This is a genomic window from Nocardia sp. CDC519 (genome assembly GCF_059509835.1).
In genome coordinates, this window is sequence record NZ_CM183377.1 from 3,046,223 (window position 1) to 3,276,908 (window position 230,686).

Annotated in this window: 151 protein-coding genes and 2 pseudogenes (2 of these 153 cut by a window edge); 78 read left to right on the plus strand and 75 right to left on the minus strand. The window is 68.8% G+C overall.

The window, feature by feature from the left end; genetic code table 11:
- The 6 genes in view from dmpG to AC5W7N_RS13765 are tightly spaced (each overlapping or abutting the next) and all read right to left on the minus strand, a layout consistent with a single transcriptional unit that may run on beyond the window.
- A protein-coding gene (gene dmpG / locus AC5W7N_RS13740; RefSeq protein WP_495923931.1) for a 4-hydroxy-2-oxovalerate aldolase crosses the window boundary here: on the minus strand, positions 1-339 show its start. It extends 693 nt beyond the left edge of the window; the window shows 339 of its 1,032 coding nt (coding positions 1-339); its start codon is at positions 337-339; its stop codon lies off the left edge, out of view.
- Complete coding sequence (locus AC5W7N_RS13745; RefSeq protein WP_194991290.1) at positions 336-1,271, minus strand: acetaldehyde dehydrogenase (acetylating); 936 nt, start codon at positions 1,269-1,271, stop codon at positions 336-338. Before AC5W7N_RS13745 ends, dmpG begins: the two co-directional genes overlap by 4 nt.
- Positions 1,268-2,092, minus strand: a complete 825-nt coding sequence (locus AC5W7N_RS13750) for a 2-keto-4-pentenoate hydratase (protein WP_194991291.1) — start codon at positions 2,090-2,092, stop codon at positions 1,268-1,270. Before AC5W7N_RS13750 ends, AC5W7N_RS13745 begins: the two co-directional genes overlap by 4 nt.
- Positions 2,089-3,810, minus strand: a complete 1,722-nt coding sequence (gene mhpA, locus AC5W7N_RS13755; protein ID WP_495923933.1) for a bifunctional 3-(3-hydroxy-phenyl)propionate/3-hydroxycinnamic acid hydroxylase MhpA — start codon at positions 3,808-3,810, stop codon at positions 2,089-2,091. The genes AC5W7N_RS13750 and mhpA overlap by 4 nt, the downstream gene beginning before the upstream one ends.
- Positions 3,807-4,826 (minus strand): VOC family protein, encoded by a 1,020-nt coding sequence (locus AC5W7N_RS13760; RefSeq protein WP_194991293.1) that lies wholly within the window; start codon positions 4,824-4,826, stop codon positions 3,807-3,809. Before AC5W7N_RS13760 ends, mhpA begins: the two co-directional genes overlap by 4 nt.
- On the minus strand, positions 4,823-5,692 hold the full coding sequence (locus tag AC5W7N_RS13765; protein WP_324191386.1) for an alpha/beta fold hydrolase: 870 nt from the start codon (positions 5,690-5,692) through the stop codon (positions 4,823-4,825). Before AC5W7N_RS13765 ends, AC5W7N_RS13760 begins: the two co-directional genes overlap by 4 nt.
- A gap of 150 nt (positions 5,693-5,842) precedes the next feature.
- Between AC5W7N_RS13765 and AC5W7N_RS13770 the strand changes: the two genes are divergently transcribed.
- The gene (locus AC5W7N_RS13770) at positions 5,843-6,481 is read left to right on the plus strand and encodes a TetR/AcrR family transcriptional regulator (RefSeq protein ID WP_228806755.1); all 639 of its coding nucleotides are present in this window, start codon (positions 5,843-5,845) and stop codon (positions 6,479-6,481) included.
- 116 nt (positions 6,482-6,597) lie between these two features.
- On the plus strand, positions 6,598-8,043 hold the full coding sequence (gnd, locus tag AC5W7N_RS13775; RefSeq protein ID WP_194991542.1) for an NADP-dependent phosphogluconate dehydrogenase: 1,446 nt from the start codon (positions 6,598-6,600) through the stop codon (positions 8,041-8,043).
- A gap of 50 nt (positions 8,044-8,093) precedes the next feature.
- On the opposite strand, the gene AC5W7N_RS13780 is transcribed toward gnd, so the two are convergent.
- Positions 8,094-8,867, minus strand: coding sequence for an acyl-[acyl-carrier-protein] thioesterase (locus AC5W7N_RS13780; RefSeq protein ID WP_194991543.1), 774 nt, complete (start codon positions 8,865-8,867; stop codon positions 8,094-8,096).
- A gap of 80 nt (positions 8,868-8,947) precedes the next feature.
- Between AC5W7N_RS13780 and AC5W7N_RS13785 the strand changes: the two genes are divergently transcribed.
- Entirely contained in the window at positions 8,948-10,210 is a 1,263-nt protein-coding gene (locus tag AC5W7N_RS13785) for an ATP-binding protein (protein ID WP_194991544.1), read from the plus strand.
- Here AC5W7N_RS13785 and AC5W7N_RS13790 read toward each other — a convergent pair.
- Positions 10,166-10,498 (minus strand): hypothetical protein, encoded by a 333-nt coding sequence (locus tag AC5W7N_RS13790; RefSeq protein WP_195019447.1) that lies wholly within the window; start codon positions 10,496-10,498, stop codon positions 10,166-10,168. The two genes, AC5W7N_RS13785 and AC5W7N_RS13790, sit on opposite strands and share 45 nt — an antisense overlap.
- Before the next feature lie 231 nt (positions 10,499-10,729).
- Here AC5W7N_RS13790 and AC5W7N_RS13795 point away from each other — a divergent pair, with 231 nt between their 5' ends.
- Positions 10,730-11,269: a VOC family protein gene (locus AC5W7N_RS13795; RefSeq protein WP_195019446.1), complete on the plus strand. Its 540-nt coding sequence runs from the start codon at positions 10,730-10,732 to the stop codon at positions 11,267-11,269.
- Positions 11,270-11,326: 57 nt separating this feature from the next.
- On the opposite strand, the gene AC5W7N_RS13800 is transcribed toward AC5W7N_RS13795, so the two are convergent.
- The 5 genes from AC5W7N_RS13800 to AC5W7N_RS13820 all read right to left on the minus strand — a co-directional run bounded on the left by AC5W7N_RS13800 (position 11,327) and on the right by AC5W7N_RS13820 (position 17,048).
- Positions 11,327-13,714 (minus strand): serine/threonine-protein kinase, encoded by a 2,388-nt coding sequence (locus tag AC5W7N_RS13800; protein WP_495923936.1) that lies wholly within the window; start codon positions 13,712-13,714, stop codon positions 11,327-11,329.
- Between the two features lie 94 nt (positions 13,715-13,808).
- Entirely contained in the window at positions 13,809-14,594 is a 786-nt protein-coding gene (locus AC5W7N_RS13805; RefSeq protein WP_163811050.1) for a MerR family transcriptional regulator, read from the minus strand.
- A gap of 17 nt (positions 14,595-14,611) precedes the next feature.
- A complete protein-coding gene (locus tag AC5W7N_RS13810; protein WP_495923937.1) occupies positions 14,612-15,406 on the minus strand; it encodes a CPBP family intramembrane glutamic endopeptidase in 795 nt (264 codons plus the stop codon).
- Between the two features lie 68 nt (positions 15,407-15,474).
- Positions 15,475-16,665: a serine hydrolase domain-containing protein gene (locus AC5W7N_RS13815; protein ID WP_495923939.1), complete on the minus strand. Its 1,191-nt coding sequence runs from the start codon at positions 16,663-16,665 to the stop codon at positions 15,475-15,477.
- Positions 16,666-16,769: 104 nt separating this feature from the next.
- Positions 16,770-17,048 (minus strand): hypothetical protein, encoded by a 279-nt coding sequence (locus AC5W7N_RS13820; RefSeq protein ID WP_194992207.1) that lies wholly within the window; start codon positions 17,046-17,048, stop codon positions 16,770-16,772.
- Positions 17,049-17,542: 494 nt separating this feature from the next.
- Between AC5W7N_RS13820 and AC5W7N_RS13825 the strand changes: the two genes are divergently transcribed.
- From AC5W7N_RS13825 to AC5W7N_RS13870, 10 genes are all read left to right on the plus strand, one after another.
- Positions 17,543-18,373: a helix-turn-helix domain-containing protein gene (locus tag AC5W7N_RS13825; RefSeq protein ID WP_228806973.1), complete on the plus strand. Its 831-nt coding sequence runs from the start codon at positions 17,543-17,545 to the stop codon at positions 18,371-18,373.
- Entirely contained in the window at positions 18,360-18,569 is a 210-nt protein-coding gene (locus AC5W7N_RS13830) for a DUF397 domain-containing protein (RefSeq protein WP_194992210.1), read from the plus strand. The genes AC5W7N_RS13825 and AC5W7N_RS13830 overlap by 14 nt, the downstream gene beginning before the upstream one ends.
- A 371-nt stretch (positions 18,570-18,940) precedes the next feature.
- Positions 18,941-19,630 carry a guanitoxin biosynthesis heme-dependent pre-guanitoxin N-hydroxylase GntA gene (gene gntA / locus AC5W7N_RS13835; protein ID WP_163811064.1) on the plus strand — a complete coding sequence of 230 codons (690 nt, stop codon included), beginning with the start codon at positions 18,941-18,943 and terminating at the stop codon, positions 19,628-19,630.
- A 404-nt stretch (positions 19,631-20,034) separates the two neighbouring features.
- The gene (locus AC5W7N_RS13840; RefSeq protein WP_195019442.1) at positions 20,035-20,226 is read left to right on the plus strand and encodes a hypothetical protein; all 192 of its coding nucleotides are present in this window, start codon (positions 20,035-20,037) and stop codon (positions 20,224-20,226) included.
- Between the two features lie 139 nt (positions 20,227-20,365).
- Positions 20,366-21,595, plus strand: a complete 1,230-nt coding sequence (locus AC5W7N_RS13845) for a lytic transglycosylase domain-containing protein (RefSeq protein WP_495923941.1) — start codon at positions 20,366-20,368, stop codon at positions 21,593-21,595.
- 10 nt (positions 21,596-21,605) lie between these two features.
- Positions 21,606-21,866, plus strand: a complete 261-nt coding sequence (locus tag AC5W7N_RS13850) for a hypothetical protein (protein ID WP_195019440.1) — start codon at positions 21,606-21,608, stop codon at positions 21,864-21,866.
- Between the two features lie 69 nt (positions 21,867-21,935).
- Positions 21,936-22,724: an oxygenase MpaB family protein gene (locus AC5W7N_RS13855; RefSeq protein WP_195019439.1), complete on the plus strand. Its 789-nt coding sequence runs from the start codon at positions 21,936-21,938 to the stop codon at positions 22,722-22,724.
- 262 nt (positions 22,725-22,986) lie between these two features.
- Complete coding sequence (locus AC5W7N_RS13860) at positions 22,987-23,223, plus strand: hypothetical protein (protein WP_195019438.1); 237 nt, start codon at positions 22,987-22,989, stop codon at positions 23,221-23,223.
- Positions 23,220-23,585 (plus strand): DUF4345 family protein, encoded by a 366-nt coding sequence (locus AC5W7N_RS13865; RefSeq protein WP_195019437.1) that lies wholly within the window; start codon positions 23,220-23,222, stop codon positions 23,583-23,585. The genes AC5W7N_RS13860 and AC5W7N_RS13865 overlap by 4 nt, the downstream gene beginning before the upstream one ends.
- Before the next feature lie 93 nt (positions 23,586-23,678).
- Complete coding sequence (locus AC5W7N_RS13870; protein WP_195019436.1) at positions 23,679-24,992, plus strand: Dyp-type peroxidase; 1,314 nt, start codon at positions 23,679-23,681, stop codon at positions 24,990-24,992.
- A gap of 550 nt (positions 24,993-25,542) precedes the next feature.
- Here the strand turns inward: AC5W7N_RS13870 and AC5W7N_RS13875 are convergent.
- On the minus strand, positions 25,543-25,995 hold the full coding sequence (locus tag AC5W7N_RS13875) for a MaoC family dehydratase (RefSeq protein ID WP_195007105.1): 453 nt from the start codon (positions 25,993-25,995) through the stop codon (positions 25,543-25,545).
- Positions 25,996-26,117: 122 nt separating this feature from the next.
- The gene (locus AC5W7N_RS13880; RefSeq protein WP_194991168.1) at positions 26,118-26,549 is read right to left on the minus strand and encodes a MarR family winged helix-turn-helix transcriptional regulator; all 432 of its coding nucleotides are present in this window, start codon (positions 26,547-26,549) and stop codon (positions 26,118-26,120) included.
- 107 nt (positions 26,550-26,656) lie between these two features.
- Between AC5W7N_RS13880 and AC5W7N_RS13885 the strand changes: the two genes are divergently transcribed.
- On the plus strand, positions 26,657-27,784 hold the full coding sequence (locus AC5W7N_RS13885; protein WP_163813253.1) for an NADH:flavin oxidoreductase: 1,128 nt from the start codon (positions 26,657-26,659) through the stop codon (positions 27,782-27,784).
- Between the two features lie 88 nt (positions 27,785-27,872).
- Here the strand turns inward: AC5W7N_RS13885 and AC5W7N_RS13890 are convergent, their stop codons facing one another.
- Entirely contained in the window at positions 27,873-28,634 is a 762-nt protein-coding gene (locus AC5W7N_RS13890) for a hypothetical protein (protein WP_495923945.1), read from the minus strand.
- A 155-nt stretch (positions 28,635-28,789) separates the two neighbouring features.
- Here AC5W7N_RS13890 and AC5W7N_RS13895 point away from each other — a divergent pair, with 155 nt between their 5' ends.
- Together AC5W7N_RS13895 and AC5W7N_RS13900 are read left to right on the plus strand one after the other, a co-directional pair.
- Positions 28,790-29,212: a Zn-ribbon domain-containing OB-fold protein gene (locus AC5W7N_RS13895; RefSeq protein ID WP_495924118.1), complete on the plus strand. Its 423-nt coding sequence runs from the start codon at positions 28,790-28,792 to the stop codon at positions 29,210-29,212.
- Positions 29,205-30,407 (plus strand): lipid-transfer protein, encoded by a 1,203-nt coding sequence (locus AC5W7N_RS13900; protein WP_195019433.1) that lies wholly within the window; start codon positions 29,205-29,207, stop codon positions 30,405-30,407. The genes AC5W7N_RS13895 and AC5W7N_RS13900 overlap by 8 nt, the downstream gene beginning before the upstream one ends.
- Positions 30,408-30,681: 274 nt before the next feature.
- Here the strand turns inward: AC5W7N_RS13900 and AC5W7N_RS13905 are convergent, their stop codons facing one another.
- Complete coding sequence (locus tag AC5W7N_RS13905; protein WP_163813249.1) at positions 30,682-31,041, minus strand: hypothetical protein; 360 nt, start codon at positions 31,039-31,041, stop codon at positions 30,682-30,684.
- A 173-nt stretch (positions 31,042-31,214) separates the two neighbouring features.
- Entirely contained in the window at positions 31,215-31,787 is a 573-nt protein-coding gene (locus tag AC5W7N_RS13910) for a hypothetical protein (protein ID WP_163813248.1), read from the minus strand.
- A 293-nt stretch (positions 31,788-32,080) separates the two neighbouring features.
- Between AC5W7N_RS13910 and AC5W7N_RS13915 the strand changes: the two genes are divergently transcribed.
- The gene (locus AC5W7N_RS13915) at positions 32,081-32,803 is read left to right on the plus strand and encodes a class I SAM-dependent methyltransferase (protein ID WP_490724028.1); all 723 of its coding nucleotides are present in this window, start codon (positions 32,081-32,083) and stop codon (positions 32,801-32,803) included.
- Between the two features lie 84 nt (positions 32,804-32,887).
- Here the strand turns inward: AC5W7N_RS13915 and AC5W7N_RS13920 are convergent, their stop codons facing one another.
- Complete coding sequence (locus tag AC5W7N_RS13920; protein WP_163813246.1) at positions 32,888-33,652, minus strand: SDR family NAD(P)-dependent oxidoreductase; 765 nt, start codon at positions 33,650-33,652, stop codon at positions 32,888-32,890.
- Between the two features lie 231 nt (positions 33,653-33,883).
- On the opposite strand from AC5W7N_RS13920, the gene AC5W7N_RS13925 reads away from it, so the two are divergent.
- Positions 33,884-35,518, plus strand: a complete 1,635-nt coding sequence (locus AC5W7N_RS13925) for an acyl-CoA dehydrogenase family protein (protein ID WP_194991169.1) — start codon at positions 33,884-33,886, stop codon at positions 35,516-35,518.
- Positions 35,519-35,546: 28 nt separating this feature from the next.
- Positions 35,547-36,551, plus strand: coding sequence for an AurF N-oxygenase family protein (locus AC5W7N_RS13930; RefSeq protein ID WP_163813245.1), 1,005 nt, complete (start codon positions 35,547-35,549; stop codon positions 36,549-36,551).
- Between the two features lies 1 nt (position 36,552).
- Here the strand turns inward: AC5W7N_RS13930 and AC5W7N_RS13935 are convergent, their stop codons facing one another.
- The 3 genes from AC5W7N_RS13935 to AC5W7N_RS13945 all read right to left on the minus strand — a co-directional run bounded on the left by AC5W7N_RS13935 (position 36,553) and on the right by AC5W7N_RS13945 (position 39,786).
- Positions 36,553-37,308 (minus strand): PaaX family transcriptional regulator C-terminal domain-containing protein, encoded by a 756-nt coding sequence (locus tag AC5W7N_RS13935; RefSeq protein WP_490724027.1) that lies wholly within the window; start codon positions 37,306-37,308, stop codon positions 36,553-36,555.
- The gene (locus tag AC5W7N_RS13940) at positions 37,254-37,931 is read right to left on the minus strand and encodes a TetR/AcrR family transcriptional regulator (RefSeq protein ID WP_495923949.1); all 678 of its coding nucleotides are present in this window, start codon (positions 37,929-37,931) and stop codon (positions 37,254-37,256) included. Before AC5W7N_RS13940 ends, AC5W7N_RS13935 begins: the two co-directional genes overlap by 55 nt.
- Positions 37,932-38,013: 82 nt before the next feature.
- Positions 38,014-39,786: an N-acyl-D-amino-acid deacylase family protein gene (locus AC5W7N_RS13945; protein ID WP_163813242.1), complete on the minus strand. Its 1,773-nt coding sequence runs from the start codon at positions 39,784-39,786 to the stop codon at positions 38,014-38,016.
- Positions 39,787-39,899: 113 nt separating this feature from the next.
- Between AC5W7N_RS13945 and AC5W7N_RS13950 the strand changes: the two genes are divergently transcribed.
- Genes AC5W7N_RS13950 through AC5W7N_RS13960 form a run of 3 tightly spaced genes read left to right on the plus strand, consistent with a single transcriptional unit; the run spans position 39,900 to position 42,809 of the window.
- Positions 39,900-40,811: an alpha/beta fold hydrolase gene (locus AC5W7N_RS13950; protein ID WP_495923951.1), complete on the plus strand. Its 912-nt coding sequence runs from the start codon at positions 39,900-39,902 to the stop codon at positions 40,809-40,811.
- On the plus strand, positions 40,808-41,716 hold the full coding sequence (locus tag AC5W7N_RS13955; RefSeq protein WP_163813240.1) for a metal-dependent hydrolase: 909 nt from the start codon (positions 40,808-40,810) through the stop codon (positions 41,714-41,716). Before AC5W7N_RS13950 ends, AC5W7N_RS13955 begins: the two co-directional genes overlap by 4 nt.
- A gap of 4 nt (positions 41,717-41,720) precedes the next feature.
- The gene (locus AC5W7N_RS13960; RefSeq protein WP_195019427.1) at positions 41,721-42,809 is read left to right on the plus strand and encodes a PDR/VanB family oxidoreductase; all 1,089 of its coding nucleotides are present in this window, start codon (positions 41,721-41,723) and stop codon (positions 42,807-42,809) included.
- Positions 42,810-42,873: 64 nt separating this feature from the next.
- Here the strand turns inward: AC5W7N_RS13960 and AC5W7N_RS13965 are convergent, their stop codons facing one another.
- A complete protein-coding gene (locus AC5W7N_RS13965) occupies positions 42,874-43,575 on the minus strand; it encodes an enoyl-CoA hydratase/isomerase family protein (RefSeq protein ID WP_195019426.1) in 702 nt (233 codons plus the stop codon).
- A gap of 26 nt (positions 43,576-43,601) precedes the next feature.
- Entirely contained in the window at positions 43,602-44,399 is a 798-nt protein-coding gene (locus AC5W7N_RS13970; RefSeq protein WP_228815400.1) for an SDR family oxidoreductase, read from the minus strand.
- A gap of 264 nt (positions 44,400-44,663) precedes the next feature.
- On the opposite strand from AC5W7N_RS13970, the gene AC5W7N_RS13975 reads away from it, so the two are divergent.
- Positions 44,664-45,263 carry a TetR/AcrR family transcriptional regulator gene (locus tag AC5W7N_RS13975; protein WP_163813236.1) on the plus strand — a complete coding sequence of 200 codons (600 nt, stop codon included), beginning with the start codon at positions 44,664-44,666 and terminating at the stop codon, positions 45,261-45,263.
- Positions 45,264-45,347: 84 nt separating this feature from the next.
- Here AC5W7N_RS13975 and AC5W7N_RS13980 read toward each other — a convergent pair whose 3' ends face one another.
- Both AC5W7N_RS13980 and AC5W7N_RS13985 read right to left on the minus strand, forming a co-directional pair.
- Entirely contained in the window at positions 45,348-46,202 is an 855-nt protein-coding gene (locus AC5W7N_RS13980; protein WP_490724024.1) for a helix-turn-helix transcriptional regulator, read from the minus strand.
- Between the two features lie 224 nt (positions 46,203-46,426).
- Entirely contained in the window at positions 46,427-47,008 is a 582-nt protein-coding gene (locus AC5W7N_RS13985; RefSeq protein ID WP_495923955.1) for a hypothetical protein, read from the minus strand.
- 191 nt (positions 47,009-47,199) lie between these two features.
- Between AC5W7N_RS13985 and AC5W7N_RS13990 the strand changes: the two genes are divergently transcribed.
- A complete protein-coding gene (locus AC5W7N_RS13990; RefSeq protein WP_495923957.1) occupies positions 47,200-48,522 on the plus strand; it encodes an APC family permease in 1,323 nt (440 codons plus the stop codon).
- Between the two features lie 17 nt (positions 48,523-48,539).
- On the opposite strand, the gene AC5W7N_RS13995 is transcribed toward AC5W7N_RS13990, so the two are convergent.
- Both AC5W7N_RS13995 and AC5W7N_RS14000 read right to left on the minus strand, forming a co-directional pair.
- The gene (locus tag AC5W7N_RS13995; protein WP_194992195.1) at positions 48,540-49,286 is read right to left on the minus strand and encodes an IclR family transcriptional regulator; all 747 of its coding nucleotides are present in this window, start codon (positions 49,284-49,286) and stop codon (positions 48,540-48,542) included.
- Positions 49,283-50,743, minus strand: a complete 1,461-nt coding sequence (locus AC5W7N_RS14000; protein WP_495923959.1) for an APC family permease — start codon at positions 50,741-50,743, stop codon at positions 49,283-49,285. Before AC5W7N_RS14000 ends, AC5W7N_RS13995 begins: the two co-directional genes overlap by 4 nt.
- A gap of 248 nt (positions 50,744-50,991) precedes the next feature.
- On the opposite strand from AC5W7N_RS14000, the gene eat reads away from it, so the two are divergent.
- From eat to eutC, 3 genes are read left to right on the plus strand one after another with little or no spacing between them, the layout of a single operon-like run.
- Entirely contained in the window at positions 50,992-52,431 is a 1,440-nt protein-coding gene (gene eat, locus AC5W7N_RS14005) for an ethanolamine permease (RefSeq protein WP_495923961.1), read from the plus strand.
- Positions 52,428-53,834: an ethanolamine ammonia-lyase subunit EutB gene (locus AC5W7N_RS14010; RefSeq protein WP_163813229.1), complete on the plus strand. Its 1,407-nt coding sequence runs from the start codon at positions 52,428-52,430 to the stop codon at positions 53,832-53,834. The genes eat and AC5W7N_RS14010 overlap by 4 nt, the downstream gene beginning before the upstream one ends.
- A gap of 15 nt (positions 53,835-53,849) precedes the next feature.
- Positions 53,850-54,626 carry an ethanolamine ammonia-lyase subunit EutC gene (eutC, locus tag AC5W7N_RS14015; RefSeq protein ID WP_194989979.1) on the plus strand — a complete coding sequence of 259 codons (777 nt, stop codon included), beginning with the start codon at positions 53,850-53,852 and terminating at the stop codon, positions 54,624-54,626.
- On the opposite strand, the gene AC5W7N_RS14020 is transcribed toward eutC, so the two are convergent.
- A complete protein-coding gene (locus AC5W7N_RS14020; protein WP_194989980.1) occupies positions 54,594-55,025 on the minus strand; it encodes a MarR family transcriptional regulator in 432 nt (143 codons plus the stop codon). The two genes, eutC and AC5W7N_RS14020, sit on opposite strands and share 33 nt — an antisense overlap.
- Positions 55,026-55,134: 109 nt before the next feature.
- On the opposite strand from AC5W7N_RS14020, the gene AC5W7N_RS14025 reads away from it, so the two are divergent.
- Complete coding sequence (locus AC5W7N_RS14025) at positions 55,135-56,208, plus strand: substrate-binding domain-containing protein (protein ID WP_194989981.1); 1,074 nt, start codon at positions 55,135-55,137, stop codon at positions 56,206-56,208.
- Between the two features lie 48 nt (positions 56,209-56,256).
- Here AC5W7N_RS14025 and AC5W7N_RS14030 read toward each other — a convergent pair whose 3' ends face one another.
- The 5 genes from AC5W7N_RS14030 to AC5W7N_RS14050 form a co-directional block, all read right to left on the minus strand.
- Positions 56,257-57,306, minus strand: a complete 1,050-nt coding sequence (locus AC5W7N_RS14030) for an AAA family ATPase (RefSeq protein WP_194989982.1) — start codon at positions 57,304-57,306, stop codon at positions 56,257-56,259.
- A gap of 8 nt (positions 57,307-57,314) precedes the next feature.
- Positions 57,315-58,352 carry an aliphatic amidase gene (locus AC5W7N_RS14035; RefSeq protein WP_495923964.1) on the minus strand — a complete coding sequence of 346 codons (1,038 nt, stop codon included), beginning with the start codon at positions 58,350-58,352 and terminating at the stop codon, positions 57,315-57,317.
- 45 nt (positions 58,353-58,397) lie between these two features.
- A complete protein-coding gene (locus AC5W7N_RS14040) occupies positions 58,398-59,018 on the minus strand; it encodes an AmiS/UreI family transporter (protein WP_495924121.1) in 621 nt (206 codons plus the stop codon).
- A 258-nt stretch (positions 59,019-59,276) separates the two neighbouring features.
- Entirely contained in the window at positions 59,277-60,620 is a 1,344-nt protein-coding gene (locus tag AC5W7N_RS14045; protein ID WP_163813223.1) for a DoxX family protein, read from the minus strand.
- Entirely contained in the window at positions 60,617-61,105 is a 489-nt protein-coding gene (locus AC5W7N_RS14050) for a M15 family metallopeptidase domain-containing protein (RefSeq protein ID WP_495923966.1), read from the minus strand. Before AC5W7N_RS14050 ends, AC5W7N_RS14045 begins: the two co-directional genes overlap by 4 nt.
- Positions 61,106-61,194: 89 nt before the next feature.
- On the opposite strand from AC5W7N_RS14050, the gene AC5W7N_RS14055 reads away from it, so the two are divergent.
- The 7 genes from AC5W7N_RS14055 (at position 61,195) to AC5W7N_RS14085 (ending at position 67,485) form a co-directional block, all read left to right on the plus strand.
- Positions 61,195-61,884, plus strand: a complete 690-nt coding sequence (locus AC5W7N_RS14055; protein WP_194989985.1) for a response regulator transcription factor — start codon at positions 61,195-61,197, stop codon at positions 61,882-61,884.
- 10 nt (positions 61,885-61,894) lie between these two features.
- Entirely contained in the window at positions 61,895-62,956 is a 1,062-nt protein-coding gene (locus AC5W7N_RS14060) for a sensor histidine kinase (RefSeq protein ID WP_228815085.1), read from the plus strand.
- 106 nt (positions 62,957-63,062) lie between these two features.
- Entirely contained in the window at positions 63,063-64,217 is a 1,155-nt protein-coding gene (locus AC5W7N_RS14065) for an esterase-like activity of phytase family protein (RefSeq protein WP_495923969.1), read from the plus strand.
- Positions 64,218-64,324: 107 nt separating this feature from the next.
- Complete coding sequence (locus AC5W7N_RS14070) at positions 64,325-64,660, plus strand: YciI family protein (RefSeq protein ID WP_163813218.1); 336 nt, start codon at positions 64,325-64,327, stop codon at positions 64,658-64,660.
- Entirely contained in the window at positions 64,657-65,874 is a 1,218-nt protein-coding gene (locus AC5W7N_RS14075) for an RNA polymerase sigma factor (RefSeq protein WP_195019413.1), read from the plus strand. The genes AC5W7N_RS14070 and AC5W7N_RS14075 overlap by 4 nt, the downstream gene beginning before the upstream one ends.
- Before the next feature lie 114 nt (positions 65,875-65,988).
- On the plus strand, positions 65,989-66,492 hold the full coding sequence (locus AC5W7N_RS14080; RefSeq protein ID WP_163813214.1) for an SRPBCC family protein: 504 nt from the start codon (positions 65,989-65,991) through the stop codon (positions 66,490-66,492).
- A 402-nt stretch (positions 66,493-66,894) separates the two neighbouring features.
- Entirely contained in the window at positions 66,895-67,485 is a 591-nt protein-coding gene (locus AC5W7N_RS14085) for a P-loop nucleotide/nucleoside kinase family protein (RefSeq protein ID WP_495923972.1), read from the plus strand.
- Between the two features lie 7 nt (positions 67,486-67,492).
- Here the strand turns inward: AC5W7N_RS14085 and AC5W7N_RS14090 are convergent, their stop codons facing one another.
- Positions 67,493-68,239, minus strand: a complete 747-nt coding sequence (locus tag AC5W7N_RS14090; protein ID WP_195019412.1) for an IclR family transcriptional regulator — start codon at positions 68,237-68,239, stop codon at positions 67,493-67,495.
- Positions 68,240-68,498: 259 nt separating this feature from the next.
- Here AC5W7N_RS14090 and AC5W7N_RS14095 point away from each other — a divergent pair, with 259 nt between their 5' ends.
- From AC5W7N_RS14095 to AC5W7N_RS14130, 8 genes are read left to right on the plus strand one after another with little or no spacing between them, the layout of a single operon-like run.
- Complete coding sequence (locus AC5W7N_RS14095) at positions 68,499-69,533, plus strand: NrtA/SsuA/CpmA family ABC transporter substrate-binding protein (protein WP_163813208.1); 1,035 nt, start codon at positions 68,499-68,501, stop codon at positions 69,531-69,533.
- 1 nt (position 69,534) lies between these two features.
- A complete protein-coding gene (locus tag AC5W7N_RS14100) occupies positions 69,535-70,383 on the plus strand; it encodes an ABC transporter permease (protein ID WP_163813206.1) in 849 nt (282 codons plus the stop codon).
- The gene (locus tag AC5W7N_RS14105) at positions 70,380-71,129 is read left to right on the plus strand and encodes an ABC transporter ATP-binding protein (RefSeq protein WP_495923974.1); all 750 of its coding nucleotides are present in this window, start codon (positions 70,380-70,382) and stop codon (positions 71,127-71,129) included. The genes AC5W7N_RS14100 and AC5W7N_RS14105 overlap by 4 nt, the downstream gene beginning before the upstream one ends.
- A complete protein-coding gene (locus tag AC5W7N_RS14110; protein ID WP_495923975.1) occupies positions 71,126-72,148 on the plus strand; it encodes an ABC transporter substrate-binding protein in 1,023 nt (340 codons plus the stop codon). The genes AC5W7N_RS14105 and AC5W7N_RS14110 overlap by 4 nt, the downstream gene beginning before the upstream one ends.
- On the plus strand, positions 72,145-73,248 hold the full coding sequence (locus AC5W7N_RS14115) for an LLM class flavin-dependent oxidoreductase (RefSeq protein ID WP_495923977.1): 1,104 nt from the start codon (positions 72,145-72,147) through the stop codon (positions 73,246-73,248). The genes AC5W7N_RS14110 and AC5W7N_RS14115 overlap by 4 nt, the downstream gene beginning before the upstream one ends.
- On the plus strand, positions 73,245-74,414 hold the full coding sequence (locus tag AC5W7N_RS14120; RefSeq protein WP_495923979.1) for an LLM class flavin-dependent oxidoreductase: 1,170 nt from the start codon (positions 73,245-73,247) through the stop codon (positions 74,412-74,414). Before AC5W7N_RS14115 ends, AC5W7N_RS14120 begins: the two co-directional genes overlap by 4 nt.
- A gap of 12 nt (positions 74,415-74,426) precedes the next feature.
- The gene (locus tag AC5W7N_RS14125; protein ID WP_195007110.1) at positions 74,427-75,134 is read left to right on the plus strand and encodes a class II aldolase/adducin family protein; all 708 of its coding nucleotides are present in this window, start codon (positions 74,427-74,429) and stop codon (positions 75,132-75,134) included.
- A 19-nt stretch (positions 75,135-75,153) separates the two neighbouring features.
- The gene (locus AC5W7N_RS14130; RefSeq protein WP_495923980.1) at positions 75,154-76,083 is read left to right on the plus strand and encodes an ABC transporter substrate-binding protein; all 930 of its coding nucleotides are present in this window, start codon (positions 75,154-75,156) and stop codon (positions 76,081-76,083) included.
- Positions 76,084-76,226: 143 nt separating this feature from the next.
- Here the strand turns inward: AC5W7N_RS14130 and AC5W7N_RS14135 are convergent, their stop codons facing one another.
- Together AC5W7N_RS14135 and AC5W7N_RS14140 are read right to left on the minus strand one after the other, a co-directional pair.
- The gene (locus tag AC5W7N_RS14135; RefSeq protein ID WP_195007111.1) at positions 76,227-77,144 is read right to left on the minus strand and encodes an NAD-dependent epimerase/dehydratase family protein; all 918 of its coding nucleotides are present in this window, start codon (positions 77,142-77,144) and stop codon (positions 76,227-76,229) included.
- 10 nt (positions 77,145-77,154) lie between these two features.
- On the minus strand, positions 77,155-77,619 hold the full coding sequence (locus tag AC5W7N_RS14140) for a nuclear transport factor 2 family protein (RefSeq protein ID WP_495923983.1): 465 nt from the start codon (positions 77,617-77,619) through the stop codon (positions 77,155-77,157).
- A 364-nt stretch (positions 77,620-77,983) separates the two neighbouring features.
- Between AC5W7N_RS14140 and AC5W7N_RS14145 the strand changes: the two are divergent.
- A pseudogene (locus AC5W7N_RS14145) lies at positions 77,984-78,370 on the plus strand (MFS transporter); the annotation flags it as partial.
- 93 nt (positions 78,371-78,463) lie between these two features.
- On the opposite strand, the gene AC5W7N_RS14150 reads toward AC5W7N_RS14145, so the two are convergent.
- Positions 78,464-80,299, minus strand: coding sequence for a DNA/RNA non-specific endonuclease (locus tag AC5W7N_RS14150; RefSeq protein WP_495923984.1), 1,836 nt, complete (start codon positions 80,297-80,299; stop codon positions 78,464-78,466).
- Between the two features lie 290 nt (positions 80,300-80,589).
- On the opposite strand from AC5W7N_RS14150, the gene AC5W7N_RS14155 reads away from it, so the two are divergent.
- Entirely contained in the window at positions 80,590-81,486 is an 897-nt protein-coding gene (locus AC5W7N_RS14155; protein WP_495923985.1) for a hypothetical protein, read from the plus strand.
- Positions 81,487-81,981: 495 nt separating this feature from the next.
- Complete coding sequence (locus AC5W7N_RS14160) at positions 81,982-82,443, plus strand: CinA family protein (RefSeq protein WP_163813184.1); 462 nt, start codon at positions 81,982-81,984, stop codon at positions 82,441-82,443.
- 331 nt (positions 82,444-82,774) lie between these two features.
- Here the strand turns inward: AC5W7N_RS14160 and AC5W7N_RS14165 are convergent, their stop codons facing one another.
- Positions 82,775-83,830: a ferredoxin reductase family protein gene (locus AC5W7N_RS14165; protein ID WP_495923987.1), complete on the minus strand. Its 1,056-nt coding sequence runs from the start codon at positions 83,828-83,830 to the stop codon at positions 82,775-82,777.
- A 366-nt stretch (positions 83,831-84,196) separates the two neighbouring features.
- Positions 84,197-84,880, minus strand: a complete 684-nt coding sequence (locus tag AC5W7N_RS14170; RefSeq protein WP_163813180.1) for a TetR/AcrR family transcriptional regulator — start codon at positions 84,878-84,880, stop codon at positions 84,197-84,199.
- 215 nt (positions 84,881-85,095) lie between these two features.
- Between AC5W7N_RS14170 and AC5W7N_RS14175 the strand changes: the two genes are divergently transcribed.
- Both AC5W7N_RS14175 and AC5W7N_RS14180 read left to right on the plus strand, forming a co-directional pair.
- Positions 85,096-86,946: an ABC transporter ATP-binding protein gene (locus AC5W7N_RS14175; protein WP_228815083.1), complete on the plus strand. Its 1,851-nt coding sequence runs from the start codon at positions 85,096-85,098 to the stop codon at positions 86,944-86,946.
- The gene (locus AC5W7N_RS14180) at positions 86,943-88,688 is read left to right on the plus strand and encodes an ABC transporter ATP-binding protein (RefSeq protein ID WP_195019403.1); all 1,746 of its coding nucleotides are present in this window, start codon (positions 86,943-86,945) and stop codon (positions 88,686-88,688) included. Before AC5W7N_RS14175 ends, AC5W7N_RS14180 begins: the two co-directional genes overlap by 4 nt.
- A gap of 220 nt (positions 88,689-88,908) precedes the next feature.
- Here AC5W7N_RS14180 and AC5W7N_RS14185 read toward each other — a convergent pair whose 3' ends face one another.
- From AC5W7N_RS14185 to AC5W7N_RS14200, 4 genes are all read right to left on the minus strand, one after another.
- Positions 88,909-90,249 carry a salicylate synthase gene (locus AC5W7N_RS14185; RefSeq protein ID WP_195019402.1) on the minus strand — a complete coding sequence of 447 codons (1,341 nt, stop codon included), beginning with the start codon at positions 90,247-90,249 and terminating at the stop codon, positions 88,909-88,911.
- 67 nt (positions 90,250-90,316) lie between these two features.
- Positions 90,317-91,906, minus strand: coding sequence for an NAD(P)/FAD-dependent oxidoreductase (locus tag AC5W7N_RS14190; RefSeq protein WP_490724008.1), 1,590 nt, complete (start codon positions 91,904-91,906; stop codon positions 90,317-90,319).
- A gap of 35 nt (positions 91,907-91,941) precedes the next feature.
- A complete protein-coding gene (locus AC5W7N_RS14195; protein ID WP_195019400.1) occupies positions 91,942-93,180 on the minus strand; it encodes a cytochrome P450 family protein in 1,239 nt (412 codons plus the stop codon).
- A gap of 15 nt (positions 93,181-93,195) precedes the next feature.
- Complete coding sequence (locus AC5W7N_RS14200) at positions 93,196-94,209, minus strand: methyltransferase (protein WP_163813166.1); 1,014 nt, start codon at positions 94,207-94,209, stop codon at positions 93,196-93,198.
- A gap of 143 nt (positions 94,210-94,352) precedes the next feature.
- Here AC5W7N_RS14200 and AC5W7N_RS14205 point away from each other — a divergent pair, with 143 nt between their 5' ends.
- From AC5W7N_RS14205 to AC5W7N_RS14220, 4 genes are all read left to right on the plus strand, one after another.
- Positions 94,353-127,052, plus strand: a complete 32,700-nt coding sequence (locus AC5W7N_RS14205; RefSeq protein WP_495924122.1) for a non-ribosomal peptide synthase/polyketide synthase — start codon at positions 94,353-94,355, stop codon at positions 127,050-127,052.
- Between the two features lie 34 nt (positions 127,053-127,086).
- On the plus strand, positions 127,087-127,305 hold the full coding sequence (locus tag AC5W7N_RS14210) for an MbtH family protein (RefSeq protein WP_194991642.1): 219 nt from the start codon (positions 127,087-127,089) through the stop codon (positions 127,303-127,305).
- Between the two features lie 53 nt (positions 127,306-127,358).
- The gene (locus AC5W7N_RS14215; protein ID WP_495923474.1) at positions 127,359-129,587 is read left to right on the plus strand and encodes a molybdopterin oxidoreductase family protein; all 2,229 of its coding nucleotides are present in this window, start codon (positions 127,359-127,361) and stop codon (positions 129,585-129,587) included.
- A 286-nt stretch (positions 129,588-129,873) separates the two neighbouring features.
- Positions 129,874-130,503 carry a hypothetical protein gene (locus AC5W7N_RS14220; protein ID WP_495923475.1) on the plus strand — a complete coding sequence of 210 codons (630 nt, stop codon included), beginning with the start codon at positions 129,874-129,876 and terminating at the stop codon, positions 130,501-130,503.
- A 93-nt stretch (positions 130,504-130,596) separates the two neighbouring features.
- On the opposite strand, the gene AC5W7N_RS14225 is transcribed toward AC5W7N_RS14220, so the two are convergent.
- On the minus strand, positions 130,597-131,505 hold the full coding sequence (locus AC5W7N_RS14225; protein WP_194991641.1) for an oxygenase MpaB family protein: 909 nt from the start codon (positions 131,503-131,505) through the stop codon (positions 130,597-130,599).
- Positions 131,506-131,859: 354 nt separating this feature from the next.
- Between AC5W7N_RS14225 and AC5W7N_RS14230 the strand changes: the two genes are divergently transcribed.
- The 11 genes from AC5W7N_RS14230 to AC5W7N_RS14280 are packed head-to-tail and all read left to right on the plus strand — an operon-like array spanning position 131,860 to position 142,160.
- Positions 131,860-132,084, plus strand: coding sequence for a hypothetical protein (locus tag AC5W7N_RS14230; protein ID WP_138455458.1), 225 nt, complete (start codon positions 131,860-131,862; stop codon positions 132,082-132,084).
- On the plus strand, positions 132,084-132,296 hold the full coding sequence (locus AC5W7N_RS14235) for a hypothetical protein (protein WP_163815224.1): 213 nt from the start codon (positions 132,084-132,086) through the stop codon (positions 132,294-132,296). The genes AC5W7N_RS14230 and AC5W7N_RS14235 overlap by 1 nt, the downstream gene beginning before the upstream one ends.
- Positions 132,293-133,147, plus strand: coding sequence for an MlaE family ABC transporter permease (locus tag AC5W7N_RS14240; protein ID WP_163815227.1), 855 nt, complete (start codon positions 132,293-132,295; stop codon positions 133,145-133,147). Before AC5W7N_RS14235 ends, AC5W7N_RS14240 begins: the two co-directional genes overlap by 4 nt.
- Before the next feature lies 1 nt (position 133,148).
- Positions 133,149-134,012 (plus strand): ABC transporter permease, encoded by an 864-nt coding sequence (locus tag AC5W7N_RS14245; RefSeq protein WP_163815229.1) that lies wholly within the window; start codon positions 133,149-133,151, stop codon positions 134,010-134,012.
- A 5-nt stretch (positions 134,013-134,017) separates the two neighbouring features.
- On the plus strand, positions 134,018-135,778 hold the full coding sequence (locus tag AC5W7N_RS14250) for an MCE family protein (protein ID WP_495923476.1): 1,761 nt from the start codon (positions 134,018-134,020) through the stop codon (positions 135,776-135,778).
- Positions 135,775-136,797 (plus strand): MCE family protein, encoded by a 1,023-nt coding sequence (locus tag AC5W7N_RS14255; protein ID WP_495923477.1) that lies wholly within the window; start codon positions 135,775-135,777, stop codon positions 136,795-136,797. The genes AC5W7N_RS14250 and AC5W7N_RS14255 overlap by 4 nt, the downstream gene beginning before the upstream one ends.
- Positions 136,797-137,807 (plus strand): MCE family protein, encoded by a 1,011-nt coding sequence (locus tag AC5W7N_RS14260; protein WP_163815235.1) that lies wholly within the window; start codon positions 136,797-136,799, stop codon positions 137,805-137,807. The genes AC5W7N_RS14255 and AC5W7N_RS14260 overlap by 1 nt, the downstream gene beginning before the upstream one ends.
- Positions 137,807-138,907 carry an MCE family protein gene (locus AC5W7N_RS14265; protein WP_163815237.1) on the plus strand — a complete coding sequence of 367 codons (1,101 nt, stop codon included), beginning with the start codon at positions 137,807-137,809 and terminating at the stop codon, positions 138,905-138,907. The genes AC5W7N_RS14260 and AC5W7N_RS14265 overlap by 1 nt, the downstream gene beginning before the upstream one ends.
- A gap of 5 nt (positions 138,908-138,912) precedes the next feature.
- Positions 138,913-140,064 carry an MCE family protein gene (locus AC5W7N_RS14270; RefSeq protein ID WP_495923478.1) on the plus strand — a complete coding sequence of 384 codons (1,152 nt, stop codon included), beginning with the start codon at positions 138,913-138,915 and terminating at the stop codon, positions 140,062-140,064.
- On the plus strand, positions 140,061-141,239 hold the full coding sequence (locus AC5W7N_RS14275; protein WP_495923479.1) for an MCE family protein: 1,179 nt from the start codon (positions 140,061-140,063) through the stop codon (positions 141,237-141,239). Before AC5W7N_RS14270 ends, AC5W7N_RS14275 begins: the two co-directional genes overlap by 4 nt.
- Before the next feature lie 12 nt (positions 141,240-141,251).
- Positions 141,252-142,160 carry a hypothetical protein gene (locus tag AC5W7N_RS14280; RefSeq protein WP_495923480.1) on the plus strand — a complete coding sequence of 303 codons (909 nt, stop codon included), beginning with the start codon at positions 141,252-141,254 and terminating at the stop codon, positions 142,158-142,160.
- Positions 142,161-142,169: 9 nt separating this feature from the next.
- Here AC5W7N_RS14280 and AC5W7N_RS14285 read toward each other — a convergent pair whose 3' ends face one another.
- The 8 genes from AC5W7N_RS14285 to AC5W7N_RS14320 form a co-directional block, all read right to left on the minus strand.
- On the minus strand, positions 142,170-143,411 hold the full coding sequence (locus tag AC5W7N_RS14285) for a TetR/AcrR family transcriptional regulator (RefSeq protein WP_495923481.1): 1,242 nt from the start codon (positions 143,409-143,411) through the stop codon (positions 142,170-142,172).
- Between the two features lie 189 nt (positions 143,412-143,600).
- Positions 143,601-144,848 carry a TetR/AcrR family transcriptional regulator gene (locus AC5W7N_RS14290; protein ID WP_495923482.1) on the minus strand — a complete coding sequence of 416 codons (1,248 nt, stop codon included), beginning with the start codon at positions 144,846-144,848 and terminating at the stop codon, positions 143,601-143,603.
- A gap of 61 nt (positions 144,849-144,909) precedes the next feature.
- On the minus strand, positions 144,910-146,859 hold the full coding sequence (locus tag AC5W7N_RS14295) for an acetoacetate--CoA ligase (RefSeq protein WP_280498749.1): 1,950 nt from the start codon (positions 146,857-146,859) through the stop codon (positions 144,910-144,912).
- Positions 146,860-146,886: 27 nt separating this feature from the next.
- Positions 146,887-147,702: an HpcH/HpaI aldolase/citrate lyase family protein gene (locus tag AC5W7N_RS14300; protein WP_280498750.1), complete on the minus strand. Its 816-nt coding sequence runs from the start codon at positions 147,700-147,702 to the stop codon at positions 146,887-146,889.
- Entirely contained in the window at positions 147,699-148,187 is a 489-nt protein-coding gene (locus AC5W7N_RS14305; RefSeq protein ID WP_195020857.1) for a MaoC family dehydratase, read from the minus strand. The genes AC5W7N_RS14300 and AC5W7N_RS14305 overlap by 4 nt, the downstream gene beginning before the upstream one ends.
- 29 nt (positions 148,188-148,216) lie before the next feature.
- Complete coding sequence (locus AC5W7N_RS14310) at positions 148,217-149,377, minus strand: acyl-CoA dehydrogenase family protein (RefSeq protein WP_163815247.1); 1,161 nt, start codon at positions 149,375-149,377, stop codon at positions 148,217-148,219.
- Positions 149,378-149,386: 9 nt separating this feature from the next.
- Positions 149,387-151,432: an ATP-binding protein gene (locus tag AC5W7N_RS14315; RefSeq protein ID WP_195006809.1), complete on the minus strand. Its 2,046-nt coding sequence runs from the start codon at positions 151,430-151,432 to the stop codon at positions 149,387-149,389.
- Positions 151,433-151,437: 5 nt separating this feature from the next.
- Entirely contained in the window at positions 151,438-153,054 is a 1,617-nt protein-coding gene (locus AC5W7N_RS14320) for a carboxyl transferase domain-containing protein (RefSeq protein ID WP_495923483.1), read from the minus strand.
- Between the two features lie 93 nt (positions 153,055-153,147).
- Between AC5W7N_RS14320 and AC5W7N_RS14325 the strand changes: the two genes are divergently transcribed.
- Positions 153,148-153,741, plus strand: coding sequence for an SACE_7040 family transcriptional regulator (locus AC5W7N_RS14325; protein WP_194992342.1), 594 nt, complete (start codon positions 153,148-153,150; stop codon positions 153,739-153,741).
- Between the two features lie 292 nt (positions 153,742-154,033).
- Here AC5W7N_RS14325 and AC5W7N_RS14330 read toward each other — a convergent pair whose 3' ends face one another.
- Both AC5W7N_RS14330 and AC5W7N_RS14335 read right to left on the minus strand, forming a co-directional pair.
- Positions 154,034-154,780, minus strand: a complete 747-nt coding sequence (locus tag AC5W7N_RS14330) for a 3-hydroxybutyrate dehydrogenase (RefSeq protein ID WP_194992341.1) — start codon at positions 154,778-154,780, stop codon at positions 154,034-154,036.
- Positions 154,781-154,889: 109 nt separating this feature from the next.
- Positions 154,890-156,299 carry an MFS transporter gene (locus tag AC5W7N_RS14335; RefSeq protein ID WP_495923484.1) on the minus strand — a complete coding sequence of 470 codons (1,410 nt, stop codon included), beginning with the start codon at positions 156,297-156,299 and terminating at the stop codon, positions 154,890-154,892.
- Between the two features lie 139 nt (positions 156,300-156,438).
- Between AC5W7N_RS14335 and AC5W7N_RS14340 the strand changes: the two genes are divergently transcribed.
- Positions 156,439-157,359 (plus strand): LysR family transcriptional regulator, encoded by a 921-nt coding sequence (locus AC5W7N_RS14340; protein ID WP_163815258.1) that lies wholly within the window; start codon positions 156,439-156,441, stop codon positions 157,357-157,359.
- Positions 157,360-157,388: 29 nt separating this feature from the next.
- On the opposite strand, the gene AC5W7N_RS14345 is transcribed toward AC5W7N_RS14340, so the two are convergent.
- Both AC5W7N_RS14345 and AC5W7N_RS14350 read right to left on the minus strand, forming a co-directional pair.
- Positions 157,389-157,988 (minus strand): hypothetical protein, encoded by a 600-nt coding sequence (locus AC5W7N_RS14345; RefSeq protein WP_495923485.1) that lies wholly within the window; start codon positions 157,986-157,988, stop codon positions 157,389-157,391.
- 430 nt (positions 157,989-158,418) lie between these two features.
- Positions 158,419-158,541 carry a hypothetical protein gene (locus AC5W7N_RS14350; protein WP_256673438.1) on the minus strand — a complete coding sequence of 41 codons (123 nt, stop codon included), beginning with the start codon at positions 158,539-158,541 and terminating at the stop codon, positions 158,419-158,421.
- A gap of 199 nt (positions 158,542-158,740) precedes the next feature.
- On the opposite strand from AC5W7N_RS14350, the gene AC5W7N_RS14355 reads away from it, so the two are divergent.
- The 4 genes from AC5W7N_RS14355 (at position 158,741) to AC5W7N_RS14370 (ending at position 162,995) form a co-directional block, all read left to right on the plus strand.
- Entirely contained in the window at positions 158,741-159,166 is a 426-nt protein-coding gene (locus tag AC5W7N_RS14355; RefSeq protein WP_195020062.1) for a PPOX class F420-dependent oxidoreductase, read from the plus strand.
- Positions 159,167-159,179: 13 nt separating this feature from the next.
- On the plus strand, positions 159,180-159,953 hold the full coding sequence (cobM, locus tag AC5W7N_RS14360) for a precorrin-4 C(11)-methyltransferase (RefSeq protein WP_195006808.1): 774 nt from the start codon (positions 159,180-159,182) through the stop codon (positions 159,951-159,953).
- 760 nt (positions 159,954-160,713) lie between these two features.
- Positions 160,714-162,015, plus strand: a complete 1,302-nt coding sequence (locus AC5W7N_RS14365) for a helix-turn-helix domain-containing protein (protein ID WP_195020061.1) — start codon at positions 160,714-160,716, stop codon at positions 162,013-162,015.
- A 275-nt stretch (positions 162,016-162,290) separates the two neighbouring features.
- On the plus strand, positions 162,291-162,995 hold the full coding sequence (locus tag AC5W7N_RS14370; protein ID WP_228815156.1) for a class I SAM-dependent methyltransferase: 705 nt from the start codon (positions 162,291-162,293) through the stop codon (positions 162,993-162,995).
- A gap of 264 nt (positions 162,996-163,259) precedes the next feature.
- Here AC5W7N_RS14370 and AC5W7N_RS14375 read toward each other — a convergent pair whose 3' ends face one another.
- On the minus strand, positions 163,260-164,126 hold the full coding sequence (locus AC5W7N_RS14375) for an SDR family NAD(P)-dependent oxidoreductase (RefSeq protein ID WP_194990070.1): 867 nt from the start codon (positions 164,124-164,126) through the stop codon (positions 163,260-163,262).
- Here AC5W7N_RS14375 and AC5W7N_RS14380 point away from each other — a divergent pair.
- Positions 164,107-164,655: a TetR family transcriptional regulator gene (locus AC5W7N_RS14380; RefSeq protein ID WP_324197355.1), complete on the plus strand. Its 549-nt coding sequence runs from the start codon at positions 164,107-164,109 to the stop codon at positions 164,653-164,655. The genes AC5W7N_RS14375 and AC5W7N_RS14380 overlap by 20 nt on opposite strands.
- 122 nt (positions 164,656-164,777) lie before the next feature.
- On the opposite strand, the gene AC5W7N_RS14385 is transcribed toward AC5W7N_RS14380, so the two are convergent.
- The 9 genes from AC5W7N_RS14385 to AC5W7N_RS14425 all read right to left on the minus strand — a co-directional run bounded on the left by AC5W7N_RS14385 (position 164,778) and on the right by AC5W7N_RS14425 (position 176,629).
- The gene (locus tag AC5W7N_RS14385; protein WP_195020059.1) at positions 164,778-165,323 is read right to left on the minus strand and encodes a hypothetical protein; all 546 of its coding nucleotides are present in this window, start codon (positions 165,321-165,323) and stop codon (positions 164,778-164,780) included.
- Positions 165,324-165,385: 62 nt separating this feature from the next.
- A complete protein-coding gene (locus AC5W7N_RS14390; protein ID WP_195020058.1) occupies positions 165,386-165,991 on the minus strand; it encodes an SUKH-4 family immunity protein in 606 nt (201 codons plus the stop codon).
- Positions 165,988-166,419: a hypothetical protein gene (locus AC5W7N_RS14395; RefSeq protein ID WP_495923486.1), complete on the minus strand. Its 432-nt coding sequence runs from the start codon at positions 166,417-166,419 to the stop codon at positions 165,988-165,990. Before AC5W7N_RS14395 ends, AC5W7N_RS14390 begins: the two co-directional genes overlap by 4 nt.
- A 118-nt stretch (positions 166,420-166,537) precedes the next feature.
- Positions 166,538-167,089: a hypothetical protein gene (locus AC5W7N_RS14400; protein WP_495923487.1), complete on the minus strand. Its 552-nt coding sequence runs from the start codon at positions 167,087-167,089 to the stop codon at positions 166,538-166,540.
- A gap of 64 nt (positions 167,090-167,153) precedes the next feature.
- Positions 167,154-167,420, minus strand: coding sequence for a hypothetical protein (locus AC5W7N_RS14405; RefSeq protein ID WP_163815281.1), 267 nt, complete (start codon positions 167,418-167,420; stop codon positions 167,154-167,156).
- Entirely contained in the window at positions 167,417-168,169 is a 753-nt protein-coding gene (locus tag AC5W7N_RS14410; protein ID WP_163815283.1) for a TNT domain-containing protein, read from the minus strand. Before AC5W7N_RS14410 ends, AC5W7N_RS14405 begins: the two co-directional genes overlap by 4 nt.
- Before the next feature lie 27 nt (positions 168,170-168,196).
- Positions 168,197-168,598 carry a hypothetical protein gene (locus AC5W7N_RS14415; protein ID WP_495923488.1) on the minus strand — a complete coding sequence of 134 codons (402 nt, stop codon included), beginning with the start codon at positions 168,596-168,598 and terminating at the stop codon, positions 168,197-168,199.
- A 67-nt stretch (positions 168,599-168,665) separates the two neighbouring features.
- Positions 168,666-169,142 (minus strand): SUKH-3 domain-containing protein, encoded by a 477-nt coding sequence (locus tag AC5W7N_RS14420; protein ID WP_194990076.1) that lies wholly within the window; start codon positions 169,140-169,142, stop codon positions 168,666-168,668.
- 2 nt (positions 169,143-169,144) lie between these two features.
- On the minus strand, positions 169,145-176,629 hold the full coding sequence (locus AC5W7N_RS14425) for a glycohydrolase toxin TNT-related protein (RefSeq protein WP_495923992.1): 7,485 nt from the start codon (positions 176,627-176,629) through the stop codon (positions 169,145-169,147).
- Between the two features lie 171 nt (positions 176,630-176,800).
- Here AC5W7N_RS14425 and AC5W7N_RS14430 point away from each other — a divergent pair, with 171 nt between their 5' ends.
- From AC5W7N_RS14430 to AC5W7N_RS14450, 5 genes and pseudogenes are all read left to right on the plus strand, one after another.
- Positions 176,801-177,196, plus strand: coding sequence for a hypothetical protein (locus AC5W7N_RS14430; protein ID WP_495923993.1), 396 nt, complete (start codon positions 176,801-176,803; stop codon positions 177,194-177,196).
- Between the two features lie 413 nt (positions 177,197-177,609).
- Entirely contained in the window at positions 177,610-221,325 is a 43,716-nt protein-coding gene (locus AC5W7N_RS14435) for a non-ribosomal peptide synthase/polyketide synthase (protein WP_495923994.1), read from the plus strand.
- 212 nt (positions 221,326-221,537) lie between these two features.
- On the plus strand, positions 221,538-221,693 hold the full coding sequence (locus tag AC5W7N_RS14440; protein WP_228815154.1) for a hypothetical protein: 156 nt from the start codon (positions 221,538-221,540) through the stop codon (positions 221,691-221,693).
- Positions 221,690-221,881 (plus strand): annotated as a pseudogene (locus AC5W7N_RS14445) (hypothetical protein); the annotation flags it as partial. The gene AC5W7N_RS14440 and the pseudogene AC5W7N_RS14445, both read left to right, overlap by 4 nt.
- Positions 221,882-222,109, plus strand: a complete 228-nt coding sequence (locus AC5W7N_RS14450) for a hypothetical protein (protein WP_324197414.1) — start codon at positions 221,882-221,884, stop codon at positions 222,107-222,109.
- 85 nt (positions 222,110-222,194) lie between these two features.
- On the opposite strand, the gene AC5W7N_RS14455 is transcribed toward AC5W7N_RS14450, so the two are convergent.
- The 3 genes from AC5W7N_RS14455 to AC5W7N_RS14465 are packed head-to-tail and all read right to left on the minus strand — an operon-like array spanning position 222,195 to position 223,836.
- Positions 222,195-222,803, minus strand: coding sequence for an ATPase (locus AC5W7N_RS14455; protein ID WP_195020052.1), 609 nt, complete (start codon positions 222,801-222,803; stop codon positions 222,195-222,197).
- Positions 222,800-223,279, minus strand: coding sequence for an anthrone oxygenase family protein (locus AC5W7N_RS14460; protein ID WP_195020051.1), 480 nt, complete (start codon positions 223,277-223,279; stop codon positions 222,800-222,802). The genes AC5W7N_RS14455 and AC5W7N_RS14460 overlap by 4 nt, the downstream gene beginning before the upstream one ends.
- Entirely contained in the window at positions 223,276-223,836 is a 561-nt protein-coding gene (locus AC5W7N_RS14465) for a peroxiredoxin-like family protein (protein ID WP_163811173.1), read from the minus strand. The genes AC5W7N_RS14460 and AC5W7N_RS14465 overlap by 4 nt, the downstream gene beginning before the upstream one ends.
- A 67-nt stretch (positions 223,837-223,903) precedes the next feature.
- On the opposite strand from AC5W7N_RS14465, the gene AC5W7N_RS14470 reads away from it, so the two are divergent.
- Complete coding sequence (locus tag AC5W7N_RS14470; protein ID WP_163811176.1) at positions 223,904-224,512, plus strand: TetR/AcrR family transcriptional regulator; 609 nt, start codon at positions 223,904-223,906, stop codon at positions 224,510-224,512.
- Positions 224,513-224,614: 102 nt separating this feature from the next.
- Here the strand turns inward: AC5W7N_RS14470 and AC5W7N_RS14475 are convergent, their stop codons facing one another.
- Positions 224,615-225,604, minus strand: a complete 990-nt coding sequence (locus AC5W7N_RS14475) for a hypothetical protein (RefSeq protein WP_195020050.1) — start codon at positions 225,602-225,604, stop codon at positions 224,615-224,617.
- Positions 225,605-225,721: 117 nt separating this feature from the next.
- Positions 225,722-226,672, minus strand: coding sequence for a helix-turn-helix transcriptional regulator (locus AC5W7N_RS14480; protein ID WP_495923995.1), 951 nt, complete (start codon positions 226,670-226,672; stop codon positions 225,722-225,724).
- A 62-nt stretch (positions 226,673-226,734) separates the two neighbouring features.
- Between AC5W7N_RS14480 and AC5W7N_RS14485 the strand changes: the two genes are divergently transcribed.
- The gene (locus AC5W7N_RS14485) at positions 226,735-227,883 is read left to right on the plus strand and encodes an epoxide hydrolase family protein (RefSeq protein ID WP_495923997.1); all 1,149 of its coding nucleotides are present in this window, start codon (positions 226,735-226,737) and stop codon (positions 227,881-227,883) included.
- A gap of 5 nt (positions 227,884-227,888) precedes the next feature.
- Here AC5W7N_RS14485 and AC5W7N_RS14490 read toward each other — a convergent pair whose 3' ends face one another.
- The 3 genes in view from AC5W7N_RS14490 to AC5W7N_RS14500 are tightly spaced (each overlapping or abutting the next) and all read right to left on the minus strand, a layout consistent with a single transcriptional unit that may run on beyond the window.
- Positions 227,889-229,904, minus strand: a complete 2,016-nt coding sequence (locus AC5W7N_RS14490) for a 5-oxoprolinase/urea amidolyase family protein (RefSeq protein WP_495924001.1) — start codon at positions 229,902-229,904, stop codon at positions 227,889-227,891.
- Positions 229,901-230,521, minus strand: a complete 621-nt coding sequence (locus AC5W7N_RS14495; protein ID WP_495924003.1) for an urea amidolyase associated protein UAAP2 — start codon at positions 230,519-230,521, stop codon at positions 229,901-229,903. Before AC5W7N_RS14495 ends, AC5W7N_RS14490 begins: the two co-directional genes overlap by 4 nt.
- Positions 230,518-230,686, minus strand: partial view of a DUF1989 domain-containing protein gene (locus AC5W7N_RS14500; RefSeq protein WP_495924005.1) — the 3' portion only. Its footprint extends 587 nt past the window's final position; the window shows 169 of its 756 coding nt (coding positions 588-756); its start codon lies off the right edge, out of view; the stop codon is at positions 230,518-230,520. Before AC5W7N_RS14500 ends, AC5W7N_RS14495 begins: the two co-directional genes overlap by 4 nt.

Below are 230,686 nucleotides of genomic sequence, written 5' to 3' on the forward strand. Positions count from 1 at the left end.
TTCGGTGCAGTGGGTGGCCACCCGTACCGAGCGCACGCCGAGGTCATAGGCGCGCCGCAGATCGGCGACGGTGCCGACGCCGGGTAACAGCAGGGTGGTCAACCGGGCGGAGGTCAGCACGCCTGCGGCGGCTTCCAGCCATTCCCAGTCGGTATGGCTGCCGGGACCGTAGGTGAGGCTGGCGCCGGCCAGCCCGTCGCCGTGGGCGACCTCCACCGCGTCCACCCCGGCGGCGTCGAGTGCGGCGGCGATGGTGGCGACGCGCTCGGGCGTGATGCGGTGCCGCAGCGCGTGCATGCCGTCGCGCAGCGTGACGTCCTGGAGAAAGACGGTGGTCATCGGGTCGGCTCCGGTGCGGCGGTGAGCTGCTCGGCCACGCGCAGGGCGGCCGAGGTCATGATGTCGAGGTTGCCCGCATACGCGGGTAGATAGTGGGCGGCGCCTTCGACTTCCAGGAACACCGACACCTGATGGGTCACCGGGTCGGCGCCGACGAGCGTGCGCACATCCGAGCCGACCTCGCTGATCTGGATGTCCTGCACGAGCCGGTAGCCGGGCACATAGGCCGCGACGGCATCGGTCATCTCCCGCACCGATTCCCGAATCCGTTGCGGTGCACCACCATCGGTGTCGTTGATCAGCGCGAGCACGGTGTCGCGCATGATCAGCGGCGGGTCGGCCGGATTGAGCACGATGATCGCCCGGCCGCGCCGCGCACCACCGACCGCCGCGATGGCGGCGCTGGTGGTCTCGGTGAACTCATCGATGTTGGCGCGGGTGCCAGGGCCCGCGGATTTCGAGGCGATACTGGCGACGATCTCCGCGTAGGGCACCTCGGTGACGCGGCTGATGGCGGCCACGATCGGGATAGTGGCCTGCCCGCCGCAGGTCACCATATTGACGTCGGCGGCGTCGAGGTGGGCGGCCAGGTTCACCGGCGGGACCACGAACGGTCCGAGTGCGGCGGGGGTCAGGTCGATCAACCGTTTACCGTACGGGGCCAATGCGGCGGCATTGACGTGATGGGCGCGAGCGGAAGTGGCGTCGAAGACGATCTCGATGTCGTCGAACCCTGGCATGGCGATCAACCCCTGCACCCCGTCGGCGGTGGCCGGTACGCCGAGGCGCACGGCGCGAGCGAGCCCATCGGATTCGGGGTCGATTCCGACCATGGCACCCATCTCGAGCCGCTGCGACAGACGCAGCACCTTGATCATCAGATCGGTGCCGATATTGCCGGACCCGATCACGGCGACCTTCGTACGACTCATGCGTTCTCCCAGGTGAATTCGACGGAGCTGACGACCTCGGCGCCGCGGCCGATCTCCGCGCGGACCAGGGTGCCCGGACACAGTGCCGCCATCGGTCCCAGCGCACCGGATAACACGATGTCCCCGGCTCGCAGCGGATCACCGAACTCACGGGCGGCGCGCGCCAGCCAGGCCAGCGCCACGAGCGGATCCCCGAGACAGTCCGCACCGGTTCCTTCGGAGACCAGCGTGCCGTCCACGCTCATCCGCATGGCGATCTCGCGCGGTTCGAACTCGCTCAGCGTCAGGGCGGGCTGCCCGAGGGTGAACCAGCCGCTCGATGCGTTGTCTGCGACCGTGTCACCGAAACTGATGTCCCAGTGCGCGATGCGGCTGTCGACGATCTCGAGTGCCGCCACCGCATGGTCGATCGCCTCGCGCACGCTGTGCGCATCCAGATCGTCGCGGTCGAGATCGGCGGCGAGCACGAAGGCGAGCTCGGCTTCCACTTTCGGTTGCAGCAGCGGAGGCCGTAGTGCGGCCGGGGTCTGCGGAACCTGCATATCGGCGAAGAGCACGCCGAAATCGGGCTGGTCCACGCCGAGCTGCTGTTGTACGGCGGGGGAGGTCAGCCCGATCTTGCGCCCCACCACCCGAGCCCCGGCCGCGCGCCTGCGCCGCACTCCGAGGGTTTGCACCGTGTAAGCCGCCGCCACGTCATCGCTGCCGATCAGGTCGCGCACCGGCGATGTGGGCACTCCCGTCCTGGTGGCAGCGTACAGGCGTTCGGCGGCGGCCAGGACGGTGGGGCCGACGGGGTATCGGGCCACGGTCGAACTCATCGGTTCTCCTCTGCGCGGATGGACTCGGCGGGCTCCCGGTCGGAAATAGTGGCGGACAGGTGCAGTTGCCGTCGCAGCGCCGCGACGAGCTCACCGGTCCGTTCCGGTGTGGCGGCGCCGAAGACGAACCGGTCCGGGCGCATCAGCACCACTCCGCCCGGTCGCAGCTTCGCGGTGCCGAACCAGCGCATCAGCGCGCCGGTGTGGTCTTCGAGGTCGACCACGTCGTCGCGACCGTCGCCCGGCTTGCCCCGCGGACGTCCGCCGAGCGGGTACACCGAGACGAACCGCGTGTCGAGCGCGCGCAGCACGTCCAGGTCGGTGGCGGTGAAGGCGCCGCGCGGATCGGTGCCGTAACCGAGCACGGCGAATCCGAGGCCGAGATGGTCGTCGAGGCGGCTGTGACGTCCGTCGTAGCTGCGGACCTGCGGCTGCGGCGACAACCCGCCCTCGATGCCGCGCAGCCCCCGGCGCGGCAGGCCGAGGTAGGCGCCGCGACGGAAACGTGGTGCAGGCTTGAACTTGGCCTGGCGGATCCAGCCGCCGAGACCGGGCATCCGCACCGTGGTCGCGAGAAGCGCGTCGCGCACCGCGGCGAGTCTCCGATTACGCAGGGAAACCACGTTCTTGTTCACTACCGACAGGTCGATCATCGCCTTCGCATGCGGCCGGCGTTCGCTTTCGTAGCTGTCCAGAATCGCCGGATCGGCCCCGAAACGCAGGATCGCGGCGAGTTTCCAGGACAGGTTGTCCGCATCGCGCACACCGGAATTCATGCCCTGGCCGATGAACTGCGGAGTCATGTGCGCGGCGTCGCCCGCGATCAGGATCCGGTCCGCGCGCCAGCGGTCGGCGACCACGGCGTTGAAGGTGTAGACGAGCTTGCGCAGCACCTCGACCTCGTCGGGATCGACGTAGCGGGCGATGTGGCGGCGCACCGTTTGCGGGTCCTCCATCTCCTGCCCGGTCTGATCCGCTCGCAGCATGAACTCGAAGCGGTGGTGGCGGTCCGGTTGTGGGCAGGACACGATCGGCAGTTCCGGATCGCACACGAAGTCGAAGTACGGCAGGTGCCGGAACGCGTCGACGCCGTCGCGTGCCCTCAGGTCGACCACCAGCCAGCGTTCCGGGAAGCTGGTGCCGGACATGTCGATTCCGAGCTGGGTGCGCACCACCGAGCGACCGCCATCGCAGCCGACCAGGAACTTCGCCCGCACTCGCTCGGTGCTGCCCGGTGCGAGTTCGGCCGGATGCCGGCCGTACCCGGTGCCGAGGCATTCGGCGTGCTCGACGACCACACCGGCGCGGTCCTGCTCGAAGCCGGTGACCGCACGGCCGCGGCGCACCGTGACGTGCGGATACCGCTCGAGCGCGCGCTCGAGGCTGTTCTCCAGATAGGGCTGGTAGAGAAAGTTGGTGACCGGCCAGCTCAACGGCCGTTCGATCTGGTTGAACTGGGCCAGGACCCGTCCATCTCCGCGTACCCATTGCACGGTGGAATCGAGGTTCATCTCGGCGTGGATCTCGTCGGCGACGCCTGCGGTCTGGAAGATCCGCAGGCATTCGTCGTCGGTGTAGACCGCGCGCGCGAGCCCGTAGTACTCCGGCTCGCGTTCGAGGACCAGGGCATCGATGCCATGGCGACCGAGCAGATTGGCCAGCGTCAGGCCGGTGGGACCGAGGCCGACGATCACCACCTCATGATCGAATTCGTTCATCTGGCTGTACTTCCGGTGAGTTCGGGAACAATGATCTCCGGTGTGCGCAGGCGTGCGGCCGCGGTGCGCAGCTGGGCAAGCCGCTCCAGCGGACCTGCCGAGACGGTGTGATGGCCCCAGGTGCTGATGCCCTGGTAGGTCGTGGCCTGCCAGGCGGCGTCGAGTTCGGGCGTGACCACCACCGGGTTCCAGCCGACCTCGAGCTCGAATCCCGAGGGCGTGACGCAATAGAACGACAGCTCACGATCATTGGTGTGCTGCCCGACCGACCACGCCATCCGGAAACCCAGATCGGTGACCCGGCCGTAGGCGGCGAGCATGTCGTCCAGCGTCGCGGACTGGATATTGACATGCTGCACCCGCGTGCGGATCGGATCGATCGTGATACCCCGGATATTCGCGACGGCGATCGAGTGATGCCGTTCGTTGACCCGCAGAAATCGAATCCGCATCCGCAGCCCGGAGATGTTCTCGTCGATGAAATCCGAGAGCTTGCAGTCGAACAGCGTGCGGTAGTAGGAGTGCATCGCCTCCGGCTCCCGCGACACGATCGCCACATGCCCCATCCCGGCCTCCCCGGTCACCCAGCCGGAGCTGAGCATCCGCAACGGTTCGGCCGTGGTGACGGCGGTGGTGAAGATCTCGGTCGCGATGCCCTTCGGGCCGGGAAACCGCCACAATCGCTCCACCCCGCGCAGCGCCGCCTCCCCGCCGGTGCCCTCCCGGATCGGCACGCCGCGATCGGCGAGCCGCGCCAGAATGCGGTCGAAGGTCTCGTGGTCGTCGACCTGCCAGCCGATCGCCGTCACGTCCTCGTCGGTGCCCTGCCGGATCAGGAAGCGGCACGCGCGGTCGTCGAGCCGGAACCGCAGCGTGTCGCCGTCGAGCCGGTCGACATGCAGGCCGATGGCCGATCTGCCGAATCGGTCCCACTCGGTGAGCCTCTGTGACCGCACCTCGAGGTAGCCGAGATGCACCGCGCCGAATACCGAGCCGGGATGCGGGAAGGCGGTCATCGTGATTCCCCGAGGAAGGCCGCGGCCAGCTCATTGAACAGATCGGCGCGCTCCCACTGCACCCAGTGCCCTGTGCGCGCTGCCATGTACACGTCGCAGTTGGGCATGCGTTCGGCCAGCATGCGCGCGCCGGCCGGCCGATTCACCTGGTCGGCCTCGCCCCACACCACCAGGGTCGGGTGGTTCGCCGTGGCGAGCCGGGCGTCCCGGGTGAAGTCCATCCGCCACAGCGTGCGCAACGCGGTGGGTCCAGACGGGCGGCGCAGCGGCGGGTTCGCGACCACCTCGGGATCGATGCTGTCCCGGTAGCGCCGGTCGATCATGTCGTCGGTGATCGCGCTCGCGTCGTAGACCAGGTATTCCCGCAGGAACGTGGCCAGCTTCTCCCGGCTCGGGCCCGCACCGCCGTAGTAGGCGAGCAGCGTTTGCAGGCCCTTGGTCGGCAGCGCGCGCGTGGTGCCCACCCCGCCCGGACCCATGAGAATCAGCCGATCCACCTTCTCCGGCCGGTCCATGGCCAGTCGCAGCGCCGCCGCGCCACCGTAGGAATTGCCGACCAGATGGGCGCTCGGAACGTCGAGGACGTCGAGCAATCCGCCGACCGCCGCCGCGAGATCGCCGAACGGATCGGACTGATCGATGCGTTTGGTGGAGCGCCCGTAGCCCGGCATGTCCGCCACGATCACCCGGAACCGGCCGGCCAGCGACGCCACATTGCGTGCGTAGTTCGACATCCCGGAGGCGCCGGGACCGCCGCCGTGCAGCAGCACCACGACCGGGCCGGAGCCGGATTCGGTGTAGTAGATGTCGCGGTCGCCGACCCGGGCCGTTCGCCCGGCTTCGACGCCGATATCAGGGTTCGTCACCCGAGACCTCCAGACCATTGATGATGAAATCATCAGTCACGATGGAATCCTTTGTCAAGGTGTTCTGATGATTTCATCAACAACTGGTGATCGCTACTGACGAAACCCTCAGATATGGTTCGACGGGATGAGATGCAGGGAGAGGTGAGAATGACTGGCGAATCGACCGTGCGCACCCGCACCGACCGCCGCCGCGAGCGCACTCGCAACGCGCTGCTGGCCGCGGCCCGCACATTCCTGTCCGAGGGGCGCTCGGCGGTCAGCATTCAGGAGATCACCGACGCCGCCGACGTCGGCTTCGGCTCCTTCTACAACCACTTCGACTCCAAGGAGCAGCTGTTCGACGAGGCGGTGCGCTCCGCGCTCCAGGCCTACAGCGAGCTGCGCGACGGCATCGTCGCCCGCTACGACGATCCGGCCGAAGTGTTCGCCGTGAGCTTCCGGATGACCGGCCGGCTCCAGCGCCGCATCCCGGAGATGGTGCGCGTGGTGCTCAACAGCGGCATGGGTGTGATGATGCGTGATGAGGGGCTGGCCCCGCGCGCCCGCCGCGATATCGCCGCGGCCCAGGAGGCCGGCCGTTTCGAACCGATGGATCCGGACCTGGCCGTGATGGCAGCCGGGGGCGCGATGCTGGGGTTGCTGCAACTGCTCGACGCCGACCCGTCCGCCGACGCCGACGCGCTCTCCGACGAGATGACCTACCGGCTGCTTCGCATGTTCGGCATGAACAAACGGACCGCCCAACGCCTCAGCTCCGGCCCGCTACCCGAGATTCCGGAACTCTGACCACGCCCGGCCGTGAGCTGCCCGTCCCGGGATCGAACGCGCAGCCGGGGCCTGCCGGCGCGCTGCCTAGACTGCGGTGAACGATATCGAGCTCGATCGACAAGGAGAACCCGCCGATGACATCTCCCACCGCGCGCGCACAGATCGGGGTCACCGGCCTCGCGGTCATGGGCAGCAATATCGCCCGGAACTTCGCGCGGCACGGCTACACCGTCGCCCTGCACAACCGCAGTATCGCCAAGGTCGACGCCCTGCTGGCCGAGCACGGCGGTGATGGTGATTTCGTACGCACGGAGTCGATCGAGGAGCTGATCGCGGCGTTGGAGAAGCCGCGCCGGGTGCTGATCATGGTGAAGGCCGGTGAGGCCACCGACGCCGTCATCGAGGAACTGGCCGCGGCCATGGAGCCCGGCGACATCATCATCGACGGCGGCAATGCCCTCTACACCGACACCATCCGGCGCGAGGCGTCGCTGCGCGAGCGCGGGCTCAACTTCGTCGGCGCGGGCATCTCCGGTGGTGAGGAAGGCGCGCTCAACGGGCCGTCGATCATGCCGGGTGGGCCCGCCGAGTCCTACGAATCGCTCGGGCCGCTGCTGGAATCGGTGGCCGCGAAGGTCGACGGCGTCCCGTGCTGCACCCACATCGGCCCGGACGGTTCAGGGCATTTCGTGAAGATGGTGCACAACGGCATCGAGTACGCCGATATGCAGCTCATCGGCGAGGCGTACCACTTGTTCCGCGAGGCGCTCGGCTTCGACGCCAAGCAGATCGCCGATGTGTTCACCCAGTGGAACTCCGGTGATCTGGAGAGCTACCTGGTGGAGATCACCGCCGAGGTGCTGAATCAGGTGGACGCCAAGACAGGGAAGCCGCTGGTCGACGTCATCGTGGACGCCGCCGAGCAGAAGGGCACCGGCCGCTGGACGGTGAAGTCCGCCCTCGATCTGGGCATTCCCGTCACCGGTATCGCGGAGGCCGTCTTCGCCCGCGCGCTGTCCGGTTCGCGTGCCCAGCGTGCCGCCGCCAAGGGCCTGGCCTCGGGCACGCTCGCCGACAAGCCCACCGATGTGGAGACCTTCACCGAGGACATCCGCCGCGCGCTCTACGCCTCCAAGGTCGTCGCCTACGCACAGGGTTTCGATCAGATCGCGGCGGGCAGCGCCGAGTACGGCTGGGGTCTGAAGCCGGGCGATCTGGCCACCATCTGGCGCGGCGGCTGCATCATTCGGGCCCGGTTCCTGAACCGGATCAAGGAGGCCTACGACGAGAACCCGAACTTGGAGAGCCTGATCCTGGCCCCCTACTTCCGTGAGGCCATCGAGACCGCGATCGACAGCTGGCGCCGAGTGGTCGCCACCGCGACCCTGCTCGGCATCCCGGTGCCGGCGTTCGCATCGTCGCTGTCCTACTACGACGCCCTGCGCGCCGAACGCCTGCCCGCCGCCCTCACCCAGGGCCAGCGCGATTTCTTCGGTGCGCACACCTATGAGCGCATCGATGCCGAGGGCAAGTTCCACACGCTGTGGAGCGGGGATCGCAGCGAGATCCAGACCAGCTGAGGGCGGGGAGGCCGGAGCGGCGGCACGTCCGCTCCGACCTCCTGTCCGGCTCAGACGCGTTCGATGCGCGCCAATGTCCTTGCGCTGCCGTCGACTTCGAGTTGGACGTGCAGGCCGTCCCGGCTCTGCCAGGAGCGGATCAGCACCTCGTCGCCGGCCATGACGGGCCCGGCGTGTTCGAGGATCACCCGGTACGGCGGGGCCGGGGCGTCGGGGTAGCGGGCGAGGGCCTCTTCGACCGCCTCCCAGTGCACCGCGTTGTTGACGTGGCCGTAGCGATCCACATCGGTCACCCGCAGCGGGAACGGCCGCACCTCGCCGTCCGCGCCGGTGTGTTCGGCGAGCGCGGGCCGCCAGCGCAGCCGGTGCTGATCGGTGGCGGCGAGCATCGGCGCCATGAAGCGGTCGGTCATCCGGGCCGGGCGCCCGGCCTCGATATCGACGTGGATGAGGAACATCTCGGTCTCGATCAGGCCGCCGTTCTCGCTGCGGACCTGGATCCGCATATTGCACCACCGGTTCGACAGCGCCGAGGGCCAGCGCCGCAGATGCACCCGGTCACCGAATTCGATGGGTGCCAGCACATCGATGACGGTGCGGCGCACGATCCAGCCCGGATGCAGATCGCCGTCGTCGACCACCTGGAGGTGGTCGTAGCCGATGTCCTGGAGGTACCGCGCGACCGCGTCGAGCCGTAGCCGCTCCTCGCCGTCGGTGTCGCCGAGGCGTACCGGCCAATGCTCGTGGAAGGCCCGGTTCTCGTCCGGGCACGGTGTCAGGGGGAACGCGATCTGCGCCAGCCGGTCGGCAGTGGCAGTGCTCATGCGGCTCCTTTCGCAGGTCGCGGGCCAGCGTAGCGCCGGCGACCCTTGCGTGCACGCGCGGCGAGGGGGACCGTGTTGGTGTGGTCGCTGATGTCGAGCGAGGCCGAACCGCATTCCGCGCCGCCGCGTGGGACGAGGCGTACGCGGTGCTGGGCCGGGCGGCCGACACCGGCGAGCTCGACGCCGCGGATCAGGAGATCCTCGCCGAATGCGCCCACCTGCTCGGGCACACCGAGCAGAGCGTCGACCTGCGCGGTGGGCTGTACGCGCAGTACGTGCATGATGGCGCGCACCGCGAGGCCGCACTGTGTGCCTATCGCATCCACCTCGTGCTGAGTTTGCACGGCGATATCGCCGCGGCCATGGGGTGGCTGGCCCGCGCGCAGCGCCTGCTCGCCGCCGAACCCGAATGCGCGGCGCACGGCTATGTGTGCCTGGCCGAGGCCGAGGCGAATTACTTCGCCGGCAATCTCGACCTCTCGCTGGAACTCGGGCGCCGCGTCACCGCGCTCGGCGAACGTTACGGCGATCGCGATCTGGTCGATTACGGTCTGCACCAGCAGGGGCGGGCCCGGGCCGCCCTCGGCGATATCGCGTCCGCTGTGGCTCTGCTCGATGAAGCGATGCTCGCCGTGGTCTCGGGTGAGGTGCGCAGTCCGCTGCTCAGTGCGGGCATCTATTGCAGCTCGATCAGTGTCTGCGAGGCCATCTCCGATATCGCCAGGGCGCAGGCGTGGACGTCGGCGTTCGAGCAGTGGGCGGGTTCGCGTCTGGTCGGCACGCCGATGTCGGGATCGTGCCGGATGCACCGAGCGGTGATCCTGTGGCTGCACGGGTCGTGGATCGAGGCCGAACGCGAGGCCCGGCTGGCCTGCCGGGAGCAGAACGGCACCGTCGCGATGGACGCGGGCCGCGCCTGGTACCAGGTTGGTGAGATCCGGCGACTTGTCGGCGATCTCGCGGGCGCCGAAGAGGCGTTCGCGCACGCCGGCCGATACGGCAGCGAAGTCCAGCCCGGGATGGCCTTGCTGCGCGCCGCGCAGGGACGCTCCGACGCCGCGGCGGCGGGGCTGGCGAGAGCCTTGGCCGAACGGCCCGCCGATCGCCTCGCCCGCGCGAAACTGTTGCCTGCCCTGGCCGAACTATCGCTGGCCGCGGGGGAGTACGCGCAGGCGCAGCAGGTGGTGGCCGAGCTGGAGGCGCTGGCCGATCTCGGTCCGGCGGTGCGGGCCTGCGCCGCCTACGCGCGCGGCGCGCTGCACCTGGCCGAAGACGATCCGGCCGCGGCGCTCCCGGCGCTACGGACCGCGGCGCGGATCTGGTCGGACCTCGATATGCCCTAATTCGGGGTGGATCGTCAATGGGCCGACGACCCCGACGCTGCCCCAGCGGGTGCCGAAATTGGAGCCGGCCAATCGGCCGTCCACGACGGCGGCGAAGGCGGCGCTCGGATCGACTGTCCACCGGGTGCGCACCAGGTCGGCGCTCTGGGCGAACGTCATCGGATCGGGGAGTCCGATGAAGGTGCCGAAGGCAAGGCGGAAGATCGAATCCGCTTCCGCCAGGTCTGATTCCCTCAGTGTCCGGTAGGCGGTCCCCGAGGCGTACCGGTTCGTTGTCGCAGTGCTCATATCCGAACGGTAGGGCCGGGGCCGGGGCTGCCGCATCGGGTGAACGGCCCATTCGGCCGGTGCTCGGCAATGAGGTGAAGTACCCACAGTCGTCCGGTGGACGGCGATCCCGATCTTCGGGAGGCGATGCGTGGTGAAACGCGAGGCCGGGGGAGTATGGAAGGGGAACGGGGTGTCCGCGCGTCGACGGCGCGCCGGAGACGGTGGAACGATCGGTCGAGGAGGCCGGGCATGCGCGGAATCAATCATGTCGTGCTGTACGTGTCGGATCTGGAGCGCAGTCTCGCCTTCTACGAGGGCGTCCTCGGTTTCGAACGGCTGCCCACCGGATTCCCGGGCGGCGCGTTCCTCCGGCACGCCGGTTCGGCCAACGATCACGACCTCGGTCTGTTCCAGGCGCGCAACGCCGCGGCCGCACCGCCCGGTTCGGTCGGGCTGTACCACGTGGCGTGGGAGGTCGACACCTTGGCCGAGCTCGCCGCCATGCGGACGAAGCTGGCCGGGGCGCGTGCGCTCACCGGTTCCGGCGATCATGGTTCGACCAAGGCGCTCTATGGCCGCGACCCGGACGGCATCGAGTTCGAGGTGTGCTGGTTGGTGCCCGATGCACGGGTCGAGGAGGCGTTGCGTCCCGGTACCTCGTTGACGGGGCCGCTGGATATCGACGCTGAGATCGAGCGTTACGGCGCGGATACCGAGGGTGGTCCGCGCACCGATCCGTCTGTGTGGGCCCGGATCGCGGAACGTGATGCCGCGCAACGGGGTTCGTGAACAGCCCCGGGCCGGCAGAATGCGCCGAGGCCGGGCGACGCAGCGGTGCGGCCGCCGTCAGAACAGCCGCAGATTCCCGAGGTAGATCTTGTCGCCGACCGCTACCGCGATCTGCTCACTGGTGATTTCCCAGACCTGCCCTTCGCTGTCCCACACCTGAAGTCTGTTGCCCGCGCTGGACGATTCGGTGACGATGGCGACTCGGCTGCCGTCGGTGCCGAGCAGCGTGCCGTCGTCGGACATGGCGCCGGTGATCACATACTCACCGGTGTAGGCGTCCACCACCCGGCTCGACCCGTAAGTCGCCAGCAGCGTTCCGACTCCGCGCAGCGGCAGATGTTCGGGCCGATCGTCGCCACTGTAGGACTGCTGCTCCCAGAGCACGATCCCATTGCGCGGACTGATGCCAGCGTAGGTGGTCGTGGAGCCATTGGTCTTGATGGCCGTCGGCACCGAGGTCTCCACCGGGCCCCGCTGGGTGTAGTACGGGTGTTGGCTCGGGCGCCAGCCCGCGGGCAGGTCGGCGGTTTTGGTGCCGTTGCGGTCGTAGATCCCGCGTGCATCGCCGTCGCCGAGGACGAAGCCGTCGATGAAGACGTTCCACGTGTCGTCGAACTGTTCGGCGCTCTCGCGTCGCAGGATCTCCGCGCCGTCGTCGAGGCGGATCACCCGGAACTCCCACTTCGACAACGGGTTCGACGGATCGGGCGCGGAGGTGACCATGGTCAGCCGGGCCAGTCCGAACACGTCGATGGCATGGCGTGGCTGCCCGGACGGTGTGGTCGCGGCGATATCGGTGCCACTCAGCGGCGCGAGCTCGCGGCCGTCCAGCCCGACGACACGCAGCAGCGGTGACAGTGGGTCGTCGGGGCGGTCGACGAAGACGAACCGGTCACCGGCGGCGGTGAGGCTGTACACGTCGCCGGTGGCGGGCACGGTCGCGATGATCCGGCTCGCCGCGATATCGACCACCAGGACGGTGTCCGTGGGGCCGGACAGGTCGCAGGCCACGGCCGCGTGGTTCGGGCTCACGACACAGCCGACCAGGTGAGATTCGGTGTCGTCCAGGAGGATGGGCGCGGTGCCGTCGACGAGCCTGCCGGTCTTCGCGTCGACGATGTCGAGGTAGTCGACCCAGTCCGCCTCCGGCGATCGGACTGTGCGGGTGAACAGCACGATCTCGGAATCGCCGCCGACCGCCGACACCCTCAGCGTGCTCGAGCCCGGCGGCCCGGGAATCTCCTGCAGCGTCCACACCGGTTCATCCGGGCGCTTGTCGAGTGCCGGCAGGATCGGTGTCACCGGGCGCCGGGGCAGCTGCGCGGCTTCCTCGGCGCCGGCATCGTGCAGATACCCCCGAATGCCCACGACAGCGCCGATGGTCGCGATGACCGCGACGACCAGCCCGGCGATCACCAGCGGAATCCGGTGCGGTCGCGCCGATCGTGACCCCGCACCGACCGAGCCGGGCGGTCGGTGCGGTACGGCAGGAGTGGGCCCGGCGGCCGGCGGCCGGGCAGGTGCGGCCGGGGCGAACGCACCACCGGCCGGGTTGGCCACCGTTGGCGCGTAACGGTCGCTCGCCGTGCCGGGGATGGCATGCTGCGGCGCAGACCCTGCCAGCGCCTGTCCGAGGGCGGCCGCGAACTCCCGGCTGGTCGCGAAACGATGCTCAGGACTCTTCGCCATCGCCCGCGCGATCACCGCATCGACCTGCGGCGCGAGGTCGGGCCGCCGCTCACGCACGCTCGGTACCGGCTGTTGCGCGTGCGCCATGATCACCGCGACCGGGCTGGTCCCGGTGAACGGCTGCGTACCGGTGAGCAGATGGAAGGCGGTGGCGGCCAGCGCGTACTGGTCCGATCGTGGTCCGACCGGCAGGCCCTGCATCTGTTCGGGCGCGGCGTAGGCGATGGTGCCGATCGTCATTCCGGTTCCGGTGAGGTCGGAACTCTCCGGACCCATGCGAGCGATGCCGAAATCGGTGAGCAGGTAGTGGCCGGTCCTGGCGAGCAGGATGTTCGCGGGCTTGACATCCCGGTGGACGAGTCCGCGCGCACCCGCGTAGTCGAGTGCGTCGGCGACCTCCGCGATCGCCCGCGCCACCTCGGTGGCCGGCAGCCCGCCCGGCGCGGTCGCCAGCAGCGCCGAGACGTCGACGCCGTCGATCAGCGCGAGTGAGATCCACAATCGCCCGTCGAACTCCCCGCGGTCGTGCACGCTCACGATGCCGGGATGCGAGAGCGAGGCGGCCAGGTCGGCCTCGCGCTCGAATCGCCGCCGATACTGTTCGTCCCGGGTGAACTGCGCCGCGAGCACCTTGATCGCATCCGACCGCGGCAACCGCGGATGCCTGGCGACATACACCTCGCCCATGCCGCCCACCCCGAGTAAGCGTTCGATGGTGTATCCCGCGAACACCGACCCCGGCTCCAAAGCCCCCACCGCTGGTTACCTCCGCTATGCGATCCGTGAAACGATCACACCGTATACCGGGGGAGTCGTCGGCTGCCGCGCTTGCCGCATATCCCGGTGCGCGTCAGTGCGTGTCCGGCCGGGGAATTCGCACACCCGCGGCGCGAAGCTTGGCTTCCACCAGCGCGAGCGCCCGTGCGGTGGCCGATCCTTGTTCCTCGCCGTGGTGGGCGATCAGCTGGTATCTGGTCGCGGCCTCGGTGCCTGCTTGCAGGCCGGTCACGATGTTGAGATGGGCAGGGTTGGCCAAGTAGTGCTCGGCCATCGCGGTGGCGAGCTCGTCGATGCGGGGGTCGTCGGGTTCCCAGTCCGCGGCGTGGGCGGCGCGTTGGATCAGCGCGACGTAGCCGGGATCGTCGAGCGCCTGTTCGACATCGGTGAGGTACGCCTCGAAGCCTCCGGGGACCAACGCCTTGGCCAGAACCCAGCCCTCCCGGGTGGCGGCCACCTCGCCGGCCGGAAAGCCCAGGTCGGACATGCGTTCCAGCAGCGCGACGGCGCGGTCGCCCAGTAGCGCCCGGTCGCCGTCGGCGAAGCGGCGCAGCGTGGCGCGCCGCGCGATCAACTCCTCGATCCGTGCGGTGAGCTTCGCCTCCACGTCGGCGAGCGCGGCGGCGAAGGATGGCGCGTCGGCGGCGAGCATGGGCCCGATGTCGGCCAGCGGCACCCCGGCCGCGGCCAGCGTCCGCACCCGCACCAGCCGTAACAACTCGGCCGATCCGTACCGCCGGAATCCGGAGCTGTCGCGTTGCGGCTCGGCGACCAAGCCGAGCTTGTGATAGTGGCGCACCGTCTTCACGGTGACGCCGACGAAGGCCGCCGCCTGCCCGATCGTGACTCCGTTTCGCATGGTCTCAGCCTCCCGCATCAGGTGAGGCCGAGCGCGAAGGCGGCCGTGCCGGACGTCGCGACGAGCGAGGTGACGCCGACGTGCATCCCGATCGACAGCCGAATGTCCTTGTGCCGCCATGCCAGCCAGTACCCGGGGAAAGTGAAGATCACCCGCGAGAAGAACACCCACGGTGACCAGAAGTGGTACATCGCGAACAACACCGTGTTGCACACCGGCGCCCAACCGCCGAGATGGGCGATACGGGGCAGCAGGAAACCGCGGAAATACAACTCCTCGATGAGGGGCAGGGCGATTCCGGTGAGCGGCAGGCAGATCGCCATCGTGGTGAGCAGCGTCGAGTACGAATAGCCGTCCAGGTCGAGGTAGGTGTTGTTACCGCTGCCACCGGTATTCGCGTACGGCAGCCAGGTGAACAAGCGCTTGCAGGCGTTGTTCAGCGGTGCCAGCGCCAGCCCGAGCACCATCATCCAGGCGATGAGTGCGATGACCATCGGCACCAGTTTCGCGCGCGGGACGGGTCTGCCCGTGTACTGCAGCACGCCGCGCAATGAGACGCGGCCGTTGCGCCGGCGGCCCAGCCGCAGCAACCCGGCCAGGACCGGAATCAGGACCAGGCACAACGCGATCGCCCATCCCAGAAATGCCGGAAAACCGATGGCCGCGACGAACGGTTCCGCGACCAGCAGATAGAGGGCGACGATCAGGACGCCGGGGGCGAGATGCAAAGTCACCGACAGCGGCAGGCAGTGGCGGTCGCCCAGTAGCCGCTCGACCAGCCCGCCCGCCCGTGTGTCTGCCGAGGTGTGCATGACGAGAACTCCTCCATGTAGGTGGCCGCACCGAGCCGGATGAGCTCGGTGCCGCCAGGGCCGGCTACTCAGTGGACGCGGCGCTGGCGGCCACCGAACACCGCCGCGAGCAGCCGCTGCTGTGCGTTCTGGAACGGCACCGCGATGGACATGGCGGAATCGTCGACACAGGTCAGGGCCGCGGTCATGGTCGTGGCGCCGTCGGGGGTGCTGTACATCAGCGTCGCGTAGCCCGCGTGGGCGCCGTTGTGGGTGATCACGATGCCGCCGTCGTCGCCAAGATCCCGGATGAACACCCCGAGGCCGTAGTCCATGGCGGGGATGCCGGTCGGGTGCGGCGTGCACAGCTCCGCCAGCAGGTCGGCCGGCAGCAGTTCGCCGCGCAGCAGCGCGGAGAGGAAGGTGTGCAGATCCCGGGTGGTCGAGATCATGTCGCCGCCGCACGGGTTCCAGGAGGGGTTGTGACGGGTGACGTCGACGATTCGCTCCCCGCCGTCGCCGGTGCATCGGTAGTAGGCGTGGGCGTGCGGCTCGGGAATGTCCGGTGAGGTCTCCGGCGCCACGGTGCCCGAGAGCCCGAGCGGGACCAGGATCCGCTGCCGCATCTCCTCGGCGAAGGACCGGCCGGTGACCTTCTCGATGAGCAGTCGCGCCAGCACATAGTTGGTGTTGGAGTAGCTCCAGCCTGCCCCGGGCGCGAACCGCGTCGGCTTGGACAGTGCCAGCTCCACCAGTTCCTGCGGCCGATAGGTCTTGAATCGGTCGGCCACCCACTCCTCGCCCGAGGGGGTGCCCGGTGCGGGGATTCCGAGCACCACCGTCCCGTCGTCGTAGAGTTCGCCGGTGAAGTTGAATATCCCGCTGGTGTGCTGCAACAGCATCCGCACGGTGATCCGCTCGTCGAGCGCGAACTCGGGCAGGTAGTGCACCGCGGGGCTGTCGAGCCCGATCGTGCCCTCGGCCACCAGGTGCAGGACCAGGGCCGCGGTGAAGGTTTTGGTGTTGCTGGCGATCCGGACGTGCCCGTCGACCGGCGGCTTCGCGGTCCCGCCGAGTTCGGCGGTCCCCGCACTGCCTGCCCATTCGCCGCGTTCGTCGTTCACCCGCACCGAGACGCCGACGAACCCGGAATCGACGATCTCCGCCATCGCCTTCCGAAGCTCCGGGCGGTCCTGCGCGGCAACGGTATTCGGCTCGATGGCCGCACTGTGCGCCCGGGTGGGGTCGAGGGTGGTGGCGGCGTTGTGGTTGTTCGGCATGGTGGTGTGCTCCTGTACTTCGCTGTGTCCCGGTCGGCTTCGTGCCGTGGCGAGGAGCGTCCACCCTGACCCGAGGTCAATGGCAACGGTGATGTGGACCACACCTAGCCGAGGGCGTTCAGGTCTATCAGGGTGGCGAGGATGGTGGCGCCGTGGTCGGTGCCTTCGGCGCCGGAGAGGATGCGATCGAGGAGGGGAGCGTTGGCGAGCATGCCCGCGCCGTAATGGCCGGTGCTGCGGGCGCTGGACAAGACGGCGTAGATGATCGCGGCGTACACCTGGGACCGGGGGATGGTGAGGCCGGGGATGGTGTCGAGGCGGGCATCGACGGCGTCGATCACTTCACGGAGTACGGCGATTTCGATCTCGCGCAAGCGGTCCACGACTAGTATCCGAACTTCATGCGATTCGACGGGGCCATCCGATTGTGTTGCACCAGTAACGTTTTCGCTTGAAATTTGATGGCGCACACGGTGATCGGGCAGTCGATGTGCTCCTGCATCACCCGGTGGGCGAGCTCGACGGACATGCTGAGAACGGCGTTGTGGCGAAAAGGGGGAAGGGCGTTCATAATCGGGAGCACCTCCGGTCTCGTCATCGGTTGGTGTGTGCCCCGAGAGCCGGGGTCCGATTGGGGCGGACCCGCACCGGCGCTCTGGATCTGAGCTCAGTAGACACGCCGCGCAATGGCTTTGGAATGTCCATCATCGGGTTTCTTACGTCGAGACACCCAATTTCTGCGGTGGGCCGGCCACGACCATGTGTTCCACGGCGGGGCGTTCCATAATTCGAACAATCCGATAGCGAGGCTAACGAGATGGCAGCGGGGTCGACACTCCCACAACGGGCGGCCGGGCGGGAACTGCGCAGGTTGCGGATGCGGGCGGGCAAGAGTCAGACGGCGGCGGGCAAGGCGATCGAGGTGTCGCCGCAGACCATCGGGAGGATGGAGGACGGGCTACCGACGAAGTTGTCGCGGGTGTACGTCAACGCGCTGTGCGATGAGTACGGGGCCACTCAGCGGGAGCGCGAGCAGCTACTGATACTGGCCGCAGAGGTCGAGGAAGCGAAGAAGGCCGGGAAGACTTGGTGGCGCAGCTACGCGGTGGAGCCGGGGTTCAATCACTATCTCGCGCTCGAAGACGCTGCGAGCAGGGTCACCAGCTTCCAGATGACCCTGGTGCCCGGACTGTTCCAGACCCCCGAATACCGTAGGGAACTGATCTGGGCGGACGACCCAACCCTCTCGACGAACGATGCGGAACAGAAATTAGAGCTGGCCATGCGACGGCAGGCCAAGCTGAATCAGGACGGATTCGGGATGAACGCGATCCTGTCCGAGGCGGTGTTGCGTCACCGGGTAGGTGGACCGTCCGTCATGGCCGGGCAACTCCACCGCCTCGCCGAGGTCGGCGGTATGCCGAACATTTCCGTCCGGGTGATCCCATTTCGCGCAGTCGGACACATCGGACTCCAGACCGTCTCCTTCTCGTTGCTGGAGTTCCCGCCCATGCCCTCTTCGCGGATGCTCGTGCCGCCAGTGGCCTATTTCGAGTCGTATACCGGACATTTGTTCCTGGAGCAGGAAGCCGAGATCCAACGCTACAAAGACGCCTGGGCCAGGTTGGTGCGTGTAGCGTCGGACGAACAAGACACCAGATCGCTGATCCTGGAGATAGCGAAGGAGTTCGAGAATGAACAACATTGACCTTTCCAGGGCGCGGTGGTTCAAGAGCAGCCGGTCCGAACGGGCGAATACGTGCGTCGAGATCGCCCACCTCGATGGCGGCATGGTCGGCGTCCGTGACTCCAAGAACCCGGCCGGGCCCGCCCTGGTGTTCACCCCGGCCGAATGGGACGCCTTCCTGAGCGGTGCTGCCCGGGGCGAGTTCGACCGCCCCTGATCCGCTGTTCGGGTCGAGGCCCCGGTTCGCGGTGAGTCCTGGCGAGGCGCGGGACCATCCGTTCATGCCTCCGCACGAACGGCCGCCGGGCGGAGGTGGGCGAGTGGTGGCGCGCGGTTCGCGGCGGGAGGCCGGGACCATGTGGGACAGTCGTTGGCCCCTCCCGGTGTGATCCCGACCATGCTCGTCCCGCATTTCCGGCCTGCGACCTGGCAACCCCGTCCCGGTACCGGGTACCCCGATTCGCGCAACCTGCTGGTCGGCTGACAGGATCACCGGCGCAGTGCGGTCGAGGTGGGTGCATTCGCCACGTGGAATCGATGATCTACCCCCTCGATCGAGGGACACGTGGTTGGAAAGGAACACCGGGATTGACGACGGACGCGCGGGCTGAGCTGGAGGCTTTTCTGCTCGGAGACCGGTTCGCCTGTCTGGCGGGGCGCTCCGCCTGGCGGCAGGGCGGCATCACCCACCGCCACTACGAGGTGATGGGCGGCGCGGAATCGGCGCGGTTGATGGCCTCGGATCTGGCCGAATTCGTCGGCTCGGCGGAGTGGAGCGCACGCAAGTTCACCAGCTTCATCGCCACCTTCGAGCAGCCTCGGGGCGTGGACGAACTGCGTTTCGAAGAGCTGCTGTGGCAGCACCTGCAGCTGCTGCACGAGGCCGACGCCGACACGTACGCCTGGGCACCCGGCTACTCCTCGGACCCGCAGTCCGGCGAGTTCGGCTACAGCGTGGCGGGGCACCCGTTCTTCGTGATCGGCCTGCACGAAACCCACCGCCGCTACGGCCGCCGCCCACCGTTCCCGATGCTGGCGTTCAACTCCCACGAGCAGTTCGGCCGGATCAAGGCCGCGGGCATGTGGGATCGCCTCGCCGAGAAGATCCGCAAACAGGACATCGCGCTGCAGGGCGACATCAACCCGAACCTGCTCGAATACGAGAAGCTCTCCGAAGCCCGCCGCTACTCCGGCCGCCCCAAACCCGCCGACTGGCAGTGCCCGTTCAGCGCCCGCCCCGCCGCCCACGACCGCGAACTGGCCGGCGCCCAGGGCTGACCCGAGCCGGTCGCGCGGCCGACGTCACTATCGGCGAGCGGCAAGAGCGTCCAGCTTGACGTCTCGCCGGTCCGCCGGTGCCTGCGGGATTCGCGGGCGCCGAGGGCCTGGCGATCAGCGCTGCGACGATCTGCCCGGGGGTATCGACGTGCCCGGCGACACTGGGTGACCGAGTCGCTGCTCATTCGAATCGCGCCGGACACCCACGGCTGGTCCGTTGCGTGCGGGCGTCGTGACTCTGGGTCGTGGTGTCGAGGCCGACGGAGATGGCGTCCAGCTCGGCTGCTGCGGCGCCCATGGTGTGGCGTCGAATTCGGCGCCGTGGTCGACTGCCGAGCTCGCTACGCCCGATACGTGAGGCGCCATTCTTCCGCGAACGACGGCCGAGCGGATCTGGCATCGCCATGACGGACGCCCTGCTGACCAGGGCCGCGCCTTCGTTGCGCGCGTCGGTCGCCGCGGAATGCTGGAAGATTCCGCTGCCCGGTAGGCCCGGACGTGCGTCGACGGCATTCCGGCGGTGTGACCGCGCGCGCCTGATCCGCTCGCGCGGGCTGCTGATCGTAGCGCTCGCGATCCATCAATATCTGTCGTAAGTGAATCAAAATTCTTCACTAAAAACCATGACAAGACCTACATCACCATGGTTATGTTAATGGTGATTCTGGCACTGAACGGTCCAGTGGTCGTCTGTCGGTGACCGCAGGGCGCGCAAGGATGGGTGATCGTATGCGGATGTCTGCTCCGGTGGCCGTCGCGGCGGTCATCGCGGCCGGGGTGGCCGTGCCGAGTTCGGCCGCCGGTGGTGAACGGCCCGTGCCCGCAGGGGAGGTACCGGCGACGGTGGCGGAGAGCCGGCCGGAGGACGAGGCCCAGGCACGCATGGTCGGGCTGCTGCCGGTGTCGGCGCCGCCGCCGAGGATGCTGCGGTCGGTGGAGCCGGCGGGCGGTGTGCAGGCGGTACAGCGCTACGAGGTGGCGTTGCCGGTCGCTGGTGGCGCTCTCGGGATCCCGGCGGTGGTGCTCGCCGCCTACCGCAATGCCGAACTCGCGCTCGCCTCATCCACTCCGGGGTGCGGCCTCTCGTGGCATCTGCTGGCCGGCATCGGGCGTATCGAGTCGGGCCATGCCGCCGGTGGGCGGGTGGACGATGCCGGTACGACGGTGCAACCGATCTTCGGTCCCGCCCTCGACGGGACCCTTCCGGGCAACGAGGTGATCCCCGCGGCGGGTGGCGGCTACGTCCGCGCTATCGGCCCGATGCAGTTCCTGCCCGGAACATGGGGCAAGTACGCCGCCGACGGCAACGGCGACGGCGCGGCCGACCCGCACAATATTTTCGACGCCACCGTGGCCGCCGGGCGCTATCTCTGCTCCGGTGGCCTCGACCTGCGTGATCCGGTGCAGGAAACGCGAGCGGTGCTGCGCTACAACAACTCCCGCGCCTACGCGACCGATGTGCTGAGCTGGTCGGCGGCCTATCGCAACGGAGGCGCGCCCGCTCGGGCGGTCGATGTGACGCCCCTGCCGGTGCCACCGCCGGATTCCGGCGACGCACCGCCGGCAGTCCAGGCGGCGGCGGTCCCGGGGCCGCTCACGCTGGAGCCGATGACGTCGGTGTCGGTCCCGCATCGGCCGACTCCGCCGTTGCTCACCGTCCCCGGCCTACCGCCCATCGACTGCGGCCTGCTCTGCGCCGGGGGCCCCGAGCGCACCGGCCCCTCCGCCGAGTCGCCGGGATCCGATCCGGCGCCCGCCGCACCACCGGTCGAGGATGCCGAGCCCGGACTGCCCGGCCCCTCCGTATCGCCCGAGCCGCGCGAAACCCCTGAGTCGCTCGGAACTCCTCAACCGCCCGCAGTTCCTGAGCCGCTGGAAGCGCCCGAGCCGCCGCAGGTGCATCGAGTACCGAGCATCACGTTGCCGTTCGGCATCGTGGTACCGCTTCCGGCGCCGCCGACGTAGTGGGGCGAGCATGTCGTTGAGGATTCAGCCCACACCGAGCGCCATGGTGCCGGGCGCGCCGCCGCGAGCGGTCGCGATTTCCGCGGCGCGGGAAGTGCTCGACTATTTCGGCAAGTGTCCGGCGTGCGGATATCCCGCGAACGCGATCGCGCGCACGGTCACCTACAGCGATGGTTCGGTGCGCGAGCTGGCCACCGGCACCTGCGGGTTGCCCTGCGGATGGTCGGGTCCGGTCGAGCTCACCACGATGACCGGACCGAGGCGTCGATGAGCCGAACAAGCCCTCGGCGCCGCTGCCGCGCTGGGTTTCCGGATGAGTGTCACGGGAGGGGATCAACCGATGTTCGCAGGTAGGAATGCGTCGTTGCTGCATCGCTATCTGGGCGACCGCAGATTCGTGCTCGCACTCCCGCGAGCGATTTCCTTGCAGGTCCTGCATCCGGCGATCGCCGCGGCCCTGGTGGAGCATGCGCCGGAACGGTTGTGGGAGCACAAGAGACGCACCGTCTCCAGCATGGTGCACATCGCCTATTCGCAGCGTGATCTGCGCCTGGTGATCCGTTTCGGGCACGAGCACGTGAAGGGTGTCGATGATCTGGGCGAGCGCTTCCACGCGTTGAACCCGGAGCTGTTCTTCTTCCAGCACGCCACCTACGTCGACACGCTCGTCACCGCGATCTCGACCTTCATCCGCCCGCTGTCGGCCGAGGACCGGGAGGAGCTGTACGCGGATTGCCGTGACTGGTATCGCAGCTACGGCATCTCGGCGCGCAGCCAGCCCGCCACCTGGCCTGCCTTCCTCGATTACTTCACCGACGCCTGCGATACTCAGCTGCGCCCGAGTGCCCACTCCGCACTCCTGGAATCGCAAGTGCTGCGCCCGGATTCATGGCTACCCGGCACCCTCCCCGGCTTCGCGGTGCGCTCGCTGTTCCACGACCGCGCAGCCGAACTGTTCGACGCGCGTCCCAGCACTGCCGACACCGTCGCCTTCCGCACCTACGCCACCGCTGTTCGCGCCGGAATGCTGCTGGCCCCGCGCTCGGTCAAGTACCTGCCGGCCGCCCGGCTCGCGGCCAAGAACGATCAGACCTACATGGACACGACCGCCACCGCCGGCGCATCGTGAAGCGCCGTGCCGGGCAGCGCTTTCATGGCGAGTGCCTCGACAGGGCGGAACACATCGGCCTGCCGATCATTGCGGGTCGATTCCTTAGCCGGTGAACCCGGTTGCGGCCAACACCTCGGCGAGGGGCTCGGCGACTCCGTGAATCCCGCCGAGCCCGGAGGCGAACAGTTCGGTGTCGACCGAGTCGCGGCAGCAGTTTTTCGGAAGCGCCGGACGAATTCGCGGGTCAGGCTTGGCACCGACTTCGATACCGAGGAGAACCATGTCGAGACAATCCTGGGGCCGGCTGTTACTGATCGCGGCCGCGGTGGTGAATCTGCTTCCGGCCGCCCTCACCGCGAACGCGGTGAGCATGGCCGGTTTCCTCGCGCTGATCCCGCTCGAACAGCCCGTGGGGCCTGCGCTGATGCGCGTGGCGAAGGTGGACGTGGTGGGCCTGCTCTTGCTTGCCGGTGCGGCGACGGCGTTCTCCAAGCGCGATGCGGGGAGCCTCGGATGAGGGCGATCGTCCTGGTGCTCGCGGCCGTATTCTTCGGCGGGATGGGGCTTTACGCGTTCGCGGCACCCGCGATGCTGGCTCGGCCGTTCGGCCTGTCGGTGCAATCCCCGGTGAGCCGATCTGAGATTCGGGCGGTATACGGCGGCTTCGGGCTCGCCATGGCGCTCGTACTCGGCTGGTCGGCGTCGGGAACGGGTGCGATGCACAGCGGCGCCGCCGTCGCGGTGGGTATGGCACTCGCCGGGATGGCGGTCGGGCGCGTCGTCTCGCGTGTGTGGGACGCGCCCACCGCGTACTATCCGATCTGGTTCTACTGCCTGGTCGAAGCGGTAGGGGCCGGGCTGATCCTCGCCGTCGCGTGAGCGGGCTCGCACGGGCGAGGACGGCCTCGTGCGTGCAGCGCACAGCCTTCAGCTATATTGAAGCTCGGTCGATTGTGCGCTACTCTCGCCGGCATGACGGAAACTACTACTGATCGTAGTAATGGTGCCGGCCCCGGCGGCTTCTCCCGACGCGTCCTGTTCGGCACCGCGCTCACCGCCGCCGGTGCCGCGACCGCCGGCGCGGTAGCAGGCCGAGCTACCGCGCCGCAGCGCAGCGCCTCCGTGATCGAGGCCTTTCATGGTGCTCATCAAGCCGGTATCGCCACCCCGGTCCAATCCCACGCGCTGTTCCTCGCGTGCGACCTCGCGCGACCCGACCTCGGGGCACTGCGTGAGCTGCTCTCCGCATGGACCACCGTCGCCGCGGCAGTGACCGCGGGGGAGCAGATGCCCGAAGCCGCCGATGCTCTCCCGGGGGCGAGCGCTGAGACCGATGTCGCCGCCGGGCTCGCGCCCGCTCGGCTGACGGTGACGTTCGGGTTGGGCCCGAGCGTGTTCGACGACAGATTCGGGCTGGCCGCCCGCCGACCGAAACACCTGCACCCGCTTCCCGAATTCGCCGGCGATGCGCTGAATCCGGCGTGGTCGGGTGGCGACCTGCTGGTGCAGATCTGCGCCGATGACGCCCAGCTGGTCAGCCACACCTTCCGGGCCTTGCGCGCCCGCATGCCCGGCCTTGCCCGCATGCGGTGGACCCAGCACGGTTTCCTGAGCCGCCCGGGCGGCGACGGCACCCCACGCAACTTCTTCGGATTCAAGGACGGAACCGCCAACCCCCGCAACGGAACCGTCGACTTCGATCGCGCGGTGTGGGTGGACTCCCCGGACGAGCCGGACTGGTTTCAGGGCGGAACGTATCTGGTGTTCCGCAAGATTCGGATGAAGACCGCCGAATGGGATCAGCTTCCGGTGTTCCAGCAGGATCAGATCATCGGCAGGCGCCGCGGCGACGGTGCCCCGCTGGGTGCGCATTCGGAGTTCGATCCAGTCGACCTGCGTGCCCGGGACGCCAGGGGAGAGCTCGCCATCCCGGACGACGCGCACGTGCGCCTGGTGCACGGCATCCCCATGTTGCGCCGCGGCTACAACTACGACTACGGAGTCCTGATCGCCAACGCGGGCGGTGCACCCGACCCCGGGCCCGCCCGCCCGCACACCCACGCGCCCGGCACCCCCGAACACACCCACGGCGGCCACAGCCAGCTCGACGTCGGCCTGCTCTTCGCCGCGTATCAGAACAACCCGCCCGAGCAATTCATCAGAGCCCAGCAGGCCATGACCACCGACCGTCTGAACCCGCTGATCCAACACACCGGCAGCGGATTCTTCGCCATGCCACCGGGCGTTCGACCGGGCGAGACGATCGGCGCCGGGCTGTTCGGTTGACCGGCGGTGCGGTTGCGGGAGCGCCGCTGCCGCGGACCGATCACTCCCTCGCCGACAACACCACGCCACGGTCATCGACCGCGGCGGCGAGTTCGCCGAGCAGACCGAGCGAGCGGGTCAGCTGGATGGAACCGTTCTTCTCCAGCGCACGGCTGAGCACGCAAGCGATAAGTTAATGTGGATTCTGTCAATGAAACGGGTTCTAACAGGCAATATAGCCGTCTATGTTAGGTTCAGAACTCTCAGTGCAATAGCAGGATTGGGGATGCGTCGGCACTACGAGGGTCGGCTTCGGTGGTGGCTTCGACACCGTGGAGAGCGCCGTGGGCACGGCGGGTTTCGCGGCGTTGATCTGCTCGAACAGCCGATGGGGGCTGCCCCGTTGCGCACGCGTTCGGGCTGCTGGTCTTGCTCGCCCGGGGGCGGTGGTGCTCGTTCTGGAAGCAAGATCAGGAGGGCCGCGGGGAGAGCCGTTGCGCGGCTGTATCTTTCGGCGGGAAGAGGCGTCAGGCGCGATAGGGGGCGGTGACCTCCGCTGTGCCGGCTGCGATCAGTCGACGATGAGCACGAGGGTTTCGGCGACGCAGGCCGGCTTGCTCGCTCCGCCGTCCACCACGTACTTCGTCCTGACCAGGGCGCCCGCGGGGGATTCGGTGACGTCGGTGAGGGTGACCGTTGCGCGCAGCGTTGACCCAGCGGGCACCGGCGCCGGAAACCGGACCTTGTCCACCCCGTAGTTGATTCGCGCCGAGCCGAATTCGAACGAGACCAGTGATCGGCTGAAGTGCGGCAGCAGCGACAGGGCGAGGTAGCCGTGGGCGATAGTGCTGCCGTAGGGGCCGGTGGCCGCGCGTTCGGGGTCGACATGAATCCACTGCAGGTCGCCGGTGGCCTCGGCGAATGTGGTGATCCGCTGTTGATCGATCACGAGCGGCTCGCTGGGGCCGATCGGGTCACCGAGCGCGGCGCGGACATCGTCGAGTGAGGTGAAGACCGTGGTCACGGCGAACTCCTGTCTATCGGGCGATGCGATCGACGGTAGCCCGCCGGGGATGCGGACGCCTGTCGCGACGGCGCGGGAATGTCCGGCCGGTAGGCGGCGATGACGTCCGCGAGTGGCCCGGATCAGTCCGGCCGGTGGCAGAAAACTCGCTCCAGGAGAACGCGCAGCTGATCGCGCTCCTGGTCGCTGAGCCGGTCCAGCCCTTCTCGGGTGGTGCGCATCTTGGCGCGGATCGCGTCGGTGACGCGCTCGCCCTCGGGGGTGATGACCAGGGTGGTGACGCGCCGGTCGACCGCGCTCGGCTCGCGGCGCACCAGACCGCGCTTCTCCAGACGGTTGATGATTCCCGTCACGTTGGACGCGTCGCAGGCCAAAGTGTCGGCCAGGGCGCGCATCGCGACCGGCCCCCGGCGCAGCACCGTCAACGTTTTGCCTTGGCTCGCAGTGAGGTTCTCGCTCGCGGCCGCGACGGTGAAGTCCCCGTAATAGGCGCCGAGCGACACCGACAGCAACTCCATGAGCCGGGCCGTCTCGACGTGGGGTGCTTGCGTCATGTCACCACCCTATCCGCAGAAACTTGACTATCTCAAATAGTTACCTCTAGCGTGGCCATTGCTTGAAGTGCTCAACCATTGATGTTGTCAAGTAATAGGAGTATTCAGTGACCACCACCGCGTCCGCGGCCTCCCGCACCGCCGAGGTCTTGTCACGGCCCGTGCAGCTCAACGGCCTGACCGTCCCCAACCGCATCGCGATGGCGCCGATGACGCGCATGTTCTCGCCCGACGGTATCCCCGGTGACGATGTGCGGTCCTACTACGCCCGCCGCGCCGCCGCCGGCGTGGGCCTGATCGTCACCGAAGGGACCTATGTCGGCCACGAGTCGGCAGGCAACCATGACCGGGTGCCGCGCTTCCACGGCGAGGAACAGTTGGCCGGGTGGGCGAAGGTCGCCGAGGACGTGCACGCGGCCGGCGGCACCATCGTGCCGCAGCTCTGGCACATCGGCATGGTCCGCAACCAGGGCGAACAGCCCTACCCCGAGGCTCCGGCCGTCGGCCCCTCCGGCATCCGGGTCGACGGCACCGAGGGCGCGGGCAAGGCGATGACGCAGTCCGATCTCGACGATGTCATCGGCGCCTTCGCCGAGGCCGCTGCGGCCGCCGAGCGCATCGGCTTCGACGGCGTCGAATTGCACGGTGCGCACGGCTATCTCATCGACCAGTTCCTGTGGGAACGAACCAACCGCCGCACCGATGGCTACGGCGGTGACGCGGTGGCCCGCACGAAGTTCGCCGCCGAGATCGTGGCCGCGGTGCGAGCGGTCGTCTCGCCGGAATTCCCGGTGATCCTGCGCTACTCGCAGTGGAAGCAGGAGGCCTACGACGCGCGGCTGGCCGAGACCCCGCAGGCGCTCGAGGCGATTCTCGCGCCGCTGGTCGCGGCCGGTGTGGACGCCTTCCATGCCTCCACTCGCCGCTACTGGCTGCCGGAGTTCGACGGTTCGGACCTGAACCTGGCGGGCTGGACCAAGAAGCTCACCGGCAAGCCGGCCATCACCGTCGGCTCGGTCGGTCTCGACGGCGATTTCCTGCACGCGTTCCGGGGCCGGGGGGCCGAGCTCGGCAACCTCGACAACCTGCTCGATCGCATGGAGCGCGACGAATTCGACCTCGTCGCCGTCGGCCGCGCGCTGCTGCAGGATCCGGAGTGGGCGTCGAAGGTGCTCGACGGCCGCTTCGACGAGCTGAAGCCATATGAGGCGACGGCACTGAAAACGCTGAGCTGAGCGAATTACGCTGTGCGATAAGAGGTCTGGTTGTCGGCCGCCGGAGCTGCGCCCTTCGCGCGTTGGGGTCGGCTCCGGGTGCGGCCCGTCAGTAGTCGAGCGCGTGTGCGGGCTGACAGACCTGCAGTGGCGACGGTAGATATCGCGCTACGGCATCCAGTAGCGGTGTGACGTCGCCGCGGGCGGCCGCATCGCACAGCACGGGTACCGCGTCGCCGACGTGGGTGAGGCGGCGGACATGGTCGTGCACCCTCTCCGGTGGCATATCCGGCCTACCGGTATCGGCGGACGCGGCGTCGGAATGCATGATCGCCGCCCGCAACCGGCGGTACCACGGTTCGGCGAAACTCCACTGCCGTCCGTAGTAGGCGGTGGCCACCGGCTCCATCGCCCACACCGGAATCAGCTGTACGACGCCGTCGAAGAGCGTGCCGAGTCCGTGCGGGACGTGCAGCACCAGCGGCACCGCGCCGTGGGTGCCCGCGATGGTGCGGACGCAGCGATCGAAATCGGCGCCGGGCCGATCGAGGCCGGTCACCAGGCACAGCCGCGCGACCTGGTGATCGTCGGCGACGCGCAGCGCTGCCTCGAGCCGCGGGGAGTCGGCGGTGGCGTTCATGACGGCCAGCATGCCGTCGGCCAGGCGGATGGATCGTTCGAGCAGGGGGATCGGTGCGTGAGTCGACAGTTCGTCCAGTCGTATCGTGTGCCCGGCCGGCCACGCGGCCGATACGGGCCCGGCCCCGGTGAGGGCGCGGCGCAGACGGTGGACGACGCCCCTCGTATCCTCCGGGGCGCCGACGACCGTGACATTGCGAATCGACTGCGGGTCAATGAGTTCGGTGCCCATCGCGTGGTGATCTCCAGATCGACTCCAGGAGGCGATCGCCTTCCCGATCCGGCCTCACCGTACCTGCCGCACCGAATCCGTGAAGCGGAATTCCGACCCAAAATAGAACGTGTTCCTATAACGTCGGGTTCGTGCAGAAAGAACAACGCCCCGCCGTGGCCGACTGGTTCACCGCCGACGACGGCACGGTGCGCCTGAAGGGAAGCCGCTGCACGACCTGCGGCACGCCGTACTTCCCGCGCAACACCCTGGCCTGCCGGAACCCGCAGTGCGCCGGTCCGAAGAACGGCTCCGAGCTCACGGAGTACCTGTTCTCCACTCGTGGCCGGATCTGGTCGTATGCCGACGCCCGGTACAAACCGCCGGCGCCGTACGTCTCGCCCGATCCATTCGAGCCCTATGTCGTGGCGGCGGTGGAACTCGAGGTCGAGCAGATGGTGATTCTCGGCCAGGTCGTGCGCGGTCTCACCGTCGACGATCTGGCCGTCGGCATGCCCGTCGAGCTGACCCTCGGCGTGCTGTACGAGGACGAGGACGCCGAGCACACGGTGTGGATGTGGAGGCCGGTCGATGCCTGAATCGAATGACCGCGATATCGCCGTCCTCGGTGCGGGCATGCACCAGTGGGGCAAATGGGGGCGCAACTTCGTCGAATACGGGCTGGTAGCGGCGCGTGCGGCGCTCGCGGATGCCGGGGTGGATCACCGCGACGTCGGCTACATCGCCGGTGCCGACACGATCCGCAACGGCTACCCCGGGTTCGTGGCGGGCGCCACCTTCGCACAGGCGCTCGGCTGGTCGGGTGCGCGGATTTCGAGCAGCTACGCCGCCTGCGCCTCCGGGGCCCAGGCCATCGCCAACGCGCGCGCCCAGATCCTGGCCGGACTGTGCGACGTCGCCCTGGTGGTCGGCGCGGACGCAGCCCCCAAGGGCTTCTTCCAGCCCGTCGGCGGTGAACGCCGCGACGATCCGGACTGGCTGCGCTTCCACCTGCTCGGCGCGACCAATCCCATCTATTTCGCGTTGTACGCCCGCCGCCGGATGGCGCTGCACGGCGCCACGCTCGACGATTTCGCCGCGGTCAAGGTGAAGAACGCCCGGCACGGGCTGAACAACCCGTATGCCCGGTACCGCAAGGAGGTCTCGGCCGAGGAGGTCGCGGCTTCGGCCATCGTCTCGGATCCGCTGCGCCTGCTCGACATCTGCGCGACCAGTGACGGTGGCGCCGCGCTGGTGCTGACGTCGATGGAGTACGCGCGCCGCCACGGGGCCACCGATCCCGTGCGCATCCGGGCCCTGTCCACGGTCACCCCGACCTTCCCCAAAACCGTGCTCGATCTTCCCGATTTCGCGACCGACTCCGCCGTGGCCGTCGAACCGCCGCCGCGCGAATTCCGCTCCGCGGTCGCGCACGCCGCCTACGAGGAAGCCGGTCTCGGCCCCGACGAGCTGTCCCTCGCGGAGGTGTACGACCTCTCGACCGCACTCGAACTGGACTGGTACGAGGACATCGGCCTCTGCGACAAGGGTGGCGCCGAGGACCTGTTACGCAGCGGCGCGACCACGCTGGGCGGTCGCGTTCCGGTGAACCCGAGCGGCGGCCTCGCCTGCTTCGGCGAGGCGATCCCCGCCCAGGCCATCGCTCAGGTCTGCGAACTCACCTGGCAGTTGCGCGGACAGGCCGACGGCAGGCAAGTGGAGAACGCCCGCGCGGGAATCGCGGTGAATCAGGGCCTGTTCGGCCACGGTTCGGCGATCATCGCGACCCGCTGAAACCGCGGCGATCCCGCCCCGGTACCGCACGGAGAACGCTCGACGACTCTCGACAACGCCCGACAGCGGAGCCCGGCCGTCTCGCCGGAGCTCCGCTGTCGGTCTGTGCCGGTGCTATGTCTGGCAGTTACCCACCGGAGTGGCCGGCGCGGCCGGCGTCTGCGATGCCAGCATGGCCGCGATCAGATTCAACAACACGTCCATATACTTCTCCTTGTCTCAATTGTCCGCCGGGGTGACGTTATTCGGCCGGCGGTGTACCCATGTGGGCACGTTATTTCTGATCGAGCTCGACGAGTTTGCAGACACAGAGCGTCACGGTATGCGCGAGGATGCCGCCGAAGTATCGTGTGCAGAATTCGGCGTACCCGACGGGGTCGCATTGGTGCGCGTGCCAGGCCGAGTCGACTTCGAGATCATCGGGCAGGTAGTTGCCCTTCATCCCACTCGCGCGGTATCGCTCGAGTGATTTCCGGTAGCGCGAGACCCGGTCATCGATCTGGGCCTCGGTCAGCGCGGTCGAGCCGGGCCAGAACAGATGCCCCCACCGCAGGTTCTCCCGGATATGGGAGTCATCGAAATCGGCTGGGGGGACCGGTGTTTGCGTTTCGGTCAGAGTGGTGCCGGTGGTCATAGCCTGGTTCCTCGATTCGATCAGAACTCACCATGTCGGCCAACAGGTCTCCAGCAGCGCCGGAGCTCCTCGATCTTCGAGGCATCGGTGTGGTGCGTCAAACATCACATGATTCACCTTTGGGAATGTTGGTTAGCTAAATAGCTTGTGCAACAACTTTGTTCGTCTGGACGTCACAGTCCGGGAGGGAACTCGTAGCTACTCGGGACGGCGGGCGTCATCCATCGCGTGCCGACGACGAGTGCGACTTGATCGTGGTGTACGAAGCGGTAGGCGGCCGGGTCGCCCTCGTACCGGGTGCCGTTGACATAGAGCTGAACGGTCTCCAGTGGAGTCAGCTGGATGGGGCCGACCCGGTCGGACGTCAACGGCTGGCCCCACTCGGTGAAGAACTGTCCGAGGGTGAAGGGGATGTCTTCGCCGGACTCGATGTGCACGATGCCGGAGGTGTCATGAGTGTGCAACGGAGACCCCATCTTCCGGGCTTCGTCGATGCCGACCGACGCCGGGACGGTGACGTGCTGTCCGTACACGATGACATCGAGGTGCACGTGGTAGTGATACGTCGTCATGATCGTGTGTGAGAGTGTGAGCCCGGCGGCATGGACCGCGGCTTCGACGTCGGTGGGTAGCGGCCAGGCGGGCTGGAGCAGCGCGGATCCCGACGGAATCGGTTGAGCGGCAGCGAGTCCGGTGCCGGACACGGTGAGGGCGACGGCGGTGACTAGTGATGATGCGATTCGCATCTGTCGACAATTACGCACGAGCACCCACCGGCCCGCACGTGCGCTTCCCATGATCGGGAAACGGCCTGGCTATTGCGCATCGGTATGCTCTCTCGACATCCGGAACGATACTGCCGACCGCGACGCGGTGGACATGGGATTGTCTCGGCGACAACTACTTTCGCTGGCTCTGGCGACGGCGATGGCCGGATTCCAGGGGGACTCGGAGGTGGGATTTCTGGTAACCAGAATTGGCACTCTCCCAGTTAGACTCGCCGCCGTGCCGTAGTCGGAGGGCTGCTTATGGGAGCATCATGCGAGGACAATGGGCAGTCGAATTCTTCGACGGCGGATTCCGTGAAACCTTCTCCACGCTCGGGATCTACGACGATACCGACGCGGAGGTCGATGCGATCGTCGCCCTGCTCGATCTTCCCCGCGGAGCTCGAATACTCGATATTCCCTGCGGATTCGGCCGGCATGCCGGTCCGCTCGGCCGCCGGGGCTACCAGGTCGTCGGGGTGGACAATTCACCGAGTCAACTCGACGATGCCCGGCGTGGATACCCCGACTGCACGTTCGTTCTGGCGGACATGCGGACGCCGCCGGCCGGTCCCTACGATGCCGTACTGAACCTCTGGACCAGCTTCGGCCTACTCGACACCCGTGACGACGACCGCGCCGCGCTGGCTGCGTGGGCCGACGTGCTGGCGCCGGGCGGCAGACTCGTCATGGATATCGATGTGCTCGAAAGCTTCGAGCATCGGGTGCGTAGCGGCGACGAACCGATCAGCCATCAGCTCATCCGACGACACGACCTGCTCGGCCGAGCTCGATTCGATTGGGCCGAACAGGAACTCGCCTTGCACTGGGCCCGCCCAGGATGGTCGCGACGGTGTCGGCTCCGCATGTACTCGAGGCGGCAACTCGAAACGGCACTGCGCGACGTCGGTTTCCTCGACATCACATTCGCGGGCGATCTGTACGGCGGCCCGGTCGATCCGGACAGGCGAACCGTGATCGTCGCAACCAAGTAACCGGATCCGACGTGCCGAGCCGCCGCGGCCCGCTCCACGTCCGTCCGGCCCCGCCCGAAACGAGCGGGGCCCGACGGTGTGGCGCTACTCGGACTGCCCGCTGGGGAACGACCCCACCAGTCCACCGTCGACGACGAGATCCTGGCCGGTGATGTAGGAGGCGTCGTCGGAGGCGAGGAATGCCACGGCGGCGGCGACTTCCGCGGCGTGGCCGACGGTGCCCAGCGGTACCTGGGCCGCGTTGCGCGCGTCGGCGTCCGGGTCGGTGTTGGCGTCGCGGTACATCTCGGTGTCGATATAGCCGGGGCTGACCGAGTTGACGCGGATACCTCGTGGCGCGAGGTCGGAGCCGAGGGTGCGGGCCAGATTGTGCACCGCGGCCTTGGTCGCCGAGTACACCGAGGCGACCGGCAGACCGCGGTGCAACGTCCATGAGGCATTGAGGACGATCGCGCTGCCCTCCCGCAACAGGGGTAGTGCCTTCTGGACCGTGAAGAACACGCCCTTGAAGTTGACGTCGACCGAGCGGTCGAAGTCGTGTTCGGTCAGCTCGGCGCTGGGTTTGAAGATGCCGGTGCCGGCGTTGGCGAAGACCGCGTCGAGCCGGCCGCGCCAGGTCTGGATGGCGCGCATCAGGGCATCCAGGTCGTCGAGGTCGGAGACGTCGGCGCGCACGGTCAGCACTCGGGGGCCGGCATCGAGGTCGGCGGCGGCCCGCTGCAACCGGGCGTCGTCGCGTCCGGTGATGACGACGTAGGCGCCTTCATCGAGCAGGCGGCGGGCCGTTGCCAGGCCCATGCCGGAGGTGCCGCCGGTGATCAGGACAGTGCGGTTGGTGAATCGTTGCATGCGAATGAGCCTGCCGCCGGGGCGCGGCTTGCAGCAGTGCGCGCTGAACATGGGTCTGACACCACCACCTTCGGGACCGGGGCAACGCCCTCACCTACGGCTGCTTCCGCGTGCTGGTGGAACCCGGACCGCCGCGGCTCTTGCAAATTCTCGTCGAGCGCTTCAAACTCGTAATACACCGGGCGTGACTCGTGCGGTCATCGTCGTCCGCCCCGCGAAGGGAGAGCTCTCATCATGTCCACCCATATCGTCACCAACCAGGTCCCGCCTCTGGTCGACTTCGACGCCGCCGATCAGCCGGTGGTGCTGGAGGCGCTGCGGCGCGGCGGCGCCGAGCACGCGCTGGCCGAACTGCACGAGGTGGGCAGGCTGGCCGGCAGCGCGCACGCCCAGGAACTGGGTGACCTCGCCGAAGAACACCAGCCGGTGCTGAACACCCACGACCGGTACGGCCATCGCATCGACGAGGTTCGCTACGATCCCGCCTACCACGAACTCATGCGGCACGCGGTCGGCTTCGGACTGCACGGCACGCCATGGGACGACACCCGGCCGGCTCCGCACCTGGTGCGGGCGGCGAAGTTGAGCGTCTGGGGCCAGGTCGACGCCGGGCACGGCTGCCCCATCTCGATGACCTACGCCGTAGTCCCGGCGTTGCGCGCGAACCCCGAGCTGGCCGCGCGATACGAGCCCCTGCTGACCTCCCGCGTCTACGACCCGGTCCTGGCACCGCCCACGGAGAAGGCAGGGCTGCTCGCCGGCATGTCGATGACGGAGAAGCAGGGCGGCTCCGACGTCCGCGCGAACACCACCTCCGCCGTGCCGCAGCCGGACGGGACGTACCGCATCACCGGGCACAAATGGTTCACCTCGGCGCCCATGTGCGATTTCTTCCTGGTGCTCGCTCAGGCGCCGGGAGGCCTGTCGTGCTTCTTCGTTCCGCGGGTGCTGCCCGACGGCACCCGCAACACCTTCCGGCTCCAGCGGCTGAAGAACAAGCTGGGCAACCACTCCAATGCCAGCAGCGAGGTCGAATACGACGACACCGTCGGCTGGCTGGTCGGTGACGAGGGCCGCGGCGTACCGACCATCATCGAAATGGTCAACCTGACCAGGCTCGACTGCACCCTCGGCTCCGCCACCGCCATGCGCGCCGGCGCGGTCGCGGCCATCCACCACGCGATGCACCGGCGGGCCTTCGGCGCGAGCCTCGTCGACCAGCCGCTGATGCGGAATGTGCTGGCGGATCTGGTGATCGAGGCCGAAGGCGCGAGCACGGTCGCGCTCTGGCTGGCCGAGCTGACCGACCGCGCGGTGACCGGCGACGAGCAGGCCGACCTGCTGCGCCGGATCAGCCTGGCGGTCAGCAAGTACTACGTGTGCAAGCGCGGGCCGATTCACGCGGCCGAAGCGCTGGAATGCCTGGGCGGCAACGGCTATGTCGAGGACTCGCGCATGCCGCGGCTCTACCGCGAGGCGCCGCTGATGTCGGTGTGGGAGGGCTCGGGCAACGTCGCCGCATTGGACACGCTGCGCGCCATGGCCAAACAGCCCGCGGCGCTCGGCGCCTTCCTCGACGAGGTGAAACTCGCGGCCGGCGCCGACGCCGAACTCGACGGGGCGATCGCCCGGCTGGAGTCGCAGTTCACCGATTTCGACACCGCGCAGCATCGCGCCCGCCGCATCGTCGGCGACATGGCACTCGTGCTGCAGGGCTCACTGCTGGTCCGGTTCGGTCATCCCGCTGTCGCGGATGGATTCACCCGGACCCGGCTCGGCCGCGACCGCGGCGACGTCTTCGGCACGCTGCCGGTGGGGCTGGACACCGGCGCGATCATCGATCGGCTGACCCCGAAGCTCGGCTGAATCGACCGGCACGAGAGGAGTAAGCACGATGACCGCGACGAACCCGATCGCCGGCCCCCGCAACCGTGCCGGCGAACCCGCCGATTACGCCCGCCTGCTGCACGAACTGGCCGATGCCTCGGTGCACCGGCATTTCGACCCCTACCGTGATGTCGCCTGGGATGCGCCGGAGGTGCAGGTCGTACCCGACGACCCGCGCTGGATCCTGCCGAAGTTCGACCCGCTCGGCGGCCATCCCTGGTACCGCGCCCAGCCGAGGGAACGGCAGATCGCCATCGGCATGTACCGCCAGGCGAACACCGCGCGGGTGGGCCTGCAATTCGAGCAGCTGCTGATCGCGGGCTTCATGGTCTACCTCGGGCAATTGCCCAACGGGTCGGCCGAATTCCGCTACGCCACCCATGAGGTGATCGAGGAGTGCAACCACACCCTGATGTTTCAGGAGGCGGTCAACCGGTCCGAGATCGACGCGCCCGGATTCGGGAAGCTGTTCCACGCGGTCTCGCCCCTGGTGGCGCTGTTCCCGCGGATCTCGTCGTCCTTCTTCTTCATGTGTGTTCTCGCCGGTGAGGAACCGATCGACCACATCCAGAAACAGTATCTACGCGAGCAGGACGGCTATCACCCGATGGTGCGCGCCGTCATGCGGATCCATGTGGCAGAGGAAGCCAGGCATATCTCCTTCGCGCACGAATTCCTGCGCAGGCATGTGCCGAGGGCGTCGGCGCCCGCGCGGCTCGCGCTGTCGCTGGTGTTTCCGGTCGCGCTGCGGGTGGCCTGCGATCTGATCGCGGTGCCGCCGCGGGATTTCTGGCGCGAGTTCGACATCCCCGATCACGTCCGGCGCGAAGTGTTCTGGGGATCGCCGCGATCGCGCGCGACCCTGCGCGGCTATTTCGGCGATGTGCGGATGCTGGCCGAGGAGATCGGCATGATGAACCCGGTATCCCGCAGGCTGTGGCAGGCGCTGGGCATCGACGGCCGGGTCTCGCGGCACCGCAGCGAGCCGGACCGCACGCCCGGTCCACGCTGAATCAGGCTGTCTGCTGCGGGTTCTCGCCGATGTGGTCGGCGGCGAAGGCATAGAACTCGGCGCGGAACTCGGCGTAGCGGGCGCGGATCGCCGCGCCCGGCCAGTCGGCGGGCAGGAGTTCCACCGGCAGGACCGGGTCGTCGAGAATGTGGCGGACGGTCGCGGCCGCCACTTCGAACCGGGCGGTGATCGTATCCGCCGCGGCGAAGGCCGCGAGCAGCTCGCCGGCGCGGGCGGCCCAGCGTTCGGGACGGAAGAGGCGGCGAGCCAGCTCAGGGGAGGGTTCCTCGGGATCGCCGTGGAAGATGACCAGGCGTTCCCGCGCTGCGGCGGGCATGGTGAGCCCGATGTTGTCGGGTCGGCACCACACACCTTCGCGGAGCTCGCCGAGGCGGGCCTGACGCAAGGCGTCCCGGAACGCGGCCCGATCGGTGGAATCGGCGGCTCCGACAGTGACCACCCCGAGAACCCATCGGCCGTCCCAGGGTCTGGGATCGGGGGAGACGGCGGCGTCCTGGCGGCGTTGACGTTCGGCCAGGCGCTCGGAGAGTCGGTAGGTGGCATCGCTGCGTTCCAGGTCGCCCGCCGCCACCATGCGGGTGAGCGCCGCGCGCACCGCCGACTCCTGGAGGCCGAGACCGGTGCCCACCCGCACGATCCATCCGACCGGCGCCTCGGCCGGATGCGCGCCGAGCAGGACGCTCAGGATCGCCGAGCGCGCGGTGAGAGCGCGGACGGGCGTGCTGGCGGTGGGCATTCGCCGATCGTATCCGCTCGGCCGACGCTCGACCGGCCCCACCCGGCGGGGGTGGCCGCGATGGCGAACAGCGCGTCGACGTGCGCGGCGATCGCCTCGGGTGAATCGAGTTCGCGATTGGGGCTCGGCATGGTGGCCAGCGACAGGCTCACCCGCACCCCCCACTCGAGCACCAGCTCGATCGGCACCGGCGAATCCGCGGTCGCGGGATGGATGGCGTGCAGCAGCGGCGCGGCCAGCCCGGTGCCCTCGGCCAGAACCGGAGCCAGATCGATGGTCAGACTGCGGGCCAGTTCCTCGGGAGCGGCCTCGAGCATGGCACGGAACAGATCGTTGCCCCGGAAATAGGACACCGTGAACACCACCAGCTCACGAAAGTGCTCCCGCAACGGCAAGCGGCGGGCGAAGGCGGGTTGCAAGGCGACCAGGTAGTCCATCGCCTCGGAACGCATGAGCGCACGTTTGATCGCGGCCTGATCGCCCAGATACTTGTACACCGTCGGGCGCGAGACCCCGGCGCGTTCGGCGATGAGGGTGTGCATGCGCTCGGCGCTCGGCTGCTCGATGTAGCAGAGCCTGGCCGCGGCGAGGATGCGGGTGCGGAACTCCTCTGCGGTCGTCACGGCCCTCTTCGCTCGCTACCGGTGGGTCGGCCACCGTTCCTGCCTGCTGTCGTCGAGCAGTGTAACGGGGGCGAATGCGCGGTCAGGAACGCTGACCGCGCACCTGGGCACCGGCAGGCAGGAAACGGCCGGGGCCCCAGGTCCGGCCCAGCCCCTCGGCGAACTCGCCGTCGCGATAGACGACGCGCCCGTTGACGATGGTGGCGGTCACTGCCCCGTTGTCCCGGTTGACCATCCGGCGGATGCCGCCGTACTCGGGCATCTCCTGTTCGCCGAGCTCGTGCACGTTGTGGTCCAGCCGCTCGGGGTCGATCACGGCGATGTCGGCGCGGTCGCCCGCACGCAGGTGCCCGGCGTCGATGCCGAACCAGTCGGCGAGTTCGGCGGTGAGCCGGTGCACGGCGCGCTCCACGCTCAGGAACGGTGTGCGCACGGTCTGCGCGGACCGAACGCGTTCGAGCAGACGCAGGTGATAGTTGTAGAAGGCCATGTTGCGCAGATGTGCGCCCGCATCGCCGAATCCCATGTGGACGCCGCTGCTGGCGGCCAGCTTGTCCAGGTATTTCGGGCGGTCGTTGGCGATGGTGGTGCGCCAGCGGATCTGCCTGCCGTATTCGACGACCAGGTCGAGGAAGGCGTCGACCGGATGGATGCCACGTTCGCGGCCGATCTCGCCGAAGCTCTTGGCGATCAGGGATTCGTCGGGGCATTCGACGATGACGGCGTCGAAGAGGTTGCGGTGCCAGATCTTCGGTGAGAATTTGTTCTCGTAGTCGCGCCGGAACCAGCGCCGGTACTCCTCCGATTGCAACAGTTCGTTACGTTCGATCTGATCCTTGATATCGAGAGCGGCCGCGCCGGAACCGAATTCCTCGAACACGACCAGGTCGATCCCGTCGGCGTACACGGTGAACGGCACCGGCAGATGCTGCCATCGGAAATCGCCCTTCAACAGCTTGTTGAGCACCGGAGCGCTGTAGAGCATGAAGTAGATCAGCGGCGGGTAGGCCTTGGAATCGGCGGCGGCGAGCAGCGAGACCTTCAGTTTGCCCTTCTTGAACCGGCTGCCCGCGGCCAGGAAGAACTTGCCGATATTGGGCGTGAGCGAGATGCGCGGGGTGCTCTGCAGAATCCGGCCGCGGCGGCGCAGCACCTTGTTCAGCGCGCGGAACTCCTTGCCGCGCACGAAGGTCGAGGGCAGCGACCGCGAGCGGTAGAGATCGCCGTCGAGCTTGTCGATCCAGTTGGTGGTCGCGGACAGGCCGAGGAATCCGGCGTCGAGGGCTTCCTCGAGCAGGGCGGTCATCCGCTCGAGCTCGGCGGCGGTGGGGCGGACCTTCTCGTCGACGGCGCGGTCCATGCCCATGACGTGCACGCGCATATCGGATTGACCGAGGAAGGCGGCGATATTGAGGCCGAGATCGAGTTCGTCGATGGCCTTGGCGTATTCGGTCGGGGTGGACCAGGTGCGGTTCTCGTCGAGCACGCGGATGACGGCCTCGCGTGGCACCGCCTCGACCCGGCTGAAGATGTCGGCGCATTCGATGTTGCTCGCCAGGATGGTGGTCAGCGAACAGTTGCCGATGATCGCGGTGGTGACGCCGTGGCGGATCGATTCGGTGAGCGCGGGGGAGACCAGCATCTCGGCGTCGTAGTGGGTGTGGATGTCGACGAAGCCGGGCACGACCCATTTGCCGCGCGCCTCGATCACGGTGTCCACGCCGGTGGTGTCGAGGGTGGCCGTGCTGATCTCGGCGACGACACCGTCGCGCACGCCCACGTCGGCGATCTGCGGCGGGCGACCGGAACCGTCGAACACGATGCCGTTCCGGATCACCAGGTCGAATGCGGTCATGGGGCGGGCTCCTCGCGGGTTGTGTGTTACCGTCCGTCGCGGACATTTACAATTGTGGCATATTTGGAAACGAAGGTCGATTCCCGGCCTGTCGTCATCGGAGCGGAGGAGCGGTGTCCGAACCCGTTGAACTGCGGTTTTCCCTCGATACCGCCGAGCTGGCGGCGCTCGCCTGGGGCGACCCCGGCGATCCAGTGGCCCTGCTGGTGCACGGCTTCCCGGACTCGGCGTGGACCTGGTCCGAGCTCGGTCCCGCCTTGGCCGCGGCCGGCTGGTACGTCGTCGCGCCCTTCACCCGTGGCTACGCGCCCAGCTCGCTCGCCTACGACGACGACTACTCGATCGGCTCGCTGGTCGGCGACATCATCGCCCTGCACCGGGCCCTCGGCGCCGACGAGCGCGCCGTGCTCATCGGCCACGACTGGGGTGGGGCGATCGTGAGCGCGACCTCGAGCAGTCATCCGGAACTGTTCGCCCGCACCGTTGTCATCGGGATTCCGCCGCTGACGGTCATCGCGGACCTGCTCGATCCCCGCAACATCCGCCGCAACGCTGCGGTGATCGTGCGTCAGTTGCCGCGCAGCTGGTACATGAGCGTGGTCTCGACGCCGTTCTCGGAGTACCTCGGTGGCCCGCTGATCCGGCTGCTCTGGCGTCTGTGGGCGCCGGGCGTCGACCTGTCGGCGACCCGCGAGCTCGGCCTGCGGGCTCTCGGCACCCGGCCGCGCCGCCGAGCGGCGTTCAGCTACTACCGAGCGGTCTGGAACCCGCTGTATCGCCGCACGCGTGGTTTCGAGACCGAACAGCGCGCCGCGTTCACCCCGATGCGGCACCGCACCCTGCTCATCCAGGGCCGCGACGACACCTGCGGGTTGGCGCGCACCAGCGCCCGAGCTCTCGATCATCTGCCCGGCGGAAGCGTCCGCGAGGTCGTTCAGGACGCCGGTCATTTCGCTCATCTGGAACAACCCGAGGCAGTCGCCGCACTCGTCCTCGGTTATCTCGGCAAAGGAGCCGACGCATGAAGAAGCTGCGTTTCCGTAAGTCCAAGCCCGTGATGGACGCCCACGAATTCGGTCCGCTGCGGCTGAGCGCGCGCAACGTCTCCTTCGATCTGAGCCGGACTCCGCTGCACTGGATCCCGGATTACCCGGTCGCCTCGCACATGGTCAGCACCTACCATCTGCTGTTCCCCGAGGTCGAACGCTTCTTCATCGATGCGTTCACCGAAGCTCTGCCGCACATCACCGATCCGACCCTGCGGTCGGATGTGCTCGGTTTCATCGGCCAGGAGACCATGCACGCCAACACCCACGACGAGTCGCTGGCCGACTTCTTCTCCCGCAACGGTATCGATCCCGAGCCGCCGCTGGAACAGGCCCGCTTCCTGCTGCGCCGCCTGCTCGGGCCCCGCGAGTTCACCTCCCACAAGCAGGCACGCCAGTACCTGAACAACCGTCTCGCGATCACCGCCGCGCTGGAGAACTTCACCGCCTTCCTCGGCCACTTCGTGCTGAACTGCTCGTGGCCGGAGAAGGGCGCCGACCCGAATATGACGGCGCTGTTCACCTGGCACGGCGCCGAGGAGATGGAGCACCGCATGGTCGCCCACGAGGTCGCCGAATACTTCGACCCGCGCTACGTCCGCCGCCTGCGCATGACCCTGGTGACGCTGCCGCTGACCATCTGGATCTCCGCGCGTTTCGTCTGGTACCTGGTGAGCAACGACCCGACCCTGCAGCGCACCCGCCTGCAGACCCTCCGCGACATCCTGCGCGCCTGCCGGGAGGGTGTGCTGCCCTCGGTCGGGACCGTCCTGAAGTCGATGGTCGACTACCTGCGCCCCGGCTACACCCCCGACGGCACCGGCTCGATGGCTCAGGCCCTCGGCTACCTGGCCACGGTCGAGGCCCGCGGAAAGGCGGCCTGACGTCATGGGTTTCCGCACCGCCGACTTCCCGTCGAGTCTGCACCGCCCCGGCCGGCCGGACCGCCTGATGCGGTTCCTGTCGGTGGGATTGAACGGTTTGATGTTCGCCGAGAAGTTCGCCCATCTGCCGCCGGTGCCGAGCGTGGACCACGTCGACTTCCACGAGGTCACCGTGATCGGCCGGGAGATCGTCGCCCTGGACGAGAACGTGGTCGCACTGACCTTCGCAGGCACCGAACCGCTCGGCCGGTGGTCGGCCGGTGCGCACCTGGACGTGAAGCTACCCTCGGGCGCGGTGCGCCAGTACTCGCTGTGCGGGGACGCCGGCGATCATTCGACCTACCGCATCGCCGTGCGCCTGATACCCGACGGTCGCGGCGGATCCGCGGAGGTGCACAGCCTCGCCGTCGGGGACCGCATCGAGGTCAGCAAGCCGCGCAACGCCTTCCCGCTCGCCCTCGGCGGCTACAACCAGGCCCATCCCGCGGTTCGTTTCATCGCGGGCGGTATCGGCATCACGCCGATCCTGCCGATGCTGGCCGCCGCCGACAAGCTCGGTGTCGAGTGGACGATGATCTACGCGGGGCGTAGCCGCGAATCCCTGGCGTTCCTCGACGAACTCGCCCCCTACGGCGACCGGATCACCCTCCACGTCGATGACGAGCAGGGCCTGGCCGGCGCCGAGGAACTGTTGGGTCCCTTGGTCCCCGGTGCCGCCGTCTACACGTGCGGACCCGCTCCCATGCTGGATTCGCTCAGCGCCGCGCTCGCCGAGCACCCGACGGTCGAATTCCACTTCGAGCGCTTCAGCGAAGCGCCCGTGGTCGACGGCAAGCCCTTCGAGTTGCGACTTGCCCGCACCGGCGAGCGGATCACCGTCGACGCCGACACCACGGCCTTGACCGCGCTGCTGGAGAAGCGGCCCGACGCCACCTATTCGTGCAGGCAGGGTTTCTGCCGCTCGTGTGCGGTGCGGGTCCTCGACGGTGCTCCCGAGCACCGTTCGGCCGCGTTGAGCAAGGCCGAGGAGGAAGAGGGCTACTTCCTGCCGTGCGTCTCCCGCGCCGAAGGCACGCTCACCCTCGATCTCTGATCGGCCCGCGCTTCCACCGCAGCTCGGTGCCCCGGCCCCGAAAGGAGCCGGGGCACCGGTGTTTTCAGGAGTCCGTCGACAGTGCCAGGGTGCGCAGCGAGGCGACGACTTCGCGGTACATCCAGGATTTCATCGCGCCGAGCGCCGGGCCGCGAGTGCTCGCCCGCGCGGCCGCGATCTCGATCGCGTGCGGCAGGACCTGCTCGGCGGGGAGCGCGGCGTCCACCAGACCGGCGGCCAGCGCGTCGTCACCGCCGTAGCGGCGGCCGGTCAGGATGGCCTCATGCGCCGCGGCCCCCGGCAGGCGCGCGGTGAGCAGATCGGCCATCCCGCCCGGGATGACCAGCCCGCCCGGCATCCCGAAGCCGAGGCTGATCTCGGGGAGGCAGAAGAAGCCGCGGTCCGCGCGCATCACTCGGGCGTCGTGCGCCGCGGCGAGAATGGCGCCCGCGGCGAAGCAATGGCCGTTGAGCGCGGCCACCGTCGGCACCGGCAGGGTCAGCAGGCGGGCGAACAGCCGTTGGCCGGCCAGCAAATACTCCCCGGCGCCTTCCGTGGCGAAGCGCTCGGGCTCGAACCCGTTGGAGTAGAACTTGCCGGTGCCGGTGGTGACGAGGGCGGCGTCGCCGGAGCTCTGCTCCACCTCGTCGAGGCAGGCGCCGACCGCGGCCATCCAGTCCGGGCTGAAACGGTTCTCGGTATCGGCGACTCCGGGTTCGCCGAGGTCGAGGATGAATACCGAGGCGTCACGGGTGAGGTAGGGCATGGCTCTCCTGTGCTGGTGGGTGGGGATCAGCGGGCCGGATCGACGAAGATGTCGAAGGCCAGGTCACTGCTGGGGCCGTATTCCGACAGGTCGGTGATGCCGTTCTCGGCGAGCACGTCGACGTCGAGGAAGGTCTCACCGGTGGTGGCCGCGGCACGGCCGGCCAGTACCAGCATCGCGGCGTCGGCCACGATCTCGGGCTTGCGCGCGGTGGCCACCGCCTCCTCGCCGCCCAGCAGGTTGCGCACCGCGGCGGTGGCGATCAGGGTCTGCGGCCACAGGCAGTTGGCGGCGATGCCCTCCTTGCGGAACTCCGAAGCGAAACCGAGGGTCAGCAGGGTCATGCCGTACTTGGCCAGCATGTACGGCGGATGCTCGCCGAGCCACTTCTCGGACAGGTTCAGCGGCGGCGACAGCGACAGGATGTGCGGGTTGTCGGACTTGCGCAGGTGCGGCACCGCGGTGCGGGTCAGCAAGAATGTGCCGCGCAGCTGGATCTGCTGCATGAGCTCGAACTTCTTCAGCGACAGCTGCTCGCTGCCGGACAGGTCGATGGCGCTGGCGTTGTTGACGACGATGTCGATGCCGCCGAAGCGGTCCACGGTGGCGTCGACGGCCTCGCGGACCCGTTCCTCGTCGCGGACGTCGCCGACCACGGCGAGGGCCTGCCCGCCGGCCTCCTCGATCTCGGCGGCGGCGGTGTGCACGGTGCCCGGCAGCTTGGGATGCGGCACATCGGTTTTGGCGAGCAGCGCGATATTGGCGCCCTGGCGCGCGGCGGCGATGGCGATCGCCAGTCCGATGCCGCGGCTGCCGCCGGACATCAGCAGGGTGCGTCCCTTCAGGGGATTGTTCACGGGTCTTCCTTCGCTGTTCGGAGGCGATCGGCGGGGTGCGGTGTAGATTTGCTTCTGCATGGTTAACCGGCGTTGATCCCACAGTTGTGGTATTTGATCTGCGATTATGCGGATCACCATCCACGATGGATAACCATGCAGAAGTGCATGGTATCCGAACGGGTCGCGTCACGCTGCTTCGGTGCCCGGGTGGTCGCGCCATCTGCGCGACGCGCTCTCTACAGTCGAGGGATGACGATGACGCCGAGGCAGCCGCAGCAGGAACGTGGTTTCACGACGCGTCGGCGCATCCTGGAGGCGGCCGCGGCGGTACTGGCCGAGCGCGGCTGGTCGGCGACCTCGGTGAGTGATGTCACCAAGCGCGCGGGCGTCACCCGCGGCGCGGTGCAGCACCATTTCACCGATCGCGAGGGCATGCTCGCCGCCGCGATCGCGCACCTGCTCGACATCCGCATCGAGGAATTCCAAGCCGCGGCCGCCGACCTCCCGGCCGGCGCGGGCCGCACCCAGGCGGTGGTGCGCATGCTCGTCGAATATCACCAGGGCGAAGCCTTCGCGGCCACACTGCAACTGTGTGTGGCCGCCGCGGCGGACCCACTGCTGCGCCCGCGGGTGGCCGCGATGGAGGCGGAGATGGGCGCCAAGATCTTCTGGACCGCGGTGGACCTGCTCGGCCTGGACGGACGTGACCGCACGGTCCGCGCCACCATCCAGGCCTTCCTCGACAGCGCCCGCGGCCTCGGCCTCGCCGGGTTCATCGGCGACGACACCGTCCGCCGGGAAGCGGTCACCGCGCGCTGGGCCGAGATGATCGATCAGCTCCTGTTCTGACCGCTACCGAGCGCTGGGGGTGTGCACGTCTCACCGCAACGGTAGGTCCGGGGTGCCGCGTGGTGGGCCGGACACCCTTGCCCGCTATCGGACTGCTGCCCCCAGCAGGGCGGCCAGCCGCTGCTCGGTCTCGGTGCCGGCCGACGGCGTGTGCAGCAGCAGCCGGTGGTCGGGCAGGTCGGGCAGCAGCAGGGTGGTGTAGTCGAAGACGAGTTCGCCGACCTCCGGGTGGGTGAGCACCTTCGTCCCCGTTGTGGTGTCGCGAACGTCGTGCTCAGCCCAGATCTCGGCGAATTCGGCGCTCACCGAACACATGTCGTTCGCGAGCCGGCCGAACTCCGGGTCGTCCGGATAGCGTGCGGCGTCGGCGCGGAACTGGGCGACGATGGCGCGGGCGGAATCGTGCCAGTGGCACAGCGATGATCGGTAGCGGGTGCTGGTGAAGAAGGTGACCAGGCAATTGTGGTCTTCTTCGCGGTATCCGAAGACCAGCTCGGCCGCGCGGTTGACCGCCACCAGGTTCCAATGCCGGTCCAGCAGGTAGGCCGGGCGCGGCAGCCAGGAGTCGATGAGGCGGCCGAGGCCCTCGGGCACCGGACGGCCCGCAGGGCCCGGCCGCGGCGGGTTGAGCCCGGCCAGTAGGTAGAGATGTTCCCGCTCGGTCGCGTCCAGGCGCAACACCCGTGCGATCGCATCCAGGACCTCGCCGGACACATTGATGTCACGCCCCTGCTCGAGCCAGGTGTACCAGGAGACCCCGACTCCGGCCATGATCGCGACTTCCTCGCGGCGCAATCCGGGGGTACGCCGGCCGCGGGTATCACCGACCGCCAAACCGGCCTCCGTGGGCGTCACCCGGGCTCGCCGGGACCGCAGGAACTCCTTCATCTCGGCACTGCGACGAGCCCGAGCCTCGGCGGGCAGCTTGGTCGATCTCATGCCGACGATCGTATGCACCGCCCGGTCCGTGCTGTCGACCGTCCGGTGTGCCGCCAACCGTCCTTTCTCGCCCCGGACGACTCCCGGGTCATCATCTGGAGCAAGTAGGGGACCGGGAAGCCCGCAAACAGGCCGGAAATATCGTTGACGGCGCGGACGGGCTCGGCGCCGGGCATCCCGTCTGTGGGACTGGCCGAGGCGCTGACTACCAGACGCGAGGCCCCTCACCGCGCCCGCTGATCGCGGAACCAGTCGTCGATGAGACCGGAAGCGCCTTCCGGCGTGGGATCGTTCTTGATCATGGCGCTGATGCGCTGGGCTTGTGCGGTTGTGGGCAAGAACCCGACCAAGAGCGCAGGAAGAAGGAGTCGGCGGGCCACGAGTTCCTGCGCCGATGTCACGTGAGGTCTGCGGATTACCGAAACGTTGACGCGGATCGCGTGTTCGTTGCCCGGTGGGACGCCCGGCCGGTCGGATTCTCCTGCGGCGTAACGGAAACCATGCGCGAGGTTGCAGGGGGAGCAGTCGATCGGACCGCGGCTGAGGCGGCCACCGCAGTCGCCGCAGACGATCCGGTCGAGCGCGCCATCGACGATTCGCCAGTCGTGCTGGTCGGGTTCGGCGGCTATCAAGCGGGCAACGTCCAGTTCAGTGTCATCTCGCCACTGATCGACGAAGCCCTGCCACTCCTCCTCGACCAGGGCGTCGACGAGGAACCGACATCGACGGCAATCGGGTGCGCCACCGTACTCATAACCGCCACATTCGACGCATCGCATCAGGGCGGCACCGACCTCCGGTCTCACCCACATCATTGTCGTGCCGACTCCGCGATCAGCGCCAGCGAATTGCTCGCGCCACACACTGGTTGCTCCAGCCGGGCATCTCGAGCGCTGGCAACGCATTCACCAGGGCGGATGAGACGATCCGCAAGCCGGTCCGGGGGCCGCTGTTCGCATCGACGCTTGCCGAGAGAACGCGCGGGTATGTGTCTCCCATGGCGGTCATGCTGAAACGCGCGGTAACCACCCCGCTGCTGTACTTCTTCATCCTGGGCGACGTCCTCGGTGCCGGGGTGTACGTGCTGGTCGGCACTATCGCACGCGAGTCGGGTGGGGCGGTGTGGCTTCCGCTGCTGATCGCGCTCGGGCTGGCGACGCTCACCGCCGGTTCGTATGCCGAGATGGCCACGAAGTATCCGCGGGCAGGAGGCTCGGCCCACTATGTCACCAGAGCGTTCGGTCCCGCGGCGGGATCGTTCATCGGCTTCTGCATGCTGGCCGCGGGGATTGTCTCGGTGGCGGCGTTGGCCCGAGGCTTCGCCGGTGACTATCTGCGGGCACTGGTGTCGCTGCCGACGTTGCTTGTGGTGGTGATCTTCCTGGTCGCGCTGGCCGCGCTCAATATCCGTGGGATCAAGGAATCCCTCGGCGCCAACGTCGTCGCCACCGCGATCGAGCTGTCCGGGCTACTGCTGATCATCGGCCTCGGTGTGTGGGTGATGCTGCGCGGTGACGCCGACCCGGCCCGGCTCGCGCAGGTGGGCACCCCCGGCCACGGAGCGGCCGCGGCGGTACTGGCCGGAGCGGTGCTGGCCTTCTACTCGTTCGTCGGGTTCGAGACCTCGGTGAACCTGGCCGAGGAGGTCAAGGATCCGCGGCGTTCGTATCCCATGGCGTTGTTCGGCGCGCTGCTCACCGCCGGCGTGGTGTACGCGCTGATCGGTGTGGTCGCCAGTGCGTGTGTGCCCACCGAGCAGTTGGCGGGCTCCAGTGGACCGCTGCTCGAGGTCGTCCGAGTCGCGGGGTGGGTGCCGGACTGGTTGTTCAGTGTCGTCGCACTGGTGGCGGTGGCCAACGGTGCGTTGCTCACCGGCATCATGTCGTCGCGGTTGGCGTACGGCATGGCAGGTGACGGACTCCTGCCGCCGGTCCTGGCTCGGATCTCCCCGCGTACACGCACGCCGTGGGTGGCGATCGCGGCGACGTCGTCGGTGTCGCTGGTGTTGGCGCTGACCGGTGAAATCGATTCATTGGCAGCGACATTGGTGCTGTTGCTGCTGTTCGTCTTCGCCGCTGTCAACGCGGCGGTGCCGGCACTGCGCCGGGACGCGGGCGAGCCCGGGCATTTCCGCATCCCCACCGTCGTTCCCTGGCTCGGCTCGGCCTCGTGCCTTTTCCTGTTCACCCGAATCGAGGGCGAGGTCTGGGCGCGCGGTCTGCTGCTGCTCGCGCTCGGTGCGGCACTGGCCGTCGCGAACGCTATCCGCGCTCGCCGGCGCGGCGCGATGCAGCCGAGTCGTGTCGCGGGCGGCGAGTGATCAGCCTGAACCGTCGCTCAATACAGCAGCGGCCCCAGGGATTTCGCACACCTGGCGGCGGCATCGACCTGGGCTTGGATCACCTGGGCGCGGGCCGACGTCCCCGCCAGGCACAGGGCGCCGCGCACCACCCCCTCCGCGTCCCTGATCGGCAGCGCGGCGCAGCTCAGTGCGGGCTCCAGTTCGTCGATCTGGGTGGCGACGCCGTCGCGGCGCACCGCCTCCAGCTGGGCGCGCAGGGCAGCGTGGTCGGTGACCGTGGCGGGTGTGAGGCGGGGGAGCCGGGAGGGGAGCGCGTCGAGGGCCTCGGGGTCGTGCGCGAGCAGCACCTTGCCGGCTGCCGAGGCGTGCGGATACCGGACGAGTTCTCGCTCGGCCCGCACCGGATGATCCGGGTCGGCATCGATGACGTGCACGGCGCCTGCCCGGAACCCCATCACATGCACCCCGAATCGCACCGACGAGCGCAACTCCTCGATCGCCGAACGGGCGGCGAACGGCATGATCGGGCGCGCGGCCGCGGTGATCAAGCCGTCCAGCCGCGCACCGAGCCCGAAGCCGCGCAGATCGGAGGTGCGCACCAGATACTCCTCGGCGACCAGGGCGTTGAGCAGCCGGTAGGCCGTGGCCGCGGGCATGTGCAGCGCCGCGGCGATCTCCTTGGCCGTCACGCCGAGTCCGAGAGTGGCGACCACCTCGAGGATGCGCAGCGAATTGGAGACGGTACTCGGGTGATGCCGGGAGGGATCGCGCAGCGGACTCATCGGAACGTGGCCGCCCGTGCGAGGTCGGAGCGCTGGGTCTCGTCGTAGATGCCGACCGCGGCCAGCCGCGCGGGCCGGACGACGGCCAGATAGCCGGTGTAGAGCACCGCGGCCGCCATGATGAGCCCGTAGACCAGGATCACCCGGTTGCCGTCGCGCACCGTCGAGATCGCCGCATTGCCGGCGAGGAACAACAGCAGCGTCGCGGTGAGCCCACCGAGCACCCACAATCGCGCGCTGTTCTCCCCGATGCGCCGCAACAGCACCGGCGCCGAGAGGCAGACCGCGAAATAGCTCCCCAGATATCCGCACGCACTCAGGGTGAGGAAGGCGCGCAGGCCGTCCTCCGGCGTCGCACCCACGGCCAGCACCACCACCGGCACCACCGCGACCACCGCGAGCGCGGCCAACGCGGCGTGCGAGGGCGTGCGGAACCGCGGATGCACGTGACCGAACGTGCGCGGCGCGACCCCCTCCCGGCCCATGCAGAACAGCACCCGCACCAGCGCGTTCATCGAGGCCAGCGTGCAGGCGAAAAAGGAGGCGGCGATGCCGAGATCCAGGAACGCGGCCAGTGTGCGGGAGCCATCGGCGAGGAGCAGTTCGACCAACGGTGTGGAGCTGCCCGAGGCAGGCGCATGCCGCAGCGCGATGGCCAGGATCGGCACCGCGGTCAGATAGATCGCCGCCGACAGCGCGGGCGTCCACGCCACCGCGCGCGGGATCGACCGAAACGGTTGCTGCGCTTCGCCGCTGAGCGTCGTGGAGCTCTCGAACCCGACGAACGCGCTCACCGCCACCACCACACCGACCGCGAGCAGTTGGAGATCACCGTCGAAGGTGAACGCCGAACGCACCGGTTCGCCGGTGTGCTGCCGCGTCAGCAACACCAACAGCACCGCGGCGACGATCACGATCGACACGCACTCCACTCCCAGCGTCGTCCACGCCGACATCCGGATGCCACGAATGAGGACCAGCCCGACGGCCAGCGCCGCCACCACCGCGACCGCCCCCACGGTCACGGCGGGCGTCCCGCGCGCCGGCCCCACACTCGCCGCCACGTGCGCGAGGTAGGCGCCCACCGCGATCAGGCCCGCGATGGACACCGCCCCGTAACCGACGATCGCCGACCACCCGGTCGGCACCGCGGCTTTCGGCCCGAGCCCCCGGGCGACATAGGTGTAGAGCCCGCCCACCGACGCCATGCGCTGCGCCATCGGCCGAATGCAGGCCGCGACCAGCACGGTCAGCACCGCCGCGCACACGAACGCGATCAGCGCGCCACCGCCGCCCGCCGTCGCGAGCACCAGCGCGGGCGTGACCCCCGCGGTGCCTGCGGGCGCCACCGCCGCCACCGATTGGGCCAGTACGGGCGCGAACGGCAATCGCCGCCGGTCCAGTCCGCGCACCGGCGACTTCTCGGCGATCAGGTGCCGACCCTGCCCCTCGGGCATCGCGCTCCGTCCTGTCTGCACGACGCCGCGGGCCGGCGCCGTAACGACGATTATCACAAGCGCGCAGGATGAATGTTTCCGCCGTGTTACGCGGGGTGGGAATTTCCGGCCCACGATTTCTCACAACAGATTCGACAAACGTAGGCAGCGCGTCATATCCGCTCAGTACGTTGTGCCGACACGAGCATTTCCGGGTTGTGCCCGCGATTGCTCGCAGCCGAATATCCGATGTCCGTATGGAGCCGCAGATGTCTGTTCTCGACGCCGACAAATCCCGGGATCAGGGGAGTGAATCGCACGAGGAATCCAGCGATTACCTGGCCAGACGCCAGCTGAAGCGCGGCAGCGCCGGCTGGCTGCTGCTGGCCGGGCTCGGTGTGAGTTATGTGATCTCCGGCGACTATTCCGGCTGGAACTTCGGCCTGGAACAGGGCGGTTTCGGTGGGCTGGCGATCGCCGCGGTGATCATCGCCGCCATGTATCTGGCGATGGTGCTCGGAATGGCCGAGATGAGTTCGGCGCTGCCCGCCGCGGGCGGTGGATATACCTTCGCCCGGCGCGCGCTCGGTCCGTGGGGCGGATTCGCCACCGGCGCGGCCATTCTCATCGAATACGCCATCGCGCCCGCCGCGATCGCCACCTTCATCGGCGCCTACGTGGAATCGCTCGGGCTGTTCGGCATCCAGGACGGCTGGTGGGTGTATCTGGCTGTCTACACGGTGTTCATCGGCATCCACCTCAGCGGTGTGGGCGAGGCGCTGAAGGTGATGTTCGTGATCACCGCCGTCGCACTGGTCGGGCTGATCGTGTTCGTCGTCGCCGCGATCGGGCACTTCGATGTGGCCAACCTGACCGACATTCCGGTCAGCGACGCCGCGGGCGCCTCCAGCGTGCTGCCGCACGGCTACCTCGGCATCTGGGCGGCGATCCCGTTCGCGATCTGGTTCTTCCTCGCGGTGGAGGGGGTTCCGCTGGCGGCCGAGGAGACGAGGAATCCCGAGCGCAATGTTCCGCGCGGTATCGTCGCGGCGATGGGTGTGCTGCTGGTGACCTGCGCTCTCGTGCTGGTGCTCACCACCGGCGCGGGTGGCGCCGAGGCCATGCAGTCCTCGGGCAACCCGCTGGTGGAGGCGCTCGGCGACAGCGGCGCGGCCACGGTCGTGAACTACATCGGTCTGGCCGGCCTGATCGCCAGCTTCTTCTCCATCATCTACGCCTACTCCCGCCAGCTGTTCGCGCTCTCGCGGGCGGGTTATCTGCCGAAGTCGTTGTCGGTCACCAACTCTCGCAAGGCGCCGGTACTCGCGCTGATCGTGCCCGGCGCGATCGGGTTCGGGCTCACCTTCACCGGTCAGGGCGCGATGCTGCTGAATATGGCGGTGTTCGGCGCCGCGCTCAGCTATGTGTTGATGATGACCAGCCACATCGTGCTGCGCCGCCGCGAGCCGGGGATGCCGCGGCCCTACCGCACCCCGGGTGGCATCGCCACCACCGGTTTCGCGCTGGTTGTGGCCGCGTTCGCGGTCGTGGCCACCTTCCTGGTCGATACCAAGGCCGCGCTGTGCTGCCTGGCGGTGTTCGCCGCCTTCCTGGCTTACTTCGGCCTCTACAGCCGCCACCGGCTGGTCGCGAACTCGCCCGATGAGGAGTTCGCCGTGCTGGCCCGCGCCGAGGAGGAACTCGAATGACCTATCACCAGAGCGTGTCCGGCCGGAATTTCAGTTTCGGCTCGCTGGTGGAGGTGCTGGCCAAGGCCACCCCGCTGCGCTCGGGCGACCAGCTTGCCGGCTGCGCGGCCGAGTCCGACGCCGAGCGCGCCGCCGCCTGCTGGGTGCTGGCCGACCTGCCGCTGACCACCTTCCTCGACGAGCAGGTGGTGCCCTACGAAACCGACGACGTGACCCGGCTGATCGTCGACGGCCACGACCGGACGGCCTTCGCCCCGATCGCGCACCTCACCGTCGGCGGCTTCCGGGATTGGCTGCTGGCCACCGCGGCCACGCCCGATGCCGCGGCGACCCTGTCCGGGATCGCCGCGGGCCTGACCCCGGAAATGGTGGCGGCGGTCTCGAAGATCATGCGCAACCAGGACCTGATCGCGGTCGCCAAGGCGATCACCGTGACCTCGGCGTTCCGCACCACGATCGGTCTGCCCGGCCGGATTGCCACGCGCCTGCAACCGAACCATCCCACCGACGATCCGCGCGGCATCGCCGCCGCCACCCTCGACGGGCTGCTGATGGGCTGCGGCGACGCCGTCATCGGCATCAACCCGGCCACCGATTCACCAAGGGCGACAGCGGATCTGCTGTATCTGCTCGACGACGTGCGCACCCGCTTCGACATCCCGATGCAGTCCTGCGTGCTCTCCCACGTGACCACGACGATGGAACTCATCGACAAGAACGTCCCCGTCGACCTGGTATTCCAGTCCATCGCGGGCACCGAGGGCGCCAACGCGAGCTTCGGCGTCACGCTGCCGCTGCTGGCCGAGGCGAACGACGCGGCCCGTGCGCTGGGGCGGGGGACGGCCGGGAACAACGTGATGTATCTGGAAACCGGTCAGGGATCGGCGCTGTCGGCGGGAGCCCACCTGGGCACCGGCGGGCGACCGGTGGATCAGCAGACGCTGGAGGCGCGGGCCTACGCGGTGGCGCGGGCCCTGGACCCGCTGCTGGTGAACACCGTCGTCGGCTTCATCGGACCCGAATACCTCTACGACGGCAAGCAGATCATCCGTGCCGGGCTCGAGGATCATTTCTGCGGCAAATTGCTCGGACTGCCGATGGGCGTGGACGTCTGCTACACCAACCACGCCGAGGCCGACCAGGACGATATGGACACCTTGCTCACCCTGCTCGGCGTGGCGGGAGCGGCGTTCGTGATCGCGGTGCCCGGCGCCGACGACGTCATGCTCGGCTATCAGAGCCTGTCTTTTCACGACGCGCTGTATGTGCGTCAGGTGCTGGGGCTGCGGGCCGCACCCGAGTTCGAGGCCTGGCTGCACGGGCTCGGTATGGCCGACGAATCGGGCCGGATCCTGCCGGTGGACGCCGCCGCGTCACCGCTGCTCGCCCTGACCGCTCGCTGACCAGGAGGATTGCCCGTGGAGATCGACAACGCCGCCGATTCCCCGCCCGACGTGTGGGCGCCGTTGCGCCGCACCACCCAGGCCAGGATCGGGCTCGGCCGCACCGGCAGCGCGCTGCCCACCCAGCGGGTCCTGGAGTTTCGTGCCGCGCACGCCGCCGCCCGTGATGCGGTGCATCTGCCGTTCGATGCCGAGGTGCTCGGCGAGCGGATCGCGGGTCTGGGGCTCGGCACACCGGCGGTCGTGCGCAGCAAGGCGAGCGACCGCGGTGAGTACCTGCGCCGCCCCGATCTCGGCCGCGCCCCGGCCGACCTGTCACCGCTGTCGCAGACCGGTGCCGACATCGGCTTCGTGCTGGCCGACGGGTTGTCGCCGCGCGCACTCGACGACCACGGCCCCGGCCTGCTCGCGGCGCTGGCCGAGGAACTGCGCCCGCACTACAGCCTCGCCCCGCCGGTGCTCGCCGTGCAGGCCCGGGTCGCGCTGGGCGACCATATCGGCGCCGCGCTCGGCGTGCGCACGCTGATCATGCTCATCGGTGAACGCCCCGGCCTCTCGGTCGCCGACAGCCTCGGCATCTATCTCACCCACCTGCCCCGGCCCGGCCGCACCGACGCCGACCGCAACTGCGTCTCCAATATCCACCCGCCCGAAGGCCTCGGCTACCGCCGCGCGGCGGCCATCACCGCGGGCCTGGTCGCGGGCGCCCGCGCGCTCGGCCGCTCCGGCGTCGCCCTCAAAGACACCTCGGGCGACGCGCTAGCGGGTACCGAATCCGTGGCGCTGGAGTGAGATGAGCAGCAGGTTGCCGTCGTTCGCGGCGGTCCACTCGCGTTCGGCGGCCCGGATCACGGGGTCGAGCTTCTGATGCAGCTCCGCGCCGCGTTTGGTGAGGTGCAGGCGTACCCGCCGCCGGTCCGCGGCGTCGACCTCCCGGAACAGCAGCGCCCTCGACACCAGGCGATCGGTGACCCGGGAGAGCGTGGGCGCGGAGGTCAGGGTGCGGTGGCGCAGCTCGGTCATCGTGAGTTCGGGCTCGGTGGCCAGCGTGGCGATGACCAGCCAGTCGTCGATACCGAGTCCGGTGTCGGAGAGGTGCCCTTCGACGGCGGCGGTCAGTTCGCGGGTGGTGGTGAGGAGCAGCGTCGTCAGCGAAGGCTCGCTGTCGGTCGTTGCGACGTGGTGCTCCATCGAATCCTCTCGAACCGTTGCGGCCGGGTCGATCGACCTGAATACTTTCACTTGAAATGATATCAGCCTCGATCGGGACAGCACGCCTGTCGGTCTGCGGGAGAAGTCGATGACCGGCGGACCGGTGCTCGGGCGCGCCCGCGCCGATGTCTGGCGGCTGGCCCTGGTGATTCCGCTGCAAGGGCCGGCGGGGTTGTTCGGCGCTTCCTGCGAGGCGGTCGGCGAACTGCTCGCCCATGATCTGAATGCCGGCGGTGGTGTCCTCGGCCGCGAGGTGGAGCTCGAGATCGTCGACGGTGGTGCGGCGCCGGAGCGGGTGGCCGCGGAGGTCGCCCGGCTGGCCGATGCCGGCCATATCGACGCGGTGAGCGGATGGCACATTTCGTCGGTGCGCAATGCGCTGGCTCCGGTACTGGCCGGGCGGATCCCCTATGCCTACAGCTCGCTGTACGAGGGCGGGGAGACCCGGCCCGGTGTGTATTGCTGCGGCGAGACGCCGCGTCAGCAGATCGCGCCGGCACTGCGATGGCTGCGTGACCATACCGGCACCCGGAAGTGGTTCGTGGTGGGCGACGATTACGTGTGGCCGCAGCAATCGCTGAGTGCGGTGCGGCACTTCGCGAGTGAGCTCGGGCTGGACCTCGTCGGGGGCGCGTTCGTGAAGCTCGGGGGCGGCAATATGCGCACGGTGGTCGAGCGGGTCGCGCGTTCGGGCTGTGAGTCGGTGCTCATGCTGCTGGTCGGCCAGGACGCCGTGCAGTTCAATCGAGCGTTCGCGCGGCGGGGCCTGCAGGACTCGATCTTGCGATTCAGCCCGCTGATGGACGAGAACATGCTGCTGGCCAGCGGTGCGGACGCGACTCGCGGGCTCGTGGTGGCCTCGGGCTATTTCCGTTCGCTGACCGACGGCAATGCGATGGAGCTGGTGCGCGGATACACCGGATTGCACGGCACGGTTGCTCCCGCTATCGGCGCGGCAGCCGAATCCTGTTATGAGGGAGGGCAATTGCTGGCGGCGATGGCTCGGCGATCGGGACGGTTCGACGACCCCGACCCCGTCCCCCACGGCATCGCCTTCGAGGGGCCGCGGGGGACGGTCGAGTTCCACGGGAACGAGGCCCGTCAGCGGATCCACCTGGCCGTGGCGAACGGTTTCGATTTCGACATCGTGACCTGCCTCTGATCGGCGTGCCGGGAGTATCCGGAGCGGGGCACGCCGATCAGCGCAGCGTCAGTCGATCTCGTCCATGCGATAGACCACAACCCGGCCGTCGCGAACGGCCGCCGACAACGTCAGTGGTTCGCCAGGGGTTCGATACCGCACGATCGTGTCGGCGACCGGCGCGGCGACCCGGCTCCGGATCCGCCGCCGCATGGCGCGAGCACCGAACGCGGGGTCGAATCCCTCCACGGCCAGCAGATCGATGACCGAATCCGCACAGGTGAGCTGTACGCCCCGGCGGCGGAGCCGGGCGGCGAGCCGATCGGTCTCCAGTCGCGCGATGCGCCGTGCGGTGTCGGCGGTGATGGAATTCAAAACGACGATTTCGTCGATCCGGTTGAAGAACTCCGGATCCAGGAACCGTTGCACCGCCTCGAGTGTGAGCTCTCGATGCCGCGCGCCGTCATCGGTGCGGCCCCGCGGCATCGACGGCCGCCACCGGCGGGCCCGCCGGTGCACCCATTGAGCGGAGCCGAGATTGGAGGTCATGAAGACATAGCAGTTGCGGAAGGAGATGCGTTCCTTACCGTTGGCCAAACGCAGCTCTCCGGTGTCGAGGACATGCAGCAATGCCCGCAGCACGGTGACGTCGGCCTTCTCGATCTCGTCGAACAACACGATTCCCGGCCGATAGGTTGTGCCCTCGACGGTGTCCCGGTCGAACACCGTCAGCGACTCCTTGCTGCCGGCGTACCCGGGCGGCGCGCCGCTGAAGGACGCGGCGTAATGCTCTTGCGCGAACGCGTTCATATCCACTCGGCACACATCGTCCGGGCCGCTGCGCAACTCGGCGGCCAGCCGGCGGACGAGTTCGGTTTTGCCGACTCCGGTGGGTCCTGCGAGCAGCACGCTGGCCAGGGGGCCGTGCGGGTCCGTGGCGCCGACGTGCGCGAGGGTGACCGCGCGCACGACGGCGTCGACGGCGTCGGCTTGTCCGAGGACGGACTCGCTCAGACGTGCTGCCAGCGCCTGCCGATCGAATCCGGTGGCCGAATCGGTGCGCGCCGGTGCGGCGGGTGACCGGTTCTGGTCGTGGAGCATGTCGGTCAGGTACGGCACGGGTCCTCCTACGCTTCGGTGGTCTGCTCGACGGGTAGCGCGCCGACCCGGCACTCGGCGACGCCGACGGTGTCGCGGGTCATCTCCTCCACCTGTTGCTGGGCCTTGACCGCGTCGGTCACCCACAACTTGTAGAACTCGAAGGGGCAGTCGGCCACGCCGCGATCGCCGTCGCCGGCGGCATGCACGCCGGAGTAGCCGCGGTGCAACAGTTTGAACAAATGGTTCTGGGATTGGTCGTTCGCGCGCGCGTCGCGAATCGCCGCCACCGACAGCTGGGCGTACTGGATTCCGTACTCTTCCTCACCCGTTTCGCCGAGGGTGCGGCCATCGAACCCGATGATGGCCGAATGCCCGAAGTAGGAGTAGACGCCGTCGAATCCGGTGGCATTCGCTACGGCGACATAGCAATTGTTGGCCCAGGCCATGGCTTTGGCCATGAGCACCTGCTGATCCTTGGCCGGATACATGTAGCCCTGGCAGCGCACGATCAGCTCCGCACCTTTCATCGCGCAGTCGCGCCAGATCTCCGGGTAATTGCCGTCATCGCAGATGATCAGCGATACCTTCAGGCCTTTGGGTCCCTCGGTGACGTAGGTGGTGTCACCCGGATACCACCCCTCGATCGGGCACCAGGGCAGGATCTTCCGGTATTTCTGCACGATCTCGCCCCGGTCGTTGATCAGGACCAGCGTGTTGTAGGGCGGCTTGTTCGGGTGGTCCTCGTGCTGTTCGCCGGTGATCGAGAAGACGCCCCAGACGCCGGCCTGCCGGCACGCGGCCGAGAAGATCTCGGTTTCCGCACCGGGAACCGTGGCCGCGGTCGCGTACATTTCCTGCTCGTCGTACATGATGCCCTGGGTCGAGTACTCCGGGAAGATCACCAGATCCATCCCCGGCAGACCCGTTTTCATGCCGATCAGCATCTCGGCGATCTTCTGCGCGTTGGCGATGACCTCTGCTTTCGTGTGCAAGCGCGGCATCTTGTAATTGACCACCGCCACGCCGACGGTGTCGGGACTGGACGAAATATCACCGTGTCGCATTCGATTTCTCCTTTTATCGGGCCCATGGCGGGCGGTTGGCGCTGTTCAGGACGCCGCGGGAACATTTGTGGTCGCGAGGTGGTAGCGGCCGGCGAGCAACCAGGCGCCGCCGAGAGCCGCGAGGAGCCCGGCAGCCCAGATCGCCGCCATGCCCGCGGTGGGGTGGTAGGTGCCGGTCAGCGCCAACAGGGCGGGGACGGTGCAGGTCGGCTGGCTCAGAAGGACGGCGGCCCAGCCGGTGAAGCGCGTGAGCCCGTCCCTGCCGAGGCCGAGGACGAGAAAGAACAAGCCCCACAGCAGCGACCATGCGAGCCAGATGACGCCGAAGACCGGGTCCTCCGTGCGTGCGAAGGAGATCCAGGCATACACCAGGGCGGTCGCGGCGACGAAGGCGGAGAACCAGCCGATTCCTTGTGCCTCACCTCCGGCGAGGGTGCTGACTCCGACGTAGAGATAGGTGAAACCGAACAGATACACCCCGGACGCGGCCAGGATCGCCGCCTTATCGCCGCCCGCCTGGGCCAGTGCGACGGTCGGCAGGACGCATTGCAACGCGCCGACGAACAGATTGAGCAGGGCGGCCGAGCGCGGCGGGACGACCCCGAGCAGCATGAGCCCGTTGACCAGGAGAACGGCTCCGACATAGAGCAGACCGACGTCGGCCATGACCACCACCAATGGTTTCATGTGAAATGATTTCAGATGAAAGTACGTGTGGTGGGTCACAGAGTCAAGGGCCCGGATCGGGCGAGTGCCGTGTCGACGAGGCATCGGAGCCACGGCGATCGGCGGGATGAATTCGACCCGGCGGCCGCATCGGCTTCCGCCTACCGCCGATCTCGTCGTCGCTGATGACGAGCCGCCGGATGTGACCGCCGCTGAGAACGCCAGGGCTTCCGGAGAAGCCGAGTGCGGAACTCGCGCCTACCGGAGGTACGGGTAGTCCTGTACCCAGTGGAATCCGCGGCTGCGCAGTGTGAAGGTGTTCGGATCGACGCGTTCGAGGGTGATCGCGACCGTGCGGTCCTTCAGGGTGCCCCGGAGGATCAGCCGGTCCGGGTCGGGTTGTTCGGCTGACACTGTGGCGAACGGCGGGCCGGGTTCGGCGTGGCGGTTCGATGGGATGGTGGTGAGTTCCAGTCGGCCGTCGGGGCGGAAGTGGGCGTGTGCCGGTACCAGATCACCGTTCATCCGCTGATACGTCGCTTCCTCGGGCCCGTCGAAAACCACTCGCTGCCAACGGTTCTCGTCGGTGATGAGCGGAGCCACCGGCTGCCCGTCGAGGCGGAAGTCCCGCACGTCCCATATCCCGTACAGCGGGGATCTGGGGCTTCCGGCGCCGTACTGGTCTTGCCAGACGCGCCAGTTGTCCTGGATGCCGCTCAGCGTGACCCAGACGGCGAGGGCCACCTGGAGCCAGGTCGCGATGCGGTTCCTGCGGGCATCGGTGAACAGCGCGGGCGACGTCAGCGGCGCGCAGGCACGGTGCCGCACGAACACGTCGAACAAACGACGCAGATGTGGGGCGAGCAGAACCAGGCTGATCATCAGCAGGTGGGCCGACAGCAGCTTCTCCGGAACATCGAAGGCCATATTCAGCAACAGGATCTGCGCTGTGCCCGCCAGGCTCACGATCGCGCCGAGGATCGCGGTCCGCGGCACGAACAGCAGCAGCCCGGCGACCACTTCGACCGCACCGAGCGCCATCTCGTAGGCAGGCGCGCTACCGACCTGTAACCACAACACCGACATGGGACTGAACTCGCCGTACGGCTGCAACAGCTGAGCGAGACCGGGTCCGGGCATCTGGTTGGGGATCAGCTTGGCGAGCCCGAACGACAGCATCTGCCCGGCCAGGCACAGCCTGAGAAATAGCGTGAACCACGCCAGCAGCCGGGGATAGGAGCTGCGGCGGTCGACGAGCGTCCACACCGCGGTGACCACCGCCGAGACGATCAGCAGGCAGAACACCAGCACCCAGATCGCCGTCTGGTCGCCCGCTCCCGAGTCCCGGTGCAGTAGCGCGTCGACTCCGAAGATCGTCTCGCCCACCCATCCGGTGACGGGATCGGTCATGGCCGTGGTCCACAGCCCGGCGTGGCCCTGGACCCAGCGGCCGAAGGCACCGAGCAGTGCGGCAGGAATATAGGGGATGAGCAGACAGAACAAACCGAAGTAGAGGACGCAGAATCGGAACGCGATACGCGTCGCCGGATGCCAGGCCGCTCCTCGGGCGCCGGCGGCCGTGGCTTCCCGCGTGCCGGTCACCGGCCCATCCTCGGGTCTTCGGTGGGGTCGGAGTACTGGGCCGGGCAGCCGTCGTCGACGGCAGCGGGACGCAGTTCGAAGTGCCAGGGCGTGGCCACCCATCGCGCGGCTTCGGCAGGCGAACCGTACTTCGCGACCGCCGCACGCAACAGCTGGTCCTGGTATTCCGGGGACCGCCGGCCGCTGGTGACGACCAACTCGACGCCGTCGGCCGCGGCGTCGGCCGAGGCGCGCCGTAGCGCGTCGAGCAGCGCGGGGTCGAGGTCGGACACGGACGGAATCCCGTCGTCGAACGTGGCGGCACCCGGCGGGCCCTGGCGTTCGCCGCGAAGGGCCTCGATGGCTGCCGCGGTCGAAGCCGACAGCTGTGCCGGCGACTGATGGACGAGGGCACCGGCCAGCGCCGCACCGGCGAGGACGCAGGCGGCGATGACGCCGGATCGGCTACGGTGAGGCGCGGTTCGTGCTGGTTCGCTGTGATTCATACGGTCAGTGAAGACAGCCTGGTGTTGCCGGCACGTATGCGATTTCGGATACGCCGACGATATGCCCGGACTGGGAAGATCGAGGGCCTATGCGTGTACTGATCGTCGAGGACGAACCCTATCTGGCCGAAGCCATCCGCGATGGGCTGCGCTTGGAAGCGATCGCCGCCGATATCGCCGGTGACGGCGGGACGGCTCTGGAGTTGCTCAGCGTCAACGCCTACGACATCGCCGTTCTCGACCGTGACATTCCCGGGCCCTCCGGCGACGAGGTCGCGCGGCGCATCGTCGCCTCCGGCAGCGGTCTTCCCATCCTGATGCTCACCGCCGCCGACCGGCTCGACGACAAGGCGAGCGGGTTCGGCCTCGGCGCCGATGATTACCTCACCAAGCCGTTCGACCTGCGCGAGCTCGTGCTCCGCCTGCGAGCCCTCGACCGCAGGCGAGCACACAACCGGCCGCCGGTGCGCGAGATCGCGGGGCTGCGGCTGGATCCGTTCCGGCGCGAGGTCTACCGCGACGGCCGCTACGTGGCGCTGACCCGCAAGCAGTTCGCGGTGCTCGAGGTGCTCGTCGCCGCCGAGGGCGGTGTGGTCAGCGCCGAAGAGCTGCTGGAACGGGCCTGGGACGAGAACGCCGACCCGTTCACCAACGCCGTGCGGATCACCGTGTCGGCGCTGCGGAAACGTCTCGGCGAACCCTGGATCATCGCGACCGTCGCCGGCGCCGGGTATCGCATCGACGCACCATCGAACCGTGGGGGCGACACCGGTGGATAGAACTCCTGGATTGAGCACCCGCCTCAAGCTCACGCTCAGCTACGCGGGTTTCCTCATGCTCGCCGGTGTCCTCCTGCTGGCAGCTGTGCTGGTGTTCTACCTGTACCTCCTACCCGCCGGCTGGATCAACGCCAGTGGCAATTTCTGGATCGACCGCTCGCTGCTCCTGCGGGCCTTCGCTCCGTTCATGGGCCTTGTGCTGGCCTTCCTTCTCGTTTTCGGTCTGCTGGGTGGGTGGCTGCTCGCGGGTCGCATGCTCGCCCCGCTGACGCCCATCGCGGCCGCCACTCGACTGGCCGCGCATGGCTCACTTTCCCACCGCATCCGATTGCCGGGCCGCCGCGACGAGTTCCGCGAACTCGCCGACGCCTTCGACACCATGCTCGCGCGTCTGGAAGCGCATGTCGTCGAGCAGCAGAGATTCGCGGCGAACGCCTCCCATGAACTGCGCACACCGCTGGCGATCACGCAGACCCTGCTGGACGTCGCCCGCACCGATCGCGACGCCGACCTGGGTGAACTCGTCGACCGCCTCCACGCGGTGAACGCCAGGGCGATCGACCTCACCGAAGCGTTGCTCGTGCTCAGCCGGGCCGACCGACGATCGTTCACCCGGGAGCCGGTGGACCTGTCCCTGCTCGCCGAAGAAGCCGTGGAAACGCTTCTCCCGCTGGCCGAGCGCCACGGCGTCGTCCTCGAGACCGCCGGCGAGATGGCGCCGACCATCGGCTCGTCCGCTCTCCTGCAGCAGTTGACGACCAACCTCGTGCACAACGCGATCGTCCACAATCTGCCCGAGGGCGGCACGGTCTGGATCACGACCGGCGCCCACTCCGCAGGTGTGCTGCTCACCGTCGAGAACACCGGCGAGATGCTCACCCCGCAGGTGGTCGCCACCCTCGTCGAGCCGTTCCAGCGTGGCACCGAGCGCATCCGCACCCACCACGCGGGCGTCGGCCTCGGCCTCGCCATCGTCGACAGCATCGTTCGCGCGCACGGCGGGGCACTCACGCTCACCCCGCGCACCGCCGGTGGACTCCAGGTGACGGTGCGACTATCCCAGCCGTCCTAGGGCTGTTGCCCATCGCGCTCAGCGCTGAGCGACACCCGGACAACATCCTCCCGGCAGATGGGAGGAAGGGTCGGCGCGCGACCGGAACCGGGTTTCGATGCCACCCATGATTGCCAGATCCTTGACCGCGACGGCGGTAGCGGCACTACTGACCTTGGTGTACCCGGCACATGCGACGGCCGCCGACGGAGTGCGGCTGCTCGGCGAGCAGCTGCTACCCACGGGGCTCGAGTATGCGGGCACGACGGTCGGCGGGCTCTCCGGTATCGACCGGGATCCGAAGACCGGCTCGTTCGTACTGCTGTCGGATGATCGGTCCGCGATCGATCCGGCCCGGTTCTACACCGCCGAGATCGAGGTGACCGAGGCCGGGCTCGGACCGATCCGGCTCACCGGGCAGCACAGCCTGCGGCGTGCCGACGGCAGCACCTATCCGTCGGCTGCCGAATGGGCTGCGCAACCGTGTACCGAATCGCGTGCGGTGTGCGATCGACTCGCTCCGGTCGATCCGGAAGACATCCGGATCGACCCACACGGCGCGCACGTGTGGTGGAGTCAGGAGGGCGACCGTAATCCACCGCGTCTGCTCACCGATCCCTCGATCCGGCGAGCGACACCGGACGGCGCCGCTGACGGCGAACTCGAACTGCCCGCGAACTACCACATCGACGACAACGGCAAGGGCCCGCGCGCCAACCAGGGCATCGAAGGCTTCACCTTCAGTGCCGGCGGCAGCCGCATCGCGAGCATCCTCGAAGGTCCACTGGCCCAGGACGGTCCGGAGGCCACACCCGATCACGGCGCGCTGGTGCGACTGACCGTGCAGGACCGGCAGGGACGAGTCCGTCAGCAAGTCGCCTATCCCGTGGAGCCGATGGCCGGGCCCGGCCCGGGGATCAACAGTGTGTCCGCGATCCTGACCTCGGGCAGCGAGGACCCGCACCGCTATCTCGTACTGGAACGCGGAGTCAGCGCGGCGGGCGTCACGATCCGGATATTCGAGGCCGATCTGCGCGGCGCGACCGATACCGCTCAGATCGACTCGCTCACAGCCGGATCGGATCTTCGGCCGGCCCGCAAGAAGCTCGTAGCCGATCTCGGCACGCTCGGCCTCGCCCGCCTCGGCATCGTGGAAGGCATGACCTGGGGCCCGAAACTGCCCTCCGGTGAGCGCACGCTGATCCTGGTCGCCGACGACAACTTCGGCGCCACCCCGGGCGCCGACACACCCACGCAGTTCATCGCCCTCGCCGTGCGCTGACCCGGCCGGCGAGGCTCGCGAATCCGTGCCGAGCCGGCGGCTCGAACATGCCGCGGGGCGTTCCGGCGGGCATGGTGGCGGGCGACGTGGTCCGGCATAGTGGGCCTATGAAGTACGTGCTGCTGATCTGTGACGACGAGTCGGTGTCGCCGTCGATGGCGGAGATCGCGGCGGATCCGGCGCACCAGGCGTACTCGGCGGAGCTGGATCGGCGGGGCGCCAGGCGCGGCGGTGCGCGATTGCGTCCGGCGAGGGACGCGACGACGGTCCGGGTCCGCAATGGGGAGACACTGATCTCCGATGGCCCGTTCGCGGAGACGAAGGACTTCATCGGCGGTATCGACATCATCGAGTGTGCGGATCTGGACGAGGCGCTCGCCCTCGCGGCCAAGCATCCCTACGCGAGCTGGGGTTGTATCGAGGTCCGCCCCGTGTGGGAATGACCGCGCCCGAGGCGGTTCGTGCCGCCGTCGCGGCGGCATACCGGAACGAGTGGGGCCAGGTGGTCGCCACGATGATCGGGTTGACCGGAGATTGGGATCTGGCCGAGGACTGCGCGCAGGACGCGTTCGCCGCCGCACTGGCGACGTGGGCCCGCGACGGCATTCCCGCTCGTCCGGGTGCGTGGCTCACGACAACGGCGCGGCACCGGGCGACCGATCGGTTGCGGCGGGAGACCGCCGGCGCGGCGAAGCTGCGGCAGCTCGCGGTGCTGGCGCGTGATCCGATCGAGCCGTGGTCTGAGGAGATCCCGGACGAGCGGCTGCGCCTGATCTTCACCTGCTGCCACCCGGCGCTGCCGTTCCCCGCCCGGGTGGCCCTCACGCTACGTACGTTGGCGGGACTGAGCACCGACGAGATCGCCAAGGCGCTGCTCACCACCGAACCGGCGATGGCGCAGCGCCTGGTGCGCGCCAAGCGCAAGATCGCCGAGGCCGGCATCCCGTACCGGGTGCCGCCGGCCGAGCTCCTGCCGCACCGGCTGCCTGCCGTCCTCGCGGTGCTCTACTTGATCTTCAATGCCGGGTACGACGAAGCCGACGGGCGCCGGGCGCTGGCGGCCGAAGGGATCCACCTCGGCCGGGTACTCGCTCGCCTGATGCCCGCGGAACCCGAGGCGCGCGGGCTGTTGGCCTTGATGTTGCTGCTCGAGGCCAGGCGCGCGCGGCGCACCGACGACGGCGTGCTGGTCACGCTGGAAGACCAGGACCGGTCCCGCTGGGATGGCGCGCTGATCGCCGAAGGAGTCGCGACGCTCGAGGCAGCGCTGACGATGCGGCGTCCAGGTCCGTATCAAGTGCAGGCCGCGATCGCCGCCTGCCACGCCACCGCTCCCGACGCGGCGGCTACCGATTGGCCACAGATCGCCGCCCTCTATGCCGAGCTCGCCCGGCTGGCGCCGTCTCCGGTGGTCGAGCTCAACCGCGCCGTGGCGGTCGCCATGGCCGAAGGGATCGGCGCCGGGCTCGGCCTGGTCGATCGGCTCGCGGAGTCGGGCGAGCTCGATGGCTACTATCTGCTGCCCGCGACCCGGGCCGACCTGCTCCGCAGAGACGGCCGCCGCGCCGAGGCGCTCAGGTCCTACCACGACGCGCTGCGCCTGGCGCCGACCGAGGCCGAACGCAACTATCTGACGCGGCGAATTTCCGAGCTCTGACCAGGGCGAAGGTCGTCGCGGTCGATCGTGCCGAAAATTCTTCCCGGCCGATGTCGATCGCCGGCCGCCTCGTTCGTCGGTGGGGCGAACCCACCGAACAGAGAGGCAAGAACAATGTCGAACACCGAGCACCTGACCGCCACCGTGACCGTCGACCGGACGCCGGCCGAGCTCTTCGATGCCATCACCGACGTCCGCGGCTGGTGGAACGAGAACCTCATCGGCGACAGCGCCGCCGTCGGCGACGAATTCATCTTCACCGACGACGCCGAGTACGCCGGTGAGACCGCCACAGCCGGGGGAGGCATCCGATTCGCCCGCTTCCAGGTCACCGAGGCCGTCCCCGGCCGCCGGATGGTCTGGCACGTCGTGGACGCATACCTCAACTTCATCGACGACCACGAGGAGTGGACCGACACCAAGGTCATCTTCGACATCGCGGCAACCACCGACGGCACGACGCTGCATTTCACCCATCAGGGCCTCACCGCAGCGGAATCCGAATGCTTCGATGCCTGCTCGCGCGGCTGGACCTTCTACATCACCAAGAGCCTGCCGCAACTGCTCACCACCGGCGCAGGCGACCCCATCCGCCGATACCGACTCGCTGAGAGCTGACGAGGACACCGGACCACGGCGGTCATCGCACACCCCACGAGACCTAAGGCCCAGCACAGGAATACTGCCCGCCATATCGGGCATCACCGTCGTGTGCAGTGAATCCGTCGATGAGCTCGGCGCGAAGCGTGAGGCTCCATCGATCGCAACCGGAATCGGGGATATGGCTCGATATGGCGTTTCAGCCGATCCCGGCTGTCATGGCGATAGCCTGCGCCGTCGTCGGTGCCGCGATCCTGTTGCAGTGCTTTGCGGCACGGTGTAGTTCTGCGTGGTCTCGCGCTCCGAGTCCCGAGCGAGTCACCGGCACTACGACGGAGACCCAGCAGCGGTCCTCGGCCAATCGGTGCAGTACGTGCCCAGCGACAATGCCACATGCCCTCTTCCGCACAGTCTCCGGTGATGACCGTCGTGAGCGGCCCGCCCGGATCGGGTAAAACCTCCCTCGCCCGAGCCCTGGCCGAACGCGTCGGCATTCCGGCGATCATCCGCGACGAGATCAAACAGGGCATGGTCGCCGCCACCGGACCCACGAGCGATGGCGACCACGACGACCTCGACATGCCCGTTTTGCACACGTTCTTCGATGTGCTGGCCGTGCTGGCCCGCGGCGGTGTCAGCGCGGTCGCCGAAGCCGCTTTCCAAGACCGGCTCTGGCGCCCGAACCTGCTGCGGTTGGCTGAGTTCGCCGAGATCCGCATCATCCATTGCACGGCCCCGCAACAGGTGCTCCACGATCGGATCGCCCATCGCGCCGAGCACGACACCCACCGGGCGGCCCACAACGACGCGAGCCTGCTCGCCGCGATCGCCGCCGGAACAGGCACGGCCGAGTCCTTCATCTCCGTGACCATGGACGTCGCGCAAATGACAGTGAACACCACCGATGGGTACGAGCCGGGTCTCGACGCGATCGCTCGGTTTGTCGGCGCCCCCGGCAAGGCCGGACCTCGGCCGGCCGGTGTGCCACCTGGCAAATCGGCCGGGTCATGACCGGCGGTCATGGCGTGTTGAATTCACTCGCGATGTCGCGGGCGGTGACCTTGGCGAGCTCGACGAAGAAGGGGACCCGCTCGGGAATCATGAGGCTGGTGGCTCCGCGCAGGCCGAGCGCGAAGCGGCAGCCGCCGTTCGGATCCGGAATGGGCAGGCCGATGGTGCGGAACCCGGGATCGAGTTCTTCGTCGTTGTAGGCGTAGCCGCGGGTGCGGGTCAGCTCCAGTTCGGCGCGCAGTTCGGCGGGCCCGCTCACCGAGCGCTCGGTGCCCTGCTCGTAGGGGAGGGCGCTCAGGTCCTCGTTCTCGTCGGCGGACCAGGCCAGCAGCGCTTTGCCCAGGGCGCTCGCGTGCAGCGGCAGGCGCAGACCCTGTAGCCGGTGTCCTTCGGATTCACGCCATCGGCTGGTGCCGAGCAACACGGCGTGGATGCCGTGGCGGGTGGCGATGGAGGCACTGGCGCCGGTGGTGGCGGCGAGTTGTTCGAGCAGCGGTTCGGCCAGATAGATGCGGTGTTGCCGGTAGGCGATCTGCCCGTACTCGGCCAGCGCCCGGCCGATGCGATAGCGGCTCGAGACGGGGTCCTTCTCGAGGAACCCCGCGTGCACGAGCGCGGTGAGCAGGCGATGGGTCGTGCTGACCGGAATTCCTTGGGCGCGAGCGACTTCGGAGACGCCGCGGGTCTCGCCGCCGCGGAAGCAGTCCAGGACCGACAGCGCACGGGTGACGGTCTGCACACCGGAGGGTTCCACGGACCGACGGTAACACGGCCGGCTGGTCAGCAGCAGTCCACCTTTCCGCTATATGGAAAGAAGTGGTGCGTCTTTACGCCCGCTGATAGGTACCGGGTCGGTGAATCTGGGGGTAATCGGGCTATTCCGGGCTACGCACGCCCGTCAGCGATTGTCAACCTTTCCGATCTCCGGCAAGGATTACCTGTCGGCCGGGGGGTGGTCTCCCTACTCTCGAGGGCATTCGCTCGATCACGTCCCCGAACAGGAGTCACCCACGATGTCCCGCAGGCGCGCCTTCTTGCGTATCGCATTCGCGATCGCCCCCGTCGTCGCACTCGTCGCAGCCTGTGGCTCCGAGTCCGGTCCGGCATCCGATCCCGGCACCTTTGTCCTGAAGGTGACCGACCCCGGCAACTCCGGTCCACTCGCCGTCGGCAAGCGCGACGGTCTTTTCGACCAGGCACTCGCCCCGCTCGGCGCGCGGATCGAATGGGTCGGCACGACACCGGGTTTCAGCTCCAACCTCAAACTGTTCAACACCGGCGAACTGGATGTCTCCGGCGCCGCGTTCAGCCCGGTGGTCGGCGCACTGTCCAAGGATGTCGGGGTGCGCATCATCGCCGCGCAGGACCCCGCGGGCAAGGACCAGAGCGGCATCATCGCCACCCCGGAATCGGGCATCCGCACGGTGCGGGATCTGGTCGGCAAACGCGTCGCGGTGAACCCGGCGGGTAAGGGGGAGTACATCCTGCTGCGGGCTCTGGCACAAGCGGGCGTGCCTGCCGATCAGGTGACCCGGGTTCCGTTGCAGCAGAAGGAGGCCGCCTCCGCCTTCGCGACCGGCAAGGTGGATGCCTGGGCGTCGTTCCTGGTGCCCTATCAGGAAGCCAAGGCCAACGGCGGGGTGGAGATCGCCACCGAGGCCAGTATCGGGTCCCGCGACAACACGGTGGTGGTGTTCCGGACGGAGGTGCTCGACGAGCGCCCCGACATCGCCGCCAAGTACCTCGAGGTGCTACAGCAGCTCAGCGAACGGCAGCGGGCCAACCCTGCGGAGTTCGAGAACGTCTTCGAGCAGACCGGACCGCGTGCGTTGTCGGGCCAACGGCTGGCCGACGCGCTCCGGGTCGGCGCCGAGGCCACCGTGCCACATCTGCCCGATCAGGACGACGCCGACGCGCTCGCCGACGTTGTGGAGGTTTTCGCCGCCAACGGCGTGATCAGCCGCACGATCACCGCGGCGGATATCTTCTACGATCTGCGTTCCAAGCTGAACCGGGATCAGCTGGCGGCCGTGCGAGCGGGGAACTGACATGGCCGTGCTCACCCCACCGCTGCCCACAGCGGCGCAGGCGACCCCGCTGACCGCGCCGCGTGCCCGCACCGCCAAGCCCAGGCCCGCATGGGTGTCGGTGCCGCTGCGCTTCCTGTTGCCCGCGGTGTTCGTCGCCGCCTGGTGGATCGGCTCGGCCACGGGCGCGATCTCCGAGCGGGTCATCGCCGGACCGCCCGCGGTGTGGACGGCGTTCACCGAACTACTCGGCAACGGCCAGCTGATCGATTTCGCCACCGCCTCGTTCGTGCGGGCCGCGCTCGGCGTCGGGATCGGCGTCTCGGCCGGCCTGCTGCTCGGGCTGGTGTCGGGGTTGTCCGCGCTGGGCGAGGAACTGGTCGACTCCACCATGCAGATATTGCGGGCCGTGCCGTTCCTGGCACTGGTGCCGCTGTTCATCGCCTGGTTCGGCATCGACGAGCTGTACAAGATCCTGCTCATCGCGGTGGCGACCGTGGCGCCGATGTATGCCTACACCTACCTCGGTGTGCGCAACGTCGACCGGAAGATGGTCGAGGCCGCCCGCGGCTTCGGGCTCTCCGGTCCGCGGCTGGTGCGCGAAGTGGTGCTGCCGTCCGCGTTGCCCGGTGTGCTCATGGCCCTGCGAGTCTGCTTGTCCATCAGCATCACCGGTTTGATCGCCGCCGAGCAGGTGGGTACCCGCGAGGGCGTCGGCTATCTGGTCACCCTCGCTCAGGAGTACAACCGCACCGACTACATGGTGCTGTGCGTGGTGCTCTACGCGCTGCTGGGTCTGGTCTTCGACGGCCTGGTCCGGCTGCTCGAGCGGTTCGCCATGCCGTGGCGCAAGCAGGTGGCGATCCGATGAGCGAGGACCTGGGCAACCAGCCCGTCGCGGTGTCACTCACCGGGCTGCGGAAGTCCTTCGGCGACAAGACCGTGCTGGACGGGATCGACCTGACCATCCGGCGTGGCGAGTTCGTGGTGCTGCTCGGACCCAGCGGCACCGGAAAGACCACACTGCTGCGATTGCTGACCGGGCTCGAGACCGCTGACGCGGGCGAGATACTCGTGCCGGGCCGGCGAACCACGGTCTACCAGGAGCCGCGGCTCATCCCGTCCAAGCGGGTGCTGGCCAACGTGCTGGTCGGGTTGCGCCGCAACCGGATCACCCGCGAGGCCGGGCTGGCCGCGCTGGCCGAGGTCCAGTTGGACGGCAAGGCGAACCAGTGGCCCGCCACCCTGTCCGGCGGTGAGGCCCAGCGCGCTGCGCTGGCCCGAGCGCTGGTTCGCGATCCCGAACTACTGCTGCTCGACGAGCCGTTCGCCGCCCTCGACGCGCTGACCCGGCTGCGGATGCAGGACCTGGTCGGCGACCTGGTCGCCCGGCACCGGCCCGCCGTGCTGATGGTCACCCACGATGTCGACGAGGCGGTGCGGCTGGCCGACCGGGTGATCGTGCTCGATCGCGGCCGCTTCGCCGTCGACACCAGCATCGACCTGCCGCGCCCGCGGCAGCGCACCGACCCCGGCATCCTGCGCTACCACACCGATTTCCTCGCCCATCTCGGCGTCGGCAACCCCGACCGCCCCCTCCTCAGGAGCGCTCCATGACCGACACTCTCTGGTACACCCGCTGCCCGGTTCCCACCGCCAGCGGTCTGGCGCACAGTCTCGGCTGGCTCGGCGAGACCGCGTCGGCCGCGGGCCTCGACTTCGGCGTATTGCAGGACGCCGGGCCGGAACTGGCCGGCCACCACTTTCTGCACGAGCTGCCGAGCCTGATCCGCGAGGGTGGCAATGTGCCCGCATTGGCTGCCCGCGCGCAGGGTTCACCCACCCGACTGGTCGGGCTCACCTGGATCGACGAGGCGCAGGCCATCCTGGTCGGCCCCGACTCGGCGGTCGCGGGCCCCGCCGACCTGCCCGGCATCCGGATAGGTGTCCCCGCGTGGGCCGCCGACCAGGCGCGGAGTTTCCCACGGGCGATGGCGTTGCACGGCTTCGCCAACGCCCTGCGGCTGAGCGGGCACACCTTGGCCGATGTGACCGTGGTCGAGCTCGCCGTCGATCGGGATCCACAGGTGCGCAACGGCATTGCGCGCGACCGGTCCACCACCTGGGGAGTGGCCGAGCTGCTCGACGGCCGAGTCGACGCGATCTACGTCAAGGGTGCACGCGCCAAGGACGTGGCCGTCGAACACGGGCTGCGGGTAGCGGTGGATCTGGACGCCACCACCGACACCCGGTTGCGCGTCAACAACGGCACACCGCGCCCGATCACGGTGCACGCCGAGCTGCTCGACCGCCGGCCCGAGGTCGTCGTCGGATTCCTTGCGCAGAGCCTGCGCGCGGCGGACTGGGCCGCCGACAACCCCGACCGTGTCCGCGACGTACTCCAACGGGAGACCTTCGCCGGGCCCGAGGGCGTACTCGCCGCCTATGGCGCCGGGCTCCGGCATGGCCTGCACCCCTCGATGTCGCAGGACCGGCTCGAACTCCTCGGGGTGCAGAAGCAGTTCCTCTACTCCCACGGATTCCTGGCCGAGGACTTCGATCTGGATTCCTGGGTGGCGGCCGAACCACTGGCACGGGCCCGCGAGCTCGTCGAGGCCGAGAAGGCGGCGGCATGACCGAATTCCTCTGGCGCCTGCCTACTCGCGGCGACGGCAGGCGCGCCCGGCCCGAGCTACGGCACCGAGGCGGTTTCGGCGCGCAGCGGCCGCCGAGTCCCGCCACCGATCCGCGCCCCGGCCGCTACGGACCCTTCGATGATCTGGCCCAGATCATCGACGCCGCCGAACTCGCAGGCCTCGACGGCGTGCTCGCACCCTACGACCCGTTCGGCGAGGAGTCCTGGATCGTCGCCGGCGGTGCGCTGCGCGGCACCCGTCACGCCACCGTGGTGGTCGAATTCGACCCCGCCTTCGGCACACCGGTATACGCCGCGAAGATGTCGGCCACCCTGCAACGGATCTCGCGCGGCAGACTCGCCTGGCGGCTGGTCGTCGACACCGACGACGACGCGGCGGCCGCCCGCGGCGACACCGTGGCCGGGGCCGACCGCTATGCCCGCGCGGCCGAGTTCCTGACCGTGGCCCGTGGTGTGTGGAACGCCGACCCGGTGCCGGGCGCCGGCTTCGAGGGGACGGGCTTCGCCTTCGAGGGCCGCTTCTACGACGTGGTCGACGGCGGCTTCCGCGGCATCCTGTCCGGCCTGCCGTTCCCGCTGGTTCAGCTGACCGGCGATTCGGCTGCGGCACTGGATCTCTCGGCTCGTCACGGTGACGTGCACGTGTTCACCGAATCTCCGGAAGGGGCCACCGCGGCGGTCGGCGCCCTGCGCGAGCGCGCCGCCGCGGCGGGCCGCACGGTCCGGGCAGCGGTGGAGGTACCGGTGGTGGCCAGGCAGACCGAGCAGGAAGCGTGGGCACGAGTCCGCAGACAGTGGCAGGAGCTGGGTCACGACGCCGGTGCGGCACACACGCTCGATCTCGGCGACGGGCGCTGGGCCGGCTTCACCGATCTCGGCTACCCGCAGCCGATCGGCCTGGTCGGTAGCTATGAGCAGGTGGCCGCGCGGTTGCGCGAGTACACGGCGGCGGGCATCGACACGGTCGTGCTCAGCGGCCATCCGCACATCGAAGAAGTACATCGCGCGGGCGAGCACCTGCTGCACCTGGCCGACCCGGCCGGGCGCACGCTCACCGCCGCCGAGGAGGTTCCGGCGTGACCATCGACATCTACTGGCGCATCGGGATGGAGGGCGACCATGCCTCCCTGCGCACCCCGCGCCGCTACAACCGCGGCCACGCCAACGGCTACCGCCCCGGCAATATCGCCCCGGCGATTCGAGGGGGCAGGCTGGACGACTACGGCTACATCGACCACATGGCCGCCGTCGCACGCGCCTCCGAATCGGCGGGCTTCCTCGGTGGGCTGCTGCCGTCCTTCCCGGTGACCGACGATCCATGGGCGGTCTCGGCGGCGCTGGCCCGCGAAACCACCACCTACCGCTTCATGGTCGCCTTCCAACCCGGGTTTCTGCATCCGGTGCAGGCGGCGCGGATGTCGGCGAGCCTGCAGCGGGCCACCGGTGGCCGGCTGGTCTACAACATCATCAGCGGCGGCGGGGGACCGGCGCAGCTGTGGTGGGGCGACAAGGTCGCCCACGACGATCGCTATGCGCGCACCAGCGAATTCCTCGACGTGCTGCGCGGAGTCTGGGACGGCGAGCCCTACGACCATGACGGCCGGTTCTTCACCACCCACGGCGCCGCGCTGCCGCCCGGCCTGGCCGGGCAACCGTTCCCCGAGGTGTACTTCTCCGGCTCTTCCGGCGCCGCCGTCGCCGCCGCCGGGCGGCACGCCGACTACTACCTGTCCTGGCTGGAACCGTTCGACGATCTGCGCGCGAAATTCGACGGCGTGCGCGCGCATGCCGAAAACCTGGGCAGGACACCGAAATTCGCGGTCCGCATCGACATCGTCGCCAGGCACACCGAGGAAGCCGCCTGGGCCGAGATCGAACAAGGCTGGGCCTTCGTCGACCGCGGCGCCGCCGAACGCGCGGCCCGCGGCGACTCGGTCGGTGCGGCCCGCATCAAGGGCTGGGTGCCCGAGACCATCACCGGCTACCGCGATCTCGAGGTGTCGCCGAATGTGTGGTGCGGGTTCAGCCTGATCCGCGGCGGACCAGCCTTCGGGCTGGTCGGCAGCTACGAACAGGTCGCCGAACGGCTCGACCACCTCATCGCGCTCGGCGTCGACGCGTTCATCCTCGCGGGCAACCCGCATCTCGAGGAGGCCTACCGCGTCGGCGAAGAGGTGCTGCCGCTGCTCGGTCGCTCCCGGCTCACCGCCCGAGCCCAATCCACCGCGCTCACCACAGTCCGATAAGAGGAGAACACCGTGACCACCACCGAGACCCGGCTACCTGCCGCCGTCGCCGAATTCGCCGCCGCCGCAACCCGCGACGCCGAGCGGGCACTGCGGGTGTTCCGCGACACCGGCACCGTCACCGGCAACGGCACCGTCAACTTCGTCGAACGGGTACCAGGCGAGGAGATCGCCATCGCACTCAACGCCCCGGGCCCCTGGGCCGAGGACCAGACCGTGCGCCCGATCGTGGCCGCCTTCGACGGCACGGTGCTCGACGGCGCCGGCCCGGCCGGTTTCGTCACCGGCTACGCCGAGGTGTTCCGCCGTCACCCGGAGATCACCTCGATCGTCCACGTGCACAGCCCTTGGCTTGGCGGCTGGGCCCAGACCCACCGAACGCTGCCGATCCGCTACGCCGCCGCCCAGCGGCTCACGCTCTCCCGGGAAATCCCGCCGCATATCGATCGCAGCATCGGCGCGGGGGAGTTCATCCTGCGACGGCTGGCCGAGGACCCCGACCTCGTCGCCATCTTCGAGGCCAACGGCGGCGCCAACGTCATCGGCCGGGCCGGCCTGCTCGAGCTGGCGAAGTTCGTCGTCCTGCTGGAAGAAGGCGCACAGTATCAAGCCATCGCCGAAACCCTCGGCGGCTCGGTCGAATTCGACCCCTCCAACCTCGCCGTGCAGTGGGGCCGCACCGGCCTGGCCGACGAGGCCCGCCGCCGCGGCCTCCTCTGAGCCCACAGGAGCCACTCCCATGACCATTCGAATCGGCTACTTCCCGCACAACAACTCCCTGTTCGTCCTGCGTCACCGCGGCATCCTCGAGCGCCGCCTGCCCGACGTGGAATGGGTCGATCTGCGTGACCTGCCCGCAGGCCAGCGCGTCGACCCACGATCCGGCCTGCCGACCCTGCATTCGGACTGGCTGTTCACCGAGGGCGGCTACGACGTGATCGGCACCGGCTTCACACCGCCCATCACCGGCCTCGCCCACGGCCGCGACCTGGTGTACCTCGGCATCTCCGGGCCGCGGGTGGAAAACGGCAGGCTGGTCACCACCGCCGCCAGCGGCATCCGCACCCCGGCGGATCTGCGTGGCAAACGAGTCGGCATCGCGCACGGTTCCTGGCAGACCACGCTGTTGCTGTTCGCGCTCGACCAGGCCGGGTTGCGCTGGTCGGACATCACCCCGGTCGACACCGACGTCCACGACGGCGGCGCCGCGCTGCTCGACGGCTCGCTCGACGCATGGGTGGGCGCCTACCCGGGCCTTGCCGCGGTGGAAGCAACCACCGACCTGCACACCCTGGTGGCAACCGAACCGCTGTTCAGCCATCCCTCACTGTGGTTCACCCGCCGCGACTTCGCCGGGTCGAACCGCGTGGCGATCGCCGAAATCCTTGCCGCACTAGAGGAATCCGACACGTGGATCACCGAGAATCCCCGTGCGGCCGCCCAGTACTTCGTCGACGACGCACACGCCAAAGGCGCCGGCGCGGACCTCGACGCCTGGGAGGCAGCGCTCCGCGGCCGCCCCTTCGGCGTCCACCCGGTGGACGAGGCCTTCCTGGACGAGCAGCAGCGCGCGGCAGACCTACTGGCCGCCAACGGCCTGCTGCCGCGCACAGTGCGCGTGCGTGACGCGGTTCTACCGTGGGTCGGCGAGGTGGCGACAGCCATCTGACCTGCACCGCGCCGTTCGGCTGGGGTAACGCCGACCGGCCATTATCGGTCGGATCCGGCTCAGCTCAGGGGCATGGATGGTCGACGGCCTGTCCGCGCGCTGCCGCTCGTTGAGCACGTCCGTTGGCGTCGCTCGATGAGGGATCACACAGCCGGTTCTGCCCGGACCGTTTCGTACATTTGCTCGATCGCCCGCGAACAGTCATTGCGGTCGTAGCCGAGCAGCTCGGTCTCGGTCGGGTCCGGCTGGTAGCTGATCACATTCCCGCGGCCTTGGACAATGAATCCGTCGGGCAGGAGTGGATGCTCGTCATCGCGCTCAACGATCACCCGGCCACCGCCCGCGGCGTCGACGAGCATCTGGAAGTACTCCCGGAAGGTGAGGTTCTCATCGCCGATCAGATAAGCCCTTCCCGGTTCGGCATGTTGTAACGCACCCCGAATCGCCTGGGCGAGCGATCGAGCGGACATGTAGTTCGTGCCACCGGGTGGTGCGAAATCAGGGATCTGTGGTTCGGTGCCTGCCGCCCAGGAGAACAGCTTGCGATAGCGCTTGGCGGAGCGGCCGCTGATGGCGCCGAGGATGTTCGGAGGGTTGAGCGTCGAGACGTTGAAGGAATCATCAGCGAGTGCCCTTGCGCCCTCGTCGGCGGCTCGGCGGGCCGCGACGTAGGGCAGCGCGTCGGCGAGGTCGGGCCGCACATGATGGTAGTAGCTGCCGATCTGGACGAAACGGTGCACGCCGGCCGCTTTGGCCAGCGCCGCGAATCGCGGGACACCCTCGGATTGCGTCTTCTGCCAGAACTGTGATTCGTCGGCTCCGCGACCCATATGGCGGAAGTCCTGGCCGGCGGCGAAAACGATGGCGTCGAACGCCGCGAGCTGGGTCGCGGTGAAGGTCTGCTCGGTGTAATCGCCGATGAGCACGGGGAAATCGTGGACAGGGGAACGGCTGTCCAGCCGATTGCGTGCCGCCACCGTGACCTCATTGCCGTGCTCGCGCAGATGTAGAGCTGCGTGCGCGCCGATCATGCCGGTGCCGCCGACGATCAGAATTTTCATGAAAACCCTTTCAGAAGTCGAGATCACCCAGTGCGAGAACCGGTCGCCGCTCCGTCCATCCCAGGTGCAGGACCCGGCGCGCGATCAACCAGCGTCCGTCGACGCGCCGATAGCGGTCTCGGTAGCGCAGATGCCACACGACATCGACGGCATTGCCGGGCTTGCCGGTGAGATGGTGCGCGATGCACGCGACGTCGCCGGTCGCCGTGTCGGGTGCCGCGGCCATGTCGAAAACGTTGCCCACGATGGCATGCAGGGTGGCGTGGGTGCGTTCGAGCGTGCGGCAGGTCTCGATGATCGCGGCGCGGCCGCGCGCTTCATGCGTCGGGCGCATGGTGCGCGGTGGATCCGGCACGGCGAGCACCGCGTCTTCGGTGAACAAGTGGGCGAGCTCGCCCAGTTCCCTGCGGTCGGCACAACTCGCGTACCGGTGGACGAGATCGGACAGCTCGGCACGGTCCTCAGCGGTGATCACGGCGGGCCTCCTCGGTCACGGGTCGCGGGGACGGTTCGTCCAGCCACCCGAGGCACGCGGTACCCACCCGCCGCTGCCAGGCGTGCCGCCGTCGACGAGCGGCCGGCGATACCGCGATAGGCGTGCCGATCCCGCCGGCACCACCGGTGACCACTGCGCGCCGGCCGTTCAGCAACCGACCGGGAGTCGCGATCGCTGGATGGGGCATACGCCCATCTCACTGACCCCCCGAGTTCGGCGCGAGCCCTGCTCCCGGTGGGCGGGAAGTGCGTGCCGGGCGCGCATTCCGCTGAGCGGGCCTCAGCCTTGCCCATTGTGCGCCTGCGTTGGAGCCTTGCCGAGCGTCCGCGTGGCCGCGGCAGTATCGAGATCGGCGCTCAGCACAATCGCTTCCTTCGGCACCCTCGCGACCGGCTATATCGCTCGTCCGCTCGGCGGGGAGACATTCGGGCATTTCGGTGACCGGCTCGGCCGCAGATCGATGCTGATGATCACCATGGTCATGATGGGCCTGTCCAGCGCGGCGATCGGCCTGCTACCGACGTATCACGCGATCGGTGTTGCTGCGCCAATCGTGCTGGTGCTGCTGCGGATCGTGCAGGGAATCGCGGTGGGAGGGGAGTGGGGTGGCGCGGCGCTCATGGTCGTCGAGCACGCCGACGCGGGCAACCGCGGGCGCTGGGCCGGAATCATGCAACTGGGCACACCTTTCGGGTTCCTGCTGTCCACCGCGGCCGTGACCATCGTGACCCCCAACTGTCGAACCCTCTGTGGGCGATGGGCGCCGCACGCCCGAGTCGTTCGCCGCGCGCCAGACCGAATCGATCCGGAATCGGCTCGGCGGCTACCAGCGGATGCCCTCGACGGTGTCGAGTGGTGTTGGTTGTGTGGTGGTTTCGGTAGTGGAGTCGCTGGTTCGGATCGTTTCGGGGAAGGTGAGTTGTGTGCGTTTCTCGATCTCGGTGACGGTGACTTGGTAGGTGCGGAATTCGTCGAGGTCGAGTGCTTCGAGTTGGTCGAGGTTCTGGGTGAGAAGGAACGCGCGGCTGTGTAGTCGGCCGTTGGTGATGTAGGTGATGATTTTGAAGAACTCGCGGGGGATACGGAAGCCGCGGTAGCTGCGGTCGTCGTCGTGGAAGATCGGGCCGGCGATGATGGTGACGCGGAGGTTGTCGAGGTCGACATCGGCGAAGACGGCGTCTTCGAGTTGCCCCCAGATGCCGTTGCGGCCCGACTGGTTGAAGTCGTCCATGTGTGGGGTGATGTTGGTGTAGTAGAACGAGTCGCGGTTGGCTTGTTCGGCCTCGGGGCGCGGACCCCACAGTAGGTCGGCGCGGCGGGCGATGTGCCCGCGATCGATGCGGTTGTCGCGGTAGAGCTCGTTGCCGGCTTGATATTCGGCCGGGATCCGAGGATCGAGGGTGAAATCGATTCCGTTGCGGCCGAGACGTTTGACGTCACTGCCATCGATATTCCAGGCGACCCAGCGGGCGAACCGCCGCGACTTGCTCAACGCCAGCGAGAAATGGGTGTAGGTGAGAACCGGTGAGCCGTCGAGGGTGACGGTGTCGTCGACGAGGGCGGGATCGAGTTCGGGTAGGTCGACGCGGGTGCCGAGGAAGTCCACATCGAAGCCGGTGGCAGCGACGGTTTGCGTCGCCGACGGTGGTGTGAGGGTGATTCCGAGCTTCTCGAACACCGAGCGTGGCAGGCAGGCCAGAGCGTGCTCGTCCGGGCTGGAGTCGGTTTCGCCGCCGAAGTGCAGACCGACCATCACGGTGGTGGGCGCGGTGCCGGTGGTGGCCATCCACACCGCGCCGGAGTCGCCGCCGCGACTGATCTCCCCATCGGCGGCCGGATGCGCCGGGTCGGGCCCGATCTCGAAGCAGCCGATCCGGTGCTCGCCGGCATCGCCGTAGCCGATCTTGACGATGACGTCGACGCGCCGCACCACACCATGGGTGATGGCGGTGGTGCGCCCGCTCTTGACCACCGTGTCTCCGAGTTCGGGATCGCCGATGTCGGTCGGCGTGAGATCGAGTCCGAGGATCGCGGTCTCGAACCGGCGATCCTCGATGGTGGCGACCGCGCAATCGCCGGCGATCCCGAGGTGCGAGCGCCGCAGCACACCGAGCCGGTTGCGGTCGGTGCGGTTGTCGTCGTGCGGGCCGGGCTGGACGACGATGTCACCGATCGCTGCGCCGGGTCCGTGCAGGACGTGCCAATTACTCAACACCAGCGGTGTGCCGTCGGCGGCGTCGTAGCCGATGCACCCGAGGGTGCCCGCGGTCCCGTTGATATTGGCGACACTGATACCGGGCACGACTGGATCCCTGCGCACCTTGGTCTGCGGCGGCTCGGCCTCGGCCACGATGCGGAACGACGGCTCGTACCGGCGTTCGAGCACATCGGTGGGCACCGCGACACCATCGACGTCGATCGTTTCCGGAATCATGCTCGTGCCCAACGCTTCCAACTGCTCGGGGCCCACCTTCTTGCCGACGGTGAACTGCACCGACAACACATCCGTCGCCGCGCCATCGGTGATCTTGTAGCCGATGCCGATGGACGTGATATTGGGATCGTCGAGGTAGCCCGCACCTCGGGCACGGATGAAACAACGCAACGCCGCCGGCAGGTCGTCGCCGGAGCTGGGGGAGGCGGCGAGCTTCGCGGACATCGGGACGGCTCCTTCTTCGCGCTACGCGGGTCGATCCGGCACTGGACGCACCCACTACCGGATACACCGACGCGCTGACGCCGAATCGTGGTCGCGGTAACGGTTCCGGGAACTATCGCCGAACCTGCAACGCCGCCTCGCCGGTCCTCGCCGCGCATCTCGACAGGACTGCCACGTCCGGCCTGGCCCGAACCGGTAGGCGTGGCGTGCGGCAGGAGCGGGCGATCCACCCACCGGCCCGACGACGGAGACAGGGCTGCCCGAAGGACGTGGATCACTACGCTGGCCGAGTGGAATTCACAACGGACGTCGAGCGTGGCGCGTGGCTGCTGGCGCGCGCCGGCGAGCACGGGGTCGGCAGTGTCGCCGGGATCGGCTTCGAGGCATACGCGCGGATCCTGCACCCGGTGGAGGCGGTCCGCCGCGACGCCGAGGTCACCGACGAGTGGGGCGGATCCGCGGTCGTCGAGGAGGCGATGTGGCCGTGGGCCGAGGTCGCGGCGCGCAATGGCAGAGTGATGCATCCGCTGGTGCAGTGGCGTCACCTCACCGACGGTGAGAATCAGGCCGCGATGACGTTCGACGACGGCTGGGAGGTCGGCCAGTCCGACGAGGGCTGGTTCGATCCGCGCTTGCTGGCCGCGCTCACCGATCACCTTCGCGCGACCACCGAGACGCCGGACCAGGTGACGGCCGCCGTGTGGCATGGATTCGGCGAGCTGAACACATCAACGGGTGTGGTGTGCATCGCGTCCACCGATGGCGATCCGAACACTCGTGCCCGGGAGCGAGCGCGCATCGAGGCCGAACTGGCAGCCTCGGTCTCGCCGCAGGTCAGACGAGCGTTCGACGCCGGACCGTTCCTGCCGTGGCCCGGGCGCGACTACATGCTGTTCGACACCGGTCTCACCGAACTCGCCGACCCCGACTGGGTGGATGCCGCCGGCCTCGGATGGACGACCGACTTCCCCGGCGTGACGCCCCAGCTGCTCTGGCCCGCCGATCAGGCATGGGTCGTGGCCAGCGAAATCGACTTCGACTCCACGATCGTCGCCGGCTCACGCACCCTGGTCGACGCGGTGCTGGCCGACGAACGTTTCGAGACCTTCGAGGTCACCGAGGAATCCGACCTGAGCTGGGACGGCGACACGATCAACCCCGCGCCGAAAGGCTCGGGATCGGCTTGACGACAGCAAAGGCGTGGACCGACAGGCACGTAGATCTACTTGCCGACGTCCTCGCTCGCGCGCCGTGCGCCCGTCGGCGGTTGCGTGCGGGCCGGCAACGAGAAAGGCACGCAATCGTTCCGACGTCGGGATCATCGATGCCGATCACGGCCGCATCGCGTGATTCGTGATGGCTCGCCTGGAGGTTTCTCTACTTCGCTACCCGAGGCGCCCCATCGGCGCTTCGGGTGTGGCGTGCAGAGCTTCGGTGACGACGTCGATCGCACCGGTGGCCAGACGGGGTAGCACGTTGAATGCGGCCTGCCCTCCGGATGCGCCCCTGAACACCCACACGCCGGGCGTCCTGACACCGTCCCGGCGATGGCTGCTAGTAGCCTGTCGGGAGTTGAAGGGTTCCTGCACCTCAGCGCAGAACGATGAGCCATGCGCATGCGCGAGGGCTCCGGGCTGCGATGGGGAGCGAGGCCGGGCGAAGCGCGAAGGGCGAGGGAGACAATGGTCGAAGCCGCGAAGGAGCTTGCTGATCTCGTCGATCGCCGTGGCTTGACGGTCGCTGTCGCCGAGTCGTTGACGGCGGGCAATCTCGCCGCGGCCCTCGGTGCCGCGCCGGATTCGGCGGCGTGGTTCCGCGGCGGGATCGTGGCCTACTCCAGCGAGGTCAAGCGGCGAGTGCTGGATGTTCCGGAGGTGCCGGTGGTATCCGAGACCGCGGCGCGGGCGATGGCCGAGGGCGTGCGATCACTGATGGATGCCGATATCGCGGTCGCGACCACGGGGGTCGGTGGCCCCGGTCCAGAAGACGGGGAGCCCGCCGGGTCGGTGTGGTTCTGCGTCGTCTCGCGCACCGAGTCCCGAGCGAGTCATCGGCAATACGACGGAGACCCGGCAGCGGTTCTCGACCAGTCGGTGCAGTACGCGATCGAGTTACTGCTGTCGCTCGCGAAGGCGGATGTGTGACCACTCAACCGTTCCGCCCGCTGGGGCTTTGCGGGCTGCTTCGTTCCTAGCCGATGCGCATACCGCGACGGCTCGGGTGCGACCACCCGGCAGCCGCGATCTGCCGGGACACGGATATCGCTGCCGGCGATTGCGACGAGTGCACCGGCGTCAGGGCTTGAACCAGCGCACCCTGGATCGCCGACCTGTCCGGGCAGATCGCTGACCTATGGAAGTGGTGCGCCGATTCAGGCCGAACCGAGGGCGAAGAGGGCGCAGGCGGCGAGCAGGATGAGTGCGATGATCCAGACCGCGCGGGTGGTGTAGGTGTGGCGCATGCGTGTCTCCGGGATCAGACGAAGGTGAAGCGTTCGGTGTGAACGCGGTCGGCGGGGACATCGGCGGCGGCGAGTGCGTCCTCGATCGCGGTGACCATGGGCGCCGGGCCGCAGATGAAGTATTGGTGGTGCCGGTACCGGGCGGGTAGGTCTCGCTGCAGCAGCGCCCGGTCGATGAAGCCGCTCTCGCCGTCCCAGTCCGGCGGCGGGTTCTGGGGCACGAGGACGGTGGTGAGGTCGAGGAGCGAGGTCAAGCCGGCGATCTCCTCGTCGAAGGTCTGTTCGGCGAGGTTTCGGACCGCGCACAACAGCAGGAACGGGCGCCGATCTCCGCGGTCGGCCATGGTGCGCAAGATCGACATCGCGGGAGTGATGCCGACGCCGCCCGCGATGAGGACGAAGCCGGGGCCTTCGTGGCGATCGGGGGTGAACACGCCGTGCGGTCCGTCGAGGAAGGCCCTGGTGCCGGGGGTGATGTCGCCGACGGTCGCGGTGAAATCGCCGAGTGCTTTGATGGTGATCGTGATCTGGCCGGTGTCCTCCGCACTGGAGGAGAACGAGAACGGGTGGGCGGTCACCTTCGCCACACGCCACGGCCTGCGCAGCCGTCGCAGCGGCGCGAGGACGCGCACCCATACGAGCAGCCCCACCAGCGCCACCGTCATCACGATCCACAGCCACACCTTCCACGTCGCGTCGAGGTAGTAGCCGACGAGCAGCATGTGCGCCAGTGCCAGCGCCACCACCGCGACCGAGAGACCACCGTGGATCAGCTGCCACACCTCGTAGCGAATGCGCAGCCGCTGCCGCCACACCGAGGTCGCGATCACGATCAGCAGCAGCACCGTCGATGCGATCGCGCAGCGCGCCCGCCACGGCGCCTCGGCGAGGTTCAACAGAGCCACGATGTCGACGCCGCCCGCCTGTAGCAGGACTGGATGAGCGAGGATGAAAGCCAGTGCCACATAAGAGATCTGGCGATGGAACTGCACGAGCGCGTCCTCGCCGAAGGGCGCTGCCACAGCACGGAAGCGTGCGACGAGTGCGAACTGTGCCCCCAGCATGGACATGCCCGACGAACCCCAGCGCGACCGAGAACTCCACCCAAAAGCCCCGGCCGCCTTCTACCGGACCGGCAACGGCGAACGCCAGTGGCACCACCGCGACCGCGACGTACAGGACGATCCAGCCGATACCTCGAAGCACCACCGACACACGTACCTCCCGGACGAAAGAGGTGTCCGGCCGCGCCCGGCCGGCGCCGACTTTCACGCTATCGGCGAGCGCGGCGATCACGGCTACCTTGCGCGGTGTGTCGCTGGTCGACAGTGGCGATGACGGTGTTCTGGTGTGTTCTCGAGCGGTGCCGTCCGCGCTGGGCCTGTCGGCTGATCTGTCGAGGGAGCGGTTGGGCGACGGCCGAATGAACGGCGCGGTCAGTCGTCGGCCGATGCGAGATTTGCGACGAGACCGTCGACGACGTCGCTGACGGCCTTGCGGACGTCGTAGCGCGCCACCGCGGTCGTCCATTGCGGCAGGACACCGACGGCGGTGGGGTAGTCGTCGAGTAGGTCGGTGGCGGCGGACTCGGTCCAGTGCGGAGGCGCTTGGCCGCGGCGGGTCGCGGCGGCGCGGTCGTCGGCTGCCCGGCGGGCGGCGAGTTCACCGAGGGTGAAGCGCCAGAGCACCGAATACAGGTAGACCGCTTGCTCATCGGTGGCGCCGAGCGTCCTTGCGCAGCCGACGAACTCGTCGAGGATCCACATCGCCGCCCGGCCGTAGGTCTCGCCGGTGACGAGAATGTCGACCACCCAGGGCAATTCGTGCAGGGTCTCGATGAGGTAGAGGACGATCGCCACCAGCCGGCCCCGGGGGTCCGTGGGGAGGTCCGGGCGCTGCAGGTCGTCGGCGCGGGCATCGAGAACGGCGAAGAACAGGGCGCTCTTGGTGGGAAAGTGATGGTAGATCGCCGCCGTGCTGACGCCGAGTCGCGCGGCGAGGCGCCGCATGCTGAACGCGTCGGCACCGTCGGTGGCGAGCATGTCGCCGGTGGCGGCGACGACCGCCTCGCGTTCCAGGCGGACCGGTCGGCCGCGGCGGCGGGGCGTGGAGATCGGCATGGCGCTCTATTCTTCCGATGGCGCTCTCGACAGGAGAGCCGGGGTGTGGTCCCATGATAAAAACACGCGTCGGGAAAATCGCCGTAGGCTCTGATCGCCGCCTTCTCGGGCGGCCTCCGACTGTGTTAAGGTCGAGCTCTTGTTAATGATAATCGTTTTCATTGACCGGCGGTCGAGCCGGGAGCTGTACGCGGGGAATCGACGGGAGCCGTGACATGACTGGGACCGGAGCGACGCTCCAGGCGGACGAGGTGGAGCAGGAGCCGCAGCTGGCCGGGGACGCACCCGAGGTGACTCCCGGCAGCGCGCTCTTCCAGGTGACCGAACCGGTCCGCGGACGGCTCGGGGCCGCGCTCGCGGTCGCCGCGCTCGGGGGCGCGGCGGGAGTCGCCGGGTTCGTCTGCCTGGCACTCGCGTTGCGAGAACTCCTTGCCGCCGATCCCGCGAGCGGCACGGTCGTGCTGTGCCTCGTGCTCGCCGCCGCCGGGTTCGTCGCCCGATTCGCGTTGCGTGCCTGGTCTTTCCTGCTCTCGCACCTGGCCTCGTTCGATCTCGAGCAGCGCCTGCGCCGCGATCTCGCCACACATCTGGCCCGGATTCCGCTGGGGGAGGCGCAGCGGCTGGGCTCGGGCGCGGCGAAAAAGGTTGTCCAGGACGATGTGCGCGGGCTGCACATGGCGGTGGCCGACGCGGTGCCGCTCGCCGGGTTCACCATCGCGCAGCCGGTCGCGGCGCTGATCGCCCTGGGGTTCGTGGACTGGCGGCTGCTGCTGGCGGTCGCGTTGTTCCTGCCGGTGGTGTTCGTCGGGATGCAGTTGAGCTTGCGCGATTACGTCGAGACCCGGCGTCGCTACGACGAGGCCAACGAGGCGATCAACGCGGCGACGGTGGAATTCGTGCAGGGGATGCCCGTGGTGCGGACCTTCGACGACGGCACCGTCTCCTTCCGCCGGTTCGTGGACCGGGTTCGGCAGTTCAATGTCGCTACCACCAACTGGCAGAACAACAATCGCGGCGCGATGATCTTCGCCAACCTGACCGTCGCGCCGCTGCCGACCATCGTCATCGTGACCGCGGTGGGCATCTGGTTGTCCTCTGCCGGGTCCATGTCGCCCGCCACGCTGATCGCGGCCATCCTCATCGGCACCCTGCCGGTGGAGTCGGTGGTGCCGTTGATGAATCTGTCGAATTTGATCAACGACTCCAAGGCCGGCGCGGCGCGGATCGTCGACGTGCTCGAGATTTCGCCGTTGCCGGAGCCCGAGCGCCCGCAGCGCCCGGTCGACGGGTCGATCGAATTCCGGTCCGTCCGGTTCGGCTACGCGGGCGCGGACCGGGCCGCCCTGGACGGTGTCGATCTGACAGTGCCGAGCGGGACCGTGTGCGCGCTGGTGGGGCCGTCGGGGTCCGGGAAATCGACGGTCGCGCGGCTGATTCCGCGGTTCTGGGACGTGGACTCCGGGCAGGTGCTGGTCGGCGGTGTCGACGTGCGGCAGATCCCGTCCGAGGCCCTGCTCGGGCACCTGGCGATGGTCTTTCAGGACCCGTTCCTGCTGTCGGACACCGTGGCCGCGAACATCCGGCTGGGCCGGCCGTCGGCCACCGACGCCGAGGTCGAGGCGGCGGCGCGGGCCGCGCGGGCACACGATTTCATCGTCACGGAACTGCCGCAGGGCTATGAGACCCCGGTCGGCGAGCGCGGCGCCCGGCTTTCCGGCGGCCAACGGCAGCGGATCACCATCGCGCGGGCGCTTCTGATGGACGCACCGATCGTGATCCTCGACGAGGCGACGTCGTTCGCCGATCCGGAGAACGAGGCGGCCATCCAGGACGCCATCGCCGAACTCACCCGCGGCCGCACCGTGCTCGTGGTCGCGCACCGGCTGTCCACGATCGTCGACGCCGACCAGATCGTGGTGCTCGAATCCGGCCGGGTCGCCGAAACCGGCACGCACAGCGAACTCGTCGCGGCCGGTGGCACCTACGCCCGGCTCTGGGAGCACCACCAGCGCGCCCGTGGCTGGGGCCTCGGCGCGGGCACCACCGAGGAGATCACGCACCGATGAGAAGAATCCTGCGGCTCATGCTGCTCGCCGCCGGTGACTACCGAGACGAGTTCCGCCGCACCCTGTGGTTCGCGCTGCTCGCGTCGATCCTGCAGGCTGCCGCCTACGCCACCCTCGTTCCGATCCTCTACGAACTGAGCCGACCCGAGGTCGACACCACCGCCGCATGGCGCTGGTTCGCGGTGCTCGTGGTGTGCTGGGTGCTCCAGGCGGCCTGCCACTACGGGCAGCTCCGGTTCGAGTTCGGCCGCTGGGCCGACGTGCTCGCGGGCACCCGGCTGCGGCTGGGTGAGCGACTGCGGACCATGGCGCAGGCCGACCTCGAACGCCGCGCCGCAGGCGATCTCACCACGGTGATGGGCAGCAATGTCGCCAACGCGACGATGGGATCGTCCGGGATGGCGCTGCTGTTCATCCAGATGGTGACAGTGCCCGTCATCATCGGCGTGATCATCTTCGCCGTCGACTGGCGCCTCGGTCTGGTGCTCGCGGTGTCGTTGCCGTTCGCGGTGTTCTTCGTCCGCCGCATCCAGCAGATCACCGGCGTGGGTGCCCGCCGGACCGACGCGGCCGATGCCGCGGCGGCGAACCGGGTGGTCGAGTACGTGCAGGGACTGCCGGTGCTGCGGGCGACCGGGCAGGTGGGCAGCTCGTCGCAGCGGCTGGTCGAGACTCTGCGCGAGCAGAACGAAGCCATGTCGGCGATGCAGAAGCGGTTGACCTGGCCCGGCCTGTTGGCTTCCAGCGTCGTTCAACTCTGCCTGGTGGCGATGGTGGCCGTCGGCGCGGCCCTGGTGCTGGACCTGCGGCTGTCGGCGGCGCTGCTGATCGCCGTGGTCGCCGCCGCCGTGCGCTTCGCCGAACCGCTGTCGACCATGGCGAACCTGTCGGCGATCTTCGAGGTCATCGATTCGGCGCTGGAGCGCGTCGGCGACGTGCTCGATACGCCCGTGCTGCCGGTCGGTGCCCCGGAGGCGCGGATCACCGCGCACGACCTGGAATTCGCCGACGTGCACTTCGGGTACGGCGACGGCGGCGCGGTATTGCGCGGGGTGTCCTTCACCGCGCCGGCGCGCTCGCTCACCGCGTTGGTCGGCCCGTCCGGCTCAGGGAAGACGACGGTGACCCGGTTGCTGACCCGCTACGCCGACCCCGACGCGGGTAGCGTCCGGATCGGCGGCACCGACCTGCGCGACCTCGACCCGGCAGAGATCTACCGCAATATCGCGGTGGTGTTCCAGGACGTGTATCTGTTCGACGACACGATCCGGGCCAACATCGCGATGGCCGCACCGGACGCCACGCAGGAGCAGATCGAGGCCGCCGCCAGGGCCGCCAATGTGCACACCTTCGTCGAACGGCTCCCGCACGGCTACGAGACCCGCGTCGGCGAGATCGGCGGCGCGCTCTCCGGCGGTGAGCGCCAGCGCATTTCGATCGCGCGCGCGATCCTCAAAGACGCGCCCATCGTGGTGCTGGACGAGCCGACCGCAGCGCTGGACACCGAGAGCGAGGTGTACGTCCAGGAAGCCATCGACGCATTGGTCGCGGCGAAGACCGTCGTCGTGATCGCGCACCGGCTGTCCACCGTGGTGGCGGCGGATCAGATCCTGGTGCTGGAGGACGGTGTGGTCTCCGAGCGCGGCACCCACGCCGAACTGCTGGCACAGCAGGGGCGCTACAGCGCGATGTGGGCGGCGCAGACCAGGGCTCGGCACTGGAAGGTCACCGCCGCGGTGTGACGAGAGGGCGGCTTGCGCCCGACGTGGGTGGCCCAGACCAGGGCGCACGGGAGGCCCACCGCCACGGTGCCCACGAAAGCGATTGCGGCACTGCGTGTCGACCCGAATGCCGAACTGGTCTGCACAGGAAATCGCCCTCGGGCCGGATCACCGGGCTCCGAGGGCGTGCCGGACGGCAGCGCGACCTCCCCTCGCGGGCGAAGCGTTCACTCGAATTGGTTCACGCGGGGATCGGCCGCGGGGGAGAGGTGCTCGGCTGCCCGGCGCGGTCCGCGACGAGATAGGGAGCGATGCAGGAGAGCTTTTCGCAGGTCTCCTCGTGTTCGCGCTCCGGTGTCGAGCCGGTGACGATGCCGGCTCCGGCGCGCAACCAAGCGCGACCGTCCCGTTGATACACAGCACGCAAAACCAGTGCGGCGTCCAGGACTCCGGTGTGGTCGGCACGCAGGACGGTGCCACTGTAGAGGCCGCGAGTGCCGGGCTCGAGTTGGTCGATCGCGGCGCACGCCGGGGCCTTGGGGATGCCGGAGGCGGTGATCGCCGGGAACACGGCGGCCAGGGCGTCCCATCCGTCGCGATCGGGCGGCAACAGCGTCTCGACCCGGGACGCGAGATGCTGAACGCTGCCGCGTTCCTTGACGGCCAGGAACTCACCGACCCGGGTGGCGGTGCCGACACCGGCCAGTTCGTCGAACGCCAGCCGGACCGAGATCGCGTGCTCGTACACCTCTTTCGGGTCGGCGAGCAGTTCTTCCCGGAGCGCGCGGTCGCGTACGGGGTCGCCGGTCCTGGCTCGGGTGCCCGCGAGGGGCTGGGTCGTGGCGAGCCCGGCGCCGTCGGCCTCGAGTACGGTTTCCGGGCTGACGCCCGCCGCCTGCCAGCCGCCGAGATCGAGCAGGAACGAGCGCGCGGGAGTATTCGCGCGCCGGACCGCCGCATAGGTGGCGGGCATATCCACCGCGAACGGCAGGTCCACGCGGCGGGACATGATCACCTTGTGGAACTCGCCGCCGTCGATGCGCTCCTGTGCCGCGCCCACCCTGGCCAGGTACGCGACGTCGACTCGGCCCACCGGCATCGGCGTGAGTCCGGCCGCGACACCGGAGGGATCGGGTAGGTCGAGGTCGAACGTGGTGCCGTAGCTCCTGATCTGGACCTCGGTGGCGGTGATCTCCAGTTCCACCCCGGGCACCATGATGTGCGCGAGGACGTCGCCCGGCGTCGCGGTGCGGGGATCCCAGAGTTCGAAGCAGGCCCAGCCGTAGGCCTTCCATCCGGGGATCGACGCCCGGTCGAGTGCGGCGCGGATATGCGGCCACGGCGTGCCCGACCAGGATGCGGTGTGGTCGCCGCCGAGGGTGCTGTGCAGCCGATCCGGCCCGACGCTGATCGCGCCGACCGGGTTGCCCGCCAGGTACCAGCGGCCGGGCTGTTCGTAGACGACGTAGTCGGTGAGCTGCCCGGAGGCCGCGATCGCGGTCGTCAGGGCGAGCGGGTCGGCGGTGTGCGGGCGCACGCTGTGTACATAGCCGTCGGCGTCGAGCGTGGTGTGCCGGTTCATCGTGCTCACTGTTCGATTCGGGGATGGGGATGCGCGGCCGGTGCCGCAGCGGCACCGGCCGGCGCGATCACGCGAAGGATTCGCTGATCCACTTCGGCGCGTCGGCGCGGGTCCAGCGCATGAACTCCATCGCCGTGTCCTGGCCGATGTCGATGTACCTGTGTTCCGGATTGCCGTGCGGCAGGTACTCGGGGAAGAAACGTTCCTGGTTGATCCGCTCGATGATCGCGGTCGCGGCCGCCTCGGAGGTCAGCTCGCCGCGTTCGACGGCTGCACAGGTCGCCCGCGTCGACGCCAGCAGTTCGCGGATGTTGCGCGCCAGCGGGGAATCGGCGCGCTCGAGGGTGCGGAACACGGCGTCGTCGCGACTCGAGTAGTACCGGGACAGCGCGTGTTCCAGGGCGGCGTCGGCGTAGAAGCTGTAGGTGTGCCAGACCCGGAACACGGCGTCCCACAGCGCGTAATCGCGGAAGCCGACGTAGGAGCAGTACGCGAAATCGTCGTGCACGTCGAACATCCGCTGCTGCACCGCGTCCAGACCGAGGAACCGCCCGCGGGACCAGTCACCCGTGCGTGCCGCTTCGATGAGCCGCCAGGCCAGCGCGTTCACCGTCTGGAAGGAGTTGGCGAGGCCGCGGGAGAACAGCGCGTCGATCGCCCCCGCGGATTGTGCGGTGAGGCAGAAGCGGTCGCCGACAGTCTCGGTCGCGGAATATTGCAGCCGGCCGGTGCTCACCCACGGCCGCACCGCGCGCGCGTTGGCGAACTGTTTCGCCACCGCGGGGAAGCGGTCGAGGAAGGCCTGGAACTCTTCCTCAGGGGCCGGGCGGTCGTCGTCGACGGCGTCTCCGGTGAGGGTGAGCCCGACGCTGCACAGCGGGTTGGTCGAGGCGTCGTTGTTGTCGAACGGGATCACCCAGAGCCAGCCGCCGTCGAAGATGTGGTGCAGGGTGCCGTTGTGCCAGCGGGTCGGCGGATCGTAGGGCACGGGCGCGACGTCGTCGAACGGCTCGACGCCGATCATGTGGGTGAACAGCGAGCGGGAGCGGGTGCGTGCCCGGGTGGGCAGTTCCCGGAGCCCGAAACGCTCGGCCAGCACGGAACGGAATCCGGTGGCGTCGACCAGATAGTTCGCTGTGAACGTCTCACCGGAGGCCGAGCGCAGCGTCGCACCGCCGTCGGGATCGACGTCGATGTCGTCGATCCGGGTGTTCATCCGCGCGGTGACGCCGTAGCGGACGGCGAGGTGGTAGACGTGCGCGTCGATGTCCTGGCGGAACCAGTGCGACTCGGCACGGCGGTACCCGGAGGCCAGCACGACCTGGTTGGCCTTGCGCGGATCGGACGGGCGGTCCTGCTCGTGGTACACGAAGCCGAAATTCTGCTTCTGCCCGCAGGTCTTGACGACCTTCTCCGCGGTGTCCTGGAAAGTGGACAGCGCGGCGAGCTCGGGGACGTCGTAGCGCTCGGCCAGCACGCGCACGGTTGTGCTCGCATGCGGAATGGTCGATTCGCCCACTACGAAGCGCGGATGCACGCCCGCGTCGATGAGCAGGACGGCCAGGCCGTGCCTGGCCAGGATCGTGGCGAGCGTGCTGCCCGCGATCCCGGCACCGAGAACGGCGACGTCGTATCGGGGTGCGGTGGGCGATATCATGGTCGAACTCCTTGTGCTGATGGTGCTTTCGGTGCTCAGTCGGGTGGGCGGACCGGGAGCGCGCGCAGGCCGCGCAGGCCCATGCCCGGGCGCCAGCGGGGCTCGGCCGGGTCGGTCGCCGGACGCAGGCCGGGCCAGCGCCCGGCCAGGGTGGTGAGCGCGACCGCGACCTCGGTGCGGGCCAGCGCCGCACCCAAGCAGTTGTGGATGCCGCCGCTGAAACCCAGGTGCGGGCGCGGCGCGCGGTGGATGTCGAAGCGATGCGGATCGGGAACGTGGGCGGGGTCGCGGTTGGCGGCGGCGGTGCACACCAGCACCCGGTCACCGCGTTCGACGCGTTGCCCGCCGAGCCGCAACGGCGCCAGCGCGAGGCGCATGGTCGCCGATTCCACCGGACCCCAGTAGCGCATCGTCTCCTCCACGGCCGGCGCGGCCAGCGACGGATCCGCACACAGGGCGGCCCATTGGTCCGGGTGGGCGAGCAGCGACAGCACGGCGCTGGCGATCAGGCTCGCCGACGTCTCGAATCCCGCGGCGACCAGCAGACCGACCATGGCCTGCAGTTCGGGGTCGGAGAGCGCGTCCCGGCCGGACGCGGGGTGGGCGAGCCTGCTGACCAGATCGTCGCCGGGTGTGCGGCGTTTGCGGACGACGAGTTCGCGGGTATACGCGTCGAGCTGCTCGCGCAGCGCGGGGTCCGGTCCGGACAGCGGGGTGGCGGCGGTGGCGGCGCGGACCGCGAGATCGTGCAGACCGGGGTGCCATTCCGCGGGAAAACCGAGGATGTCGCCGAGTACGGTCAGCGACAGCGGATAGGCGTAGGTGTGCAGCAGGTCCACGGTGCCGTCGCCGTCACGGGCGGCCCGGTCCGCCTCGTCCAGCAGGCGCTCGGCGTGACGGATCACAGAAGGGCGCAACGCGGTGACCGACCGCGACGTGAATGCCTGCTGTGCGGCTCGGCGCAATCGGGTGTGCTGCGGCGGGTCGGACAGCAGCATCGAGTCGGGCGGATCGGTGATGCCCGCCCGGGCCCGGGCGGTGCGCTGCGCCGGGGTGAGCAGCGCACGGGGATTGTTGGCCAGCCCGGGCGCACGCAGCGCGGCCTCGGCGACGGCGTATCCGGTGATCATCCAGAATCCGCGACCGGGTTGTTCGGGCAGTTCGGCGAAGACGATCGGTGCGTGCGCACGCAACTCGTCGTAGACGGTATGGGCGCGGGCGTGGAAATCGTCGGCGAGCAGGTCGACCACGATCGGCCGGGGTGTCTCGGGCATCGGTGAGGTATCCGTTCAGACCGGCATGGCCTCGATCAGCGAGTACGAGGTGGGAATGACCGTGGGGTGCACCGCGACGACCGCGAAACCCGCTCGGCTGCACAGGGTCTCGTACTCGGTGCGGGTGCGCTCCTGGCCGCCCATGTTGACGAGCATGCTGATGTCGGTGAGATAGGGGGCCGGGTCGGCGGTGTCGACCAGGTCGGGTAGCACCGATTCCACGATCAGCAACCTGCCGTCGGCGGGGGTGACCTCGCGGCAGCGGCCGAGAATCGTGGCGCAGCGCTCGTCGTCCCAGTCGTGCAGGATGTTCTTCAGCACGTACAGGTCGCCGCCTTCGGGTACCGCGGCGAAGAAATCGCCCGCCTCGATTCGGCAGCGGTCGGCGACACCGGCCGCGGCCAGCGTAGCGCCGGCCTCGGCGACGCCGCTCGGCGAGTCGAAGACGACGCCGCCCACCGCGGGCGCGCCCCGAAGGATCTGCGAGATCAAGGTGCCGTCGCCGCCGCCGACATCGATCACCGTGCCGTGCCGGGTGAAGTCGTAGCTCACCGGAACCAGTTGTGCGATGGGCAGGCTCACCTGCCGCATGGTCGCGTTGAACCGTTCCGACAGATCCGGGCGGGTGGCGAGGAAGCCGAAGAAGTCGGTGCCGTAGAGCCCCTCGAACGTCGGACGGCCGGTGCGCACCGCCTCCTCGGTCAGCTTCCAGGAGTCCAGCAGAGCCGGGTCGGTGAACAGCAGCACCGCCGCGGCCTGGGAGTCGGGGCGGTCGGTGCGCAGCGGCATTCCCGCCTCGCCCAGTCGGAACCGGCCCGGGCCCGTCTCGACGACGATCTCCAATGCCGCCAATGCCCGGAGCAGCCGGGCCAGCGCGCCGGGGTCGGCCCCGGTGCGGGCGGCCAGTTCCCGATGATCGAGTTCGTCGTCGCCGAGGTGATCGGCCAGCCCGAGACGGGCGGCGGTGCCGACCACCTGGGAGCAGATCGTTCCGAACATCATGTTCATGAGTCGCTGGTGAGCTGCCATGCCTGCTTCCTGTACCGCGCCGAAGATGTTGTCCACCTGCGGGTTTCGTGTCCCCGAACGGTCCATCTCGCTTGACCGAATTGTTCGGGCGTCGTAGATTCTAACGTAACTGAAAATGATTGTCGTTTCGAATTAGGATCGTGATGCAGCATAAGCTCGGTGTGTTCCCCGCCCCCACTCGCTCGACGGCCGGGAGCGAGGAAGCCGGCGGCCTGCGCCGCGTTGTCGCCGAGCTGACCGGGCTGGCCACCGACGAACTCGCCGACGACGCGAATCTGCTGGAGCTGGGCCTGGACTCGGTGACCGTCATGCGGATCTCCGGGCAGCTGCGCCGTGCGGGCACGCGGGTGGAGTTCCGCGATCTCGTGCGCGAACCCACGCTGCGGGCCTGGTCGGAGCTGGTACGTGCGCGGCAACCCGGCGCCGCCCCGCCCGTCGCGGAACCTGCCGCGGTCGATCTCACCGAGCCCTTTCCACTGGCAGTGATGCAGCACGCCTTCTGGATCGGCCGCGAGGGAACGCACGAGCTCGGCGGGGTCGCCGCGCACTTCTACTGCGAGTTCGACCATGCGGGAGGGCTCGACGCGCAGCGGCTCGAGGACGCTGTGCGCGCCCTGCTGGTCCGGCACCCGATGCTGCGGGTGGCTGTCGACCCCACCGGTATGCAACGGGTGGTCGACCCTCACCCGGCGGGATTGGTGGTCGAGGACCTGCGGACGTTGCCGGAGCGGGAGCGCGCTGCGCGTCTTGCCGATATCCGGGACAGCCTTTCGCACCGGGCCATGGACGTGGCGGCAGGCGAAGTCATCGACGTGCGGGTCTCACTGCTGCCCGGCGGCGTGAGCCGTGTGCATCTCGACCTGGACATGATCGCGGGTGACGCACTGAGTTTGCGGAACCTGCTCGCGGACCTGGCCACCGCCTACGAGCACGGCCCGCAAGCGCTGCCCCCGTTGAGATACCACTACGGCCGGTACCTCGCCGACCGTGCGATCGCCCGGGCTACCGCGCGGGAGCAGGCACGGCGGTGGTGGCAGACGCAGCTGCCGGAATTGCCTGCCGCGCCGCAGCTTCCGCTGCTCACCGCGGAGGCGGGCGGCGGGCCGCGGGTCGACCGGCGGCACCACTGGCTCGCCCCGGAGCGCGCGGATCTGTTGCGGGAGCGGGCGCAGCGGGCCGGGCTCACCACCGCTGGTGTGCTCGCGACCGTCTTCGCGGAGACCATCGGCGCCTGGAGTAGCGCCGACCGGTTCCTGCTGAACCTGCCGGTCTTCGATCGGGAGCCGATGCACGACGACGTGGACCGACTGGTCGGCGATTTCTCCAGTTCGGTACTGCTCGATGTGGATCTGACCGATCCGATGACGGTCACCGAGCGGGCCGGCGCGATCACCCGCCGACTGCGCGAGGTGCTGGGGTACACCGCCTACACCGGTGTCGAGGTGCTGCGCGACCTCGGCCGCAGCGGCGACCGCGTCTACGCGCCGGTGGTCTACACCAGTGCGCTGAGCCTCGGCGAGTTGTACGCGCCCGAGGTACGGGCCTGTGTGGGTGAGCCGGTCTGGACGATCTCGCAGGGCCCGCAGGTGTGGCTGGACGCGCAGGTGACCGAGTTCGACGGCGGCATCCTGCTCAACTGGGACGCCCGGGTATCGCTGTTCCCGCCCGGTCTGCTGGACGCCATGTTCGATGCCTACACCCGATTCGTCGAGCTGCTCCTGGACGACGAGAACGCGTGGCACCGGCGCGCTCCGTGGCCGGCGACCCCGCGCGAATCCCTGCCGGCCACAGGGGAACCCGGTGTACCGCTGCATCAGCGGTTCTTCGCCTTGGCCGCCGCTGAGCCGCAGCGGCCCGGGCTGCTCGCCGACGACGCGACGGTCTCCTACGGCGGGCTCTCCGAACGGGCCCGGCGGGTGGCGGCACTACTGCGGTCCAAGGGGATCGGACGCGGTGACAGCGTCGGTATCACCCTGCCCAAGGGGATCGAGCAGATCGTCGCGGTCCTCGGTGTGCTGGCAGCGGGCGCGACCTATGTGCCGTCCGGTATCGACCTGCCGCCTGCCCGGCGCGAACGGGTCTACCGCACCGCGGGCACGCGGCTGGTTCTCACCGATCGCGCGACCGTGGCCGCGGGATGGCCGGAGGACATCGAGGCGGTCCTCCTGGAGCAGGCCCGCATGGTGGCCCCGGCGGAGCGGATCGCGGAGGTGGACGCCGAGGACACGATGTATGTCATCTTCACCTCGGGCTCGACGGGGACCCCGAAGGGCGTCGAGGTGCCGCATCGGGCGGTCGCGGCCACCGTCGACGCGGTCAACGCCCGGTTCGGGATCGGCGCGGACGACCGCACGATCGCGTTGTCGGCATTGGATTTCGACCTCTCCGCGTACGACATGTTCGCCTTCCTGGCGTTCGGCGGCTCGGTGGTCGTGGTGGACGAGGCGAGTCGGCGGGACGCCGTCGCCTGGGCCGAGCTGATCCGGCGCTGGGACGTCACCGTGATCAGCGCGGTTCCGGCGCTCCTGGACATGCTGCTGACCGCGGCCGCGGGATCCGGGCTCGGTACCGCGCTGCGGGTGGTCATGCTCGGCGGCGACCGGGTGACGGTGGACCTGCCCGATCGGCTGCGCGCGCTGGTGCCCGGTTGCCGGTTCGCCGGGCTCGGCGGAATGACCGAGGCCGCCATCCACGCCACCGTGTGCGACGTCGATGCGGTCGATCCCGACTGGTCGTGCGTGCCGTACGGGCAGCCGCTGCCGCACGTCGGCTGCCGCGTTGTCGATGGTCGCGGCCGGGACTGTCCGGACTGGGCGCCCGGCGAACTGTGGGTCACCGGTTCGGGGCTGGCACAGGGTTATCGCGGTGATCCCGAGCGCACCGCGGAGAAGTTCGTCGAGCACGCCGGGGTGCGCTGGTACCGGACCGGTGACCTGGTGCGGTACCGGCCGGATGGCCTGCTGGAATTCCTCGGCCGCACCGACCACCAGGTGAAGATCCGTGGCCACCGCATCGAACTGGGGGAGATCGAAGCGATCCTGGCCGACCACCCGGCAGTCACCGCGGCGGTCGCCACGGTGCTCGAGCACCCCGCGCGCTCGCTCGGGGCACTGGTCGTCGCCGATGACGAACTCACCGACGACGCGCTGCGGGACTGGCTCGGCGCTCGGGTGCCCGGCTACATGGTGCCGCGGCGGTTCGCCCGCGACGGGGAACTCCCGGTCACCCGCAACGGAAAGATCGACCGTGCGGCGGTCCACGCCGCCCTTGCCGCCGCGGCGAGCCGGAACTCGGTCGAGGGCGGCGCGCCACGCGAGGGCATGGAACAGACCGTCGCCGCCGCATGGGCGGCGGTGCTCGACGTCGCCGGCATCCGGCGCGATGACGACTTCTTCGCGCTCGGCGGTGACAGCCTGCTCGCGACCCGGCTGGTCCGCCGGCTGCACGCCGAGGGCGTGGCGGGTGCCACCCTGGCGCACCTGTTCGCCACCCCGACCCTCGCCGGATTCGCCGCCACCCTTACTCGGGCACCGGCGCACCGGCCCGTGGAGATCGTGGCCGACCCCGAACGCAGGCACCACCCCTTCCCACTCACCGATATTCAGGTCGCCTACTGGCTCGGCCGCTCCGGCGAGTTCGACCTCGGCGGTATCGGCGCCCATCTCTACCTCGAATACGACTGGCCAGACGTCGATCCGGCCCGCCTGGCCACGGCCTGGAACCACGTGGTCGACAGGCATCCGATGCTGCGTGCGGTGATCGAGGCCGACGGCACCCAGCGGGTACTCGAATCGGTGCCCGCCTACCGCATTCCGGTGATCGACGGGGACGTCACCGCCGTCAGGGAGGCGGTCTCGCGCACTCTGCTCGACGCCGCGAGCTGGCCTCTCTTCGACATCCGTGTGGTGCGCGACGGCACCAGTGTCACCGTCTGCGCCGCGTTCGACACGCTGGTCGCCGACGGGTTGAGCGTGCTGGTGCTGCTGTCGGAGTGGACGCGGCTCTATGCGGAACCCGACCTCGAACTGCCGGTACCCGAGCTCGCGTTCCGCGACTATGTGCTCGGCTGTGCGCCATCGGAAGCAGAAGTCAGCGCAGCGCTGCGGTATTGGCGGGAGCGTTTGCCGGAATTGCCACCGGGCCCGCAACTGCCGATGCGGGTGCTGCCCGCCATGATCGAGCGTCCCCGGTTCACCCGTCGGGAGGTCCGGCTCGACCGGGAGGTCTGGACGCGGCTCGCGGCGCACGCGCGAAGCCTGGGTGTGACACCGAGCGTGGTGTTGCTGGCGGGCTACACCTGGATTCTCGGGCAGTGGAGTGCCGAACGTGAACTGTCGGTGACGCTCACGCGTTTCGACCGCAAGGACGTGCACCCCGACATCATGCGAGTCGTAGGCGATTTCAGCTCACTACTGCTGGTCGCGGACCGCCCCGGCCCAGCGGAGAGCTGGGCGGCACGTCTCCGGCGCCTGCAACAACAACTGTGGAGCGATCTCGACCACCAGCAGGTGTCGGCGGTGCGGGTACTGCGCGAACTGGGACGGGAGAGCGAACTCGCCGCCGAGCCGGTACCGGTGGTGTTCACCTCGATGCTCGGTGTGGACGACGACCTGGCGCGGTCGGTGCGCTGGCCCGATGTCATGCGCACGCAGACACCGCAGGTGTGGCTGGACCATCAGGTGATCGAGCTGCCGGACGGGCTCGTGCTGAGCTGGGATTCGGTGGACGAGTTGTTCCCCGAGGGCCTGGTCGACGACATGTTCGACGCCTACCACCGGCTGCTACTCGAATTGGCGGACCTGGAGTGGGAGAGCCCGCTCGAACTGGTGCTGCCGCCCGGCCAGCGCGCCGTGCGCGATCGGGTCAACGACACGGCCGCAGCTGTTCCGGCCGGTCGGCTGCTGCACACGGCGATGTTCGAAGTAGCCGCCGCCGACCCCGACCGGATCGCGCTCGTGGACGGCCGGGCCACCGTCTCCTTCGGTGAACTCGCCGACGAGAGCCGCCGCATCGCGGCGTTGCTCGCGCATCGCGGTGTGCGGCCGGGTGACGCTGTCGCGGTGTGTGGGGCCAGGGGCTTCGCGCTGGTGGCTGCCCTGTACGGGGTGCTCGCCGCTGGTGCTGCGTATGTGCCGATCGCGGTGGATCAGCCGGTGCAGCGGCGGGCCGCGATCCTGGCCCAGGCCGGGGTGGCGGCGGTGCTGACCGACGACACCGGGCGCTTCACCGATTCGGTTGGTGCGCAGGACGTGGCGGCCGCTGTGGTTGCGGACACCGCGCGTTTCGGTGTGCGCAGCGCGGGTGTGGCCGGCTCGCAAGCCGTGAACGCGGGGGTGATCAGCACCGACCAGGCGGTCTCGGTCCCGGTGGTGGACATTGCGGATGCTGGCGCGTGTGAGCCTGTGCCGTTGTATGGGGGTGGTGGGAGTGATGTGGCTTATGTGATTTTCACGTCGGGTTCGACTGGTGTTCCGAAGGGTGTGGAGGTCGAGCATCGGCAGGTGGTGAATACGCTTGCCGATCTGGAGGATCGGTACGGTCTCGGCGCGCATGATTGTGTTCTTGCGGTTGCGGCTGTGGATTTCGATTTGTCGGTGTTCGACGTGTTCGGTGTCCTCGGGGCCGGTGGGCGTGCGGTGCTGGTGGCCGATGAGGATCGCCGTGATCCGGATCGCTGGTTGGGGTTGGTGCGTGAGCACGAGGTGACCGTGTGGAACACGGTGCCGGCGATGTTGGACATGCTGCTCACCGTCGCCGAATCCGGGTCGGGGCCGGCGTCGTCGTTGCGGCTGGCGCTGGTGTCCGGCGACTGGGTGGGGCTCGATTTGCTCGATCGGCTCTCGTCGCTGTCCCAGCGATGTCGGCTGGTGGCGCTCGGCGGGGCGACGGAGGCGGCGATCTGGTCGAACGTCTTCGAGGTCGATTCGGTCGATCCGGCGTGGACGTCGATTCCGTACGGAACTCCGTTGCGCAATCAGCGTTTCCGGGTGGTCGATGGGAACGGTGATGATCGCCCGGATTGGGTGCCGGGGGAGTTGCTGATCGGTGGTGCGGGGGTGGCGCGGGGTTATCGTGGCCGGCCCGATCTGACGGCTGCGGCGTTCTTCGAGGACGCCGAGGGTACCCGGTGGTATCGGACGGGGGATCTGGGGCGGTATCGCTCGGATGGGCTGCTGGAGTTCCTGGGCCGTGCTGATCGTCAGGTCAAGATTCGTGGGCATCGGATCGAGCTCGGTGAGATCGAGCAGGCGATCGCTGCCCACCCGGAGGTGCGGCGATCCTTCGTCCTCGCGATCGGCGAACGTACGCACGCACGTTTGGTGGCGTTTGTCGAACCAGCTGTGCCGCAGTCTCTTTCGGGATTCCTCGCGGAGCGGATTCCCACGGGCTGGATGCCGGAGTTGATCGCGCTACCCGATCCGCCGCTGACCGGCAACGGCAAGATCGACCACGCCGCACTGAGCCGGATGGCGGCCGACGTCTCCACCACGTCCGACGCCGGGCACGACGAGGCCCTCCGACCAGGGCTGGAGACCCGGATCGGCCAGATCTGGTGCGACGTGCTCGGCGGCGACATCCCGCACCGCACCACCAACTTCTTCGCCGCCGGTGGAGATTCGCTGTCGGCCACCCGGCTCGTCGGCCGCCTCGCCCGCGAACTCGGCATCACTGTGCGGTTGCGCGAGTTCTTCCTCGCCCCGACCGTCTCCGCACTCGCCCGCTCCGGCACCGGCGAAGCTCAGTCGAGGAACACCCGCACGCCATCCGCCGACCCGGCGCACCGCTTCGACTCGTTCCCGCTCACCGACATTCAGGTCGCGTACTGGTTGGGCCGCTCGGCCGACTTCGACCTCGGTGGGATCGGCGCGCAACTGTACTTCGAGTACGACTGGCCCGGCCTCGACCCCGAACGCTTGGAACAGGCGTGGAACCGGGTCATCCTGCGCCACCCCATGTTGCGGGCGGTCATCGACGCCGACGGCCGGCAGCGGATCCTGCCCGACGCGTCCGTCCACCGGATCCCGGTCGTCACGCCCGGCGACGTCGAAGCGGCCGGAGGTGACTTCGACACGGCCGCGGCCGCGCTGCGCGAGGACATGACCGGCGGTGCTCTCGACGCCGCGGCGGGACCGCTCTTCGACATCCGAGTGCTGCGCGAGGGCGATCGGGCGCGCGTGTGTGTCGTCTTCGACAGCCTGGTCGTCGACGGACTCAGTGCGCTGGTGGTGATCGCCGACTGGACCCAGTGGTACCACGATCCAGCATTCGAACCCGAGCCCCTGGCGCTCGGATTCCGGGACTATGTCCTCGGGTCCGCGCCGACGGAGGCGGAAGTCGCTGCGGGGCTGGCGTATTGGCGGGAGCGGTTACCGGACTTGCCGCCGGGTCCGCAGCTGCCCGTGCGGTTGTCGCCTGCGATGATCGAGCGTCCACGGTTCACTCGCCGGGAAGTGCAGCTCGCACCGGAGGTCTGGGCGCGGATCGTGGGGCGGGCGCGGGATCTCGGCGTGACACCGAGCGTGGTGTTGCTGGCGTGCTACACGTGGATTCTCGGGCAGTGGAGTGCCGAACGTGAACTGTCGGTGACGCTGACGCGTTTCGACCGCAAGGACGTGCACCCCGACATCATGCGCATCGTCGGTGATTTCAGCTCCCTGCTGCTCGTCGCCGACCGCCCGGCCGCAGGCGAGAGTTGGGCCCAGCGAGCGCGGCGATTGCAGGAACAACTGTGGAGCGACCTCGACCACCAACAGGTGTCGGCGATCCGTGTCCTGCGCGAACTCGCCCGCGACAGCGCGACACCGGCCGAACCGGTACCGGTGGTGTTCACCTCCATGCTCGGCGTGGACGACGAGCTGGCGCGCTCGGTGCGCTGGCCCGACTTCACGCGCACCCAGACACCGCAGGTGTGGCTGGATCACCAGGTGATCGAGCTGCCGGACGGGCTCGTGCTGAGCTGGGATTCGGTGGACGAGTTGTTCCCCGAGGGCCTGGTCGACGACATGTTCGACGCCTACCACCGCCTGCTGCTGCGATTGGGCGAACTCGACTGGGAGCGACCGCTGAAACCGGCACTGCCCGAACGGCAGCGCGCGATCCGTGACCGCGTCAACGACACCCGGCCACCGGCCGCCCTTCCGGCGAATCGGCTGCTGCACACGGCCATGTTCGAGGTCGCCGCCACCGATCCCGCCAGAACGGCGCTCATCGACGGCGAGGTGACCGTGTCGTTCGGTGCGCTCGCCGAGCACAGCCGCCGCATCGCCGCCCTGCTCGCCGAGCATGGAGTCCGGCCGGGCGACGCCGTGGCAGTGTGCGCGGCAAAGGGTTCCGCGCTGGTGGCCGCTCTGTACGGGGTGCTCGCCGCTGGTGCTGCGTATGTGCCGATCGCGGTGGATCAGCCGGTGCAGCGGCGGGCCGCGATCCTGGCCCAGGCCGGGGTGGCGGCGGTGCTGACCGACGACACCCGCCGCTTCACTGCTTCGGGGCCTCGTGGCGCGCAGGGCGTGGTGGCCCCAGACGGCGCTGAGGTGCCAGGAGTGGGCGCGGGCAGCGCGAATCCCACTGGCCCGGCGCCCCTTGGTGCGCCGGACGCGGCGGCCACAACCGCTCGGTCCGCGGAGCTTGCGGGCTCGGTGGTTGTCAGCGGGGAGGCCGCGGGTTCGGGGGTGATCAGCACTGACCGGGCTGTTCCGGTCCCGGTGCTGAATATCGCGGATGCTGGCGCGTGTGAGCCTGTGCCGTTGTATGGAGGTGGTGGGAGTGATGTGGCTTATGTGATTTTCACGTCGGGTTCGACTGGTGTTCCGAAGGGTGTGGAGGTCGAGCATCGGCAGGTGGTGAATACGCTTGCCGATCTGGAGGATCGGTACGGTCTCGGCGCGCATGATTGTGTTCTTGCGGTTGCGGCTGTGGATTTCGATTTGTCGGTGTTCGACGTGTTCGGTGTCCTCGGGGCCGGTGGGCGTGCGGTGCTGGTGGCCGATGAGGATCGCCGTGATCCGGATCGCTGGTTGGGGTTGGTGCGTGAGCACGAGGTGACCGTGTGGAACACGGTGCCGGCGATGTTGGACATGCTGCTCACCGTCGCCGAATCCGGGTCGGGGCCGGCGTCGTCGTTGCGGCTGGCGCTGGTGTCCGGCGACTGGGTGGGGCTCGATTTGCTCGATCGGCTCTCGTCGCTGTCCCAGCGATGTCGGCTGGTGGCGCTCGGCGGGGCGACGGAGGCGGCGATCTGGTCGAACGTCTTCGAGGTCGATTCGGTCGATCCGGCGTGGACGTCGATTCCGTACGGAACTCCGTTGCGCAATCAGCGTTTCCGGGTGGTCGATGGGAACGGTGATGATCGCCCGGATTGGGTGCCGGGGGAGTTGCTGATCGGTGGTGCGGGGGTGGCGCGGGGTTATCGTGGCCGGCCCGATCTGACGGCTGCGGCGTTCTTCGAGGACGCCGAGGGTACCCGGTGGTATCGGACGGGGGATCTGGGGCGGTATCGCTCGGATGGGCTGCTGGAGTTCCTGGGCCGTGCTGATCGTCAGGTCAAGATTCGTGGGCATCGGATCGAGCTCGGTGAGATCGAGCAGGCGATCGCTGCCCACCCGGAGGTGCGGCGATCCTTCGTCCTCGCGATCGGCGCGGTCGACAACATTCCGGTGGCCCTGCGGTTGCGCGGCGAACTGGACCTCGACGCCATGTCGGCGGCGGTCACCGATCTGCTCGGCCGCCATGAGGTCTTGCGCACGGTCTATCCCCGGCACGAGGACGGTCCGGTCCAGAAGGTGCGCCCGGTCGCGGTCGTCGAGCTCGCCGCGGAGCCGATGGCGGATATCGCCGCCGCGGTGCGGGAGACCGCGGGCATCGGATTCGATGTGGCCGAGCAGGTCCCGGTGCGGATCCGGCTGCTGCGCGCGGCCACCGACGATCACACGCTGGTGCTGGTGGCGCACCACATCGCCGCCGACGGTGTGTCCATGGGCCCGCTCCTGCGCGATCTGATCATCGCCTACGCGGCCCGCCGCGAGGGGCACGCACCGCAGTGGGCACCCTTGGCGGTGCAGTACGCCGATTACGCGCTGTGGCAGCAGCAGATGCTCGGCGACGACGCCGATCCCGCATCGGTGGCCGCGCGGCAGCTCGAATTCTGGACCGCCGAACTGGCCGATCTGCCCGCGCAGCTCGATCTTCCGGCGGACCGTCCGCGTCCGGAGCAGGCCTCCTATCGGGGCGCGGTCCACGAATTCGGCATCGACGCCCGGCTGCGTGCCGATATCGACCGCCTGGCCGCCGAGACTCGCTCCACCCCGTTCATGGTGCTGCACGCCGCGCTCGCCGCCCTGCTGGCCCGGCTGTCCGGCACCACCGATATCGCCATCGGCACCCCGGTCGCGGGTCGTGGTGCGGCCGAACTGGACGATCTGGTCGGCATGTTCGTCAACACCCTCGTGCTGCGCACCGATGTGCCCGCCGGGCTACCCTTCGCCGATCTGCTCGCCCATGCCCGCGACCGCGATCTGCGCGCCTTCGCCCACAGCGACGTCCCGTTCGAGCGTCTGGTCGAGGTGCTGAACCCGGCCCGCTCCCAGGCCAGGCACCCGCTGTTCCAGGTGGCGCTGTTCATGCAGAACCTCGGCCCGCTCGCCCTGGAACTGCCGGGACTCACCGCCGAGACGGTGGACTTCGGCGCCGAATTCGCCAAGTTCGACCTGCAACTCACCATCTCGGACTCCGGCGACGGCTACCGTGCCGAATTCACCTATGCCACGGACCTGTTCGATGCGCCGACGGTCCGCGAGTTCGCCGTGAAGTTCCTCCGGCTGCTTCGTGCCGCACTCGCCGACCCGGCCACGCCGGTCGGAGATATCGAGCTGCTGGACGCCGGCGAACTCGACTACGTCACCGCGAGCTGGAATGCCAGCGGCCACAAGGTGGCCGACCGTTTCCTGCACGAGGGTTTCGACAACCAGGTGCGCCGCAGCCCGAACGCCCTCGCCCTGGTGGCCGAGGATCCGGTGCCGGTCGAGCTGACCTACGCGCAGCTGTCCGAGCGGGTCAACCGCCTGGCCCGCTTCCTGATCGGTACCGGCGTGGGCCCGGAATCGCTGGTGGTGCTGGCGATGCCGCGTTCGGTGGAGCTGGTGGTGGCCATGTACGCGGTGGCGCGGGCCGGCGGCGCGTACGTGCCGGTGGACCCGGCGCATCCGGTCGAACGGATCGGCCACATCCTCGACACCGCACGGCCACACTGTGTACTGAGCACGCGGGCAGCGGGTTTCGCGGCGGCGACGGAAGCGCCGGTGCACCTGTTGGACGCGCTGGACCTGTCCGAGGTGCCCTCGCGCGCCATCGCCGAGAGCGAGCGCCGAACCCCGTTGCGCCCCGATCATCCGGCGTACGTGATCTTCACCTCCGGCTCGACCGGCAAGCCCAAGGGCGTGGCGGTGCCGCATCGCGCCATCGCCAACCAGCTGGCCTGGATGGAGCACGAGTACCGGCCGCGCACCGGCGATGTGTATCTGCAGAAGACCGCGACCACCTTCGACGTGTCGCTGTGGGGCTATTTCCTGCCGCTGCGCACCGGCGCGGCCCTGCTGCTCGCCGCGCCCGACGGGCATCGCGACCCCCGCTACATCGCCGAGACGATCGCGCGCCACGGCGTCACCCTGACCGACTTCGTGCCGTCCATGCTGACGGTGTTCGCCGCCCACGCCCGCCGCGAGGAGCTGGACTCGCTGCGCGATGTCTTCGTCATCGGCGAGGCGCTGCCGCCGGAGACCGTGACGGCGTTCCACGCGGTGAGCGACGCCGGACTGCACAACCTCTACGGCCCGACCGAGGCCGCGGTCTCGATCACCTACCGTGAGGTCACCGCGGCCGACGCGCCGCTGGTGCCGATCGGTGAACCGGAATGGAATTCGCAGGTTTACGTGCTGGATTCGCGGCTGCGTCCGGTGCCGATCGGGGTGCCGGGCGAGCTGTACCTGGCCGGCGAGCAGCTGGCGCGCGGCTACCACGGCCGCGTCGACCTCACCGCGGACCGGTTCGTGGCCAATCCGTTCGAGTTCGACGGTGCGCGGATGTATCGCACCGGCGATCTGGTGCGCTGGACCGCCGACGGCGAACTGGTGTATCTGGGCCGCGCCGACTTCCAGGTGAAGTTCCGTGGACAACGGATCGAACTGGCCGAGATCGAGAGCGCGTTGCTGGCCGATCCGCGGGTGAGTCAGGCGGCGGCGCGGTTGATCAGCGGCGCGGAGGGGGATTTCCTCGCCGGTTACGTCATCGCGGCGGTGGGCGCGGACCTGGACGTCGCCGAGCTGAAAGATTCGCTGTTCCAGCGGCTTCCCGCGTATATGGTGCCGACCGCGGTGGTCGAGTTGACGGAGTTCCCGCTCAATACCAGCGGCAAGCTCGATCGTAAGGCGCTGCCGGTGCCGACCTTGCGGACGGTGCGTTTCCGCGCGCCCGTCGACGCCGATCAGCGGCTGGTCGCCGAGGTGTTCGCCGAGGTCCTGCGGGTGGAACGGGTCGGCCTGGACGACGATTTCTTCGCCCTCGGCGGCAGCTCGCTCGACGCCACCCGGGTCACCGCGCGTGCCGGTGCGGTGGCCGGTGTGCGGGTCCCGGTGCGCGCGCTGTTCGACGCCCCGACCGTCGCGGGCTTCGCCGCCGCCGTCGCGGAACTGCGCGCCGGAGCACACCCGCGCCCCGCGCTGACCCGCCGCCAACGTCCCGAGCGCATTCCGCTCGCGCCCGCCCAGCAACGGCTGTGGTTCCTCAACCGCCTGGAAGCCCAGGGCTCGGCGGCTACCGGCGTCTACAACCTGCCGGTGGTCTTGCGGTTGACCGGAACTCTTGATCCGCGAGCCATGCGGCAGGCTGTGCTCGACGTGCTGACCAGGCACGAATCACTGCGCACGCTCTACCCGGAGAGCGAGTCCGGGCCCTATCAGTCGATTCTGCCCGCGGCGGCGATCGGCCTCGACGTGCCTCCGGTTGCGGTGCGCTCCCGCGATATCGCGGCGACGGTGGCCGCCATCGCGCGCGGCGGATTCGACGTGACCACCGAACTGCCGGCGCGGGTCGCGCTGCTGGCCGTCGACGGCACCGACGAACACCTGCTGGTGTTCGTCGTCCACCACATCGCCGCCGACGCACTGTCGCTGACGCCGCTGGTGACCGATCTGATCGCCTCCTATACGGCACGGGCCGCCGGCACCGCACCCGAACTGCCCGAACTTCCGGTGCAGTACGCCGACTACAGCCTGTGGCAGCGCGAGCTGCTCGGTGTCGCCGACCAGCCCGGCGATCCGGTCCATCAGCAACTCCGGTTCTGGCATGCGGTGCTCGACGGGCTGCCCGCCGATCTGGCGCTGCCCACCGACCGGCCGCGTCCGCCGCAGCCGACACAGCGCGGTGCTGTCGTCGAGTTCGCCGTCACCGCAGCGGTTTCCGAGGGGCTGCGCGCCCTCGCGCGTCGGGCGAGCGCCTCCCTGTTCATGGTCGTGCACGCGGCGTTCGCGGCGACGCTCGCGCGGCTGAGCGCCACCACCGACGTCGTCGTCGGGACCCCGGTGGGCGGGCGCGGCGCACGTGAGCTGGACGCGCTGATCGGCATGTTCGTCAATACCGTCGTGCTGCGCAGCGAGGTGCGGCCCGAGGCCACCTTCACCGAACTGCTCGACGCGGTGCGCGCCACCGACCTCGCGGCCTTCGCCCATGCCGAGCTGCCGTTCGAGCAGCTGGTCGACAGCATGGATGTCGACCGGAGCAGCGGCGCGCATCCGCTGTTCCAGGTGATGCTGAGTTTCGGTGAGCAGCGCGCTGCGGCCGAGGCGATCGAGCTGCCCGGGCTGCGGGTGCAGCCGGTGGACATCCCCGACGAGACCGTCAAGTTCGATCTGCATCTGGTGGTCACCGACACCGGTGGCGCCGCCCTGACGGGCAACCTGCGCTACGCCACCGATCTGTTCGACGCCACCACCATCGAATCGCTGACCGCGCGTTTCCTGCGCGTACTCACGGCCGTCAGCCAGGATCCCGAGGTCCGGGTGGGCGATATCGAGCTGCTCGACCCGGCCGAGCGCACGCGGATCCTCACAGCCTGGAACGACACCGTCCACCCGGTCCCCGCCGGGACCCTCGCGGACCTGTTCGCCGAGCAGGCCGCCCGCACCCCGGACGCTCCTGCGATCACCTTCGACGGGGAAATCGCCGAGCGTATTTCCTCCGGCCAGAACACGGCCTCCGGTCGGCCGGAGCCGGCACCCGTCGGGCAACCGTCGGCGAGCTCGTTGGACGACCAGGTGCGCGCCGAGGAAGAGCGCTCGGCCCGCAGCGCGCACCGGTTCGGGTCGGCAGCCGGCGACACCCTCTCCTACGGCGAGTTCGCCGCGCGGGTCAACCGGCTCGCCCGGTATCTGATCGCGCACGGCGTCGGCCCGGAAACACGGGTCGCGCTGGAGATGCGCCGGTCGATCGATCTCGTGGTCGGTATGTACGCGGTGACCGTGGCCGGCGGCGCCTATGTGCCGCTCGATCCGGATCATCCGGTGGAGCGCACCGCGCACATCCTCGAAACCGCCGCACCGCTGTGCGTGCTCACCTCCGATATGGATGCGGAACTCCCGGTCGAGGCGATCCGCATCGATCGCCTCGACCTCGCGCCGTACTCGTCGGCTCCGGTGACCGACGCCGACCGTCGCGCTCCGCTGCGCGCCTCGAACACCGCGTATGTGCTGTTCACCTCCGGTTCCACCGGCCGCCCCAAGGGGGTGGCGATGAGCCACGGCGCCATTGTGAACCGGCTGCGCTGGATGCAGTCGGCGTACGTGGCGATCGACTCCACCGACGCGTTGCTGCAGAAGACGCCCGCGACCTTCGACGTCTCGGTGCCGGAGTTCTTCTGGCCCTTGCAGGTCGGGGCCCGGATGGTGCTCGCCAAGCCCGACGGCCACCGCGACCCGGCCTATCTGGCCGACCTGATGCGCCGCGAATCCATCACCGTCGCGCATTTCGTGCCGTCCATGCTGGCCGCCTTCCTCGCCGAAGAGCCGGTAGAGGTCCCGGCGCTGCGGCACATCTTCTGTTCCGGGGAAACCCTGCCCGCCGCCATCGCGCATCGCGCCCGCGCGCTGACCGGCGCCCGCGTGCACAACATGTACGGCCCCACCGAAACGGCCGTGGAGATCACCGCGCACGAGGTGACCGATGCCGACGACACCGTGCTGCCCATCGGCGGGCCGGTGTGGAACAGCCAGGCTTACGTCCTCGACAGCCGGCTGCGTCCGGTCCCCGCGGGAGTGCCCGGTGAGCTGTACCTCGCCGGTGCCCAGCTCGCGCACGGCTATCTGGGCCGCCCCGACCTGACCGGCGACCGTTTCGTCGCCAATCCCTTCGGCGCTCCCGGCTCCCGCATGTACCGCACCGGCGATCTGATGTCGTGGACCGCGGACGGTGAATTGAACTTCCTCGGCCGCACCGACTTCCAGGTGAAGGTGCGCGGCCTGCGCATCGAGCTGGGCGAGGTCGAGGCCGCGCTGCTGGCATTGCCTGCGGTGGCCCAGGCGGTTGTCCTGGTGCGCGACGATCACGGATCCGGTGCCCAGCTGGTCGCGTACCTGGTGCCCGAGGCCGCCGCGGACACCGTTACCGCGCCCAGCACCGATATCGAGTCCATCCGCGCCCAACTGGCCCGGGTGCTCCCCGCCTACATGATCCCCACCGGTTTCGTCGTGCTCGACGCGTTCCCCGTGAACGCCTCCGGCAAGCTGGACCGCAAGGCGCTACCCGCTCCGGTCGCGGCACTGGTCGAGTTCATCGCTCCCGAGGGCGCCGCGGAAACCCTGGTGGCCGAGCTCTTCACCGCGCTGCTCGGCGCACCGCGGGTGGGTGCAGGCGACGACTTCTTCGGCTCGGGCGGCAACTCGCTCATCGCCACTCAGCTGGCCTCGCGCCTGAGCAAGGCCACCGGCAGGCAGGTGCCGGTGCGCGCGATATTCGACGCCCCGACCGTCCGCGAGCTGGCCCGCCTGATCGAGGCGGACGCGCCGGCCATCGCGCCGGACCTCCCGCCGCTGACGGCTCAGGACCGCACCGCGCCCATCCCGCTGTCCATCGCCCAGCAGCGCATGTGGTTCCTCAACCGCTTCGATGCCGCGAGCGCGGGCTACAACATTCCCTTCGCACTGCGGCTCACCGGCCCGCTCGATGTGGCGGCCCTGAACGCGGCCATCGAGGACCTCATCGCCCGCCACGAGACGCTGCGGACGCTCTACCCCGAACACGATGGCACCGCCTCGCAACTGGTGCTGCCCGCCGCTGCCCGGGCGCTGACGCTCGAGCCGCGCACGGTCACCGCTGCCGAGGTGCCGCATCTGGTGGCCACGGCCGCCGGGACAGGTTTCGACGTGACCAGCGAGGTGCCGCTGCGCATCGAGCTGCTGCGGCTGACCGGGCCGACGGAACCCGTCGACGACAGCGAGACCCATGTGCTGCTGTTCGTCATCCATCACATCGCCGCGGACGGCTGGTCCTTCGCCCCGCTCACCCGTGACCTGGCGCTCGCCTACCTCGCGCGGACCTCCGGCACCGCACCCGAATTCGCGCCGCTCCCACTCCAGTACGCCGATTTCGCGCTCTGGCAGCGCGCTGCTCTCGGCCGTCCGGACGATCCGAATTCCGTGCTGTCCCAGCAGCTCACGTACTGGATCGAACGCCTCGCCGACCTGCCCGACGTGATCACGCTGCCCGCGGACCGCCCACGTCCCGCGGTCGCGTCCCATCGCGGCGCCGCGCTCACCGCACGTCTCGACGCCGAACTGCACCGCCGCGTCCAGAAGTTCGCCACCGACCATCGCGCCACCCCGTTCATGGTGTTGCATGCCGCGTTGGCCACCCTGCTGTCGCGGCTGGCCGGCACCGATGACGTCGTGATCGGCACGCCGGTGGCCGGTCGCGGCGATCAGGCCCTCGACGATCTGGTCGGCATGTTCGTCAACACACTGGTGCTGCGCACCCGGGTGCGCCCGGACGTCACCGCCGCCGAGCTGATCGCGCAGGTCAGGGCCGTCGATGTGGCCGCCTTCGAGCACGCCCACGTTCCGTTCGAGCAGTTGGTCGACGCCCTGAACCCGGTGCGTTCCCAGGCCCACGCCCCGCTCTATCAGGTGGCGCTGACCCTCCAGAATCAGGCCGCACCGGACCTGCGCCTGGACCGGCTCGCCATCAGCGCTCTCGACGTGGACGCCGCGCCGATTCAGCTCGATCTGGACTGGACGCTGACCGACCGCTACGCCGCCGACGGCGCCCCAGACGGCATAGACGTGCACCTGCACTACGCGCTCGACCTGTTCGACGCCGACACCGCCGCCCGCTTCCTGGCGAGCTTCGAGCAGGTGCTGCGTGCCCTGGTCGACACTCCGAACGCACGCGTCGGCGATCTCGATCTGCTGTCGCCTGCCGAACGCGACCTGCTGCTGGCCGAAGGCAATGCCACCGATCAGGTGCTGCCCGCGGAAACCCTGGACGACCTGTTCGCCGCCCGGGTCGCCGCTACCCCGGATGCCGTGGCGATCCGTTTCGAGGGTGTGGCCCTGACCTATGCCGAGCTGGGTTCGCGGGTGAACCGCTTGGCCCGCAGGCTCATCGCCGAGGGCGCGGGCCCGGAGACGATCGTCGGCCTCGGCGCGCTCCGCTCGATCGACATGCTGGTGGCGATGTACGCGATCGTCCGGTCGGGCGCGGCCTATGTCCCGATCGATCCCGATCATCCGGCCGAGCGGTTCGCGCAGGTCATCGCCGGAGCGGCGCCGCTGCTCGTGGTGCGGGCCGGCGGTGCCCGGCTCCCGGAACTCGCTGTGCCCGTGCTGGATTACCCGACGCTGGATCTGTCCGAGGTGGATGACGCGCCGGTCACCGATGCCGACCGCAGGCATCCGCTGCGCCCGGACAACGCCGCCTACGTGCTGTTCACCTCCGGCTCCACCGGCCGCCCCAAGGGCGTGTCGATCTCGCACCGGGCGATCACCAACCAGCTGCGCTGGCTGGAATCCCGGTACGAGATCACCGGACGCGACCGCCTGTTGCAGCGCGCCCCGCTGACCTTCGACGTCTCGGTATGGGAATGCTTCCTGCCGGTCGTGGTCGGCGCGCCACTGATCGTCGCCCGTCCGAGCGGCCATCTCGACCTGGACTACCTGTCCGGCCTGCTGCGTGCGCACCGCATCACCTTCGCCGAGTTCGTGCCGTCGGTGCTGGCGGCGCTCATCGGTGAAGGCATGGGCGATGCGCTCGCCTCGCTGCGGCACCTGCACTGCGGTGGTGAGGCCCTCACCCCGGATCTGCTGGCCGCGCTGCGCGCCGATGTCCCCGGCGCGGTGCACAACTCCTACGGACCCACCGAGGCCGCGATCTCGGCGGTGTTCCACGAATTCACCGATCCGGACTCCGAATCGGACCGGGACGTGGCGATCGGGCGGCCCTGCTGGAATACCCGCGCCTACGTGCTCGACTCGCGGCTGCGCCCGGTACCGATCGGCGTCACCGGTGAGCTGTATCTCGCGGGGGAACAGCTGGCACGCGGATATCAGGGCCGGGCCGCGCTCACCGCGGAACGCTTCGTCGCCGACCCCTTCGGCGCGCCGGGACGGCTGATGTACCGCACCGGCGATCTGGTGCGCTGGAACCGGAACGGCGATCTGGTGTACCTGGGCCGCAATGATTTCCAGGTGAAGCTGCGTGGTCAGCGCATCGAGCTGGGGGAGATCGAGGCGGCGCTCACCGCGATCGCCGGGGTGCGCAACGCGGCGGTGGTCGCGGCCCGCGATGCGTCGGGGCAGGACTGCCTCGTCGGCTACGTCAGCGGTGACGCGCTGTCGGCCGAGGTGGTGCTGGACGAGGTGCGCGGCCGGCTGCCCGCCTACATGGTGCCCGCGCGTCTGATGGTGCTCGAACAGATGCCGCTCACCACCGCGGGCAAACTCGACCGCAAGGCGCTGCCCGCCGTCGAGGTCGCCGCCGCCGGTCCGGCCTACCGAGCCCCGCGCGAAGGTGCCGAAGCGGTGCTGGCCGCGCTAATCGCCGATCTGATCGGCGCCACCACCCCGGTCGGCGCCGATGACGACTTCTTCGCCCGTGGCGGCAATTCCCTGCTGGCCATGCGGCTGGTGGCCCGAGCCAATGCGGCGCTGGGTTCGGCGCTGACGGTGCGCGAGGTGTTCGAGGCGCCGACCGTCGCAGGCCTCGCGGCGCGCGTCACCACGGAGTCGGCGTCGCGTCCGGCGCTCGTGGCCGGCCCGCGGCCGGACCGGATTCCGTTGTCGCTGGCACAGACCCGGATGTGGCTGCTCAACCGGATCGACCCGGAGTCGGCGGTCTACAACATCCCGATCACCATCCGGTTGACCGGTGCGCTGAACGTGCCCGCCCTGGAGAAGGCACTGCGGGACGTGGTGGCTCGGCACGAATCGCTGCGCACGATCTTCCCCGCCGACGCCGAGGGTCCCACCCAGGTGGTGCTAGACCGCGTTCCCGCCGGCGAACTGAGCCTGCGCCCCGTCGAGGTGTCCGAGGCGGACCTGATGGATGCGGTACTGGCCGCTGTCTCCGGTGGGTTCGATCTGCGCACCCGTATCCCGGTCCGCGCGGCGCTGCTGCGCGCCGCCCCCGACGATCATGTGCTCGCGGTCGTGGTCCACCACATCGCCGCCGACGGGGTCTCGACCGCGCCGCTGGCCCGCGACCTGATGACGGCCTACACCGCCCGCACGGCGGGCGCCGAGCCCGGCTGGTCGCCGCTGCCGCTCCAGTACGCCGATTTCACGCTCTGGCAGCACGCCGCCCTCGGTTCGGCCGACGATCCGGATTCGGTGCTGGCAGCCCAGATCGCGCACTGGCGGCAGGAACTCGCGGGTCTCGCGCCCGTGCTGGAACTGCCCACCGACCGGCCGAGGCCGGCCGTGGCCTCGGGGCGCGGCGCGGCGGTGGAGTTCGTCATCGGAGCCGAGCTGGCTGCACGGGTCGCCGAACTCGCTACGTCCCACGGTGTTTCAATGTTCATGGTGGTGCACGCCGCCTACGCGGCTCTGCTGGGCCGGTTGGCGGGCGTGGACGATATCGCCATCGGCACCCCGGTCGCGGGGCGGGCCGAGGAAGCGTTGGACGATCTGGTCGGCATGTTCGTCAACACGCTGGTGCTGCGCACCCGGGTCGATGCCGACAGGTCGTTCGCCGATCTGCTCGCCGAGGTCCGCGCGGCCGATGTGCGTGCCTTCGCCCATGGCGAGCTGCCCTTCGAGCGGCTCGTGGAGGAGCTCGATCCGGTGCGCTCGCAGGCACATTCGCCGATCGTGCAGACGCTGCTCACCTTCGAGCACCGCGAGGACACCGTGCTGCGGCTGCCCGGGCTCGAGGTCGCCGCGTATCCCATCGACAACCGGGTCGCGCAGTTCGATCTGGCGCTGGAACTGAGCGAACAGGCCGACGCCTGCGCCACCGTCCTGCGTGGTGTGCTGCGCTATGCCACCGACCTGTTCGACCGGTCCACCGCGCGGTCGGTGGCCGAGCGGTTCGTGCGGCTGCTGGAGGCCGTCGTCGCGGCGCCGGAGCTGCCGGTGGGTGATATCGACCTGCTCGGTGAGGCCGAACGCCGCGCGCTGGAACACTGGAACGACACCGCGCACCCGGTCGACCCGGCGGCGACGCTGGTCTCGATGTTCGAGGCGCAGGTCGCCCGAACCCCCGACGCGACCGCGGTGACCTTCGAGACGGCGGGCATGTCGCGCGGCCGTATCAGCTACGCCGAGTTCGCGGACCGGGTGCACCGCCTGGCGCGCTGGCTCGTGGATCAGGGCGTCGGCTCGGAATCGGTGGTCGCGCTCGGTATGCGCCGGTCGCTGGATCTGGTGACGGCCATGTACGCCGTCACCGCCGCGGGCGCGGCCTACCTGCCGCTGGACCCGGACCATCCTGCCGAACGCACCGAGTACGTGCTCACCACCGCCCGCCCGGTATTCGTGCTCACCTCCGGTCTCGATCTCGACGCCCGCATCACCCGTCAGGTGCGGATCGACCGGCTCGATCTGTCCGGCTACGCCACGCACCCACTGACCGCCGCCGACCGCATCGGCACGCTCACCTCCGGTTCCACCGCCTACATCATCTTCACCTCCGGCTCCACCGGCCGTCCCAAGGGCGTCGCGGTGCCGCATCGCGCCATCGTCAACCGGCTGGTGTGGATGCAGGAGCAGTACGCGCTGACCGCCGCCGACACGGTGGTGCAGAAGACCCCGGCCACCTTCGATGTGTCGGTGTGGGAGTTCTTCTGGCCGCTCCAGGCCGGCGCTCGGCTGGCGCTCGCCCGGCCCGACGGGCACCGCGACCCGGCCTACCTGGACCGCCTGATCCGCGAGGAGCAGGTCACCGTCGCCCACTTCGTGCCGTCGATGCTCGCGATGTTCCTGGACGCTCGGGCAGCCGACGATGGGCGTTGCGGCGGCCAGGGCGCGGGCCAGACCCTGCGCCTGCTGTTCGCCTCCGGCGAAGCTCTGCCCGCCGCCACCGCGCAACGCGCCCGCGACCTGACCGGCGCGGCCGTGCACAACCTCTACGGCCCGACCGAGGCCGCGGTCGACGTCACGTTCCACGAGGTCTCCGATGACGACCAGACCTCCGTGCCGATCGGCCGTCCGGTGTTCAATACCGCACTGCTGGTGCTGGATTCGCGCTTGCGGCGAGTTCCGCCCGGCGTCGCGGGTGAGCTGTACCTGAGCGGTGCGCAGCTGGCCGCCGGATATGTGGCCAGGCCCGAGCTGACGTCGGAGCGTTTCGTCGCCAACCCGTTCGGCGCGCCCGGCGAGCGGATGTACCGCACCGGCGACCTGGTGCGGCAGCGGGCCGACGGCGAGGTGGAATACCTGGGCCGCACCGATTTCCAGGTCAAGCTGCGCGGCCTGCGCATCGAGCTGGGTGAGATCGAGTCGGCGCTCACCGACCTCGACGCCGTGCGTCGCGCGGTGGTCGTGGTGCGCGCGGACGCACGGCTCGGCGACCAGCTGGTGGCCTATATCGTCGCGGCCGACGGCGGCCTCGACACCGACGCGATCCGTACGGAACTCGCCGCCGCGCTGCCCGGGTACATGGTGCCAGCGGCGTTCGTCGTGCTCGACGAGTTCCCGCTGAACTCCTCCGGCAAGCTCGACCGCGCCGCCCTGCCCGCCCCGCGGTTCACCGCCGCACCGTTCCGTGCGCCTGCCGCGGGCCTGGAACAGACCGTGGCCGCTCTGATGGGTGAGTTGCTCGGACGCGAGACCGTCGGCGCAGACGACGATTTCTTCGCCCTCGGCGGCAACTCCCTCATCGCCACCAGGCTGGCCGCCCGGCTCGGCGCCGAGATCGACGCCGAGATCCCGGTGCGGCTGCTGTTCGAGGCGCCGACGGTCGCCGCGCTCGCCGCGCGGGCGGGAGGATTGCGTGGCAGCGGCGCCACGACGGCGCCGACCCGCAGGGAACGCCCGGACCCGGTGCCGCTGTCGCTCGCTCAGCAGCGCATGTGGTTCCTCAACCGGTTCGATCCGGACGAGACGGTCAACAACATCCCGGTCGCGATCCGGCTCACCGGCGGCCTCGATACGGCAGCCTTGACCGCCGCCGTCGCCGATGTGGTGGGCAGGCACGAAACACTGCGTACGGTCTACCCCGATATCGGCGGGGTCGGCAGCCAGCGGGTGCTCGATGCCGGGCAGGTGCCGCCCATCGTCGCACTGGACGCGCGGCATGCCGCCGAGGCCATCGCCGAATTCGTCGGCACCCCGTTCGATGTGACGAGCGAGGTCCCGGTCCGCATCGGCCTGGCCCGGCTCGACGCCGATGACCACATCCTGGTGCTGGTCGTGCACCACATCGCGGCCGACGGATACTCGATGGCACCGCTGGCCCGCGATATCGCCACCGCCTACGCCGCCCGCGTCGCCGGCCGCGCACCGAGCTGGCGCGAGCTGCCGGTGCAGTACGCCGATTACGCGCTGTGGCAACGCGAAACGCTCGGCGCCGAAGACGATCCGGCATCGCCCGCCGCCACCCAGCTGGCCTACTGGCGGCACCGCTTGCGTGGCCTGCCCGCCCAGCTCGACCTGCCCGCCGACCGGCCCCGCCCGGCCATCGCCTCACACGCGGGCGCCACCGTCACCATCGGCCTGAGCGCCGAACTCGGCGACCGCATCGCGGCACTGGCCGCGCGCACCGGCAGCACTCCGTTCATGGTCGTGCACACCGCCTTCGCCGTGCTGCTGGCCCGGCTGTCGGGTACCTCCGATATCGCGATCGGCGCACCGGTCGCCGGCCGCGGCGACGCCGCGCTCGACGATCTGGTCGGCATGTTCGTCAATACCGTGGTGCTGCGCACCGACGTCGACGCGGCCACCGGCTTCGCCGAGCTGCTGCGCCGGGTGCGCGAGCGCGATCTGGAGGCCTTCGCGCACGCCGAGCTGCCCTTCGAACGCCTGGTGGAGGTGCTGGATCCGCCGCGTTCGCAGGCCAGGCATCCGCTGTTCCAGGTCGCGCTGTTCTTCCAGAATCTGGAACCGGTGCGGCTCGAACTCGACGGGCTCACCCTCAGCGAATACGACTCCGGCCACGACACCATCCGCTTCGATCTGCAACTCACCGTCACCGAAGACCAACTGCGGTTCGGTTATGCCACCGACCTTTTCGACGCCGATACCGTCATCGGATTCGGCACCCGGCTGTTGCGGCTGCTGAACGCGGCGGCAGCGGACCCGGACCTGCCGGTCGGCGATATCGACCTGTTCGGCTCCGGCGAACGCCACCGCGTGCTCACCGAATGGAACGATTCGGCACACACCGCCTACATCCCGGAGCTGCTGCTCGACGAATTCGAGGCGCAGGCCGTGGCCACGCCGGAGGATCCGGCGCTGGTCTACGCCCCCGATGACGGTTCCCCGGCGATCGTCCTCACCTACGGTGCGCTCGACAGCCGGGCCAACCGGCTGGCCCGCCACCTCATCGCGCTCGGTGTCGGCCCGGAATCCCTGGTGGCCTTGTCGATTCGCCGCTCCGTCGACCTGGTGATCGCCATGTACGCGGTGCTGAAGGCGGGCGGCGCGTACGTGCCGATCGACCCCGATCATCCGGCGCAGCGCATCGCCCACATCCTCGGCACCGCGCGGCCCGCCGCGCTGCTGACCACCGAACGCGATCGGATCGACGTCGGCTATCAGGGGCCGACGGTGTGCGTCGACACGGTCGAACTCGAGCTCTCCGACGAGCCGATCACCGCCGAGGAACGCACCGGCGCCCTGCTTCCCCAGCATCCGGCCTACGTCATCTTCACCTCCGGCTCCACCGGAAAGCCCAAGGGCGTCACGATCTCCCATGCGGCGATCGTCAACCAGCTGAACTGGATGCAGCACCGGTATCGGCTCGACGGCGACGACGTCTACCTCCAGAAGACCGCCACCACCTTCGACGTGTCGCTGTGGGGGTACTTCCTGCCGCTGCGAGTGGGCGCGACGGTCGTGCTCGCCACACCCGACGGCCACCGCGATCCCGGCTACCTGGCCGAGGTGATCGGCGGATACGGGGTCACCGTCACCGATTTCGTCCCGTCGATGCTGAGTGTGTTCGCCGCTGAGGTAGCGGCGGCCGGTCAGACCGGCGCGCTGCGGTCGTTGCGGTCGGTGTTCGTCATCGGTGAGGCGCTGCCCGCCGAAACCGTGCGCGCCTTCGGCGCGGTGAGCACCGCCGGACTGCACAACCTGTACGGGCCCACCGAGGCCGCGGTCAGCATCACCTACCGCGAGGTGACCGGCGAGGTCGAGCGCACCGTCATGCCGATCGGCAAACCCGAATGGAACAGCCGGGTGTACGTGCTGGACGCGCGGCTGCGGCCGACGCTGCCCGGCGTCGCGGGTGAGCTGTATCTGGCGGGCACGCAGCTGGCGCGCGGCTATCACGGGCGCCCGGCCATCACCGCCGACCGGTTCGTCGCCAACCCGTTCGGCGCCCCGGGCGAACGGATGTACCGCACCGGCGATCTGGTGCGCTGGGAACACACCGCCGACGGCGCGGAACTGGTGTACCTGGGCCGCACCGACTTCCAGGTGAAGTTCCGCGGCCAGCGCATCGAGCTCGGTGAGATCGAAGCCGTGCTGGCCGCCGCACCCGGCGTCGCGCAGGCCGCGGCCCGCGTGGCCGGTGAGCATCTGGTCGCATACGTGACCACACTGCCGGGCACGGCGGTGCACCAGGACGAGTTGCTGCGGGTAGCGGCCGCCGCGCTGCCGTCGTACATGCTGCCCTCGACGGTCATGGTGCTGGACAGCTTCCCGCTCAACGCCTCCGGAAAGCTCGACCGCGCCGCGCTGCCGGATCCGGTGTTCGATCGCGTCGCCTACCGCACGCCCGTGACGCCGGCCGAGCGGCTGGTGGCCGAGGCCTTCGAGGCGGTGCTCGGCGTCGAGCACGTCGGCCTCGACGACGGCTTCTTCGACCTCGGCGGCAATTCGCTGTCCGCCACCAGGGTGCTCGCGCGGCTGGGGGAGCGGCTGGGCCGGCGGGTGCCGGTGCGGCTGCTGTTCGAAGCGCCCACCGTGCACGGACTGGCCGCCCGCCTCGGCGAGGCCGGTGAGCAGGCCGTCGAACTGGTCGCGGGCCCGCGCCCCGAGCGGATTCCGCTGGCGCCGGTGCAGCGTGGCATGTGGTTCCTCAACCGGCTCGATCCCGCGTCGGCGGCGCACAACATCCCGGTGGCGGTGCGCATCCGCGGCGAGCTCGACACCGCGGCCCTGACGGCGGCCTTCGATGACGTCATCGCCAGGCACGAAGCGCTGCGCACCGTCTACCCCGTCGATGACGCGGGCACCGGCCACCAGGTCGTGCTGCCGGTCGAATCCACGGGCATCGCGTTGCGCCTCGAAACACCGGCCGGTTCGGTCGAGGATCGCATCGCCGAGTTCATCGCCGCCGGTTTCGACGTCACCACCGAGGTGCCGGTGCGCGCGACGCTGTTGCGCGAACACGACACCAGCCATGTGCTCGTCGCGGTGGTGCATCACATCGCCGCCGACGGCTACTCGATGAACCCGCTGCTGCGCGACCTGCTGGCCGCCTACCTGGCCCGCGTCCTCGGCAGCACACCGCTGTGGCCGCAGCTGACGGCGCAGTACGCCGATTACGCGCTGTGGCAGCACGCCGCGGTGGCCGCGGTGGCCGACGAGCAGCTGGCCTACTGGGCGCAGACCCTGCGGGACCTGCCCGAAGAACTCGCGCTGCCGATGGACCGGCCGCGTCCGGCCGTCGCCGCCAAGCGCGGGGCGAGCATCCGCGCCCGCATCGGCGGCGAGGTCGGTGCCCGCGTGCGCGAACTCGCGGCCGAGCACCGGGCCACCCCGTTCATGGTGCTGCATGCCGCGCTGGCGGCGCTGCTGGCGCGGTTGTCGGGCAGCACCGATATCGCCATCGGCACGCCGGTGGCCGGTCGCGGCGCCGCGGCGCTCGACGATCTGGTCGGCATGTTCGTCAACACGCTGGTGTTGCGCACCCGGCCCGAGCTCACGCTGACCTTCGCCGAACTGCTCGACCACACCCGCGAGGCCGATGTAGCGGCCTTCGCCCACGCGACGGTGCCGTTCGACCAGGTGGTCGACGCGCTCGGCATCGAACGCACCCAGGCCCGCCATCCCCTGTTCACGGTGGCGCTGAACTACCTGAACACCGGATCCGGCACCTTCGCGGTGCCCGGGCTGGAAGTGACGCCGGTGCCGTTCGACGAGCCGGTGGCCCGCTTCGATCTGCAATTCACCGTCGCCGCCGAACCCGATGCGGACGGGCACCTGGGCATCGAACTCGATTACGCCACCGACCTGTTCGATCGCAGCACCGCCGCCGGACTGCTGCGCCGCTTCGGCCGCTTGCTCGGCGTGCTCACCGCCGATCCGGAACAGCCCATCGGCGCCGCCGAACTGCTCGCGCCGCTCGAACGCGCGCATCTGCTGGCCCGCCGCGGCGCCGCGCCGGTGCCGCCGTGCACGCTGGCCCAGCTCATCGCGGCCGCCGTGGTCTCCGATCCCGGCGCCGTCGCGGTGGTCGAGGGCGAGCGCGAACTGACCTACCTGGCCATGGACGAACAGTCCTCGCGGCTGGCCCGGCTGCTGATCGGCGCCGGTATCGGCGCCGAAGACGTGGTGGCGGTGGCCATTCCGCGCTCGGCCGAGTCGATGCTCGCGGTCTGGGCGGTGGCCAAGACCGGCGCGGCGTTCGTGCCGGTCGACCCGACCTACCCGGCCGAACGCATCACCCACATGCTGACCGATTCCGGTGCCGCGCTCGGGCTCAGCACGGTCGCCGCGCGCGCGGGCCTGCCCGGCGACGTGGACTGGCTGGAGATCGACGCCCCCGCCACCGCCGCCCGGCTGCGACAGGCCAGTGCCGCACCGATCGCCGCCACCGAACTGGTGCGGCGGGTGCGCATCGGCAATCCGGCCTGGATGATCTACACCTCCGGGTCCACCGGCGTGCCCAAGGGTGTCGTCGCCACCCATGCCGGCATCGCCGGAGTCGCGGTGGCGCAACGCGATCGGTACGAGGTCGGCCCGGCGTCGCGGGTGCTGCACGTCGCCTCGCCCAGTTTCGACGCCTCCATGCTGGAACTGCTGCTCGCGCTCGCCGCGGGTGCCACGCTGGTGATCGCGCCGGCCGGGGTGTACGGCGGTAGCGAACTGACCGCGCTCATCCGCGATCAACGGGTGAGCCACGCGTTCCTGACCCCGGCCGTCCTGCAGACGCTCGACCCCGCTGAACTGGATTGCGTGGTTCGGCTGACCGTCGGCGGCGAATCGTTCGGCCCGGAGGTGGTGCGCCGCTGGGCGGGCCGGCGGCGCGACGTCCACAACACCTACGGTCCGACCGAGACCACCATCATCACCACGATCAGCGCTCCCATGCGTCCGGGCGACCCGTTCGACATGGGCACACCGATTCACGGCATGTCCGCGGCGGTGCTCGACGCACGGCTGCAGCCGGTGCCGGTGGGCGTCACCGGTGAGCTGTACCTGCGCGGCCCCGGCCTGGCCCGCGGCTATCACGCGCGGGCGGCGCTGACCTCCCAGCGGTTCGTCGCAGACCCCTACGGCCCGGCCGGCGGGCGGCTGTATCGCACGGGTGATCTGGTGCGCTGGACGGCCTCCGGCGCGATCCAGTACGTCGGCCGCTCCGACCAGCAGGTGAAGGTGCGTGGGCTGCGGATCGAGCTGGGGGAGATCGACGCCGTGCTCGCCGCGCATCCGAGCGTGGAGTACGCGGTCACCGTCGGTCATACCGGCAGCGCGGGCATGGTGTCGCTGGTGTCGTATGTCGTTGCCGCACATGGCCACGTCATCGACACCGATGCCCTCACCGCGCATGCCGCCGAATCGCTGACGGCCTACATGGTGCCGAGCGCCATCATGGTCCTCGATGAGCTGCCGCTGACTCCGGTCGGCAAGCTGGATCGGAAGGCATTGCCGGAACCGGAGTTCCGCACCGCCGAATTCCGCGCGCCGACCACGGACACCGAGCGCACGGTGGCCGCGGTCATCACCGGCGTGCTCGGGCTCACGCCCGCCGAGACCGACGCCACCGCCGATGCGGCGGTCTCGGAAAAGCCGCTCGTCGGACTCGATGACGATTTCTTCGCCCTCGGCGGGAACTCGCTCACCGCCACGCAACTGGCCGCCAGGCTGGGCAGCGCGCTCGGCGTCTCCGTCGGTGTGCGGACCATCTTCGAGAACCCCGCCGTCGCCGCGCTCGCCGCCGTCCTCGATGACGCTCGCGGCGGCGCGGAACCCGCCCGCCCGGTGCTGGCCCGGCGCACCGGCGACGGTCCTATCCCCCTCTCGCTGGCTCAGCAGCGCATGTGGTTCCTCAACCGGCTCGACCGCCAGTCCACCGCCTACAACATCCCGCTGGCGGTGCGGCTGTCCGGTGCACTCGACGTCGCCGCGCTCAATGCCGCCATCACCGATGTGGTGGCCCGGCACGAGGTGCTGCGCACCGTGTATCCGCAGCAGCAGGACGGCCCGGTGCAGCTGGTACTGCCGATCGAGCGGGCGGGTACGCCGGTGCTGGCGCCGATCGCCGTCACCGCCGACGATCTCGGCGCCGCCGTGGCGGACTTCGTCGGTGACGGTTTCGACGTCACCGATACCGTGCCGATCCGGGCCCGGCTGCTCGCCCTCGCCCCGGAAGAGCATGTGCTGGTGGTGGTCGTGCACCACATCGCTGCCGACGGCTCCTCGCTGGCCCCGCTGGCCCGCGATGTCATGCTCGCCTACGCCGCCCGCAAACGCGGCGCCGCACCCGACTGGGCTCCGCTGCCGGTGCAGTACGCCGACTACAGCCGCTGGCAGCGCGAACTGCTCGGCAGCGAGGACGATGCCGATTCGCTGATCTCGCGTCAGCTGGCATTCTGGACCGACGCCTTGGCCGGGCTACCCGCCCAGCTCACCTTGCCCACCGACCGGCCACGGCCGGCCGTGGTGTCCACCAAGGGCAGGCACCTCGATTTCAGCATCGACGCCGCCCTGCACGCCCGGCTCACCGAACTCGGCCGCGCGGCGGGCGCGACATTGTTCATGGTCACCCACGCCGCCTTCGCGGTGTTGCTGGCTCGGCTGTCGGGCACCACCGATATCGCGGTCGGCACCCCCGTCGCCGGACGCGGTGAGGCGGTCCTGGACGAGCTCGTCGGCATGTTCGTCAACACCCTGGTGCTGCGTGCGCAGATCGAACCCGCGGCCGGGTTCACCGAGCTGCTCGACCGGGTGCGCGCCGCCGACGTCGCCGCCTTCGCGCACGCCGATGTGCCGTTCGAGCGGCTGGTGGAGGTGCTCAACCCGGAACGCTCCACCGCACGCCATCCGCTGTTCCAGGTCGGCTTCTCCTTCCACAACCAGGTCGAAGCCGATTTCGCACTCGACGGATTGACCGTCACCGCAGCGGATTTCGATTCCGAGGTCGCCCAGTTCGATCTGCACCTGGTGGTGACCGACCGCTACCACGCCGACGGCACCCCCGCCGGGATGGCCGCCTCGCTCACCTACGCCACGGCGCTGTTCGACGAGTCGACCGTCGCCGGATTCGCGGGCCGCCTGCACCGGCTGCTCACCGCCATCTGCGCGGCACCGCGGACCCCGGTCGGTGATCTGCCGCTGCTGGATCCCGCCGAATCCGAACGAGTGCTGCGCGCCTGGAACAGCTCGGCCCACGCATTCGCCCCGGCACTGCTCACCTCGGGCTTCGAGGCGCAGGTGACCCGCACGCCGGGCGCGATCGCGGTGCTCACCGCCGACACCGCCCTCACCTACGCGGACTTCGCCGCCAGGATCAACCAGGTGGCCCGGGCGCTCATCGACCGCGGCGTCGGACCGGAAACCCTGGTGGCACTGGCGATGCCGCGCAGCATCGATCTGCTGATCGCCATGTACGCGGTGGTGACGGCGGGCGGTGCGTACGTCCCGCTCGACCCGTCGCATCCGCTGGACCGCACCGCCGCTGTGCTCGCGGCGGCGACACCGGCACTGGTTCTCAGCTCGTCTCGGGCGCCGATGCCGCTGCCGGAGAGCGACACCACGGTGCTCGACATCTGGTCCGCCGACGCCGCCGCTGCCGCCGCCGCACCGGTACGCGCACATGAGCTGCGGGCTCCGCTGCGGCCGACGAACACCGCCTACGTCATCTTCACCTCCGGATCCACCGGCACTCCCAAAGGTGTGGCGGTCCCGCACGCGGCGGTCGCGCATCAGCTCGACTGGACGCAGGCCGAATACGGGCTCGGCGTCGGCGATGCGGTGCTGCAATCGACCTCGGCCGCCTTCGACCTGTCGATCTGGGAACTGTGGTGGGCCACCCGCACCGGCGCCCGCATCGTGCTGGCTCCGCACGGCGCCCAGCGTGATCCGCACCGACTGCTCGATGTGATCGAGCGTGCGGCGGTGACCACGCTGACCCTGGTGCCGTCGCTGCTGGCGATGCTCGTCGAGGCCGCCGGCGAACGTCCGCTGCCCGCCTCGCTGCGCAGGCTCCTGGTGATCGGTGAAGCGCTGCCCGCCGCGACCGTGCGGCGCGTCGCGGCGTGCACCGACGCGCGCATCGACAACCTGTACGGCCCCACCGAAGCGGCCGTGTCGGTGACCCGGTTCCGCACCGACCGCGGCACCCGGCAGCCGGTCGTGCCCATCGGCACCCCCGAATCCGGCAATCAGGTGTACGTGCTGGACGACCGGCTGCACCCGGTGCCCGCCGGGGTGAGCGGCGAGCTGTATCTCGGTGGCGCGCAACTGGCCCGCGGCTACCAGCACCGCCCGGAGCTGACCGCGGAACGTTTCGTCGCGAATCCGTTCGGCGCACCGGGCAGCCGCCTCTACCGCACCGGCGATCTGGCCCGCTGGAACGCCGACGGCGACCTCGAATACGTGGAACGCCGTGACTTCCAGGTGAAGGTCGGCGGTTACCGCATCGAGCTCGCCGAGATCGAACACGCGCTGCGGTCACGGCCCGAGGTGGTCGACGCCATCGTCGTCGCGCATCGCACCGACGGCGAGAACGCCGTGCTGGTGGGTTATTTCACCGCGGCCGAACCGATCGAGGAGGCAACTCTGCGCGCCGCGCTGACGCAGCTGCTGCCCAGCTACATGGTTCCGGCGGCGTTGATGCGGCTGCCCGCGCTGCCGCTGACCGCGAACGGCAAGGTTGATCGCCACGCACTGCCGCGCCCGACGGCCGGCAGCCGGGAGTTCCGTGCCCCGGTCACCGAGCTGGAACGCACGGTGTGCGAGGCATTCGGCGAAGTTCTCGGAGTGGATCCGGACGTGGCGTCGCCGGCGCGTATCGGCCTGGACGACAACTTCTTCGAACGCGGCGGCAACTCCCTGCTTGCCACCCGCCTGGCCGCCCGGCTCGGTGCCGCGCTCGGTGAACAGATCCCGGTGGTGTGGTTGTTCTCCGCGCCCACACCTGCCGGGCTGGTCGCTCAGATCGAGCAGCGCCGGGCGGGCCGTGGCCACATCGACACCGACGCCGCCTTCGACGTCCTGCTGCCATTGCGGCCGGTCGGCTCGCGCGAACCCCTGTTCTGCGTGCATCCGGTGGGCGGCGTGGCGTGGTCGTTCGCCGGCCTCGCCGCCCATATCGAACCAGATCGCCCGCTGTACGGGCTGCAATCGCCGGTGCTCAATTCGGCTGAACCGCAGGCCGGTTCGATCGAGGAATGGGCTCAGCGCTACGTCCGGGAGATCCGGGCGGTGCAGCCGGAAGGCCCCTATCACCTGCTGGGCTGGTCACTCGGCGGTGTGCTCGCCCACGCCATCGCCGTGCTGCTGCAAGACCAGGGCCAGCACGTCGCCACCCTGGCCATGATGGACAGTTCGCTCACCGGCGAGGTCGATCCGGCCGCACCGATCCCGGTGGCGGAACTACTCGGCGGCCTGCTCGGCGATGACGCCGACATCGACCTGGAACCCGGCCGGCTGGCCGGGTACCTGTCCGCACTGCCGGAGCCGTTCGCCTCCTTCGGCGCCGATCGGCTCACCAGGGTGCTGGACTCCGGCACCGAATCGCTGCGTTTGATCGCCCGCTACCACCCCCGTCCCTACAAGGGCGAGCTGGTGTATTTCACCGCAGCGGCCGACGACCCGACCGGCGCCACCGGCGCCGCCACCTGGTCCGACGCCGTCGACGGCACCGTGCACAACCACGCCGTCCAGACCACCCACTGGCGGATGACCACCGATGCCGCGCTCGCCCGCATCGGTCACGTCCTCACCAGCCGCTGGACCGACCACGACCGCGCATAACCCCTACCCTTGCGCACTATCGAAAGGCCCCACCGTGACCAACCCGTTCGACAATGACGACGCCCAGTTCTACGTCCTGATCAACGCCGAGGGCGAACACTCCATGTGGCCGACCTTCGCCACCGTCCCCGGCGGCTGGACCATCGCCCACGGCCCGACCACCCGTAAGGCCTGCCTGGACTACGTCGAAGCGCACTGGCTCGATATGCGTCCGAAATCGCTCGTCCGAGCCATGGGGGCGGAAGCGAATTGAGATAATCGCGCCGAATCCTTCTCATCGGCCGCCTCCCCGCGCGACGATGAGGTATGGCCACACGCGCGTCCATCTCCACCGCATCCTCCGACCGGCCCGCCTCCGGCGACGGCACGCGGACCGGGCTTCGCACCTGCCCGCTGTGTGAAGCGGTCTGCGGGCTCGAGCTGACCCTCGATCGCGACGACCGGGTGCTCTCGGTCCGCGGCGACCGGCAGGATCCGTTCAGCCAGGGCTTCCTCTGCCCGAAGGGCGCCAGCCTCGGCACCCTCGATGCCGATCCCGACCGCCTGACCGAGCCGATGGTCCGCGATCGCGCCACCGATACCTGGCGCACTACCTCATGGGATGACGCGTTCGACCTGATCGCCGAGCGGTTCCCGGCGGTGACGGCCGAGTACGGCAAGCAGGCCGCCGCGCTGTATCTGGGCAACCCGAATGCGCACAGTGTGGCCGGTGCGCTGTATGTGCCCGCGCTGATCCGTGGGCTCGGCACCAAGAACCTGTATTCGGCCAGTACCGCCGATCAGATGCCCAAGCAGGTCGCGTGCGGTCTGATGTTCGGTGATCCGCTCGCCATCCCGGTGCCCGATCTCGAGCGCACCGACTACCTGCTGATGCTCGGCGCGAACCCGCTGGAATCCAACGGTTCGCTCTGCACCGCACCGGATTTTCCCGGCCGATTGAAGGCGCTGCGCGCTCGCGGCGGGCGGCTGGTGGTGGTGGATCCGCGCCGCACCCGCACCGCCGAGCTGGCCGACGAGCACCTGTTCGTCCGGCCGGGCAGTGACGCGTATCTGCTGTTCGGCATCGTGCACACATTGTTCGCCGAGAACCTCATCGATATCCGGACAGACGTGCACGGCCTCGACGAGGTGCGCGCCGCCGCCGCTGATTTCGCACCAGAGGCGGTCGCGGGCCGTACCGGCGTGCCTGCCGAGACCGTGACCCGGCTGGCTCGTGAACTCGCCGAGGCGCCGACCGCCGCCGTGTATGCCCGGATCGGCACCTGCACCGCCGAGTTCGGCACGGTGACCCAGTGGCTCGTCGACGTGATCAATACCCTCACCGGAAATCTGGACGTACCGGGCGGGGTGATGTTCGCCTCGGCCGCGGCGCTCGGCATCGTGCGCACCAAACCATTCCGGCTGGGCCGCTGGCGCAGTCGGGTCCGGGAACTACCCGAGGCCATGGGCGAATTCCCGATCGCCACCCTGGCCGACGAGATCACCACCCCGGGCGAGGGCCAGGTGCGCGCGTTGATCACGGTGGCCGGAAATCCGGTGTTGTCGGCGCCCAATGGTGCCCGGTTGGATTCCGCGTTCGCCGAACTCGACTTCATGGTGAGCGTGGACTGCTATCTGAACGAGACCACCCGTCATGCCGATGTGATCTTGCCGCCGCCGCCCCCGTTGCAATCGCCGCATTATGATTTCGCGTTGCTGCAATTCGCGGTCCGCAATTACGCGCGCTACTCCCGCCCGCTGGTGCCGCTGGGGGAGCGGCCGTCCGAGGCGGCGGTCATCGCACGGTTGGCGGCGGCGGTCACCGGAGCGGATCACCGCGGCACCGACGGGCGCGACGCCGTCTCCGCATTCGACGAATTCGTCATCGCAGGCACCCTGCACAAAGCCGGTCTCGCCGAGCGCAGGGGCGAACTGGCGGGGGTGAACACCACCGAGCAGCGCATCGACATGATGTTGCGCCTCGGGCCCTACGGCGCGTGGAACGACGGAAGCCTCAGCCTGACGACGTTGCTGGAGAATCCGCACGGTATGGATCTCGGGCCGCTGCGACCGCGGCTGCCCGAGGTGCTGCGCACCGAATCCCGTCGCGTCGAACTCGCGCCGCCGCAGCTGCTCGCCGACGTCGACCGGCTGCGCGCCGGATCGACCGCCGCCGCACCGGACCTGGTGTTGATCGGGCGTCGTCACCTGCGCTCCAACAACAGCTGGATGCACAATATGCCGCGCCTGGTGAGCGGGACGAACCGTTGCACGCTGCACATCCATCCCGATGATGTCGCCCGGCTCGGCCTCGGCGATCACGCGGTGGTGAAATCGGCCGCCGGTGAGCTCACCGTGGATCTGGAACCGACCGAGGCGATCATGCCCGGCGTGGTGAGTCTGCCGCACGGTTGGGGTCACACTGTCGGCGGTCAGCGGGTGGCGCGCGAGCACGCCGGTGTGAACACCAATGTGCTCACCGATGACACGGTGATCGACATTCCGTCCGGGAACGCAGTGTTCAACGGAGTACCGGTGTCGGTGACGCCGGCCTAGCCGTCGCGGCTGACCGGCCGGTATCGGTATTCGGTATCGCCCGGGTGATCGCAGTTCCCGCCCGGGCGATTTCGAAACCGTTCCCGCACAACGATAAACGCGCGTACCCTCGCACGGCGAGAACCCGCACCCGTCGCGCGGGGAATTCCGCGCCCGGTCGCGGACATTGTCTTGATTGGCATGGAATCGGGTATATCCGTTATGTTTCGCACGGCACTGGCTGTGCTGTCACCTGTGTTCGATACCGGGTGACACGACCATGATCTGGATAGCAGGAGCGGCGACAATGGCCAAGAGATTCACCGATGCGGAAAAAGCCAGGGCGGTCAAGAAGGTGGAAAAGCTCCGCGCCGAAGGCAAGTCGTTGAACGCGGCATGCGAGGAAGTGGTGCAGAAGGCGGGCTGGCCGTCGGTGGGCGCCCTCACCAACTGGGTGAAGGCGGCGGCCAACGGCGCCGCAGCCGAGGAGCCCGCCGCCGAGGCCGAGGCCCCGGCGCCGCGCAAGCGCGTGGTGAAGAAGGCGCCGAAGGCGCGTGCCACCACCGCACGTAAGCGGGCCGCGTCGACCAACGGTTCGGCTGCGAAGAAGGCCGCGCCGAGCCCGCAGGCCGTTGTGGCGACCGCCGCGACGCTCGTCGCCGAGCCCGAGCCCACCCCCGTCGTCGAGGAGGTCACCGCCGTGGCCGAGGCGCCCGCGGCGGACGAGGCAGCGCAGCCGGAGCAGCGGGAAGCCGCGCTCGTCGCGGTGACCACCACCCCGACCCAGACGGTAACCCCGGTCGCCGACCCGGAATTCGGCCATCGCAGCGCCGACGACCTGGCCAACGAGGTCCGCCGCCTGCGCATCGCGCTCGAGGAACTGCACGGCGAGAACCGTGCCCTCAAGGACCTGGTCGGGATCTACGTCCGCCGGTGAACCGAGCGAGCTACCCCGGCGGGATCGGTCCGGGGTAGCGCGCGATCACCCGCATCCGGCGGTGCCGCGCTGCGCCGCCGGTGCGCGTGCTTCTCAGATCAGGCTCTTCTGCTTGCGGATACGCCTGCGCAGATCCGTCATCAGCGCGTGCGATCCGCCGAACCGCAGGAACCTGGGGATGAATCGGTTGACGAAACCGACGAACAGGAAAAGGTTGTCGAAGCGCCGCTGATCGGCCTCGGACCATTCCACCCGCAGCTGTTCGCGGAAGTAGGGCGCGAGGAATCCGATGGTCAGGAATTTCAGCAGCCCGCGGAACGGGATTCGCAGATACCAGTGGATCATCCGCAGGTTGAGCAGATCATCCAGGTAGCCGCGGACGAAATCGTCGAGCACGGCCTCGCGGGCCATCGTGTTCCAGTAGGCGTCGAAATCCTTGCGGGTGGCCGGCCACATCTCCCGCGGCACCTGCAGGCCCGTCGCCAGCGGCGAGGAGGTCTGATAGAACTGCTCGGCCTGCTCATCGGTCATCTTCCCGTTGAGCAGCTGGTAGGTGTCCTCGAATCCGATGAACAGGCATGCCGCCACCCACAGCTGTAGATGGCGATCGAAGGCGTTGTACTTCACCTTGCTGTCCGGGCCCGAGCGCACCTGCCGATGCGCCACATTCACCGCCTCGCGGAACGCGTCCTTCTCCTCCTGAGTGCCGAGGATGGAGACGGCCAGATATTGCGTGGTCGTGCGGGCCCGCTTCCACGGATGAACCATGAGCGCACCGGATTCGACCCGGCTCTCCGCGACGCCGTAGCCCACGCCCGGGCGCGCCATCTGCATGACGACGTTGGCGGCGGCGCCGCCGAAGCTCCAGAAGTCCAGCGCGTCGGTCAGTGCCAGGGGGCGTTTGGTGAACGGCCGGTGGTGGGTGCGGATCGGGATGCGGGTCTGCTCGGTGGTCAGCGGCGGCAGGCCATGCTGCTCGAAGGATCGCGCGACTGCGGTCATGGGCATATTTCCGTTCTCTTGCCGGTGCGCCGGACGGGCCGAGTGTGCCTCTCCGGGTGCCACTGCGCCCATTATGTTACTCGTGATTCTTCCTCGCAAGGCTGCTTCGGCTAGCGAACAGTCGATAACTTATGTGGCCGCTCTGCTGGCATCGTGCCTGGCTGATCTGGTCAATCTCGCCAGAGCTCGATGGAATCTTGCCGAATCGCTTCCGTATCGAGCGGAATGGTGCGTAACATACCGATCCAGCCGGACCGGTTGGGAGGCGCGCCGTACACGTGCGGCGCTGCGCCTGCGCGCGGCGGCGGGGATCGTGCGCCGGACGGGGTCGGCCGGCAGGAAAGGACTAGGGCGATGCTCAAGAAGCTGGATCGAATATTCAGCTACGAGATGAAGGTCTCCGAATTTCTCGGGACGCTCATCATCCTCGGCATTCCATACGGGCTGATCGGCGTCATCTGGACGCTGACGCACACCGCTCATCTACGCGATATGCACGGAATCGATGTGGTGATCTCGTTTCTCGGCTCGATCGTGTGCTGGCCGGTGCTCACTTTCGCGAATGTGTGCATGACCTGATGATGATCCTGGTGTGGCTCATCGACATCTTGGTGATCGGCGTCAAGATTCTCGGCGGGCGGATGAAGGTGAACCCGATTCTGCGATTCGGGCTGTGGCTTGCGGTGCTGAGCACCGTGGCCGCCGGCGTCGCGGTGGTGGGGTACGGGCTGGTGGCGCTCGAGCATCAGCTCAGCGGTGAGGTCGCAGCGATGGGAATGCGGAGCCGATGACGACAGTCGAAAAGCCCTCCCCGCCCACGGATCTGGAGCGGGCGCTGGCCGATGCCAGGGGCCTGTGGAAACGTCATCCGCAGCGTTCGCTGGAAACGCTCGGCCGCCAGGTCACCCTCGGTCGCGATGCGCTCATCGAAACCTTCCGCGCCATATTCGCGCGGCGTTTCCCGTTCCACGAGTTCATCAAGCAGTGCGCCTTCATGGCGAACGTGTCGGCCGCGCCGACGGTCTTCGTCGCCATCCCGATCGCGGTGGTGGTGTCGATCCAGGTGGGCGCGCTGGTGAACCAGGTCGGCGCGACCACCTTCATCGGCGCGGTCGCCGGCCTTGGCATCATCCGCCAGGGCGCGCCGCTGGTGACCTCGCTGATGATCGCGGGCGCAGTCGGTTCGGCGATCTGCGCCGATCTGGGATCACGCACCATCAGGGAGGAGATCGACGCCATGATGGTGATGGGCGTCGACCCGGTGCGCAGGCTCGTCGCGCCACGGCTGGTGGCTGCGGTGCTGGTGAGCATGCTGCTGTGCGGGTTCATCGTCTTCGTCGGCTTCGCGACCGCCTACATGTTCAACGTGTACGCGCAGTCGGGGACGCCGGGTTCGTTCATCGGTTCGTTCGCCTCCTTCGCCGTCGCCAACGATCTGATCGTCGCGCTGGTGAAGGCCGCGGTATTCGGCCTGCTGACCGCGATCATCGCCTGCGATATCGGGTTGCACGCCAAGGGCGGCCCCGGTGGCGTGGCCGACGCCGTGAACTCGGCGGTGGTCAGCTCGGCGCTGATGTTGTTCGCCACCAACATCATTCTGACTCAGCTCTACAACACCCTGTTCCCGACGAAGGTGATCTGAGGTGGGCAGCTCCTACACTCCGCCCGCGCTGAAACCGGTGCGGATGGCCGGTGCGGCGGCCGCGGTCCCGATTCAGGCCAACCGCAGGGTCGGCCACCAGGCGATCATCTTCTTCCAGGCGGTGGGCGCGATTCCGTTCGTGCTGCGGCATTACCGCAAGGAAGTACTCCGATTGACCGCCGACGTCGGCTTCGGTAACGGCTCACTGATCGTCGGCGGCGGCACCGTCGGCGTGGTGATCATTCTGTGCGCGTTCGGCGGCATCACCGTCGGCATGGAGTCGTTCACCGCGCTGAATCTGCTCACCATGGGCCCGCTGACCGGCGCCATCTCCGGTTTCGCGACCACACGCGAGCTGGCGCCCATCCTGGCCACGCTGGCCTTCGCCATCCAGGCCGGCTGCCGCTTCACCGCGCAACTGGGGTCCATGCGGATCTCCGAGGAGATCGACGCCCTCGAATCCATCGCCATCCGGCCGCTGCCGTATCTGGTGACCACCAGGATGATCGCGGCGACGCTGACCATTGTCCCGCTCTACAGCATCGGCCTCGCGGTGGCGTATCTGGCGACGAAGTTGTCGGTGCTGTTTCTCGGCGGCACCTCGGCGGGCACCTACGACCACTATTTCTTCCAGTTCCTCATCGGTCCCGATGTGTTCTTCTCACTGCTCAAGGTGATCGTTTTCGTGATGTTGTCGACGTTCATCCAGTGCTACTACGGCTATTTCGCCTCCGGCGGCCCGGAAGGTGTCGGCGTGGCGGCGGGCCGGGCGATCAAGATGGTCATCGTCGTGATGGTGTTCGCCAATCTGTTCCTGACCCTCGCGATCTGGGGTATCGATCCCGGATTCCGGATCTCGGGGTAGGCGCGATGATTCTGGATCCGAGTGGGCGTGGACCCACCGCCCGTCAGCTGACCTTGTCCGGGCTCGCGGTGCTGGCCACCATGGTGTTGCTGCTGAGCCTGCTGGCGCTGCGCTACACCGGCTACTTCGAGGCGAAGGTGCCCGTCACCGTCACGCTCACCAGCACCGGTGACGGGCTGCCCGCGCGCGCGGACGTGAAGTTTCGCGGCATGGTGGTCGGCGCGGTCAGCGCGGTCGACGTGGTGGCGGCCGGGCAGAGCCAGGAAGTGTTCGTCGATCTGAAACCCGCGGTGGCCGAAACCATCCCGGACAATGTGACCGCCCGGGTGATTCCGAACAACCTGTTCGGTGTCACCGCGATCGAACTGGTCGACAACGGCCCGACCGAGGGTGTCCTGCATGCGGGTTCGACCATTGCCGAGGACACCAGCGCGGGCACCGTCCAATTGCAGACCACGCTGACGGTGCTGCGCGATGTGCTCGACAATATCCAGCCCGAGAAGCTGGGCCGGGTGCTGGCAACCTTCTCCGCGGCCCTCGATCCCGGCGCCCGCGTGCCCGGCTCGACCATCGAACGGCTCGACAACTGGATCACCCAGGTGCGTGCCATCGACGGAGTGGGTGAGCTGCTCGGCGATCTCGGCCGCGCCACCACCGCGTTGAGCCAGTCGGCGCCCGAACTGGTCGGCGTCCTGTCCGAATCGGTGACGACCGCGCGCACCCTCACCGAACGCCGCGACAAACTGATCGCCCTGCTGGCCAATGCCAGCGGCGCCGTCGACTCGGTGAACAGCCTGTTCGCCCGTAACCCGAACGCGGCCAAGGAATTGGTGCCCGGCCTGGACGAACTGTTCGGCTCATTGGCCCGCGACCCCGACGCCATCCCGTACACGGCGGCCAACCTCAACGCGACCTTGGAAAAGATGCAGTCGGTGTTCAGCTTCGGCCCACGCAAGCAGATGGTATGGAAAATGGACGTCTCGTTCACCCCGTTCCAGCAGTACACGGCCGAGGATTGCCCGCACTACGGCGACATGTACGGCCCGCGCTGCGGTGGGCCGACGGTGCCGACAGTGGCGCCGCCGCAGGAGTATCCGCCGCAGATGTTGCCGCGGCGGCTCGATTCGGCGGGCCCGGCGCCGGCCGCGATCCCGGTGCCCGGTGTCGCGCCTGCGCCCGCACAGCCCGGCGCGCCCGCCATCCCCGGCTTGCCGTTCATTCCCGGGCTGCCCGCGATTCCCGGGATCACCGCGCCGGCTCCCGCTGCTCCCGCGCCAGCGGGTGCGGTGCCGCGGGCCGCTGGTAGCGCACCTGGTGGCGTGGTGCCGGGGGCCGCTGGTCGCGGACCTGGTGGTGCGGCGCCTGGTGCCGCCGGTAGCGCACCTGGTGGTGCCGCACCAGGGGCCGCCGGTGCGCCCGCTGGTTCGGCTCCGGGAGCCGCTGGTGCCGCGCCCGCGGCTGTGGCACCTGGACCGGCTGATGCCGCGCCTGCGGCCTCCGGCCCCGGATCGGGTGGTGCGTTACCTGACGTCGCCGCGCCCGGTGGTGCTCGCGTCGATTCCACCGGCGGCGCTCCGGTCGCGGCACCTGTGCCGGCAGGCCCGAAGCGCGTCGTCCCCCTCTCGGGTGCGACGGGTGCCCGTCCGGTCGCCACGGTGCGCGGTCACGCGGCGGTCGCCCAGATCGTCGGCGGCAAACCCACTGCCGCTCAGCTCCTGCTGCTCACGCCGCTGCTGGCCGGTGGATCCGTGGAGGTCTACGCATGAAGTCGAGCAAGGCGCTGATCGGATTCAGCCTGTTCGCGGTGCTGGCAATCGTGCTCACCTACACCATCTGGTCCACCATGCAGCGCTCGGTGTCCGGCGATACACACAGCTACTCGGCGACCTTCTCCGATGTGCTCGGCGTGCGCGTCGGTGACGACGTGCGCATGGCAGGCGTGCGGGTCGGCCGGGTCGACAGCATCGAATTCGATGCCGACTACAAGGCCCGGCTGGAATTCCGTATCCAGGACCGGCAGCGGCTCACCACCACCACCAAAGCCCTGGTGCGGTATCAGAATCTGATCGGCCAGCGCTATATCGCGCTGATTCCCGGCGAAGGCGACGGCACGGTGCTCGAACCGGGCAGCCATATTCCGCTGGAGCGCACCGAACCGTCGTTCGACGTGTCGGCGCTGCTGTCGGGTTTCGAGCCGCTGTTCTCGGTGCTGCAACCAGACCAGGTGAATTCGCTGTCGGAGACGCTGATCCAGGCCCTCCAAGGTGACGGTGTATCGCTGAGTGCGCTGATCACGCAGGCGGCCGAGCTGGCCACCACCTTCGGCGAACGCGACGAGATCCTCGGCCAGGTGATCACCAATCTGAGCAGCGTGATCGCCGGCCTGGCCAATCGCAGCAAGGAATTGGAAACGCTCATCACGCAGGCCAGATCGCTGGTGGAAGCGCTGTACACCGAGGGTGAATCGTTGAAGAGTTCGGTCGACCAGGTGGCGACCTCCACCGATGCGCTGGTCGGGTTGATCACCCAGGTCAAACCGGATATGGCACGGGCGCAGAACATGGCGACCAGTGGTGTGGCGTTGCTGCTGCTCAATGGCGCCGCACTGGATCAGGCCGCGATCGAGCTGCCGAATGTGCTCAATGGCCTGGCCCGGTTCACCAGCTACGGCGCTTACGCCAATGCCTATATCTGCCGCCTCGATGTGTCGCTGTGGGGCGTGCTGCTGCCACCGGGACTGTTCTCGCAGGTCGGTGGCGAATCCCAATCGGAGGTGTGCCGGTGATGGCACGAATACGACTGCCGAAGTATTCCTCGAATCGGTTTCTGTGGCTCGGGGTCGGCGCTGCCGCGGCGGTGGTGCTGCTGCTGGTCGGTTCCAGCGTGATCTCCCAGGCGCGGTTGTCGGACAAGACCATTCAGGTGGAGTTCGCGCAGGCGGCCGGTTTGCGGCCGGGGGCGACAGTGGATGTCTCGGGCATCGAGGTCGGTGCGGTCCAGGCGGTACAGCTGGTCGACGACAAAGTGGTGGTCGATCTGCGGATTCGCCGCGATATGCGGCTGGGCCCGGATGCCCGTGCCGCAATCAAGATGTCGACCATTCTGGGCCGACTGCACATCGAGCTCACCCCGGGCGACGGTAAGGGGTTGCCGGACAACCGGATTCCGATCGAGAACACCTCGGTGCCCTACAACCTCGGCAAGGTGATCCAGGACTCGAAGTACAAGTCCTCGTTCGAACGCATCGAACGCATCGATCCGGAGAAATTGCGCACGGCACTGGATGTGTTCGACCAGCAGATGGGTGAATCCCCGGAGCTGGCGATCACCGCGCTCGACAGCATCGGTGCGCTGGCCAAGGTGATCAATGATCGCCGCGACGAGGTCGATGTGCTGTTGAAGGGCCTCGACCAGGTGTCGCAATTGGCTGCCGACAATCAGAACAGTGTGCTGTTGCTGCTCACCCGCGGCGAGGCGATCGGCAACGCGGTCGCGCTGCGGCAGAACCTGCTGCGGCAATTGCTCGACAATGTGGCCGCGCTGTCGGCACTGCTGCGCGAGATGGGCATCGAGAACAACGATCAACTCGGGCCGCTGATCCAGAACCTGAACACCATGACCCAGGGTCTGGAGAAGAACCGCGACAACCTCGACCGGCTCTACGAGATCATGCCGATCGCCCTGCGCCAGTTCAACAATGCTCTCGGCAACGGGCCCTACGGCGATGTCTGGGCGCCGTGGTTCCTGCCGGACAACTGGCTGTGTTTCGCCCAGGCCGTACAGGGGTGCAGCTGATGAGAATCCGCACGATCATTCGCACCGCCGCGTTGTGTGTTGCGGCGACGCTGGCGGCGGGATGCGCGCTGCTGCCGGAGAGCATCAGTTCGCTGCCGAACGAGTATCTCGGCGAACACATGCGGATCAGCGCCGATTTCGAGAATGTCGCAGGCCTGTACGCGGGCAATGAGGTGGCCATTCTCGGCGTGCCGGTGGGCCGGGTGGACACCGTCACGGCCAAGGGCAGTTATGTCCAGGTCACCATGTCCATCGATAAGGGCGTCAAGGTGCCCGAAAACGCGATGGCAGCGCTCATTTCACCGCAGCTCATCACCAACCGGCACGTCGAATTGGCGCCCGCCTATTCGGGGGAAGGCCCGCTGCTGGCCGACGGCGCGCATATTCCGCTGGAACGGACGCGGGTGCCGGTGGAGCTCGATCGCATTCTGGAGAACTTCGATCAGCTCGGCGCCGCGCTCAAAGGCGATAACGCCCAGGGCCCGATGGCGAGCCGGGTGCTGTTTCCGCTGCTGGAAGGCAATGGCGATCGACTGCGCGCGACGCTGGACGCGCTGTCGTCGGCGTTCGAGGTGTCCTTCGCCAACAAGGACCAGATCGCCAACACCATCATCAAACTCAACGAGATCACCCAGATCATCGCCCAGAACGATCAGACCGTCCGCGATTTCAGCGGCAGGCTCACCGAGCTGGTGCAGTTGATGGGCGAGCAGTCACCCGGCCTGCAGGCCGTGCTGACCCAGCTCAACGATTTCGTGAACAACACCTCCTCGGTGGTCGGCCAGAATTCCGATCAGCTGGCCGGTGCGTTACAGCGGTTCACCACCATCACCGCCCAGATGCGCGCCAACGCGCGCGGCCTCACCGAATTGGTCGACGTCGCGCCGCTGTTCTTCGAGAACTTCTCCAACGCCGTCAGCCGTGAACACCGGGCACTGCGGTTGCACGGACTGCTGGACAAGGCGGTGCTCGACGGCGAGGTGCTCTCACTGTTCTGTGAGCGCGTGCAGATGCGCTCCGACGGTTGCCGCACCGGCAAGATCCAGGATTTCGGTCCCGATTTCGGGCTGACGGCCGCATTGCTCGGACTCACGAAATGAGAGTGATGATTCGCAGGACAGTGCTGATCCGCAGGACACTCGGCGCCTTCGCCGTCGTACTCACCGTGGGCGCCGCGACCGGCTGCGGGATCACGGTGGAGAACGTGCCGATGCCGAAGCCGGGTATCGGCGGCCCCGGCTACACCATTCGCGCGGCCTTCCGTGACGCGCTGAATCTGCCCGATCGCGCGCATGTGAAGATCGGCGGCACCGATATCGGTGTGGTCACCGATATCTCCACCACCAATTTCATCGCCGATGTGGAAATGCTCATCCGCGAGGACATCGAGCTGCCGCGCGGCACCACCGCCGAATTGCGCCAGGCCACCCCGCTCGGTGACATCTTCATCGCGATGACCCTGCCGCCGGCCACCGCCGAGACCGAGCTGCTGCAGCCCGGCGATGTCATCAGCACCGAGCACACCGGAGCCGGCGCGTCCGTGGAAGAGCTGATGGTGTCGGTATCGATGCTGATCAACGGCGGCGGTCTCAATCAGGCCGCCGAGATCACCGCGCAGATGGATTCGATGTTCGGCGGGCGCGCACCCCAGGTGGCGCACATGATCACCGAACTCACCAGCGTGCTCGCCGCGCTCAATGCCCGCACCGGCGATATCGACAGTGTGCTGTCCGGGGTGAATGTGCTGACCGGCGAACTCGCCGCGCGCAAGGCGGAATTGGGCCAGGCGGCCGATACCTTCCCCGGACTGCTCGGACTGGTGGCCGAGAACAATCGCGATATCTCCGCGCTGATCAACAACGTGTCGGTCACCATGGCCGCACTCGGCGATTTCACCAACACCACCGGCGACGATTTCGTGAGCCTGTTCGACAGCATCCAGCGGTTGATGTCGGGGTTCACCCAGATGGGCGGCGATCTCGGGCAGCTGCTCGAGCGGTTCCATGCGATCTACCCCTCACTGGAAGCCACCCTCGAGGGGCCGACGCTGGCCGTCGCGGCGACGGTGTCGTACCTGAGTGTCGGCGCGCTGACCGATCCGACCGGCAGCCGGCTGCCCGAGGTCGGCGATGTGCCCGCGTTCATCGGCAGCCTCGCGCAGGTGATCCAGAAGGTGATCGGCCGGGTCACCAGTCCGCCGCAGCCGGTGCCGGGGCAGCCGGCGCCGCAGCCCGCTCCGCAGGATGGTGAGCGGTGAATATCCCGCTGTGGAATTACCTGGTTCGTCGTCGCGTCGCGATCGCGAACCTCGGGCTCGTGGTGATCCTGGTGCTCGGGTCCTGGTATCTGGGTGCCGAGGTGCTGCGGATCAATCCGCTGCCGAACACCTACGCGGTGACCGTCGAACTGCGCGGTTCCGGCGGGTTGCTGGCCGGCAACGACGTCACCTTCCGCGGCACCAGGGTCGGCCGGGTGCGCGAGGTGCGGGTGACCGAGACCGGCATCGCCGCGGTGGCCGAGATCGACTCGTCGGCCCGGATCCCGGTGGGCGGCACCGTCGCCGTCGGGCGGCTTTCGGCGGCGGGCGAGCAGTACCTCGATTTCCGGCCGGATGCCGATACCGGGCCCTACCTGGACGACGGCGCGGTCGTGGATGTGGCGAACACCTCGACGCCGGTGTCGGTGCAGTCGGTGCTGACCAATGTCAGCGGTCTGGTCGGCGGGCTCAATCCCGAACGGCTCACCGTCATCGTGAACGAGCTGGACAAGGCGCTGGCCGGCGGCCCGGATCGGTTGCGCAACATGATCTCCGGGATCAGCCGGGCCATGGCCGGGCTCAATGATCTGCTGCCGCAGACCCGTCAGCTGATCGAGAATCTCGGCGTCATCGCCGAGACCACCTCGCACGCCCAGCCCGACCTGACCACCCTCACCACAGGTGCGGGTGCGCTGTTCGACCAGCTCACCGCCGCCGACCAAGAGGTGCGCCGGTTCCTGGATCTGGCTCCGGATCAGCTCGCGACTCTCGGCGGCTTCGTGCAGGCCACCGAGGATCCGATCACCAACCTGGTCACCAATTTCGTCGCCATCACCAAGGCCGCGAAACTGCGCGCCCCGGCCATCGCCGCACTGTTCCCGGCGCTGCGCGAAGGGTCGGCCGCCATCGGCATCCCCGCCCACGACGGCGCCTATCACACCCTGGTGGACCCCTGGCCGCGCCCGACCTGCGAATACGACACCATCCCCGTCGTCCCGACCACCGCGACCGCGGACACCCGGGTGCGCCTCTACAACTACTGCATCACCACCAACCCGGCCTTGCAGGTGCGCGGTTCCGCCAATGCCCCGCGCCCGAACGTCCCCGACAACACCGCGGGCCCGCCGCCGGGCGTCTCCGGCAACGAACTCTCCCGCCCGATCCCCGGCAGATAGGACCGAATCAGTATGAACACCAAAGACACCGACCCTGCCGCCACGGACGCAGTGAACGAGCTGAGCATCGCGGTGGAACGGACGGAAACGCGGTCGCGCGGAACCGCCGCACCCAGCTCGGCAAGCTCGGCTACTGATCCAGTTGCCGAACACGGATCCGAGTCCGCCGTGGTCGGCGCGCCCGCAGTGACCGCCGATGCGTCCGCCGGCGAACAGGACGCGGCGGCGACCGAAACGGTTCAGCAGGCAGACAGCGATCCAGAGTCGACCGTGGCCCCCGCACTCTCGAAGCAGGACCGCCCGGCCGCCCCGCCGCCGTCCGAGGAGGCGACCACACCCGGCGAACCGCCCGCCACGCGCATACGCCCACTCGGGAAGCTGACCGCCATGGTCGGCCGGCGTGGCGGGCAACGACCGACCGCGCGCGTCCTGGCCGCCCGGTGCGCCGTGGTGGTGCTGCTGGTCGCCGCCGCCGCGTCGACGTTGTACTTCTACCTCCAGGATCGCGACAAGGACGCGGTGCTGGACGCGCAGGAACAGGCGCGGCAGGCGGCCTGCGAATACGCCCCGGTACTGGCGAATTACGACGCGAAGAACCTCGACCCGTACTTCCGCGCGGTGCTCGACGGTGCCACCGGCGACTGGCGCCAGCAGTTCGAAGCCACCAGCCAGGAGTTGCGCGACGTGCTCGCGCAGGGGCAGGTCGTCTCGGCGGCCAGTGATGTGCAGTGCGCGATCAAATCCGGTGACCAGACTTCGGCGGAGGCCATCGTGGTGATCGGCCAGACCATCACCAGTCTCGGCACCCAGGGGCAGCCTGCGCCGGGGCAGCTGTCGATGGTGATGCGGATGGAGAAGTCCGGGGACCGCTGGCTGGTCAACGACATGAACGCACCGCTGGCGCCGTCACCGCAGCCCTGACCGCCGGGCTCACCGCCCGAACAGCACCTGCCGCATCAGCGCGGCCACCCGCCGGCGGGAGCAGGCCGGGTCCACCGAACCGAACCGCTGCCCGAGATCGACCACCATGGCCAGCGCGGCGTGCACCAGCACCCGCGCGGATGCCGCGGGAAGTTCGGGCCGCACCGCCATCAGCAGCTTGGCCCACTCTTCGACATTGAGCCGCTGGATGTTTCGCAGCACGGTGCGTTCCTCGGCGGGCACATTACTCATCTCGGCGTAGTAGACGAAGGTCAGCTCGCGTTCGGCGAAGGAGCCGTCGACGAACAGGTCGATGAGGGTGTGCAGGGCCTGCTCGGGGCCGTCGGATCCGGCGACGGCGGGGCCGATGGCGGCCGAAACCCGGTCGGCCGCACGGCGAAACGCGGCGGCCAGGATATCGCCCTTCCCGCGATAGAAGCGGTACACCGCCGAGGACGCGGGCAGCCCGGCGGCGGTCGCGATGTCCTCGACACTCACATTCGGGTAGCCGCGTTCGTGGAACAGTTCCACCGCGCGCACCAGCAGCAGTTCGTGTTTGAAGGTCAGCGGGATCTCGCGCGCCGTGGTGGCCTCGGTGTCGTCGCCGGGCAGGGGCAGCCGGGTGTCGGCCAGGGCGCGGCAGGCGGCGCCGAGCTGATCGGTCAGCGAGCGCACCGGGATCGCCACATGGTGGTCGCCGATGCTGCTCAGCACGCTCAGCAGCGCCGCCGTCAGCACTGCGCGGTCGCGTACCGGCAGGTCGGGGCGGTAGTCGCCGAGGGCCTCGCGCAGTGCGCTGTCGACCACCGTGAGCTGGGTGTGCAGCAGGGCGGCGTCATCGGGTTCGAGGTAGCGGCGTTGCCAGCGCAGCAGCGCGGCACTGCGCCGGTTGACGATGGAGGCGCCGATCAGCGCGTCCAGCTCGTGTTCGAGCCGCTCGCGCGCGGTCCACTGCCGTGCGTCCTCGGGGAGCCGCACCGCTTCCACGCTCAGCCTGCCCAGCCGCAGCGTTTCCTCACGGAACAGCGCGTATTTGCTCGGGTAGTGCCGATACAGCGCGGTGGAACTGATATCGAGGCGCGAGGCGATGTCCTCCATGCTCACCCCGTGATAGCCGAGCGAACCGAACGCTTCGGCCGACGCCGCGGCGATCTGCGCGCGGCGGTCGCGCGGCCTGCGCCGCACCGACCGAGACCCGGTGGTCTCGCCCGCGGCCGTCTCCCGCGTCGCGCGGCGATTCCGGGCACCCATGCGGCGATGATAGCCCGGCCGTGCCCGTGCTCACCCCGACTTTCTCCCCGGGCGGGAGAAGTGAATTAGAAATCACAAAAGAGTCGGTAACGACTACAATTGCCGCACTGATAGTAAGAATGACCCATAACTTACCGTGCGCGGGATGAGCAGGGTCGAGCCCCGTCGGGCCATCGGGGAGAGCGGGAATCAGACCTGGGCGCGGCGCCCGAACAACACGATCTGCATCAGCGCCGCTACCCGCCCCTGCGAGGCGATCGGCGCGGTACCGAACGAGCGCCCCAGATCCACCACCAAGGCGAACGCGGCGTGCACCAGGAACCGGGATTCGGCAGGCGCGAGCTCCGGACGCACCTCACGCACCAGCCGCGCCCACTCCTCCACGCTGAGCCGCTGAATATTGCGCAGCACCGTGCGTTCCTCGGCCGGAACGTGCTGGAACTCGGTGTAGTAGACGAAGGTCAGCGCCCGCTCGGTGAACGAGCCTTCCACGTACTGGTCGATCAGCGAGACCAGCGCGGCCTCGGCGCTGTCGGCGGAGGCGACCGCGGGGCCGATCGCGCTCGAAACCCGTTCGGCCGCACGGCGGAACGCCGCGGCCAGCAGATCGCTCTTACCTCGATAGAAGCGGTACACCGCCGATGCCGCCGACAGCCCGGCCGCGGTCGCGATATCTTCCACGCTGACATTCGGGTACCCGCGATCGTGGAACAGCTCGACCGCCTTGCGCAACAGCAGTTCGTGCTTGAACGAATCCGGGATCTCCGCCGCCGCGGCGGGTTCCACCGCATCGCCGACGGCGGGCAGCTCGGCCCGCGCGATATCCCAGCAGGCCGAGGACAGCAGGCGGGTAAGCGATTTCGCGGGCAGCGCGGCGTGGTGGTCGGCGATGCTGGTGATGGTGCTCAACATCGCGGCGCGCAGGACCCGGAGATCGTCGTCGTCGAGCTCGGGGCGCAGCGCGTGCAGCTCGGCGCCCAGTGCGTCGACCACCGTCGCCTGCTGTTCGTTGAGCAGGTCCAGATCCTCGGCCTCGAGGTAGCGGCCCTCCCAGCGCACCAGGGTGACGCTGGCCCGGTTGTCGATGGTGGCGGTGATGAGCGCGTCGAGCACCTGCCGCAGCCGCTGCTCGGGACCGGCGTCGGCGGCGGCCTCGGGTCGGTGGACCGATTCGGTCATGGCCCGGCCCACGCGCAGCAGTTCCTCCCGGAAAAGGGCGTACTTGCTGGGGTAATGCCGGTAGAGCGCGGCCGAGCTGATGCCGAGACCCGAGGCGATGTCCTCCATGCTGACACCGTGGTAGCCGAGGGAGCCGAAGGCCGAGGCGGCGGCCGCCGCGATCTGGGCTCGCCGGTTCTTCGGCCTGCGCCGGATCTCCCGTGGCGCCGAGTCGCCGTTGCCCTTCGCACGCACCGTACGGCGATTGTCGACACTCATTCCGACATGGTATCGCTCGGTAACCAGCGGCAATGTGGCGCTCCCCGCCGTGAGTCGTGGATCACCCGCGCCCGGGGGGACGAATCCGCGCGTACCAGTCGAGCAGATCGGGATCGTCGACGGCGCTGCGTTCGACGACACGGGCCGGGTCGGCGCCCTGGAACAGCTTCTTGATCGGCACCTCGAGCTTCTTGCCGGTGCGGGTGTGCGGGACGGCGGGCGCGGCAAGGATCTCGTCGGGCACATGCCGCGGCGATACCTCGCGGCGGATCACGTCCTTGATCCGTTCGGCCAGCTCATCGGTCAGTTCCGTGCCGGCCGCCGGCACCACGAACAGCGGCATCCAGTAGCCGCCGTCGGGTTGCTCGGCCCCGATCACCAGCGCCTCGGCGACCTCGGGCAGTCGTTCCACGGCCTGATAGATATCGGCGCTGCCCATCCGGATGCCGTGCCGATTGAGCGTGGAATCCGAGCGTCCGTGCACGACGACCGAGCCGTGGTCGGTGATGGTGATCCAGTCGCCGTGCCGCCACACACCGGGGTAGGTATCGAAATAGGCGTCGTGATAACGCTTTCCGTCCGGATCGCGCCAGAAACTCACCGGCATGGACGGCATCGGCCGGGTGACCACCAGCTCGCCGACCTCCCCGCGCACCGGATTGCCCGACTCGTCGTAGGCGTCCAGTGCCACACCCAGATACGGCGCCGACAGCTCGCCCGGCCATACCGGTACCGTGCGTACCCCGCCGATGAACGCAGACACCACATCGGTGCCGCCGCTGATCGAGGAGATCGGAATATGGTCGCCGACGTTGTCGCGCAACCACAGTGCCGACGACGGTGGCAGCGCCGAGCCGGTGATGCCGATCATCCGCAGGGCCGACAGATCGTGCTCGTCCTTGGGCACCGAGCCCGCCTTGATGCAGGCCAGCACATAGCCGGGGCTGGTACCGAGCACCGTCGCGCGCACCTTCGCCGCGATCCGCCACAGCGCGTCCGGCTCGGGATAGGTGGGGCTGCCGTCGAAACAGACGATGGTCGCGCCCGCGAGCAGTCCGGCCACCTGGAAGTTCCACATCATCCAGCTCGGGCTGGTGTACCAGAAGAACGTATCGTCGGGTCCGATATCCGATTGCAGCGCCACGGCTTTCAGATGTTCGAGCAGCACGCCGCCGTGACCGTGCACGATGCCCTTGGGCAGGCCGGTGGTGCCGGAGGAGAACACGATCCACAGCGGGTGGTCGAAGTCGACGGCTTCGGTCTCGATCACCGGATCGGCGTCGGTGCCCGCGACGGCGTCGGTCCAGGCCAGCGTGCCCGGCATATCGAGTCCGAGGCGGGAGACCACGATGGTCTCGCGCACGCTGCTCAGGCCGGCGCGCAGCTGCTCGATATCGGCGCGCTTGTCGTGCGCCTTGCCGCCGAAGCGGTAGCCGTCGGCGGTGACCAGCACCGTCGGTTCCAACTGGCCGAGCCGGTCGAGGGCCGCCTTGGCGGTGTAGTCCTGGCCGCAGGCGCTCCACACCGCACCCACCGCCGCGGTACCGAGGAACGCGATCACCGCCTCTGGGATATTCGGCAGATATCCGGCGACCCGATCGCCCGGACGTACCCCGAGCGAGCGCAGGGTCCGGGCGAATGCCGCGGTGCGGTCGATCAATTCGGTCCAGGAGACCTCGGTGACCTCTTCGCCGCCGTCACCGAGCGCCACGATCGCCGGGCGGTCGGTACGGAATTGCCGCACCACCTGATCCACATAGTTCAACCGGGTGCCGGGGAACCAGCGCGCGCCGGGCATGGTTTCCTCGGCCAGCACCTCGCCCGCGGTCTCGCCGAGCTCGAAGTAATCCCACAGCGCCTGCCAGAAACCCGCCAGGTCCCGCACCGACCACTGCCACAGCGCGGCGTAATCGGGTGTGGGGACACCCGTGCGTGCGGTGACGAAACGGGCGAAATCGGTGATCTTCGCTTCGGCGATATCCCGGTCGGTGGGCACCCACTGTGGCTGCATCGTGGTTCTCCTGGCTCGGTATGTGGATCAGCGGCGGGCGCGCCGCACGACTTGCTCGGCGTGCCGCAGCACGGGGGCGTCGACCATCCGGCCCTGGTAGGCGAAGACACCGCGATGCTGCGGTGCCTCGTCGAGAACGCCACGCGCCCAGGCGAGTTCGTCGTCGGTGGGGGCGTAGGCGTCCCGGATGACGGCCACCTGGCTCGGATGGATGGCCACTTTGACGTCGAACCCGACGGCCACCGCGTCCTCGGCCTCGGCCCGCAGACCGTCCAGGTCGGCGATGTCGAGATACACCGAGTCCAGGGCCAGCCGCCCGTGTGCCTTGGCGGCCAGCAGCGAGGTCGAGCGCACGTGCCGGGCGACGTCGCGGTAGCTGCCGTCGGCGTGCCTGCTGGACGCGCCGCCGAGTCCGGCGACCAGATCCTCCGCACCCCACATCACGCCGATGGTGTTGTCGGCCGCCGCCGTGCGCGCCACCTCCAGCGCGCCGAGCGGCGATTCGATCAGCGCGATCACCTCATAGGCCGACAGCGCCGCCAGCTGGGCGGTCGACTCGCATTTGGGCAGCATGAGCCTGCGATAGCCCGTCTCGATGAGCGTGGCCAGGTCGTGGCGGTGCTCATCGGTGCCCGCGGCATTGACCCGCACGATCGTGGTCTCCGGGTCCAGCGGGGTCTCGACCAGTGCCTTGCGCGCGGCGGCCTTGTCGTCCGCGGCGACACCGTCCTCCAGATCGAGGATCACCACATCCGCGGCGGCGGCCGCCTTGGCGAACCGCTCCGGCCGGTCGGCCGGGCAGAACAGCCAGGCCGGGCCCGCGGGCACCCAGGGTTCGCTCACGCCGCACCGTCCTCGGACTGCGGCCGGACGCGGATCATCGCATTGCGGACCGCCACCGCCACCACCGTGCCGTGCTGGTTGCGCGCGGTGTGCCGGAAGGTCACGATGCCTTCGCCGGGCCTGCTCTTGGACAGACGCTTGTCCAGCACCTCGGTCTCGGCGTAGATGGTGTCGCCGTGGAACAGCGGCGCCGGGAACTTCACCTCGCTGAAGCCCAGGTTCGCGACGGTGGTGCCCTGGGTCAGATGTGCGACCGCGAGGCCGACCATGGTGCCGAGGGTGAACAGCGAATTCACCAGCCGCTGATGAAACGGCTCCTGCGCTTCACTGTAGGCGGCGTCGATATGCAGGCCCTGCGGATTCATCGTCAGCGTGCTGAACAGCACGTTGTCGGTTTCGGTCATGGTGCGGCCGGGCCGGTGCTCGTAGATGACGCCGGTCTCGAGTTCCTCGAACCACAGTCCGGTCTGCACGACGCGGCGCATCTGGGCGGGCGCGGTGTTCTGCTCGGCGCTCACAGGCCCAGCTCCCGTGCGATCAACATCAACTGCACCTCCGTCGTGCCCTCGCCGATTTCCAGGATCTTGCTGTCGCGGTAGTGCCTGGCCACAGGGTATTCGTTCATGAAGCCGTAGCCGCCGAAGATCTGCGTGGCATCGCGGGCGTTGTCCATGGCCGCCTCGCCGGCGATCAGCTTGGCGATCGAGGCCTGCTTCTTGAACGGCTTACCGGCCAGCATCAGCGCCGCCGCGTCGTAGTAGGCCGCACGTGCGGTGTGTGCGCGTGCCTCCATCCGGGCGATCTTGAAGGCGATGGCCTGGTTGGTGCCGATCGCGCGGCCGAAGGCCTCGCGTTCCTTGGCGTAGCGCACGCTCTCGTCCACACAACCCTGCGCCACACCGGTGGCCAGCGCGGCGATGGCGATGCGGCCCTCGTCGAGGATGCGCAGGAAGTTGGCGTACCCGCGGCCGCGTTCACCGAGCAGGTTCTCCTGCGGCACCCGGACATCGGTGAACGAGAGCGGATGGGTGTCGGAGGCGTTCCAGCCGACCTTGTTGTAGGCCGGTTCGGCGACGAAACCGGGGGTGTCGGTGGGCACCAGGATGGTGGAGATCTCCTTCTTGCCGCCCGATTCGCCGGTCACCGCCGTCACCGTCACCAGGGTGGTGATGTCGGTGCCGGAGTTGGTGATGAACTGCTTGCTGCCGTTGATCACCCAGTCACCGCCGTCGGCGACGGCGGTGGTGCGGGTGCCGCCCGCGTCGCTGCCGGCGCCGGGTTCGGTGAGGCCGAACGCGGCCAGGTTGCGGCCGCTGGTGAGCTGGGGCAGCCACTGCTGCTTCTGCTCCTCGTTACCGAAGCGGTAGATCGGCATCGCGCCCAGCGACACACCGGCTTCCAGGGTGATGGCCACGCTCTGGTCGACCTTGCCCAGTTCCTCGAGGGCGAGGCACAGCGCGAAGTAGTCGCCGCCCATGCCGCCGTACTCCTCGGGGAACGGCAGCCCGAACAGGCCCATCTCGGCCATGCCCTGCACCACCTTGTACGGGAAGGTGTGGTTGGCGTCGTGTTCGGCGGCGACCGGGGCCACCACCTGGTTGGCGAAATCGCGGACGGTGAGCGCGAGGTCGCGGTAGTCGTCGGGAAGTGTTCCGGTGGAAAGGAAGTCGGTCATCGTGTGGTCCTATCGGTCGGCAGCCGTTGTGGCAGCGGGGGAGTCGGTCGTCGGCGCCGGGGCGGCGTGGATCCTGGCGAGCACCTGGTCCAGGCTCACCTGATCGCCTGGCCGCACGAGCACTTCGACGGTGCCGGCGGTCGGCGCGGTCAGCGAATGCTCCATCTTCATCGCTTCCACCACGACCACCGGCGCGCCCGCGGCGACCTCGGCGCCGGGTTCGACCGGCACCGCGATCACCGAACCCGGCATGGGACTGCGGATTTCGGCGTCACCCAGATCGGCGTCGCCGGCGCGGACGTTCACCTCGGCCATCTCGCGCAGCGAGCAGACACCGGACGGGCCGGCCACCCACAGCCGGTTGTCGTGTTCGGCCAGGCGGTAGTCGTGGCGCACATCGTCGACGGTGATCGTCAGCGCGCCGGGGGCGGTGAGCTCGGCGGATACCGAGACCGGCGAACCGTCCTCGCCGATCCACAGCTGCGCCGCCGCCGGGGTGCCGGTCAGGTAGACGTGCTCGGTGCGGTTACCGCCCTCGAGCCGGATCGAGGTGGGTGCGGCGGATCCGAGGCGCCAGCCGGTCGGCTGATCCCACGGGTCGCCCGGCCGGGTAGGCCAGCGGCGCAGCCAGTGGTAGACGGCGGCCGCGGCGAACGCGTCGTCGGGCACCGGCGCAGGCGTGAAGTCGACGGCCCGGCGATCCAGCAGCGCGGTGTCCAGACGCCCGGCCACGACATCGGGGTCTTCGAGCAGGAACCGCAGGAACTCGATATTGGTGGTCACGCCGAGCACGACGGTCTCGCCCAGCGCCCGATCCAACGCCGCGAGCGCGGCCGCGCGGTCGGGACCGTGCGCGATGACCTTCGACAGCATCGGGTCGTAATCGCTGCCGACGACGGTGCCGACCCGCAGCCCGGAATCCACCCGCACGCCCTTGCCGCTCGGTTCGGCCAGGTCGACCACCGTGCCGCCGGTGGGCAGGAAGCCGCGCCCGGGATCCTCGGCGTAGACCCGCGCCTCGACGGCATGCCCGATGAGCCGGATGTCCTCCTGCGCCAAGGTGATCCGCTGCCCGGCCGCCACCCGCACCTGACATTCGACCAGGTCGACACCGGTCACCATTTCGGTGACCGGATGCTCCACCTGGAGGCGGGTGTTCATCTCCATGAAGAAGAACTCGTCCGGGCGGTCGGCCGAGACGATGAATTCCACCGTGCCCGCGCCCACGTAGTCGACGCTGCGCGCGGTATTGCAGGCCGCCGCACCGATCCTGGCCCTGGTGGCCGCGTCCAGCAGCGGCGAGGGCGCCTCCTCGATCACCTTCTGATGCCTGCGCTGCAAACTGCATTCACGTTCGCCCAGGTGCACCACATTGCCGTGCTGGTCGGCGAGGATCTGCACCTCGATATGGCGGGGCCTGGTGACGAACCGCTCGATGAACAGGGTGTCGTCGCCGAACGCCGCCGCGGCCTCGCGGCGGGCGCTGACCAGTGCGGCGGGCAGCTCACCCGGTTCGTGGACCAGCCGCATCCCCTTGCCGCCACCACCCGCGGACGGCTTGACCAGCACCGGATAGCCGATGTCGGCGGCGGCCGCGATCAGCGCGTCGTCATCGAGGCCGGGCTCGGCGATACCCGGCACCACCGGCACGTCGAACGCGGAGACGGTGTTCTTGGCGGTGATCTTGTCGCCCATCACCTCGATCGCCTTCGCCGGCGGACCGAGGAACACGATGTCCTTTTCGGCCAGCGCGGCGGCGAAAGCGGCGTTCTCGGACAGGAATCCGTAACCGGGGTGCACGGCCTGGGCGCCGGTGCGCACGGCGGCGTCGACCACCTTGGCGATATCGAGATAGCTCTCGCGGGCGGGCGCGGGACCGAGCCGGACCGCGACATCGGCCTCGCGCACATGCCTGGCACCGGCGTCGGCATCGCTGTAGACCGCGACCGAGCGGATGCCCATGGAGCGCAACGTGCGGATGACGCGCACCGCGATCTCGCCGCGATTGGCGACCAGAACGGTGTCGAAACCGACGGGATGATTCGTGTTCAGCATGGTCATCACATCCGGAAGACGCCGTAGGAGACAGGTTCCAGCGGAGCCTGCGCACAGACCGACAGGGCGAGGCCGAGCACGGTTCTGGTGTCGGCGGGATCGATCACGCCGTCGTCCCAGATCCGCGCGGTGGAGTAGTACGGGTTGCCCTGCCGCTCGTACTGATCCCGGATCGGGGCCTTGAACGCCTCCTGATCCTCCTCGGTCCAGGGCTTTCCGCTGCTGTCGAGCTGATCGCCGCGCACCGTCGACAGCACCGACGCCGCCTGCTCACCACCCATCACCGAGATCCGGGCATTGGGCCACATCCACAGGAAGCGCGGTGAGTACGCGCGCCCGCACATGGAGTAGTTGCCCGCACCGTAGGAACCGCCGATGACGACCGTCAGCTTCGGCACCCGCGCGCACGCCACCGCCGTCACCATCTTCGCGCCGTGCTTGGCGATGCCGCCCGCCTCGTAATCGCGTCCCACCATGAACCCGGTGATGTTCTGCAAGAACAGCAGTGGGATCTTTCGCTTATCGCACAGTTCGATGAAATGCGCGCCCTTCATGGCGGATTCGCTGAACAGCACGCCATTGTTGGCGACGATGCCGACCGGATGGCCGTGGATGTGGGCGAATCCGGTGACCAGGGTCTTGCCGTACTCGGCCTTGAATTCGTGGAAGCCGCTGCCGCCGTCGGGATCGCCGTCGACGATGCGGGTGATCACCTCGCGCACGTCGTACGGGGTGCGCAGGTCGACCGGCACCACGTCGTAGAGCTCCTCGACCGGCGCCGCGGGCTCGATGGGAGTGCGTACCTCCCAGGGGCTTTCGGGCCGGGGGCCGAGCGTGCTCACGATGCGGCGCACGATGCGCAGCGCGTCCTGATCGTCGTCGGCGAGATGGTCGGTGACGCCGGAGGTCCGCGAATGCAGCGCGCCGCCACCGAGCTCCTCGGCGGTGACCACCTCGCCCGTGGCCGCCTTCACCAGCGGCGGACCGCCGAGGAAGATGGTGCCCTGATCGCGCACGATCACCGCTTCATCGCTCATCGCGGGCACATACGCGCCACCCGCGGTGCAGGAACCCATCACCGCCGCGATCTGGGCGATGCCCTTGGCGCTCATATTCGCCTGGTTGTAGAAGATCCGGCCGAAATGCTCGCGGTCGGGGAACACCTCGTCCTGATGCGGCAGGTAGGCCCCGCCCGAATCGACCAGGTACACGCAGGGCAGATGGTTCTGCAACGCGACTTCCTGGGCACGCAGATGCTTCTTCACCGAGAGCGGGTAGTAGGTGCCGCCCTTGACCGTCGCGTCATTGGCGACGATCACGCATTCGCGCCCCGACACCCGGCCGATGCCGGTGATGACGCCGGCGCCGGGGCATTCGTCGTCGTACATGCCGTTCGCGGCCAGCGGTGAGAGCTCGAGGAACGGGCTGCCCGGGTCGAGCAGTTGATCCACCCGCTGCCGCGGCAGCAGCTTGCCGCGTGCGATATGGCGCTGCCTGGCCTTCTCCGGGCCACCGAGCGCGGTCGCGGCGAGCCGGGCACGCAGATCGGCGACCAGCGCCTGATGCGCCGTGTAGTTGTCGGAGACCGCAGCGCTCGCGCGCGGGTCCTGAGTCATCGTCATCACGCCATCCTGCCGGTCAGTTAATCGCTGATAACTGGAATACAGGTTAATCTTGACTAACCGAGTTGTCCAGACCGGCTGGGAGGAGCGCCGATGACCGGCACGGAAACCGGCACGCTCACGCGCCGTGAACAGCAGAAAGCCGAGCGCAGGCGGCAGTTGCTCGATGCCGGCGCGCGCCTGATCGCCGACCGCGGCTTCCTCGGCGTGCGGCTCGATGATCTGGGCGCGGCGGTAGGCATTAGCGGGCCCGCGGTGTACCGGCACTTCCCGAACAAGGAAGCGCTGTTGGTCGAACTGCTGGTCGGGGTCAGTCGCAGGCTCTTCGAGGGCGGCGAGGCCGTGGTGGCCGATGCGTCCTCGCCCGCCGAGGCGCTCGGCAGGCTGGTCGATTTCCATCTCGATTTCGCGCTCGGCGAGCCCGAACTGATCCGCATCCAGGATCGCGATCTCGACAACGTCCCCGAACCCGCGCGCCGGGAAGTGCGCCGCTTCCAGCGCCGCTACGTCGAGATCTGGGTGGGCGTGCAGCGCGAACTGCATCCGGAACTGGCCGAGGACGCGGCCCGGGTGAAGGCGCACGCCGCGTTCGGCCTGATGAACTCCACCCCGCACAGCGCGACACCGGCGACGGCAGCGCGGGCGCGGGCGATCTTGCGCGATATGGCGATCGCCGCGCTGAGCTGACCGGTGCGCGGGGCGGCGAGTGCTGGACATGTAATGGCTGTGACCGGCCCGGTGGGCGCCGCACCCTGCTTGGCTGTGAACGGTCAAGTGGGCGCCCTGCTCGCGACGGCTGCGCTCGAGGCGCGTGTCAGGGCTGCGGCCGCCTGGCAAGATATGGCGGCTGTCGGTGTGCCGGATCGGCCCCCTCATAGCGCCGACCCGGCACGTCGGGTGCTGGAGCGAGCGGCGCGGCCTCTGGCCTGACCAGGTGGACTCGCCGCGGCCCCGCGCACCGGCACCCGCCACCGACCGATCACCGGGCGCTCCAACCTCCGTCCATCGTGTAGGACGCGCCGGTGACCATGCCCGCCTCCGGCCCGGCCAGCCAGGCGGTGAGCGCGCCGACCTCCTCCGGCTCCACCAGCCGCTTGATCGCGCTCTCGGTGAGCAGAATGCGTTCCAGCACTTCACTTTCCGCGATGCCGTGGGTGCGGGCCTGGTCGGCGATCTGCTTGTCGACCAGGGGGGTGCGCACATAGCCGGGGTTGACGCAGTTGCTCGTCACACCGTGCCTGCCGCCCTCCAACGCGGTGACCTTGGAGATGCCCTCCAGCGCGTGCTTGGCGGCGACGTAGGCGACCTTGTACTCCGAGGCGCGCAGCCCGTGCACCGAGGAGATATTGACGATCCGGCCGAACCCGTTGGCATACATGTGCGGGAGCGCGGCCCGGATCAGCAGGAACGGTGCCTCGGCCATCAGCGTCATCAGGGTGCGGAACCGCTCGGGCGCGAACTCGGGGATGGGGTCGATGCTCTGGATACCGGCATTGTTCACCAGGATCTCGACCTCTAGCGTCAGCGCTTCGAGTTCGCCCACCGCCAGCAGATCGACACCCCACGCGCTGCCGCCGAGCTCCTCGGCCAGCGCCTTCGCGCCGACCTCATCGATATCGGCGACGGTGACGTGGGCCCCGCGGGCGGCGAGCGCCCGGGCGCAGGCCGCGCCGATCCCGCTCGCCCCGCCGGTCACCAGGGCGCGGCGCCCTTCGAGCGTGTTCACCGCGCCGTCCTCCGAGTGCATGGGCTCGCAGCGGATGTGCTGGTTCTCGCGCGTCCGGGCGCGGTGCCGGGACGGTCGTCCCGGCTGACCGGCCCATGCTGGATGCCGATCATTTCGCCGTCACCGGGGCCGGGGTGGGTGCGGGTGCGGTGGCCCGTGCGGCCTCGCCCGCCAGGTACTTCGCATCGGCCGAGTCGATCTGGGCAAGATCCAGCCCACTCGTCTCGCGGGCGACGATCACCGCGACGGCGGTGAGCGCGCAGGCTCCGGCCAGGTACCAGGCGATGGGCACCGAGGAGTCGAAGGTGTCCAGCAGCCGCACCGCGATGATCGGGGCCAGCGAGCCCGCGACGATCGAGGTCACCTGATAGCCGAGCGAGACACCGGAGTACCGCATCCGGGTCGGGAACATCTCGGCCATGATCGCCGGCTGCGCGGCGTACATGAGGGCGTGGAACAGCAGGCCGATGATGATGGCGGCCAGGATGACCGCGTTGTGGCCGCTGTCCATCATCGGGAAGGCGAAGAAGCCCCAGGTGCCCGCGGTGATCGCGCCGAGCAGGTACACCGGGCGCCGGCCGAACCGGTCGCTGAGCCTGCCGACCATCGGGATCGCGAAGAAGTGGATCGCGTGCGCGATCAGCAGCCACCACAGGATGGTGTCGGTATCGACGTCGACCTGCACCTTCAGGTACGTGATGGTGAACGTGACCACCAGGTAGTACATGATGTTCTCGCCGAAGCGCAGGCCCATCGCGGTGAAAACCCCACGCGGGTAACGCTTCAGCACCTCGACCACGCTGAACGAGGTGGCACGGGCCTTCTCGGCCTCCTGCTGCGCGGCCACGAAGATCGGCGCGTCGGTGACCTTGGTGCGCACGTAGTAGCCGATCAGCACCACCACCGCCGACAGCCAGAACGCGACCCGCCAACCCCAGCTCAGGAATGCCGCGTCCGACAGCGTGGAGGTCAACGCCAGCAACACCACCGTGGCCAGCAGATTGCCCGCGGGCACACCGGCCTGCGGCCAGCTCGCCCAGAATCCGCGGCTGCGGTTGGGGCTGTGCTCGGCCACCAGCAGCACCGCGCCGCCCCATTCACCGCCGACGGCGAATCCCTGGATGAACCGCAGGATCACCAGCAGCGTCGGCGCCCAATAGCCGACCTGGCCGAAAGTGGGCAAACAGCCCATCAGGAACGTCGCCGCACCCACCAGCAGCAGGCTGAACTGGAGCAGCTTCTTGCGGCCGTACTTGTCACCGAAGTGACCGAAGACGACGCCGCCGAGCGGGCGGGCCGCGAAGCCCACCGCGTAGGTGACGAACGCGGCCAGGATCGCATCCAGATCGCTGGTGGTCTCGGCGAAGAACACCTTGCTGAACACCAGCGTCGCGGCGGTGCCGTACAGGAAGAACTCGTACCACTCGACCACCGTGCCCGCCATCGACGCGGCGACCACTCTCCGCAGGCCGGTCGGTACTCCTTTGTCATCGGTCTTCGCCGCGTCGTGCACGCTCATCGTCGAAACTCCCTCATCATCGCGACCACATCACTGATCGAATGTGATGGCCGCCACAGGCCATGACGATGAGTATCAGCGCACACCGATGTCGGCGGCAATGACCAGATGCGCAGGGCGTATCTGCAAAAATGCAGAAATGAACGCGTCCGCTCCGGGTCCGGCTCGTCGTCCCAGCGCCGATGATCTGCTGGTCCTGCTGGCCGTCGGACGGTCGGGACGCTACGTCACCGCGGCGAACGAGCTCGGTATCAACCACACCACCATCGCCCGCCGGATCGCCGCGCTGGAACAGGCCCTCGGCGGGCGGGTGCTCACCCGGGCCGCGGGCGGCTGGGAGCTCACCGAACTCGGCCGCACCGCGCTGGTCGCGGCGGAGACCATCGAGACGGCCGTCAAGTTCATGGCGGGCCCGCGGGGGCAGCGCGAGCTGGAGGGGGTGGTGCGGATGTCGGCGACCGACGGTTTCAGCGCCTATCTCGCCGCGCCCGCCGCCGCGCGGGTGCGGCGAGAGCATCCGCGGGTGGCGGTCGAGATCGTGGCGACGACTCGGCGCGCGTCCCAGCAGCGGTCCGGGTTGGATATCGAGGTGGTGGTGGGCAAACCACAGGTGCAGCGGGCCAAGGCGATTCGACTCGGCGACTATTGTCTCGGCCTCTACGGCTCCCGCGATTACCTGGCCGAGCACGGAACGCCTGCGTCCATCGCCGATCTGGCCGGACATCCGCTGGTCTACTTCATCGACTCCATGCTCCAGGTGGACGATCTGGATCTGGCCTCCAGCTTCGTCCCTACCCTGCCCGACTCGGTGACCTCCACCAATGTCTTCGTCCACGTCGAAGCCACCCGCGCCGCCGCGGGCCTCGGCCTGCTGCCCTGTTTCATGGCCGACCGCCACGCCGACCTGGTCCGCGTCCTGCCCGAAGCCGTCGCCATCCGGCTGTCCTACTGGCTGGTGTCGCGTCCCGAAACCCTGCGCCGCCCGGAGGTGTCGGCGGTCGTCGACGCTCTGGTGCAGTTGGTCGCCGAACAGCAGCCTGCGCTACTCGGCAGGCACTGAGGGTTCGTGCGGCCCGGCGCCACGCCCGTTCACCGGCGCCGGACCGTTGACGGCAGATGCCCCTTCCGGTACCACTCGACCACCGATCGCGAGGCGTGGGCGATATCGGTGCCGGGGACGACGACCGTGTACCACGTGCCGAGGCCGTGCAGCCCGTTGATCGAACATTCGTAGCCGATGCGATGTGCCAGTCCGCGCACCCAGCGGATCGCTTCCGCCCGCTCCGCTGGCGACGTTCGACCGGCGTCGCAGACGATGAGCAGGCGGCGTGCGGCGATGCTCAGCGCCGAATTGGTTGCCATATCCCGCATCCGGCGTTCGATCGAGCGGATTCGCCGGGCGCGGTCGAGCCGCCGGATGACCGTCGCGCTGCCCGTCCAGTCGCCGAACGAGAACTCGATCAGCGAGCGATCCACGAGGACGATGATCGCCGCGGTTCCGGGTTCGGCCGCCGTCGGTGGGCTCGTCTTCCCGGTCGCTCGGTGGTGGTTTCGATCTCGATCGTCCACCCGGTGGGCCTCGGGCAAGGGCACCGAAATATTAGGTGCGCCACCGTAGCTCGCGGGTATGCCGTTGCGGCGGAGCTCTGCGACCACCGCCTCGAGTAGGCGCGTCGGCCGGCCGATCACGACCGGTGATCGTCCGGCTCCCGAGAGTGTCGACGGCGTACAGCGTTGCGGCCGCGCGCGTATCGCGCTGCCGCTACGGTTCCCCTTCGTCACGATCACGACTGCCGTTCCCGTCTGCTCGTACGTGCTGCGTCCTGGCGTCGAACATGTCCTTGATGCGGGCCTTGATCTCCGCGGTGCTGAAACTCGACCCGCGGTGTGTTCTTCGCTCCGCGATTCCGGATGAAGTCATGAGTACTCCTCAGGTAAAACGACCGGCCTTTTAACGGCAACCGCCGCGCTTTTTTGCACGGCGGTACATCCTGCTGTGAATCCCGTATTCGACCGGGAAAAAAATAGTCGCCAACTAGTCGGTGTGAATTTTCTGGGTGCTGTGGATCGAAACGCCGCCTGCCCGGTTCCGTGTGGCTCGGCGCGAGCGAAAATCCGATCAGCCCTTGCGCTTACGGACGATCACCGACTCATTCGCCGCCTGCTCACGCTTCGCGGCCCGGCGCTCCTTGATCGTGCTGGCCGGTTTCTTCATGGTCTTGCCGCGAGATTTGTCACCCATTGTCGCTCCTGCTTTCGAAGTTCCAACTGGCTTCGACCATACGTCAGAAAAAAATAAAAGCCAGTCCGTTCGCGGCGGGTGCGAAAACTGCTGATGGGCGTGATGACCACCTGGCCCTTCGGCGCCGACCGACCGGAGCGGGTGTGACATGCGTTCGTTGTGCGCGGGCATCGGACGATCGCGGCTCTAGGCTGGGTGGATGGCTTCGTTGACGGATCCGAAGGTGCGTGAGTTTCTCGGTCACGGCACTCGCACGGCCAAGGTGGCGTTCACGGCGGGGGACGGGCGGCCGGTGGTGGTGCCGGTGTGGTTCATCGTCGAGGGCGAAGAGCTGGTGTTCAACACCGGTAAGACCTCGGCCAAGGGCAAGGCGCTGGCGCGCGACAATCGCGTCGCGCTGTGCGTGGATCTCGAGCAGGAGCCGTATGCGTTCGTGCAGGTCCAGGGCACGGCGACGCTGTCGGAGGATCTCGATGAGCTGGTGCGCACCGCCACCGCGATCGGCAGCCGCTACATGGGTGCCGACCGGGCCGAGGAGTTCGGCAAACGCAACGGCGTGCCGGGCGAGCTGGTGGTGCGGGTGCGGCCGCACAAGGTCATCGCGGCCTTCGATATGACCGGCTGAATAGACTCACCGCATGACCGTGCACTTCATCGGCGCCGGCCCGGGCGCCGCGGACCTGCTGACCGTCCGCGCGGTCGAACTGCTGCGCAGCTCCCCGGTCTGCCTGTACGCGGGAACCTACCTCGACCCCGAGGTGCTCGCGCACTGCGCGCCCGGCACCGAGCTGATCGACACCCAGCACCTGGATATCGACCAGATCATTGCCCACCTGGTGCGCGCCCACGAATCCGGCCGCGACGTCGCCCGTCTCTGCTCCGGCGACCCGTCGATCTATTCCGCCCTCACCGAACAAACCCGCCGCCTCGACGCGCACGGCATCCCCTGGGACGTCACTCCCGGCGTCCCCGCCTACGCCGCCGCGGCTGCCATCCTCGGCACCGAACTCACCGTCCCCGAGGTGGTGCAATCGGTAGTCCTCACCCGCACCCAGGCCCGCTCCACGGCCATGCCCGAATCCGAGGCCCTGGCCGAATTCGCCCGCACCGGAGCCACTCTCGTCCTGCACCTGGCCATCACGCGCATCCGCACCCTGGCCGCCGAACTCGCCGAGTTCCACGGCCCCGATTGCCCCGCGGCGGTCGTCTACCGGGCCAGCCAGCCCGAGGAACTGGTGTTGCGCGGCACGCTCGCCGATATCGCAGACCAGGTAGACGCCGCGGAATTGCGCCAGGCCGCCGTCATCCTCGTCGGCCGAGCCCTGCAATCCGGAATATCCTGTGTGGGGTCCCATTTGTACGACCCGGGCCGGGACCGTGACCTCGGCGGTGCCGGATCGTTCGGCGGTTAGCGTCGCGATCCAGCTGGCACGCAGCCGTCATCGAGTGCGTTGTCGCCTCGAATCCGGCGTGATGCGCCCGGCCGCAACCAATGTGACGAACGCGGCGCGCTTACGAGCACAATCGTGCTCGCGGTGATGCTGCATCGCGCGATGCGCGTCCTCGAGCGAGAGCGGCGCCAACGGCAACCCGCAGGTCCACGCCGTCGGATCGAAGCCCGGCACCGTCGGCCGCGTCGCACGCGCCCGCCGAGGTGCCGGCGGTTCCGGCCGGTCGGCCGGCCACACGCACCCCACGATCAACACTGCCGCACCGCACCCCGCGAGCGCCGAAACAACCCCCGTCAACACATGCCAAGAATCCACCCCGCTCACCCCCGCTCCACAAGCCGCACCAGCCCATCACGAACCGCCACCAACATCGCGACCTCCCTTGCCAACTCCTCGCCCGACATCTGACGAGGGGGACATGGGACCGGCCGCTGCGGCGCGCAGCCCGCCTGACGTCGTCGAATCGCTGTGTCCATGGGTGCCTTTCGGGTCGGGCACTCGGCGCCGGGGGCTTTCGCCACCGGGCGGCGGCCTTGCCGGTCGGTGTGCCGAGTGGATCGGCATCGGCCCGGCGCCGGGTGCGGGATCAGCTTCGCGGGCGGGCGGGGGTGCGGCGACGCCGAAAACTGCGCAGCAGTGATGTGCAGAATCTGCCGTTGACATCCCTGACGTGCGGTTTCGGGACTAGAGTTCGCTGACCGCACATCGCAGGGGGCAATGGATGGACGACGAAAAGCTCACCAACGCATGGGAAATGCCCGCGTTCCGCACGCTCCTCGCCGCGGGCAGGCCCGGCCGGGCGCTGGCCCTGGTGCGCCAACAGATGGGCCTGTCCCAAGCCGACTTCGGGGCACTACTGCACTGGGATCGCACGCACACCGGCCGAGTGGAGCGCGGCGAAGTCGGCACCATCTTCGACGTGCGCGAACTGTGCCGCGCCGCCGACGCACTGGGCATCCCACGCACTGCCCTCGTCCCACTCTTGCTCGGAACCGAAGGTCCGGGGACCATCGGAAGCGGGGACGAAGGAGCCGAGGACGTGAACCGCAGACAGTTCGGCCTGGCAACGACGGTCGCCATCACCGGCGCCGCCGCCGATACCTCTGGCCCGGTGAAGGTCGGCACCCCGCACATCACCTACCTCCACGACCTGACCCGCCGACTGTGGGAGCACGACAACCGCTTCGGCGGGGGAGGGATCGCGCGCTACGCGCTGGAGCAGTACCGGTTGGCGCGGAGGTTGCTCGATTACGGGGAGTACGGGCCGCGCATCGGTGCCGAATTGATCGCCGCCACCGGTTGGCTTTCGAGCTGCGTCGGCTGGCTCACCTACGACGCGAACGAGCGTGCTGTGTCCCGCCGCTGCTACACCGACGCTGTCATGCTGGCCGAGCACAGCGGCGACGACGACCTGATGGCCGGTGCGCTGGGCGGGCTCAGCATCACCTTGACGGACCGTCCGACAAAGAGCCGCGAACCGATCCGGGTGACGCAGCGAACCAGTGAGCTGGCCAGGCACGTTCCCTCGGCGCGTCTCAACGCACTACGAACCGCACGTTTGGCTACCGCCTACGCGGCGGTCGGCGAACGCCGGGAGTTCGAACGTGCAACGAATTCGGTATGGCGCGAAGTCGATCGCGGTCTCGATGACGCCAACGATCCCGTATGGCTGAGGTTCGTCACCGAGCCCGAGCTGCGCGTCCTAGCAGCCAAAGGCCACCAGATGCTCGGCCAACACCACCGCGCCGCCACCCTCTTCCACGAAAGCCTCACCCGCCCCGGCAACCTCCCCCGGGACGAAGCCTCCTACCGCACCTACTACGCCGCCTCCCTGGCCGGCCTCGGCGACCTCACCGAAGCCATCACCGCAGCCAACTCCGCCTTGGACCTTCTCGACGGCCCCGTCCGATCCCCCCGCCTACTCGCCGACCTCCGCCCCGTCCGAGCCGCCGCCCACCACGCATCCTCCGACACAGCCGCCCGCTTCCGCCGCCGATACGACCGGTTGGTCAGAGCTCGGTAATCAGCACAGAGTCGAGTTCTCGCGAGGGCAGCTGCACCCGGGCAGGTCCGAACTGGTCCTCTCAGATGTCCACTTCACCAGCAGTCCGGGTAGGGATGGACCGTCAGGCGGCGGTATCGGAAAGCTTTAGTTGCCCACAGTCCTTATTAAAGGTTGCTCGCTAACCTTTAATAAGGACTACACCTGTAGAGGCTTGTGTAGCGTCCTCCTGGCGCCGGGTCCGGTTCACCGGCAGGATGGGGTACGTGCCCGAAAGTTCCGCTGATGCAGTCGATATGGCTGTCGATAACGACTACGACGGCTTCGCCGAGGGCTATACCGCCGAAACCGAAGACAACCTCATCAACGGCTACTACGCGCGGCCCGCGATCGTGGACCTGGCCGGCGACGTGACCGGCCGCCAGGTTCTCGATGCCGGCTGCGGCTCCGGACCGATATTCGCGGCGCTGCGCGACCGAGGCGCCATCGTGACCGGCTTCGACTCCAGCACGAAGATGGTGGAGCTTGCCCGCCAGCGACTCGGCGCCGACGCTGCTGTCCGAGTCGCCGATATCCGGGATCCGCTGCCGTACCCAGATGCCGCGTTCGACGACGTCATCGCCTCCCTGGTGCTGCACTACCTGGAGGACTGGACCGCCCCGCTGGCCGAATTCCGCCGCGTGCTGAAACCCGGCGGCCGGCTCATCATCTCCGTCAACCACCCATTCATCTTCAAACTCGCCTACCGCGACTCCGACTATTTCGCCACCGTCGAGCACTCCGAGGAATACAGCTTCAACGGTCAAAGGGCCGTGCTCACCTACTGGCACCGCCCCCTGCACGCCATGACCGACGCCTTCACCACCGCCGGCTTCCGCACCACCACCATCAGCGAACCCCCACCTGCACCAGGCGCCCGCCAACGTTTCCCCGACGCCCTGCCGAAAACCACCTCCGGAGCGTTCCTGAGCTTCCTGTTCTTCGTTCTGGAGGCCGTGTAGCGGTCGGATGATGTGCGCGCCCAGGGCCTCGATGAGACGACCCCTCGTGAGCCGTCCTCGGCCGTCCTTCGTCGAGCACCACATGTGGACCGGACAATCGACGCCAGCCGTGGCGTATCGCAGCAGACTCGACGCTCGTCGATACGCACGGCAGAGTCGGGGGACAGGCGACACCGGCGGTGGTGACTCAGCTCCTACGTCTGCCCTCGACGCTGAGAGGAGCGTTGCGGTGGGTCTTGTCGGTCCGTTCGCGCGACGGCGGGATCACATTGCGGTCAGCCGGTCGCGATGTGTCGCACACAGGTCCCAGATGGTGTTTCGGGTCCTTTCGTCCAAGGCGGCGTCGGGCCATCGGGTCGGGGCGGCCTTGCTGTTGAAGTAGGTGCCGCTGGTTTCTCGAACCTCGGGACTGGACGCGAGATAAACACTGGACCGCGTGGCCGCGAGCAGCGCCCGGTGCCCATAGACGACCGGCATCGCCAGTCGCAACAGCGGCACGATCGGGCGGGCCAGTAGTGGGTACGTGCCGATGGTGAGGCTCTTGTTCATCGAGGTGTAGGCGTGACCGGGGTAAGCCACGTTCAGCGTCACCGGCCTCCCTTCGAGCTCCTGGGCGAAGCGGTAGCTCATCGCCATCTGTGCCAGCTTGGTCTGGTTGTAGAAGGAGAGGCCGACGTAGGACTTCTCGCCCTGGAGGTTGTCCAGGTCGATACCGCCTTTCGGGATGCCGCCGGTGATGTTTATGACCCGACCGGCGCCCGAGGCTATGAGCGCCGGCATCAGCCAGTGCGTCAGACAGAACGGTGCGACGACGTTGACCGCAAACGCGGTTTCGAGGCCGTCCTCGGTCACCTCTCGGTGCGACCTCGTCGCTCCCGCATTGTTGATCAGCACGTCGACGCTGCTGTTCCGGCTGCCGACCTCGTCGGCGAGGCGCTTCACTTCGCCGAGCCGTGACATGTCCGCTGTGATCGCCTCGACGCTGTTGTTGCCGCTGGAGCCGCGGAGTTCCGCTGCCGCGGCTTCGGCACGGTCTCTGTCGCGCCCGACCAGGATGACGCTCGCGCCGAGCCCTGCCAGGCGCCGCGCGGTCTCCTTCCCGATCCCTCCAGTGCTCGCCGAGATAGCCATCGACCTGTTCGCCCGACAGGGCTTCGAGAACACGACCGTCGATCAGATCGCGCGAGCAGCCGGCATGACCAAGCGCAGCTTCTTCCGGTACTTCCCCACCAAGGAAGACGTGGTCTTCGACGGCATCGACCTCACTGGCGAGGACGTGGTCGCCGACATCTCCGCCCGACCCGCGGACGAAGACCCCTGGGATTCCCTCCATCACGTATTCCGTGCCCGGCTGGACGATATCCAGGCCAGCGAGCAGGTCCTCGTCACCCTGCAACTCATCGAGGCCACGCCTGCACTGGTCGGAAGACTCCACCAGCGACGAGCGGAATGGCGACAGCGAGTCAGCGACGCGCTCAAAGACCGACGAGGCTCAGCGGTCGACGCATACACAGCCGACTTACTCACCAACGCCGCAACGGCCGTACTCGATGCAGTGTCCAGCCACTGGGTGCGATCAGGCGGGAAGTCGGACCGCCGAATGCTTCTCGACCAAGGATTCGATCAAGTCCAGGTGGCCCCCGACACGCCTCAGCGCTGACGGTCGATACCCTGCCGTCGGCGACAAACGCCTTGCCCCGCAACAACTAGGAATCGGGTGCGCTGATAGGCCGGCCACTGGGCATTGTGATCGGCAGCAGGGCCGCTCGGCATCTGTTCCTGCTAGAACTCGAACGTCCCGGTCGGCGGCCACATCCCGTTCTGGCGGCTGCGGGCCTGCGCCCATCCCGTCGCTTGTCTGCAGGTGACGTGGGTCGCGCGGGTGTCCGTGTGATACCGGAGGCTGTGTTTGTTGATCGTGAGTAGGCGTTGCACTGGCGGTTCCGCCGGCGGCACCGTCAATGATTCGGCCTGGACTCGATATTCGATCTCCGCCGGGGTCTCCCTTGTCCGCTCGATGTGCACCCTCCACGTCGCCGGATACACCTGGTAGCCCTGCACCGGCCGGCCCGTCCGGATCGCTTCGTCGTACATTTCCCCGATCGTTTGGGGCGCCAGACTCGAGTGAGCCGTGATAACCCCGGTCTGCCGGTTGACGACGTAATTCCCCAGACCCACACCCTGGCCGCTCGCCATCTCCTCTGGTGTAAGGACTTCCTGCGCTACCCAGCCGTGTTCGGTCGGAAGAACCCAGAACGTGCGATTTGTTCGGAGAGCGCCCGCCAGGTATTCCCGCACCTGCTCCGGCGTTTCGAACCGCCCCACCATGTTCCGTCCCCCTCCTGCTCGTCCCAGTGAAACCTATTGTGCACGAAAACTTTCGCACCTAGCTATTGCTGAGCTCGGGAACGTCGATACATGTCGGCTACTTGCTTGTGCGGGAGATTCGGCCAGAGCGACAGACTGCCGGTTTGTCTGTCGATTACCCCTACTCCACCGCCGGCTCGTCGCGATCTGGGACGACGTGGTGTCGATTCGCTGGTAGGTGTTTCCTCGATCGCCGGTACCAGCGGATAGACCACGAACCCCTCGTCGAACTCGTACACTCCGCCACGACCTGGCTTGCCGGAGGTGGCGCGGCCCATCCACTCGTCGGCGATGGCTTGGGCTTGATAGATGTCGACCGGTCCGGCGCCGGGCCGCGGTGCAGGCTCCATGCTTCGGGGGAGGAGCGGGATAGCGACCCCCTCCACCCTCGGGACCGCGCCACTTTCGCGTTGCCGGTAGATCTCCAGCGCAGCGTTCTCGGCCGTCACCGGTGTTGCTTCTGGATCCTCGGCGGGATCTGATATTTTCACGGCTTCCCAGGTGCCGGCCGGGCCGAAGGATTCGGTGCGGCCGCCAGGGATCTGACGCAGGATGCCGGTCCTCCCGGAGGCGTTGCGCCGGGCGAAATACGAGACCAGCTCGGAACCTGCTGATACGAACTCGGTCAAAGGGTGGACCTGTAGCTGAACGACGGCGGTTGCCCGGCATCCTGTCTCGCGAACTCGTCCTCCCACATCTTGAAGGTGCGTTTGTAGAGGGTGGTGATAAGTGCGAGCTCGTCGGGGGTCAGTTTGCGTTGCTCTTCGTGCCTGCGATCAAAGGTTGCCTCTATTGTTTCGTACAAGGCGAAGATCGGCCCTTCGCCGCGGAGGTAGTGCATGCGAAGCTGCTCGGTAGCGCGAATGAATTCGCTCTCGGAACCGATAGTTGAAATGTCACTTTCTGTTCGGGCGCCGAGAATGGCTTCGACTATCTCGATCGATGCTTCCTCGAACCGGCCGGTCCGATTGTTGAGGATGATGCCGACATCGCGCCCATCAGGAGTCTTTTCGAGTCTGACCGAGCGGGCGAAATACCTGAAGAAGCGCGGTTTCATGGTCCAATCCGGAGGTGCGGGCGGTTATGACTCTCCCGACCTCGGTGCCAGGCCAGGAGCATCAATCTGGTAGGGATTACAGGCCGTCGAGCGGGCAGGTCGAGGGAAATGTCGGGACCTACGGTCCACCGATCTCGCCGGCCGCAGCCTCGCTCACGAGTATCCGTCCCGATTCCGGCCAGAACCCATGCTGGTTCAGCCTCTCGACCAGCCAAGATGTCACGGCTGTGGCGGTCGTCTCCGTCGGTTGATATCCCAGGGCGCCTTTCTCGATGACCAAACGGAACTCGTGCGGCGGCCGGCGGCGCGGTAGTTCGGTGACGAGGTATTCGATGCGGTCAGCGTTCTCCGTGATCCGCTGGAGGCTTACTCGCATCAACGGCGGGTGGACCTGACCGCCCGCGGGTGATCGCCCCGTCCGCATTGCTTCGGCGTAGTCTTCGGCGATCTTCGGACCGGGCCAGCTCGGATACTGATGCACCACGCCCGTCTCGGTGTTGACGACGAGGCTGGTCATTCCGATCGTTTGGCTGAACGTGATGTGCGGTCCCGGTTGCGGGCTGCACAGCCAGCCATGCTCGATCGGGCCGATGCGGTAATCCCGATCGGGGCCGAAGATTTGTTCCAGGTAGTGCTGGACCTGCTCGATTGATCGAAATGGCGGCGGCATCAGACGACTCCTGGACTGCATGCGAATTGTGGTACGAGCCAACCGGGTTGGGTGTGACGGCGGCTCAGCTCCGATTGAGTATGTCGGTGACCAGCATTCGCCCGCCGAGCAGGCGGAGGGCGGCGAGGCGGGAGTTGGCGCGGCCCAGGTTCTGGGTTCGGCAACCGCGTTCGTAGTAGAACACATCCCACCAGCCGTCCTCGGCTTCGATCATGCACCAGGCTTGTTCGCGCAATCGGCCCTCGGACACCAGCGAACTCGGAGTTTCGACGTTGGAGAACTGGGCCAGCTGGCTGGTCGGGTCCTGGGGAAAGAGCCCAGCTCCGGTCATTGTGCGATCTCCTCGATGAATTTCGAGCCCACCAGGTCGACGACGGGCATGAGGGTGAAGTATTGGGTGCCGCCGCCGGGCTGGCCGAACCATGGTGCGACCGGGCCCGCCCACACCGCCGTCTCGCTGATCACTCGCCAGCGGCGATAACCCGAATGCGCGTAGTCGATCGGGAGCGAGCGTTCGACGAAGGGCGTTCCCATGTCGTACATCAGACGGGTGTACGTCGAGCCGAACGAGTCCAGAATGCGGCCCGGTTGGAGCCGGATCGGTGCCCGGCCCGTCGGGTCGGCGAATCCGTCCGGGTGTTGTTTCGGATCCGGCCAGATCAATCGACGGACGCCCATCGGCAGTGTGCGATCCTCCGGCACGACGAACCGTTGAACCCAATCATCTTCGGTGAACTCGCCGAAAACGCCGCCCGCATCATCGTCCAGCAAAGCCTGCACGGCTGGATGCGAAATCGGCGCACCGCCAAGCGCACCCGCGGTCCCTCTGCCAGGAGCCAGCGGCTGCGACCCGTCGAGTCCGCCGCCGATCATGCCGAGCATGCCCCAGCACGCGGCATCCTGCCGGGTGTACACGCACCGATCGTGCCGGCCGCCGCGTTCGTACCAGAAGACCTCGAACGTGCCGTCGTCCTCTCCGGGCACCAGGCAATAATGATCGTCGGCCAACCGGCCGATCGAGTAGATAGATTCGGGTACGCGCAGCCCGCGCAGGATCATCCCGAGCTCGTTGTAATCCACGTCCTGCCCTCTCCTCAGCCTGCCGACTCAGCCCAGCAGCTTCTCGAACTCGCGTTCCGCAGCCCGCAGCCCATCCCGATCGAGAACCCCAGGAGCGAAGTTCCGTTCCCGCACATGGGCAATGAACTCGGCAGGCACCTCCACCCCGTACTGCCGCACAAAATACCCCCAATACGAAGGCCACGCCCACGTCCCATCGGTCGAATAACCGATCGACACTACCCGTTTCTTGCTCGGGTCCAAGGGATCATCGATCGACGCGGTAACCCAGAGAGCGTTGGATTGATCCAGGTACGCAGCCAGGGGTGCGCGAAGATCCTCGTCCAGCACACCGACCCGCTCCCGCAGGGGTACCTGCTCGAGCGGCGACTCATCGTCGGCGTCATCGAGTTGTGCGACGACTTCATCGAAATCGGGCAGTATGTACATCGCTCAGGTCTCCTTGTCGGATCGTGCCAAGTCTTCCGTATGCGCATCCGCCGTCGTCGAGCGGATACTATTCACCACTGCGGAACTCGATTATCGTTTCTGGCCATTTGTGCCGGCGAATTGCTAGATCAAGCGCGTCGGGAAAATTGTCGCCCAGCAGCCGAATGCCACCGGACCAATCTTGTAGTACAGATCCGTTCTCCGCGATGAGTAACGCACTTTCCCCTCCGCAGTCGGCCAGCGGCGAAAGCATCTGGCCCAAGCGGGATTCGATCCCTTCGTATCGCTCGCGCATGCCATCGCCGACCTCCATGGGGTCGAACTGAATCCGGGTGCCGGCGTACAGCGCTCCCTCTATGCGCTGTGGCGGGATTACGAGACCTCCGAAGCTCGTGATGACATCTATCGAATATTCCGAGAAGAAGAATCCCTGATCCCTCAACTCTTCGAGCCACGGCTGTGCGTTGAATTTTCGCTCAGGTGTCCATCCCGCCGCGGTCACGACTTCGGATGTTGTGCGGGTTGGCCATGCAAAGTCTGTCATTTCTACCACCTGATCTCGAGTAGTCCCAGAAGGTAAGAGTCTCCCAGGCATGGCTGTCGCCATTTCCCATGGTTCGACGAGTTTCGGCCTCTGATCTGGGCGGCGGAGCTCATTGCCCCTGCCAGGTCCGAGAGCTTGTAGCCTGCTCTGAGTGCTTGGGTTATGCAGTCTAGTTCTGCACATTGCCATGCGAACTGAGACTGGTTCTCCGCAGGGATCGACTGAATTACAGCTTCGAGTTCGGGGAACTCGGTGATGTCGATGGACCTGTTGCTCGCGCCCGAGAACATTGTGCCATCCGGCAACTGTAGGGCAGCTGCCATTCGCGGATCACCTTCCTTTGGCGGCCGCGGCATGCGATCAGCCATCTCGATTGCGGCAGTGCGTACGGCATCCCATTCGGAACCCGTCGGCTCCGAGTACTGTGCGTCCGGCGCAGGGGTGCGGTCAGCGGGCAGCGGGCTACCTAGGTGGTCGACATTGGAAAGCGGCCTGGGGGAGTTCGAGCTGGCCGGTTGGTCGGTGGGTTCCGGCGATGTACCCGGCGAGTGTTGCTCTGTGGCTGCGGCAACCGCCGTGGGAGGTGTCGGCCGGAGTGCTTCGGAGGGATCCGCACCAACGGGACGAATTTCTGTTGGTGACGACGATGCATGTGTCGCGGTGTTGCCGGCCTCCGATTGTGTGCCCGCGACATCGGATCGTTCTAACTCTTCCACTCGCCCATCTGGATGGAACCGATGGAATGTGTTGGGCAGATCCGGGACTCGCGACGGGTGGAGGGTGCGGCGAAGCGCTCGGTCCACACCCAGCTCCCCGGATGCATTGATGTAGAGATACCCGTCCGGCGCCACGACCGGGGCATTGAGGCAGCGCGCGAGCCGCGAGGCGAAGTTTCCGTCGAGGTGACCCGTGTTGCATGACAGTAGACGGACCGGAGTGCCGGGCTCGTAGTCTGCGCGATGGCGGATCAGGTTCGCTAACTCGCGCGGAGTCATTGGCCTGCCGTCCGTGGTGTCCATGGAGATCGAGTTCGGCGTGCCGTGAGCAATCACGTCGTAGTGACCTGGTAGCGGTTCCAGCTCGCGCGCGTATCGGTAGAACCGATCGTTTTCGTCCATGAGCGAGAAGCCGGGATGGCCGTCGTCGAACGGATGGGTCTGCGCCTGCGAGCCCGATTCGGAACCGCTGCCGGAATCTTCTGCGGTCGAAAAGTCGTGGCTACTGCCGGGCGCACTCATGTCCAACGGTGTTGGGGGGACCTCTCGTAGATATCCGCCCGCGATAAGAGCCTGTACCGATACTGGTAAATAGTGCTGGGTGCCGAGCCCTGCCTCTCCCATTTGCGGAGCGATCGGTCCTCGCCAGACTGGCAGAGGGCGAATCACCTCGTATTGGTGGTACCCGTTATCGAGGTTGGTCGGGGGTAGCGCACGTTCGGGATACGAGACGCCGGGCGGCGAGGTGAACCTGCCCACCGGCGGCCCGAAGCGGTCGATCACCTCACCGACCGGCAGGACCACCGGGTGTCGATCGGTCGCACTGAGGAAGCCCTCGGGGTGTGTAGTCTTATCCGCCCACATCAGGCTGCCATCCGGATTGGTGATCGAATCCATCCACGCGTCGCGACCGAGACCATGGTACGGATCGAAGCCATCCGGGATCAGCGACTCGACGGCAGGGTGGTCGCGGTCGACGCCCGGTGCAGTCGGCGGCCACGCACCGGTCCTGTCCCGGTAGTCACTCGCGCTCTTGTTCAGACTTTCCTGGATCTCTTTCAGGCGTTTCAGCTCGGCTGCATCCATGTCCGGATGCACCAAGTCGTCCGTCGGTACCGGGTCACCATTCGGCTGGAAGTATTGCTCGCGCGGAAGTGATGGGTCCGGTGTGGACTGGCCCGCAACCGGTGCGACGGATTCTCGAGCGTCCGCCGGTGATGCCGGGGCTGTCTTGGCAGGCATCTCAGGGCCGGAGTCGCGGCGTGGAGTTGACTCGTCCGTCCGACGTGTGGAATGGCTTCGCTCGACTCGAGGCGGCGCGTCAGGAAGTCTGCCTTCCGCGCGATCGCGGCTGGGTGGTACGTCGGTTCCTGGCGTGGTGCTCGGTGCAGGCGCGGTGTGGGAGGGGCCGGGCCGGGCTGCCTCGGCTGAGGCGCTGCTGGTTGGCGGCTCGGCCGGCTTCGGCCCTGCGGTGGTGTTGTGCTCGGTGGGTGCGGTCGGTTGGGAGCCCTGCGGGGCTGAGGCAGGAGAAGATGCGTCCTCTAGAACTCGAATGTCCCGGTCGGTGGCCAGGTCCCGTTCTGACGACTGCGGGCTTCCGCCCAGCCCATCGCTTCGCGGCACGTCACGTGAGTTGCTCGGGTGTCCGTGTGATAGCTGAGGGTCTGTTTGTTGATCGTGAGCAGGCGTTGGACCGGCGGCTCCGTCGGCGGCACCGTCAGTGATTCGGCCCGCAGCTGATACTCGATCTCCGCGGGAGTCTCCTTCGTTCGCTCGATGTGCACCCTCCATGTCGCTGGGTAGACCTGATAGCCCCGCACCGGTTGGCCGGTCCGAATCGCTTCGTCGTACATTTCCCCGATCGTCTGGGGTGCCAGACTCGAGTGCGCCGTTATCACTCCGGTCTGCCGGTTGACCACGTAGTTCCCCAGGCCCACTCCCTGGCCGCTCGCTCTCTCCTCCGGTGTCAGGACTCCCTGTGCCACCCAGGCGTATTGGGTCGGCAGTACCCGGAATTTGCGATCCGTTCGGAGCGCCCTCGCCAGGTACTCCCGAACTTGTTCCCGCGTTTCCAATGTTTCCGGCATGTGGTCCTCCATTTGCATCAATTGGGATGAAGATCAGTGAGCATGCGTTTTGATATAGCGACGCGGGTGGGGAGTCGGACGTTGTGCCGTGCTGAGGATCCCACCACACCGGTCCGCTGGCACCAGGCGGGAAGACGATGACAGTAGAGTGCCCACCGTCGATTACCGGTCGACCATTCTCGTCGAACTCCCAGTTTCCGTTGTCATCCAGCGAGGGCCAGTAGCTGTTGACCAACGCGGAAGATCCAGGTCCGAGGGACGTGATGTACGCGTGCAGAGACGCGTACTGCTCAGGTATGGATTGATTGGTGCTTTCGTAGGTACTCCACGCGCCTCCGAGCCAACGCGCGGCTCGTTGCGGCCCGTGACGCTCGCCACCCTGCTCGTCGATGCTGCCGTCGGGTAACCGATCAGGAAACCTGGGTGCGGAGACCTGGGGTGACCCATAGAACGAGGACAGCGCTGACACAGCGCAGTCGAGGCAGTTATTGCTACGTCCTCGGAAGTCGGGGCCGCCGTCGTTGATCAACCTGCCGTACGGATGGGTTCGGGGGTCCGCGCCCGTGGTGAACTGGTTTCCATCGCGCAGGGAGTCTTCGACATCAGCCTGGAATTGCGGGCTTTCGATGTAGTCCAGGCGGAGTGGGCCTTCGATCCTGGTGTCAGCCGGATTGCTGAACCGGGGTCCGGTGTTTGCCGAGGCGATGTCATTGCTGATCTGGCGCAGTTCGTCCGGGGAAAGCGTGGGATCTGCGCCGGTTGCGGTGGGCATCAGGCCCATATGCTGGCGAATGTTGTCAGTGAGAGCTTGCTCGGAATCTCTGAGCGACCACGTAGTGCGATTGCCCTGATGTCGGTGGCTCGTATCGGCTCGCAGGTGCGCATCGGAGGGGTCGTCGGTGAAGACGACGTCGACGAGGAGTCGGTCGTGACTGAGCAGTTGGGGCGCGGTGTTCAAGGACCGGTCGACCGCTTGCTCGGTTCTGGCCATGAGCCGACGCATGTCATCTGGCGTCACTCCGGTCCCCGGCGTGAGGTGGACACGGATGGTGACCACGGAGACGTGCTCGCCGGATGCGAGGCGATGGCGACGTACGTCGTAGGAAGGCCGCCCCCCGGTGTAGCGGGTGCCGGTTGCCGCTACCGGTGTGGTCCGACCATCGATCGGCGGTTGGTTGCGGAAGAACTCGCGGGCAGCGCGCGCCTGTTCGGCCGGTGTTTGTCGTGGTGGCTGGTTGCGAGGCGGCGTGTTGAGCTGCGGATGACGCGAAAAAGGTTGTGCGCCTGCCGGATTGTGGCTCGGGTTGCTCGCGCGGCCCGGATCGGGTGCGCGATTTTCACGGGGCTGATCCGGGGTGAGGGCGGAATTCTGAGGAGTTGTCGATGGGGGTGTGGTCGGGTTATGTGGCGTGCTTTGGGCAGCTGTATTGGTGCCGTTGGGATGAACTGCCGGAGCAGTAGATTCGGGGGTCGATGGGTACGACAGGTTGTTCGCGGGCTGGTTGTGGGACGCCGACCCGTGGTTGGGATCGGTCGTGTGGGGCCGGGCTGGTGCGAAGGGGGCGGGGCGGTCCCGGGTTGGAGTCGAAGGAGATTCGCTGCGGGTGTGGTGGGGAGGAGGGGTGGATTCGGGGGCGCGGGCGTCCGGGAAGGTCGGGGTCGGGCGCTGCTGGTTCGGAGGGAAGGGGCTCGGAGAGTGGGCGGTGGAGTCGCGGGCGCTGTTCGCTTGGTCCCGGGCAGGGTTGGGCCACCAGCTCGGGAGCTGGGTGCGTGCCCGGTGGGCTTCGAGGTTGGTGAAATCGTGGAGATCGGCTGAGGCGGTGTCTGTTGGTGCTCCGGTGGCAGGGACGCCGTCATTGAGTGACGGAGTGGAGCCCGAAGAGTCGCCGGGTTCGGTGCGAGAGGGTGCGGTGGGCTCCGAGTTGGTTGCTGTCGGATCGGGGCGGGTGTGGTCCGACGCGGGCGGGTGTTGCTCGGGCGGCGACGCGGTCTCGGGTGGGTTGGCAGCGAGTTGGGCTCGTTCGGCTTGGAATTCGGCTTCGGTGGGTTGGTAGCGGCCGATGTGGGGGTTGTATTCGCCGGCGAAGAAGGGGTCGCGGGGGATGGGGCGGCCGTCGTTGAAGTGGGCTACGTATTTGTGGATGGTGGGGTCGTAGCCGGGACGGTGGGGCGCGGGATCGGTGGGGTTCGCGGGCGTGGTTCGGCCGGCATCGGAGTCAGGGGCGGTGGACTGAGGTGCGCTGTGGTCCGGCTCCGGGGTGTGGGGAGCGGGAGAGCCGTCTTTCGGGTTCGGGCCGGGGGAGGTGGGGGCTGCGTTCGAGGTCGGAGCGGGGCGCGCGGAAGAGGGGCGGCCGCTCTGCGGGCTCGGGCCGGGTTGGGTTGTGGGGGTTGGGGTTTGGGCCGGTTGGGTGGCGGGGTTGGCCGGCGGGGTGGTTGCAGAGTTGGGGGTGTTCGCAGGGGGTGTGGTGGTGGGCTGGGTCGTCCCATCGAGTGTTGGAGCGGTGGCGGATGCTGCCGCAGTGGTGCTCGTTGGTGCGGCGGGAGCGGTGGCGGGTGCGCCGACGGTCGGTTGGGCGGTGGGGTCGTCGTTCGTCGGTGGGGTGCGGTTGGGTCCGGTGGAATTGTCCGGCTGGGATGCGGACTGGGGTGGGGTGGTCGTGGATCCGGTGGTTGACGTGGGCGCGCCCAGACTCGACGGTGTGCCCGTGCCCGTGCCCGTGCCCGTGCCCGTGCCCGTGCCCGACTCGCTGGAGGAGTCCTGGGTCGGCGCGCTCTGGGGATTGGAATCGGTGGTCTGGACTGGCAGGTCCAGTGGGGTCTGGGGTGCGCTCGGCGCGGGATCTTGTGGCGGGAGGTCGAGGGGGCTCGAATCCGGGTTCGCGGGTGCGGTGGACTGGCCCTGGTCCGGGAGATCGAGGGGGCTCGGGTCGGTGGTGGTGGGGGACGCGGGTTGGTCGGGGAGGTCGAGCGGGCTCGGCTGGGGGACGCCCGGCTGGTTGTCCTGCGGGGGCAGGTCGAGGGACGTGGGGTCCTGGGAAGGCTGCGTGGATTCGGGTCCGGGCGAGTCCTGGGTGGGCAGGTCGAGCGAGTTCGGTTGGCCGCCGGTGGACGGCTCATCGCCGCTGCGGCCGTTGTCGCCGGTGGTCTGATTGCCCGGGTCGTCCGCTGCGGTCTGCTGGGGCTGAGCAGGTGGTTCGTTGCCAGCGGGAGAGATTTGGGGAGACTGCTGGCTGGGATTGTCGGCACCGGTGTTGGCAGGGTCGCCGGTAGCTGCCGGATCGGTGTCGGCGGGAGGCTCGTTGCCGTTGCCGTTGCCGTTGCCGTTGCCGTTGTTGACGGAATCGTCGGTGCTGTCGGCGTTGGCGGGTGCGGTTTGGCCGGGTTGACGGTCGGTGTTTTCGGGGGTGTCGTCGCTCCCGTGGTCGTTGGAGCCCGTGGGGTTGGCCGGGTTGCGGGCGCCATCGTTGCCGGTGGGGTCGCCGGTGGATGCCGGTTGAGTGTTGGCGGGAGGCTCGTTGCCGTTGCCGTTGCCGTTGCCGTTGCCGTTGCCGTTGCCGTTGCCGTTGCCGTTGGGGTTGTCCGAGCCGCCGTCGTTGCCCGTGTTGTTGGCGGGGTTCTGGTTCCCGCCGCGGTCGCCGTTGTTGCTGCCGCGGTCGCCGTTGTTGTCCCCGCGGTCGGAGTTGTCGTTGTTCTGTGGTTCGCGGTCGTTGTTCCCGGAGTCGGGGTCGTTGTCGGAGCCGCCGGGCCCGTTGCCGCCTGCTTCGTCTCCGCCGTTGTTTCCGCCGCTGTCGAGTTGGTTGTGGGCGGCGCCGGCGGCGGCGCTGGTGAAGGTGTCGGCGGATAGTTCGAATTCTTCGCCGGTGATGGCGGCCATGGCGGCTTGGGAGCCGATGTCGGAGGCGACTTCGGTGGTGTAGTCGGTGGCGAATTGTTTGGCGCGGTTGCCGACGGTGTTGGCGAGGCCGTCGCCGGCGGTTTCGCCGACGCCGTTGGTGAGCCCGCCCTCGCGGCCGAGCCCGCCGGAGATGGCGCCGCCGATGGCGCCGCCGGCGGCGGATTGCCAGACGGCGGTGAAGTCGTCGCGGGAGAGTTCGCGGTCGCCTTTGGCGGCTTGGATCAGGCGGATACCGAGGTCGAGTCCGCCTTCTTCGAGGGCGCCGAGGGCGGCTTCTTTGACCACGCGGGTCAGGATGCGTTGCAGCAGTTGCCGCATGGTCAGTCGGATCGCGGCTTGGGTGGCGACGCGGGCGGCGGCGCCGGCGGCGGCTCCGGCGGGGGCGCCGACACCGGTGGCCATGGCGGCCAGCGCTGCGGCCATTTCGACGGCGAAGATCACCAGTTGGGCGATGATCATCAGTTTGGTGTGTTCGATGTCGTTGGCGCCGTCATCGACCAGGTCGGCCTGGTCTTTCAACAACCCGGTCAGGGCGGCGAGGGCACCGTTGTCGTTGCCGAGTTTTTTCCAGAACGCCTCGATCGCATCCGCGGTCTGCCCGTCCAGCGCGGACAGCAGTTGGTTGACCTGGCGTTGAGCATCGTCACCGAGATCGTCGAGGGTGGTGGCGGCGCTGTTGTAGGCGTCGGCCATGCGCCGCATCGCGGTCTCATCGCCCTCGGGCCAATCACCGGCCCCCACGACATACTTCGCGGCCCACTGCAACGCCTCGGGAATCTCGATGCCCACCCCAGAACCCTCCACTCCGCCGATTGAGCCCAGAACTTACCTACGCAGACATGGACGCACCGGACCCGGTGCTGGTTCCATTGATTCCCGGCTGCATTCCGTAACGGCCGGAATCCGCCAGGAAGGGACGGCTGTCCGGCGGGCGCTGGCGGCGACCTAGTGTCTGTTCGTATGACTCCTTCACGGTGGGCTACCTGCGGCATCGCAGCCGCCGCGATTGCCGCGGCCTTCGCCGGATCGACAGCCGGCGCCGCTCCGGCCGGATCGACCACTCCGGTGGTGTACTGGCGCGATCCGGGGTTGTCACCGCAATTGGGTGCGGCGGCGGTTATGGCCGAACGCCCGCCCGATGACCCGCAGGTGATCGTGCTGCGGTTCCGGGCCGAGGAAGGGGACGGGCCGGCGAAGGAACTCGCGGTGCACTGGCACAGCATGGTGACGGGAGCAGGAGGTGTCGCTTGGTTGACGTCCGGTACTCCGCTGCGGGTCCGGGTCGGTGCAGGCCCGGTGCTCGTCACCGCCACGGGCCGGGTGACGCTGATCCCCGGCGCCGGCGTGATCGGCTGATCGCAGCCGGACGCGCATCACAACCAGAGCGCGGACCTGCTGATTGTCGCCTTACTCACCTGCTGGATCGCGTGGGTGTGAGCATGGTCCGGAGCCCGCGAACGGCCTCGCGGCCCCGCCGCCAGCGACGATGTCCGCAGGCTATGGGCGTTGGTTGGTCCGGTGCCCAGGGCGACGGTAGATTGATTCGGTGATCAGCAGCGAAGTTCGCGGATGTGCCGCGTGGGCGACCTCGGGTCCGGTCGTGCCCATGTAACAAGTGGCCCGGCGGACAGATAGTGCCAATGAACATTTTTGTCTGATTGATACGAGAACTGAGCTCGGAGAAGTGGACGCCACGCTTGGATAGGTGAGCGTCCTGTCCGGGTGTCGTCGGGGAGCGCTTGCGTGGTGTTCCGGAAGCGAGGTTACGGTTGGACCGGCTGGATTTCGGCGGAAACGGCGAAACTGGTGGTGAGCGGGATGAATTCTTTCCGTTGTCCCCGGCGCAGCTGGGTATCTGGTATGCCCAGCATGTCGATCCTCAGGTGCCGGTCAACATCGCGCAGTATGTCGATCTGCGCGGCGACCTGGATGTAGCGGCCCTCGAGCGGGCCAGTGCCGATGCCGCTCTCGAGATGGGCTCGGGCTTCCTGCGGATCATCGAACGCGATGGTGAACCGCTGCAGACCGTCGATCCGTCGCTGGACGCCACCCTCGAATACGTGGATCTGCGCGACGCCGAGGATCCCGAAGCCGCCGCCCAGGAGTGGATGCGCGCGGAGTACTCCCAGCCGCTCGACATCGTCAAGGATCGCCTGATCCGTGCGGCCGCGCTGCGGATCGAGGATCACCGCTGGTTCTGGTACTCGCGCGCCCATCACATCGCCCTCGACGGCTTCGGCGCGATGACGTTCATGACGCGCATCGCCGAGCTCTACACCGCCTATGTCACCGGCGCCGAGCCCGCGCCGAGCAAGGCCGCCGACCTGCGCACCCTCTATGAATCCGAGATCGCCTACCGCGACAGCACGCGCTTCCAGTCCGATAAGGAGCACTGGGCGCAGCGGGTGGCGGGGTTGGAGGAGGGGTCGAGCCTGGCGGGTCGTTCGGCGCCGCCGTCGCCGGTGAACGGGATCGTCAGCGCCGCCCTGTCGGAGGAGCAGGATTCGCTGCTCACCGAGGCCGTCGCCCGCCACGACTCGTCGCCCGCCGCGATGCTGATCGCCGGTTTCGCCGCGTACCTGGCCCAGTTGACCGGCAACGAGGAAGTCATCCTCAGCCTGCCGGTCACCGCACGTACTACCGCGGCGATGCGCCGCTCCGGCGGTGTGGCCTCCAATATCGTGCCGCTGCGGCTGCACGTCGGCTATGACACCTCGGTCACCGAACTGCTGCGGCAGGTGCAGGTGGAGGTGTCGGGGGCGCTGCGTCATCAGCGCTACCGGCATGAGGACATCCGCCGTGACTCGGCCGGCGACGGTGTGGTGACCACGGAGTTCTTCGGTCCGTGGGTCAACATCATGCTGTTCCACGACGAGCTGGTGCTCGGCCCGATGGTCGGCCAGCTCAGCGTGCTGTCCACCGGCAGCATCGAGGATCTGGGCGTCAACTTCTATCAGTCGGTGGCGGGCACCCGTTCGCATATCGACTTCGAGACCAACCCGAACCTCTACACCGAGGACGAGGCGCGCCGCCATCACGGCCGCTTCCTGGAGTTCTTCGACCGGTTCCTGGCCGCCGACGCCGAGACCGCGGTCTGGCAGCTCGAGGTCACCACGGCCGCCGAGCGCACCGAATCGCTGGTGGAGTGGAACGATTCGGCGCACGAGGTGCCGACCACCACGCTGCCCGCGCTGCTGGACGCGCAGATCCCGCGCACCCCGGACAACATCGCGCTCGATTTCGAGGGCGCCACCCTCACCTACGCCGAGTTCGACGAGCGGGTCAACCGGCTGGCCCGGTTCCTGATCGCCGACGGTGTCGGCCCGGAATCGCTGGTCGCGCTGGGTATGCGGCGTTCGCTGGAGCTGGTCATCGGCATGCACGCGGTGCTGAAGGCCGGTGGCGCGTACGTGCCGATCGATCCGGATCATCCGGCCGATCGCACCGCCTACATCCTCGACAGCGCGGCACCGGTCTGTGTGCTGACGATCTCCGGTGACGAGCTGGAGCTGCCCGAATCGGTGCAGCGCGTGGAGATCGACACCCTCGATGTGTCGGGCTACTCGGCCGAGCCGATCACCGACGCCGACCGCCGGGCCCCGCTGCGGCCGGACAACACCGCCTACGTCATCTACACCTCGGGTTCGACCGGCCGCCCCAAGGGCGTCGCGGTGACCCATCACGCGATCGTCAACCAGCAGCTGTGGATGCTCGACGAGTACCAGCTCACTGCCGACGACGTGTACCTGCAGAAGACCGCGACCACCTTCGACGTGTCGCTGTGGGGCTACTTCCTGCCGTTGATGGTGGGCGCGAAGCTGGTCATCGCCGCACCCGACGGCCATCGCGATCCGCTGTACGTGGCGGACATGATCGCCACGCACCGGGTGACGTTCACCGACTTCGTCCCCTCGATGCTCACCGTCTTCGTCTCCCATGCCACCCCCGCGCAGGTGGAATCGCTGCGCGCGGTGTTCGTCATCGGTGAGGCGCTGCCGCCGGAGACGGCGGCGGCTTTCCGCGCGATCACCTCGGCCGGCCTGCACAACCTGTACGGCCCCACCGAGGCCGCGGTCTCGGTGACCTACTGGGAGGCCACGGCCGCCGACACCGTGACGGTGCCGATCGGTATCCCGGAGTGGAATGTCGAGGTCTACGTTCTGGATTCGCGGCTGCGGCCCGCGCCGATCGGCGCGCCGGGCGAGCTGTATCTGGGTGGACGTCAGCTGGCGCGCGGCTACCGTGGCCGCCCGGATCTGACCTCCGACCGCTTCGTCGCCAACCCGCTGTCCCCGAACGGCGAGCGCATGTACCGCACCGGCGACTTGGTGCGCTGGAACGCGGCGGGCGTGCTGGAATACATCGGCCGCACCGACTTCCAGGTGAAGTTCCGTGGTCAGCGCATCGAGCTCGGCGAGATCGAGACCGATCTGCTCGCGCACAGCGCCGTCAGCCAGGCCGTGGTGCTGGTGGTCGACACCGCCACCGGTCAGCAGCTGGTGGCCTATGTGGTGCCCGCGCCAGGGCAGACGGTGGAATCGGCGGAGCTGACGCGGTTCGTCGCGGAGAAGCTGCCGAGCTACATGGTGCCAGCGTCGATCATGGTGCTGGACGCCTTCCCGCTCAACACCAGCGGCAAGCTGGACCGCAAGGCCTTGCCGGAGCCGGTGTTCGCCGCCGACGCCTCCGGTTTCCGGGCCCCGCGCACCCAGGCCGAGCAGGTGGTGGCCGGCATCTTCGCCGATGTGCTGAGCCAGGACCGGATCGGCATCGACGACAACTTCTTCGACCTCGGCGGTAACTCGCTGGTCGCCACCCAGGTGGTGTCGCGGATCAGCGCGGCGTTCGACACCCAGCTCGGGGTGCGTGCGCTGTTCGAGACGCCGACGGTCGCCGGAATCGCGGCGCGCGCGGAGCATTCGGCCGCCACCGCGGGTGCCCGGCCGCCGCTGGTGGCGCAGCGCCTGCCCGAACGGGTTCCGCTGTCGCTGGCGCAGCAGCGCATGTGGTTCATCAACCAGTTCGACCCCACTGTGCCGACCTACAACCTGCCGTTCGTGGTGCGGTTGCGCGGCCGGGTGGATGTCGAGGCGTTGCAGACCGCGCTCGAGGACGTGGTGGCGCGGCAGGAATCGCTGCGCACCATCTTCCCGGAGTCCGGTGACGGCGGCTATCAGTTCGTCATCCCGGTCGAGCAGGTCGATCTCGGCATCACCGTCGAGCCCATCGATGAATCCGAATTGCCCGGTGTGCTGGCCGGATTCGCCTCCACCGGTTTCGACGTCTCGCGTGAGCTGCCGATCCGGGTGCGGATCTACGAGGTCACCGGTGGCCGCGGTAACGGCACCCCGGAATACGCGGTGGCGTTCGTGGTGCATCACATCGCCGCCGACGGTTTCTCCTTCGGCCCGCTGGCCCGCGACGTCGCGGCCGCCTACCTGGCGCGCGCCGAGGGCGAGGAGCCGTCCTGGGCGCCGCTGCCGGTGCAGTACCAGGATTACAGCATCTGGCAGCGTGAACTGCTCGGCTCGGAATCGGATCCGGAGTCGATGGCCGCGCGCGAGATCGCCTACTGGCAGCGCGCGCTGGCCGGGCTGCCCGATCAGCTGGATCTGCCCGCCGATCGGCCGCGGCCGGCGGTGCAGAGCTTCCGTGGTGGCCGGGTCGGTTTCACCATCGACGCCGAACTGCACCAGCGGCTGTCCGCGCTGGCTCGCGCGCAGGGCGTCAGCCTGTTCATGGTCATGCACGCCTCGCTGGCGGTGCTGCTCGCGCGATTGTCCGGGACCACCGATATCGCCATCGGCACGCCGGTCGCGGGCCGCGGTGAGCAGGCGCTCGACGATCTGATCGGCATGTTCGTCAACACCCTGGTGTTGCGTTCCGAGGTCGACGGCAGCGAGCAGTTCACCGAATTCCTCACCCGCACCAGGGAAACCGACCTGGCGGCGTTCGCGAACACCGATGTGCCGTTCGAGCGGCTGGTCGAGGTGCTCAACCCGACGCGTTCGCAGGCGCGGCATCCGCTGTTCCAGGTGATGCTGTCGTTCCAGGAGATGTCGCACGCGACGCTGGAGCTGCCCGGGTTGTCGGTCACCGCCGACGAGCTCGAGGTCGATATCGCCAAGTTCGACCTGCAATGGACGGTCACCGAGGAGCGCGCGGGCGACGGCGCGCCCGCAGGCATGGCCGCGGTGGTCTCCTACGCCACCGATCTGTTCGACGAATCCACCGTCGACGAATTCACCCGCCGCTACCTTCGGGTGCTGGAAACCGTTGTCGCCGAACCGAATACCGCGGTGCGCGATATCGAGATCCTCGACGACGCCGAACGCGCCACCGTGCTCTCGGGCTGGAACGACACCACCCATGAGATTCCGGCATCCACCGTGCTGGAGCTGTTCGCCGAGCAGGTGCGGCAGCGCCCGGACGAGCTCGCCGTCGTCTTCGACGCCGCGGGCCGCATCGACGGCCTGGACGAAGAGCTCACCTACGCCGAGTTCGCGAGCCGGGTCAACCGCCTGGCCCGCAAGCTGATCGACGCGGGCGTCGGCCCGGAATCGCTGGTCGCCGTGGGCATCCGGCGTTCGGTGGACATGCTCGTTGCGCTCTACGCGACCATGACCGCCGGTGGCGGCTATGTGCCGATCGATCCCGATCACCCGGCCGAGCGCACCGAATACGTGCTCGAATCCTCGGCACCGGTGTGTGTGCTCACCACCGTCGCCGACAACATCAGTGCCGGCGAGGTGCCGGTGATCTTCCTCGACACCGAGGACCTGAGCGATTACTCCGACGCGCCGGTCACCGACGCCGATCGCCTGGCGCCGCTGCGTCCGTCGAACACCGCGTACGTGCTCTACACCTCCGGTTCCACCGGCCGTCCGAAGGGTGTGGCGGTCAGCCATGCCTCGGTGGTCAACCAGATCGCCTGGATCACCGCCGAATACCGGATGAACCCGGCCGATGTGGTGCTGCAGAAGACCCCGGTGACCTTCGACGTCTCGGTGTGGGAGCTGTTCGGCACGCTCGCCGTCGGCGCCCGGATGCTGATCGCGGCGCCGGACGGGCATCGCGATCCGCTGTACCTCTCGGAGATCATCGGACGGCACCGGGTCACCATGACCTCGTTCGTGCCGTCGATGCTCTCGGTGTTCGCCGGTGCCGCCAACTCGGCCGAATGCGCTTCACTGCGTGCGGTGCTGGTGGCCGGTGAGGCGCTGCCGCCTGCGACGGTGACCGCCTTCCGGCAGTTCTCCACGGCCGCGATGCACAACCTGTACGGCCCCACCGAGTTCACCGTGCACGCCACCGCCTGGCATCTGAACGAGGTGGCCCCGGCCAGCGTGCCGATCGGGCGCCCGGTGTGGAACGCACGCACCTATGTGCTCGACGAGGGGCTCTCGCCGGTGCCGGTGGGCGTCCCCGGTGAGCTGTACCTCGGCGGCATCCAGACCGCGCGCGGCTATCACGGCCGCCCCGACCTGACCGCCGAACGCTTCGTCGCCGACCCGTTCGGCCCGCCCGGTTCGCGGCTCTACCGCACCGGCGACCTGGTGCGCTGGGTCGAACCGCATGACCCCGAGGTCGGCACGGCCGGTGTGCTGGAATACATCGGCCGCACCGACTTCCAGGTGAAGTTCCGTGGTCAGCGCATCGAGCTCGGTGAGATCGAGACCGCGCTGCTGGATCATCCGGCCGTCAACCAGGCCGTGGTGCTCGTGCTCGACACGGTGGCAGGCGATCAGCTCGTCGGCTACGTCGTCACCGACGCGGGCCCGGTCGATATCGACAGCATCAAGGGCGCGCTGCACCGCACGTTGCCGTCGTACATGGTGCCCTCGGCGATCGTGGTGCTCGAGGCGCTGCCGCTGAACCCGTCGGGCAAGCTGGATCGCAAGGCGCTGCCGGCGCCGGTGTTCGAGGTGCGCGAATTCCGTGCTCCGACAACGCCGATCGAGGAGATCGTCGCGCAGATCTTCGGTGAGGTGCTCGGCATCACCCGGGTGGGTGTGGACGACGACTTCTTCGAACTCGGCGGCAACTCGCTGATCGCGACCCAGGTCGCATCCCGGCTCGGCATCGCACTCGACACCCGGGTGCCGGTGCGCATGCTGTTCGAGGCCTCCACCGTCGCGGCGCTGGCCGCACGGGTGGAATCGCACGCCGGTGACGGCGCCCGCAAGGCGCTGGTGGCGCGGGACCGGCCGGAGGAGGTGCCGCTGTCGCTGGCTCAGCAGCGCATGTGGTTCCTCAACCGCTTCGACACCGAATCCGCGGTCAACAACATTCCGGTCGCCATCCGGCTCTCCGGCGATCTGGACGTCGCCGCGCTCCAGGTCGCGGTCATCGACGTGATCGACCGGCACGAGTCGTTGCGCACCGTGTTCCCGGAGACCAGCGCGGGCCCGGTGCAGGTGGTACTGGATGCCGCCCAGATCGTGCCGGACCTGACCCCGATCCCGGTCACCGAGCACAACCTGATCGACCATCTGGTGGAGCTGGCCTCGATGGCCTTCGACGTCACCAGCGAAGTGCCGCTGCACGCGCGGCTGTTCGAGATCAACGAGACCGAGTATGTGCTCGGCATGGTGGTGCACCACATCTCGGCCGACGGCTGGTCGATGGGGCCGCTGGCTCGCGACGTCATGGTCGCCTACGCCGCACGCACCTCCTGGGAGGCTCCCGCCTGGTCGGCGCTGCCGGTGCAGTACGCCGATTACGCGCTCTGGCAGCGCGAGGTGCTCGGCTCCGAGGACGATCCGAACTCGTTGATCTCCAACCAGATCCGGTACTGGTCGCGTGAACTCGCCGACCTGCCGGATGAATTGGTGCTGCCCTCGGACCGGCCGCGTCCGGCCGTCGCTTCCTATCGCGGTGGCACCTATCCGTTCGTCATCTCCGGGCAGACCCAGCGTGCGCTGGTGGAGCTGGGCCGCAGGCACAATGCCTCACTGTTCATGGTGATGCATTCGGCGCTGGCGGTGCTGCTGGCACGGCTGTCGGGCACCAGCGATATCGCCATCGGCACCCCGGTCGCCGGCCGTGGTGAAGCCGCGCTGGACGATCTGATCGGCATGTTCGTCAACACCTTGGTGCTGCGCACCGAGGTCGACGGCGCCGCCGGTTTCGACGAGCTGCTGGCCCGCGCCCGCGAAACCGACCTGCATGCCTTCGCACACGCCGACGTGCCGTTCGAGCGCCTGGTCGAGGTGTTGAACCCGGCTCGCTCGCAGGCCAGGCATCCGCTGTTCCAGGTGATGCTGACCTTCCAGAACACCCGGCAGGCCAGCCTGGAGCTGCCCGGGCTGTCGGTCAACGGCATCGACTACGACGCCAGGCTGGCGAAGTTCGATCTGCAGCTGACGCTCTCGGAAACCCAGGACGAGCTGGGCGACGCCGCCGGTATGTCGGCCGAGTTCTCCTACGCGCTGGATCTGTTCGACGAGGCCACGGTCGCCGAATTCGCCAACCGCCTCGACCGGGTGCTGGCCGCGATCACCGCCGACCCGACCATCGCCATCGGCGATATCGATCTGCTCGCCGCCGATGAGCGGGCCAAGGTCCTCACCGACTGGAACGACACCACCCATCCGGTGCCCGAGGCGACGCTGGTGTCGCTGTTCGAGCAGCAGGCCGCGGCGACCCCGGACGCGGTGGCGCTGGTCTTCGAAGACGAGCAGGCCCACCCGTCGCCCGACCACCACCCCTCATCGAATCGCTACGCGAACTTGTCTTATGCCGAATTCGCCGGGCGAGTGCATCGGCTGGCCCGCAGGCTGCTGGCCGACGGCGTGGGCGCGGATGCGCTGGTGGCATTGGCCATCCGGCGTTCGGTGGATCTGGTCGTCGCGATGTACGCGGTGCTGGAGACCGGCGCGGGATATGTGCCGATCGACCCGGATCAGCCCGCCGACCGCATCGATTACGTGCTGGCCACCGCGCAGCCCGCGGTCGTCCTGACCACCACGCGGGACGAATTCACCGCCGAGACCGCGCCGCTGCTGGAGGTGGACGCGCTCGACCTGTCCGCCTTCGATACCGCCCCGATCACCGATGCCGAACGGACCCGGCCGATCCTGGGCGCGGGCACCGCCTACGTCATCTTCACCTCCGGCTCCACCGGACGTCCCAAGGGTGTGGCGGTCAGCCATGCCGCGATTGTCAACCGGCTGCTGTGGATGCAGCACGAGTACCCGATCGACGCCGACGACGCCGTGCTCCAGAAGACCCCCGCGACCTTCGACGTGTCGGTGTGGGAGTTCTTCTGGCCCTTGCAGACCGGGGCCCGCCTGGTCGTCGCCAAGCCCGACGGCCATCGCGACCCGGTGTACCTGGCCCGGATCATCGCCGAACAGGGCATCACCACCGCGCACTTCGTGCCGTCGATGCTGTCGGTGTTCGTGGCCACCCTCGGCAACGAGAACGGTGACGCCGCGGCCCTTCCCGCACCGCGACTGCGGCAGGTGTTCGCCTCCGGTGAGGCGCTGCCGGCACCGACGGCCGCGCGCTTGCGCGAGCTGACCGGCGCCCGGCTGCACAACCTGTACGGCCCCACCGAGGCCGCCGTCGACGTCACCTATCACGAGGCGACCGACGCCGACACCGTCTCGGTGCCGATCGGCCGCCCGGTGTGGAACACCCGGGTCTTCGTGCTCGACGCCCGGCTGCGACCGGTCGCCCCCGGTATCGCGGGAGAGCTCTATCTCGCGGGCGATCAGCTGGCACTCGGCTATCTCGGTCGCGCCGACCTGACCTCCGACCGGTTCGTCGCCAACCCCTACGGCGCTCCCGGCGAGCGCATGTACCGCACCGGTGACCTCGTCCGATGGGCAACCGCATCGCGGAGCGATTCGATGGGGGGTGGTGGCCGGGAGACGGGTGGGCCTTCGGATGGTGAGCTGGAGTACTTGGGCCGCACCGACTTCCAGGTGAAGCTGCGTGGTCTGCGCATCGAACTGGGCGAGATCGAGGCCGCGCTGCTGGCGCACCCGGGTATCGCGCAGTCGGTGGTGGTGGTGCGCGCCGATGCGCATTCGGGCGATCAGCTGGTGGGCTATGTGGTGCGCGAAGCCGACGCCGTCATCGATCCCGACGCGGTGAAGGCGGCCCTCGCGGCCACCCTGCCCGGCTACATGATCCCCGCCGCTCTCGTGGTTCTCGACGCCTTCCCGGTGAATGCCAGCGGCAAGCTGGACCGCAAGGCATTGCCCGCGCCGAAGTTCGAGGCCAAGAGCTTCCGTGCGCCCTCGACGCCGATCGAGGAGATCGTGGCGGAGGTCTTCGCCGATCTGCTCGGCGTCGGCCGGGTCGGTGTGGACGACGACTTCTTCGAGCTCGGCGGTAACTCGCTGGTCGCCACCCAGGCGGTGGCGCGGCTCAGCGCCGCACTCGACACCCAGGTGGGCGTGCGCACCCTGTTCGAGGCACCCACCGTGGGTGCGCTCGCCGCGCGGATGGAATCGCATGCGGGCAGTGGCGCCAGGCAGGCGCTCGCCCAACAGGTGCGTCCGGAGCATCCGCCGCTGTCGCTGGCTCAGCAGCGGATGTGGTTCCTCAACCGCTTCGACGCCGATTCCGCGGCCAACAACATCCCGGCCGCGGTCCGGTTGCAGGGCGTGCTCGATCTGGACGCGCTGCGTGGCGCGGTGTCGGATGTGATCGTGCGCCACGAGTCGCTGCGCACCATCTACCCGTCCCACGACGGCGTTGCCTATCAGCGGGTGCTGCCCTCGACCCGGGCCATCCCCGAACTGGACGTGGTGGCGCTCGGCGAGGACGAGATCGGTTCCGCCCTCTACGAATTCGCCTCCCGCGGCTACGACGTCACCACCGAACTGCCGGTGCGGCTGCGGCTGTTCCAGCTGGGCGAGCAGGACTTCGTGCTGGCCGTGGTGGTGCACCACATCGCCGCCGACGGCTTCTCCATGCGTCCACTGGTGCGCGATCTGATGACGGCCTACGTGGCCAGGACGGCGTCGGTGGAGCCGGGCTGGCCGCCGCTGGCCGTCCAGTACATCGACTACGCGCTGTGGCAGCGCGAGGCGCTCGGCTCCGAGGACGATCCGACCTCGCTGATCTCCGAACAGCTCGACTACTGGCGCACCGCGCTGGCCGGGCTGCCCGACGAGCTGCGCCTGGCCGGCCGCCCCCGACCCGCCGTCGCGAGCTACGGCGCGGGCACCCACCGCTTCCGGGTGCCTGGCGCGCTGATCGAGGAACTGAACCAGGTCGCGCACGGCACCGGCACCACGCTGTTCATGGTGGTGCACGGCGCGTTCGCGGCGCTGCTGGCGCGGTTGAGCGGCACCGACGACATCGCCATCGGTATTCCGGTGGCCGGCCGTGGTGAGCAGGCGCTCGACGATCTGGTCGGCATGTTCGTCAACACCCTGGTGCTGCGCACCGAGGTCGATCCGGCGCAGCCGTTCGGCGAACTGCTCGCGCAGGTGCGTGAGCGCGATCTGGCGGCCTTCGCGCACGCCGACGTGCCGTTCGAACGTCTGGTCGAGGTGCTGAACCCGGCGCGTTCGCAGGCGCGGCATCCGCTGTTCCAGGTGATGCTGTCGTTCCAGAACCTCGGCCGCACCTCACTGGAGCTGCCCGGTCTCACGGTGACCGAACTCGGCATCAATCAGCCGACGGCCAAGTTCGATCTCCAGCTCACGCTGAGCGAGGTGCCCGGCGCGGATTCGGAGATGGACGCCGAACTCGTCTACGCCACCGATCTTTTCGACTCCGGCTACGCGAAGACCTTCGCCGAGCGGTTCCTGCGGGTGCTGCGCGGCGTGGCCGACGCGCCCGGTACCTCGGTCGGCGATATCGAGCTGCTCGACTCCATCGAACGCACCCGCGTGCTGGATCGGTGGAACGACACCGAATTCCCGGTTGACGCCGCGCTGACCTCGCCGGTCGGCGATGCCGCCGCCACCCTGGTCTCGCTGTTCGAGGCCCAGGTCGCGCGCACCCCGGACGCGTACGCCGTCACCTTCGAGGGGACAAGTCTCACCTACGCCGAGTTCGCCGCCAGGGTGCATCGGCTGGCGCGCTGGCTCAAGCAGAACGGGGTCGGCCCGGAATCGTATGTGGCGCTGGGTATGCGGCGCTCCATCGACCTGGTCGTCGGCATGTACGCGATCAGCGTCGCCGGTGGCGCGTATGTGCCGCTGGATCCGGATCATCCGGCCGAGCGCATCGACTACATCCTGGAGACCGCGCGCCCGGTGTGCGTGCTCACCTCGGGTTCCGATCTGGACACCACGCTGTCACGGCAGGTGCGCATCGATGAGCTGGATCTCTCGGCGTTCTCCGGCGAAGTGCTCACCGACGCCGACCGGCATCGTCCGCTGCGTCCGGGCAATACCGCCTACGTCATCTTCACCTCCGGTTCGACCGGGCGCCCCAAGGGTGTCGCGGTCAGCCACGCGGCCATCGTCAACCGGCTGGTGTGGATGCACGCCGAATACGGTCTGGCCGCCGACGATGTGGTGATCCAGAAGACGCCGTCCACCTTCGACGTGTCGGTGTGGGAGTTCTTCTGGCCCTTGCAGGTCGGCGCGCGGCTGGTGGTGGCCAAGCCCGACGGGCATCGCGATCCGGCCTACCTGGCCCAGCTGATGGCCGACGAGCAGGTCACCACGGTGCACTTCGTGCCGTCGATGCTGTCGGTGTTCGTGGCCGAACCGTTGGCCGCCGAATACCTGGGCCTGCGCAACGTCTTCGCCTCCGGTGAGGCGCTGCCCGCGCTCACCGCGCAGCGCTTGCGCGAGCTCACCGGCGCCCGGCTGCACAACCTGTACGGCCCCACCGAGGCCGCGGTCGACGTCACCTTCCACGAGGTCACCGATGCCGACACCACCTCGGTGCCGATCGGCGCACCGGTGTTCAACACCCAGGTCTACGTGCTGGACGCGCGGCTGCGGCCGGTGCCGGCGGGTGTTCCGGGTGAGCTGTATCTGGCGGGCGCCCAGCTCGCGCACGGCTACGTCGGCCGGCCGGACCTCACCATGGACCGGTTCATCGCCAATCCCTTCACCGCGGGCGAGCGCATGTACCGCACCGGCGACCTCGTCGCCTGGACCTCCGATGGTGAACTGGAATACCTCGGCCGCACCGACTTCCAGGTGAAGCTGCGCGGCCTGCGCATCGAACTAGGCGAGATCGAGAACGCGCTCACCGCACTGGAATCCATCGCCCAGGCCGTGGTCGTGGTGCGCTCGGACGAGCACATAGGCGATCAGCTGGTCGCCTATGTGGTGGCCGACCCGGACCGCGTGGTCGATATCGACGCGGTGCGCGCCGAACTCGGCAGGCAGCTGCCCGCCTACATGGTGCCGGCGGCCTACGTGGTGCTCGACGCGTTCCCGCTCAACGCCTCCGGCAAGCTCGACCGCAAGGCACTGCCCGAACCCACCTTCGCGGCCACCGCGTTCCGCGCGCCGGTGACCCCGGTGCAGGAGATCGTGGCGGGCACCTTCGCCGATGTGCTCGGCGTCGAACGCGTCGGCCTCGACGACGATTTCTTCGCCCTCGGCGGTAACTCACTGGTGGCCACTCAGGTGGCGGCGCGACTCGGCGCTGCCCTGGATACCCAGATTCCGGTGCGGGTGCTGTTCGAGGCGCCCACGGTGGCCGCGCTGGCCACCCGGGTGGAGTCGTCGGCCGGTGCGGGCGGACAGGTGCCGCTGGTGCCGCGCGAGCGCGGCGAGCTGGTGCCGCTGTCGCCGGCGCAGCAGCGGATGTGGTTCCTCAACCGCTTCGACAATCAGACCGCCGTCAACAACATCCCGGTCGCCATCCGGCTCACCGGCGAACTCGACCTCGCCGCGCTCGATGCCGCCATCGGCGATGTGCTGGCCAGGCACGAGGCGCTGCGCACCGTGTACCCCGAGGTGGAGGGCACCGGCTATCAGCGGGTCCTGCCCGCCGACGAGGTGCGGGTGCGGCTGATCCCCGAGCCGGTCACCGCCGAGGAGCTCCCGGCCCGGATCGTGGCGCTGGCGAGCACCTTCTTCGATGTCACCACCGCGATCCCGTTCCGGGCCGCGCTGCTGGCCCTCGATCCGCAGACTCATGTGGTGGTGCTGGTCATGCACCACATCAGCACCGACGGTTTCTCGCTGCGCCCGCTGCTGCGGGATGTGGTCACCGCCTATGCCGAACGCGCCAGGGGTGAGCTGCCCGGCTGGGCGCCGCTCGAGGTGCAGTACGCCGACTACGCGCTGTGGCAGCGCGAGGTGCTCGGCGAGGAATCCGATCCGGAATCGGTGGCCGCCCGCCAGATCGCGTACTGGACCGAACGGCTGCGTGATCTGCCCGATCAGATCGAGCTGCCCGCCGACCGGCCGCGGCCCGAAATCGCCACCAATGCCGGTGGTACGCATACCTTCTCGATCGACGCGGAACTGCGCGGCGAGCTCGAGGAGCTGGCCCGCGCCAATGGCGTCACCCTGTTCATGGTGGTGCACGCGGCGCTGGCGACCTGGGCGGCACGACTGTCCAACAGCAGCGATATCGCCATCGGCACTCCCATCGCCGGACGCGGCGAGCAGGCGCTCGACGATCTGGTCGGCATGTTCGTCAACACCCTGGTGCTGCGCACCGAGGTGACGCCGGGCGTCGCCTTCGACGCACTGCTCGAGCAGGTGCGCCGCACCGACCTGGAAGCGTTCGCGCACGCCGATGTGCCGTTCGAGCGGCTGGTCGACGTCATCAGCCCCGCTCGCTCCCAGGCCCATCACCCGCTGTTCCAGATCGCGCTGACCTTCGAGGCCGCCTCGGCCGCCGATATGGGCACCGTCTCGCTGCCAGGTCTCGACCTGGACGTGGTCGAGTTCGATCCGGGCACCGCGAAGTTCGACATCCAGCTCACCGTCGGCGAGATCGGTGACGGCGGCCTGTCGCTGTCGTGGAACTACGCCACCGACCTGTTCGACCCGGAGACCGTCTCCGCGTTCGCCGACCGGCTGGTGCGCATCCTGCGCGGTGCCGCCGAGGACGCCTCGGTCGCCGTCGGCGATATCGACCTGCTGGGTGAAGCCGAGCGGCTCGATGTGTCGCAGCGGTGGGTCTCCTCGGGCGCCGATGCGCTCGCCACCGAGACCGGCACCGGCATCTTCGGCGACGCCGACGCCACCCTGTCGTCCCTGTTCGACGCCGCAGCGGCCGCGCACCCGCATCGGATCGCGGCCCGCTTCGGCGCCGACACCCTCACCTACGCCGAACTCGATCGGCGCGCGAATGTGCTGGCGCGCAGGCTGATCGCCGACGGCGCCGGTCCGGAGTCGCTGGTCGCGGTGATCCTGCCGCGGTCGCTGGATCTGGTGGTCGCGCTGCTCGCGGTGGTCAAGACCGGCGCCGGTTATGTGCCCGTGGACCCGGCCTACCCGGCCGACCGTATCGCCTACGTGCTCTCCGATGCCGCGCCGACCAGCGTGATCATCGACTCGACGGTTCAGGTGACGGTGCCCGAGCACCTGCCGAGCGTGGTGCTGGACGGGTTCGCCGTGGAAGCCGGCAATGTGGAGGACGCCGACGACGCGCCGATCACCGACGCCGACCGCCGCGCCCCGCTGCACCCCGATCACGTCGCCTACGTCATCTACACCTCCGGTTCCACCGGACGCCCCAAGGGTGTCGCGGTGGCCCACCGGAATGTGGTGCGGCTGTTCGCCAATACCGACCGAGACTTCGGTTTCGGCCCGGACGATGTCTGGACGCTGTTCCACTCCTACGCCTTCGACTTCTCGGTGTGGGAGCTGTGGGGTCCGCTGCTGTTCGGCGGCACCCTGATCGTCGTCGACTACTACACCTCGCGCTCGCCCGAGCAGTTCCTGGAACTGCTGCGCGCGGAGAAGGTGACGGTGCTCAACCAGACGCCGTCGGCCTTCTATCAGCTGGCCGAGGCCGACCGCAATGCCCAGGACGCCACGCCGCTGTCGCTGCGGTACGTGGTGTTCGGCGGTGAGGCGCTGGAACTGCGCCGCCTCTCGGATTGGGTTGCCCGGCACGGCGATACGGCGCCGCTGCTGGTCAACATGTACGGCATCACCGAGACCACGGTGCACGTGTCTTACCGTGCGCTGGACGCGGCGACCATCGCCGGGGCCGCCGGCAGCGTCGTCGGCCGGGCCATCGCCGGACTGCAGGTGTTCGTGCTGGACAACCGGTTGCGGCCGGTGCCGGTCGGCGTTGCGGGCGAAATGTATGTGGCCGGACCGCAGTTGGCGCGCGGCTACCTCGGCCGCCCGGATCTGTCGGCGGCGCGGTTCGTGGCCAATCCGCTCGGCGAGGGCACGGGCTCGCGACTGTACCGCTCCGGCGACCTGGCGCGCTGGAACCGCTTCGGCGAACTCGAATACCTCGGTCGCGCCGACGATCAGGTGAAGGTGCGCGGTTTCCGCATCGAGCTCGGCGAGATCGAATCCGCCGTGCTGGCCCAGCCGGGCATCGCCCAGGCCGCGGTCATCGTGCGCGAGGACCAGCCGGGCGACCAGCGGATCGTCGCCTATGTGGTGTCGGAGCCGGATACCGCGCCGAACCTGGACCAGGTGCGTGAGGGCGCGGCCGAGCTGCTGCCCGCCTACATGGTTCCCTCGGCCGTGGTGCGGCTGGAATGGATTCCGCTGACCGTCAACGGGAAGCTGGATCGCCGCGCGCTACCCGCACCGGCCGTGCAGGCCAGGGCGTTCCGCGCCCCCGTCACCCCGGTGCAGGAGACGGTGGCCGCGGTGTTCGCCGAGGTGCTCGACCTGCCGCGGGTCGGCGTCGACGACGATTTCTTCGACCTTGGCGGCAACTCGCTGATCGCCACCCGGGTGGTCTCCCGGATCGGCGCGGCGCTGGGCACCACGGTGCCGGTGCGCACGCTGTTCGAGGCGTCGACGGTGGAATCGCTGGCCGCGCGGGTGGAATCGCATACCGGCACCGAGGCCAGGACCAGGCTGACGGCGCGTCCGCGCGCCACTGGCGAAACCGTGCCGCTGTCGTTCGCGCAGCAGCGCATGTGGTTCCTGAACAAGTACGACACCACCTCGGCCGCCTACAACTTGCCGATCGCGCTGCGGTTGTCCGGTGCGCTCGATGCGGAGGCGCTGGGCCTGGCGGTGGCCGATGTGGTGCGCAGGCACGAATCGCTGCGCACCCGCTACCCCGAGCACGGCGGCAGCCCGGTCCAGGTGATCGTGCCCGCCGAGCAGATCCATCTGGATCTGAACCCGGTTCCGGTCGACGCCGGTGAGCTGCTCGACGTGGTAACCGCGTTCGTGTCCACCGGATTCGATGTGGCCGAACAGGTTCCGCTGCGTGCCCGGCTGTACCAGGTCGGCGCCGACGAGCATGTGCTGGTCGTGGTGGTGCACCACATCGCCGCCGACGGCTTCTCGATGGGCCCGCTCACCCGCGACGTGATGCTGGCCTACAGCGCCCGCATCCAGGACAGCGCCCCCGGCTGGGAGCCGCTGTCGGTGCAGTACGCCGATTTCGCGCTGTGGCAGCGCGAGGTGCTCGGCTCCGAGGACGATCCGCAGTCGCTGATGGCCCGCCAGGTCGCCTACTGGCAGCGCGCGCTCGACGGCATCCCCGACGAGCTGGCCCTGCCGACCGACCGGCCGCGTCCGGCGGTCGCCTCGCTGCGCGGCGCCACCCTGCACACCGAACTGCCCGGCGATCTGGTGGCTGCGCTGGACGAGGTGGCCCGCCGCAGCGGCGCCTCGCTGTTCATGGTCATGCACGGTGCGCTGACGGTGCTGCTGTCGCGGCTGTCCGGCAGCGATGACGTCGCCGTCGGCACCCCCATCGCCGGCCGCGGCGAACAGGCCCTCGACGACCTGGTCGGCATGTTCGTCAACACGCTGGTGCTGCGCACCGGCATCGACCCGGCCGAATCGTTCACCGAGCTGCTGGATCGGGTGCGCCGCACCGACCTGGACGCCTACGGCAATGCCGATGTGCCGTTCGAGCGGCTGGTGGAACTGCTGGCGCCGGAGCGTTCGCAGGCCCGCAACCCGCTGTTCCAGGTGATGCTGGCGTTCCAGAACCTCGACCGCACCAGCCTGGAACTGCCGGGGCTGTCGGTGTCGGCGCTGGATCTGGAAGAAAACGTCGCCCGGTTCGATCTCCAGTTCACGCTCTCCGAGCACGGTGAATCCGGCGCGGGCATGGCGTTGGCGCTGACCTACGCCACCGAGCTGTTCGACGAGGCCACGGTGGCCGAGATCGCGGCGCGCTGGCGGCGGGTGCTCGAGGCGATCGCCGCCGACGCCTCGATCAGCGTCGGGGCCATCGACGTCCTCGATGCCGCCGAACGCGCCGATCTGGTCTCGCGCACCGGTGCGCCCGCGGTGGCGCCGCGGGTGCTGGCCGATCTGCTGGCCGAGGCCGCCGCACGCGACCCGAAGGCGCCCGCGGTGGTGTTCGAGGGGACAACTCTGTCCTACGGCGAGCTGGACGAGCGTTCCAACCGCCTGGCCCGCCTGCTGATCGCCGAGGGCATCGGCGCCGAAGACCTTGTCGCCGTCGGCGTTCCGCGTTCGGCGGATTCGGTGTTCGCGGCCTGGGCCGTCGCCAAGACCGGCGCGGCGTTCGTGCCGGTCGACCCGAACTACCCGGCCGAGCGCATCGCGCACATGGTCACCGACTCCGGTTCGCCGGTCGGCCTCACCGTGGCCTCGGTGCGCGAGGGGCTGCCGGAATCGGCGCGCTGGCTGGTGCTCGACGATCTGGACCTGGACGGGTTCGACGGTGGCCCGATCACCGACGCCGACCGGGTGCGCCCGGTGCGGCCGCAGCATCCGGCCTACGTCATCTACACCTCCGGCTCCACCGGCGTCCCCAAGGGCGTCGTGGTCACCCACAGCGGCCTGGCGAACTTCAGTGCCGAGCAGATCCAGCGCTACGCGCTCGACTCCGATGCGCGCGCACTGCATTTCGCCTCGCCCAGCTTCGACGCCTCGATCCTCGAGCTGCTGCTCGCGATCGGTGCGGGCGGTGCGCTGGTCGTGGTACCGCCCGGTGTGTACGGCGGCGAGGAGCTGTCGGAACTGATCCGCACCGAGCGGGTCACCCACGCCTTCATCACCCCGGCCGCGCTGGCCACCTTCGATCCGAGCGGCCTGGACACCCTGCGGGTGCTGGTCGCCGGTGGTGAGGCCTGCCCGCCGGAACTGGTGGCGAAGTGGGCGGTGCCGCTGGACGGTGCGTCCGGCGAGGTGCGCCACTTCCACAACGGCTACGGCCCCACCGAGACCACCATCATGACCAACATCAGCGATCCGCTGGTGCCGGGCGAGACGGTGACCATCGGCGGTCCGATCCGCGGTATGCGGTCGCTGATCCTGGACGCCCAGCTCAGGCCGGTGCCGGTGGGTGTCGCGGGTGAGCTGTATCTGTCGGGCGTGCAGTTGGCGCGCGGCTACCACGCGCGTCCGGGGCTGACGGCCGACCGGTTCGTGGCCAACCCCTACGGCGACGGTGAGCGGATGTACCGCACCGGTGACGTCGTCCGCTGGACGCGTACCGGCGAGGTCGAGTACGTCGGCCGCTCCGACTTCCAGGTGAAGGTGCGCGGTTTCCGCATCGAGCTCGGTGAGATCGACGCGGCGCTGGCCTCGCACGAGACCGTCGACTTCGCGGTCACCATCGGGCACAAGAACGCCGCGGGCGCGGTCTCGCTGGTGTCGTATGTGGTGGCGGCGCAGGGTCGTTCGATCGATGTGGCGACGTTGACGGCGCACGTCGAGGACCGGCTGCCCGCCTACATGGTGCCCTCGTCGATCATGGTGATCGACCGGGTACCGCTGACCCCGGTCGGCAAGCTGGACCGCAAGGCACTGCCGGAGCCGGTCTTCGCCACCGAGGTGGTGTTCCGGGCCCCGCGCACGCCGGTCGAGCAGACCATCGCGGAGGTCTTCGCCGAGGTGCTCGGCGTGCAGCGGGTCGGCGTGGACGATTCGTTCTTCGCGCTCGGCGGCGACAGCATCGTCTCCATTCAGCTGGTGTCGCGGGCCAAGGCGCGCGGTGTCGTGTTCACCCCGCGCCACGTCTTCGAACAGCGCACCGTGGCCGGTCTGGCCGCGGTCGCCGAGACCACCGACGGCACCGCGACCGCCGCGCCCGCGCTGGAGGAGCTGCCCGGCGGTGGTGTCGGCACCATGCCGCTCACCCCGGTGGTGCGGTTCATGGCGCAGCGGCGCGGTTCGTTCGGCCGGTTCAATCAGACGCTGGCGCTGGAACTTCCGGTCGGCATCGACCGGGCCGGTATCGCCGCCACGGTCGGCGCCGTCATCGACCGGCACGACATGCTGCGCGCGAGCCTGCGCCGCTCCGCCGGTGACTGGGTCGTGCAGACCGCGGCGCCGGGCACCGTCGACGTGGACGCGCTCATCGACCACACGGTGTTCTCCGCCGACGTCGACGACGCGCAGCTGTTCGACCTGGCCGCCACCGCGCTGGACGCCTCGCTGAACCGGCTCGACCCCGCCACCGGTGTGGTGGTCCGGTTCGTCTGGCTGGAACCCGACCGCGCCGACCGCGCGGGCCGGCTCATCGTCGTCGCCCATCACCTGGTGGTCGACGGCGTGTCCTGGCGCATCCTGGTACCCGATTTCGTCGCCGCCTGGGGCCAGCTCACCGCCGGTCAGGAACCGGAGCTGGTGGCGCCCGCGACGTCGATGCGGGCCTGGGCGCACGCCCTCGAACGGGAGGCGCGCAACCCGGAGCGGGTCGCCGAACTCGACTACTGGCGTTCGGTGGTCGGTGTGGCCGACCCGCTGCTGACCGAGCGTCCGATGGATCCGGCGGTGGACACCTCCGGCGTCATCGAGAAGCATCAGGTCGAGGTATCGCCCGAGGTCACCAAGGCCCTGCTCACCACCGTGCCCGCGCTGTTCCACGGCGGCGTCAACGATGGTCTGCTCACCGCGCTGGCGCTGGCCACCGCGGTCTGGCGGTCGCGGCGCACCCGCGGGGTGCGGCCCGACGACTCGCTGCTGATCCGGCTGGAAGGCCACGGCCGCGAGGAAGACATCGTCGCCGGCGCCGATCTGTCCCGCACCGTCGGCTGGTTCACCGCGATCTTCCCGGTGCGTTTCGACCTGCGCGGCATCGATATCGACGGTGCGCTGGCCGGTGGTCCCGCGCTGGGCGCCGCGCTCAAGGCGGTCAAGGAGCAGCTGCTCGCGGTGCCGGACAAGGGCATCGGCTATGGCCTGCTGCGCTACCTGAACACCGACACCGCCGCCGAACTGCCGAATGAGCTGCCCGGCCAGATCAGCTTCAACTACCTGGGCCGGGTTTCCGACGGCGACGTGCCGGAATCGCTGCGCGGTTTCGGCTGGATTCCCGCTCCCGAACTCGGTTCGCTCGGTGGCGCCTACGACGCGGATATGCCCGCGATGGCGCCGCTGGACGTCAACGCCATCGTGGTCGGCGACAAGCTCACCGCCAATATCGGCTACCCGTCCACCCTGCTGGACGCCGCGTCGGTGCGCGAGTTCGCCGAACTGTGGGTGACCGCGCTGGAAGCGGTTGCCCGGCACGCCAATTCGACCGGCGCGGGCGGGCACACACCGTCCGACTTCGCGCTGGTGCGCACCGAGCAGCGCGATATCGACGGCTGGGAGCAGCGTTTCCCGGCGCTCACCGATGTGTGGCCGCTGTCGGCGCTGCAGTCGGGTCTGCTGTTCCACGCCAGGCTCGCCGCCGATTCGGTGGACGTCTACACCGCGCAGGCGGTGCTGACGCTGACCGGCCGGGTCGACGCCGACCGGCTGCGCGCCGCCGCGCAGGCGCTGGTGGACCGCTACGAGAACCTGCGTACCGCGTTCGTCTCCGATCACGACGGCAACCCGGTGCAGGTGGTGCTCGACAGCGTCCGCGTGGACTGGTCCGAGCACGACCGCACCGAGACCGGTGATGCCACCGACCTGATCGACGCCGACCGCATGCGGCGCTTCGATCTGGCCGAACCACCGCTGATCCGGTTCACCCTGATCCAGGTGGCCGACGCCACCGCCGAGGGCGGCGCGCGCTGGCAGTTCGTGGTGTCCAACCACCACATCCTGCTCGACGGCTGGTCGATGCCGCTGCTCATGCAGGACCTGCTGGTGCTGTACGCGGTGCACGCCGATGTGAACGCGCTGCCCGCGGTGCGTTCCTACAAGCACTTCCTGGAATGGGTCGCCCAGCAGGATCACGCCGCCTCGCTCGCGACGTGGACCGAGGCGCTGAGCGGTATCAGCGAGCCGACGCTGCTCGCCCGTCCGGACGCCGGCCGCGAGATCACCTCGCTGTCGGGTGAGTACCTGTTCGAGCTGGATGAGGCGACGACCGCGCGGATGACGGCGCTGGCCGCCGAGCTCGGCGTCACCGCGAACACCGTGCTCCAGGTCGCGTGGGCGATCCTGGTCGGCCGGATGACCGGCAACGACGACGTGCTGTTCGGCACCACCGTCTCGGGCCGTCCGGCGCAGCTCGCCGGCGTCGAGTCGATGGTGGGTTTGTTCATCAATACCGTCCCGGTTCGGGTTCGGTTCGATGCTTCCGAGTCTGTGCTCGATGTGCTGGTCCGGACTCAGGGTGAGCAGGCGGACCTGCTGGACCACCACTATGTGGGTCTGGCGGAGATTCAGTCGGCCGCGGGGATTGGTGGGCTCTTCGACACGCTTGTGGTGTTCGAGTCGTATCCCGTTGATGCCGAGGGGATTCAGGCGCAGGCTGCCGATATCGACGGTATGGCCGTCACCGGGTTGGACGCGGCCGACGCCACGCACTACCCGCTGACGCTGATCGCTCAGCTCGATACCAAGCTGCGGATTCGTGCCGGTTACCTGCGCGATCTGTTCGACGAGCAGACGGTGCGGCGCATCGCCGATCGACTGATCCGGGTGCTGGGCACCATCACCGCCGAACCCGCCGTCGCGGCGGGCGAGATCGAGCTGCTCGATGCCGCCGAACGTGAACTGGTGGTCTCCGGCTGGAACGACACCGCGCACGCGGTCGACGACACCGCGACGCTGGTCTCGATGTTCGAGGCGCAGGTCGCGCGCACCCCGGACGCGCCCGCCGTCAGCTTCGAGGGGACGACTCTGTCCTACGCGGAGTTCGCCTCCAGGGTGAACCTGCTCGCGCGCTGGCTGATCGAGCGCGGCGTAGGCGCGGAATCGTATGTGGCGCTGGGTATGCGCCGGTCGATCGACCTGGTGGTCGGCATGTACGCCGTCAGCGTGGCCGGTGGCGCGTATGTGCCGCTGGACCCGGATCATCCGGCCGAGCGCACGGAATACATTCTGGCCACGGCCGATCCGGTGTGCGTGCTCACCTCGGGTGACGATCTCGATATCGACACCGCGCAGGTGCGCATCGACCTGCTGGATCTGTCCGGCTACACCGACGGACCGATCACCGATGCCGAGCGACGCGCCCCGCTGCGGCCGTCGAACACCGCCTACGTCATCTTCACCTCCGGTTCGACCGGTCGTCCGAAGGGTGTGGCGGTTTCGCACGGCGCGATCGTGAACCGTCTGGTGTGGATGCAGTCGGCCTATCAGCTGGACGCCTCCGATGTGGTGTTGCAGAAAACGCCGGCGACCTTCGACGTGTCGGTGTGGGAGTTCTTCTGGCCCTTGCAGATCGGCGCGCGCCTGGTGGTCGCCAAGCCGGACGGGCATCGCGATCCGGCCTACCTGGCCGAGATCATCACGGCCGAGGGCGTCACCGTCACTCACTTCGTGCCGTCCATGCTGGCGGTCTTCGTCGCGGATGCCGCTGCCGCGCAGTGTGATTCGCTGCGCATCGTCTTCGCCTCCGGTGAGGCGCTCTCGCCCAAGCCTGCGCACCGGTTGCGTGAGCTGACCGGCGCGGCGCTGCACAACCTGTACGGCCCGACCGAGGCCGCGGTCGACGTCACCTTCCACGAGGTCACCGACGCCGACACCGACACCGTGCCGATCGGTGCGCCGGTCTACAACACCCAGGTCTACGTGCTGGACGCGCGGCTGCGGCCGGTGCCGGTCGGCGTGGCGGGTGAGCTGTACCTCGCGGGCACCCAGCTGGCGCGCGGTTACGTGGCCCGCCCGGACCTGACCAGCGACCGCTTCGTGGCCAACCTGTTCGGCACCGCCGAACGCATGTACCGCACCGGCGACCTGGTGGCCTGGACCGCCGACGGCGAGCTGGAGTACCTGGGCCGCACCGACTTCCAGGTGAAACTGCGCGGTCTGCGCATCGAGCTCGGCGAGATCGAGGCCGCGCTGACCGGGCTCGACGAAGTCGCCCAGTCGGTCGTGGTGGTCCGCGGCGATCAGCACACCGGCGATCAGCTGGTGGCCTATGTGGTCGCCACGCCGGGTGTTCCGGTCGACACCGAGGCGCTGCGCGAGGAACTGGGACGGCAGCTGCCCGCCTACATGGTTCCGGCCGTGGTGATGGTGCTCGACGAGTTCCCGCTCAATGCCTCCGGCAAGCTGGACCGCAAGGCACTGCCCGCGCCGGTGTTCGAGGCCGCGGTGTTCCGCGCCCCGACCACGCCGGTGGAAGAGATCGTGGCTACCACCTTCGCCGACGTGCTCGGCCTGGACCGGGTGGGCCTGGACGACGACTTCTTCGCCCTCGGCGGCAACTCGCTGAGCGCCACCCAGGTCGCCGCCCGGCTCTCGGCCGCGCTCGACACCGATCTCGGCGTGCGCGAACTGTTCGAGGCGTCCACGGTCGCCGCGCTGGCCGCAAGGGCCGAATCCCGGGCGGGTGCCGGTGCGCGCGCCGCGCTGGTGCCGCAGCAGCGGCCCGAGCTGGTGCCGCTGTCGCTGGCCCAGCAGCGGATGTGGTTCCTCAACCGGTTCGATCCCGAATCGGCGGTCGACAACATCCCGGCCGCGGTGCGGCTGTCCGGTCTGCTCGACCGGCAGGCCCTGCAGATCGCGGTCGCCGATGTGCTGGCCCGCCACGAATCGCTGCGCACCTTCTATCCCGAGGTCGACGGCACCGCCTACCAGCAGGCCGTGCCCACCGCGAAGGTGATCCCGGACCTGAGCCCGGTCGAGGTGACCGAAGCCGAGCTGCCCGCCCGCGTCGCCGAACTGGTGCGCACCGCATTCGACGTCACCTCCGAGGTGCCGTTCCGGGCCCGGCTGTTCGAGATCAGCCCGACCGAACACGTGCTCGCCCTTGTGGTGCACCACATTTCGGCCGACGGCTTCTCCATGGGCCCGCTGACCCGCGATGTGATGACCGCCTACGGCGCTCGCGTCGAGGGCGGCGAGCCGGCCTGGCGTCCGCTGGAGGTGCAGTACGCCGACTTCGCGCTGTGGCAGCGCGAGGTGCTCGGCTCCGAGGACGATCCGGAATCGGTGATCGCCGAGCAGATCGACTTCTGGACCCGGACCCTGCGCGGGCTGCCCGAGCAGCTCGACCTGCCCGCCGACCGGCCGCGCCCGGCCGTCGCGTCCGGCCAGGGCGCCACCGAGGTCTTCGAGATCGATGCGCAGACCCATGCGGCGCTCACCGAGCTGGCGCGGACCCGCGGCGCGACGCTGTTCATGGTCACCCACGCGGCGCTGGCGGTACTGCTGTCGCGGCTGTCCGGTGAGGGCGATATCGCCATCGGCACGCCGGTCGCCGGCCGCGGTGAGCGTGCGCTCGACGATCTGATCGGCATGTTCGTCAACACCCTGGTACTGCGCACCGAGGTCGATGGCGGCGACACCTTCACCGATCTGCTGCGCACCGTCCGCTCCACCGATATCGCGGCCTTCGGGCACGCGGATCTGCCGTTCGAGCGGCTGGTGGAGATCCTGAACCCGGCGCGTTCGCAGGCGCGGCATCCGCTGTTCCAGGTGATGCTGTCGTTCCAGAACACCGGCCAGAACAGCCTGGAACTGCCCGGCCTGACGGTCAGCGGCGTCGATCTGCCGATCGACGTGGCCAAGTTCGATCTGCAACTGGTGCTGTCGGAGAACGGCGAGAACGGCGGCATCACCGCCGAACTGATCTACGCCACCGACCTGTTCGACGCGGCCACCATGGCCCAGTTCGGCCGCCGCTTCAACCGGCTGCTCGCCGCCGTGGCCGCCGAACCCGACCGCGCCGTCGGCGATATCGATCTGCTCGACGCCCGGGAAACCGACCGCGCGCTACGCGCCTGGAACGAGACGGCCCACGATCTCGGCACCGTGAGCACCCTGGTCGCCGAGTTCGCCGCGCAGGCCGCCGCCACCCCGGACGCCGTCGCGCTGGTCGACCCGGCCACCGGAATGTCGCTGAGCTACGCCGAATTCGGCGAGCGGGTGCATCGCCTGGCCCGCCACCTGATCAGCGTGGGTGTCGGCCCGGAGCGCCTGGTCGCCCTCGGCCTGCGGCGCTCGGTGGATCTGGTCGTCGCCATGTACGCGGTGCACGAAGCCGGCGGCGGATACGTGCCGCTGGACCTCGACCAGCCGGCCGAGCGCATCGACTACGTGCTCGACACCGCGGCACCGGTCTGCGTGCTGACCACCACGCGCGACGGTTTCGACGCCACCGGTCTGGCCACGATCGTGCTCGACGAGCTGGATCTGTCCGGTGTCGACGCGACCCCGGTGACCGACGCCGAGCGGCTCGCGCCGCTGCGCCCACAGCATCCGGCCTACGTCATCTTCACCTCCGGCTCCACCGGACGCCCCAAGGGCGTGGCCGTGCCGCATGCGGCCGTGGTGAACCAGATCCGCTGGATCACCGGCGAATACGGCATCGGCACCGACGATGTGGTGCTGTTCAAGACCCCCGCCACCTTCGACGTGTCGGTATGGGAGCTGTTCGGACCGCTGTCGACCGGCGGCCGCATGGTGATCGCGAGCCCGGACGGGCATCGCGACCCGCAGTACCTGGCCGAGGTGATCGCCGCCGAACGCGTCACCATGACCTCGTTCGTGCCGTCCATGCTGACGGTCTTCGCCGGCAGTGTGTCCGCCGACGAACTCACCTCGCTGCGGTTGCTGTTCGTCGCCGGTGAGGCGTTCACCAGCGACGCGGTCGAGGCGATCCGCCGGGTGAGCACCGCCGAACTGCACAACCTGTACGGCCCGACCGAGTTCACCGTGCACGCCACGGCCGCCCCGGTCGCCGCCGAGGTCGACGGCGCGGTGCCGATCGGCCTGCCGGTGTGGAATGCCAAGGCCTACATCCTGGACGCGCGCCTGCACCCGGTGGTGCCGGGCGCGGCGGGTGAGCTGTACCTGGCCGGCGCTCAGCTGGCCCGCGGCTACGTCGGCCGCGCGGACCTGACCGCGGATCGGTTCGTGGCCAACCCCTTCGGTACCGGCGAGCGCATGTACCGCACCGGCGACCTGGTCACCCGCGGTGCCGACGGTGCCATCACCTACCTGGGCCGCACCGACTTCCAGGTGAAGCTGCGCGGTCTGCGCATCGAGCTCGGTGAGATCGAGAACGCGCTCACCGCACACGAATCGGTCGCCCAGTCGGTGGCGGTGGTCCGCTCCGACGCCCGCACCGGCGATCTCCTGGTGGCCTATGTGGTGCCCGCGGGCGGCGCGAGCGTCGACCTCGACGCGCTGCGCACGCATCTGTCCGGTCGCCTGCCGTCCTACATGGTCCCGGCCGCGATCGTGGTGCTCGACGCCATGCCGCTCAACCCGAACGGCAAGCTGGACCGGCGCGCGCTGCCGGAACCGGAGTTCGAGGCGCGCGAATTCCGCGCACCGTCGACCCCGGTGGAGGAGATCGTCGCGAACACCTTCGCCGAGGTGCTCGGCCTGCCCGGTGAACGCCAGGTCGGCCTGGACGACGACTTCTTCGATCTCGGCGGCAACTCGCTGATCGCCACCCAGGTGGTGGCCAGGCTCGGCGCCGCCCTCGACACCCGTGTCCCGGTGCGCACCCTGTTCGAGGCGCCGTCGGTGGCCGCGCTGGCCGCCAAGCTGGAATCGCATGCCGGTACCGGCAGCCGTCGCGCGCTCGTCGCCGGGCCGCGCCCGGACGAGGTGCCGCTGTCGCTGGCCCAGCAGCGCATGTGGTTCCTCAACCGCTTCGACAACCAGACCGCGGTCAACAACATCCCGCTCGCGGTCCGGCTGACCGGCGCTCTCGACACCGAGGCGCTGGCGCTGGCCGTCGCGGACGTGATCGACCGGCACGAAGTGCTGCGCACGGTCTACCCGCAGACCGCCGACGGTCAGGGTGTGCAGGTGGTGCTGCCCGCCGGGCAGCATCGCCTCGATCTCACCCCGGTCGACGTCCCGCAGGCCGAGATCACCGACCGCATCAGCGAATTGGTGCTCACCGGCTTCGACGTCACCGCCGAGGTGCCGGTGCGCGCCGAGCTGTTCCACGTGCTGGACGGCGAGGGCCCCGAGACCCACGTGCTGGTGTTCGTGGTGCATCACATCTCCGGTGACGGCTGGTCGGTGCGCCCGCTGGCTCGCGACGTGATGGTGGCCTACGCGGCCCGCACCCGCGGCGAGGCGCCCGGCTGGGCGCCGCTGCCGGTGCAGTACGCCGACTTCGCGCTGTGGCAGCGCGACACCCTCGGTTCGGAGGACGATCCGTCCTCGCTGATCGCCCAGCAGGTCGCCTTCTGGTCGAACACCCTGGCCGGGCTGCCCGAGCAGCTGGATCTGCCCGCCGACCGCTCCCGGCCGGCGGTGGCCTCCAACCGTGGCGAGGTCTACGAGTTCGGCATCGACGCCGAACTGCTGCGCGGGCTCGACGCGCTGGCCCGCGCACACGGCGCCAGCCTGTTCATGGTGGTGCACGCGGCCTTCGCGGCGCTGCTCTCGCGCCTGTCCGGCAGCGATGACATCGCCATCGGCACCGCCGTCGCGGGCCGTGGTGAGGCCGCGCTCGACGACGCCATCGGCATGTTCGTCAACACCCTGGTGCTGCGCAGCGAGGTGCGCCAGGACGAGCCGTTCACCGAGTTGCTCGCCCGCACCAGGGAAACCGATCTCGCCGCCTTCGGGCACGCGGATCTGCCGTTCGAGCGGCTGGTGGAGATCCTGAATCCGGCGCGTTCGCAGGCGCGGCATCCGCTGTTCCAGGTGATGCTGTCGTTCCAGAACACCGGCGAGACCACCTTCGAGCTGCCCGGCCTCGAGGTCGCGGGCCTGCCGCTGGATGTGGTGACGGCGAAGTTCGATCTGCATCTCAACCTCACCGACGCCGCCGACGGTATGAGCGCCGAATTCGCTTATGCCACCGATATGTTCGACCGCGATACGGTGGCCTCGCTGGCCGAGCGGCTGCTGCGGCTGCTGCGTGCGGCCGTGGCCGAACCGGCGGCCGCGATCGGCGATACCGATCTGCTGGCCACCGGCGAGCGCGAGCGGCTGGTGCGGGAATGGAACGCGACCGGCTTCGACGTGGCCGCCGCACTGCCGGCGAGCCCGTCCGCGACCGACCCCGCGACGCTGGTGGCGATGTTCGAGGCGCAGGCCGCCCGCACCCCGGATGCCCCCGCGCTCACCTTCGCCGCGACCACCCTCACCTATGCCCAGTTCAGCGCGCGCGTGAACCGCCTGGCCCGGCATCTGATCTCGCTCGGGGTCGGCCCGGACACCTATGTCGCGCTGGGTATGCGCCGCTCGATCGAACTGGTCGTCGGCATGTACGCGGTGACCGTCGCCGGTGGCGCCTATGTGCCGCTGGACCCCGATCACCCGGCCGACCGCACCCGCTACGTCCTCGACACCGCCGACCCGGTGTGTGTGCTCACCACCGCGGCCGACGAATTCGACGCGGGCGAACGCACCGCGCTCGAGATCGAGGCGCTGGACCTGTCCGGCTACTCGGCCGCACCGGTGACCGATGCCGAGCGCACCGCGGCGCTGCTGCCGACGCATACCGCCTACGTCATCTTCACCTCCGGTTCGACCGGTCGTCCGAAGGGTGTGGCGGTCTCGCACGGCGCGATCGTGAACCGTCTGGTGTGGATGCAGTCGGCGTACGGGCTCGACGCCACCGATGTGGTGTTGCAGAAGACGCCGTCCACCTTCGACGTGTCGGTGTGGGAGTTCTTCTGGCCCTTGCAGGTCGGCGCGCGCCTGGTCGTCGCCAAGCCGGACGGGCACCGCGATCCGGGCTACCTGATCGACCTCATCTCCGCCGAACGGGTCACCACCACGCACTTCGTGCCGTCGATGCTGTCGGTGTTCGTCGCCGAGGAACGCGCGGACGAATGCACCAGCCTGCGCAACGTCTTCGCCTCGGGTGAGGCCCTGCCCGCCGCCACCGCGCAGCGGATGCAGGAACTGACCGGCGCCCGCCTGCACAACCTGTACGGCCCGACCGAGGCCGCGGTCGACGTCACCTTCCACGAGGTGACCGAGGCCGACACGGTGTCGGTGCCGATCGGCGCGCCGGTGTTCAACACCCAGGTCTACGTGCTGGACGCCCGGTTGAACCCGGTGCCCACCGGCGTCGCGGGTGAGCTGTATCTGGCCGGCGTGCAGCTGGCGCGCGGCTATGTGGCCCGCCCGGATCTGACCGCGGACCGCTTCGTGGCCAACCCCTTCGGCACCGGTGAGCGTATGTACCGCACCGGTGATCTGGTGGCCTGGACCGCCGACGGCGAGCTGGAGTACCTGGGCCGCACCGACTTCCAGGTGAAGCTGCGTGGCCTGCGCATCGAGCTCGGCGAGATCGAGGCCGCGCTGACCGGGCTGGACGAGATCGCCCAGGCGGTCGTGCTGGTGCGCTCCGATGATCGTCTCGGCGATCAGTTGGTCGGCTACCTGGTCGCCACCGCGGGCCAGAGCATCGACCTGGAGAGCGTGCGCGCCCGGCTCGGCGCGGAACTGCCCGCCTACATGGTGCCGACGGCCTTCGTGGTGCTGGATCAGTTCCCGCTCAACGCCTCCGGCAAGCTGGACCGCAAGGCGCTGCCCGCGCCGGTGTTCGAGGCCAAGGCGTTCCGCGCGCCGTCCACCCCGATCGAGGAGATCGTCGCCGGCACCTTCGCCGATGTGCTCGGCGTGGCAAGGATCGGCCTGGACGACGACTTCTTCGCCCTCGGCGGCAACTCGCTGCTGGCCACCCAGGTCACCGCGCGACTCGGCGCGGCCCTGGACACCCAGCTGGCGGTGCGCGACCTGTTCGAGGCGTCCACGGTGGCCGCGCTGGCCAACCGGGTCGAGCGCAACGCCGGTTCCGGCCGGGCCCGCCCTGAGCTGACGGCAGGGGAGCGGCCCGAACGGATTCCGCTCTCGCCTGCCCAGCAGCGGTACTGGTTCCTCAACCAGTTCGACACCGCGACCTCAGCGGTCGACAACATTCCGCTGGCGGTGCGGCTGTCGGGCCGCCTGGATGTCGGTGCGCTGGAACAGGCCATCGGCGACGTCTTCGCCCGGCACGAGGTGCTGCGCACCATCTACCCGCGCTCGGCCGACGGTCCGCATCAGGTGATCGGCTCGGCGGAGCGGCACGCCCCGCACCTGACCGTGATCGCGGTGCCCGAATCGCAGCTGGTCGCCAAGGTCATCGAATTCGCCATGACCACCTTCGACGTCACCGTCGAGGTGCCGCTTGCGGTGGCGCTGTTCCGCATCGTCGCCGACGACACCGGCGCCGCCACCGACGACCATGTGCTGGCCTTCACCGTGCACCACGTGGCCGCCGACGGTTCCTCCATGGGCCCGCTGGCCCGTGACGTCATGGCCGCCTACGTCGCCCGCGTCCACGGCGACGCCCCGCAGTGGGCGCCGCTGCCGGTGCAGTACGCCGATTACGCGCTGTGGCAGCGCGCGGTGCTCGGCGACGAGGACGATCCGGAGTCGCTGGCCGCCAAGCAGGTCGCGTACTGGAAGAACACTCTCGCCGATCTGCCCGATCAGCTGGAACTGCCGGCCGACCGGCCGCGCCCGCCCGCGCAGTCCTTCCACGGCAAGGCCATCCGGTTCGAGATCGATCCCGAGCGGCACGCCCGCCTGCACGAACTGGCGCGGGCCAACAACGCCTCGCTGTTCATGGTGGTGCACGCGGCGCTCGCGGTGCTGCTGTCGCGGCTGTCGGGCACCGATGACATCGCCGTCGGCACCCCGATCGCCGGCCGCGGTGAGCGCGAACTCGACGATCTGATCGGCATGTTCGTCAACACCCTGGTGTTCCGCACCTCGGTGACGCCCGGCGCGCGCTTCACCGACCTGCTCGCCGATGTGAAGGAACGCGACCTGGAGGCGTTCGCCAACGCCGACGTCCCGTTCGAGCGCCTGGTCGAGGTGCTCAACCCGGTGCGCTCGACCGCGCGCAACCCGCTGTTCCAGGTGGGCCTGTCGTTCCAGAACCTGGCCGAGACCACCTTCGAGCTGCCCGGCCTCTCGGTGAGCGCGGTGAACTTCGATTCACAGCTGGCCAAGACCGATCTGCACGTCACGCTGTACGACCGGTACGCCGATGACGGCACGCCGGCCGAGATCATCACCGAATTCGGTTACGCCATCGACCTGTTCGACGAGTCGACGGTGCAGAGCTTCGCCGACCGTTTCGTGCGGGTGCTCGACGCCGTGGTCGAGGACGCGTCGCTGCCGGTGGGCGAGATCGATCTGCTGGCGCCGGCGGAGACCGAGCGCATCGTCACCGAGTGGAACGACACCGCGCACGAGGTCGATGCGTCGGCCACGCTGGTGTCGCTGCTGGATGCGACCGTCGCGGCCACCCCGGAGGCCGTGGCGTTGGTCGCCGACGAGCCGTCCGGTATCCGCGAAGTCGCCCACCCGTCGCCCGACCACCACCCCTCATCGACTCGCTTCGCGAGGCTGACGTATTCCGAGCTCGATGCCCAGGTCAACCGCCTGGCCCGCTACCTCATCGGACGCGGTGTCGGACCGGAAGACCGGGTCGCGCTGGCCATCCGGCGCAGCGCCGATCTGGTGACCGCCATGTACGCCGTCGCCAAGGCCGGCGCCGCCTATGTGCCGATCGACCCGGATCAGCCGGCCGAACGCACCGATTACATCCTCGCCACCGCGGCACCGGTCTGCGTACTGACCACCGCGCGCGACGATTTCCGCACCGATGCGGCCGAGGCCGTGCGGATCGACGAGCTGGACTTGTCCGGCGTCGCCGCCACACCGGTGACCGCCGCCGAACGGCGCACGGAGCTGACCGCGGCGCACACCGCCTACGTCATCTTCACCTCCGGTTCGACCGGCCAGCCCAAGGGCGTCGCGGTGCCGCACCGCGCGATCGTCAACCAGTTGCTGTGGGAGACGGCCGAATACGCGCTCGGCGCCGACGACGCGATCCTGCTGAAGACGGCCGCGACCTTCGACCTGTCGGTGTGGGAGTTCTGGACCGCCGCCGTGTGCGGTGGGCGCCTGGTGATCGCCACCGCCGACGGGCACCGCGATCCGTCCTACCTCAACGAACTGATGCGCGGCACCGAGGTCACCACGCTGCATGTGGTGCCGTCGATGCTGGACGCGCTGCTCACCGAGTCCGGCGGGCACCTGCCCGCGAGCCTGCGCCGGGTGCTGGCCATCGGTGAGGCGCTGCCCGCCGCGACCGCGCAGCGGTTCCTGGCAGGCAACGACAGCGCGCTGTTCAACCTGTACGGCCCGACCGAGGCGGCGGTGTCGATCACCAGCCACCGCGTCAGCACGGCCGACGAGCTGTCGGTGCCGATCGGTGCCCCGGAATGGAACAGCCGCGTCTACGTGCTCGATGCCCGGCTGCGGCCGGTGCCGGTGGGCGTGTCCGGTGAGCTGTACCTGGCGGGTACTCAGCTCGCGCGCGGCTACTTCGGCCGCGCCGATCTGACCGCCGACCGCTTCGTCGCCGATCCGTTCGGCACGGGCGAGCGCATGTACCGCACGGGTGACCTGGTCGCCTGGAACAGCGACGGTGAGCTGGAATACCGGGGCCGCACCGACTTCCAGGTGAAGATCCGCGGTTTCCGCATCGAACTCGGCGAGATCGAGGCCGCGCTGCTGCGGCAGCCGAACGTCACCGCCGCCGCGGTGCTCGCGCACACCGACCCGAACATCGGTGACCGGCTCGTCGCCTACGTGGTGTCCGCCGACGGCGCGATCGAGCAGCGGCAGTTGCAGGCGGCACTGGCGGCGGAGCTGCCGTCGTACATGGTGCCGTCGGTGGTGGTCGAACTCGACGCGCTGCCGTTGAACGCCAACGGCAAGCTGGACCGTAAGGCCCTGCCGGAGCCCACCTTCGAGAAGGCGGTGTTCCGCGCCCCGGTGACCCCGATCGAGCAGATCGTGGCGAATGTGTTCGCCGACGTGCTGCGGATCGCGGAACGGCCGGATTCGGAAGACAAGCGGCTCGGCCTCGACGACGACTTCTTCGCCTGGGGCGGCAACTCCCTGCTGGCCACCCAGGTGGCGGCTCGGCTGGGCGAGGCGCTCGACACCCGGGTGCCGGTGCGGCTGCTGTTCGAGGCGTCCACGGTGGCCGCGCTCGCGGTGCGGGTGGAGCAGCACGCCGAAGCGGGCGGGCGTAAGGCGCTGGTCGCGGCCCCGCGTCCGGCGGAGATCCCGCTGTCGCTGGCCCAGCAGCGGATGTGGTTCCTCAACCGCTTCGACACCGATTCGGCCGCCTACAACGTGCCGATCGCGGTGCGGTTGAGCGGCGATCTGGACGTCGCGGCGCTGCGTGCGGCGATCGCGGATCTGGTCACCAGGCACGAGATCCTGCGCACGGTCTACCCGCAGCACGACAGCGGTCCGGTGCAGGTGATCCTGCCGCCGAACCGGGCGATTCCGCGCCTGGATGTACGGGTGATTCCGGCGGGCGAGATCGAAGCCGCCGTGGTGGAACTGACCTCGACGATCTTCGACGTCACCACCGAGGTGCCGATGCGCCTGGCACTGTTCCAGGTCGCGGACGAGAACGGCGCGCCGCGCAGCGAATACGTGCTGGCCATGGTCGTGCACCACATCTCGGGCGACGGGTCCTCGGTCGGCCCGCTGACCAGGGACCTGATGACCGCCTACGCCGCCCGCTCGGTGGGCGAGGCGCCGAACTGGTCGCCGCTGGCGGTGCAGTACGCCGACTACAGCATCTGGCAGCGTGAGCTGCTCGGCGACGAGAACGATCCGAAGTCGCTGGCCGCCAAGCAGGTCGCCTACTGGGCCGACGCGCTCGCCGAGCTGCCCGATCAGCTGGATCTGCCGTCGGACCGTCCGCGTCCGGCCGTGCAGTCCTTCGCAGGCGGCAAGGTGGAACTGCACGTCGACGCCGACACCCACCGCGCGCTGATCGAACTGGCCCGTGCCGAGGGCGCGACGCTGTTCATGGTCGTGCACACCGCCCTCGCGGTGCTGCTGTCGCGGCTGTCGGGCACCGACGACATCGCCATCGGCACCCCGATGGCCGGTCGCGGTGAGGCCGTGCTCGACGACCTGATCGGCATGTTCGTCAACACACTGGTGTTCCGCACCCGCGTGGACGCAGGCGAGCCGTTCACCGAGCTGCTCAACCGGCAGCGCGATATCGACATCCAGGCCTTCGCCAATGCCGACGTGCCGTTCGAGCGCCTGGTCGAGGTGCTCAACCCGGTGCGCTCGACCGCGCGGCATCCGCTGTTCCAGGTGGGTCTGTCGTTCCAGAACCTGGCCCAGGCCAGCCTGGAACTGCCGGGCCTCGCGGTGTCGGGGCTGGATATCGACACCCAGCTCTCCCAGTTCGACCTGCACCTGATCGCCACCGACCGCTACGGCGACGCGGGTGAGCCCGCCGGCATCACCGGCTTCTTCACCTACGCCACCGATCTGTTCGATCACGGCACGGTGCAGGGCTTCGTGGACCGTTTCGCCCGCCTGCTCGGCGAGATCGTCGCCGCGCCGCGCACCCCGGTCGGCGATATCGAACTGCTCGACAGCGCCGAGCGCACCCGTCTGGTGGCGGGCCGCAATGCGACCGAGCAGCGGGTCGACACCGAGGCCACGCTGGCCTCGCTGCTGGATGCCACGGTGGCGGCGGCGCCGAAGTCGGTCGCGCTGGTCACTGATGACGGCGCCCAGCTCGCCTACGGTGAACTCGACTCCCGCGTGAACCGCCTTGCCCGGCACCTGATCTCGCTCGGGGTCGGCCCCGAGTCGCGGGTGGCGCTGGCGCTGCGGCGTTCGGTGGATCTGGTGGTCGCCATGTACGCGGTGACCAAGTCCGGTGGCGCCTATGTGCCGCTGGATCCGGATCAGCCGGCCGAGCGCACCGGCTACATCCTGGAGACGGCCGCACCGGTGTGCGTGCTGACCAACGCCGACGCCGGCTTCGATTCCGAACTGGCGCCGGTCATCTCGCTCGATGCGCTGGACCTGTCCGCGCTGAGCGAGGCGCCGGTCACCGACGCCGATCGGGTGGCGCCGCTGCTGCCGCAGCACACCGCCTACGTCATCTTCACCTCCGGTTCGACCGGCCGCCCGAAGGGTGTCGCGGTGCCGCATGCGGCGATCGCGAACCAATTGCAGTACAAGGTGGCCGAATTCGGGCTGGACGCCGCGGACGCGGTGCTGCTGAAGACCGCGGCGACCTTCGACCTGTCGGTGTGGGAGTTCTGGTCGGCGGCGGTCTGCGGTGGCCGGTTGGTCATCGCCGCGCCCGACGGCCATCGCGACCCGGCGTACCTGAACGAGCTGATGGCCCGCGAATGGGTGACCACCCTGCACGCGGTGCCGTCCATGCTGGACGCGCTGCTGACCGGTGAGCTGCCGGATTCGCTGTGGCGGGTGCTGGCCATCGGTGAGGCGCTGCCCGGTTCGCTGGCCCAGCGGTTCCGCGAGTCGCATCCGCGCACCGAGCTGTTCAACCTGTACGGCCCCACCGAGGCCGCGGTCTCGATCACCACCCACCGGGTCGGCGCGGCCGATATCGCCTCGGTGCCGATCGGTGTGCCGCAGTGGAACAGCCAGGTCTACGTGCTGGACGCCCGGCTGAACCCGGTGCCCGACGGTGTGGCCGGTGAGCTGTACCTGGCCGGTGCGCAGCTGGCGCGCGGCTACTTCGGCCGCGCGGACCTGTCCGCGGAACGGTTCGTGGCCAACCCGTTCGGCACCGGTGAGCGCATGTACCGCACCGGTGACCTGGTGGCCTGGAACCGCGCCGGTGAGCTGGAGTACCGCGGTCGCACCGACTTCCAGGTGAAGATCCGCGGTTTCCGCATCGAACTCGGCGAGATCGAAGCGGCGCTGCTGGCCATGCCGGAGGTCGCGCAGACCGCGGTGGTGGCCAAGTCCGATCCGCGCACCGGCGATCGTCTGGTGGCCTACCTGGTGCCCGCCTCCGGTGTGGCCGCGCATGTGGACGAGGTCGGGCTGGAACGGCAGCGCGGCGGTCTCGATGTGGCGCAGGTGAAGTCGGCGCTGGCGGCGGCGCTGCCGTCGTACATGGTGCCCGCGGCCTTCGTGGTGCTCGACGCGCTGCCGTTGAACGTCAACGGCAAGCTCGACCGCAAGGCGCTGCCGGAGCCGGAGTTCGAGGTGCAGGAGTTCCGTGCGCCGTCGACCCCGATCGAGGAGATCGTGGCCGGTGTGTTCACCGAGGTCCTCGGCGTGCAGCGGGTCGGCGCCGACGACGATTTCTTCGCCCTCGGCGGTAACTCGCTGCTGGCCACCCAGGTCGCGGCCCGGTTGGGTGCGGCGCTGGATGCGCGGGTGCCGGTGCGGACGTTGTTCGAGGCGTCCACCGTCGCCGGTCTCGCGGTCAAGGTCGAACAGCATGCCGGCGCCGGTGGCCGCCGCGCGCTGGTGGCGGGCCCGCGTCCGGAGCAGGTGCCGTTGTCGCTGGCCCAGCAGCGGATGTGGTTCCTCAACCAGTTCGATACCGCCTCGGCCGTCAACAACATCCCGGTCGCGGTGCGGTTGAGCGGCGACCTCGATGTGGCGGCATTGCAGCTGGCCGTCGCCGACGTCGTCGGCAGGCACGAGACCCTGCGCACCGTCTACCCCGAACAGGGTGGCGCCGCGCACCAGGTGATCCTGCCCGCCGACCAGGCGGTGCCGGATCTGACGCCCGTCGCTGTGCGCGCAGGCGAACTGCGCGAGCGGATCGTCGAGGTGATCTCCGCGGGCTTCGACGTGACGGTGGAAGTGCCGTTGCGCGCCAAGCTGTTCCAGGTGGACGGCACCGACTATGTGCTGGTGTTCGTCGCTCATCACATCAGCGCCGACGGCTGGTCCATGGGCCCGCTCACCCGCGACGTCATGGTCGCCTACGCGGCTCGCGCGAACGGTGTCGAGCCGGGCTGGGCGCCGCTGCCGGTGCAGTACGCCGATTTCAGCATCTGGCAGCGCGAGGTGCTCGGCTCGGAATCGGATCCGGACAGCCTGATCAGCCAGCAGGCCGAGTACTGGCGCGCCACGCTGGCCGGACTGCCCGACGAGCTGAACCTGCCCGCCGACCGCACCCGTCCGACAGCACAGTCGTTCGCCGGTGGCCGGGTGGTGTTCCCGATCGAGGCCGAGCTGCATCGCAGGCTCGCCGAGGTGGCCAGGGAGCAGAACGCGACCATGTTCATGGTCGTGCACGCCGCGCTCGCGGTGTTCCTCGCGCGCATGTCGGGCACCGACGACATCGCCATCGGCACCCCGATCGCCGGTCGCGGCGAGGCCGAACTCGACGACGTCATCGGCATGTTCGTCAACACGCTGGTGCTGCGTTCGCATGTGCGCGGTGAACTCACCTTCGGTGAGCTGCTCGCCGCGACCAAGGACGCCGATCTGCAGGCGTTCGCGCACGCCGATCTGCCGTTCGAGCGGCTGGTGGAACTGCTCAACCCGGAGCGTTCGACCGCGCGGCATCCGCTGTTCCAGGTGGCGCTGTCGTTCGAGAACCTGCCGGACAACAGCTTCGAGCTGCCCGGCCTGCATGTCGAAGCCGTCGATTTCGACGTCGACACCGCCAAGTTCGACCTGTCGCTGACCATCCGCGAGGCCGCGGGCGACGACGCCGCAGGCATGTACGCCGAGTTCTCCTTCGCGCGTGACCTGTTCGACGACGCCACCGTCGAGGTGTTCGCGCAGCGCTTCACCAGGCTGCTCGAATCCATCACCGCCGCACCGCAACAGCCGGTGGGCGATCTGGCGATCCTGGCCGACGCCGAATACGAGCTGCTGACGCACGTGCACGGCGAAGACGTGATGGCCACCGGCCTGCTGCCGGATCTGCTCACCCATGGCGCCCGGCTGAACCCGGACCAGATCGCGGTGCGCTACGAGGGCCGCTCCATCACCTACCGCGAGCTCGACGAGTACTCCTCGCGGCTGGCGCGGGTGCTCATCGAGCGTGGGGTCGGGCCGGAGCGCATCGTCGCGCTGTCGTTCCCGCGCTCCTACGAGATGGTGGCCGCGTTCTGGGCGGTGGCCAAGGCCGGCGGCGCGCACGTGCCGGTCGACCCGACGTATCCGGAAGACCGGATGCGCCACATGGTGACCGACTCCGGTGCCGTGCTCGGCCTGACCGCGCGCCAGTACCTGGACCGGCTGCCGCACGAGGTCGAGTGGCTGTGCCTGGACGATCCGGCCACCGATGAGCTGATCGACGCGCGGTCGCCCGCACCGGTCACCGATGAGGACCGGATCAGCTCGCTGGCCATGCGGCACCCGGCCTACGTCATCTACACCTCCGGCTCGACCGGTCTGCCCAAGGGCGTCATGGTCACCCACGCCGGTATCGGTGGACTGGCCGACGTCGCGGCGGATCTGTACCACCTGGAATCGCACCACCGGTTCCTGCACATCTGCTCGCCGAGCTTCGATCCGTCGGTGCTGGAGTGGGTGGTCACCCACTACACCGGCGCGACCCTGGTGATCGTGCCGTCGCACATCATCGGCGGGCCCGACCTGGCCGAGCTGCTGCGCGCCGAGCGGGTGACGCACACCGTCATCACCCCGGCGGTGCTCGGCACGGTCGATCCCGAGGGTCTGGACGAACTCGAGGTCGTCTCCGTCGGCGGTGACGTCACCACGCAGGAACTGCTGGCCAAGTGGGAGCCGGGCCGTAAGTACTTCAACGCCTACGGACCCACCGAGACGACGATCATCTCGTCCTACGCGCGCCTGACCGCGGGCCGCCACGTCACCATCGGTTTCCCGGTGCACGGCATGACCGCGCTGGTGCTCGACGCCCGCCTGAACCCGGTGCCGCCGGGTGTGGCAGGCGAGCTCTACCTGGCCGGTGGCGCGCTGGCGCGCGGCTACCACAACCGCCCCGACCTCACCGCGGACCGGTTCGTCGCCAACCCGTGGAGCAGCGAGGGTGCGCGCATGTACCGCACCGGTGACGTGGTGCGCTGGTACGCCGATCCCGAACAGCGGGCGGGCAATGCCGCGGTGGACACCGTGCGATGGGAACTCGACTACGTCGGACGCTCGGACTTCCAGGTGAAGATCCGCGGCTTCCGCGTCGAGCTCGGCGAGATCGACACCGCGCTCGGCAGGCACCCCGACGTGGAGTTCGCGATCACCCTCGGCCGCGACACCGACGCGGGCGCGACGATCCTGGTCTCCTATGTGCTCGCGACGCCGGGCCACGAGATCGACACCGAGCGGCTCACCGAGTTCGTCTCGCGCTCGTTGCCGCCGCATATGGTGCCGTCGGCGATCGTGGTGCTCGACGAGATCCCGTTGACCCCGGTCGGCAAGCTCGACCGCAAGGCGCTGCCGGAACCACAGCTCGCCCCGCGCGAATTCCGGGCCCCGGTCACCGAGGTCGAGGCGATCATCGCCGAGGTGTTCGCCGAGGTGCTCGGCGTGGATCAGATCGGCGTGGACGATTCGTTCTTCGCCCTCGGCGGCGACTCGATCCTGTCCATCCAGCTGGTGTCGCGGGCCAAGGCGCGCGGTGTGGTGTTCAGCCCGCGTGACGTGTTCGAGCGGCGCAGTGTGGCCGCGCTGGCCGAGGTCGCCACGCTCGGCGCGGCACCGGGCCAGATCAGCCTGGAGGAGCTGCCCGGCGGCGGTGTCGGTGACATCCCGCTGACGCCGATCATGGCGCAGATCCTGTCGAGCGGCTCGTCGTTCGACCGGTTCTCGCAGTCCATGGCGTTGCGGCTGCCCGAAGGCATCGACCGGCAGACCTTGGTCGCCACCATCGCGGCCGTGTTCGACCACCATGACGTGCTGCGCTCGCGGTTGCGTCGCGCCGGCGAGTCGTGGGCGTTCGAGGCGCTGGAACGCGGCGCGGTCGACGTCGACGCGCTGGTGCACCGGGTCGACGCGCCAGCGGACATCAGCGAGGCCGAACTCACCGAGCTGGCCACCGCCGAATTCGACGCCGCCCTCGGCCGATTGGATCCGGCCGGTGCCGCGATGGCGCAGTTCGTCTGGTTCGCCTTCGCCGGCGACCGCCGCGATGTGCTGCTCATCGTCGCCCACCACTTCGTGGTCGACGGCGTGTCCTGGCGCATCCTGATCCCGGACTTCGCGGTGGCGTGGTCGCAGCTGGCCGCCGGTCAGCCGGTGAACCTGCCTGCCAACGGCACGTCCATGCGGCGCTGGGCGCACAGCCTGGTCGACGCGGCCGCCGAACCCGAGCGGGTCGCGGAACTGCCGTTCTGGCAGGAGGTCACGGCCACACCCGATCCGCAGCTGGGCGCGCGGGCGTTCGACCCCGAGGTCGACACCTTCGCCACCGTGGAGCGGGTCGAGGTGTCGCTGTCGGCCGAGGTCACCGATGCCGTGCTCACCGCGGTGCCGAGCCTGTACCGCGGCGGTGTGAACGACGGCCTGCTGTCGGCGCTGGCCATGGCCGTCGCGCGCTGGCGCGGTGGGGACGCGGCGCTGGTCAAGCTCGAGGGCCACGGTCGTGAGGAAGAGGTCGTGCCCGGCGCGGATCTGTCCCGCACGGTCGGCTGGTTCACCGCGGCCTACCCGGTGCGGCTGGCCCTCGGCGACGCCGATCTCGACGACGCCTTCGCCGGCGGCGCCGCGCTCGGCGCGATCGTCAAGTCGGTCAAGGAGCAGCTGCTCGCCGTGCCCGACAAGGGCCTCGGCTACGGCATGCTGCGCTACCTCAACGACGAGACCGGCACGCAGCTCGCCGGCGGTTCCACCGGCCAGATCAGCTTCAACTATCTGGGCCGGATGTCGGCCGGTGAGATCCCCGAGGAGCTCGCCGAGGTCGGCTGGGTGCCGGTGGACGATCTGGGCCGCCTCGATGTCGAGATGGACCGGGATATGCCCGCCAACGCCGTGCTCGACATCAACGCGATCGTCACCGACGGCGCGGACGGACCGGAGCTGGGCGCGTCGCTGGCGTTCCCGTCCGGGCTGCTCACCCGCGAACAGGTGCGCGAGTTCGCCGACCTCTGGGTGGCGGCGCTCGAGGCGCTCGCCGCGCATGCCCGCCGCCCCGACGCCGGTGGTTTCACACCATCGGATATGGCGCTGGTGCATGTCGGCCAGAGCGATCTGGAGCAGTGGGAGCGCGAGTTCCCGGCGCTGTCCGAGGTGTGGCCGCTGTCGCCGTTGCAGTCGGGCCTGCTGTTCCACGCACTGATGACGCAGGCCACCGTCGACGTCTACACCATGCAGGCCGTGGTGGATCTCGGTGGCAGCCTGGATGTTTCGCGACTGCGCGCCGCGGCGCAGGGCATCATCGACCGGTACCCGAACCTGCGCACGGCCTTCGTCACCGATTCGTCGGGGCAGGCGGTGCAGGTGGTGCTGGACCGGGTCGAGGCACCGTGGACCGAGGTGGACCTGCGGGAGTTGCCCGAGGCCGAGCGCCTCGGCGAATTGCAGCGCCGGATCGCCGCCGATCAGGCCACGCACTTCGATATGGCGGTGCCGCCGCTGATGCGGTTCACCCTGTTCCGCACCGGCGAGACGCAGTGGCATCTGGCGATCACCACCCACCACATCCTGCTCGACGGCTGGTCGATGCCGCTGCTCATGCGGGATCTGCTGGTGCTGTACGCGGTGCGCGGTGATCAGACCGCGCTGCCGCGGGTGGCCTCCTACCGCAACTTCCTCGGCTGGCTCGCCGGACGCGACCGCGAGGAATCGCTGCGGGCCTGGGCGCGGGCGCTCGACGGGCTCGGCGAGCCGACCCAGCTGGCGCCGCAGCCGCGCGGAACCGAGGACTACTCGATCGGCAAGCTGATCACCGAGATCGACGCCGACCGCACCCGCAAGCTCACCAAGCACGCCGCCGAACTGGGCGTCACGGTGAACACGCTGGTGCAGGCCGCGTGGGGCATCCTGCTCGGCAGGCTCACCGGCCGCGGCGACGTGGTGTTCGGCGCGACGGTGTCGGGCCGGCCTGCGGAGCTGCCCGGCGTGGAGTCGATGGTCGGTCTGTTCATCAATACGCTGCCCGTGCGGGTGCGCATCGATGATCGGCAGAACGTCGGCGAACTGCTGGAGACCCTGCAGCACGAGCAGGCCGATCTGCTCGACCACCACTACGTCGGACTGACCGATATCCAGCGGGTGGCCGGACCGGCCTCGCAGTTCGACACACTGCTGGTGTTCGAGTCGTATCCGATGGACAAGGAGGCCATTTCGGCGGCCAGCTCCATCGACGGCATGTCGGTGACCGGTGTCGGCGTCAACGACGCCACGCACTACCCGCTGACCCTGCTGGTGACCGCCGAGGCGACCATCGAGCTGACGCTGAAGTACCTGCGCAGCCGGTTCACCGCCGACGAGGTCGAGGTGCTGTCCACCAGGTTGCAGCGGGTGCTCGACGCGCTCGTCGGCGACCCGGCCGCGCTCGTCGGCGATATCGACATCCTCGATGCCGGGGAGCGGGCGCAACTGCTCGCCGACTCCGGGGTCGCCGCCGCGACCGCCGCACCCGAGCCGGTCGGCCGGGTCGGTGCCAGGACGGTGGCCAAGGTGCTGGCCGAGGTCGTCGAGGAAGATCCGCAGGCGCCCGCGCTGCTGGCCGGTGATGCCGAGATCGCCTACCAGGAGCTGGACCGCCGGTCCTCGCAACTGGCGCGGCTGCTCATCGCCCGCGAGGTGGGGCCAGGTGACGTCGTCGCGGTGACCCTGCCGCGTTCGGTGGATGCCGTGGTGGCGGCCTGGGCGGTCCAGAAGGCGGGTGCCGCCCTGCTCTTCGCCACCGGCCGCACCGCCGACGAGATCACCACCGCCGGAGCGGCTTTCGTGATCGGTGCGACCGGCGGCCTGCCGGGCCTCGACCCGGCCGACCCCGCGATCGCCACCGAACTCGCCGCCGCCCCGGGCCACCCGGTCTCCTACGCCGACCGGGCCCGCCCGCTCGGCGAAGACCACCCGGCCTTCGTGCTGCTCACGGAGGGCGCACCCGTGGTCCTGACCCAAACCCAGGCCCTCGACCGCGCCGAACACCTGCGCGAGGTGAACGAGATCGACTACGAGTCGGCCACCTTCACCACGGCGGGCACCGGCCGGGCAGCCGTCGACGAGTTCCTGGCCTCCGCCACCGCCGGCGCCCTCTCGGTCCTCCCGACCGACGCGGACCCCGCCGACGACATCGCGGACGGGGAAGTAACGCACTGGTTCGTGGTGCCGGGCGAGGTGATCGACGGGGCGGGTGACGTCCGGATCATCGGCGAACAGTAGTCGCGGTTCGAGGCCGATGGGGCGATGATCGTGGCGCCCCACCGGCTCGAACCGGACAAGGCTACGCAGAATTCCCGAGGGCGCCAGGATGTCGACTCGAGTGCGCGCCCACAGTGTTTCAGCCTGTGTCGTGGTCGAACGCGGTACTCGGCTGTCGACGACACGACGGGTCGATTGCCGGCTGCATTCGCGGTCGGTAGGAGGTGCGTTGCATGCTCAAACCTGCTGCGGGTGCGGGCCGCTGGACTGCTGCCGATCTCGGCGGCCGACCGGAGAACGGACTGCGCTACGAGGTGCTCAACGGTCAGCTCGTGGTCAGTGCGGCACCCGAGCCTCGTCATCAAACGCTGATTCGACGGCTGGTGTGAGCGCTGGTCGGCACGGCGCCGTCGGAATTCGTGGTGCTCGAGGGTGGCGGGATACTGATCGGCGAGGACGAAGCGGTTCCGGACCTCATCGTCGGGCAAGGCGACATCCCTATGGACAGCCGAGGGGTACCAGTCGCGTCCAGCTGGCCGTCGAGGTTGTTTCCGGCTCCACGACGTTGCAGGACCGCATGGTCAAGCCCGTGCTCTACGCGGCCGCAGGGATCCCGAACTATTGGCGATTCGAGATCAACTCCTTCGAAGGCCGGTTGCCGGGAGAGGAACTGCCGGTCCTCTTTGCCCACGTCCTCGGCAGCGATAACACTTACGAACAAACGCATCGCGTGCTGGCAGGGGAGAAGGTCACCTTGCGTAGCCCCTTCGAGGTCGTGATCGACCCGGGCACGCTGCTGCCCTGAGGTCGGCCGAAGTTCGCCTGCCCGCTCCGCACGTCCGTGGCGGCGGAGCGGGTCGATGATCGGCGATCGAATGTTGCGATATCGATCAGGTGAGGGCGTGTTCTTCCACGTACACCTTGCGGCAGACCGGGGCACAGAACACCCGGGTCTCACCGTTGTGGGTGAGGGTGAATTCGGCGGTGGCGATGTCGAGGGTCATGCCGCAGACGGGGTCGACGCCATAACCTTCGGGTACTTCGCGGGTGTCGGCCGCGCTGTCGTAATCGGCGGTCATCATCTTGGTGAGTTCGGTGGCGGTGGTGGTGCGGCCGACGGTGCCGAGGTTGTGTTCGCGCACGCCGAGGATCTGCACCACGCAATGCGGGTCGTCGCGCAGCCGCTGCGGATCGCCCTCGAACTCGGCGATGGCGTCGGTGATCAAGGGGATGATGCCGTCGCCGAATCCCGGGCCCGCCCACGATCCGGGGACGGTGACCCGGGCCAGGTAGCGCGGTGCGTCCGCCGGGCTCGGCCCACCGGTGGCCCAGGCGGCGGGCTGGTGCACGAGCACGTGGGTGAACTCGCGGGCGCGCGCCAGCACCGCGTCCGGCGCGGAATCCGCGGCGGTGATCGTGTGCAGTATGTGCGCGGCGAGGGCGTGGCCCCGCTCGCCGGTCAGGGTGGGATCGGAGACGTAGAGGTCGATGGTCATCATGAGTGGATCTCCTTCGGGGACAGCAGGGTGGTGATGACGATGAGGACGAAGACCGCAACGGCGCACACCACACGGGCGATGTGGAAGTCCTCCCAGCGGGCGAGGGCGTCGGCGTAGTCCGCGGGCGGTCCGGATACCGCCCACGCCTTGATCTCCTGGTTGATCGGCACATTGCCGAGTCGAGTGATGAGGAAGACCGCGACCGCGCCGATCGTCGCTGCTCCGGCCACCCAGCGCTCCCTTCCGCGGGCGCGTACCGCGAGAACCAGGCATCCCGCGAACGTGAGAGCCATAAGGCCTTGCATGACAACGCTGTTGGCCGACATCAGCGCGGTGTGGAAACTGAGACGAACCTCCGGTGCCACCTCGCGGAAGGCGTAGAGCACGTTGGTTCCACCGTAGAGAAAGGCGCCGCCGAGCAGGCCGCTGAACAGCAGCGCGGCGCCGCGGGCGAGACGAGGACGAGCGAAGCTCACCGGTACACCTCGGTCTTCGTCGCATGGGACAGAAGTTCGTCGACCGACCACTGGTCGTCGGCGTGCGCCCCATGCTTGCTCGCCACGACACGGCCGTCGGGTGCGATGAGGAAATCAGCGGGCAGGCCGAGGCGTCCTCCTTCCGGCTTGCCCGGCGGCGCAACGTGACCCGGCGTCCGAGACGCACGCACCTCACGGGTGATGGCGCGGAGAATGGTCGGCCAGGCACGCGGATCGAGCAGGGCACGGGGCGCGGATTCCACACCGAACTCGCGGTAGAGACGGCGGCCGGGGTCGGCGATCACGGCCAGCGGCAGGTCGGCGGTGTATTTCAGGAGCTCCTCGGCACTGGAATGAAAGACGACGACCTCGCGGACATTCGCCGCGTGGATCTCATCCAGCCGGTCGACGACCGACCGCAGATGCAGACTGCACACCGGGCAGCCCGCGAACCTGCGGAATTGCAGATGGACCAGGCAGTCGGGGTCGGGAATCGGCACCGGTGTGCCGGTGATGGTGACGAGCTGTCGGCCGGCGACAGCGGACGGGAAAGGCATCCGAACTCCTTAAGTGTACAAAGTACGCCTACGACCAGTATGCGCGTATCGCGTACGCTGTCAATCCATGCCCCGCCCACGTTCGCTGACCACCGACGATCTGTCCGGCGCCGCTCTCGCCGTGATCGATCGCGACGGTCTGGAGGGGCTCACCATGCGCGCGGTCGCCAAGGAACTCGGCATGGCGACCATGGCGCTCTATCGATATGTCGCCGACCGGACGGCGCTCGAGGTCCTCGTGGTCGAACGCGTCTTCGCCGCCGTCGACCTCACCGTGCCGCGGCAGCTGAGCTGGCGCGACCGCATACGCCTGCTGCTGGACCGAACCCGGCGCGTCGCGGCCGAACACCCCGATACCGTGCCGCTGATCCTGCGGCACCGGCATTCGGCCCGAGCTTCGCTCGGCCTGATCGAAGCCATGCTGTCGACGCTCACCGACGGCGGCCTCACCGGCATCGACCGCGTCATCGCCCAACGCACCCTCATCGCCTACCTACTCGGTTTCCTGCAGAACGAGCACTATGCCGCCCTCTCCGGGGCGGGCACCGCCGCCATGGCCGCCCTATCGTCCGAGGAGTTCCCCTACCTCGCGCAAACGGCCGCCGACGCTCGCACCGTCGCGCCGGAACGCGAATTCAGTGCCGGCCTGGATGTGATACTCGACGGTCTCACGTAATCCGCTGCGTCAGAATGTGATTCGTGAAGTCCCTCGCTATTCGAGCCATTGCTCCACCTCGGTGGGTAATCGAACCGCGTGGATCGGCGCCCGTCCTCGGCACTAGCACCGTTCGTACCGACGCGCGTACGGCTCCGACTCCGGTGCCACCTCGAGGCGGGGTGCTGGGCAGCCGCCGACGAGGACGGCGAACGTGGGGCCGCTGCGGGTGATGATGGTGTAGTCGACCACGCCGCCGCGTTCGGACAAGTGGGGCAGGTGCCGGTCGGCGAGTTGGCTCGCCTGTGCGGCACTGAGTTCCGCTCCGTCGGGCGGGAATACCTGGACGCCGAGTGTGCGGCCCGTGGCGTCGGGCGGATCGAATACTGACACCCGGACGATCGCCGAGGTGGGTTGCTCGGACAGGAACCATTCCCACAGTGCGAGTTCGCTACCCGATGGGAAACGGCGGCGGCCCTCCGCGTGGATCACGCTGGGTTCCAGCCTCGAGTAGTTCTCGGACATGCTCTTCCCGTGAACGGGGGAGACCGTCCAGCGGTTGGGCGCCAGTTCCGGGAACTCCGCGATGATTCGTCGCATCGCCGCGGTGGCTCGGTAGGGTTCCGCCTCGGAGCCGGCGCTGACATCGACGGCGTGAACCCCGGACCAGTGGATCTGCGCACCGGTGCCGGCCAGCGAGAGGCGGGCCCAGTTGTGCGCGGCGTCGACTTCCGGTGCGACGTCCCGTCCGAAGGCCCAAGACCCGTGATAGGAGTCCGTCAACCGTTCCATCTGGACCACTGTCGTGTCGCCTCGGTAGTGCGGTGGTAGCGGCTGAGCGGCCATGACACGCACCACCGACCCGGCGTCGGCTGGTGCGGTGCCATCCTCGAGCCGCACGTCGAGCAGGGACGTGTAGTACGAGTTGGGGCCGTAGGGGACGTATTCGAATACATGTGACGCGTCTGCCACTCCCGGAACGGCTTCGATGGCCGACTCGATCCGTCGCGACCAACTGTCCCGCTCGTTCTGGTCGGGTCCTTCCGGGAAGAGCGAACATCCGGTGAGCAGGATCGCTGCCATCGACACGATGGCAGGCACTGTGAAGCGCATGAGCAGTCATCCTGCCAGCAGCCGGTACCGGGCGGCTGGACGAATCTTGTCGGCTGAGGGAATGCATCGGCCGCGGCGCGCGGGATCGAGCACCGGGCAGGGACTGCATCGGCCGGATTACTCGACGGCCGCGCTGAGCCGCGCGGTGAGTTCGCGGACGCGGGCGATCAGCTCCGGGGGTTCGTGGATGCGGAATGGCAGATCGAACAGGGCGAGGTAGATCGCCAGTTCGTCGAGGGAGTTGGAACCGGTGCGTAGCGTGCAGGATTCGGCGTCGATCGGTTCGATGGCGCCGATCGTCGGCGGGATTCGGTCGGCAGCGGTCTCGGCGGGGACGGCGATGGTGACCCGGGCCGCGTAGCGGTACGGCGCCACCGCCACATTGCTGGAGACATATCCGGCGAGGTCGACGTCGGGAGCCTCGCGTGGAGTGAAACGTGGGCCGGTGGGAGTGCGCGGGTGCAGCCGGTCCACGCGAAAGGTGCGCCAGACGGCGCGGTCGACGTCCCAGGCGATGAGGTACCAGCGGCGGCCGGTGTGGGCGAGTCGGTGTGGTTCGGTGATACGCAATGTCGTGGTGCCGTCGTGGCTTCGGTAGTCGAAGCGCAGGCGGTGCTTGTCGCGGATCGCGCCGGCGATGGCGGTGAGGATCTCCGGATCGACGGCCGGGCCACCCGCGCCGACGGTGACGGTCGCCGCGAGCAGCGTGCGCACCCGATGACGCAACCGAGCGGGCAGCATCTGCTCCAGCTTCGTCAGCGCTCGCAGCGAACTGTCCTCGATGCCGGTGATGGTCCCGCCGGCGGCGGTGCGCAGGCCGATGGCGACCGCGACGGCCTCGTCATCATCGAGCAGCAGCGGCGGAAGATGGCTGCCCGCACCGAGCCGGTAGCCGGCAACGCCGCGCGCCGCTTCGACCGGATATCCGAGGTTGCGCAGCTTGTCGATATCGCGGCGCACGGTGCGGATATCGATGCCGAGTTCGGCGGCCAGATCGGTGCCGGTCCATTCGCGATGCATCTGCAATAGCGACAGCAGACGCAAGAGCCGCGCCGACGTTTCCCACATACTTTCAGTCTGCCGCACGGTTAGGGCCGAAACTGTCCTAACCGGCTCCTACCGTAGCTCCCATGACCATCACTCCCTTCCGGATCGACATCCCGCAGAGCGACCTCGACGACCTGCACCGCAGGCTCGACGCGACCCGCTGGCCCGCATCGCTGCCCGGCGACGACTGGGATACCGGCGTGCCCACCGGCTGGCTGCGCGAGCTGGTCACCTACTGGCGCGACGAGTACGACTGGCGGGCGGCCGAACGCGGACTCAACGAACTCCCGCAGTTCACCACCGAGATCGACGGGCAGCTGATCCACTTCCTGCACGTCCGCTCGCCCGAACCGGGCGCGTTCCCGCTGATCCTGACCCACGGCTGGCCCGGTTCCATCGTCGAATTCCTGGAGCTGATCGGCCCGCTCACCGACCCGCGTGCGCACGGTGGCGATCCGGCCGACGCGTTCCACGTGGTCATCCCGTCGCTGCCCGGCTTCGGGTTCTCCGGCCCGGTCGCCGATGCCGGCTGGACGGTCCAGCGGATCGCGGCGGCGTGGGCGGAGTTGATGTCGCGGCTCGGGTATGAACGCTACGGCGTGCAGGGCGGCGATATCGGCGCCGCGGTGAGCCCGGAGGTCGGTCGCGTGGCACCGGATCGGGTGGCGGGCGTGCACGTCAACGGCGGCGTTGGCGACTTCCTGCCGCTACCGCTGGCGGAGGAAGAACTGGCGACGCTGACCGACCTCGAACGCGATCGGGTGCGCCGCACCGAGGCGTTCATGCACGAGGAATTCGGCTACATCGCGATCCAGTCGACCCGCCCGCAGACCCTGGCCTACGGGCTGGTCGACTCACCGGTCGGTCAATTGGCATGGATCATGGACAAATTCAGGGAATGGACCCACCCGCGCACCCTCGACCCCGACAAGATCATCGATCGAGACCGGCTGCTCACCAACGTGATGCTGTACTGGCTCACCGGGACGGCCGGCACCGCGGCCTACGTCGGGTACGCGCAGGACGCACCCTGGGGTGCGCAGAAGCAGAACTCGGGCGTGCCCACCGGCGTGATCGTGTTCGCTCACGACGTCGCGATCCGCAAGTACGCGGGCACCGCCGACACGATCACCCGCTGGATAGACGTCGACCGCGGCGGCCATTTCGCCGCACTCGAGGAGCCGGTGCTGCTCACCTCCGATATCCGCGAATTCTTTCGCGACCTGCGCTGAGCCGCTCAGGGCAGTGACTCCGCCAGCTCACCCGCCGAGCGCCAGGACTGACGTTCGGCGGCGAAGGCCCGCGCCTGCACGGCACGGAATTCGGCGATGGAATCGGCGTTGCCGGCGAGGAAACGACGGTAGTCGGCGAGCCGGAACTCGCCGTCGTCGGTGCGCAGGTGCACGTTCCCGCGCGCGAAATCGGCGCGGAGGTCGAGCAATTCGTCCGGCTCCACCGGATACCAGCGAATGCGGTCGAAATACCGGAGTAGCCAGGGCGTTCCGGTACCGCGATGGTTCCACACCTGGGTCGTGCGACCGACGAACTGGTATCCGCCCGGACCTTCCATCCCATAGATGCACAGGTAGGCGCCGCCGATGCCGACCGCGTTCTCCGGCGTCCACGTGCGGGCCGGGTTGTACTTGGTGGTGACGAGCCGGTGCCGCGGGTCGATCGGAGTCGCGACCGGCGCACCGAGGTACACATCGCCGAGACCGAGCACGAGATATTCGGCATCGAACACGGTGCGGTAGACGTCCTCGACCGACCCCAGGCCGTTCATCCGCCGGATGAACTCGATATTCCACGGGCACCACGGCGCATCCGCGCGGACCCCGTGCATGTACCGGGTGATCGCCTCCCTGGTCGAGGGATCGTCCCAGGACAGCGGCAGGTGCACGGTCCGGCTCGGCACCACGAGCGCGTCCGAGGCGGGCAGCTGTCGTTCGGCTTCGGTGAGCAGATCCAGCAGCGTCCGCACCGGAAGGACCGCCGGATCGACCTTCACCTGGAGTGATCGCACGCCCGGCGTCAGGTCGACGATTCCGCGCGGTGCGAGCGCGAGCAGATGCTCGTGTAGCGCGTGTACCCGGGCGCGCAGGCCGAGATCCAAGGTCATGGCGCCGTATTCGATGAGCACACCGTCGTCACCGGCGCGCCGGTAGGTGACGCCGGTGTCGTCGTCGGCGTCGATGCGGCGGAGAATGCCGTCGTCACCGTCGCCGCCGGCTGACAGCACCGGCTGCCAACCCGCCCGCCGAGCCGGGCCCAGCGAGGCCATCGGCGCGGAGTGCTCCGCCCGGATCGGCACGAACCGAACCGTATCGCCGGGGCACAGCTGGCCGAGTTTCCACCGATCCGCCGCGACCACCGTGACCGGGCAGACGAAGCCGCCGAGGCTCGGACCATCCGGGCCGAGCAGAATCGGGGTATCGCCGGTGAAGTCCAGCGCACCGACCGAATACGGGGTGTCGTGAATATTGGACGGATGCAAACCCGCTTCACCCCCGTCGGTGCGCGCCCACTCCGGTTTGGGTCCGATGAGCCGCACGCCGGTGCGATCGGAATTGAAATGCACCTCGTAATCGGTGCCGACAATGGTGTCGAAGTCGGCGCGGGTGAAGAACTCCGGCGCGCCGTGCGGGCCCTCGGTGACGGCGAGTTCCCAGCGCCGCGACATGACCGGCCGATCGTCGGCCGGTACCGCGGTGGCACGCGGGGGACGGGGCGGTCCGAGCGGCAGCGGCTCACCGGCTCGCAGTATCCCTCCGGTGCTGCCGCCGAACTTGCCGAGGGTGAACGTTGCCGAGCTGCCCAGATATTCGGGTAGTGCGAGGCCACCGGACAACAGAATGTAGGTGCGCAAACCAGGTCCTCGGATGGCCCCCACCTCGAGGACCGCGCCCGCGGCCACTTCGAGGGTGCGCCACTGCTCCACGGCCGCGCCGTCCACCGTTACCTGCGCCGGCGCGCCGGTGACGCAGACCCAGGTGGTCGCCTGGAACCGCAGCGCCGGCCCGGTGAGCGTGCATTCCAGGCCGGTCGCGCCCTCGGCATTGCCGAGCACCCGGTTCCCGAGCCGGAACGACACATCGTCCATCGGACCCGACGGTGGCACTCCGACATGCCAATACCCGATGCGCCCCGGCCAGTCCTGCACGGTGGTCATCGCACCCGGCCGGACCACCTCCACCTGGTGGACCGGCAGCGCGGCGTCCGGTGCGGTGACCGGAGCGGGATCGATGACGGTCATCGCGACACCACCATGCGAACCGGAGTGGGCTCGAAACCGTTGCAGGGGTTGTTGATCTGCGGGCAGTTCGATACCAGCACCAAGGTGTCGGTGTCGGCGCGCAGGGTCACCCGCTTGCCCGGCGCCGACCGGCCGTCCACGATGCCGAGGGTGCCGTCGGCCTCCACCGGGACATTCATGAACCAGTTGATATTCGACACCAGATCGCGTTTGCCCAGACCCCAGCGCATGCCCTCGGCGAGGAAGTTCTCCACGCAGGCGTGCTGATGGCGGGTGTGGTGGCCGTAGCGCAGGGTGTTCGATTCCTGGGAGCAGGCTCCGGCGAGGGTGTCGTGGTTGCCCACCTCGTCGGCGACCACCGTCATCAGTGGGGTGCCGTTCTCGGTGCGCAGCACGCTGCCGGTGGTGAGGAAGATATTGCGCTGAGCGGCGACGGTGGCCTGGGCGCTGTATCGGTCGGCGTGATCGTCGGCCGCGTAGAGCAGGCAGTCGACAGCTTGGTTGCCGTGCAGGTCGATGATCTCGAGGTACTCGCCGGCGCGGACGATCGCCGACCACGGGGCGCAGGCCTCGACCAGGTGGTCGCCGATGACGGTGCGGGCAATGGTGTCGCTCATGCGATGTCCTTCGAGTCGAGGGCGGCCGCCCATGCGGTTTCGGTGTTCTGCACGGCACGCAGGTATTCCGGATCGGTGTTGTGTGTGGCGCCGAGATCGGCGGGGGCGGGCCACGCCAGCACATCGAGATCGGTGACCGGCCGGTCGTCGAGCGCGTGGGCGGCA

Bases quoted from the DNA above. Each gene is read 5' to 3' on its own strand.
- AC5W7N_RS14205 (WP_495924122.1), top strand. From the start codon at position 94,353: ATGCAGCATAAGCTCGGTGTGTTCCCCGCCCCCACTCGCTCGACGGCC.
- AC5W7N_RS14320 (WP_495923483.1), bottom strand. From the start codon at position 153,054: ATGACGATGACTCAGGACCCGCGCGCGAGCGCTGCGGTCTCCGACAAC.
- AC5W7N_RS13975 (WP_163813236.1), top strand. From the start codon at position 44,664: ATGACGATGACGCCGAGGCAGCCGCAGCAGGAACGTGGTTTCACGACG.
- AC5W7N_RS14260 (WP_163815235.1), top strand. From the start codon at position 136,797: ATGGCACGAATACGACTGCCGAAGTATTCCTCGAATCGGTTTCTGTGG.
- AC5W7N_RS14130 (WP_495923980.1), top strand. From the start codon at position 75,154: ATGACCATTCGAATCGGCTACTTCCCGCACAACAACTCCCTGTTCGTC.
- AC5W7N_RS14225 (WP_194991641.1), bottom strand. From the start codon at position 131,505: ATGACCGCAGTCGCGCGATCCTTCGAGCAGCATGGCCTGCCGCCGCTG.
- gnd (WP_194991542.1), top strand. From the start codon at position 6,598: ATGACATCTCCCACCGCGCGCGCACAGATCGGGGTCACCGGCCTCGCG.
- AC5W7N_RS13850 (WP_195019440.1), top strand. From the start codon at position 21,606: ATGTCGTTGAGGATTCAGCCCACACCGAGCGCCATGGTGCCGGGCGCG.
- AC5W7N_RS13750 (WP_194991291.1), bottom strand. From the start codon at position 2,092: ATGAGTTCGACCGTGGCCCGATACCCCGTCGGCCCCACCGTCCTGGCC.
- AC5W7N_RS14160 (WP_163813184.1), top strand. From the start codon at position 81,982: ATGGTCGAAGCCGCGAAGGAGCTTGCTGATCTCGTCGATCGCCGTGGC.
- AC5W7N_RS14195 (WP_195019400.1), bottom strand. From the start codon at position 93,180: ATGCCCGAGACACCCCGGCCGATCGTGGTCGACCTGCTCGCCGACGAT.
- AC5W7N_RS14235 (WP_163815224.1), top strand. From the start codon at position 132,084: ATGATGATCCTGGTGTGGCTCATCGACATCTTGGTGATCGGCGTCAAG.
- AC5W7N_RS14355 (WP_195020062.1), top strand. From the start codon at position 158,741: ATGGCTTCGTTGACGGATCCGAAGGTGCGTGAGTTTCTCGGTCACGGC.
- AC5W7N_RS13960 (WP_195019427.1), top strand. From the start codon at position 41,721: ATGGGTTTCCGCACCGCCGACTTCCCGTCGAGTCTGCACCGCCCCGGC.
- AC5W7N_RS14370 (WP_228815156.1), top strand. From the start codon at position 162,291: ATGGCTGTCGATAACGACTACGACGGCTTCGCCGAGGGCTATACCGCC.
- AC5W7N_RS14405 (WP_163815281.1), bottom strand. From the start codon at position 167,420: ATGACCGGAGCTGGGCTCTTTCCCCAGGACCCGACCAGCCAGCTGGCC.
- AC5W7N_RS14265 (WP_163815237.1), top strand. From the start codon at position 137,807: ATGAGAATCCGCACGATCATTCGCACCGCCGCGTTGTGTGTTGCGGCG.
- AC5W7N_RS14365 (WP_195020061.1), top strand. From the start codon at position 160,714: ATGGACGACGAAAAGCTCACCAACGCATGGGAAATGCCCGCGTTCCGC.
- AC5W7N_RS14285 (WP_495923481.1), bottom strand. From the start codon at position 143,411: ATGGGTGCCCGGAATCGCCGCGCGACGCGGGAGACGGCCGCGGGCGAG.
- AC5W7N_RS14465 (WP_163811173.1), bottom strand. From the start codon at position 223,836: ATGCCTTTCCCGTCCGCTGTCGCCGGCCGACAGCTCGTCACCATCACC.
- AC5W7N_RS13805 (WP_163811050.1), bottom strand. From the start codon at position 14,594: ATGCGAAACGGAGTCACGATCGGGCAGGCGGCGGCCTTCGTCGGCGTC.
- AC5W7N_RS14240 (WP_163815227.1), top strand. From the start codon at position 132,293: ATGACGACAGTCGAAAAGCCCTCCCCGCCCACGGATCTGGAGCGGGCG.
- AC5W7N_RS14230 (WP_138455458.1), top strand. From the start codon at position 131,860: ATGCTCAAGAAGCTGGATCGAATATTCAGCTACGAGATGAAGGTCTCC.
- AC5W7N_RS13905 (WP_163813249.1), bottom strand. From the start codon at position 31,041: ATGACCACCGGCACCACTCTGACCGAAACGCAAACACCGGTCCCCCCA.
- AC5W7N_RS14490 (WP_495924001.1), bottom strand. From the start codon at position 229,904: ATGACCGTCATCGATCCCGCTCCGGTCACCGCACCGGACGCCGCGCTG.
- AC5W7N_RS13920 (WP_163813246.1), bottom strand. From the start codon at position 33,652: ATGCAACGATTCACCAACCGCACTGTCCTGATCACCGGCGGCACCTCC.
- AC5W7N_RS13995 (WP_194992195.1), bottom strand. From the start codon at position 49,286: ATGAGTCCGCTGCGCGATCCCTCCCGGCATCACCCGAGTACCGTCTCC.
- AC5W7N_RS13760 (WP_194991293.1), bottom strand. From the start codon at position 4,826: ATGACCGCCTTCCCGCATCCCGGCTCGGTATTCGGCGCGGTGCATCTC.
- AC5W7N_RS14480 (WP_495923995.1), bottom strand. From the start codon at position 226,672: ATGTGGGAAACGTCGGCGCGGCTCTTGCGTCTGCTGTCGCTATTGCAG.
- AC5W7N_RS13870 (WP_195019436.1), top strand. From the start codon at position 23,679: ATGACGGAAACTACTACTGATCGTAGTAATGGTGCCGGCCCCGGCGGC.
- AC5W7N_RS14475 (WP_195020050.1), bottom strand. From the start codon at position 225,604: ATGCGCTTCACAGTGCCTGCCATCGTGTCGATGGCAGCGATCCTGCTC.
- AC5W7N_RS13955 (WP_163813240.1), top strand. From the start codon at position 40,808: ATGAAGAAGCTGCGTTTCCGTAAGTCCAAGCCCGTGATGGACGCCCAC.
- AC5W7N_RS13790 (WP_195019447.1), bottom strand. From the start codon at position 10,498: ATGAGCACTGCGACAACGAACCGGTACGCCTCGGGGACCGCCTACCGG.
- AC5W7N_RS14375 (WP_194990070.1), bottom strand. From the start codon at position 164,126: ATGGCTATCTCGGCGAGCACTGGAGGGATCGGGAAGGAGACCGCGCGG.
- AC5W7N_RS13945 (WP_163813242.1), bottom strand. From the start codon at position 39,786: ATGACCGCATTCGACCTGGTGATCCGGAACGGCATCGTGTTCGACGGT.
- AC5W7N_RS14350 (WP_256673438.1), bottom strand. From the start codon at position 158,541: ATGGGTGACAAATCTCGCGGCAAGACCATGAAGAAACCGGCCAGCACG.
- AC5W7N_RS13830 (WP_194992210.1), top strand. From the start codon at position 18,360: ATGAACAACATTGACCTTTCCAGGGCGCGGTGGTTCAAGAGCAGCCGG.
- AC5W7N_RS14095 (WP_163813208.1), top strand. From the start codon at position 68,499: ATGTCCCGCAGGCGCGCCTTCTTGCGTATCGCATTCGCGATCGCCCCC.
- AC5W7N_RS14220 (WP_495923475.1), top strand. From the start codon at position 129,874: ATGGCCAAGAGATTCACCGATGCGGAAAAAGCCAGGGCGGTCAAGAAG.
- AC5W7N_RS13840 (WP_195019442.1), top strand. From the start codon at position 20,035: ATGACGGACGCCCTGCTGACCAGGGCCGCGCCTTCGTTGCGCGCGTCG.
- eat (WP_495923961.1), top strand. From the start codon at position 50,992: ATGTCTGTTCTCGACGCCGACAAATCCCGGGATCAGGGGAGTGAATCG.
- AC5W7N_RS14295 (WP_280498749.1), bottom strand. From the start codon at position 146,859: ATGCAGCCACAGTGGGTGCCCACCGACCGGGATATCGCCGAAGCGAAG.
- AC5W7N_RS13980 (WP_490724024.1), bottom strand. From the start codon at position 46,202: ATGAGATCGACCAAGCTGCCCGCCGAGGCTCGGGCTCGTCGCAGTGCC.
- AC5W7N_RS13970 (WP_228815400.1), bottom strand. From the start codon at position 44,399: ATGTCCGGCGGCAGCCGCGGCATCGGACTGGCGATCGCCATCGCCGCC.
- AC5W7N_RS14215 (WP_495923474.1), top strand. From the start codon at position 127,359: ATGGCCACACGCGCGTCCATCTCCACCGCATCCTCCGACCGGCCCGCC.
- AC5W7N_RS14025 (WP_194989981.1), top strand. From the start codon at position 55,135: ATGACCGGCGGACCGGTGCTCGGGCGCGCCCGCGCCGATGTCTGGCGG.
- AC5W7N_RS13890 (WP_495923945.1), bottom strand. From the start codon at position 28,634: ATGGGCACCGAACTCATTGACCCGCAGTCGATTCGCAATGTCACGGTC.
- cobM (WP_195006808.1), top strand. From the start codon at position 159,180: ATGACCGTGCACTTCATCGGCGCCGGCCCGGGCGCCGCGGACCTGCTG.
- AC5W7N_RS14085 (WP_495923972.1), top strand. From the start codon at position 66,895: ATGACCGTCGTGAGCGGCCCGCCCGGATCGGGTAAAACCTCCCTCGCC.
- AC5W7N_RS14070 (WP_163813218.1), top strand. From the start codon at position 64,325: ATGAAGTACGTGCTGCTGATCTGTGACGACGAGTCGGTGTCGCCGTCG.
- AC5W7N_RS14305 (WP_195020857.1), bottom strand. From the start codon at position 148,187: ATGCGCCGCGTCGTGCAGACCGGACTGTGGTTCGAGGAACTCGAGACC.
- AC5W7N_RS13990 (WP_495923957.1), top strand. From the start codon at position 47,200: ATGGCGGTCATGCTGAAACGCGCGGTAACCACCCCGCTGCTGTACTTC.
- AC5W7N_RS13860 (WP_195019438.1), top strand. From the start codon at position 22,987: ATGTCGAGACAATCCTGGGGCCGGCTGTTACTGATCGCGGCCGCGGTG.
- AC5W7N_RS14165 (WP_495923987.1), bottom strand. From the start codon at position 83,830: ATGTCCATGCTGGGGGCACAGTTCGCACTCGTCGCACGCTTCCGTGCT.
- AC5W7N_RS13770 (WP_228806755.1), top strand. From the start codon at position 5,843: ATGACTGGCGAATCGACCGTGCGCACCCGCACCGACCGCCGCCGCGAG.
- AC5W7N_RS14385 (WP_195020059.1), bottom strand. From the start codon at position 165,323: ATGGTGGGGCGGTTCGAAACGCCGGAGCAGGTGCGGGAATACCTGGCG.
- AC5W7N_RS14150 (WP_495923984.1), bottom strand. From the start codon at position 80,299: ATGTCCGCGAAGCTCGCCGCCTCCCCCAGCTCCGGCGACGACCTGCCG.
- AC5W7N_RS14170 (WP_163813180.1), bottom strand. From the start codon at position 84,880: ATGCCGATCTCCACGCCCCGCCGCCGCGGCCGACCGGTCCGCCTGGAA.
- AC5W7N_RS14415 (WP_495923488.1), bottom strand. From the start codon at position 168,598: ATGTACATACTGCCCGATTTCGATGAAGTCGTCGCACAACTCGATGAC.
- AC5W7N_RS14180 (WP_195019403.1), top strand. From the start codon at position 86,943: ATGAGAAGAATCCTGCGGCTCATGCTGCTCGCCGCCGGTGACTACCGA.
- AC5W7N_RS14190 (WP_490724008.1), bottom strand. From the start codon at position 91,906: ATGATATCGCCCACCGCACCCCGATACGACGTCGCCGTTCTCGGTGCC.
- AC5W7N_RS14135 (WP_195007111.1), bottom strand. From the start codon at position 77,144: ATGAAAATTCTGATCGTCGGCGGCACCGGCATGATCGGCGCGCACGCA.
- AC5W7N_RS13935 (WP_490724027.1), bottom strand. From the start codon at position 37,308: ATGCCCACCGCCAGCACGCCCGTCCGCGCTCTCACCGCGCGCTCGGCG.
- AC5W7N_RS14105 (WP_495923974.1), top strand. From the start codon at position 70,380: ATGAGCGAGGACCTGGGCAACCAGCCCGTCGCGGTGTCACTCACCGGG.
- AC5W7N_RS13815 (WP_495923939.1), bottom strand. From the start codon at position 16,665: ATGCCGAACAACCACAACGCCGCCACCACCCTCGACCCCACCCGGGCG.
- AC5W7N_RS13780 (WP_194991543.1), bottom strand. From the start codon at position 8,867: ATGAGCACTGCCACTGCCGACCGGCTGGCGCAGATCGCGTTCCCCCTG.
- AC5W7N_RS14200 (WP_163813166.1), bottom strand. From the start codon at position 94,209: ATGGCAGCTCACCAGCGACTCATGAACATGATGTTCGGAACGATCTGC.
- AC5W7N_RS14185 (WP_195019402.1), bottom strand. From the start codon at position 90,249: ATGAACCGGCACACCACGCTCGACGCCGACGGCTATGTACACAGCGTG.
- AC5W7N_RS13900 (WP_195019433.1), top strand. From the start codon at position 29,205: ATGCCTGAATCGAATGACCGCGATATCGCCGTCCTCGGTGCGGGCATG.
- AC5W7N_RS14395 (WP_495923486.1), bottom strand. From the start codon at position 166,419: ATGAAACCGCGCTTCTTCAGGTATTTCGCCCGCTCGGTCAGACTCGAA.
- AC5W7N_RS13910 (WP_163813248.1), bottom strand. From the start codon at position 31,787: ATGCGAATCGCATCATCACTAGTCACCGCCGTCGCCCTCACCGTGTCC.
- AC5W7N_RS14455 (WP_195020052.1), bottom strand. From the start codon at position 222,803: ATGATGACCATCGACCTCTACGTCTCCGATCCCACCCTGACCGGCGAG.
- AC5W7N_RS14485 (WP_495923997.1), top strand. From the start codon at position 226,735: ATGACCATCACTCCCTTCCGGATCGACATCCCGCAGAGCGACCTCGAC.
- AC5W7N_RS14255 (WP_495923477.1), top strand. From the start codon at position 135,775: ATGAAGTCGAGCAAGGCGCTGATCGGATTCAGCCTGTTCGCGGTGCTG.
- AC5W7N_RS14420 (WP_194990076.1), bottom strand. From the start codon at position 169,142: ATGACAGACTTTGCATGGCCAACCCGCACAACATCCGAAGTCGTGACC.
- AC5W7N_RS14110 (WP_495923975.1), top strand. From the start codon at position 71,126: ATGACCGACACTCTCTGGTACACCCGCTGCCCGGTTCCCACCGCCAGC.
- AC5W7N_RS13745 (WP_194991290.1), bottom strand. From the start codon at position 1,271: ATGAGTCGTACGAAGGTCGCCGTGATCGGGTCCGGCAATATCGGCACC.
- AC5W7N_RS13810 (WP_495923937.1), bottom strand. From the start codon at position 15,406: ATGCACACCTCGGCAGACACACGGGCGGGCGGGCTGGTCGAGCGGCTA.
- AC5W7N_RS14450 (WP_324197414.1), top strand. From the start codon at position 221,882: ATGGTCAAGCCCGTGCTCTACGCGGCCGCAGGGATCCCGAACTATTGG.
- AC5W7N_RS13965 (WP_195019426.1), bottom strand. From the start codon at position 43,575: ATGCCCTACCTCACCCGTGACGCCTCGGTATTCATCCTCGACCTCGGC.
- AC5W7N_RS14290 (WP_495923482.1), bottom strand. From the start codon at position 144,848: ATGAGTGTCGACAATCGCCGTACGGTGCGTGCGAAGGGCAACGGCGAC.
- AC5W7N_RS14075 (WP_195019413.1), top strand. From the start codon at position 64,657: ATGACCGCGCCCGAGGCGGTTCGTGCCGCCGTCGCGGCGGCATACCGG.
- AC5W7N_RS14440 (WP_228815154.1), top strand. From the start codon at position 221,538: ATGCTCAAACCTGCTGCGGGTGCGGGCCGCTGGACTGCTGCCGATCTC.
- AC5W7N_RS14400 (WP_495923487.1), bottom strand. From the start codon at position 167,089: ATGCCGCCGCCATTTCGATCAATCGAGCAGGTCCAGCACTACCTGGAA.
- AC5W7N_RS13855 (WP_195019439.1), top strand. From the start codon at position 21,936: ATGTTCGCAGGTAGGAATGCGTCGTTGCTGCATCGCTATCTGGGCGAC.
- AC5W7N_RS14115 (WP_495923977.1), top strand. From the start codon at position 72,145: ATGACCGAATTCCTCTGGCGCCTGCCTACTCGCGGCGACGGCAGGCGC.
- mhpA (WP_495923933.1), bottom strand. From the start codon at position 3,810: ATGAACGAATTCGATCATGAGGTGGTGATCGTCGGCCTCGGTCCCACC.
- AC5W7N_RS14250 (WP_495923476.1), top strand. From the start codon at position 134,018: ATGATTCTGGATCCGAGTGGGCGTGGACCCACCGCCCGTCAGCTGACC.
- AC5W7N_RS14065 (WP_495923969.1), top strand. From the start codon at position 63,063: ATGATTGCCAGATCCTTGACCGCGACGGCGGTAGCGGCACTACTGACC.
- AC5W7N_RS14020 (WP_194989980.1), bottom strand. From the start codon at position 55,025: ATGGAGCACCACGTCGCAACGACCGACAGCGAGCCTTCGCTGACGACG.
- AC5W7N_RS14335 (WP_495923484.1), bottom strand. From the start codon at position 156,299: ATGAGCGTGCACGACGCGGCGAAGACCGATGACAAAGGAGTACCGACC.
- AC5W7N_RS13865 (WP_195019437.1), top strand. From the start codon at position 23,220: ATGAGGGCGATCGTCCTGGTGCTCGCGGCCGTATTCTTCGGCGGGATG.
- AC5W7N_RS14100 (WP_163813206.1), top strand. From the start codon at position 69,535: ATGGCCGTGCTCACCCCACCGCTGCCCACAGCGGCGCAGGCGACCCCG.
- AC5W7N_RS13930 (WP_163813245.1), top strand. From the start codon at position 35,547: ATGACCGCGACGAACCCGATCGCCGGCCCCCGCAACCGTGCCGGCGAA.
- AC5W7N_RS14175 (WP_228815083.1), top strand. From the start codon at position 85,096: ATGACTGGGACCGGAGCGACGCTCCAGGCGGACGAGGTGGAGCAGGAG.
- AC5W7N_RS14280 (WP_495923480.1), top strand. From the start codon at position 141,252: ATGAACACCAAAGACACCGACCCTGCCGCCACGGACGCAGTGAACGAG.
- AC5W7N_RS14040 (WP_495924121.1), bottom strand. From the start codon at position 59,018: ATGGCCGACGTCGGTCTGCTCTATGTCGGAGCCGTTCTCCTGGTCAAC.
- AC5W7N_RS13880 (WP_194991168.1), bottom strand. From the start codon at position 26,549: ATGACGCAAGCACCCCACGTCGAGACGGCCCGGCTCATGGAGTTGCTG.
- AC5W7N_RS14470 (WP_163811176.1), top strand. From the start codon at position 223,904: ATGCCCCGCCCACGTTCGCTGACCACCGACGATCTGTCCGGCGCCGCT.
- AC5W7N_RS14000 (WP_495923959.1), bottom strand. From the start codon at position 50,743: ATGCCCGAGGGGCAGGGTCGGCACCTGATCGCCGAGAAGTCGCCGGTG.
- AC5W7N_RS14325 (WP_194992342.1), top strand. From the start codon at position 153,148: ATGACCGGCACGGAAACCGGCACGCTCACGCGCCGTGAACAGCAGAAA.
- AC5W7N_RS14315 (WP_195006809.1), bottom strand. From the start codon at position 151,432: ATGCTGAACACGAATCATCCCGTCGGTTTCGACACCGTTCTGGTCGCC.
- AC5W7N_RS14430 (WP_495923993.1), top strand. From the start codon at position 176,801: ATGACTCCTTCACGGTGGGCTACCTGCGGCATCGCAGCCGCCGCGATT.
- AC5W7N_RS14055 (WP_194989985.1), top strand. From the start codon at position 61,195: ATGCGTGTACTGATCGTCGAGGACGAACCCTATCTGGCCGAAGCCATC.
- AC5W7N_RS13825 (WP_228806973.1), top strand. From the start codon at position 17,543: ATGCGGGCGGGCAAGAGTCAGACGGCGGCGGGCAAGGCGATCGAGGTG.
- AC5W7N_RS14270 (WP_495923478.1), top strand. From the start codon at position 138,913: ATGATTCGCAGGACAGTGCTGATCCGCAGGACACTCGGCGCCTTCGCC.
- AC5W7N_RS13845 (WP_495923941.1), top strand. From the start codon at position 20,366: ATGTCTGCTCCGGTGGCCGTCGCGGCGGTCATCGCGGCCGGGGTGGCC.
- AC5W7N_RS14010 (WP_163813229.1), top strand. From the start codon at position 52,428: ATGACCTATCACCAGAGCGTGTCCGGCCGGAATTTCAGTTTCGGCTCG.
- AC5W7N_RS14495 (WP_495924003.1), bottom strand. From the start codon at position 230,521: ATGAGCGACACCATTGCCCGCACCGTCATCGGCGACCACCTGGTCGAG.
- AC5W7N_RS14080 (WP_163813214.1), top strand. From the start codon at position 65,989: ATGTCGAACACCGAGCACCTGACCGCCACCGTGACCGTCGACCGGACG.
- AC5W7N_RS14310 (WP_163815247.1), bottom strand. From the start codon at position 149,377: ATGACCGACTTCCTTTCCACCGGAACACTTCCCGACGACTACCGCGAC.
- AC5W7N_RS14050 (WP_495923966.1), bottom strand. From the start codon at position 61,105: ATGAATCACAGCGAACCAGCACGAACCGCGCCTCACCGTAGCCGATCC.
- AC5W7N_RS13795 (WP_195019446.1), top strand. From the start codon at position 10,730: ATGCGCGGAATCAATCATGTCGTGCTGTACGTGTCGGATCTGGAGCGC.
- AC5W7N_RS14340 (WP_163815258.1), top strand. From the start codon at position 156,439: ATGAACGCGTCCGCTCCGGGTCCGGCTCGTCGTCCCAGCGCCGATGAT.
- AC5W7N_RS14035 (WP_495923964.1), bottom strand. From the start codon at position 58,352: ATGCGACACGGTGATATTTCGTCCAGTCCCGACACCGTCGGCGTGGCG.
- AC5W7N_RS13915 (WP_490724028.1), top strand. From the start codon at position 32,081: ATGCGAGGACAATGGGCAGTCGAATTCTTCGACGGCGGATTCCGTGAA.